Source organism: Rhodoferax ferrireducens, from assembly GCF_031458075.1.
GTDB lineage: Bacteria > Pseudomonadota > Gammaproteobacteria > Burkholderiales > Burkholderiaceae_C > Rhodoferax_B > Rhodoferax_B ferrireducens_A.
In genome coordinates this window covers 512404-738320 of sequence record NZ_JAVDXT010000002.1, presented here as the reverse complement: position 1 = coordinate 738320, position 225917 = coordinate 512404, and the positions used below count along the sequence as shown (strand labels likewise).

Here is a 225917-nt window from a genome sequence, read left to right as displayed (position 1 = left end):
CCGCTCCGGCATCGGCTTTGTGTTCCAGCAGTTCAACCTGTTCCCGCATCTGACGGCGCTGCAGAACTGCACCCTGGCCCCGCTGCGGCTGCGCGGCCTGCGGCCCGCGGTGGCGCATGAGGAAGCGCTGTCGCTGCTGGACCGCGTCGGCCTGGCGCACAAGGCCCATGCCTATCCATCCGAGTTGTCGGGCGGCCAGCAGCAGCGGGTGGCGATTGCCCGGGCCCTGGCGATGCAGCCGCCGCTGATGCTGTTCGACGAACCCACCAGCGCGCTGGATCCGGAGATGGTCGGCGAGGTGCTGCAGGTGATGCGCGCCCTGGCCAAGGACGGCATGACCATGGTCTGCGTAACCCACGAAATGGGCTTTGCCCGCGAGGTGGCCGACCGCGTGCTGTTCATGGACCAGGGCCGGGTGCTTGAGCGCGCCACGCCGCAGGAGTTCTTTGCCCAGCCCCAGCATCCGCGCGCGCAGCAGTTTCTGGCCGATATCCGCATGCCATTTGCGGTGGCGGGGTAGGCCTGCGTTGGTCGAGTCAGTACGGCGGAATACGGCCAATACCAGTCAGGGACTGTTTGAGAAAGCGGACGCTCAACGTTTGACTTAAGCGGCCTGCCGTAGGCAGGTCCGCTTGAAGGAAGGGTTAGGCACTGTTCCCGGACAGCTCAAATTCTCCTGAGCACTTTCCGCATTTGCAATGTGTACGCAGCGCGGTCGCTCCCTCTGCGCTCGATTGGCTGAGGCGCTCGACCGAAACAAGTGAGCCACAGCCTGGGCACAACTCTCGTACCGAAGCTTGCTTCCGGAACTGGGCCAAAGCGGAGACCACTGCGTTGTCATAAGGAATGCCATCAACTGAGGAAACGTCGTCGCTGCTCCCGAACATTGACATAGCGATCCAGAACACCGGGATAGCGAAGAACGAATGGAATGAATACGACAGATTCTCCTCACCATGTGATTTGCACAAGTGAAGACTCTCGACGCATGCCGTCTGTGCCACGACAGTAGCAAACGTGAGCAGAACTCCTGATACGAATGCGAGTATGCCCGCCGCGACGATGCCCCCGAAGGCCTTCGGTCCGCGCATGCGGTGACCGACGACGAGACTCAGGCCGAAGCCAGCGATAACGAACGGCCAGGGGACGAGGGGAGATAGGTCGATCATCGGCTAGGGCCTAACGAACCTGCGGGATAAGCTGGGCGGTGCGGGATATTCTGGACACGGATTCCTCCTGAGAGTGGCTTGCAGCCTATGTTTTTAACGACCTTGCTGTACAAACATCCAGGTATAAAAATCCCGTGAAACCCGGCAGGCTTGCGCTGGGAAAACTATAGCTTGAAAAGGTGAAATCGGGGCGCTCAGAGGGCAAGGTTATGAGCGCGGGAACGCTGGGTAGCGCCTCGCAGACCGCTTTGGAGAGCTATTTCCACTGTCGCCTTTGGGCCCAACGCAGCCCTTTGCATCTACCCAAAGCCGACATTCAGAAGACTTGCACTGGCCGACTGCGGCCTTGGGCGGCACGGGAATCGACGACCTCGGCGCAGGCGCAATATTGAAGCATCCTTCATCAGCCGCCAGCACTTGTCCAAATAAACTTCATTTTTCATAGCGCCTCACGCATAACCAATAAGCGCCGGAGGTCATTTTCTCGCATAAAGCATCTCAGCTTCACCAGTCGGACGGGTGGACCCCAAACCCGCCCTTATGCGTTTTCCGAGCAAGCATCTGCAAGCTTATTCGTTGGCCTTTGGGCGGCGGCTTTCCACAATCGAAAACCCTCTTTTTTCGATTGCCCTGCATGCGCCTGCCTCTTGTCCTTACCCGTTTTGCCTGCCTGTTGGCGAGCGCAGGAGCGCTGCTGGGCGCCCATGCCGACCCGGCCTACCCTGCCAAAGCCGTGCACCTGCTGGTGCCCAACACGGCGGGTAGCTCGGCCGACTCCATCGCCCGGCAGGTCGGCCAGCGCCTGGCCACCGTGTGGAAGCAGCCGGTGCTGGTGGAAAACCGGGCCGGTGCGGGCGGCATCGTGGCCGCCGATGCAGTGGCCAAGGCCACGGCTGACGGCCATACCCTGCTGCTGGGTGCGGACGGTCCGATCACCATCCTGCCCAATCTGTCCGTTCCCCTGCCCTACGACCCCAAGCGCGACCTGCTGCCCGTGGTCTCGCTGGGCGAAACCGACTTTGTGCTGGTGGCCAACCCCAAGCTCGGGTTCAAGACGCTGCAGGACTTCGTGCAGGCCGCCAAGGCCCGGCCCGGCAAGTACAACTACGCCTCGGCGGGCAATGGCAGCCCGCAGCATTTCGCGGCCGAGCTGTTCAAGCAGGCGGCCGGGGTGTACCTGACGCACATCCCCTACCGCGGCGGGCCCCTGGGCATGTCGGACGTGATTGCCGGCCAGGTGGACGTGATGTTCATCGCCGTCGGCCCGGCCCTGGCGCACATCCAGTCCGGCCGCCTGGTGGCACTAGCCAGCGGTGGCGAGAGCCGCCTGCCCCTGCTGCCCGCCGTGCCCACGGTGGCCGAAAGCTACGCGGGCTTCCGCGCCGGCACATGGTTCGGCCTGTTTGCGCCGGTGGGCACGCCCGCCGCAGTGGTCGACAACATCAGCGCCGAAGCCGGGCGCGTGCTGGCCGACCCCGCGCTGCGCAGCGAACTGGCCGCGCAAGGCATAAGAGTCACCGGCTACCCGCAAGTACGCTTCCAGACCCTGGTGGGCAATGAGTCCCGCAAATACGCTGCCCTGGTCAAGGCAGCCGGCATCCACGCGGAGTAACAGCATGTCCGTCAACGACTTTCAAGACATCCAGCGCCGCTACGAAGTGCTGCAGCACGATCTCGGCCCGCACCATGCGCCGCAAGGCCTGTACGTACAGAACAAGGCCCTGCCCTTCATAGGCCGGGTGCAGTGCAACGTCAGCGAGGTCGAGGCCGGCAGCTGGCAGGAAATCATCCTCGACTACGAAGTCGGCGCATCCGGCATTGCAGACGGCGCCTGGATCAAGGCCACCTTCAAGTTCTATTCCGACTGGGCGTTGTTCCAGACCAGCGACCCGACCGCCGCCAACTACATCAGCGCCGAATACCAGGCCGCGCCCCTGGTGCCCGGCCAGAGCCCGGCATCGGTGCAGTCGCTGTCGATCCGCTTCGACCAGAAGGGCCACGAGCGGCCCTACCAAAAGGCCATCATCGTGGACGTGGTCGACGGCTACCTGAACGCCGGCGACCACATCGTCATCCGCCTGGGCGACCGCCGCGCGGGCGGGCCTGGCACGCGGGTGCAGACCTTTGTGGAAGACAGCTTCCGCTTCCGCCTGTATGTAGACCCGCTGGGCACCTCGCGCTTTGTGACCGTGCCCGACGACGTGGTGATCAAGGTAGCCCACGGCCCGGCCGCCAAGCTGTTCCTGAACGCGCCGCGCTATGCCCAGCCCCAGGTGCCGCTGCCGCTGCGCGTGTCGGTGCTGGACCGCTGGGGCAATATCGTGCGCGACCAGGGCCTGCCGCTGCGGCTGCGGGTACAACAGGACGGAGCCACCCTGCACACCCACACCCTGGACCTGCCCGCGCAAGGCTGGGCCTCGGTAGGCCTGGACATCGGCACAGGCCTGCGCCTGCCCGCCGGCAGCTACCGTCTGCTGGCCGACGTACCCGGCCTGCCGCAGCTGCCGGCCACCGAGTTTTATGTCGATGTGGCGGCCGACTTCCCCACCCAGCGCCCGTTCTACGCCGACCTGCATGTGCATGCCCACGACACCGTGGGCACCAACAGCCCGGCCTACAACGCCGCCTATGCGCGCGACATCGGCGGCATCGACGTGTTTGGCTACACCGCCAACGACTTCCAGATCACCGACCAGAACTGGCAGCTCGGCCTGGACGCGGTGAACCAGATCGACCGCCCGGGCAGCTTCGTCGCCTTCCCGGTGCAAGAGTGGTGCGGCAGCTCCACCGCCGGGGGCGACCACAACGTGGTGTTCCTGGGCGATACCGCGCCCGGCTTTCCATACAACGCGCGCGGCGAGCACAACCGCACCCTGGTATGGAACGAAGACATGAAGGGCAGCGCCGTCAGCCTGGGCCGCTGGCCGGTGGAAGAGCTGTGGGCCGCCTATGTGGGCGAGGCGCAGCAGCATCTGCTGATCCCCCACGTCGGCGGGCGCCGCTACATCCCCGACTGGCACCACCCCGAACTGGAGCGGCTGGTGGAAATCGCCTCCACCTGGGGCCACTTCGGCTGGCTCTACCAGGACGTGATCCAGCGCGGCTACCAGCTGGGCGTGGCCGCCAGCAGCGACGAGCACCGCGGCCGGCCCGGCGGCGGCGCACCCGGGGTGCAGGTATTTGGCGTGCACGGCGGCCTGACCGGCGTGCTGGCCGACAGCCTGGACCGCGCCAGCATCGGCCGCGCCCTGCGTGCCCGCCACACCTGGGCCACCACCGGCGAGCACGCGGCATTGATCACCCGCTGCGGCCCACACCCGCAGGGCGATGCCTTCCGCTGGCAGGGCGACGCGGTGCTGGACTACCGCTTTCTCGGCCAGAGCGGCTGGGAATACCTGGCTGCCTACGACCACACCGGCCGCATCTGGGAGCGCGACCTGCACTGCGAACTCGGCTATTCAGACCGCCGCATCCGCCTGCGCTGGGGCGGCGCGCGCATCCCCGACCGCTACCGCTGGGCCGCCTGGCAGGGCCGTATCCAGGTGCTGGGCGCCAGCATCCAGAGCTTTCGCAGCCATGGCTTCGAGCATGCGGAGGAATCCAGCTGGCGGGCCGGCCCGACCAGCATCGCCTTCCGTAGCGACACCTATGGCGATGCCGACAGCATCGAGATCGAAGTCAGCCAACTCAAGGACCTGCGGCTGGTGGTCGAAGGCACGATAGACAGCTATGTGAAGGTGGGCGACCCACTGCAGCGCAACCCCTTCGTGCACCGGCCCGACTTCCACTGGGAGGTGTCGGGTGCCGACCTGCTGCGCGACGGCCGGCTGCAGCTGGAGCTGGGCGGCACCGAGCTGTTCCTGGCGCTGGAGCGGCTCACCAACGCCCCTTTGCCCCGCACGGTGGCAGGCCAGGTACAGGTGGCGCCGGAAAATGCGCCGTTCGGCTTCCGCCCGGTGTACTTCCATGGGCGGCAACGCGACGACAGCAAGGTCTGGTCCTCGGCCCATTTCATCGAATTCGGTTGAAACCCGGCGCCCCTAAAATCGCCGGGTGAGTACCGTACTTCCCCACCCCATCGCCCCCCCTCCCCGCCGCAGCATCCGCGAGCTGCCCGACGAACTGATCAGCCAGATTGCGGCCGGTGAAGTGGTCGAGCGGCCGGCCTCGGTGGTGCGCGAGCTGGTCGACAACGCGCTGGATGCGGGCGCCACCCAGATCACCCTGCGCCTGCTGGCCGGCGGGGTGCGCCTGATTGCGGTGGAAGACGACGGCGGCGGCATTCCCATGGAAGAGCTGCCGATCGCCTTGAAGCGCCACGCCACCAGCAAGATCCGCGACCTGCAGGAGCTGGAATCGGTGGGCACCATGGGCTTCCGCGGTGAGGCCCTGGCCGCTATCAACTCGATAGCTGACATGGCAATCTCCTCCCGCGCTAGCGGCCAATCCAGCGCATTTTTGCTGGACGGCCGCAGTGGCGAGCTCAAACCCGTGGCCCGCAGCACTGGCACCACGGTCGAGGTGAAAGAGCTGTTCTTCAGCACACCGGCGCGGCGCAAGTTTTTAAAGACCGATGCCACCGAACTGGCCCACTGCGTGGAAGCCGTGCGCCGCCACGCGCTGGCCCGACCGGACGTGGGCTTTGCCATCTGGCACGAGGGCAAGCTGGTCGAGCAATGGCGCGCCTGCCCGGCCCCCACCAGCCTCGACGCCATCAGCGAGCGCCTGCGCGACGTGCTGGGCGACGACTTCAAAGATAAATCGGTGGCCGTGGACTACCTGAGCAGCATGCGCGACGATGGCGGCCAGGCGGTGCGCGTCTGGGGCCGGGTCGGCATTCCCGACGCGGCGCGGGCCCGGCCCGACCAGCAGTTTGCCTATGTGAATGGCCGCTTCGTGCGCGACAAAGTCATTACCCATGCGGCCCGCAGCGCGTATGAGGACGTGCTGCACGGCCAGCGCCAGCCTATCTATGCGCTGTATGTGGAGATCGACCCGACGCGGGTCGACGTGAACGTGCACCCCACCAAGATCGAGGTACGCTTCCGCGACAGCCGCGAGGTGCACCAGGCCGTGCGCCGCGCCGTGGACGCAGCCCTGGCCGCGCCGCGCGCAGCCGCTGCCGCGCTGGCTACCACGTCCAGTTCGGCGCCCAGCCCAGCGCCCGAAATATTTAAGCCAAATCTGCCTCTGGCGCAGACTCTACCTGCGCAGGCAGCTATGCATTTTGTAGCCCCTGTCACGCACCGGGTGTCGGACATGGAAGCGCTGTGGCCGGTCCAACCCGCCGCCGCAGCCATGCCTGTGGCGCCCACGCCGGCACCTGCCACGCCAGCCCCGGCCGCCGCCGAAATCTGGCCGCTGGGCCGGGCCATCGCCCAGCTGCAAGGCATCTACATCCTGGCCGAAAACGCCCAGGGCCTGGTGATCGTCGACATGCACGCAGCCCACGAGCGCATCGTCTACGAGCGGCTGAAGACCCAACTGGTGGATGCGCGCATCACCAGCCAGCCGCTGCTGATCCCGGTGACCTTTGCAGCCACGCCGCAGGAAGTCGCCACCGCCGAAGCGCATACCGACACCCTGGCCACGCTGGGTCTGGAAATCACCCCGTTCTCACCCAAGACCCTGGCCGTGCGCGCCGTACCCACCAGCCTGGTGCAGGGCAACGCCACCGAACTGGCACGCAGCGTGCTTGCCGAATTGGCACAACACGAAGCCAGCACTGTCATCCAGCGCGCGCAGAATGAGCTGCTCGGCACCATGGCCTGCCACGGCGCCGTGCGGGCAAACCGCCGCCTGACCATCGACGAAATGAACGGACTGCTGCGCCAAATGGAAACCACCGACCGCTCCGACCAGTGCAACCACGGCCGTCCGACCTGGCGGCAGATCAGCATCAAAGAGCTGGATGCCCTCTTCATGCGCGGGCGCTAGCCAATGAAACGCCTGCTCCTCCTGGCCGCCTGCATTGGTAGCCTGGCCCAAGCCGAGACCGTGGACTGCCACGTCAGCTACGGCGGCGAAACGCAAGTCATACGCGCCCACCCCGCGGCCTCGCCGTATACCGTGGCGCCGGTATCCATCGGCTCCTACTTCATGTTCCGCCTGGTGTTCGAGCGCCAGCCCGCCGACCAGGCCGCCATCAAGCTCTACACCTACGCCGACCGCGAGCCGCCGCAGGGCGCGGTGCTGCTGCACCAGGCCGATTACCTGTACCCACCTGCAAAAAATGGGCGTTACGGCTTCACTGGCTTGCAACGCGTGTACGAACCGATCCGCGACGGCGAGCTGTACTACTGGTGCGAGTGGAAGAAATGATGAAAACCACCCGAACCACCCTCTTGGCTGCCCTGCTCTGCCTGCCTTTGCTCAGCCAGAGCGCCCCGCCCACGGTGGAGCTGCTGTTCGGCGGCGACGTGATGCTGGATGACGGCCCGGGCAAGCTGATTGCCGCGGGCGGCGACCCCTTGGCGCCCATCGCCAGCATCCTGCAAAGCGCCGACGTGGCCATCGGCAACCTCGAAACCTCGGTGGCCAGCAGCGGCACCGCGCTGGACAACAAGATCTACACCTTCCGCGCCACGCCGCAGAGCGTGAAGGTGCTGCAGGGCCGCTTCCATGCCATGTCGGTGGCCAACAACCACAGCGGCGACTACGGCCGCGATGCCTTCATAGAAACGCTGGGCCACCTGCACAACGCCGGCATCGCCTCCTTTGGCGGCGGCGCCAACCTGACCGAAGCCCACAAACCCTACTGGATCGAGAAAAACGGCATCCGCATCGCCGTGCTCGGCTACGACGAATTCAAACCGCGCTCGTTCGAGGCCGGCGCCCAATGGGCCGGCGTGGCCTGGAGCGAAGACAGCCATGTGGTAGCCGACATCCGCGCGGCCCGCGCAGCCGGTGCCGACGTGGTGATCCCCTTCATGCACTGGGGCTGGGAGCGCGAGCCCGGGCCCAGCCAGCGCCAGCGCGACCTGGCCAAGCTGATGGTCCAGGCCGGCGCCGACGCCGTGGTCGGCAGCCACCCGCACGTGACCCAGGGCGCCGATGTGGTGCTGGGCAAGCCGGTGATTTGGAGCCTGGGCAACCTGGTGTTCGACGGCTTCGAGCTGCCCGAAGCCAAGGTCGGCTGGCTGCTGCGCCTGAGCGTGGACAAACGCGGCATCCGCAGCTGGAACACCGTCACCGTGCGCATGGACGCCGACGGCACGCCCATCCCCGACCCGACCACCCCCGGCCCCTGCGGCCGCCGAGGCAGCCGCAGCCTGGCCGCCTGCTGATACAGACGCATAATACAATTCAAAATGTATTGAATTGCGTCACATGTCCACCGAACTCCACCAGTTCCTCGAAACCCTCGCCAAATCCGCCAGCCCCGGCGACCGCGCACCCACGGTACGCGATCTGATGCGGCGGTTTGGCGCCTCACAAGCCCTGGTGCAGCAGGCACTCGGCAGCCTGAAGACCCAGGGCCTGATCGACTCCCAGGTCGGTCGCGGCACCTTCTTCACCTCCAACGGCGAACCGCTGCGCGCCGTGGCGGATACGCCATCGGCGACCCGCTCTGTCCTGCTGCTGCGCCGCTCGGTCAGCATTGCCCGTGGCCGGGTGGTGGTCGACGGGCTGCAGCGGCGTTTTGCGGCCGAAGGGCACCGGGTGCTGGAAGTCTCGTACACCGACCCCGAGCATGCACGCGCCGTGCTGCGCGGCATGCCGCGTTTCGACGCCTGCGTGATCCAGTCCTCGTTCGAAACCATCCCGATTGAAACCCTGGCCGCCGTGCGGCAAAAGACCGACGTGGTGGCGGTGGACGGGCTGGGCCTGGTCGGCACCAACGTGGATGCCGTGGGCATGGAATGGGGCGAGCCCCTGGCCGCCGCCGTGCACGGCCTGGTACAGCAAGGCCACCGCCACATCGCACACGCCACCAGCACACACGAATTCCTGGCCAACGCCCTGGGCCTGCGCCGGCTAGAGCAGCTGCGCGGCACGCTGGCCGACGTCGATCTGCAATCCATCGCCGTCGCCAAGCTGCCGCACGAAGACTTTGCAAGTTCCTTGGTCGCGCTGCTGCAGGCGCGCCGCGACGCTGCGGGGCAGCTGCCGTTTAGCGCACTCGTGGCCTGGGGCATAGAAGACGGCGCCGGCTTCCGCGCACTGTTGACGAGCCTGGGCCTGGACGTGCCCAGCCAGCTCAGCGTGGTGCTGCTGGGGCGCGCCGACCTGGCGAACGAACATGCGGATTTCTTCGACACAGTGGGCTGCAATGCAGCTGACCAGGTCGAATACCTGCACCAGGCCATCCATGCACGCTGGGCCGATGCCGCACGCGCCTATGGCGTGCGTTTTCTGCCGGTGGCGCTGCGCCCAGGGCAGTCGACCCAGGCGCCGGCCAGCGCAGCCAAGCGCCGCGCCAGGGCCTAGCCGCAGCTCATCGACGCGCCAGCCGGGCCGCGGTCTCCATCGCAATCGCCGCCGAATCACCTACATAGGCGCTGGCTTGCAGCGACTGCGCCAGGTCGTCCGGCAGCGCGCGGGTGCCCCACATGGCATGCGTGCAGATGGCCTCCAGAAACGGAATCCCCTCGGCCACTGTGCGCTGGGCTGCGTCATACAGCAGATGGTGCGCCTCGTGCCGGCCCATCAAGGCCGTCAGGCGCATCATCACCGCCTCCGAGACGATCAAGCCCTGCGACAACTCCAGATTGCGCCGCATCGCCTCAGGATGCACCACCAGCCCACCCACCAGCTGCGCCAGGGTTTCGGCAATCGATGTGGCCAGGATGGCGATCTCGGGCAGCAAGGCATCCGTCACATTGGTGGCCGAGGAATCGCCCTCGTCCATGCGCACCATGGCCTCCATCGCCAGCGGCACGCGCGCGCGCAGCATGCGGGCCAGGCTGGTCAGCATCAACGCCGAGGATGGGTTGCGCTTTTGCGCCATGGTCGAGCTGCCAACCTTGCCCAGGTGAAAGGCTTCCTCCACCTCGCCGATCTCGGTGCGCTGCATGAACACCACATCCTGCGCGATCTTTTGCGCCGTGCCCGCCAGCAGGCCCAGTGCCGCCACGAAGTCGCTCACCCGGTCGTACGAGGAGCGCATGGGCAGGCCCGCCGGCGCCAGCCCCAGGTGCGCCGCCATCCGCACCTCGACCGCCCGGCCCTGGCCTGCCATGGCCGCAAAGCTACCGATGGCGCCCCCCAGGCTGGCCACAAACGACCCGGCCAGCCGTTGGCTCAAACGGCTGCGGTCGCGGTCCAGCTCGTCCAGCCAGCCCGCCAGCTTGAAACCGAAGGTCATGGGCAGCGCATGCTGTCCGTGGGTACGCCCGGCCTGCACGGTGTCGCGGTGCTGCTGCGCCAGCGTGCACAGCGCCTCGATGGCCGCATCCAGATGCCGGGACAGCACCTGGTGCGACTGGAACATCTGCAGCGAAGCCGCGGTATCGAAGATATTCTGGGTGGTGGCGCCCCAGTGGATGAAGCCCGCAGCCGGCTCGCCGCACAGCGCTTCATACTGGCGCAGCACAGGAACAAACGGATGCTGGGCAAACGCGATATCGCGCGACAAGCGCTCCAAATCGAAGGCGCTGGCATCCGCCTGCGCGGCAATCGTCTGGGCCGCCGCCTGCGGGATGATGCCCAGCTCGGCCTGGGCGCGCGCCAGCGCGGCCTCGACCGTCAGCCAGGCCTGCAAGGTGGCCTGGTCACTCCATATCGCCTTGGCCTCGGCATTGAACCAATGGCGGGTGACAAACGAATCAAACATGCCTGTACGCATGGGTACTCCAAAAATATAAATACAATACGCATTGTATCAATACAATATGCATAAGCCAACGCCTTTCTGTGCGTAGGCCCACCCAGAACCACCGCTCTTTTCAGATGGAGACATTCATGCAACGCAGACTCTTGAACCAACTGGCCCTTCTTGGCACCGGCATGCTACTGGCCGGCCTGTCCCAGGCGCAGTCCAACAAACCGATCTCGCTGGTCGTCGGCTACTCGGCAGGCGGCAGCTCCGACTATGTGGCGCGGGTGGTGGGTGCCGAGCTGTCCAAGCGGCTGGGCCGCGCGGTGGTGGTGGAAAACCTGGCCGGCGCCAGCGGCATGCTGGCCGCGCAGAAGGTGTTGAACGGGCCAGCCGATGGCAACCTGGTCTACATGGGCGGCACCGACACCGTACTGGTGCCCATGGTCAACACCCGGGTCAAGCTGGACTGGGAGAAAGACCTGGCACCCATAGGCCGCATATCCACCGCCCCGCTGATTTTTGCGGTGCCCGCCAGCTCGCCCTACAACACGCTGGCCGATCTGGTCGCGGCGCTGCGCAAAGGCGGCAAGGAAAGCTTCAACTACGCCACGCCGGGCATTGCCACCATGCAGCACATTTATGGTGAACTCATCAACGACCGGGCCAAGATTTCAATGCTGCACATTCCCTACCGGGGCGGCGCGCAAATCACCACCGACCTGGTCGGCGGCCAGGTGGACAGCGCAGTGCTGGTGCTGTCCACCGCCATGCCCTTCCTCAAGGAGGGCAAGATCAAGGCGCTGTCGGTATCCGATGGCGCACGCGTGCCGCAACTGCCGGCCGTCAAGCGCGTGGGCGAAGAAGAGGGCTTCAGCGGCGTGTCGCTGCCGATCTGGCAAGGCCTGTTCCTGAAGGCGGGCACGCCGGCGGCCACCGTGGCCGCGTATGAAAAGGCCTTGCGCGATGCCACGGCCGAACCCGAGCTGCGCAAAAAGCTGGCCGAAGCCGGCTTCAGCGTGGCACCCGCCAGCGGGCAGGAACTGCACAGCTTCGTCAAACCCCAGGCTGTGCTGTACCGCGACATCATCAAGGGCGCCAAGATCACCATGGATTGACATACCCCGGCGGCAGCGCCCGGCCAGGCTTATCTGGTAGCCTCAGGTGGATGTCTGCTCCGCCCCTGTCTGCCGCCCCCCTCGCCACCACCCCCACCAGCATGCCCTCCGGCCTGGTGGTGCTGTTTCTGGCGCTGATGCTGGGCATACAGCCCGTCACCACCGACCTGTATTTGCCCGCCCTGCCCAGCCTGACCGAGGGCTTTGGCGCCTCCATGGCCCAGGCCCAGCTGACCTTGACCAGCCTGCTGCTGGCGTTTGGCGCCTCGCAGCTGGTCTGGGGGCCGCTGTCCGACCGCTTCGGCCGCCGCCCCATCCTGCTCTGCGGCCTGGCGGTGTACACGCTGGCGGCGGTGGGCAGCGCGCTGGCGCCGTCGATGGCGCTGCTGGTGCTGTGGCGCACCCTGCAAGGCGCAGCCATGGGCGCGGTGGTGATGTGTGCGCGGGCGCTGGTGCGCGACCTGTACGCACCGGAAATCGGCGCCCGGGTGCTGTCCAAGGGCCTGTCGGGCCTGGGAGTGATTGCCTGCATCTGCGCACCGCTGGGCGGCCTGCTGTCGGACAACTTCAACTGGCAGGCCGCGCTGGTGGCGCTGGCGGTGTTCAGCGCAGCCACGCTGGCCCTGGTGGCGCTGCGCTTTGTGGAAACCGCGCCGCGCAAGAACCCGCGGGCGCTGCAGCCGCGCGTGCTGCTGGCGACCTGGCTGGTGATTCTGCGCAACCCCACCTTCTGGGCCTTTACGCTGCTGGCCACCGCCTCCTACGGCGTGCTGTTCACGGTGCTGGCATCGTCGTCCTTTGTGTTCATCCAGGTGCTGGCCCTGAGTAAGACCCAGTACGGCCTGGTGATGTTTTCCTTCAGCTTCGTCTACCTGCTGGGCACTTTTTTGTGCCGCCGCCTGCTGGCGCGCTTCGGCATCCGCCGCACGGTGGCGCTGGCGGCTGGCGTGTCGTTGTTGGGCGGCAGCCTGGTCGGCATATTCGGCCTGCTGGGCTGGCACACGCCAGCAGCCATCGTGCTGCCGTTCTGGCTGGTGGCGCTGGCCCACGGCGTACACCAGCCCTGCAGCCAGAGCGGCGCAGTCGGTCCGTTTCCGCAGGCTGCCGGTGCGGCGTCGGCGCTGAACGGCTTCAGCATGACCCTGGCGGCCTTTGGCATGGGCCGCTGGCTGGGCTGGCGCATGGACGGCACGGTGTTCCCGCTGAGCAACGGCGTCTGGTTCTGGAGCCTGTGCATCGCCATCGTCGGCTGGACGCTGGTGCAGAAATACGGTGAGGTGCGGCGATGAGCGCCTCGTCTCGCGCCCTGCCCCGTTGCATTGCGATTGCCGGCCCCACGGCCTCCGGCAAGACCGCCGCCGCGCTGGCGATTGCCCAGCGCCACCCGGTGGAAATCATCAGCGTCGATTCGGCCCTGGTCTACCGCGGCATGGACATAGGGACGGCCAAGCCCACGGCCGCCGAGCTGGCCGCCGCGCCGCACCATCTGATCAACATCCGCGACCCGCTGCAGGCCTATAGCGCGGCCGAGTTCGTGGCCGACGCCGAGCGCCTGCTGGCCGAGATCCACGCGCGCGGCAAGCTGCCGCTGCTGGTCGGCGGCACCATGCTGTATTTCAAGGCGCTGTTCGACGGCATCGATCCCATGCCCGGCGCCGACCCAGCCATCCGCGCCGCCATCGAAGCCGAGGCCGCCGTGCAAGGCTGGCCCGCCATGCATGCCCAGTTGGCCCAGGTAGACCCGCCCACCGCCGCCCGCCTGCAACCAATGGACACCCAGCGCATCCAGCGCGCACTGGAGGTGTACCGTGCATCCGGCCAGCCCTTGTCCAGCTTCCATGCTACAAAAGACATAGCTGCACGCGCAGACCGGATAAGCGCCACCACCCTTATTTCCTTAGAACCCGCCGACCGCGCCTGGCTGCACGCGCGCATCGCACTGCGCTTCGAGCAGATGCTGGCGGCTGGGTTCTTGGACGAAGTGGTCACCCTGCGCGCCCGCGGCGACCTGTACCCGGACCTGCCCAGCATGCGCTGCGTGGGCTACCGCCAGGCCTGGGAGGCATTGGACGGCACCCTGCCCATGGCCGAGCTGTGCGAACGCGGCATCTACGCCACCCGGCAGCTGGCCAAGCGCCAGATCACCTGGCTGCGCTCCATGCCGCAGCGCCAGGTCGTGGCCTGCGACGCGCCCGATGCGCTGCAGCAGGTGCTGGCCCTGGTGGATCGCATCGCATGAGCTTGGTCGTCGATGCCCTTGGCAAACGCTACGGCGACAGCACGGTGTTCAGCAATGTGTCGCTGCGCGTGGCGCCCGGCGAATTCGTGGCCATCGTCGGCGAATCGGGCGTGGGCAAGTCCACCCTGCTGAACTGCATGGCCGGGCTGGACAGCTGGGACAGCGGCAGCGTACACATCGCAGGCACCAACCTGGGCACGCTGGACAACGACGCCCGCGCGCTGCTGCGGCGCCAGCAGGTGGGCTTTGTGTTCCAGGCTTTCCACGTGCTGCCGCATCTGGACGTGGCGCAGAACGTGGCCCTGCCGCTGATGCTGCTGGGGCAACAAGACGACGCCCGGGTGCAAGACTTGCTGACCGAAGTGGGCCTGGGCGGCCTGGGCGCACGCCTGCCGCAGCAGCTCAGCGGCGGCCAGCTGCAGCGGGTGGCCATTGCCCGGGCCCTGGTGCACCGCCCGGCCCTGCTGCTGGCCGACGAGCCCACCGGCAATCTCGACCCGACCACCGCCGCCAAGGTGATGGACGCCTTGCTGGCCCAGACCCGGGCCCAGGGTGCGGCGCTGGTGCTGGTCACCCATTCGCAGGCGGCCGCCGCGCGGGCCGACCGCATACTGCAGCTGCGGGCCGACGGCATATTTGAATGATTCAGGCCACGCCAAAGCGACTTAACCCGCAGAGGGCAGGCCTGCTTTAAGCGCTGTCCGCTCCACCGCCTGGCTTGCGAAAGTAGCGCGCACAGCGCCACAAACCATACCCTAGCGACGCCGTGCCCAATGCCAAGCACCCCCAAGCATTCCAGGCGAAGGCCGTGGCGTAAGGCCCCGCGGCATATGCAACATATGGCTGGGCACCACGTGAGCGCACGACAATATGCCCGCTGCTCAAACCATCCAGGCTAAAAACCAATAGCGTGATGCCCACGATGAGCAAGGCTAGCGTCGCCATATGAACGCGGAAGGCGGACTTCGGAGGGGACTCAAACATAGACTCTCCTTTTTTGGCTACTTGGCATCTGTTCGTGCTTGAAGCTCGGGGCATCTTAAAACGTGTTCATGCCGAACACCTCGCCAGCGCATATAAATACTTCACCATTAGCTACTATTTATATAGCAAATCCAGTTTGCACTAGAAAGTCGTTTCGGCGTTCAAACTCTGCCGTGCGGGCAAGTAGACGCAGAAGATAGCGCCGCCTTCGGCGTTGTTGTCGGCCTGGATACTGCCGCCGTGGGCGTCGATGATCTTCTTGCAGATCGCCAGGCCCAGGCCGGTGCCGCCCGATCCGTCCTTGCTGCTGCTGGACTGCACAAAGGCTTCGAAGATCTTCTCCAGCTCGCCCGTGGGAATGCCTGTGCCCTGGTCGCGCACGCTGATGCAGATACGCCGGTCCTCGGTGATGTGGCCTTGCACCCTGATCTCGCCGCCGGCGGGCGACACCTTGATGGCGTTGGCCGCAATATTGCGCACCACCTGCTGGAAGCGCACCGGGTCCACCTTGGCGATCAGCGGCTGCTTGCCCAGCACGCAGGCCAGCTGGATGTGCTTGGCGTCGAGCAGCGGGCTGAGCTCGTGCAGCACGCTCTGCACCAGGCCGCGCAGGTCGGCCCGCTCCAGCGTGATGGCGCCGACCGAGCTTTCGATCTTGGCCACGTCCAGCAAATCGTTCACCAGCGCCAGCATGCGCGCGCCCGAGGCATGGATGTCGGTGAACATAGACTGCAGCTTGGGCTGCTCGCGGCCGCGCAGCATGCCCAGCTCGGAAAATCCGAGTATGGATTGCAGCGGCGTGCGCAGCTCGTGGCTGATGTTGGCAATGAACTCGGACTTGGCGCGCGACGACTCCTCGGCGGCCGCGCGCGCATCGTCGATGGCCCGTTCGGCGGCGCGGAACTCGCTCACGTCCATCATGCTGCTGAGCAGGCTGGCACCGAACTCTTCGCCCGGCACCAGCACCTTGGTCACCACCACGTCGCGGCGCGAGCCGTCGCGGTGCTTGAGCTTGAGCTCGTAACGCAGCGTGCCGCCGCTGCGCCACAGCTGGGCATCGGCCTGGGCATGCTGCTCGGCATCGGCCTCGGACATGAAGGCCGTGCCGCGCTGGCCTATCACCTGCTCGCGCGGGATGCCCATGAAGTCTTCCCAGGCGCGGTTCACGCTGGTGTATTGGCCGCGCGAATTGATGGTGGCCACCGGCGCCGGGCTGATCTCCAGCAGCGAGGCAACGAAGGCCAGCTGGTGCTGCAAGGCCTGCTGGGCCGCAAAGCGCTCGGTCACGTCCACCGCGCTGCCCGCAAAGCCGACGATGGCGCCGCTGTCACCGGTATCGCGCAAGGGCACCACAGTGACGTCAAAGCGGTGCAGCGCGCCATCCACCGCCCGCAGATGCGCGGTCGCCATCCGCACGCCGGCACCGTTCTGCGGCGCAAACAGATGGGCTACCGCTTCAAAGTCGGCCGGCTCGACGAAGGCAGCCAACGCCTTGCCCAGCGCCTGCTCCACCGGCTGGCCGCGCAAAGCCTCCCAGCGCTCATTGACAAAGGTCATCGCGCCCTGCGGGTCGGTACGGAAGATCAGCTCCTGCACGCTTTTCAGCAGTACCCGCAGCTCGCGCTCGCGGCGCACCAGGTCCAGCCGGGCGGCAGTGAGCTTGGCGTTCGCGGCTTCACGGGCCAGCAGGCTGCGCCGCACGGAAAAGGTAACGAACAGAATGAACACCACGGTACACGCGGCCGCCGCGGCAAACCAGCGCATCGACGCAAACCAGCGCCACAGGCTGTCGGCATAGGGCTGCTCGACCAGCACCACCAGCGGCCGGGACTTGGACAAGCGGAACGCCACCACCTGCCGGGCCGGCCGCACCCCCTCGCCCACGTAGCTCGCGTGCTCGGTCTTGGGCAGGTAGCGGCTGAACACCGGGTGCTGCGCCACCGTGGCGCCGGGCGGCAGCGCGTCCGGGCCGCTGCTGGCCAGCACATTGCCCTGGTAGCCCAGCAGGTAGGCGGCGTTCTTGTCGTTGTTCAGGGTGAACAACTGGAAGTTGGAAAAGTAGTCGGGATTCAGCAAGGCCACCAGGATGAAGTTCTGCCCGGCCCGGGAGCGGAACGCCCGGGTGAACGGAATAAAGCCCAGGCCGGCCGTGGTCTTGCCGGGCGTGGCCTGGTCGGCCAATGACGCCAGGCTGCGCCCGGCCTGGAAGGCCCCCAGCGCCTCCTGGCCGGCGGCCAGATCCGTGGGCAGCCGGCCCGGCGCAATCCGCAGGCCGATCTCGTTGGCCGAAGAACTGGACAGCACCAGGCCCGAGGTATCCAGCACGCTGAGTTCGCGCACAAACGGCAAGGCCACCAGCGCCTGCGCCAGCATGGCGTCGGAGCGCGCGAAGCCGCCCAGAATGTCGGCCCGCGCCAGGTCGGTGGACAGGTACTTCAAGGCCACCGACACCGTGCCCATCGAGCGGGTGACGTGGTCCTCCAGCACCCGGGCCTGCAGGTCGCCGCGCTCGCGGTCTTCGTCCAGCCGGACCTCGTATTCATGCCAGCCCAGCAGGCACAGTGCGCCCAGGGTCGCCAGGGTGAGCAGGATGCCGGTGGCCAAGGCCAGCGCGCTGGACACCCGGTTGTTCAGAACCTTGAAAGACGCAAGCCTGGGCATGGATCAGCGGCTAGCCGCGCAGCTCATTTGGGCACCACGATAGTCGACAGGCCATGGCGTTTGGCCGCCGCTTCCAGCCGGCCATCGCGCTGAACGCGCTCTACAAAAGCATCGATCTTCTTCCACCAGACATCGTCGCCCTGCTTGACCGCATAGCCGTAGGGCAGCACGCTGAAGGGCTTGGACGGCGAGATCAGCCGTGCCCAGTCGGCGTTGTCCAGCAGGCGCCGGCTGTACGGGTAGTCGGTCATGAACACATCGATACGGCCGGCTTCCAGCTCGCTTTCGCGGGTGGCCGGCGGCTTGACCACCACCAGCTGCGCGCGCTTCAGATGGGCCCGCATGATAGGTTCCATGAAGGTGCCGGCCTGCACCCCGACCAGCACGCCCGCCTGGTCGATATCGGACCACTGCTGCACCACCCGGCTGCTCTTGGTCGCCATGCCGTAGATATCGCTTTGCAGGTAGGGGCGCGAGAAGCGCAGCTGCTGCATGCGCTGCGGCAGCATGCCGACGGCGAACATCGCCACATCGCAGCGCTCGCTGTTCAGGTCGTCCACCAGGGTGGGAAATGAGGAGTCGACGTACTGCAGCTTGAGCTTCAGGTCGCGCGCCAACTCGGCCGACAGGTCGATATCCACGCCTTCGAGCTGCTGGGTATTCGGGTTGCGGTGGCTCACGCCGTAGTAGTCGGGCCAGACGCAGACCCGCAGCGTGCCGCTAGCCTGCACACGGTCGGCCAGCTTGCCGGCCCAGACCAGGCTGGACAGACCACACAGTACAAAAACCGTCAGCGCGCGGATCAGATGCATACAGATTCCTTCAATCGGCTTCGACCAGGTCATTGAATGTGGGATGGGTCTGGTTGACGCGCTCGCGCACCGCGATCAACACTTCAGCATTGGCCAAGAATACATCGACGATATGCGGATCGAAAGCAAAACCACGTTGCAAGGCCAGCATGCTGAGTGCGATATCGTCGGAAAACGCAGAACGGTAGCAGCGGTCCATAGTCAGCGCATCGAAGAAGTCGACCACCGCCACGATCCGGCCCGACAGCGGAATCGCCTCCCCGCTGAGCTGACTCGGGTAGCCCGACCCATCCCAGCGCTCGTGGTGTGACAAAGCCAGCTCGGCCGCCATCTGGAACAGCGGTATGCGTGAGCGGCCCAGCAGCTCGGCGCCCATGATCGGATGCTGGTTCATGGTGACGCGCTCTTCGGGCGAAAACGAACCCGGCTTCTTCAGCACATCGTCGGGGATGCCGATCTTGCCGATGTCGTGCATGGGTGCGGCCTTGCGCAGCATGCGCGCAGCTTCCTTGGGCTGCCCCAGCAGCAGGGCCAGCGCCTCCGACAAAAAACCGATGCGGATGATGTGCACGCCGGTGTCGTCGTCCTTCAGCTCGGCCGCCATCGCCAGCCGGAACAAGGCGTCGTGGTGGGCCCGGGCCACCTCTTCCAGCGCGTCATTGCGTTCGCGGTACATGCGGCCGAAGTCGGCCACCAGGCGTTCCATCTGCTGGCCTGCGGCTTCTGAAAAGCTGTTCCCACTATCGGGGATCAGCGATTGCTTGCTGTGGCGGGTCATGCTGGCTCCCATTGTTGTTCAACGACTTCCATCAGCTGCAAAGGGCTGAAGGGCTTGACCAGGTAAGCATCGGAGCCGGCCTGCAAGCCTGCCTCCAGGTCTTCGCTGCGGCCACGGGCGGTGAGCAGCAGGATGCGCGGCGGCTTGGCCTGGGCCTTCAGCATGCGGCATACCTGCAGGCCGTCGACGCTGCCCGGCATCATCACGTCCAGCAGCACCAGGTCGGGCTGCACCTGTTGCGCCATGAACAAGCCGCGCTCGCCGTCAGCCGCTTCAAAAATGTCATAGCTCTCGAACTCCAGGGTCATGCGGATCAGGCGGCGGATATCAGCATGGTCTTCGACAATCAGAATTTTTTTCATGAGACGTTCTTTGTATTAAAAATGATATTTAAATTGATAGATGTATCATATATTCACGCATCATATTTCAGAAGTGATGCATTTAACGAAATTTGATGTATTCGCTAAAATACCGCCATGCCCCACGACCCCACCCGGATACCCCCACCGCCCCCCGAAGACCACTACACCACCATCGAGGTCGCCCGCATGCTGGGGCTGGCCGTGCGTTCGGTGCAGCTCATGGTGGACCGGGGCGAGCTCGAAGCCTGGAAAACCCCGGGCGGGCACCGCCGCATATCGCGGCAATCGGTAGAGCGTTGGCGCAGCGGCGAACGCAGCGCCGCACCGGCCGTCGAGGCACCCGCCGCGGGCACAGCCGATGTGGCCAGCGCCATCGCCCGCCACGGCCGCATGGCCGGCCCGGTCAAGCTGCTGCTGATCGAAGACTCGATGCACTTCCAGAACCTGGTCTCGCTGCTGGTGCGGCGCCAGTTCCCCACGGTGGAGCTGCAAACCGCCAGCGACGGCATTGCCGGCCTGATCATGGCCGGCCAGTTCCAGCCCGATGTGCTGATGGTCGACCTGCTGCTGCCGGGCATAGACGGCGCCACCCTGTTGGCCGGCCTGCGTGCCCACCCGCTGTTCGGCAAGCTGCAGGTGATCGTCATCACCTCGCTGAGCCCCAGCGAACTAGCCCCCTATACCTTTGCGCTGGACGGCGTGCCCGTGGTGCACAAACCCCAGCTGGTAGCCGACCTGCCGCCGCTGCTGGCCCAATGCCTGGAGCAGGTCGCGGGCAAAGGCCGCTGAATGGCACAGCCCCGCGTCCTGCTGGTGGAAGACGACGCCCTGCTGCGCCGCTTCGTCCGCATGGCGCTGGAAGAGCTGCCGATCGAACTGCTGGAATGCGAGAGCGTGGCCGGGGCGCTGGAGATACTCGGTGCCGCCCCGGTGCAGCTGATACTGACCGACCTGATGCTGCCCGGCGCCTCCGGCGTCGACCTGCTGCAAGAGCTGCAGCAATCGCCCTGCCTGCGGGGCCAGGCCAAGGTGGTGGTGCTCAGCGCCGGCCTGACGCAAGACACGCGGCAGCAGCTGGCGCCGCTGGGCGTGTGGCGGCTGCTGGAAAAACCGGTGTCCGTCGGCCTGCTGGAGCAGTGCGTGCAAGAAGCCCTGCAGGACGCCCCGGTGACGGCAACCCCAACAACACCGGTAGACCTCGCACTCGCCAGCGCCATCGACCAGTACTTCGCCGGCGATGCCGAGCTGTTCCAGCTGTACCGCGACAGCTGCCTGCTGCAATTGCCGCATGACATCGCCACCGGCGACCAGGCCAGCGAAGGCGGCGACCTGCCGGCCCTGCGCCGGGTGGCGCACAGCCTGAAGACCGTGTTGCTGACCCTGGGCGCACCCCAGCTGTCGGCCCAGGCGAGGGATCTGGAGCAGCTGTGCCACAGCGCCGCACCCGGCCCGGTCAGCCCGGCCCACAGCGGCTGGCTCACGCTGCGCGCCGCCCTGGCGCACTGGATAGATTTACAAAAAATCAGCCCCTAGCGCATATCCCATCTGCGCAAGCAGCTATTCATTGAATAGCAACCAGGCACGCCATGGGAATGCCTATGATCGCAGCCATGCAAGACCGCCGCGCGCCGCGTACCCCCACCCGCTCCGCCGTGCGCAGCCTGCTTGCCAGCTTCTCCTGGCAAGAGCTTGTCCACCACCCCTGGCGCAACGCTGCCGCCGTGGTGGCGGTGATGCTGGGAGTGGCGCTGGCGTTCTCTGTCCATCTGATCAATGCCTCGGCGCTCAGCGAATTCTCCAGCGCCGTCAGCGCCGCGGGCGGCCAGCCGGACCTGGAGCTGCGCGCTACCCAGGGCCAGTTTGACGAAGCCATCTACGCCCGCATCGCCGCCCACCCGGATGTGGCACTGGCCAGCCCGGTGCTGGAACTGTCCACCCTGGTGACCGGCCAGGACGGCCGCCGCCAGCTGCTGAAGCTGCTGGGCGTGGATGCACTGGTGGTGGCGGCCGTCGCCCCTGGCCTGATGCCGGTGCCAGACCAAAACGCCGAGCGCCTGGCCTTGCTGGCGCCCGACACGCTGTTCCTCAACCCCGCTGCGCAGCAACTGCTGGCCAGCCCCGTGCAGCTGCAAAACGGTCTGCGCTTGCGCGTGGCTGGCAGCGTGGGCGCCACCGGCCCGCCGCTGGCGGTGATGGACATAGGCGCAGCCCAGCAGGCCTTTGGCCGGCTCGGCCAGCTGTCGCGCATCGACCTGCGGCTGCGCAGCGGAGTGGACCGCACGGCCTTCGTCCAGGCGCTGGACCTGCCACCTGGCATCACCGCTGCCGAGCCCGGCGATGCCGCCCAACGCATCAGCAATTTGTCGCGCGCCTACCGGGTGAACCTGACGGTGCTGGCCCTGGTGGCGTTGTTCACCGGGGCTTTTTTGGTGTTCTCGGTGCTGTCGCTGAGCGTGGCCAAACGGGCCCAGCAGTTTGCGCTGCTGGGCGTGCTGGGCCTGACCGGGCGCGAGCGGCTGCAGCTGGTGCTGTGGGAATCATGGGTGCTGGGCAGCATCGGCAGCCTGGCCGGAATTGCGCTGGGCACAGGGCTGGCTGCCCTGGCGCTGCGCCTGCTGGGCGGGGATCTGGGTGGCGGCTACTTCGCCGGCGTGGCGCCGCGGCTGCAGTGGGACGGCCTGGCGGCTGTGGTGTACGGCGCGCTCGGCGTGGCCGCAGCCCTGGTGGGCGGCTGGTGGCCGGCACGGGCCGCGCAGCGCCTGCCGCCCGCCCAAACCCTGAAAGGCCTGGGTGCCGACCTGGGCCGCGGCCACCGCCACGGGCTGAGCCTGGCGCTGGTGCTGCTGGGTGTGTTGCTGGCGCTGGCGCCGCCGGTGTTCGGCATACCGCTGGGCGCCTATCTGTCGGTGGCCTTGCTGCTGGTCGGCGGCATCACCGCCCTGCCCTGGCTGATCGCCGCGCTGTACGACCGCCTCGCGCCCCTGCTCGCGCACCGGCTGCTGCCCATGCTGGCGATTGAGCGCGCGCGCCGGGTCAGGCAGAGCGCGGCGGTGGCCGTCAGCGGCGTGGTCGCTTCGCTGAGCCTGGCCGTGGCACTGACGGTGATGGTGGCCAGCTTCCGCGACTCCATGGTGCAGTGGCTGGACGTGGTGTTGCCCGCCGACCTGTATGTGCGCACCGCGACGGCCAGCGCCGGCAACGACGCACAAACCTTGCCGCCCAGCCTGGTACAGGCCGTAGCGCAGTTACCCGGCGTGCAGCGCGTGGCCACCCAGCGCACGCGCGCCCTGCTGCTGGACCCGGGCAAGCCCAGCGTGACCCTGATCGCCCGGCAGATCGGCGACCCGGCGCGCAGCCTGCCGCTGGTGGGCACGGCGCTGCCGGTGCCGCCCGGCCAGATCGCCATCTATGTGAGCGAGCCCATGGTCGACCTGTACGGCGCCAAGCCCGGCACCACGTTCACCCCGCTTTTGAAGACTTTTGAGGCTCTGCCGCAGGCAGCACCTGCGCCACCAGCTACTTTTTTTGTAGCAGGCGTGTGGCGCGACTATGCGCGGCAGTTTGGTGCCATCAGCCTGGAGCAGGCCGACTTTGTGCGCCTGACCGGCGATACATCGGTGAACGACCTGGCGCTGTGGCTAGGCAGCGGCGCGCGTGAAGACCAGGTGCAGCGGGCCATCCGCGCCCTCAGCGATGCGCCGCTAGAGTTCTCGTCAGTCAGCCAGATCCGCGCCACGTCCCTGAAGATTTTTGACCGCAGCTTTGCCGTGACCTACTGGCTGCAGGCGGTGGCGATTGCCATCGGCCTGTTTGGCGTAGCCGCCAGCTTCAGCGCCCAGGTGCTGGCGCGGCGCAAGGAATTTGGCCTGCTCGCCCACCTGGGGCTGACGCAGCGGCAGATCCTGGCGGTCGTGGCCGGTGAAGGCGCGGCCTGGACGCTGATCGGCTCGGTCGCCGGCCTGGCGCTAGGCTTGGCCGTGTCCATGGTGCTGGTGTTTGTGGTGAACCCGCAGAGCTTCCACTGGACCATGGACCTGCACCTGCCCTGGCCCCGCCTGCTGGCCCTGTGCGCCGCCGTGGTGCTGGCCGGCACCGTAACCGCCTGGCTGGCCGGCCGCGCCGCCGCCGGCCACGACGCGGTGCTGGCGGTGAAGGAGGACTGGTGATGCAGCGCCGCGATTGGCTGGTGCTGGCCATGGCCAGCCTGGGCGGCCCGGCGTTCGCCCTGCCCCCGGCTGCTATGCAGTTCCCACGCGACCTGGGCAGCCACCCGGACTTCGGCACAGAGTGGTGGTACATCACCGGGCGGGCAGTGTCGGGCAGTCGCGAATTCGGCTTCCAGCTGACCTTCTTCCGCAGCCGCGTGGAAGCCACGCAGGCGATGAGCTCGCGCTTCGCCGCCAAGCAGCTGCTGTTTGCCCATGCGGCCATCACCGACGTGCAGGGTAAGAAACTCTGGCACGACCAGCGCATCACCCGCGCCGGTTTTGGCATTGCCGAAGCCAGCGAGACCGACACAGCCGTGCGCCTGCGCGACTGGTCGCTGGTCCGCACCGCCGACCAGTACCTCGCCGAACTGCCAGCGCAAGATTTCGGCCTGCACCTGCAGCTGGCACCGACACAGCCACTGCTGCTGCAAGGCAGCCAAGGCCTGTCTCGCAAAGGCCCGCAGCCCGACCAGGCCAGCTACTACGTGAGCCAGCCGCAACTGGCCGCCAGCGGCCATTTGCAGCTGCAAGGCCAACGCTTCGAGATCAACCCCGACACCAGCCGCGCCTGGCTGGACCACGAGTGGAGCCAAGCCTATCTGGCGCCCGAGGCCGCCGGTTGGGACTGGCTGGGCATGAACCTGCAAGACGGCAGCGCTCTCACCGCCTTCCGCATCCGCCGCAAGGACGGCGGCACGCTGTGGGACGGCGGCTCGTTCCGTACCGCGCAAGGCGTGCTGACCATCTTCCAGCCCGGCGAGCTGCGCTTCACCCCGGGGCGTACCTGGACCAGTCCGGCGAACCAGGCGCGCTACCCGGTCGAATGGGCGCTAAATACACCGATGGGTCGGTTCAATGTGCAGGCCGTGCTGGACAACCAGGAGCTGGACAGCCGGCAGTCCACGGGTGCCGTGTACTGGGAAGGCCTGAGCCGACTGCTAGACGCGCAGGGGCGGCTGGTGGGGCATGGGTATCTGGAAATGACGGGGTATGCGGAGGCGTTGCGGATGTGAAGGTGGGGGTTATCTGCGGAGTACTGCAGCGGCTTCGGTGTTTGTTGCTGCTTTTAATGGAGCAAACTACGCATGTGACACAAATTGCAATGCATTTTTTTACGGTTAGAGTTGCTGACTGAAGCCGCAGTGTTTGTGGTATGTATCACGTAGGCCTTCTCATGAAATGGTTCCTCAGCATCGTCGCCGGTCTCATCGCTGCACTCGCTTTCCTAGTTGCGGCGAACCTCGATCGCATTTCTGAGTTCAAGGCGTCCAAGGCCGGAATCGAAGCGAAAACACGAGAGGTCGTTGCTCGAGCGGAGACTGCGGTCGAAGAGTTGCGCATCCTCGCCGAGCAACTGGGCCAGCTATCACTTTCTCTCGTAAAGCGTCAAGGAAGAATCGGTGGCTACTCGGACGACGAGCAGGAATCAGTTAAAGCCTCCATCCTTGACACTATGCGTAAGGTCGGGGTTCCTGAAAGCACGTTTCCCGCCGTTCTTAAGGACTGGCATCGCTTCACTGAGTTCGACTATGCACACTACATTCTTGGTGGCAATCTTGTTCCTCAAGGGGCCGAACCGAAGGTAACGGAAGAGTGGAAGCAGCTGCGCCGTCACGGCATCAGCAACTTGCCGGTTCCGGCAGAGGTTCGCGAGTTCCTCGCCAAGCACGGCTACCTCGCTCCGAAGGTTGAGGAACTGCTTCAAGACTACGAGCACTACCGAAAGCAGCGCACACATCGGCGCCCTGCAGTCTGGAGAGATCGCCAGAACTGGCACGTAACGAGCGGAAAGGCCTAACCAGTAATGTTAGATCGCGCTTGACCTAATGGTTCGTCGCGAACGTGCAGCATCACGATGCTGCCTGCCAGACTACGCCAACGTTAGCCGTCTTCGAATGCCCACAAGCAACCATTCCCAGTTAGTAGAGGTTACCCGAGCGATGGACGAGTCACCTTGGCAAGGTTTCCTAGTCGCCGAGAGTGACTGCTTCGTCGTTCTTCACCGCGTCGGTGATCGATTCGACTTAGACGGCTACTGCGCATTCCGCCGCATAGATATAGTCTCGATCGCCGAGTCTTTTGAGAAGCAGGATCTTATTCAGCGAGCCCTGCGCCTAAATGGGCAAGACCCGATGATCCCGAAACGCATTGATTGCACTTCAACGCGAAGCCTCATGGAGTCCGCTCAAGAGGAATTCGGCGTACTAGTCATAGAGCGGGAGAAGGTTCAACCCGACGAGGTTCAGGTTGGTACTATCCGAATGACATCGGAAGACACATATGTCTTGCGATGGCTGAGCGTGAACGCCGAGTGGGAGAACGATGATCGTCCGTTTCGCTACAAAGACATTACGAAGCTGGAGTTCGGGGCAGGCTATGAGCAAACGCTTTTGGCGGTTGCTCGGTCCCGTGAACGTGACGGCTAACCCTTCCTGCTAACAGACCTACTTACGGCCGCCCACTAAAGTCAAACGCCAGATCACGGACTCGTACATCGCACATGTTCAATAGTCTCCGGTTTCCCTCCTCCGTGTTTTTTGCCGCAAGCTTCCTCGGCTTGCTTCTGCTTTACTACGCCATCGGAGGCAACAGCTGGCCTCTCGTGCTAAGCGCACTTGCCTACGGTTTCGTCTTGGGTTTCGCCATCCAATCATGCCTACGACAGCCGCTGCCGAAGCGAAGAGTAGCTGTGGCTTCGTTCTGCGGATCGTTTGTGCTTTGGCTCCCAGTGGTCCTGGTCAGCTATGGCTTTGCATTAGCGGCAACACCAGTCTTTCTGGCATATTCAGCCGCGGTAGTGACTGGCTTGCACCTGGCGTCGCTACGCCGAAGCGACGCAGCCTAACCCTCAAGACCCCCACTCCCATGATCAAGTCCGTCGCTGGCGTCGCCATCCTCCCCAAGCATCGTCTTTCATGCCACTGCGGCGCCGTCGTGCTCGAACTGGACCTACCGGACGGCATCGTCAATCCGCGCCGATGTGACTGTTCGATCTGCCGCAGAAAAGGCGCGATCGTCGCCTCGGTACCTCTGTCTGGCATCACCGTCATCCAAGGCGGCGAGGCGCTGAAGCTCTACCAGTTCAACACAAAGGTCGCCAAGCATTACTTCTGCGCACACTGCGGCATCTACACGCACCACCAGCGCAGGTCTTTCCCGGACCAGTACGGCTACAACGTCGGTTGCTTGGAGGGCGTGAATCCATTCGCATTGGAGCCCGTACCGCTCAATGACGGTGTCAATCACCCAGCGGATCGCCAAGGCTAGCCCCTAGCGCCGATGAAATAGGTGGAGGCAGCTATCAACCTAGCTCAAGCCTCACCCAGCACCGCCGGCCCACTGGGCGCGGGCGTCTCCCGCAGAAATGCAAACACCACCGCCGCCGTCAGAACTGTCATCCCCGCCAGCCCGTACAGCAGATGGTTGAAAGCCAGGCCGTAGACCTGCAGCAGCGTCTCGGCGCTGAGTCCGGGCAGCAAGGCCAGGGCTTGCGCCAAGCCGCCGGTGGCCAGGCTTTGCGCAGCCTGCGACACCGTGCCCTCGGCCACGCCGGGCGCCGCCAGCGCCAGGCCCCGCCCCACCAGAGTCGCCAGCACCGCACCGACGACCGCCAAAGCCAAGCCCTCGCCGGCGACCCGCACCGTGCCGAAGATGCCGGTGGCCATGCCTGCGCGCTCGCGCGGCACGACGCTGACGGCCAAGCCGTCCATCAGCCCCCAGGGCAGGCTGATGCCGCTGCCGATCAGCAACAGCGGCCAAGCCAGCGCGGTTGCAGGTGTACCCGGTACACAGCGGCCCAGCCACAGCAGGCCGACCGCGCACACCAGCAGGCCGCTGCCGCACAGCGCAGCAGCTGAGAACCAGCGCGTCAGATACGCGGCCAGCAGTGGTAGCACCAGCAGCGGAGCCGACAAGGCCAGCAGCGCCTGCCCGGCCTCGGCTGCGCCATAGCCTTCCACGCCCACCAATCGCAGCGGCAGCAACACCAACAGCACCACGTAGGCATAGGCCGGCGCGGCGGCCAGGCACTGCACGCCGACAAAGCGCGGATAGCGGAACAGGCCCAGGTCCAGCATAGGCCGCGCCACCCGCCGCTCGACGGCTATAAAAGCCGCGAGCAGCAGCGCCGACACAGCAAAGGCCGCGAGGCTCCGGGCACTGCCCCAGCCCCATACCGGCGCCTGCAACACCGCAAAGGTGAACACCGCCAGCGCACTGGTGAAGGTGGCCGCGCCCGGCAGATCCAGCCCGGCGGCTTGCGGGTCGCGTGACTCGCGCATGCACAGCGCCCCGATGACAGCAGCCAGCCCGCCTACAACGGCCAGCAGCAGGCCGAAGCTGCGCCAGCCCTGGGCTTCGATCAGCCACCCGACCAGCAGCGGGCCAAACGCCAGGCCGACGCCGAAGGTGGTACCGAGCAGGCTGAAGGCGCGGGTGCGGGCGGCGCCGTCAAACGCCTGTGCCAGTGCCGCCGTACCACCGGCAAATGCGGCTGCCGCGCCCAGGCCCTGCAGCAGGCGCAGCAGGTCCAGCCAGACGATGCCGGGGGCGAACCCCCAGGCCAGCGAGGCCAGCACAAACAGCAGCAACCCGCCGAGAAACACCCGCTTGCGCCCATGCGCATCGCCCAGTGCGCCGCAAGCCATCAGGCAGGCTCCAAAAGCCAGCATGAAGGCATTTGTCACCCAGTTCAGCTGCACTGGGCTACCGCCCAGCGACTGGTGGATGGCCGACAAAGCCAGCGCCGGCCCGGTAAAGGCCAGCGGCATGGCCAAGGCCGCCAGGCAGACGCTGACCAGCAGCGCGATACGCTGGCGCCGGGAGATGTACAAAACAGAAGCAGAAGCCATGGTGGTCCATTGGAATAATCAGATGGCCATGGTATTGACGCTGCAATCATTGATAAAGTGGCCTAAGCTCTGCTCTTTACGGACTGAAAGTTGTGAATGGCCGAAGACAGCTTCGACAATCTGGTGGGGCTTACCTCGTTTGTGCGCGCGGCCGACGCGCGCAGCTATGTCGCCGCGGGGCGGCTGCTGGGCATTTCGGCCTCGGCCGTGGGCAAGAACGTGGCCAGGCTGGAAGTGCAGCTGGGCGTGCGCCTGTTCCACCGCAGCACCCGCCACATCCGGCTCACCGCCGAGGGCGAAATCTTCTGTGAACGGGCGCGCCGCATCCTGGACGATCTGGCCGATGCGCGGGCCATGATGCAGCAGTCGGCCCAGGCGCCGCAGGGCCGCTTGCGGGTCAGCCTGCCGGTGATCGGCTACCGTTTTCTGCTGCCGCACCTGCCCGAATTCAGCCAGCGCTACCCGGCCATCGAGCTGGAACTGGACTTCAACGACCACCTGGTCGATGTGATTGAAGACGGCGTGGATGTCGCCATCCGCAGCGGTGCGCTGGCCGACTCTGGGCTGCTGGCGCGCCGGCTCGGGCCGTTTAGATTGATGCTGCTGGCTGCACCGGCCTACCTGGCGCAGCGCGGCACACCGGCCACGCCGCATGATTTGGCCGGCCATGCCTGCCTGCGTTTCAGATTCCCGACCAGCGGCAAGCTGCAGGAATGGGTGCTGCAGCCCGACACCGTACTGCCAGCGCCGAGCACGCTGGTCTGCAACAACATGGAGGCGATGCGCGAGGCCTGCATCGCCGGCCTGGGCATTGCCTACATGCCCGACTTTCTGGCCCGCGACGCGCTGCGCAGTGGCGCACTCAGCCCGGTGCTCGCGCAATGCGGCGACCTGGGCGGCCAGTTCTGGATGCTCTGGCCGGCCAGCCGCCAGCTCTCGCCCAAGCTGCGGGCGTTTGTGGACTTCATGGCGCCACGCTTGTTGGCAGCAGCAGACTAGAAGCGGTAGGTGGCGCTGAGCACTGCGGTGCGGCGCGCGCCGTACCAGCAGTCGCCGCGCGACAGGCAGATGGTGTTGTAGACCTTGTCGGTAAGGTTGTTTACGTTCAAGGCATAGCGCCAGTGCTGCTGGTCCCAGGACAGCATCGCGTCGACCAAGGTGATGGCGGGTGTGGCGGGGGCCGCGCCGTCGCGGAAGGCGCTCAGGTAGCGAACGCCCGCGCCCACCGCCAGCCCTTCTATGCCTGCGAGCGCAAAGCGGTACTTGCCCCAAGCCTTGGCCTGATTGCGCGAAGTCTGGGTCAGCTGCTTGTCCACATCGGTGTAGGTGTAGCTGGTCATGGCATCCACATTGCGGGTGACGGCGGCCTTCCACTCCAGTTCCAGGCCCTTGTTCTGGGTGCTGCCGACCTGGATGGTGTTGTCGGCCCGGGTGGGGTCGACGGTGGACTGGTTCTTCTCCTTCAGCTGGTAGACCGATGCGGTGAACTGCGTGCTGCTGTTGGCCGGCATGTATTTCACCCCGGCTTCAATCTGCTCGCCACGCAAGGGCTTGAAGCGCGCGCCGTAGACATTGGTGCCAGCCACCGGCGTAAAGGATTCGCTGTAGCTCAGGTACGGCGACCAGCCATTGGGCAGCAGGTACATCAGGCCCAGGCGCTTGGTGGTGGCCCGGCTGTGCTCGTCTGCCGTGCCTTGCACGCCGTTGGTCACGCGGTCATGGCGCAAACCGGCCACCACGATCCAGTCTTGCGCGATCTTCATCTGGTCCTGCAGATACAGGCCGGCCTGGCGCTGGCTGGAATGCAGGCTTTCGCCCAGCACGACGGGTGTGGCGAGGCCATAGACCGGCGCGTAGGCATCTATGGTGTCGTAAGAGTCGCCCGAGCGCTTGTCGTTGCGGTAGCGGGTCAGGTCCAGCCCGGTCAGCAGGGTGTGCTGTACCGCGCCGGTCTGCAGATGGCCCTCCAGGTGCTGGTCGATGGTAGCGATGTGTACCTTGGTTTGCGTATGGTCGCCGTAGCGCCCGATGATGCGTTGGTTCACCGGGTCGTCATACCAGCCGCCAGGCAGGCTGAAGGAGTTGGCATAGTGGGTCAGGTAGTCCACCTTGTTCTCCGCATAACGGAAGTTCTGCCGCAGCGTCCACTGGTCGTTGAACTGGTGCTCGAACAGGTAGCCCAGGCTATTGCGGTCGGTATCGTAGTGGTCGCCCGGCTCGCCGATAAAGCGGCTGGTAGGAATCTGCCCATTCGGGTTGGCAGTGAGCATGCCGGCCCAGGGCAGGAACTGCGAGGTCGATCCGGTGCGGTCGTGTTGGGACAGGCCTTGCAAGGTGAGCGAGGTGACGGCATTCGGCTTCCAGGTCAGGCTGGGCGCCAGGAGCGTGCGGTCGTCCCCCACGTAGTCCACCTGCGTATCGGCGCGGCGCGCCACGGCCACCAGGCGGTAGAGCCACTCGCCATCGGCTGTCAGCGGACCGGTGATGTCGGCCTGTAGCTGCTTGCGACCATAGTTGCCCAGCTGCACGCCCACCTCGCCCTGGAATTCCGCCTGCGGCCGCTTGCTGACCAGGTTCAGCACCCCGGCCGTGCTGCCTTGGCCGTACAGCATGGCCGCCGGGCCACGCAGCACTTCGATGCGCTCCATGGTGTAGGGGTCGGGCCGCGCGGTGGAGGTGTAGTAATCGTTGGTCTGGCGCAGGCCGTCGATATAGGCATCGGCGGTGCTGCCGCGGATGTGGGCGTCATCGCTGCGCGAGTCGAGTCCATAGAGATCCGAACGCACACCTGCGGCGTACAGCAGCGCTTCTTGCAATGTGTTCGCGCCCTGGTCCACCATCTGGTCGCGTGTGACCACGGTGATGGATTGCGGGGTCTCAGACAGCGGGGTGTCGGTCTTGGTGGCGGTGCTGCTGCGTTTGGCCACATAGCCCAGCACCGGGCTGAAGGCGGTTTCCACATCGGCCGTGGCCGTGACGGTGACTGCGGAGAGCGTGGCTTCGGGTTTGGCCGCGGCCGCCTTGACCACCACGGCATGGCCCTCGGACACTGCCACCAAGCCGCTGTCGGCCAGCAGACGGTCCAGCGCTTGTTTAGCGCTCAAGCTGCCCGCCACTGCAGGCGCTTGCTTGCCCGCAACCAGTGCGGGCTGGACGATGATCTGCATACGGGTTTGCAAGGCCCAGTCGTTGAGCGCCTGGCCCAGTGGTTTGGCCTCGATGCGGATAGCCAAGGGAGTGCCATCCAGTGCGCCCTGGCTGGATTGGGCATGGCCCGGTAGGCAAGCAAAAGCCAGAGCGATGGCGAACGCCAGCGGTGCCGGGTTCAAAGGGGAGCGAAGCATGGAAACGTCCTTCAACAACAAAAACAAATGGTTCTTGCTGGTGAAGACGGACAGGCCTGCGGATACCCTAGGTCAGCCCCCAAAATAGTTGCGGCTTTCAGTGCTTCGGAGGCTCTATGCGATCGGCGCGGACAACCTCTATCGCACCCTGGACATTCTTCAGCCGTACGGGCAAGGACTGCGGCAGCACGCGCCTGAAGGTTGCCGGGTCCATGGGGTCAAAAACGCCGGTGACGCGCAGTGCGGCGACGCCCTCGTCGTGGATCAGCAGCTGCGGGTCGCGGTAGCGGGCGAATTCCGCCACCGCCCGGTCCAGGCGCAGGTTGTCAAAGCTGACCCGCCCTTCCCGCCAAGGTGCAATCCCCGCAGCCGACACGGGCAGCACGACGCCTGAATTGCCAGCCGCATCGCTGTAGCTACGCTGGCCGGGCGATAAAAGCACCACGCTGGCTTGGGTTGCCTGCCTAGGTTCGACCCGCACCCGGCCTTCTTCCACGGCTACATGCACGCCTTCGTTTCCCAGAATGCCCGGCGTATGGCGCACGGAAAAACGCGTGCCGACCACGGTGACGCGGGTGCGGCCTGCCAATACATGAAACGGCCGCTCGGTATCGGTTTGCACGGCAAACACCGCCTGCCCTTCCAGCAGCTTCACCTCGCGGTGTTGCCGGTAGTAGGCGACTTCCAGCCGCGTCGCGGTATCGAGACGCACTCGGCTGCCATCCGGCAGCGGCAGCTCCGCCTGCTGGCCGCGCTGGGTGCTGAACGCACGGGTGTACAGCGGCTGGGCTTGTGATTGGTTCCACAGCACCAGGCTGCTGCCGCCCACGACAGCAGCGAGTCCGGCCAAAGCCGGGAGAAAAGCCCGGCGACGGATGGGCCGGGCACAGGGCGCGCTTGGTGCAGGCACGGGTGCAGCTGGCCGCGGGCCGATGTCACTCGCAGCCTCCATGGCCTGGTCAAATGCCAGATTGCGCTCCAGCAGATGCCGCATCTCCGATGGAATTCCGTCGAAGGCTTGCCATTCGTCCTGCCAGCGGGCGAAAGCCTGGCGGTGGGTCGCGTCGTGGGCCAGCCAGGCCTGGAAGTCTTGTTCTTCTGCCGCGGTAAAGGCTGGGTTGCGCCGCCGCACGAACCAGGCGAGCGCTGTCTCACGCGCCTGCGCAGCAGCGTCAAGGGTGGGAATAAAAGGTGGGCGCATGGCGTTCGGGGACTCTCATAGGGGGTAGACGCGCGAGCCGCTGAATACCCTAGGTCAAGCAGTCGGAAATTGCTGACCTTTATAAATGCTTGGAACGGTGCAGCTTGGTTCGGGGCGAAGTTTCGCCGATGGCGCCTGCGGCAGAAGCACGCCGACAGCGTTCACAGGTATCGAGCGCAAGCTTGATGTGCTGCTCGACCATTTTGACGGAAATACCCATCTGCGCGGCGACCTGGGCGTAGCTCAGCCCATCAAAACGATTCAACATGAAAGCCTCGCGGCAGCGTGGCGGCAACTTGTCGATGGCGGCGACCATTGCCGACACGCCTTGGCGCGACGACAGCGCGGCTTCGGGCTCCCAATCGCGAGGGCCTGGAGAGTCCATCGGCTCGGCATCCTTCGATGCCACCTCGACGCCCGCCCGGACCGCGCCATGGCGCTGGTGGTCGATCACCAGGTTGCGGGCCGTGCGGTAGAGCAAGGCGCGAGGCTCCGGGATGGAAGATCCCGATGCCTGGGCCGCGTAGACCCGGGCGTAGCTCTCCTGCGTCAGGTCGGCCGCCGTGGCGCGGTCCGCAACTTGGCGGACAAGAAAATTCAGCAGTTCGCGGTAATAGCGGTCGAACACAGTCCAGCCAAACCCTGTAGAAATGGATTGAAATCCATGGGCAGGTTGGCGTCGACGCGGCGTGGCTCACCTGATGCAATTGAGAATCGTTACCAACATTATCGGCGATCGCGCAGTATTGGCTTTGCCGCCTCGTGCGCAGGGCGGTAGTCTCGCTTGCCGATTAGAATAAGAATTATTCTTATTTGCACACCGGCATACGCCGCCGGATCAGGAAGAGAAACGCATGTCCACCGCCGAACTCGCCCAGCAGCATGAAGTTCACGCTCTATACAGCGCTCACCACGGCTGGTTGCACAGCTGGCTGCGCAAGAAGCTGGGTTGCGCGCACAACGCAGCCGACGTGGCGCAAGACACTTTTTTGCGCATCATTACCTCGCGCGATGCGCTGCTGGGCATGCGCGAGCCGCGCGCCTACCTGACCACCACGGCCCAGCGTTTGATGGTGGACCAATCGCGGCGCAAACTGCTAGAGAAAACCTATCTCGCGGAACTGGCATTGGCGGCGGAGTCCATGGCGGGTTACCCCTCACCCGAGGACATACTGCTTGCCGTACAGGCACTGGAGCACATCGGTACAGCCTTGCAAAACCTGCCGGACAAGGCACGCAAAGCTTTTTTACTGCATTACCTGGAAGGCCAGACCCACGCCACCATTGCCAGCCAGCTCGGGGTGTCCACCAAGATGGTGCAGAAGTACCTGGCCCAGTCGCTGCTGCATTGTCACCAGGCCCTGGAGGCATAGCGTGGGCTCCACCGATCCGATTGCGGCACAGGCGGCGGCGTGGCTGGTTCGCCTCACTGCCGACGATGAAACCGAGCGCCAGGCCGCGCGCATTGGCTTTGAAACCTGGCAATCAGCCGACCCGCGCCACGCTGCAGCTGCGGCCCGCATGCAGGGCTTTATCGACCAGGTACAGCGCTTGCGCGAGAGCAGCAGCGCGCAACCGGCCCATGCCGCGCTGCGCGCGGTCTTTTCTCAAGGGCGCAACGCCAAAAACCGCTACCACGGCAAGCGCGTAGGCGCTGTGTTGACCCTCGCCATGGCGTTGACGCTACCTGCCTGGCTGGTGCTGCGGAGCCATCCACTACCTTATCTACTGGCCGATGTGCGCAGTGCCACCGGTCAGTGGCAGGCAAAAACCCTGCCTGACGGGACGCGCATTACGCTGGGCAGCGCCAGCGCGGTCAATCTGCGCTTTGATCGCCAACGCCGCACACTGGAGCTGGTACGCGGTGAGATTCTGGTGGACGTGGCGCATGACCCCGCCCGTCCTTTCGTGGTGGAAACAGCGCACGGCAGCATCCGCGCGCTGGGGACCCGCTTCGTTGTGCAGCGTGGTGCCGATAGCACCTTGCTGAGCATGCTGGAATCCAAGGTAGCCGTGCAAACCGCAACCCAGCGCAACGCCCAATTGGGCGATACCACCACGGTCAGCGCAGGCCAACGCCTGCGTATTTCCGCCGAGGATGTGGGCAAGGCCGAAGACATCAACGCCCGCAGCGTCAGCGATGCTTGGAAGTTCCACCAACTGGTCGTACACGACTGGCCGCTGGCCCAGGTGCTCGACGCACTGGACGTCTACCGACCCGGCCATATCCAGTACGACCGCACGCAAATCGCGGGCATGCAAGTGTCCGCAGTGCTGCCACTTGACGATACCGACCGCGCTCTGCAGCTGCTGCTCGCCAGCTTCCCCACGCTGCGCATACGCACGCTGACACCTTATCTGGTGATGGTGGATGCACCCGACGGGATGTAGCTGGAATCTCTGCGGTTGAAAACTCCAAAGTTTTTTCGCCGGCCGGTTCCAGTTTTCGAATCTCATCCGTCATACAGAGTGAAAGCAAGATAAACGGACCGCCAAACCCTTCCGGAAAGCACTTCCGCGTCAGAGGCACTAGCCAGCTCCAGTTTGCATGCGCGCGCCACCCGGCGCCATGAAACCATTCACCTAGGATCTGCTGACTATGCCTGCCACTCCGGCCCACGCTGCCCCATTCTCTATACGCCTCAGCCCTCTGGCGTTTGCTGTTCGTTTCGGCCTGGTGGCCAGCATGGCACTGGCTTGCCATGGGCAAGCCAGTGCGCAAGCCGTGGCGCCGCAGATCCAATACGAAATTCCAGCCGGGCCATTGGCCGAGGCACTGAACCACTTTGCACAGCAGTCGGGCGTGACCATCGCCGTGGACGCAAACAAAGTGCAGGGGTTGCGCAGCCCTGGACTGCACGGCGGCTACGCACTGGACGAGGGCTTCAACCTGCTGTTGCGCGGCAGCGGCTACGTGATCGCAAAAACCGATGCCGGCTATGTGCTGTCGCCTGCGCCCAAGCCGCAAGATGCTGCGGACGGCGTGCGCACGCTGCCGCCAGTGTTGGTGACAGCCAGCGCAGATCTGCCCAGCGATCTGCCCACAGCCTATGCAGGCGGCCAGGTGGCCCGCGGCGCCCGGCTGGGCATGCTAGGCAATACCGACATGATGGACGCACCGCTCAGCAGCACCAGCTACACCGCACAAACCATCCAGGACCAGCAGGTGCGCACCGTTGCCGATGTAGTGGTGAATGACGCATCGGTACGCGTTGCCAGCCAGGCTGGCGGCATATTGGATACCTTCTTTGTGCGCGGCTTTCCGGTGGGCAATGGCAACCTGGGCGAAATCGCGTTTGATGGGTTTTATGGCGTTGCCCCCAACTACCGCGTGGGGACCGACTATGTAGAACGAGTCGAGGTGATCAAGGGGCCTACAGCGTTGATTTACGGCATGGCACCCAGCGGCAGTGTGGGTGGCGGCATAAATATTGTGCCGAAACGCCCGGCCGACAAAGATTTGACGCAGTTCACCGCCGACTATGCCAGCGCATCCCAACTGGGAGGCCACCTCGATGTGAGCCGTCGATTTGGCGAGGACCGCCAGTTCGGTATGCGCTTCAACGGCAGCTACCGTAGCGGCGACACCGTGCAAGACAAGCAGTCGCGCCAGGCGGGCATAGGCGCCTTGGCACTGGACTATCGGGGCGAGCGCTTCCGTGCAACGCTGGACTACGTGGACCAGCAGGAGAACATCGACGCGCCGTCGCGCCTGCCACGCCTGACCGCCGGCATCGCCGTACCTGCTGCGCCGGATGGCCGGCGCAACACCACCCAGTCCTGGGAATACGCCAAGGTGGCAGACCAGTCATTGCTGCTGCGCAGCGAATACGACCTCGGCGACACCACGACCTGGACGGTAGGGGCCGGTGCAGGTCGTACCCATGTGGAACGCTTGTTTGCCACATCACCCGTGGTGCTGAACGCTGCGGGCGATGTCAGTGCCCTACCCTCCAACTTCAGGTTCGAGGTGGATCGTGCGTCGGTCGATACCAGCCTGCGCTCGCAGTTCGCCACGGCGGCAGTCCACCACAGCGTCAGCCTTCAGGTCAGTGCTTACCAGGACCGCCTGGGGCGGGTATCTAACTCTGCAGCTACGGCACTAGCGACCAATCTTTACCAGCCCGTCAATTACGCTCCGCAAACAGTCGCTACACCCCTGGTGGTGCCCAAGGTGTCGGAAACCCATTTGACAGGTGTGGCCCTGGCCGACACGCTGTCGATGCTCGACAAGCGCGTGCAACTCACCCTGGGCTTGCGGCACCAGAAAATCGAATCAGACAACTTCAGCGAAACCACCGGCGCCACCACCTCGCAATATGCGAAAAGCGCCACCACGCCGATGCTCGGCCTGGTCGTCAAGCCGTGGCAAAACGTCTCGCTCTACGCAAACCGTATAGAAGGTCTGACCAAGGGCGATACAGCTCCCGGAACCGCCTCCAATGCCGGAGTGGTCTTCGCACCGTACAAGTCCAAGCAGTACGAGCTAGGCGTCAAGATCGACCACGGCCGCCTGAGTTCGACTCTCAGCGCCTTCGAGATCAAGAAGCCCAGCGGGCAGCTGACCGGCTCGCTGTTTTCCGTCGACGGAGAGCAACGCAACCGGGGCCTGGAATACAACCTGTTCGGCGAAATCCTGCCGCATATCCGCGTGCTGGCCAGCACCACCCTGCTCGACGCCAAATTGACGCGCACCAATAGTGCGGCCACCCAGGGCAAGACAGCGGTCGGTGTGCCATCGGTGCAAGCCAATCTCGGCCTTGAATGGGACACGCCCTTTGTGCCCGGACTCACGTTCACCGGCGGCCTGGTCCACACCGGAAAGCAGTATGCGGACACCGCCAACACGCAAAGTCTCCCCAACTGGCGCAGGCTGGACCTGGGTGTGCGCTACGCCACCCTGCTGGCAGGCAAAGCCACGACCTACCGACTCATGGTGCGCAACGTAGCCGACAAGCACTACTGGGCTAGCGTAGACGCCTATGGCGGCCTGGCGCAAGGCGACCCGCGCACCGTACTGCTATCGGCCACGGTGAACTTCTAGACCGACTCACACCAGACCGGTCCATCCATTGCGCGGGCTTGGCTGCTGCAGCCAGGCATTGCCCGCATCCCCTCCAATGCCTCATCCGCAGTAAGGACACCCATGCACAGTATGGCCCCCCATGCCGAACCGCGCACCGGACAGACCGACACCGAACAGTCTATGCCGCTGGCGCCGATTCTCGACGAGCGCATCGCTCACACCCTGGCGACACGGCCGGCTCTCTTGTTTGATCTGCTAACCCGTTACGGGTCACCGCTGAACATCGTATGGCCGCATGCATTGAAAAAGAACGTGGATGCTTTGCAAGCCGTATTGAACGCCCACCATGTGCGGTCCGAAATCTACTACGCGGCAAAAGTCAATAAGTCCCGGGCACTGGTGCGCTCTGCGGTCGAGGCTGGCGTCGGCATCGATGTATCCAGCGTCCATGAGTTCAACGACGCCGTCACCGCGGGCGCCACGTCGGCACACATATGTGCCAGCGGTCCGGCCAAGACGGCGGTGTTCCATCGCGCCTTGATCTCCAATGGAGCCCTGGTTTCCGTGGACTCCGTGGAAGAGCTGCAGGAGCTTGAAACCTACTGCGCCAACACACCAGGTAGCCGCGTCAGAGTGCTATTGCGCTACCGGCCCCAAGGCTCTGCCACCAGCCGCTTTGGCATGCCTGCACCAGGCCTGCTGGACTGTCTGCACAAAATTGCGCAGCTACCGGAATGCATGCTATTCGAGGGATTCCATTTCCATCTAAGCGGATATGGACACGCATCACGCGTGGAGGCGCTGCGTGAACTCGTCGCCCACATCGCAACGGCACGCCGCTTGGGCCTGCATCCACGCACCGTGGATATTGGCGGTGGACTGCCTATCCGGTATGTAGAGAGCACAGAGTATGCAAACTTCCTGGCGTCTCAAACCAAGAAGCACTACCGCAATGCAAGCGTGCCAGGCAGCTTCTATCCGTATGGAGGCTCAATAGACGCGTGCGGTTGGCTGCAGCAACTGCTCGCGGCGGAATGCGTCCCGGGTTTAAGTGTTGCCCAATACCTGCGCTCGCAGAACCTCACTCTCGCCATCGAGCCCGGACGCAGCCTGGTGGACCAGGCCGCCATTTCCGTGTTTCGCATAACGCGGGTCAAACGACTGGGCATTGCAAATTACGTGGTGTTTGTCGAAGGCAGCAGCTTTAGTGCCTGCGAAACCTGGTTTGCCTCGGAGTTTCTGGTCGATCCGATCCTGGTTCCGCAACCCGGTGGCCCTAGTCCAGTGGGTGGTCATGTGCAAGCCTATATCGCGGGCCATAGCTGTCTGGACGATGACGTGCTGACCAACCGGATCATCACCTTCCCCCGTCTCCCGCAAGCCGGTGACCTGCTGGTGTTTGCCAATACTGCCGGCTACCAGATGGACCTGCTGGAGAACGAGTTTCACCGCCATCCCATGCCACGCCGCATCGCCGCGACCTACACCGCCGCAGGCGCCATAGAAGTTTCCAGTGACGACAACAAGGAGTAAACCGTGATCTTTGAAAAGGTAACAGACTTGATCGGCAACACCCCCATGCTGGGCATACCGGTCCCCGCCAAGAATTCCATGCTGCTGCTCAAGATTGAAAAGAACAATCCGGGCGGCAGCATGAAGGACCGAATGGCCCGCAACATGATCGTCGAGATGCTCCGGACTGGACGCATCAAGCCCGGAGGCATCGTCGTCGAGTCGTCCTCGGGCAACACCGGCATCGGCCTGGCGATAGCGGCCATCGAGTTCGGGCTCCAATTCATCGCAGTGGTGGACCACCATGCGGCGCCAGACAAAGTGGCGGTAATGCGTGCGTTGGGCACAGACATACGCTACGTCAAAGGCGACTACAAAGAGGATGAGGTGGCGGTAGTGGAACGCCAGCGCCTTGCCGCCGAACTGGCCGAACAGCTGCCCGGTGCGGTATTCATGAACCAATCAGACAACCCGGCCAATGCAGGCGGGTACGCAGACTTCGTCCAAGAGGTCATCGCGCAAACCCATGGCCGTGTCGATGCATTTGTGGGCTGCGTGGGAACTGGCGGTTCCATGACGGGCATTGCCCGGGGCCTGAAGGCACATAACGCCAAGACCACGAGCATTGCCGTCGAGCCTGCCGGGTCCATCATCTTTGGCCAACCCGGGCATCCCTACTACCAGTCCGGCACCGGAACACCCAAAGGAGACACCGTCGGCCTGGTGCTGGACTACAGCTGCATCGACAAAGGGGTACAGGTCAGCGACTCCCAAGCTTTCGAGACGGCCCGCTACATCGCCAAGCGCACCGGTCTGATGGTCGGTGGCTCCACCGGTGGCGCCATCTACAAGGCACTGGAGTTCATCCATAGCGGCGTGATCTCCGGCAATGTCGTCAGCGTGGTGGCCGATGGCGGCGAGAAATACCTGCATACCGTCTACAACGAAGACTGGCTGCGGGAGCGCGAACTGCTGAATCCCGCCGTTTCAGCAAACCTGAAGCGCTGGCTGAACTGAAGATGCCAGCAATCAACGTAGCCATTTGCGGCGGCGGCAGAACCGGACATTTGAACGCCGTGCTTTTCAAGCAATGCCCGGGAGTCCGCGTGTCCTTGCTGACCGACAACCACGAGCTCATAGCCATGCAGGCGCAGGCAGAGGCCGCAATTGTGGCTTTGCTGCCCGACGGGCAAGAACTATCTGCCCGCCTGGATGCGGTAAGCGATGACCCGGCTGCCATTTTGGGCGATGCCGATATCGTTGTCATCACAGTGCCGGCGCATGTGCGGCCCGCACTGCTGGCCAGGATCGCCCCCCACCTGCCAAGCCACAAGAAGGTCTATCTTGGGGCAATTCCCGGCTTCTGCGGTTTCGACTGGCTGGCGCAAAAGGAGTTGAGCGGCCAGTCCAACGTGGTTATCTGGGGGATGAAGGATGTGCCCCATACCGCTTATGAGCTACAGCCCGGAGTCAGCGTGCGCATGGGCGGGGCAAAAAGCACGCTGTATGTCGCCACGCATGCTCGCGAAAGCGAAGCGGACCGTCTGCACCTGCAAATGCTGCTACAAAAACTGTACTCCGCCCCAGTAGAGCTGCTGCACAACTACCTGGAAATCACCCTGACACCCGGCAATCCGATCATGCACAGCTCGGTGGTGTATGGCCTGGTGGGCCCTTATGGGCAATGGCATAACCATGCGTTCTCTTCGCCGCTGTGCTGGTGGACGGAATGCCCGGATCTGGGCGCCTACTTTCTGGAGCGCAGCGACGCGGAAAGCCAGGCGCTGTGCCAGGCCATTGCCCAGCAACTGCATATCGACCTGTCTTCGGTGAAGCCATTGAAGGAAGAAATCCTGGAAGCCTATGGCGACCAGATCCGCGACCCGAGGACGATGCTGTCGGTGCTCCGCACCAACCAGGCCTACGACGCCATCCAGGCACCCCTGGTACCGGCGCAGGGCATGGCCGGTCGCTATGTCATCGACAAGAACAGCCGAGCATTCCACGAGGATGTCGCCTACGGGCTGGCCCTGCTGGTCGAGATGGCAAAACGGCTGAACGTGCCACTGCCCCATATCGAAGAAATTTTTCACTGGACTGCCAGCTACATGGGAGGCTTGCGCAGTTCGGCGCTCGACTACTTCCCGACCAACTGGCCCCCCGAGACCCAACATCCATGAACAACAAGCTAGCCCTCCTGCAACCCGCCAATCCTTTCTATGCCGAGCGCAAGGATGCCGCCTTGTTAGGTGCTCACCAAAACGCCTTGCGTCGCTTGGTACGCTGCCTTTTTGCAGAAAAGATCATCTCCAAAGACCTGCTCATGTTTGCGCCCCAGGGGCGCTCCGCCTGGCTGCCGCTGTGGCGGAAGCAAGCCCAGGTGTTTTTCGACGACCTGATGGTGGCTCCGGCAAATACCTTCGCCAGCCACGGCGCGATTACCTTGGTCGAATTGAACAATGTGCGGACCCCGATTACCACCGCGGACCAACTGATCGACCTGCTGCAAGAGTACTTCGACCTGCCTGTACAGGCGCAAGGAATTGCGGGCCTGAAGAAGGACATTGCGAACAGTGTCGAGAACGACATGCTGGCCCGGATACACCGCGATGCTTGGAATGCGGACCTAGGTGCCCGCATGCAAGCGACGAGAAGCCGGAACTTTATCCACTACCTGCGCGCAGGCTGCAGCACCAAAGATGCCGCAGTGCTACTGGACCAATGGGGCGCGTTGGAAGGCCATCCGTTCTATCCCACCTGGAAGTCCAAACCAGGCCTTGGTCCCGACGAGGTGGCCCAGTTGTCGCCAGAATTCGAGGCCCGCGTCAAGGTACGGGTGGCATCTTTGCGCGCCGATATGGCCTACATCGAGAAGATGCCCCATGTGCGCAGCTACCACGCATGGTTCGCCGCCCAGTTTCCACTCTTGTGGCAGAGCTGGAAGGCGCAGCTCAACGCCCGGCAACTGAACGAGCAGGATTGGCTGCCATTGCCGCTGCATAGCTGGCATCTGGAGCATTACGTCCAGGAGGAATACGCTGCGGAAATCCGGGATGGCATCCTGATAACAGACGGCCCCGAGCTCATCACGATCCCCACCATGTCGTTTCGCACCATGATGCCGGACCAGGTAGATTGCGCGCCGTTCATCAAGCTGCCGGTGGCCCTGTGGCTCACCAGCGAGCAGCGCAGCCTGCAGGCCAAGTCGATCCACATGGGGCCGCGCATCAGCGCGGTGGTCCAGCACATCCTGGCGGACGAGAATGGGTTCGATAGGACACTGGAAATCTTCCCCGAAGAGGTGGCGCTGCACTACCGCAACGCCTTGACCCAAGACGACAGACCGGGTCGCTACCTGTCTGTGGCTTTCCGCGCCAGCAAAGCGGCATTCGAGCGCACAGACGGCTTACTTCCCGTCATCGTCGCCTCGCTGTTCACCCCATCGCCTTCCTGCCACCGACCGCTGGTCACCGAGCTGATCGAGCAGGACGGAATACGCGCCTCGGCCGGTGCGGTGGAAGCCTTTTTCCGCCAGTACGCGCGTACCGTGACGCACCCCGTGGTCAGCATCTACCTGCTATACGGCATCGGCCTGGAGGCGCACCAGCAAAACACCACCGTGCTCTTCTCGGCAGACGGGATGCCGCGCAGCATCTTGGTGCGCGACTTCGGCGATGGACGGACTTATCTGCCCTTGCTGTCCGAGCGGGGATACACCTTGGCCCCTTACATCTACAAGGGCATCTTGCCCACGGTATTCACCGACGACATCGAACCCGTGAGGTCCTATGTGCTCGATGCCTGCTTTGTGTGCCATCTGCACGAGCTGGCCTTGCTGCTGACGCGCGAGTACGACCTGGATTCCCGCCGGTTGTGGGACATCCTGCGAGAGGAGACGCAGGCCGCATTCGATGCAGTTGCGCCGCGCATGCAGTCCCAAACACTGTGGCAGACAGAGCGGGCCGCATTCCTCGACAACCCTTGGCCCACCCGCTCCGTGTTGAAAATGCATTTGCTGCAGTACTCCGACTACCGGTTGCAACACCAACTGCCCAATCCGCTGGTCCGTGTCCCAGGCTGAAGCGCGCATGCCCGACAGTACGATGGCAGCGCACAAGGTGCAGCGCGCGATCCGCACCTTGTTCGCTATCCAGCTCATCTCCATGGGCGCCATGGAGATGAGCGGTCCATTCTGGCCCGTGCATTTGCGCTCGCTGGGTGCGTCCGGTTTGTGGTTCGGCTTTGCCGGGATTGCGGTGTATGTGGGCCCGATGCTGGGCATCATGCTCACCAGTGCATTCTGGGGCCGCATCGGCGACCGTTATGGGCATAAGCCGATGATGGTCCGGGCCTTGCTGGGCTTGGCGGTCACCCAGCTGGCATTGGCGTTTTCCAGCGACATCGCCACGATTCTGCTGCTGCGCTTTCTGCAAGGCAGCTGCGCGGGCTTTATTGCGCCAGCCCAGGCCTACGGCGTGCGCATCGAATCGCCTATGCGCCGGGCTCGCTTGTTTGCCCTGTTGCAGGTCTCAACCAATGTAGGTTCGCTGCTGGGCGCGGTGGCAGGTGGCGTGATCTTGGACACCGCCAGCTTTTTCTGGATCAATGCTGTAGCCGCCCTGCTGTGCGCGCTGTGTGCACTGGCGGTCATGTCCTTGTTGCCCACCGTGCCGACGGCGCAAGCTGTCGTCCCACAAGCAGGAGTGCAGCAGCCTCACCTAGCGTCGCCTTGGCGCTCCACACCCGTCTTGGGGCTGCTCTGCGTGATGGGCATTCTGCTGATAGCCCGCATGCTGACCCAGACGCCGTTCTCGTTGTACGTAACCTCGGTGTTCGGTGCTGCCAACAGCCTGGTCGGCCTGTGCTACGGCGTGCTCGCGCTGGGCTTTGTGGCTTCGGCCAGCGCCTGGGCCAGGTACTTCGAGGGCAAGGCCTTGGGCGAGGTGCTGGTCCGCTTGACCGGCATTGTCAGCACCTGCGCCGCCTTGATGCTGGTGGCGGGCCTGACCCGCCACATCGCCGTGTTCGCCGCAATGTATCTGGCCTGGGGCGTGCTCCTGGGCGCCACCACACCGGTGCTGATGGCACTGGTATCGCGCGCCGCTGCCAGCCACCAGCAAGGCCATGTATTGGGGGTTGCGCAAAGCGCCTCGCAGGCCTCCTCGATTGCAGGCATAGCTTTGGGCGTCGGCTTCAGCCAGGTCTTCGGTCTGGAATCCATTTACTTTTTTGTCGCACTGTTTTACGCGCTGGCAGCAGCTGCCATTCTGCTGCTGCGGCGCACTTGCAGCCCTAGCCCACCATGACTATGAAACTACGTAAACCGCTCCTATGGATAGCAGGCATCGCCGGCACTGCGTTGGCTTTGTTCTACCTCTTCTACACGCCCTCTCCGGTCCCTTCGCAGGCTGCGACAGGTGATGCAAAGAAAACCACCATCACCGACCTCGCCGGGCGCAAGGTGCCGGTCAAGATCCCCGTGCAGCGCGTGATTCTGGGTGAGGGACGCCAGCTCTATCTGGTGGCGGCGCTGGATACCGACAACCCAATCCAGCGCATCGTCGGCTGGCGCAAAGACCTGGTGCAGGCCGACCCGGACACCTATGCGCAGTACCGGCAGAAGTTCCCGAAGATCGCCGACATCCCCAGCTTCGGCGGCTTCGAAGAAGGCAGCTTCGACATCGAACAGGCCATCACCCAGCAGCCAGATGCCATTCTGCTGAACATCGAAGCCCAGCGCGCCACCGAAGATGCGCAGTACATCGAGAAGCTGGACGCATTGGGCATCCCGGTGGTCTACGTAGACTTTCGCCATAACCCGATGGCCAATACCGAGCCGACCATGCGCTTGTTCGGCAAGCTGTTTGGCAAGGAAGCCCGCGCCGAAGAGCTGATAGCTTTTCGCACTGCACAGATCAAGCGCGTGACCGACGTGATCGCCGCCCACCAACCGCCGCGGCCCAAGGTCTTTATCGAACGCATCGGTGGCTACAGCGAAGACTGCTGCCTGAGCTTTGGTGACGAAAACTTCGGCCGCTACGTGGAGCTGGCCGGCGGCAGCAATATCGCCAAAACCCTGATCCCTGCTACCTTCGGCCAGCTCAATCCCGAGCAGATCATCGCCGCCAACCCGGACCAGATTGTCGTCACCAGTGCCAACTGGGAGGCCTTTGCACCCGGCGGCAAATGGATAGGCGTCGGCCCCGGTGCGGACCTGGCCGAGGCCCGGCGCAAGCTGCAGGCCTACACCGCCCGGCCAGCCTATGCCGGCGTCAAAGCCAACCAGGACCAGGCCTTCCATGCCATCTGGCACCAGTTCTACAACAGCCCCTACCAGTTCATCGCCATCCAGCAACTGGCCAAGTGGCTCCACCCCGACTTGTTCGCCACGCTGGACCCGGATGCGAGCTTCCGCGCGCTGCACGAACGCTTCCTGCCCATCGCCTACACACCCGGCTACTTTGTGTCGCTCAAGCCACAAGGAACACAGCCATGAGCGCGCTACCGCTGCCGGCTCTCGCAGACAAACACAGCAGCTACCGCCGCCTCATCTTGCGCAAACAGCTGCTGCTGGTGGCCTTGGTGGCCCTGCTGTTGTTCAGCCTGGTACTGGACCTGGCCATCGGTCCGGCCAACTACGGGCTGGGCGAAGTGGTCCAGGCCCTGCTGGCCCCCGACAGCGTACGCCTGCAGGCGCGGGTGGTGATGTGGGACATCCGCCTGCCGGTGGCGCTGATGGCGATTGCCGTGGGTGCAGCGCTGTCGGTGGCTGGCGCACAAATGCAAACCATACTCAACAATCCGCTGGCCAGCCCGTTCACGCTGGGCATCTCGGCTGCCGCCAGCTTTGGCGCAGCCCTGGGCCTGGCCTTTGGCGTCAAGCTGCTGCCTGTGGCCGTGGACTACCTGGTACCTGCCAACGCCTTCGCCATGGCAATGCTGACCGCGTGGTTGATCCACATGCTGAGCCTGCGGCGGGGCGTGACGGCCGAAACCATTGTGCTACTGGGTATCGCCCTGGTGTTCAGCTTCAACGCCCTGTTGGCGCTGGTACAGTATTTTGCGAGCGAGCAGGCGGTGGCCGCCGTGGTGTTCTGGACCATGGGCAGCCTGACCAAGGCCACCTGGCCCAAGCTGGGCCTGACCTGCCTGGTGATCGCCATCACCCTGCCGATCTTCGCGCGCCGCGCCTGGGCCTTGACGGCATTGCGGCTGGGCGACGACAAGGCGGCCAGCTTTGGGGTCAACGTGCAGCGGCTGCGCCTGGAAACCATGGTGCTGGTCAGCCTGCTGGCGGCGATTCCGGTAGCGTTTGTCGGCACCATCGGCTTCATCGGCCTGGTTGGGCCGCACATTGCCCGCATGCTGATCGGCGAAGACCAGCGCTTCTTTCTGCCGGCCTCGGTGCTGTCGGGTGCGCTGCTGCTGTCGCTCAGCTCGGTGGTCAGCAAGTCATTGGTAGACGGGGCGATCTTCCCCATCGGCGTGATCACCTCGCTGATCGGCATACCGTTCTTCATTGCGCTGATCCTCGGCCAGACGAGGCGCTCATGGTGAGGCTGCGCCTGCAAGACCTGGGGGCCCACCACGGGCGCCATCTGGCCCTCTCTGGCGTCAACACCCCCAGCTTCCAGGGCGGTGAGCTGGTGGCGGTGATCGGCCCCAACGCCGCCGGCAAGTCCACGCTATTCAAGCGCATGGCCGGGCTGCTCAAGGGGCCTGGCCAGCTGCATCTGGACGGCTCGGCCAAAGGCCCAGCCGGCATCTGCTACATGCCGCAGGACACCACGGCGAATGCGGTGCTGACGGTCTACGAATCGGTGCTGCTGGCACTCAAGCAAAAAGCCTCCTGGGCCGTGCATGACACGGACCTGGAGCGCATCCACAGCGTACTTCTCTCGCTGGGCATTGCCGACATCGGGTTCCGCAACCTGGGTGAACTGAGCGGCGGCCAACGCCAGCTGGTATCGATTGCGCAGACCCTCGTGCGCCAACCGGAAGTCCTGCTGATGGACGAACCGACCAGCGCGCTCGACATGCACCGGCAGGTACAGGTGCTGGGCTTTGTGCGTGATCTCGCGCGGCAACGCGGCATGCTGGTCTTCGTGGCATTGCACGACCTCAACCAGGCGCTGCGCTTTGCCGACCACACCCTGGTGATCGCAGACGGCACGGTGCGCTGCAGCGGCCCGTCTGCAGAAGTCATTACGGTACAGATGCTGCGCGAGGTCTACCAGATAGACGCCCGGGTTGAGCGCTGCTCACGGGGCATGGGGCATGTCATTGTGGATGGCGTTGTATAGCGCCTGAATACTATTAAATTTATAGCTGGCAGCGCTGACAGAATAAGCGCCAGCGACCTATTTAGCACCAAAAATGGCTACAGCGGGCTGTCGATGCGGATCCAGGTGGTCTTCAGCTCGGTGTATTTGTCGAAGGCGTGCAGCGACTTGTCGCGGCCCACGCCGCTTTGCTTGACGCCGCCAAAGGGTACGGTGATGTCGTCCTCGTCGTACTGGTTGACATGCACGGTGCCGGCCTTCAGGGCGCGGGCCACGCCATGGGCCTTGTTGATGTCGCTGGTCCACACCGCAGCCTGCAGGCCGTAAATGCTGTCGTTGGCCATGCGCACCGCCTCGGCGGCGTCGGTGAACGACAGCACCGACAACACCGGGCCAAAAATCTCTTCCTGGGCGATGCGCATGCGGTTGGTCACGCCATCGAAGATCGTCGGTTCCACATAAAAACCACCGGTGTCGCCCATGACCTGGGCGCCACCTGCTATCAATTTTGCACCTTCACTCTGGCCGGCGGCGATGTAGCCGAGCACCGTGTCCATCTGCGTCTTGTCGACCAGCGCACCCATGATGGTGGCCGGGTCGAGTGGATTGGCCGGAGCGTAGCGCGGCACCAGGGCCAAGGCTTTTTCCAGGAACTTGTCCTTGATCGAAGCCTCGACCAGCAAACGCGACGGCGCGTTGCAGCTCTCGCCCTGGTTGAAGAACACGCTGCCCACGGCCGCCTCCACCGCGCGGTCCAGGTCCGGGCAGTCGGCGAACACGATGTTCGGCGACTTGCCGCCAAGCTCGGTCCAGGCACGCTTGAGGTTGCTCAGGCCGGCCATCACATGGATGCGCTTGCCCACCTTGGTGGAGCCGGTGAAGGCGATGCAATCCACGTCCATGTGCAGCGCCAGCGGCTCGCCGGCTTCCTGGCCGAAGCCGGGCACCACGTTAAACACGCCGGGCGGAATACCGGCTTCCAGCGCCAGCTCGGCCAGGCGCAAGGCGGTCAGCGGCGACTTTTCACTCGGCTTGAGCACGATGGAATTGCCGGCAGCCAGGGCCGGGGCGATCTTCCAGGCGGCCATGATCATCGGGTAGTTCCAGGGCACGATGACCCCGACCACGCCCACCGGCTCGCGGGTGATCAGCGCCAGCGAGGATTTGCCGGTGGGGGCGATTTCGTCGTACACCTTGTCCACCGCCTCACCGTACCAGCGGATGCAGTTGGCCGCGCTGTTCACGTCCACCGAGCGCGCGTAGCGCACCGGCTTGCCCATGTCCAGGGTCTCGGTCAACGCCAGTTCGTCGGCGTGCGCCAGCAGCAGGTCGGAGAACTGGACCAGCACCCGCTTGCGCTGCGCCGGCGGCAGGCCGCGCCAGCGTGCGTCTTCAAACGCAGCGCGGGCGGCGGTGACGGCCAGGTCGATCTCGACCTCGCCACCGCGCGTGACTTCGCACAGCACCCGGCCATCGACCGGCGAGGCCTTGCTGAACACCGCCGCGCCCTGTACGCGTTTGCCATCTATGAGGGCGCGACCGTCTAGCTTGAGATCAGAGACATTGAACATGCTGGTTTCCGTAACGGGGTTAACGTGAAAGAACTTTCATGACTCAGGGGGCTCTGCCCCCAAGTGCATGAAAGTTAAGCAGCCGTGGCCGCCTGGATATCGCGCGCACGGCGGGCCTGCTGGCGCGCCATGATGACGCTGTAGGCAATGATGCCGACGCTGACAACCGTGATCAAAATCGCTGCCGCAGCATAGATCGAAGGGTTCACCCCGCGCCGCGCGTAGCCAAAAATCACCTGTGGCAACGTGGTCACGCCCGGGCCGGACAAGAATTCTGACACCACCACGTCGTCAAACGACAGGGTGAAGGTCAGCATCCAGGCCGCCACCAACGACGGTGCAATATTCGGCAGGGTCACCAGAAAGAACACCTGGAACGGACGGCAGCCCAGGTCCATGGCGGCTTCTTCGATGGAGCGGTCCATCTCGCGCAGCCGGCCGGTGATGACCACCGTGGCATAGGCCATGCCCAGCAAGGTGTGGCCCAGCACGATGGTGATGGCCCCGCGGTCCGGCCAGCCCAGCGCGCGTTGCACCGCCACCATCAGCAGCAGCAGCGACAGGCCGATGATCACCTCGGGCATCACCAGCGGCGCGCTGACCAGGCCGGCGAACATGGTGCGCCCCTTGAAGCGCACATAGCGCACCAGCACAAAGGCTGCAAACGCGCCCAGGATGGTGGACAAGGTGCCGGTGATCACCGCCACCTTGAGCGACAGGAAGAAGCCCTCGACCAGCCGCGAATCGCCCATCAGCGCGGTGTACCAGCGCAGTGAGAAGCCGGTGAAGATGCCGTCCTGGCGCGTGCTATTGAACGAGAAGACGATCAGGAAGAACAGCGGCAGGTACAGGAACAGGTAGACCGCTGCCAGCCAGAAGCGGCCGAAGTATTGCTGGATGAAGCGTGTCATTTCAAGCTTCCTTCGGCGCGTTGGCAGCGTCACTATACCGGTTGTAGATGGCCATCGGAACCAGGATGAACAGGATCATCACAATCGCCAGCGCCGAGGCCCGTGGCCAGTTGTTGCTGCTGAACATCTCATCCCACACCACGCGGCCTATCATCAGGTTTTCGGCACCGCCCAGCAGGGATGGAATGACGAACTCGCCCACGCTGGGGATGAACACCAGCATCGAGCCGGCGATGATGCCGGCCTTGCTCAGCGGCACGGTGATCAGCCAGAACGCATGCCAGGGCGAGGCACCCAGGTCGTGCGCGGCCTCCAGCAGGCGAAAGTCCATCTTCACCAGATTCGCGTACAGCGGCAGGATCATGAACGGGCAGTACACATAGGTCATGCCGACCAGCATGGACACATCGGTGTAGAGCATCTGTATCGGTTCATGGGTGATGCCGGCCCACATCAGCAGATTGTTCAGCACGCCCTGGTCGGCCAGAATGCCCTTCCAGGCATAGACCCGCAGCAGAAAAGAGGTCCAGAACGGCAGCATCACCAGCATCAGCAGCGCCGGCTGGCGGCTAGCCTTGGCCCGGGCGATGAAATAGGCAAACGGGTAGCCGATCAACAGGCACAGCACCGTGGTCCAGAACGCGTACTTGACCGAGGTGATGTAGGCCTCGATGTAGATGGTCTGGCCCCAGACCATCACGCCGTCGTCGCCCTGCTCGCCCACGATGGACAGATAGTTGTGGTACTTGAGCAGGATGTGCCACACGCCGTCGGCCGCGGTGATCAGGGGCGCGAACGGGTCCACGCCGTTGCCCATGTCGGTCACGCTGATGCGCACCAGTATCAAAAACGGCACGACAAAGAAGACCACCAGCCACAGATAAGGCAGGCCGATCACAAAGCGTGCGCCGGGCAGCAACCGGGTCCATTGCAGAAGATTCTTCATGGCACGGTGCTCCTATTGGGTCAGGGTCACAGGGGCGGCATCGTCCCACCAGAAGAACACCTTGTCTTCCCAGGTGATGTTGCTGTTGTCGTGGCGGCTTTGGTTGGCCTCGGTCACCTTGACGCGGCGGCCACCGGGCATCTCGACGATGTACGAGCTGTAGCTGCCGAAGTAGGCGATCTCGCGCACCGTGCCGTGGAACAGATTGATGGCCACGTCGGCCGGCTTGTCCTTGGAAATCTGGATCTTCTCGGGCCGCACCGCCACCGCCAGCGGCATGCCCAGGGTGCCGCTGATGCCATGGCCGATATGCACCACGCCCTGCTCGGTGGTGACTTCGCAGCGGTCGGGCTCGTCCACGCTGAGCTGGCCGTCGAACAGGTTGATATTGCCGATGAAGTCGGCCACAAAGCGGTTCGCCGGGTGCTCGTACACCTCTTTGGGGGTGCCGACCTGCAGCACCTTGCCCTTGCTCATCACGGCGATGCGCGACGCCATGGTCATGGCCTCTTCCTGGTCATGGGTCACCATCACCACGGTCACGCCCACCGACTCGATGATGTTGACCAGCTCAAACTGGGTGCGCTCGCGCAGCTTTTTGTCCAGCGCACCCAGGGGTTCGTCCAGCAGCAGGAGCTGGGGTTTCTTGGCCAGGCTACGGGCCAGGGCCACGCGCTGCTGCTGGCCGCCGGACAGCTGGTGCGGCTTGCGCTTGGCGAAGTCGGTGAGCTGCACCAGGTTCAGCATTTCGTCGACACGGGTCTTGATCTGCGCGCTGGGCATGCCTTCACGCTTCAGGCCGAAGGCGATGTTGTCCCAGATATTCAAATGCGGAAACAGTGCGTACGACTGGAACATCATATTGATGGGCCGCTCGTACGGCGGCATCTTGGCGATGTCCACACCATTCAGTATCACCTGGCCCGAGGTTGGGGTTTCAAACCCGGCCAGCATGCGCAGCAGGGTCGATTTGCCACAGCCCGAGCTGCCCAGCAGCGCAAAAATCTCGCCCTTCTGGATCGACAAGCTGACGTTGTCCACCGCTGCCACGCCGTCAAAGCGTTTGACCAGGTTCTCGGTGCGCAAAAAACCTTCAGGACGAAGTTTGGGCAAATTCATATGGCTGTATCCCTGCAGCAATCAACAAACAATAAAAAAGCTGTGCACCCTCTTCCAAGACGGTGCACAGCTTGTCACTCACGCGGTATGGCGGCTTACTTGCTCTTCTTGAACAAGGTATAGACGTTGCTCATGGACTCGCGGGTTTCATTGCTCAGGCTGGTGGGCGAAACCATCTTGGCCATGTTGTCGGCATCCACAAAAATCGTCTTATCGTTGGCGATTTCAGGCTTGACCTTGTCCAGGCTGGCCTTGTTGGCCGTGGGGTAGGTCAGCTCGTTGGTCAGCGAAGCCGAGACTTCGGGGCGCAGGAAGTAGTCCATGAAGATCATGGCATTGTTCGGGTGGCCCGCGTCCTTGGGGATGGCCAGGTTGTCAAAGAAGATCAGGCCGCCGGTCTTGGGCACCAGCACTTCGATGTCGTTGCCGTTCTTGTTCTCGATGGCACGCGCCTTGGCGATGTTCATGTCACCCGCCCAGCCCAGGCCCACGCAGGCCTTGCCGCCGGCCAGATCGTCGATCATGGTGCTGGAGAACAAACGGATGTCCTTGCGCACCTTGGCCAGCATGGCGCCGGCTTCCTTGTGGTCGGCCACTTCGGCGGAATAGGCATTCTTGCCCAGGTAGTGCAGTGCGGGCGGGATCACCTCGGTAGGCGAATCCAGGTAAGCAATGCCGCAAGACTTGAGCTTGGAGGTATAGGTGGGGTTGAACACCAGGTCCCAGGCGTTGTCAGGCAGCGGGGTGGAGCCCAGTGCCTTGGCAACCTTGGCCTTGTTGATGGCCACCGTGGTGTAGCTCCAGGCCCAGGGCACGAGGTAGTCGTTGCCGGCATCGACGCTGGCCACTTTGGCCATGATGGTCGGGTCGAGGTTGGCCAGGTTCGGGATCTTGCTCTTGTCGAGCTTCATCAGCAGGCCGCCGTCGATTTGCGACTTGGCGAACACGGCGCCCGGCACCACGATGTCGAAGCCGCTATTGCCGGCCACCAGCTTGGCCTGCAGGCCTTCGTTGTTCTCAAAGGTCTGGTAGTTGACCTTGATACCGGTTTCCTTCTCGAAATTGGCCACCATGTCGGCCGCGATGTAGTCGGGCCAGTTGTACACGTTCAATACCTTTTCTTCGGTATTGGCGGGCGGTGGCGGGGGTGCAGCGGGAGCCGATGCCACCGGCGCGGCAGCCGGCGCAGCGGCCGCCGGGGCCTCTTCTTTTTTACCGCAGGCGCTCAGCAAAATTGCCGACAGCGCAATAACCAGTGCTTGCTGTTTCATAGTGTTGGTAACTCCAAAAAAACCTGTAATAAGTAAGGAAAAAGAGGCCGGGCCAGATTGTATAAAGCGAATCGCTCTTATTGCACGTAACCGGCGGTTTTAAGCTCCTGCCAGGTCAGGTCCAGGCATAGCAAGATCAGCGCCACCATTTCGTCGATCTGGGCATGCGTCATCACCAGCGGCGGGGCAATGATCATACGGTCGCCCACGGCGCGCATCACCAGGCCGTTGGCAAAGCAGTGCTTGCGGCACAGCATGCCGACCGACAGGTCGGGGTCGAAGCGCTCGCCAGTGCGCTTGTCCTTCACCAGCACCAGCCCGGCCACAAAGCCGCAGGATTCGGCATGCGCCACCAGCGGGTGTTCGTTCAAGGCCGCGTACTTGGATGCCAGGTACGGGCCTAGGTCGGTACGCACCCGCTCGGGCAGGTTCTCGCTCTCCATGATCTGCAGATTCGCCAGCGCCACCGCGCAGGCCACCGGGTGGCCGCTATAGGTGTAGCCGTGGTTGAACTCGCCGCCCTGCTCTATCAGCACCTTGGCCACGCGGTCGCCGACCAGCACGCCGCCCAGCGGGATGTAGCCGCTGGTCACACCTTTTGCAAAAGTCACCAGGTCGGGCTTGTAGCCAAACTTCTCGTAGGCGAACCAATGGCCGAGGCGGCCAAACGCGCAAATCACCTCGTCGCTGATCAGCAAGATGCCGTACTTGTCGACAATCCGCTGGATCTCCGGCCAGTAGGTGGCCGGCGGAATGATCACCCCGCCCGCGCCCTGCACCGGTTCGCCGATGAAGGCCGCCACCTTGTCCGGCCCGACCTCCAGTATCTTGGCCTCCAGCCAGCCGGCTGCACGCAGGCCGAACTCGTCAGAGGTCTCGCCAGACCGCGCGTTCTCAAAAAAATACGGCTGCTCGATGTGGGTGATGTTGGGAATCGGCAGATCGCCCTGGGCGTGCATGTACGACATGCCGCTCAGCGAAGCCGCCGCCATGGTGCTGCCGTGGTAGCCGTTGTGGCGGCTGATGATCACCTTGCGCTGCGGCTGGCCCAGCAGGTCCCAGTAGCGGCGCACCATGCGCACATTGGAGTCATTGCTCTCGCTGCCGCTGCTGGAATAGAACACATGCTCGAAGCTGCGCCCATCCACCTTGGGCGCCAGGCTGGCCAGCTTGGCCGCCAGGGTGGCGGCCGGCACATTGGTGGTCTGGAAGAAGCTGTTGTAGTACGGCAGGGCCATCATCTGCTGGTGGGCGGCATCGGCCAGCTCCTTGCGGCCATAGCCCACGCTCACGCACCACAGGCCGCTCATCGCGTCCAGCAGGCGATTGCCTTCGGAATCCCAGATGTAGATGCCCTCGGCCTTGGTGATCACCTTGGCGCCACGCGCATTCAGGTCCTTGAAGTCGGTGAAGGGGTGGAGAAAGTGTGCGCTGTCCAGCGACTGGATGTGGGCGGTATCGACGGTATTTGGCATAGGCGTTTTCGGTGGATGAAGATCAGACGTGCAACAGCAGGTGCTCACGCTCCCACGGCGAAATCACCTTCATGAATTCTTCAAACTCCAGCTCCTTGATCTCGGTGTAGACGGTGATGAACTCCTTGCCCAGTATCTCGTGCAGATCGGGCTCGTTGCGCAGCAGGTCCAGCGCCTCGCCCAGGCTGCGCGGCAGCGAGTACGGCGCCAGGTAGGCGTCGCCCTTCATTTCGGCCTTGGGCTTGATCTTCTTCTGCATGCCCAGGTAGCCGCAGGCCAGGGTCATGGCCATGGCCACGTAGGGATTGGCGTCCACGCCGATCACCCGGTTCTCGATGCGCCGCGCCTCGGGGCTGGAGATCGGCGAACGTATGCCCACGGTGCGGTTGTCAAAACCCCATTCGGTATTGATGGGCGCCGCGGTATTGCGCGACAGGCGGCGGTAGCTGTTGACGTAGGGCGCCACCAGGGCCATGGCCGCCGGCAGATAGCGCTGCAGGCCGCCGATATAGTGGAAGAAGGCCTCGGACGGCGTGCCGTCGTCATTGCTGAAGATGTTCTTGCCCGTGGCCTTGTTGATCAGGCTTTGGTGCACATGCATGGCGCTGCCCGGCTCGCCGGCGATCGGCTTGGCCATGAAGGTGGCGTACATGTCGTGGCGCAGAGCCACTTCGCGCACCGTGCGCTTGAAGAAAAACACCTCGTCGGCCAGGCCCAGCGGATGCGCATGGAAGAAGTTGATCTCCATCTGCCCGGCACCGGCTTCGTGGATCAGCGTGTCCACGTTCAGGCCCATCTTGTCGCAGAAGTCGTACAGCTCTTCGAACAGCGGATCGAATTCGTTCACCGCGTCGATGCTGTAGGACTGGCGCGAGGTCTCGGCCCGGCCGCTGCGGCCAATCGGCGGGCGCAGCACGGTGTTCGGGTCGGTATTGCGCGCCACCAGGTAGAACTCCAGCTCGGGCGCCACCACGGGCTCCAGGCCCAGCGCCGCATACAGCTCGCAGACCCGGCGCAGCACGCTGCGCGGCGCAAACGGCACCAGCTTGCCTTCGCGGTCATAGCAGTCATGGATCACCTGGGCCGTGGGGTCGCTGGCCCAGGGCACGATGCGCACGGTGGACGCATCGGGGCGCAGCTGCATGTCGCGGTCGGTGGGGTTGACCACGTCGTAGTACGGGCCTTGCGACGGCAGCTCGCCAGTCACGCCCATGGCCACCACGGCCTCGGGGATGCGCATGCCGCGGTCTTCGGTGAACTTCTCGCGCGGCAGGATCTTGCCGCGCGCCACGCCGGTCAGGTCGGGTACCAGGCATTCGACCTCGGTGACGCGGCGCTCGTTGAGCCAGTTCTCCAGGTCGTTGAAGGTCATGTGTTCTTTTTTGACATCAGCCATAGGCAATTGCTCCGGTGAGGTTGGGTTGCTATGACTTACGGAGCGCCCGCCCCAAGGGATCGAGCGCTGCGTAAGCCGTTTTTTCACTGCTACGTGATCTGCAGGCGGCACCAAAGGCCGCAAATACCGCTGTATAAAAAGAGTTCTCCCAAAAGCGCCACTCGGGGTGCCACTGCACCGCGTAGGCAAAAGCCGCTGCACCGCGGACCTCGAAGGCCTCGACCAGTCCGTCCGGCGCATGGGCGATTGCACGCAAGCCCGGTGCCAGCCGCGCAATCCCCTGGCCGTGCAGCGAATTCACCTGCGTCTGCGTGCCACCCGCCCACGCGGCCATGGCCGAATCGGCGGCGATATCCAGGCGGTGGCTCAGGTCGTATTGCTCGGCCAGGGGCGCGGTCTCGTCCTCGCGGTGGTCCAGCATGCCCGGCAGTTGCTGCACCGCCTGGTGCAGGCTGCCGCCCAGCGCCACATTCATCTCCTGGAAGCCGCGGCACACGCCGAGCAGCGGCACGCCCTGGGCAATGCATTCGCGCACCAGCGCAAAGGTCAGCGTGTCGCGTGCCGGGTCCAGCGGCAGGCTGGGGTCGGCCACGGCTTCATCGAAATGCGAGGGATGCACGTTCGACGGCGAGCCGGTCAGCATCACCCCGTCGACTAGGGCCAACAAGGCCGGGATCTGGCCCACATCGGCCAGCGGAAACACCACGGGCTGGGCACCCGCACCATCGCGCGCGGCGCGGGCGTATTTGTCGCCCAGGTAGAGATACGGCAGGGAGCTGTCGGCATCACCGCTGCGGTTTTGCCGGTGGTCCATCGGCAGCCACACCAGCGGGCGCCGCGAGAAAGATGCATCAGAAGTGCTTGCGTCTGGAGTGGATGTCATGCCCAGCCATTGTTCAGAAGAATGGGTTACCGATCCGATGAAGCTTCACTGTAACCTAAACGAGCCACTGTGCCCGCCCGGTACACTATTATTTTTATAGCTGCTTGCGCAAATGGAATATGCGCCAGAGGCACTTTTTATCTATAAACACTAGCTCATGGCGGCGGCGCATACAGCGCGTTCACCAGCTGGGCCAGCCGGGCACCGGCCTTGCTGAGCTGCAGGGTTTGCAGCTGCTCGCGCCGGGCGCGGTAGGCGTCTTCGTCGTCGAACACCGCGGTCCAGATCCGGCCGCCCTTGGGCGCTGCCGCCGGGCTCAGCGCCAGGCCGTCAAACGCCTGGTGCGACACGCGCAAGGTATCGCTGGCCCAGGTCTGCGCCCAGCGCGCCGGCGGGGTGCGGCTCAGACGCAGCGCCCGCGCCTGCTGCAGCATGCGGGCCGGAACCGCATCGGCCCGCAGGCCATCGGGAATATCGTCCCACAGCGCATGCAAGTTGCCGCCGCGCGCCAGCTCGACACTGTTGCCGCCCCGGGTCTCGAACGCCGCGGAGCCGCCGGGCGCGTCCGGGTCGATGGGCTGGGCGTCGGCGTCCAGGTACAGCGCGCCCACATGCAGCGGCTGGTGCAGGTCGCCCACCCCATGGGCCAGCAGCAGCAAGGCTTCGGCCCGGGTTTTGAGACTGAACGGTGGCGGCACCGGCCGGCCCTGCAGCAGGGCAATGGCGGCGTTGACCGCATGCACCAGGTCGTGGTCGTTGGTGCCCACAAAGCCCATCTTGTAGCGGTCGCGCTGGTAGGCCACGTCGGTGTAGTGGTAGACCTTGTGGCAGTCGCGTCGCTGGCCGCAGCTGTCCCAGTTGCGGGCCACGAAGTCCTGCATGGCGCGGATGCCGGCCGGCGTCTCAAAGCGCGCACAGGCCGGCGAGGCCCAGCGCTCATCCACCGCGTATTCAAAGCCGTGCGCGCCCAGGTTCACACCCTTGGCGCAATCGGCCCAGGGCCCGGCCTGCGCCAGGCTCAGCCCCAGATCGCGCTGCAGCCCGGCCCGGGCCTGCGGCGTCAACAGCTGGTCGGCAATCGCACCCACCACCGCATGGCCCCGGTGCCCCCAGGCCCGGGCCGGCGTCGGCAGCCAACCCAGCAGCGCCAGCCAGCAGGCGCCCACGGCGTACCAAGCAGCCGCCCGCCCCTGTCTCTTCTTTCTTGCATCCATGCCATATGCTATCAATTTAAAAGCGCGTTACGCACCATGGATCAGCGCTGAAACAGTTTTTTACTAGGCGACCCAGAGCACGGCCGCATGGATCGCCAGGCCGGCCAAGCCGCCCACCAGGGTGCCGTTGATGCGGATGAACTGCAGGTCCCGGCCCACGCTGAGTTCCAGTTCCTGCACCAGCTGGCGGTCGTCCCAGCCCTTGATGGTTTGCGAAATATGCGCTGTCACGCCGCTGCGCAAGCTCAGCGCCAGCTGGCCGGCCGCCGCCATCACATGCTCGTTGATGGCCTCGCGCAGGCTGGCGTCGCTGGCCAGGCGCTCGCCCACGGTGCGCAGCGCGCCCTCCAGGTTGCGGGCGATGGCGGACTGCGGATCGGCCAGGTCGGCCTGCAGCAGCTGCTTGATGTCGGTCCACAGCGAGGCGACGAAGCTGCGCAGCGCCGGGTCGGTCAGCGCCTTCTCCTTCAGGTCGTCGCAGGCCTGGCGCAGGGCCGGATCGTCGCGCAGGCGCGTGATGTACTCGCTGAGCCAGGCCTCGTAGCGCAGGCGCACCGGGTGTTCGGGCTGGGCCAATACCTCGCGCAACTCCTCCAGCGCCGAGGCGCTGAGCTTCTCGGCCATGCTGTCCGCCAGCTTGGAGGTAGAGGCCACCGCATCCACCATACCCACCACCTTGGGCCACTCCTTGCGCACATGCTTGAGCAGCAGCTGCGCCACGGTAGCCTTCACCTCGTCCTGCGCCAGGTATTCGCCGACCTTGACCAGCCCGGCATCCAGCAACGCGTTGTGCCGCCCGCCCTGCGTCAGCAGGCCCAGCACCTCGCCGGCAGTCGCCGCAGCATCCCAGCGCCGCGCCTGCGCCACCACCAGCTCCAGCGTGGCGCGCTGCATGCGCGCGTCGTCAAACATGTTCAAGGTGCCCAGCGCCCAGCCGCGCGCCTCGGCCACCCAGAAGCCCACACGCGCCGGGTCGCGCAGCCATTCGCCCAGGCGCTGCGCCGGGTCCAGCACCGCCAACTTGGCCAACAGGGTTTGTGGATCGAGAAAATGGTCGCGTACAAAGTCGGCCAGGCTGTCGGCGATGCGCTCCTTGCTCTGCGGAATGATGGCCGTGTGCGGCAGCGGAATCCCCAGCGGATGGCGAAACAGCGCCACCACCGCAAACCAGTCGGCCAGCGCGCCGACGGCCGAGGCCTCGCAAAACGCCCGCAGCCAGCCCCAGCCGCCCTTCCCGCCCATCCAGTGGCTGAGCAGCAGGCCGCACAGCGAGGCCAGCAGCAGCGCGACGGCAAACCACTGCATGCGGCGCAGCGACTGGCGGCGGGGGTCGGATAGAGAAGCCATGCCAGCAGCATAGCCGCTCCCGCGCCGGCCCAGCTTGATACAAATTTAATAGCAGCTGGCGCAGGTGGAATCTGCGCTAGCGGCCTGTTTCATTTAAATCCGGTCACTGTGTCTTGTAGGCCCGCCAGCCACCGAAGGCTGTGATGTCACGCGCGCCGTCCAGCCCCGAGGGCTCGCAGATGAAGCCCGCCACCGACGAGCCATCGGCCAGCAGCGTCCGGCCTATGCCCAGCGGCGCGGGAATGCCATCGACGAAGCTGCCGAAATGGGCGCCGGGCAGCTCCCAGACTTCCACCTCGATGGCAGCCCCGCCCTCGGCCACCCGGACCAGGCCGGGGCGCTTGCCATCGGACAAGGCATAGAGGCGGTATTCCGGTGCCGTCGTGGTGCGCTGCACCAGGCGCCCGCCGCGGCTAGTGAGCTGCGGATTCAGCGGCTGGCCTTGCAGATGGGCGCCGCAGACTGCCACCTGGATTTGACCTGAAGGGACGGCGTTCACTGCCTCGAATGGCACGGAGGCATGGCCCGTAGCGCCGAGCGTAGCCGCCCTGCCCTGCAGGCTCTGCTGCCAGCGCTGCGCCAGGTGCAGCAGCGGCTGGTCCTGGTGCGCCGGCGCCACCAAGGTGACGCCAAACGGCAGGCCATCGGCGCGGAAACCAGAGGGCACGGCGATGGCCGCGTAGTCCAGCAAATTCACGAAGTTGGTGTAGATGCCGAAGTCGCTGTTGCGGGCAATCGGCTCAGCCAGCATGGTGGCTATGCGGTGGATGGTGGGCGAGGTCGGCAACAACATACAGTCAATGCTGGCCCACACGGCGGCACAACGCTTCGCCAGCGCGCGCAGCCGGTACTGGGCGGCGAACGCGTCAGCCGCCAGCGGCTTGGCGCCGCCCAGCGTGATCTCGCGCGTCACCGGAAAAACGGCATCCGGCTGCGCATCGATGAAAGCGCGGATCGCCTGGTAGCGCTCTGCGACCCACGGGCCTTCGTAGAGCAAACGGGCAGTCTCAAAGAAGGGCTCGAAGTCGATCTCGACCAGCTCGGCGCCCAGTGCCTGCGCCTGCGCACGAGCTTCTTCAAAGCACTGCGCATAGCCGTTATCGCCGAGGAACTGCAGCTGGTCCGCACGCGGCACGCCCAGGCGCGGCCGGGCGGCACGGCCGAAGTCGTGGCCGTGCGGCTGGGCCGGGCGCGCATAGGCGTCCTGCGCATCGTAGCCATGGGCGACGGCGAACACCTGCTGCGCATCATCTGCCGTCAGCGCAAAGATGGACACAGCATCCAACGAGCGGCAGGCGGGCACCACGCCGCTGGTGGACAGCAGGCCCAGGCTGGGTTTCAGGCCCACCAGATTATTGAAACCCGCCGGCACCCGGCCCGAACCGGCGGTGTCCGTGCCCAGCGAAAAGCTCACATGGCCGAGCGCCACCGACACGGCCGAGCCGGCGCTGGAACCGCCCGACACATAGTCCGGATTGAAAGAGTTACGGCAGGCGCCATACGGCGAACGCGTGCCGTTCAGGCCGGTGGCGAACTGGTCCAGGTTGGTCTTGCCGATGGCGATGGCGCCCGCGTCCAGTAGGCGCTGCACCACGAAGGCGCTGGCCGTGGGCGTGTAGGCGTAGGCGGGGCAAGCGGCGGTGGTCGGCACACCGGCCAGGTCAATGTTGTCCTTGATGGCGAACGGCACGCCCCACAGCGGCAGACCGTCGGGGCCACGGTCCATCAAGGCTTGGGCACGGGCGCGCAGCGTGGCGGCATCGATGCGGTGTATCCAGGCGGTGTGCGGGTCGTCGCCAATCGCGGTGACGACCTGCTCCACCACCTGCAGCGGCGTCAGGCTGCCGTCGCGGTAGGCCTGCTGCAGTGCGCCCAGGCTCAGGGAAATATCTGTCTTGCTCATGCTTGTTCTCCTTGCGTCATGCCCACAATGACCACCACGTCTTGCCCGGCTGCCACGGCGCTGCCTTCGCGGCAAGCCATGCGCCACACCGTGCCGGCGCAAGGCGCGGCGACGGTAAATTCCATCTTCATCGACTCGATGACCAGCAGCGGCTGGCCCTCCACCACCGCATCCCTTTCGGCCACCAGCAGCTTCCACACGCTGCCGGGCACAGCACTGGCCACGCTGCGCGCGCCAGGGGGCAAGTCGTCTTGCGACACCGCGGTGTCGCTGGCTTCGGGCTCGCCCACGTATTCCGCCTGGCCGGCCACGCGCCAGCGCTCGCGCTCTTCCTCAAAGGCATTGCCTTGCAGCGCGCGGAAGGCGGCGATGTCGTTGGCGTTGTCGGCCAGGAAGCTGCGGTAGTCGTGCAGGCTGAAAGTCCCCTCCTCCACCCGCAGGGGGTAGCGGCCGGCGGGGAAGTCGCGGCGGATCTGCAGCAGCTCGTCCTCGCCCACCGGGTAGAAGCGGATCTGGTCGAAGAAGCGCAGCAGCCAGGGCTTGCCGGGCTCGAAAGCTGGAGCGCCACTGGCGGCATCGCGCCAACGGTTCCACATCTGCAAGGTGCGGCCGACGAACTGGTAGCCGCCCGGGCCTTCCATGCCGTAGACGCACATGTAGGCACCGCCGATGCCGACAGCGTTCTCCGGCGTCCAGGTGCGCGCCGGGTTGTACTTGGTGGTCACCAGGCGGTGCCGCGGGTCCAATGGCGTCGCCACGGGCGCGCCCAGGTAGACATCGCCCAGGCCCAGCACCAGGTAGCGCGCGTCGAACACCGTGCGCTGGACTTCGGCAATGCTGTCCAGGCCGTTGATGCGGCGGATGAACTCGATATTGCTCGGGCACCAAGGCGCATCGGGCCGCACCGACTGCATGTATTTCTCGATCGCCAGCCGGGTGGCGCTGTCGTCCCAGCTCAGTGGCAGGTAGACGGTGCGCGAGGGCACCACCAGGTCATCGGTATCGCCCAGCGCATCATCTGCTACAAAAATCGCAGCTATCAGCGCAGATACGCTGAGCGCCAGCGGCTCGAAATGTATTTGCAGCGAACGGATGCCGGGGGTCAGATCGACGATGCCCGGCAGCTTTTGCGCCTGCAGGGACTGCATCAGGCCGTGCACGCGCAGGCGCAGCGCAATATCCAGCACCGCGTCGCCCAGCTCGACCAGCACATAGCGGTCGCCGGCCTGGCGCAGCACCAGGGCCGGGCGCTCGCCCTGGGCGGCGCGCTGGGCCAGGATGGGCGAGCCCACGGCCTCGCTGCGCTGGGGAATCGCGGGCGGAGTCCAGGTCAGTTCGGCAATGCGTCGCTCCTGCGCGGCGTGCAGGGCCAGGGCCTCGTCTGCGGTCACGCAGCGGAAGCGCACGCTGTCGCCGGGGCGCAGCTGGCCCATCTTCCAGCGCTCGCTGGCCAGCACCACGGCCGGGCAGACAAAGCCGCCGAGGCTGGGGCCATCGGGCCCCAGGATGACAGGCATGTCGCCGGTGAAATCGATGGCGCCGATGGCGTAAGCGTTGTCGTGGATGTTGGACGGGTGCAGCCCGGCTTCGCCGCCATCGCGCCGCGCCCATTCCGGCTTGGGGCCGATGAGGCGTACCCCCGTGCGGCTGGAGTTGTAGTGCACCTGCCAGTCGGTGCCAAAGAACATCTGCACATCGCCATCGGTGAAAAAGTCGGGCGCACCGTGTGGGCCGTAGAGCACAGCGATGTCCCAGTGGTTTTGGTACACCGGCACCACCTCGGCAGGCAAGGCCGCCAACGGTTCGGCAACGGCATTCACGCCAATGTGCAGCATGTCGCCCACCCGCAGCGTGCGGCCCGCATGGCCGCCGAATTGGCCCAGCGTGAAGGTGGATCGGCTGCCCAGGTACAGCGGCACGTCCAGCCCGCCGCGCAGCGCCAGGTAGGTACGGGCGCCCGCGCCCTGCACCGCGCCGAGCTTCAGCACGGAACCTGCTTTGATGAGGTGGGACTGCCACAGGGGCAGCGCCACGCCGTCGACGCTGACCGCCATCGCCGCGCCGCAGACCGCCACCAGCGTATCGGCATGCAAGCGCAGACTCGGGCCGCTGAGGGTGCATTCCAGCGCAGCAGCATCCGGCGCATTGCCCACCAGCCGGTTCGCCAGGCGCATGGCCAGATCGTCCATCGGCCCACTCGGCGGTACGCCCACCGCCCAGTAGCCCACGCGGCCCGGGTGGTCTTGCACGGTGGTCTGCACACCGGCCTCCAGCACCTCCAGCGCCTGCGGTTGGTAGTGCAGATCGGCCAGGCTGCGCGTGACCATGCGGCCCTCGACAAACACCGGATCGGCGGCAACGGTGCGCAGATAGCGCAGATTGGTTTCTATGCCCGCCAGGCGCGTGGCCGCCAGCGCGGCCTGCAGCTTGGCGACGGCGTCAAAGCGGTCGCTGCCGGTGACGATGAGCTTGGCGATCATCGGGTCGTAATTGGGCGGCACTTCGCTGCCGGTGGCGACCCAGGTTTCGATGCGCGCGTCTGCTGGAAACACCACCTCGGTCAAGCCACCGGCGCATGGCTGGAAGTTGCGCGCGGGGTCTTCGGCGTAGAGCCGCACCTGGATAGATGCACCCTGTGGCGCCGGCACGTCCAGCGCGAAGTCGTCGCCACGCGCCAGCTTCAGCATCCAGGCCACCAGGTCCACGCCGGTGACCTGCTCGGTCACGCCGTGCTCGACCTGCAGGCGGGTGTTGACCTCCAGGAAATAGAAGGCGCCGGTGTCGGCATCCAGCACGTACTCCACCGTGCCGGCGCTGCGGTAGTTCACCGCCTCGGCCAGGCGCACGGCGGTCTGTTGCAAGGCGGCACGGGTGGCGTCCGACAGGCCCGGCGCCGGGGTTTCTTCGATCACTTTCTGGTTGCGCCGCTGCGCCGAGCAGTCACGTTCGCCCAGTGCCACCACCCGGCCTTTGCCATCGCCGAACAGCTGCACCTCGATGTGCCGGGCGCGTTCGACAAACTTTTCCAGGAACAGGCCCGCGTCCTTGAAGTTCGCCTGGGCCAGGCGCTGCACCGCCTCGAACGCCGGCCCCATTTCGGCATCGTTGCGGATCAGCCGCATGCCGATGCCGCCGCCGCCCGCCGTACTTTTCAGCATCACCGGGTAGCCGATGCGTGCGGCCTCGCTCTGCGCCTGCGCCAGGTCGCTGAGCAAACCGCTGCCGGGCAGCAGCGGCACACCCTGGGCCTCGGCCAGCGCGCGGGCGGTGTGCTTCAAACCGAAGGCACGCATCTGCGCGGGCGTGGGGCCGACGAAGGCGATGCCGGCGTCTTCACACGCCTGGGCAAAGTCCGGGTTCTCGGACAGAAAGCCGTAGCCGGGGTGGATGGCCCCGGCCCCCGTGGCCCGCGCCGCGTCCAGGATGCGCTGCGGGTCCAGATAGCTTTGCGCGGCTGGTGCCGGGCCTATGCAGACGCTGGTATCGGCCAGCGCCACGTGCAGCGAATCGGCATCGGCCTCGGAATACACGGCCACCGAGCGTAGGCCCAGCGCCTTCAGGCTGCGGATGACGCGGCAGGCGATGGCGCCGCGGTTGGCGATCAAAACGGTATCGAACATAAGGATGTCCTCATGGGTGGGTCGTCCCACCAAGTGGATAGCGCGCCACGAGTCGTCCCGCGGGCAAAATTCAAAGAAAATCGGCCTATGGCGCAGGTAGTACCTGCGCCAGCAGCTACGAATTCAATAGCAACTCAATCCCATACCAACAAGCGGATCGGCGTCGGGTTGTAGCCATTGCAGGGGTTATTCAGCTGCGGGCAGTTGGAGATCAGCACCACCACATCCATCTCGGCCTTCAGTTCCACGTACTTGCCTGCGCCAGAGATACCGTCTTCAAAGCTGAGGTGGCCTTCCGGGGTGACGGGCACGTTCATGAAGAAGTTGATGTTGGGTGCGATGTCGCGCTTGCCCAGCCCCAGCGCTCCCGCCTCACGGCAGTGGCAGAGCGCGTGCATGAAGCTGTCGCGGCAGCTGTGCATGGGTCGCTTGTCCAGCGCGTAGCGCACGGTATTGCTCTCGCTGGAGCAGGCACCGCCCAGGGTGTCGTGGCGGCCGCAGGTGTCGGCGGTGATGCTCAGCATGACACGGCCTTCGCTGGAGTACAGGCGCGAGCCCAGGCCCAGGTAGAGCTGACCGTTGCGGGCGATGGTGTCGGCTGCGCTGTAACGTTCCTCGGCGTTGGCGGCGCTGTAGAACAGCGTGTCTACCGCCTGGTTCCCTTCGAGGTCGAGGATGCGGAAGGTCTGGCCGGCGCGCACCGTGGCCATCCAGGGGTCGCCGGCCATGCAGGTCTGGTCGAGCACGGCATTGGCCGGGTTCAGGGTGCTTTCCAAAAGCTTGCTCATGCTGCCACTCCAGTGGACGCTACGTAGCGTTCGGTATTGGTGAAGGCGCGGCCGTTCTGCGCGCACTGGGTGCGGCAGGCGTCGTCGGCGGCCACAGCGTCGGCGCGGTAGGCGCTGAGTTGCACATCGGCGGGCGCGTAAACGGGGTTCGCATCCAGCGGATGCGGTGCACTACTGAGCACGACCAGGGTGTCCATCTCGAAGCGCAGATCCACATAGCTGCCCTTCACGCTGTGACCGGGCAGATGGGTCAATGCACCTTCCGCATCGGGCACCACCTTGCTGAAGAAGTTGACGCTGGGCACCAGGTCGCGCGCGCGCAGGCCCCACTTGGCCAGCTCGATCAGCAGGTTGTCGCGGCCATTGCGGTGCATGGCGTTGCGGTGCTGCTGGTAGCGCTTCTCACCGTACTGGGCCAGCACCATGGCCGCGTCGCTGACACCGCACCAGGTGTCGTGCCAGCCCAGGCTGTCGGCGGTGATCGAGCACAGCACACGGCCCATGTCCGATTGGCACACATAGCCGGCGGTGAGGAAGGCGGTGTGCTGCGACTTCAAGGTGTCGGGCATGTTGTAGCGCTCCAGCGGCTGCTCGGCGTTGAAGAACAACGCGGACACATTGGCGCCGCCTTGCAGGTCGGTCAGGCGCAAGGCGGTGCCGCGGCGCAACCGGCCGGACCAGTGGTTGCCGCCGGGGAGGTGTTCCTCCCACAGCAGCTTGTTGGCGGGGATGGGGTTCATACAGGGTTCCTTTCTTCGGCCAGTTGCGTGAGCTTTTGCAATTGGTCCAGGTCGGTTTTCATGCCCGAGGTTTCGCGGATGCGGTCCAGCAGCTGGCGTTTGAGGCGCAGGAACTCGGGAGCCAGCTTCATGTCCTGTTCGCGCTTGGCCGGCAGGGGCACTTCGTAGATCGAGTCGATACGGCCCGGACGCGGCGCCATCAGCACCACGCGGTGGCCGAGGTAGATGGCCTCTTCCACGTCGTGGGTCACAAACACGATGGTGGTGTGCTCCAGGCGGTGCACATGCAGGATCAGGTCGTGCATCACCTCGCGGGTCTGCGCGTCCAGCGCGCCAAAGGGCTCGTCCATCAGCAGGATCTGCGGCTTGCCCATGAGGGCGCGGGCAATCGCCACGCGCTGCTGCATGCCGCCCGACAACTGGTTCGGATAGGCCTGGGACGAGGCCGTCAGGCCCATCAGCTGCAACAAGGCGTCGGCCCGGCCGGAGGCAGCCTCCACATCGGCGCTGCTTCGATCTTGGGTGTGGGTACTCAGCTGGCGGCAGAAGCGGATGTTTTCCGTCACGCGTAGCCAGGGATACAGGCTGTAGTGCTGGAACACCATGGCCCGGTCCTGGCCGGGCCCGGTGATGGCCTGGCCATCGACCAGCACGTCGCCTTGGCTATGGGTTTCCAGCCCGGCCAGAGTCCGCAGCAAGGTGGACTTGCCGCAGCCGGAAGCGCCAACCAGAGTGATGAACTCGTTGTCGGCGATGCCCAGGTTGACGTCGTTCAACGCTGTGGTCTGGCCGAAGTACTTCCAGACGTTTTTGCATTCGATCTTCATAGGTGTTTAGCGTCCGTGCATCCAGGGAAAAGCCTTGCGGTGCAGCAGGCGGAACAGCTGGTCGATGGCCAGGCCGATGCAGCCGATCAGCAAGATGCCGGCAAAGATCTTGTCGGTCTGCAGAAAGCGCTGGGCCTTCAAAATCGCAAAGCCCAGGCCCGAATTTGCCGCCACCAGCTCGGCGACGACCAGGAAGGTCCAGGCGCAGCCCATGGTGATGCGCAAGGTGTCCAGCAGCGCCGGTTTGGCCGATGGCAGGATCACCTTCTCCAGCACCTCGCGCCGGGTGGCGCCCATGGTCTGCGCGGCCTCGATCTGCGCCATGGGCACGCGGCGTACGTCCTCGGCCACCATCAGCACCATCTGGAAGAAAGTGCCGATGAAGATGATCGCCACCTTGGCGCCCTCATCGATGCCCACCCACAGCATCACCAGCGGGATAAAAGCCACGGCCGGCATGTAGCGGATGAAGTCGGTCAGCGGCTCCAGCAGGGCCTGCACCGCGCGCCAGCTGCCGATCAGCAGGCCCAGCGGTAGCGCCAACAAGGCCGACAGCGCCCAGCCGGCGACCACGCGCAAGGTGCTGATGGCGGCGTCGCCCAGCAAATCGTCTTCCATGGCCCAGGTGAGGATGCGCGCCACCACCTTCTGCGGACCCGGCAGAAACACCGGGCTGACGCCGGCAAATGCACTCATCAGCACCCAGCCCAGCAGCGGCACCACCAGCCCGATGAGCGCGAGCAAGCCATAACTGCGACGCGAGATCGCCAGTCTTATCGACCACATGGCGCGTGCCTTACTTCAGCGCGTCTTGGACCAGGGTGCCGTCTATGCCCTTGGCGGCATCGGGCTTGCCGTCGATCAGCTTGTACTGGGTCAGAAAAGCGGCGATGGTCGGCGCGGTGCTGGACAGCGACAAGGCATTCTTGGCGTCAAACGCCTGGGTGTTGGCGGCGGCGTCGAAGAACTTGGTGCCGGGCAGGAACACGGTGTATTCCTCGGGCGACATGCTGACCACCTTGGACATGATCTTGGCGGCTTCGGCGGGTTGCTCGCGGATGAACTTCTCGGTCTCGAACCAGGCCTTGATCATGCCGACCAGCTCCTTGCGCTTGGTCTGGATGGCTTTGTCTTGCGCCACCAGCAGGTCGGGCACCAGGCCGGGCATGTCCTTGGAAGTGAACAGTGGCTTGCCCTTGCCGCTGGCTTCGATCTGGTGCACCCAGGGGTTCCACAGCACGGCGGCATCGACCTTGCCGCTGATGAAAGCGGCGGCGGCGTCACCGGCGGACAGGTTGACGATCTTCACGTCGCCCAGCTTCATGCCGTTCTTGGCCAGCGCCGTGGCCAGCACAAAGTGCGAAATGCTGTACTGCTCCAGCGCCACCTTCTTGCCCTTGAGCTGGGCGAAGGAGGTGATCTTGGGGCCGACCATCAGCGCGTCGTTGCCGGCCGAGTTGTCGTTCACCAGAATCGCCTTCAGCGGCAGGCCCTTGGCCAGCGGGCCCAGGGTGTCGGACCAGGTTTGCGAGTTCGCGTCCAGTTGGCCCGAAGACAGCGCGCCGATGGAATCGGTGTAGTTGGCAAACCAGACGAGCTTGACGTCAGCGCCATGCTTCTTGAAGAAGCCTTTTTGCTCGGCCACATACCAGGCGACCCAGCCCGGCCAGTCAGACAGGCCGACCTTGACTTCGGCGGCGGCGGGCGTGGCGACGCTGGTGGCGGCCACACCGGCCAGCAGCATGCAGGTAGCGGCAACGCTGCGTTTGAACGCGCGGGACATCGACAGGAAAGAAGAAGACATAGCAGGGCTCCAGGTTGAGGGACAAATGCGGGAGACCACCTCGATTACGAAGTGAACCTCCCGGGCTTTTGTCCCGCCGTGGAGCCTGCAGCGGTAGAAGCCGCTGCTGGCCGACTGCTCTCGGACCAGACACCGCTTGGCAATCAAGCAGCCGGAACCCTAGCGGTCATTTGTAGAAGCAATCCAGTGTGGCTGCCCCCGCGGCAGAGGAGCATGCAAATTCAATGCCAGTTGAGCCAGAGCCGCCGATTGCGGGCGGCGCCCAGTGAGAACCCTGGTGCAGCGGGTCGACGGAGCCCCGGGTGCCAGCCGGCGCCGCACCCCGCTGGTGCCTGGGCATCGCTGCGATGCACCAGGGATGCACAGCCGCCGCCTCAATTGCTATTATTTATATAGCTTCTTGCGCAGGCTATATCAGCGCCGGATGCACATTTCTTATAAACCCATGAGCAACTGGGCCAGTGCGGCGGTCAGGAGCAAGCCGCTTTGCTGCTCCAGGTCGCGGTAGGTGGGCGCAGAGTTGACCTCGAAGCACACGTACTCGCCGTCCGGGCACAGGCGCAGATCGATGCCCGACACATGCAAACCCATGGACGCAGACATGGCCGCGCACTGCGACTCCACGGTGATGGGCAAGCTGGTGGCCACGGCCTGCACAAAGGCCTCGCTGCCGTAGGCCTGGCGGGAGCCTATGGTGCCGTTGCGGGCCTTGGCAGCGAACACCTGCTGGCCGATCACATGGACCCGCACATCCACGCCTGGCACATAGGCCTGGAACTGGCTGGGCAGCGGGGCCTGGTGTTGCATGTGGGCAAGCCAGCCACCGTCCTGCGCCGACACGGTGGTGTGCACGCCGCTGGCGGATTCGAACACCGCCAGCCCGTGGGTTTGTAAAAAGGCGTAGGCCTCGGCCTCGTCGGACGTCACCAGCATGGGTGGCACCAGAAAGCCGGCCTCCCCGATGCGCTGGGCCTGCCAGGGCTTGCAGGCATTGGCCTGCAGTGCGGCGGGCCGGTTCACCACCACACCGGGCACCATGTCGAGCCAGGCCAGCAGCTGCTGGTGCAGCGCCAGCCGGGAGCGGCTGCTCTGCACATAGGCCGGTAGCTGCGGGTACACATAGATGGCGCGGATGGCGTCCAGCGCGATTTGCTGGCCGTCTACCGTGAGCACGCCGTGCAGGCCCTGCGGCCCGACTTCGATGTGCAGCGCGGCCTGGTCCAGATCGCCCATGTCCAGCAACTGGTAACGCGCTGCGGCTGCCTGCAAAGCGGCAACCAGGTGCTGGATCGAAGGATCGGTACCTGGGCCGTAGACCAGGATCATGCCGTGACCACCGTCTCCGTCAGGTCGGCGATGCACAGGGCGACGGCATCGATGTCTTCCATGTCGCGGAGGTCGGGGTGCGGCGACACGTCGACCAACTCCACCCTATCGTCGCGGCGCACGAAGCGGAACTCCAGCACCCGGAAACCCAGGGTCTGGGCGGTGGCAATGCAGGCCACGCCGAAGCGGGTGGCCAGGATGCCGGTGGTGTGGGTGCCGGCCACCAGCACGGTGGCGTCCCAGGGTTCGGCCGAGGCAGCGGTATCGCGGGCCGCCACCTGCAGGCCGCAGCGGGTGGCAGCGGCCGCCCATTGCAGCACTGGCAGCTGGGGCGTCAGCCAGGGTTGGTTGCGCAGGGGCTGCACCGCGCGGTCGCCGCAGGCGGCCAGCCAGCTCAGCACCAGCGCCTGGAACTCGCGCTCGGCTTGCGCATGGTCTTGTGCGCTGGCGTGGGTGCTGGGGGGGATAGGCAGGTGCTGGATGCGGTTGAACACGGCGCGGATCTGCGTGCTGTCCAGCTCGGGGCGGCCCGGCAGGGCCAGACAGGTGTGCGGCCGGCCATGGCTGTCCACGGTGTGCGACCAGCTGGCCTGGCCCAGGGTTTCGGGCCGCACGCCCCAGACTTCGGTGCGGTGGTGGCGCGGCTGCAGCAGGCTGCGCACCGAGGCGGCGACCGAGGCCGCGCCATCGTCTTCGGCATGGGCCAGCACCAGGACCACCGGGTTCATGCCGGGCTCCGTGGAATATGCACTCGGCGCGTCCGCACAGCGTGCTGCGTCATGCTGCGGTCCCGCGTATTGCGGCTGGTGGATAGGAGTTCATGGCGCTGCCTCTCATTGGGTCATTTTGAATGTCGTCCAACGATAGACGCGCCCCGGCACCACGTCACCCCGGTTTTCCACCTTTTGGGGGAAAACCAAGGCCCTCTTACCAGCTGCGGCGGGCTTTACCAAACATCAGATCGCACCTGCAGCTCCCACAGCCCGTCGCGGGCGCGGTAGACCCCGATCACGCCGTAACGCTGCTCGCCCTTAGCGTCCCACTTCATGGAGCCGGTAACGGGCGCATAGCCGTCGATGCGGCGCAGCTCTTCGACGATGGCCGCCGGCTTGGCCGACTTGGTGCGGCGGATGGCGGCTGCCAGCACATAGGTGGCGTCGTAGGTGTAGTGGCCAGCGTAGGCTGGTTCGATCTTGAACTTGGCGCGGTACTTGTCCAGGAACGCCGGGCCGGCCGGGAACTCCCGGGCCTCCTGGATCGGCGAGGTGGCAAACAGGCCTTGCGCCGCCGCGCCGCCTCCCTTGAGCATCAGCGTGGTTTTGATGGTGTCGCCGCCCAGCAGGGAGACATTGGTGTAGTCGATCTTCTTCAGCGCGTCCAGCAACGCCAGCACCTGGAAGTCGTTGAGGGTGGACACCATGGCCTCCACGCCTGAGGCCTTGAGCTTGCCGGCCAAGGCCTCGAAGTCCTTGGTCTTGTCGTCGAAGGACTGGGTCAGCACCACCTCCTTGCTGGCCAGCTTGAGCTGCACGGCCGCGCCGGCGGCCAGGTCCTTGCCGTAGGTGGTGCCGTCGTCCAGCACCGCGTACTTGGTGGCCTTGAACTGCGATGCCGAATAGCTGCCGATGGCCTTGGCCTGCATGGTGTCGTTGGCTACCAGCCGGAAGGTGGTGGCCAGGCCGAGCGCCGTGTACTTGGGGTTGGTGGAGATCGCCATCTGGGCAATGCTCTTCTCGGCATAGATGGGCGCGGCGGCGATGCTGACGCCCGAATTCAGATGGCCGATGACGGCCACCACGCCGGCGTCGACCAGCTGGCGCGCGACTTCCTTGCCGGTATCGGCATTGGCCCGGTCGTCCATGGCCACCACTTCCAGGGTCACCGGCTTGCCGTCGATCTTGAAGCCCTCCTTGTTCAGCTCGTCCACAGCCAGGGTCACGCCGTTCAGCAAATCCTGCCCCAGAGAGGCCAGGTTGCCGGTCAAAGGCTGGGCCACGCCGATCTTGAGGGTGGCGGGTGGGCTGTCACAGCCTTGCAGCAACAGGGCACAGGCAATACCCGCCAAGGTGGGTAGGCTGTTGCAGGAAAATCGCTCTAGCATGGGGAAGACTCCGGTGTAACAAGGGTTGATTTGTAATCCTATGTAACACAAGCACGCTTTAGGCCACCTGCCCAAAGTTCCCCACGGCCAGCGCGCTAATGCTTGGCAGACGCCAGCAGCTGGCCCAGATACGCAAAGAAGCCGGGCGTCCGGACTGGCGCGGGCCTCTGCGCCGCTGCCGGATGCAGCACCCGACTGCCGGCATGGCGCACATACGGGATCAGCTGGTAGCTGTGGCAGATGATGAATAAATCTACTAGGTTGGTGGGCTGGTTCTTTTGCATGCGATTGATATTACGGATGGGCAGCGTTTCTGAATATCGATGAATTTTCCAAAATACATGATTTCAATTCATACCTTAAACATGCCGTGCGCCCCGCTTTCGCCGCCGCAGCTGGCGGCGTGGTAGCTTTCTGCCCATGACCTCTGCCCTGCCCCAGCACCCTGCTCTCGCCCCGGCCGCCCTGGCCCAGCGCTTCGCCGCCGAAACCCAGCGCTTCAGTGCCAGCCACCCGCGCTCCATGGCCCTGGCCGAGCAGGCGGCGCAACACTTCTTGTTCGGCGTGCCGCTGCACTGGATGCGCGACTGGCCCAGCCCAGCCAGCCTGTGCGTGCAGCAGGCGCAGGGCGCGCAGCTGCTGTGCGCCGACGGCCTGGCCTACAGCGATTTCTGCCTGGGCGACACCGGCGCCATGTTCGGCCACAGCCCGGCGCCGGTGGCCCAGGCGATTGCCCAGCAGGCCAGCCGCGGGCTGACCAGCATGCTGCCCTCCACGCTGACCGCCGAGGTCGGCCAGTTGCTGGCCGCCACTTTCGGCCTGCCGCAATGGCAGATGGCATTGACCGCCAGCGACGCGAACCGCTTCCTGCTGCGCTGGGCCCGCGCCGTGACCCAGCGGCCGCAGCTGCTGGTGTTCGACGGCTGCTACCACGGCGCGGTGGACGACACCCTGGTCGATCTGGTCGATGGCCAAACCGTAGCCCGCCCGTCTATCCTGGGCCAGGTGCACAACCACGCGGCCTTCACGCGCATCGTCCCGTTCAACGACCTGGCCGCGCTGGAGGCCGCGCTGGCCGACCGCCAGGTCGCCTGCCTGCTGGCCGAGCCGGCGCTGACCAACTGCGGCCTGGTGCTGCCAGATCCTGGCTTCTGGGCCGCCGCCCAGGCCCTGTGCCAGCGCTACGGCACGCTGCTGGCGCTGGACGAAACCCATACGCTTTCCACCGGCTGCGGCGGCTACGCCCGCGTGCACGGCCTGGCGCCGGACCTGCTGGTCATCGGCAAAGCCGTGGCCGGCGGCCTGCCCTGCGCGGTCTACGGCTTCAGCGATGCGCTGGCCCAGCGCATGCGTGACGCCAAGCAGGCGGCACCCGAAGGCCATAGCGGAATCGGCACGACCCTGGCCGGCAACGCGCTGACCCTTGCCGCGCTGCACGCCGCCCTCACCCATCTGCACACACCCGCCACCTACGCGCCCATGCTGGCGCTGGCCGACGCATTGGCACACGGCCTGCGCGAGCGCATCACCGCCCACGGCCTGGACTGGAGCCTGACCCAGCTGGGCGCGCGCATGGAACTGCACTGCGCGGCCCAGCCGCCGCGCAACGCCGACGATGTGCGCCGCAGCAGCCAGCCGGCGTTGGAGGCCCTGCTGCATTTGTTCATGCTGAACCGCGGCGTGCTGCTGACGCCCTTCCACAGCATGCTGCTGGTATCACCTGCGACCACGGCGGCCAATGTGCAGAAGCTGCTGGACGGCTTGGACGCATTTCTAGCCGTCTGACACTTCAAGCCGTTCAGGCCACCAGCGCAGGTACAGTCTGCGCTGCCCGCTATCAAAACCATAAAACGATGTTCCACCCCTCTCCCCTCGTCGCCCGCCTGTGCCTGGCTGCTGGCATGGCCTTGGTGGGTGTGTATGTGGCGCTCAGCAAGCCGCTGGTCGTGGCCTTGCCGGTGTTCTTGCTGGCCTGGCTGCGCTTCGGGATTGCGGCCATCGCCATGCTGCCCTGGCTGAAGAAGCCGGCCTCGGAAGGCCCGATGTCGCGGCGCACCCAGGGGCTGGTGTTTCTGGAATCCTTTCTGGGCAACTTCCTGTTCTCGATCTGCATGCTGTACGGCGTGAGCATGACCACGGCGGTGTCGGCCGGCGTGATCCTGGCGGCGATTCCGGCCACCGTGGCGCTGCTCAGCTGGCTGCTGCTGCGCGAACGCATAGGCCTGCGGGTCTGGGCGGCAGTGGCCTGCGGCGTACTCGGCATGGGCTTGCTGGCACTATCAAAACAAGAGCATCTTGCGCAATCTCTACCTGCGCCAGAGGCCGATCTGGTATCAAAGAACCCGCTATGGGGCAATCTGCTGGTGTTTGGCGCGGTGCTGTGCGAGGCCGCGTATGCGGTGATCGGCAAAAAACTCACCGGCAGCATAGGCCCGAAGCGCATCAGCGCACTGATCAACCTCTGGGGCCTGGCGCTGATGACGCCCATGGGCGTCTACCTGGCGCTGTCGTTCCCGTTTGCCGGCGTACACCCTGGCATCTGGGTGCTGCTGGTGTTCTACGCGATGGCGGCCAGCATAGGCACGGTCTGGCTGTGGATGACCGGCCTGCGCGTGGTGCCTGCGGCCCAGGCCGGCGTGTACACCGTGCTGCTGCCCGTTGCCACCGCGCTGACCGGCGTGCTGGTGCTGGGCGAAACCCTGGGCGCGATGCAGCTGCTGGCCTTTGGCGTGGCGCTGCTGGGCGTGCTGCTGGCCACACTGCCCTGAACGAGGAAATCTTATGCGCCTGCGCCACATCGAAGTCTTCAACGCCATCATGCTGACCGGCAGCGTCAGCGCCGCGGCCCGGCTGATCAACGTCACCCAGCCGGCCGTCAGCCGGGTCCTGGCGCATGCCGAGCTGCAGCTGGGCTTTCCGCTGTTCCAGCGCACCAAGGGCCGGCTCACACCGACCAACGAGGCGCAGACCCTGTACCCGCACATCGAGCGGCTGTTTGCCCAGCTGGACGACGTGCAGCGCCTGGCCAATAGCCTGAAGCAAGGCCACCAGGACGGCGAGCTGCACATACTCACGGTGCTGGCGCTGAGCTACGAGGTGCTGCCCCGGGCGCTCAAGCTGTTCCGCCAGCAGCACCCGAATGTGGTGGTAACCATGGACGCGCTGCACTCGCCGCAAATCATTTCGTCACTGGTGCTGCAGGAGGCCGACGTGGGCTTTGTCTTCAGCGCCATCGCCCACCCCTCGCTGGAGCAGCGGCACCTGGCCGACGGCCGCATGGTCTGCGTGGCGCCCAAGGGCGTGCTCAGCGCCAAGCAGGTCAAGCAGGGTGTGGTGAACCTGGCGGATCTGGCCCAGACGCCGGTGGTCAACATCGACGTGCGCGACCCGGTGGGCTCGACCCTCAGCCATGCCTGCCGCGAGGCCGGCGTCGGCCTGTCGTCGGCCATCACGGTGCAGACCTACCACGCGGCCCTGGCGCTGGCCCACCATGGCCTGGCCGTGGCTTTGGTCGACAGTTGCACCGCCTTGTCGGCCGATACCAGCAAGGTCGACGTGCTGGTGCTGGAGCCGCAGATCGTGGTGCCCATCAAAGCCTTGCGCGCGGTGAACCGTCCAGGCTCGCTGCTGGCCAGCGCTATGACGCAGTGTGTGCAGCAGGTCGTGGAAGCAGCGCTGCAGCCGACCTGAGCACATCGCGGCCCAGCAGCCCGTCAGCCAGCTGCTGCGCCGTGCCAAACGCCAGCGTCAAACCCAGGGCACCATGCCCGGTGTTGAGCAGCAGATTCTCCGGCCCGCGCGCCTGCCGGCCCACCAGCGGCAGGCCGGTGGGCGTGGCCGGGCGCATGCCGGTCCAGGGCTGTACATCGGCACCCGGCACGCAGCCGGGGAACAGCGCGTGCGTGCTGTCCTGCAGGCTCTGGATGCGCGCGGGCGGGATGCGGCTGTCCTGCCCCACCAGCTCGGCCATACCGGCCACGCGCAGGCGGCTGCCGATGCGGGCGAACACCACCTTGCGCGCCGCGTCCGTCACGCTGACCCGGGGCGCGGTGTGCGGTGCATCCGCAATCTCCAGGGTGATGCTGTAGCCCTTGAGCGGATACACCGGCAAGCGCAGCCCCAGCTGCTGCGCCAGTGCCGGGCTGGCGCTGCCCAGGGCCAGCACGAACTGGTCGGCCTGCACCCTGCCCGCCGTGGTCTGCACCGCGTCCATCCTTGTGCCCTGGCGCGCCACGCCCTGCACCTCCGCGCCCAGCACGAAGCGCACACCACGCGCCAGCAGCGCCGCATGCAGGCCGGCGCAGATCTTCAGACAGTCGGCCGCGCATTCGTCCGGGGTGTAGACCGCGCCGGCCATGCGGGCCTGGTAGTGCTGCAGCGCGGGCTCCAGCTCCACGCAGCGCTGCGGCGACACAAGTTCCTGCACGCTGCCCAGGCGCCGCTGCAGCGCCACCTGGCGGCCAGCCGCGGCCAAGGCGTCGGCGCTGGTGTAGACCACCAGTTTGCCGGTGCGGCTGAAGTCGCAGTCCAGCGCCAGGTCCTGCAGCATGGCCTCAAAGCCGACCCGGCTGCGCGCCGCCAGCTGCAGCAGCTGCGCCGTGCTGTTGGCCGAGGTGCGGGCATTGCAGGCACGCAGAAAGGCCAGGCCCCAGCGCCACTGCTGCAAGTCCCACTGCGGCTGCAGCTTCAGCGGCGAATCGGCGGACAACAACAGTTTGGGCAATTGCCGCCAAATGCCGGGGTCGGCCAGGGGCTGCACATAGCTGTAGCTAAGCTGGGCGCCGTTGCCGCCGCTGGCGCCGGCACCGGGCGTGGCGCGGTCCACCACCGTGACCTCCAGCCCCTGCTGGTGCAGCACATAGGCCGTGGCCAGCCCGACGATACCGGCCCCTAAAACACATACATGCATTTGCGCTCACCCTGGTTGATTGGCATGCACCGACTCTAGGTGCGGGCTGCGCGGCTGAACAGTTCCAAATCCGCTGCCGCCCATAACTTTATGTAATACCCTGCCCCGAAAAATGCACTATCCGGGGCTGCCAGTGGCTCCTAAACTGCCCCCACATTCCAACCACCAAGGGCCACCATGCAAACTTCCCCTCTCCTGTCCGCCGTGCTTCTGGCAACCGGTTTGGCCGCCACATCGGCCAGCGCCGACACGCTGCAGAAAATTGCCGAATCCGGCCAGATCACCGTGGCCTACCGCGAAGCCTCGGTGCCGTTCAGCTACCTGGCCGGCGCCACCACCCCCGAAGGCTTTTCGGTGGAGATCACCAACGCCGTGGTCGATGCGGTCAAGAAGCAGCTGAAGAAGCCCGACCTCAAAGTGACGCTGCAAGCCGTCACTTCGCAAAACCGCATTCCCTTGCTGCAGAACGGCACCATCGACCTGGAATGCGGCTCGACCACCAACAACACCGTGCGCGGCAAGGACGTGCAATTCGCCATCAACCATTTCTACACCGGCACCCGCTTGCTGGTGAAGAAGGCCGCGGGCATCAAGAACTACGCCGACCTGGCCAAGAAAACCGTGGCCAGCACCTCTGGCACCACCAATGCCCAGGTGATCCGCAAATACAACCTGGAGAAGAACCTGGGCATGGAAATCCAGCTCGGCAAGGACCACGACGACGCCATGCTGCTGGTCGACAGCGGCCGGGCCTCCGCCTTTGCAATGGACGATATCCTGCTGTTCGGCCTGATCGGCAACGCCAAGAACCCGGCCGAATGGGAAGTGGTGGGCGATTCGCTACAGGTCGAGCCCTATGCCTGCATGCTGCGCAAGGACGACCCGCAGTTCAAACAACTGGTCGATGGCGTGATCGGCGGCATGATGAAGTCCGGCCAGTTCGAGAAGCTCTACACCAAGTGGTTCATGTCGCCGATCCCACCCAAGGGCCAGAACCTGAACCTGCCCATGAGCAAGGAGCTGCGCGACAACCTCAAAGCTCTGAGCGACAAGCCGGCGGTCTAAAAATGCAAGTCGTAGGCATCCTGGGCGGCATGGGGCCCGCCGCCGGCGCGGACTTTGTGCGCCTGTTCGTCCAGTCCTGCATAGAACGCATGCAGGTCCTGGGCCTGGCGGTGAGCGACCAGCACTTTCCCGAGCACTGGCTGGCCCAGGTGCCGGTGCCGGACCGCACACGGGCGCTGGAAGCCGATGCGGCCTGGGCACAGCAGCCGCTGGAGCCGATGCTGCAAGCGCTGGGCCGCCTGGCCGCTTTGGGTGCGCGCTGCGTGGCCATGCCTTGCAATACCGCCCATGCCTGGCACAGCCGCCTGCAGGACCGGTTTCCGCAGCTGGATGTGCTGCACATCGCCGAAGAAATGGCGCTGAATCTGGCGGCCCATGGCGTGCCGGCCGCCGCGCTGATGGCCACCGACGGCACATACCGCAGCGGCGTCTACGAGCAGGCCCTGGCGCGCGCCGGCGTGCAATGCCATCTGCCCACGCCGGCCGAGCGCGCACGCATCATGCAAGGCATTTACGACGGCGTGAAAGCCGGCAATATGCCGTTGGCGCAGCGCTGCTTCGGCGAAGTGGCCCAGGCCCTGGCGCAACGCCATGGCGGCGCGCCGCTGATCCTGGGCTGCACCGAGATTCCGCTGGCGCTGGACGGAGCCCCCCAAACTGCCGGGCTGCGCCTGTTCAACCCGGCACAGGTACTGGCCCAGGCGTTAGCGCAGCGGGCCTACGCCGCCTGAGCCGGGCCCCAGGCCCCGGTGGGTTCGAGTACCGGCGACAGCTGGGCCTCGCCCCAGCGCAGCGCCAGTCCCGCCGGCACCCGCCGCATCTGCTGCACCTGCATGCGCAGCAGCCGCTGGGCACCGGTGAAACTGGCCAGCTCCGGGCCGTCCCAGACGATCTCGGCGCGCACCGCCAGGTACAGCAGATCGCCGCTATCGAAGTCGATGAACAGCAGGCCCGCCTGCGGCTGCACCACCAGATTGCCCAGGGTGTTGAAGAAGAAGTTGCCGACAAAGTCGGGCGCGGTCAGCCACTGCTGGCCGGCCGCATCCACCTCCACCTTCACAAAGCCTGGTTTACCACCGCGGTGCGACACATCCACGCCCTGGGCCCGATCGCCGTCGGAACCGGCATCGGGATGGGCCGTGGCGATGAAGAAGGTATCCGCGGCCTGCACCAGTTGCAGCGCAGCGGCATCAAGACGATCGCCAGCAATCGCCGCTGCCGGCACGTGGGTCGGCGCCAGGTACACCGGCTCGCGCGCCTGGATGTACTTGGGGCAGTTGCCAAAGCTCTGGTCCACCTCCAAGCCAAAGCCAGCGCCATCGACCGCGGTGACCCGGCCGTTCATGCGGTTGCGGCGCCGGGTGTGCGGCTCTATGCCCAGCAGGCCGATGGCCGCGCCGTGCACCAGGTTGCGCGCCAGCGGGTCCGACGCGGCCGGCAGTCCCTGTATCCGCAAGCGGCTCGCATCCGGCGAGCGGATGAAGCCCGGCGGCTGCGCCAGCACCGAGACCCAGGGCTGGCCTTGGCCATCCACGCTGCCCAGCACCACAAAGGGCAGCTGGGCAAAGAAGTCGCGGTGCTGGTCGGGCATGTAGTCGCGTATCACGCGCGGCCCGACTTCAGCCATGCGCTGGTCCACACCCGCGCGCTGCTGCACCGCGCGCTCGCCTGCATGGAAGGTGGTGCTCATTCTGCCAACCCGATGCGGTTCTGCGCCATGGGCACAAAACCCGGCAACGCCTCGATGCGGGCCAGCCAGGCACGCAGCTGCGGATACGGCTGCAGCGACACATTGCCTTCAGGTGCATGGGCGATGTAGCTGTAGCAGGCAATGTCGGCAATCGTCGGGGTGCTGCCCACCAGGTAGCCGGACGGCCGCAGGTGCGTGTCCATCACGGCAAACAGCTGGTTGGCGCGGTGGATCGCATCGCTGGGGTCGGTAGGCAACTGGAACAGCTGGATCACCCGCGCCACCGCCGGGCCAAAGGCGATCTGCCCGGCCGCTACCGACAGCCAGCGCTGCACCTGGGCGGCACCCAGTGCATCGCCGGGCAGCCACGCTCCCGGCGCCGCATAGCGCGTAGCCAGGTAGACCAGGATGGCGTTGGAATCGGCCAGCGTGACGTCGCCATCCTGGATCACCGGCAGTTGGCCAAAGGCATTCAGCGCCAGGAATTCCGGGCTTTTATGGGCCTTGGCCAGCAGGTCGACCTCGACCATGTCGAAGGGCAGGTCCAGCAGGGACAGCATGAGCTGCACACGGTGCGCGTGGCCCGACACCACATGGCGATAGAGCTGGATGGGCTGGGCGGGACGGCTAGTAGATGCGTTCATGGTGGGTCTCGTGGACGGGTGGTTGCAGAAGTGCCCATTGTGTTTACTCCACCCTTCAAGATAAATGGCGCTTATTGCATTTAACTACTCCACTTATCGGATTAATATGCCGACATGGACAAACTCAAAGCCATGCAGACTTTCGTGCAGATTGCCGACCACGGCAGCCTGACTGCGGCCGCCAGCGCCATGGACGCGTCCCTGCCCGCGGTGGTGCGCAGCCTGGCGGCTTTCGAGGCCGAGCTGGGCGTGCGCCTGTTCAACCGCACCACGCGGCGCATTTCGCTGACCGACGAGGGCCGACGCCATCTGGACAGCTGCCGCCAGCTACTGAACAACCTGCAAGAGGCCGAGGCCGCGCTGACCGCCGATTCCGCCGAGCCCGTGGGCCACCTGAACATCACCGCGCCGGTGCAGTTCGGCCAGATGCATGTGGCGCCCGCCATCACCCGCTTCGTGCAGCGCTACCCGCAGATGCGCTGCAGCGTGCTGCTGTACGACCGGGTGGTCAACCTGCTGGAAGAAGGCATAGACCTGGGCATACGCATAGGCCCGCTGGAGGACTCGAGCCTGGTGGCGCAAACCATAGGCCATATCCGCCGCGTGGTGGTGGCCAGCCCCGGCTATCTGCAGCAGATTGGCCTGCCTGCGCACCCCAAGGATTTGCTGCGCGCCAACTGCGTGCGCCGCACGGGCAACAACCCCAGTTGGGGCCCGTTCATCGACAAGGGCCGCCCCTTCAGCATCAACGTCAGCGGCAACCTGGACTTCAACCAGATCGCCCCGGCCGTCGAGGCCTGCGCGGCCGGCCTGGGCTTTGGCATGTTCCTGTCGTACCAGGTGGCACCCTATCTGGCCACGCAGCAGTTGCAGATCGTGCTGGAAGCATTCGAGTCGCCGCCCCGGCCCTTGAGCGTGGTCTATCCGCATGCCCGGCTGCTGCCCACCCGCACCCGGGTGCTGGTCAACTGGATGCGCGAAGAGCTGAAAGGCTTTGGCAGCTGAGGCTGGGCCGACCGGCGGCTACTTGCCGGTCACCTTCTGGATCGAATGCTTGATGTTTTCGCGCCGTGCGGGCAGCACGGGCGCGTTCTCGCGCGGGGCGTTCAGCACGATGGCGGTGGAGGTCTCGGTCAAGATGCAGAACTTGGTGACCACCGCGTCCAGGTGCTGTACGTCGATCACCGCGATCTCCAGCACCCAGCTGTCTTCGCCTGTCACGTTGTAGGCGTTGATGACCTCGGGGGTTTGCTCGATCAGCTTGACCACCCGCGCGTACTCGGCCCGGGCCACGCGGATGATGCCGCGGATGCCGTAGCCCAGCTTGGTCAGGTCCAGCTCGGCGCGGTAGCCTTTGATGACGCCGCTGCTCTCCAGCTTGCGCACCCGCTCGGTCACCGCCGGCTGGCTGAGGTGCACGCGCCGGCCCAGCTCGGCCATGGTGATGCGCGCATCGCGCTGCAATTCGGCCAGGATGCGGTCGTCGCAGGCGTCGAATTCGGAAACTTCAGTCAACATCTATTTTTCCCAAGAAACTAACGGCGCAGGCCGCTTATTTCCGAGAATATCGCATGGCTTCGGTGCGCATGTCTACCTAACATAGCTGCCATGCACACCACCGCCTTACCCACCGCCCCCCGGCGCAATGCCCTGCTGCTGCCGGCCCTGCTGGCCTGCTATCTGATCTGGGGTTCCACCTACCTGGCCATCCACGTCGCGCTGCCCAGCTTTCCGCCGTTCTTCCAGATGGGCACACGCTTTCTGGCCGCCGGAGGCCTGCTGATGGCCTGGCTGGTGGCACGCGGCCAGCCCATGCCCAGCCGCACCGAATGGCGCAACGCGCTGCTGATCGGCATCCTGATGCTGGGCGGCGGCATGGGGCTGACAGCCCAGGCCTCGGTGCACATAGGCTCGGGGCTGATCGCCACCTTCATCGCCGTCGTGCCCATGCTGACCAGCGGCTGGGGCCTGCTGTTCGGCCAGCGCCCGACCCGGCTGGAGCTGCTGGGCATGGCTACCGGCCTGCTGGGCGTGGGCCTGCTGGTGCAGGGCGCCAGCTTTGCCGCAGCGCCCATAGGCCTGGTCTGCATCACGGGCGCCACCCTGACCTGGTCGCTGGGCTCGGTGCTGTCCACCACCCGGCTGCCGCTGGCCAAGGGGCCGGTCGGCTTTGCCAGCGAGATGCTGTGCGGCGGTGCGGCCCTGCTGCTGGTATCGCTGGCCCTGGGCGAGCAGCCGCAATGGCCGCCCACCTTGGCGGCCAGCGCCGCCTGGCTGTACCTGGTGCTGGCGGGCTCGCTGGTGGCTTTCAGCGCTTACATGTATTTGCTGGCCCATGCCTCGTCCGCGCTGGCCACCAGCTATGCGTTCGTGAACCCCTTGATCGCCCTGTTTTTAGGCGTGGTACTGGCTCACGAAGTGGTTACCAGCACCGAATGGCTGGCCTGCGGCGTGATCCTGCTGGGCGTGGTTCTGATCCTCTGGGCCGGGCAAAAGGCGCGCTAGAACCTTATGTGGATGCCTGCTGTTTGCCAAGCCCTCACGGGATGAGCGCAAATTTGTAAGCACGAGAAACCGTACCGCGTCAGCCCTGAAAGTGGCCAACTTGATGGCGTAAAATCCGCGTCCCGCACCAAGACGGGCCAATCTTCGCTCCAGCAAGTGCGGAAGCGGGAACACCTGCCGACCAGGCGGAGGAGACGAGAAACGCCGGAATATGGGGCTGATGTCCCCCGGTCGTCCCCGTTTTCCATGGAACTGAATGTGGGTCTCACACCGGAGCCGCAGTGCCCCGGCCTCCAGACAAGCCGCCACGCACCAAGCCCGAGCGACCACCGCATGCCCTGATGTGGAAAGACGGATTCCCCTACCAGGAGTAATCAAGTCATGAAGAGAAGAATGGTCCCGGCGGCCGTGTTGGGTCTTGCCGCAGCGTTTGAAATAGAAGCCGCGCGAGCCGCAAACGAAATCACCAAAGCAGGCGCGCCCCGCAAGGTCGATGTGCTGCTGATCGGCGGCGGCATCATGAGCACCACGCTCGGCGTATGGCTCAGAGAACTGGAACCCGACTGGTCGATGGAACTGGTCGAGCGCCTCGACAAGGTGGCCGAAGAAAGCTCCAATGGCTGGAACAATGCAGGCACCGGCCACTCGGCGCTGGCCGAGCTGAACTACACCCCCGAAGACAAGAACGGCAAGGTGCAGATCGCCAAGGCCATCGAAATCAACGAGGCCTTTCAAGTCTCGCGCCAGTTCTGGGCCTGGCAGGTGAAGACCGGCGTGCTGAAGAACCCGCGCTCCTTCATCAATTCGACGCCCCACATGAGTTTTGTCTGGGGCGCCAACAACATTGCCTTCTTGAAGAAGCGCTACGACGCACTGCAGGCCAGCCCGCTGTTCCGCACCATGCAGTATTCGGAAGACCCGGCGCAGATCGCCAAATGGGTTCCGCTGATGATGGCCGGCCGCGATCCCCAGCAGAAGCTGGCCGCCACCTGGACACCCATCGGCACCGACGTGAACTTCGGCGAGATCACCCGCCAGTTCGCCGCGCACCTGCAGTCGCGGCCCAATTTCTCGATGAAACTGTCGAGCGAAGTACAAGACATCAAGCGCAACGCCGACGGCACCTGGCGCGTGAGCTACAAGAACCTGAAGACCGGCGCCATCACCGAAACCGACGCGAAGTTCGTCTTCATCGGGGCCGGTGGCGGCGCACTGCATCTGCTGCAGAAATCGGACATTCCAGAGGCACGCGACTACGGGGCCTTCCCGGTGGGCGGCTCGTTCCTGGTCACCGAAAACCCCACCATCGCCCAGCAACACATGGCCAAGGCCTACGGCATCGCCTCGACCGGCGCGCCGCCGATGTCGGTGCCTCACCTCGACACCCGCGTGCTCGACGGCAAGCGCCTGATCCTGTTCGGACCCTTCGCCACCTTCTCCACCAAGTTCCTGAAGGAAGGCTCCTATCTCGACCTGCTGAGCAGCACCACGCCGCAGAACCTGTGGCCCATGACCAGAGTGGGCGTGGACCAGTTTGAACTGGTGCAGTACCTGACCGGCCAGCTGATGCTGTCCGATGAAGACCGCTTCAACGAACTGAAAAAATACTTCCCCGAGGCGAAGAAGGAAGATTGGCGCCTGTGGCAGGCCGGCCAGCGGGTGCAGATCATCAAGAGCGACCCGGAAAAGGGCGGCGTGCTGAAGCTGGGCACCGAGATCGTCGCATCCAAGGACAACAGCATCGCCGCACTGCTGGGCGCTTCGCCGGGCGCGTCCACGGCCGCCCCCATCATGCTGAGCGTGCTCGAAAAAGTATTCAAGGACAAGCTCGCCACGCCAGCCTGGCAGCAAAAGATCCGCCAGATCGTGCCGAGCTACGGCACGCAGTTGAACGACAGTGCGTCACGTGCGGTCCAGGAATGGGCCTACACCGCCGAGCTGCTGCAGCTGAACCCAGCCCCCGCCATCGACATGGCATCGAGCGCGCAACCCGCTGTGCGCGGCGAGTCCGCCGGCCACAAGACGACGCCGGTGCGCGACATGGCCCTGTAGAGGCAAGCTCCTCCGATGCGCAAGAACGATCTCGTTGCTGCCGCGTTGGGGCGTTGCCTTTGGGCGAAGCCTGCAGTTTTCGGGTCGGCAACGCCGGCCAATAACTGGCCAATAGCCGGGCTATGGGCGGCGAGCCGCGCCTCCCAGCCCCTCCCGAAAAAGCAGCTGCGCAGCCCCAAATAGAGCTTGAACAGGTTCTGAGAGCTAAAAACCGTGGCGTCCGAGCAGCTTTACAAAGGAAAAGACGGCCTCCGCATGCGAAAAATATGCATTCCGCCTAGGAAACCGGTTTTTTCTCCAGTAGCATCACGGTCTGCCAGAGGGGAAGCTGTCACGACTTACGCAGCTCCCGAGTAAAGGGCACTGGGCCCACCACTCGGACGCTGCGTAAGTCTGAGCCGCTTCACCCTGGTGAATACTCAACTCCAATAAGGACCGAACATCATGGCAACTGCGAAAAAAGCCCCGGCAAAAACTGCCGCTCCTGCAAAGAAAGCTGCTCCTGCAGCCAAGGCCGCTCCAGCAACCAAGGCGGCTCCCGCCAAGAAGGCCGCTGCAGCTCCCGCCAAGCGCGCTGTGAACGCCGCCTTCATGAAGGCCCTGACCCCCAGCGCCGCTCTGGCCGCTGTGGTTGGTGCAGCACCCCTGCCCCGTACCGAAGTCGTCAAGCAACTGTGGGTCTACATCAAGAAGCACAAGCTGCAAAACGAAGCCAACAAGCGCAACATCAAGTCCGATGCCAAGCTGAAGGCTGTGTTCGGCAAGGACGAAGTCACCATGTTCGAAATGGCTGGCCTGATCGGCAAGCACCTGAAGTAATCGGCCCTGGGTCGAATAGAAAGCCGCAGCGATGCGGCTTTTTTTATGGGCGTTTTAAACAGAAACCGCCCCTGGCGCATATTCTTCCTGCGCAAGCAGCTACCATTTCAATAGCACACCAATCCCTACCCGCCCGCCAACGCCCCATGCACGCCAGCCTCGAATTCCACGACTCCGAAGTGCGCAGCACGGCTGCGCAGGCCGACACGCTGCAAATCGCTTTCTCCGCCGCCTGGGTGCGCTTGGCGCCGGACCAGGCGGGCTATGCGCAGTCGCTGCACATCCAGTGCCTGGGCGCCCGCTGGGACGGCTCACTGGCCGACTGCATGGGCCGGCTCTCCGGCGGGCGGTTGCTGGACGGCGACTCCGCGCTGTCCAGCCTGGCCCTGCCCTACGCGTCTACCGGCCCGGTGCGGCTAGAGCTGCAGTTCAGCAACGGCACGCAGTTGCAGGTCCACGCCGAGTCGCTAGTCTGCGGCTTCAATGGCGACCCGAAGTTCGTCGAGTCGTTCGCCTGCTGAGCTAGGCCGCGCGCCCCAGCAGCAGGCCGCCGCCCGTGCCCGGCGACAGCTTGAACACCGCCACCGCCTGCACCAACTCCAGCGCCTGGGCTTTCAGGCTGCTGGCCGAGGCGGCCATTTCCTCCACCAAAGCAGCGTTCTGCTGGGTCACCAGGTCGATCTGCGTCACTGCCTCGCCCACCTGGGACACACCCGCACTCTGCTCGCTGCTGGCGGCGCTGATCTCGCCGACGATGGCCGTCACGCGGCGGATCGCGCCGACCACCTCGGTCATCGTCGTGCCGGCCTGGTTCACTAGCGCGGTACCGCGCTCGGTGCGCTCCACGCTGGTGGCGATCAGCTGCTTGATCTCCTTGGCGGCGCTGGCGGCGCGCCCGGCCAGGTTGCGCACCTCGCCGGCCACCACCGCAAAGCCCCGGCCCTGCTCGCCCGCGCGGGCGGCTTCGACGGCCGCGTTCAAGGCCAGGATATTCGTCTGGAAGGCAATGCCGTCGATCACGCCGATGATGTCGGAAATCTTGCGCGATGCCTCGTGGATGCCCTTCATGGTCTCCACCACCTGGCCGACCACCTCGCCGCCTTGCACCGCCACCGTGCTGGCCTGCAGCGCCAGCTGGTTCGCCTCGCGCGCGCTGTCGGCGTTCTGCCGCACCGTGGCGCTGAGCTGCTCCATCGATGCCGCGGTTTGCTCCAGCGCACTGGCCTGGCTCTCGGTGCGGGCCGACAAATCATGGTTGCCCTGGGCGATCTCCGAGCTGGCCATGGACACCGCGTCCGAACCATGGCGAACCCGCGACACCACGCTGGACAGGCTGCTGCGCATGGCCTCCAGCGTATGCAGCAGCTGGGCGGTTTCGTCGGCCCCGGTCACATGCAGCCGCTGCGACAGCTCGCCACCGGCAATCTGGCTGGCGGCGGCGCCGGCCTGGCCGATCGGCCCGGTGATCAGCCGGGTGATCCAGACCGCCAGAAAGCTGGCGATGGCGATGGCCACCACCAGCAAACCAATCACCCAGCGCAGGGACGCGGCAAACACCTGCTGCGACGACTGGTAGGCCTGGTCGGCCCCTTCGCCATTCAGCGCCACCAGCTTGGCAATCGTGCCGGCCATCACCCGGAAGGTGGTGCGCGATTCGCCATTCAAAAACGCCTTGGCCGGCTCGTGCTGGGCCTCGCCGCCCTGGGACAGGGGCAGCAGCTTGGCATTGCTGGCGTAGTGCGCACTGGCCATGCTCTTCAGCGCGTCAAACTGCGCCCGCTCCTCGGCGGAGCTAATGGTCGGCTCGTAGGCGGCCAGCGCATCGTCGATGCGTTTGCGGGCAGCTTGCAGGCGCTTGTCGTTTTCGGCCACCCCGGCCGGGTCCACGGCCAGCACATGCTGGATCTCGGCCCGGCGGTATTCGTTCAGCGCCGCGTCGACCTCGCCGAGGATGCGCGTGCTGGGCAACCAGTTGGTGGCGATATCCTTGGTGCTGGTGTTGACCCGGTCCAGCTGGGTCACGGCGTACACGCCGGTGATGACGGTCAACAGCAGGATCGCGATGAAAGCCACCGCCAGCTTGACCCCAATTTTCAGATTTGAAAAAGCCATTCTTCACTCCTATGCGGGTAGACAGACCAGTCGACGCAGCCAGCGCCGGGCTGCTGCAAATTAGCAGACCCGCCCGGCCCGTGGGCCACACGCCACCCACACCTTCATCAGAATGGATGAAAACCCGGGGCGTCCCGCCGTTCTTTATGGCGCATCAGGACGCTTGCGCAGTCCACCTAAGCGCAACCCGCTACACTTTAAATAGCAAATCAAGCAGACAACCGCAGCGCCCAGTACCACCATGACCACAGCCCGCACACTGCCAGGCCGGCGCGTGGAGCGGCACGTTGCAGGCGGTCTAGACTGTCACCCTGTCCGTAATCCACCACCATAAAGGTTCCCGATGGCGCTCAGCATCCACTCCGGCTACGCCCCCGGCTGCATCGGCCGCATAGCCGAACTCCACGCCCGCTACTACCACCCGCTGGTCGGCTTCGGCCTGCCGTTCGAGGCCAAGGTGGCGCGCGAACTGGCCGCCTTCTGCGAGCGCATGGACCCGCAGCGCGACGGCCTGTGGCTGGCCCTGCAAGACGGCGAAGTGCATGGGTCCATCGCCATCGACGGTGCCCACGCCGCCCAGGACGGCGCCCACCTGCGCTGGTTCATCACCTCTGACGCGCTGCGCGGCAGCGGCATGGGCAAGCAGCTGCTGTCTACCGCCATGGACTTCTGCGACGCCCAGGGCTATGGCCACAGCTACCTCTGGACCTTCGACGGCCTGGGCGCGGCCCGGCATTTGTACGAGAAGCACGGCTTCCAGTTGGTACACCAGCAAGCCGGCACGCAGTGGGGTGCCGAGGTGCATGAGCAGCGGTTTGAGCGGCGCCTGTAAAACCATCTGAAGTTTATAAAAAACCAGCCGCTGGCGCATATTCCACCTGCGCCAGCAGCTACTTATTCCATAGCACCATGCCCACCATAGAACAGCTCGCCCCATCCGCAGCACCCGCCGGCATAGATTTCTGGTCGGTCCGCCACGTGGTGGAATCCGCCGAGCGCCTGACGGTGCGCAACGACGTGGCCGAGGCGCCTTCACGCGAGCGCGATGCGGGCGTGATGGTGTCGGTGCAGCACGGCGGCGGCCTCGGCTATGCCGCTACCAGCGATGTGTCGGAGCGCGGCCTGCGCCAGGCCTTTGCCCAGGCGCAAAGCCTGGCAGCCGCCAGCGCTGCGCACAGCGTGTTCGACTTCCGCGATGCGCCGCGGCCCAGCGCCCAGGGCGACTACCGATCCGCCACCACGCGGCCGGTCGCGCAGACCTCGCTGGCCGAGCGCTTCAATCTGCTCAAAGAAGTCTGCGCCAGCGCCAATATCGGCGACGCGATCAAGGACCGCCGCGCCTCGCTATGGACCACGCATACCGAGCAGTTGCTGGTCACCAGCGACGGCGGCCACATGGCGCAGAGCTGGGACTTTGTGGTGCCCAACATCCTGGCCGTGGCCAGCGCCAACGGCGACACGCAAACCCGCTCTGCCGCTGGCCAGTACAACGGCTTTTGCCAGCAAGGCGGCCTGGAGGTGCTGGACCGCGCCGGCTTCGCCCAGGACGGCCCACGCGTGGCGCGTGAAGCCCTGGAGCTGGCCCACGCCCCCAACTGCCCCAGCGGCGTGATGGACGTGCTGCTGATGCCCGACCAGATGATGCTGCAGATCCACGAAAGCATAGGCCACCCGCTGGAGCTGGACCGCATCCTCGGCGACGAGCGCAACTTTGCCGGCACCAGCTTTGTGACGCTGGACATGTTCGGCCACTACGCCTACGGCAGCCCGCTGCTGAACGTCAGCTTCGCACCCGACCAGCAACATGAATTTGCCGGCTTTGCCTTCGACGACGACGGCACCGCAGCCCAACGCGAGTGGATCATCCGCCACGGCATCTTGCAGCGGCCGCTGGGCGGCAGCCTGTCGCAAGCCCGAGCCCAGGGCCTGCTGCCGGGACTCGGCGGCGTGGCCACCACCCGTTCCTGCAACTGGAACCGCGCGCCCATCGACCGTATGAGCAACCTGAACATCGAGCCCGGCGACAGCACGCTGGAGCAGATGATCGCCAGCATCGACTACGGCATCCTGCTGCGCACCAATGCGTCGTGGAGCATCGACGACTCGCGCAACAAGTTCCAGTTCGGATGTGAATGGGGCCAGATGGTGCGCAATGGCAAATTGGCCGAGGTGGTCAAGCGGCCGAACTACCGAGGCATCTCGGCCGGCTTCTGGCGCTCCCTGGCGATGGTGGGCGACGCATCGACCTTCAAGGTGATGGGCACGCCCTACTGCGGCAAGGGCGAGCCGAACCAGGTGATACGCGTGGGCCACGCGGCACCCGCCTGTTTGTTCAAAGACGTGTCGGTGTTTGGTGGAGCCGCATGATGCACAGCTACTTCCTGCAACTCGCCGCAGCCGTCTGCGCCCCCCTGACGGGCACTGACCGCGTCACCCTGTACTTCAGCGCCGAGGCCTCTGACTTCATCCGCTTCAACCACGCCCAGGTGCGCCAGGCCACGCATGTGGAGCAACGCTACGGCACGGTCAGTGTCGTCAGCGGACTGAAGCGCGCCTCCAGCAGCATCAGCCTGGGCGGCGATCTGGAGGCCGACACGGCAGCCCTGTTGGCAGAGCGCGCCGCCTTGCTGGAGCAGTTGCCACTGGTGCCCGACGACGCCTACCTGCTGCTGCCCGATGTGGTAATGAACACCGAGCGCAGCGCCAGCGGTAGCCTGCCTACGCCGCAGCAGCTGATGGACGCGGTGGCAGAGCACGCGGCCGGCAGCGACCTGGTCGGCTTCTACGCAGGCGGCAGCGTAGTACAGGCCTTTGCCGACAGCCGCGGCCAGCGCAACTGGCATAGCGTGGAGAGCTTTCTCTTCGACTGGTGCCTGTACCGCGAAAAGGACCAGGCGGTGAAATGCAGCTACGCCGGCACGACCTGGAGCAGTGCCGAATTTGCCCGCCGCGTAGCCGAAGCCCGCGCCCGCATCCAGCTGCTGGCGCTGCCGCCGAAGACCCTGGCGCCGGGGGCCTACCGCGTCTACTTCAGCCCGGTGGCGGTGGCCGAGCTGCTGGGCACTTTGTCCTGGGGCGGCTTTGGTTTGAAGGACTTGCAGACCGGCACCTCCAGCCTGCTGCTCGCGCACCAGGGCAAGGCCCGGCTGAGCCCGTTGCTGAGCTTGACCGAGGCCACGGCCGAAGGCATCGCCCCGCGCTTCCAGGCCGATGGCTTCACCAAGCCCGACGCGGTAGCGCTGGTGCGTGCCGGCCAGATGGCGGCATCGCTGACCAGCCCGCGCAGCGCCAAGGAATACGGCCAGCCCACCAACGGCAGCCATGGCGGTGAAAGCCCCGAGTCGCTGGCCATGGCCCCCGGCAGCCTGCCCGAGGCCGAGGTGCTGCAGGCGCTGGGCACCGGCGTCTACATCGGCAATCTGCACTACCTGAACTACAGCGACCGCCAGGCCTGCCGCATGACCGGCATGACGCGCTTCGCCTGCTTCTGGGTGGAAGACGGCCAGATCGTCGCGCCCATCCCGGTGATGCGTTTCGACGACTCGTTCCTGCGCATGTTCGGCCCCGGCCTGGTGGCGTTGACCGACCACGCCGAGCTGGTGCCGGCCGACAGCACCTACGGCGCGCGGCAGCTGCAGAGCATCACCGCGCCGGGAGCGATTGTGGAAGGGTTTGCGCTGACGCTGTGAGGCAGCCGGATGCAATGCGAAATCGCATTTCCACGCAGGCAGCCTGAGCGCCAGCAGCTATACATTAAGGAGCAACTCCCAGATGCGCGCATAAATCCGCATAATGGGGCAAGCCTTCTGGACTGCAGCAGGCCACACACGATCAACCCTCACGAAAGCCGCCATTCGACATGTTTGCTTTTTTTAAACGCGCCAAGCGCTCTGCGCCCGGCCCGCTGAGTATTTCGGACGAGTCGCCGGCCATGCGCATGGCGCTGGAAGAGCGCATGGCCTACCGCAAGGAATGCCTGTACCAGTCGATCCGCGAGACGTTTTTGTCGATGGAGGTGGTGTCGCACATGTACCGCTTCAAGGTGATGCCAGTGGACGAACGGCACCACCGCTTTATTGCCATGGTCGACGTGGCCAAGTCGTTTGTCGCCGGCGCACAGGCCAAGACCAAGAGCTTTGCCGCCATGGAGCACAACATGCGCGAGAACGCCTACCGGCGCTTCGGCATCGTGATCGACGGCATGTACTGGCGGGTCAGCGAAACCGAAGACCAGTTTGAACGCCGCTCCCGCGCCACCGACCCGGCGCGCACCGGCAACTTTGAGCCCGCGGTCGCGCAACGCACTGCAGGCGGCCCGCAGAAGCCCGCCGGTGTGCTGTCGCGCAACCGCTACCAGCCGATTTCGCCCGAGGAGCGCGCAGCCTTCATGGACGCCCTGGAGCGCGGCAAGCCGCCACCGCCGGTGCGCGTGGGCGAGCTCGAATACCAGTCGGACCTGATGCCGCTGGAGGGCGGGATCATGATCGGCGGTACCCAGTACGGCAAGCTGTAGGCGCCGACCTCAGCCGTATTTGTTGCCGACTTCGGCGCGGATGGGGTGGGTGTCGTAGACGATGGTCATACAGGCAATCCGCCCTTGCGCGTCGAAATCGAAGACATCAGCGCAGTTGAAATGCACCATGCTGCCGTCTTTCAGCTGCCAGTGGTAGACAAAGTAGCCGACCGCGCGCGGCGCATTCCGTGCGCTGAGCAGGATGTCGATGGTCTCGATCTGGCTCTGGCCCGAGGCATCGCGGACCTTCTCGAAAAACGGGCGCGGGCCCATCCAGCCCAGGAATGGGGAAAACACCTGCGCATCGCCGCTGAACAGGGCGCAGATTGCATCCACATCGCCCCGCTCCAGCTGGGCCAGATACTGTTCTATGGTCTCGACGTAGGACGTGTGGATAGCCGCTTGGCCCATATATAGCTCCTTTAGTTCCTGAAATTCCGCTTAAAAATCTTGCCGCAGAGCTCTGCGCCAAGCCCGATAATGGCTGCAATGGCATGCACAAGAAGCATGCCATCTAGTAAACCATGTGGGAATTTTAGGAAGCCAGTGTCGATCGGGCCAACGAAAGATTCGCACAATATCCATGCGTTGAACGCATGCCAGAACCATGCCTTCGGAACTTCCTCCGCTGTATGCCTTGCAGGCCTTTGTGGCGGCGGCCCAGCTCGGCAGCTTTACCCGCGCCGCCGCGGCGCTGCACCTGACTCAGAGCGCGGTGAGCCGGCAGATCCAGCTGCTGGAAGAGTTCTACGGCTGCCCGTTGTTCATCCGCCAGGCCAAGGGCCTGGTGCTCAGCGCCGAGGGCACGCAGCTGCTGCCGGCGGTGCAGGAGGCTTTCAAGACCCTCAAGCAGGCCACGGCCAGCCTCGCCCCAGCGCGCGGCGTGCTGACCCTGCAGCTGCCGCCGACGCTGGCCTCGCGCTGGTTTCTGCCGCGGCTGCCGCAGCTGCGCCAGGCACTGCCCGACTTGGAAGTGCGCATCGCCACCCATTGGTCCGATGCGCCCGACTTCAGCCGCAGCGGCGTGGATGCTATCGTCGCGCATGGCCTGGGCGGCTGGCCGCATCTGGTGGAGGTGCCGCTGATGCAGGAAAGGCTGACGCCGCTGTGCACACCGGCTTTGCTGCCCCAGCTGCAGAACATCGGCGATCTGGCGAAATTCCAGCTGCTGCACCCCGACCCGCGTCTCCGCGAATGGGCGCTGTGGTTGAAGGGCGTAGGGGCCGATGTGCCCGACCCGGCGCAAGGCCAGGTGTTTGACACGTTGGACATGGCGCTGTCGGCCGCCACCCGCGGCCAGGGCGTGGCGATTGCCGACCCGGCCCTGCTGCGCGAGAGCCTGGACGACGGCGTGCTGGCCATGCCGTTCCACCAGCAGATTCCTAGCGGCAGGTCCTACTTTCTGACCTACCCCGCGCAACGCGCCGAGCAGGGCAAGCTCAAGGCCTTCCAGGCCTGGCTGCTCGCGCAGTTTCAGGCCCCATAAGGCTGCAGCGTATATATAAACAGCGCAAGCAGCTACGCATTCCATAGCAAAATGCCCCCTGCAGACCGCGTGGTCCGCAGGGGGCATGGCGTCAAAGCCTGGCGGCTTCAGCGCATCGCGCTATCAGGCCGCGACGGTCTTCAGCGCGGCGTTCAGCGTGGCGCTGGGGCGCATCACGGCGTCGGTCTTGGCCACGTCGGGCAGGTAGTAGCCGCCGATGTCGACCGCATGGCCTTGCACCGCATTCAGTTCGGCCACGATCTTCTCTTCGTTCTCGGTCAGGGCCTTGGCCACGGGTGCGAACTGGGTTTGCAGGGCCGCATCTTCGGTCTGCGCGGCCAGGGCCTGGGCCCAATACAACGCCAGGTAGAAGTGGCTGCCACGGTTGTCCAGCTGGCCGGTCTTGGGCGATGGGCCCTTGTTGTGGTCCAGCAGCTTGCCGGTGGCGGCGTCCAGGGTCTTGGCCAGCAGCTTGGCCTTGTCGTTGCCGGTCTTGATACCCAGGTCTTCCAGCGACACGGCCAGTGCCAGGAACTCGCCCAGCGAATCCCAGCGCAGGTGGTTTTCTTCCACCAGCTGCTGCACGTGCTTGGGTGCCGAGCCGCCCGCACCGGTTTCGTACATGCCACCGCCGGCCATCAAAGGCACGATGGACAGCATCTTGGCCGAGGTGCCGAGTTCCATGATGGGGAACAGGTCGGTCAGGTAGTCGCGCAGGATGTTGCCGGTGGCGCTGATGGTGTCTTCACCGCGGATCACGCGCTCCAGGGTGTAGCGCATGGCGCGCACCTGGCTCATGATCTGGATGTCCAGACCGGTGGTGTCGTGCTCGTGCAGGTACATCTTGACCTTGGTGATCAGCTGGGCTTCGTGCGGGCGGTAGGCGTCCAGCCAGAAGACCACCGGCATGCCGGAGTTGCGCGCGCGGCTGACAGCCAGCTTGACCCAGTCGCGGATGGCGGCGTCCTTGACCTGGCACATGCGCCAGATGTCGCCGGCTTCCACGTTCTGGCTCAGCAGCACTTCGCCGGTGGCCAGGTCGGTAATGTTGGCCACGCCGTCTTCGGCGATCTCAAAGGTCTTGTCGTGCGAGCCGTATTCTTCGGCCTGCTGGGCCATCAGGCCGACGTTGGGCACCGTGCCCATGGTCTTGGGATCGAAGGCGCCATGCCATTTGCAGAAGTTGATGATTTCCTGGTAGATGCGGGCAAAGGTCGATTCGGGCATCACGGCCTTCACGTCCTTCAGGCGGCCGTCGGCGCCCCACATCTTACCGCCGCTGCGGATCATGGCGGGCATGGACGCGTCGACGATCACGTCGTTGGGCGAATGGAAGTTGGTAATGCCCTTGGCCGAATCCACCATGGCCAGCTCGGGGCGGTGCTCGTGGCAGGCGTGCAGGTCGCGCTTGATCTCGTCCTGCTTGCTTTGCGGCAGGCTGGTGATCTTGTCGTACAGATTGGCCATGCCGTTGTTGACGTTCACGCCCAGTTCGTCGAACAGCTTGGCGTGCTTCTCGAACGCGTCCTTGTAGAAGATCTTCACGCAGTGGCCGAAGACGATGGGGTGCGACACCTTCATCATCGTGGCCTTGACGTGCAGCGAGAACATCACACCGGTCTTGTGCGCGTCTTCGATTTCCTTTTCGTAGAACTCGACCAGCGCCTTCTTGCTCATGAACATGCTGTCGATGACTTCACGGTCCAGCAACGACACCTTGGGCTTGAGGATGACGGTCTTGCCGCTCTTGGTGATCAGCTCCATCTTCACGTCACGCGCCTTGTTCAGCGTGATGGACTTTTCGCCATGGTAGAAGTCGCCATGGTGCATGTGCGACACATGCGAACGCGAAGCCTGGCTCCACTCGGCCATGCTGTGCGGGTTCTTGCGGGCGTATTCCTTGACCGCCTTGGGGGCGCGGCGGTCGGAGTTGCCTTCGCGCAGCACCGGGTTCACGGCGCTGCCGGTGCACTTGGAATAGCGCGCGCGGATGGATTTTTCTTCGTCGTTCTTCGGATCTTCAGGGAAGTCGGGAATCGCGTAGCCCTTACCCTGCAGTTCCTTGATACAGGCTTGCAGCTGGCCCACGGAGGCACTGATGTTGGGCAGCTTGATGATATTGGTATCGGGCAGCAGGGTCAGGCGGCCGAGTTCGGCCAAGGTGGCGGGAACCTTTTGTTCGTCGGACAGGAATTCGGGGAACTCAGCCAGCACGCGGGCCGCCACCGAGATGTCGCTGGTCACCACGTCGATACCGGCAGCAGCGGTAAAAGACTGGACGATGGGCAGCAGCGAATAGGTCGCCAACCGCGGCGCTTCGTCGGTCAGGGTGTAGATGATCTTTGATTTTTCGGCAGACATGGGTGACCTCTCAGGCAATAAACAAAATGGGGAAGCCGTTTAAAGCGGCTAAACAGGGTCGCTCCTGCGACATTCAGCGACATAGAGTCTACTTTAGGGCCGCCCCGAAAATCGATTTCAGCATGAAGTCATGTCGTAGAGCGTGGGCATGTGGGCTTACGCCGCAAGCGAATCCGTCGACACCTGGGAGGCGACACGTATAGTTTTTTCCGACATATGAAGCTGCACCCGAGCTGGGGCCACTTGGAAAGACCCCTGTTTCCCCACGCGCTAGGCAAATAATTTGGGGTAAGCTATTTCGGCACCCAGCCGGTGCAGCCCGTTATTGCGTTCAACGCCTTCTATCCATGCCCCAACCTCTCATTACCGCGATTGTTTCGACATACAGCGCCGAACGTTTTATGCGCAGTTGTCTGGAGGATCTGGTCGCGCAGACCCTGTTCAGCGAAATGGAGGTGTTGGTGATTGACAGTGGCTCTCCGCAAGGGGAGAGCGCTATCTGCGAGGAGTTTGTGCGCAGGTATCCGCAAATTAAGCTCATACGCACCGAGCGTGAACCTTTGTATGTGGCATGGAACCGCGCCATCCCGTTGGCCAGTGGGCAATACCTGACCAATGCCAACACCGATGACCGCCACCACCCCGACTTCATGGCGACAATGGTTGCCGCACTGGACAGCCATCCCGAGGCCGCGTTGGCGTATGCGGACCAGCTGATCAGCCATACGGAAAACGAGAGCTTTGCCGAATGCGAGAGCCGTGGCGCCAAGCTGCGCCGCTGGCCCGACTACACACCAGAGGACTTATTGCTGCGCTGCATTACCGGGTCGCAGCCGGTGTGGCGCAAATCGCTGCACAGTGCGCTGGGCGTTTTTGATACCGGTTACCGCATCGCAGCCGATTACGATATGTGGCTGCGGTTCGCCAGCCAGCACCCGCTGCTGCATGTTCCCAAAGCCTTGGGCGTGTTTTTTGATTCCCCTCACACCATCTCGGGGGCGAGCAACCAAGTTCATGTCAATTTGGAAACACTGGCAATCCAAAAAACCTATGTCGATCATCCGAATTGGCGTGGTATTCCAAAAATGCGCAAGCGTTTAGCGGCAGAGCTGTTTGGCCGGGGTTACCAGCATATTGAACGCGACCACAACGTGCAGGCGGCGCAGCCTTTTATCCGGGAAGCGCTAAAACTGGACCCTACCAATCTTCGATTTTTGAAAACTTATGCCGTCCGCTGTCTTGCGGGCATCCAATAAAGGGCATAGAGTGAAAAAATATTTAATCACCGGATTCTCTGGTTTTGTAGGGCGTCATTTTCTAGACTACTTAAACAGCTTGAATGAACCCATTTCCGTGCTGGGAATTGACAGGGATGCAGTCAACTTTGACTTCAACCAGTTTGGCAATCTGGAGTGTGCATTCAAGAAGGCCGATTTATTGCAAAGCCATGAGTGGGAGCCCTTGATTGAGCTGTTTCAGCCAGACTACATCGTGCATTTGGCATCTTTTAGCAGTGTGGCGTTCAGCTGGGTGAACCCCATTCAGAGTTTTGCCAACAATACCAATGTATTTTTGAATCTTCTGGAGACGGTACGCAAAGTTAATCCCCGCTGCCGTATTTTGTCGATTGGCTCTTCTGAGGAATACGGCGCTTGCGCCTTGGACCAATTGCCTTTGACCGAAGACGCCAAGCTCAACCCCGTCAGCCCTTATGCGGTGGCTCGTGTGTCCCAAGAACTGTTGTCCACGGTGTATGTCGATGGATTTGGCTGCGACATTGTGATGACCCGTTCATTCAACCACATCGGCCCCGGACAGCTGGATACTTTTGTTATTTCTTCATTCGCCCGCAAGCTATTGGCTATACAAAACGGCAGTGCAGATGCCGTCATGTTGACCGGCGACACCACGATCGTGCGCGACTTTGTGGATGTGCGGGACGTTGTGCGCGCGTATGACCAGCTTTTGCGACAAGGTCGTTCTGGCCATATCTACAACATCTGCAGTGGCACCGGCGTGGCATTGAAGTCGGTGATTGACCAGATGGCGTCCATTCTGGGTATTTCAGTCGTCCAAAAAATAGACCCTCAACTGGTTCGGCCCAATGACAACAAGGCCATTATTGGGTCCTTAAAAAAAATCAACGATGAAATTGGGTGGGCACCAAGCATTCCATTGGACACCAGCCTACGAGACATCTTGAATTACTGGCGCAACAAATCCCTCGCATGAAAATACTTTATGACCACCAAGCCTTTGAAATGCAGAAGTTCGGGGGTATTTCTAGGTACTTTTGCGAGCTTATTACCCAGCTGGACAACAACCCTGCCGCCTCGGTAGAGGTCGCCATACAGTATTCTCAGAACGAATATTTAAAGGACACTCGATTTGGATTGATCGCACAGGAAAACCCCGATAGCTACGACAATTTCATGAGGGGGCGCGATTTTCGTGGCAAATGGAACCTCTATGCCGCAAGAAACAAGTTGCGCAAACCCATTGACGCCGAGGCAGTCAACAAGCAGGTGGCTATTGCCGCGTTACAAAGGCAAGATTTTGATGTCTTCCACCCCACGTATTACGACGATTATTTTTTGCCCTACATCGGCAATAAGCCATTCGTTTTAACCGTGTATGACATGATCCACGAGATCTACCCCGAGTATTTCAATCTGGCGGACCGTACCTCAGACCGTAAACGCAGGCTGGCCCAGAAGGCCCACAAGATCCTCGCCATATCCGAGTGCACAAAAAAAGACCTGGTGCAGTTTTTTGGCATACCCGCTGACAAAGTAGAGGTGGTCCACCTGGCCAGCTCCATGGGTGCCGCAGCCATTCCAACTGTCCGCCCATCTGCGCCAACGACGCTGCCCGCGCGGTATGTGCTGTTTGTCGGATCTCGGACAGTCTATAAAAACTTCTTCTTCTTTATTAACAGCATACGCACGCTATTGGCTGCCGACCCGGGCCTGCACATTGTCTGCACCGGGGCCGGGTTCAACAAGAACGAGCGTGTGTTCTTCGAGATACACGGCCTGGCAGACCGGGTGCACCACCGCGCGGCCAACGACGCCGAGCTGCAAGCGCTCTACCAGCAGGCGCAGGTGTTTGTGTTTCCGTCGCTTTACGAAGGATTTGGCCTGCCGGTGCTGGAAGCCTTCAGCTGCGCCTGCCCCACCGTGCTGGGCAATGCCGGCTCCCTGCCGGAAATCGGTGGTGACGGCGCTTTGTACTTCGAACCTAAAGATGCCCAGTCGGTCCGTCTAGCGATGTCCCAAGCACTCTACGACCAACCGTTGCGCGCCGAACTGATCGCACGAGGACACCGTCGCCTTGCGCTATTTACCTGGGACAAAACCTGCCGTGACACAGAGATCGCTTACCGCGATCTGTTGGGTCCACAAGCCGCACCCGCAACCGGGACCCACACTACTTGAGTGCCATCAAGAGCGTCGCCACCCGCTGACGCACGACCCTCGACTGGCGCTGGCGGGCTACACCAATAGCCGCCACATATCGGTTATTGCGGATATGGGCGACCTGCTTGCCAATGCCAGGGCCCCGTACGGTTCATCCTTCGTTTGAAGGATGCTTCTAGCCCGATTGGACCGTAGACTGCCTCCGCGCTTACCAGAACTTTACTTTTCGCAAAAGAAGGCGCACTGTTTAGAAGCTGCGTATTTGGCAATTAGTGGGCAAAAACCGCGCTTTTTTGCGCCGCGCGCCCTCCTGCCACAGCGGATGTCCGCGCTGTGCCCACCCTGCCAGTCCTGCAGCAGCGTGGATATTCCTTTTCCTTCACTGGGGGATGGCAATGGCACATCGGCACTGGCACACGACGACCCGCTGGCTCCTATTGCTGGGCGGCTTGCTCCTCGCAGCATGCTCCCGAGGCCCCCAACCCGGTGCGGTGCTGGACGAGGCCAAGCTCGCCGGCCGCGACGGCAAGAGCTTTCCGCATGCGGCCGAGGACTACTTCCACGACATGGACGGCGCGCTGGTGCTGTCGCCGCAAGAGGTGGCCGGGCGCAATATGTGGATCGTCTGGACCGGTGGCAACGACCGCCTGTGGGACCACATGACGGACTTCACCTTCGGTGCCTTCGACCTGCTGAAATCCATCAGCTCGCACCCCAGCCAGGGCTATTCGCGGGCCAATCGCTGGGAATACCTGGGCCTGGTCAACGAGCCCTGCTTCGGCAAGGCCAGCGGTCCCGACAAGGCCCGCCACGGCCTGTGGCTGGACGTGCGCAGCAAGGACTGCGCGCCCGACCCGTTCGAAGACGCCACCAAGTACCCGGGCGTCGCCATCGGCGCGCGCGGCAAGCCGCTGGGCGATGGCAGCACGCTGCCAGTCGGCTCGTACTACGGCGAAGCCACCGGCATCGTGGGGCTGCGCCTGTTCCCGAATCCGGCATTTGACGAAAAAGCCGCCAAGGCCTGGGACGCCGAGAAGTACTACACCGACCCCCAGTACTACAACCGGCAGGACCTGGTGCGGCCCTACCGGGTCGGCATGTCCTGCGGCTTCTGCCATGTAGGCCCGAGCCCGGTGAACCCGCCCAGCGACCCAAATGCGCCGGCGTTCGCCAATCTCAGCTCCTCGGTGGGTGCGCAGTACATGTGGGTGGACCGGCTGTTCATCCACAACGCCAACAAGCCCGAGGGCCAGAAGAACTACATGTACCAACTGGCGCACAGCTTCCGCCCCGGTGCCATGGACACCTCGCTGATCTCCACCGACAACATCAACAACCCGCGCACCATGAACGCGGTGTACGACTTCATGGCCCGCATGGGCACGGCCAAGCAGCTGTGGCATGAAAAGCTCAGCGGCGGCGAGCTGGACAACAAGCAGTTCAACGACTACATCGCCAGCGGCCCGCTGAGCGAGTTCTTTGACAAGGCCAGCGGCACCGTACGCACCCCGCATGTGCTGAAGGACGGCGCCGATTCGGTGGGCCTGCTGGGCGCGCTGAACCGGGTCTACCTGAACATCGGCCTGTTCAGCGAAGAATGGTTGCTGCACTTCAACGCCGTGGTCGGCGGCAAGACCGTCACCCCGATACGCATCGCCGACGCCCAAAAGAACTCGGGCTACTGGCAGGCCACCGAAGCCGGCACGCCGAACACCGCACTGTTCTTCCTCAAAGCCGCCCAGCCCGACCGGTTGAAGGATGCACCCGGCGGCAATACATTCCTGGCCGAAGATGCCACCACGGTAGAGCGCGGCAAAGCGGTGTTTGCCGATACCTGCGCGCGCTGCCATTCCAGCAAAGCCCCCACCCCACCGCCGGACCTGGGCCTGGAGCCACAGAAGTGCGCAGGTGTCGGCTACCTGGCCTGCTTCAAGCGCTACTGGGGCTGGACCCAGACCGAGGCCTACAAGAGCCCGATGCGCCAGATCGTGCTGGCGCCCGACTTCCTGCAGGGCAACTACCTGTCGACCGAGGCGCGCATCCCGTCCACCCTGCTGCGCACCAATGTATGCAGCCCACTGGCCACCAATGCGCTGGGCGGCAACATCTGGGACAACTTCTCGTCCAGCTCGTACAAGCAGCTGCCCTCGGTCGGCACGGTCACGCTGAACGACCCGTTCACCGGCGCCCTGTTGCCCTACACCATGCCGGCCGGTGGCCGCGGCTATACCCGCGTGCCCTCGCTGATCGGCCTGTGGTCTACCGGGCCGTATCTGCTGAACAACACCGTCGGGCCGTTTGAATCCAGCCCCTCGGTCGCCAGCCGCATGAAAGTGTTCGACGCTTCCATAGAACAGATGCTGTGGCCCGAGAAGCGCGAACGCGATGCCGAGCTGGGCGACAAGCTGCCCGGCACCATAGACCGCACCACCCAGCGCAGCGAGGTGGTGGTGCCCGCCGGCTATGTGCCCGACGCACTGCAGCCCCTGCAAGGTACGCTGCACCGCTGGCTGCCCTGGCTGGTGGGCGCGGGCGAAGACATCACGCTCGGCCCCATCCCCAAGGGCATGCCGGTGAACCTGATCGCCAACCTCAAGCTGCGCGCCGAAAGCGACGACGTGGGCGACAAGCTGGCCCATGTGCGCAATGTGGGCGAGCTGGTGCTCAAGCTCAAGGCCGACCTGGCCACCGCGCCCAAGGACGCCAGCGACCAAGAACTGCGCGCCAAGTTCGCCAACCTGCGCGAGCCCATGCTGCGCCTCAGCAAGTGCCCGGACTTCGTGGTGAATCGCGGCCACTACTTCGGCACGGCCGAGTTCAACCAGCAAGAAGGCCTGAGCGCCGACGAAAAAGCCTTCGGCACCGAGCCGGTGCTGAGCGACGACGACAAGCGCGCGCTGATCGCCTTTCTGAAGACCTTTTAACCCATGGTGGATGCCGAAACATGCGAATGGGACTACATCATTGTGGGATCGGGCGCAGGCGGCGGCACCCTGGCGGCGCGGCTGGTGGAAGCCGGCATGCGCGTGTTTCTGCTCGAAGCCGGCGGCGACCCGCGCCTGGCCCAGGGCCCGCGCCTGCCCGAGGACTACGACGTGCCGGGCTTCCACGCCTTTGCCTGTGAGAACCCCGCCATGGCCTGGAACTTCCAAGTACGCCACTATGCCGACGAAGCCCGCCAGGCGCGCGACCCCAAATACAGCACTGAGCGCCAGGGCGTGCTCTACCCGCGCGCCGCCGCACTGGGCGGCTGCACCGCGCACAACGCCATGATCTTCATGCGGCCGCACGACTCCGACTGGGACCAGATCGCCACCCTGACCGGCGATCCCAGCTGGCGCGCGCCGCAGATGCAGCGCTACGCCCAGCAGCTGGAAAACTGCCACCACCGCCCGATCTGGCGCGGATTGCGCAGGCTCGGGCTGGACCCCACCGGCCACGGCTGGAACGGCTGGCTGCAGACCGAGCGCCCGGTGCCGCTGGAAGCCCTGGGCGACCCGCAAATGCGCGGCCTGGTGGGCCAGACCGCACGCAACTTCACCCGCGAGCTGCCGACCCCGCTGCGCAGCGCCCTGCGCTGGCTGCGCGGCAAGGGCGACCCCAACGCCCGGCCCTGGGGCGGCGGCAGCTTCGAAGGCCTGTGCTACACACCGCTGTCCACCGCCGACGGCAGCCGCACCGGCGCCCGTGAACGGGTATTGCAGGCCGCGACCCGGCACCCGGAGCGGCTGCACATCGAGCTGCACGCCCTGGCCACGCGGGTGCTGCTGGATGGGCAGGGCAAGGCCTGCGGCGTCGAATTCCTGAAGGGCGAGCGCCTGTACCGCGCCCATGCGGCGACCAGCAGCATCCCCGGCCGGCGCAAGCAGGTGCGGGCCAGGCGCGAGGTTATTCTGTGCGGTGGCGCCTTCAACACCCCGCAGCTGCTGATGCTGTCCGGCATCGGCCCGGCCGACGCCCTGCACAGCCACGGCATTCCCCTGCAGGTCGACCTGCCCGGCGTCGGCCGCAATCTGCAGGACCGCTACGAGGTGGCCGTCACCCACCGCATGCAACGCCCCTGGCAGATGCTGTCCAAGGCCCGCTTCGCGCGCGGCGACCCGCAGTGGCAGCGCTGGAACGAGCTGCGCGCCGGCATGTACGCCACCAACGGCGCGGCCCTTGGGCTGGTGCGCAAATCCGACCCCACGCTGCCCGAGCCCGACATCTTCTGCATGGCCCTGCCCGCACGCTTCGAAGGCTATGCACCCGGCTTCGCAGAGCTGATCCGCCAGCACGCCGATAGCCTGACCTGGGCCGTGCTCAAGGCCCATACCTTGAACCGCGCCGGCAGCGTCAGCCTTCGCTCGGCCGACCCCTGCGACATGCCGCTGGTCAACTTCCGCTACTTTGAAGAAGGCAGCGATAGCACTGGCGGTGACCTGCAGTCCGTCGTACAGGCCATCCGGTTTGTACGCGGCCTGACCGCCCCCCCGCAGGCCCGCGGCCTGATCGCCGAAGAATGCCTGCCCGGCCCCGGCGTGCAGAGCGACGCGGCCCTGGCCGACTATGTGCGCAACACCGCCTGGGGCCACCATGCGTCCTGCTCCTGCCCGATCGGCCCGGCGGCCGACGGTGGGGTGCTGAACAGCCGGTTTGCGGTGCACGGCACGCGCGGCCTGCGGGTGGTGGACGCATCGGTGTTCCCGCGGATTCCCGGCTTTTTCATCGCCGCAGCGGTCTACATGGTGGGCGAAAAAGCCGCCGATGTGCTGCTGCAGGACGCGGCCCAGACATAGCATTTTTCACAGCGGGCAACCGCACAAGGAGAAGACCATGGCATACGACGTACCGCAACTGCTGGCGATGACACAGGTCCAGCTGGACGACCTGTTCCGCTCCAGCCCGGCCGGCGAGATCCCGAATGGCGTGGCCCATGGCACGGCCATCATCGCCCCCGGCACCAAGTACACCGAAAGCATCGCCCACATCATCAACCTGTTCGGCTGGCAGGGCAAAACCTTCGACGCGCAAAAAGGCGTGCTGAAGAACAAGGTGCTGGTCTTCGGCTTCGAAGCCGTGGTAGCCAAGGTCTACAAGGACAAGAGTTGGCTGGATGGCGAGGAATGCATCGTGCTCGACTATTCCGACACCTCGCTGATCGCGCACTACATCCGCGACGAGATCCGCCTCATCGGCCCGGGCTTCTACCTGGGCAAGGTCTACTGGGGCAAGGAACGATTGATCGACTTCTGCCTGCAGTTCTAACGCCGGACACCCCGGATCTCCGCAGTGACTCCGCAGTCGCATTTCATGGTGATCGCCCCGCTGGCTACCGGCCGCGAGGACGCGCTGCGCGCCTTGCTGGCCGGCATGAACCGCAACGCCGGCATGGTCGATCCGCAGAATGCGCTGGTACCGTTCGGCCGCTTCGCGCAGCTGCACTATGCGCGCCTGGTGATGCTGGACGATGCGCTGCAGGTCGACCTGGAAACCCTGGGCCTGCCGCGCCCGCGCCTGCCCGCCTACCTGGCCTTCATGGGCGACTGCGACGGCCCGGCACGCGACTGCCTGGCCGACCTGGCGCAGCATGCGGGCGACGGGCTGCGCCGCATCTTTGCCCACTGCGCAGGCTTTGCGGCGTCAGGCGACCTGCTGGACTGGATGCTGGCGCACGACCAGCCGGTGGCCGCCAGCTACATCCACTGGGTCGGCCGCAGCGTGCGGCAGATCCGCCAGGAAAGCGCCTTGCAGCAGGTGCTGGCCGCCTGCGTGCCGCGCGAGACACTGGCATCGGAGGCCGAGGCGCTGCGCATCTGGCGAGAGCTGCGCGCCTTTGTCGAAGCCGAGCGCAGTGCCGGCCGGCTGCTGCTGACGCCCGCCGAGCCCACGCCGCTGGGCTGGACCGCGGCCAAGCTGCTGAACCTGCTGGCCCTGCCCCTGGTCGGCCTGGCCGTGCTGCCGCTGTTCGTCATCCTGCTGCCGTTGCTGGTGCAGCAGCTGCGCAGCCGCGAAATCCACGACCCCGAAATCTGCCCGCGCCCCAACCCCGCAGCATTGCAGGCGCTGCAAGACCTGGAGGACTTTGATGTGAGCAACCAATACACCGCCTTGGGCGCGGTCAAGCCCGGCCTGTTCCGACGCGGGCTTGTCACCCTGCTGCTGGTGCTGATCCAGTACGCCTGCCGCCATGTGTTCACCCGCGGCCATCTGGCGCGGGTGCAGACCATCCACTTCGCACGCTGGGCGTTTCTGGACGACAAAACCCGCGTGGTCTTCACCAGCAACTACGACGGCAGCCACCAAGGGTATATGGACGACTTCATCAACAAAGTGGCCTGGGGCCTGAACCTGGTGTTCAGCAACGGCATAGGCTGGCCGCGCACGCGCTGGCTGATCTTCGGCGGCGCGCGCTACGAGCAGCGCTTCAAGTACTTCCAGCGGCGCCACCAGATTCCCACCCAGGTCTGGTACAAGGCCTACCCCGGCCTGACCCTGGCCGATATGCGGCGCAACCAGCGCATCCGCGAAGGCCTGGAGCGCAGCTACATGAACGAGGCCCAGGCCCTGGCCTGGCTGAGGCTGCTATGAGCGGCGCACCGGTCGACCTGGACGACATCCAGGGCCTGGTCCGCTTTGGCTACAAGCACCATACCGAGGCCTGCTTTCTGCTGCTGCGCGTGACCGACCCCGTAGCCGCCCGCGCCTGGCTGGCCCGCGCGCCTGTCGCCAGCGCCGCCACCACCGAGCCCCCGCCGGCCACCGTGCTGCAGCTGGCGCTGGGCAGCGAAGGCCTGCGCGCCCTGGGCGTGGCCGAAAACACCATTGCCGGGTTCTCAGCCGAATTCCTCTCCGGCATGGGCCAGGACCCCAGCCGGGCGCGCCGGCTCGGCGACACCGGCGCCAACGCACCCGGCGCCTGGCTCTGGGGCAGCGGCACGCAGATACCGCATGTGCTGCTGATGCTGTACGCCCTGCCCGGCCATCTACCGGCCTGGCAGGCCACGGTAGAAGCGCAGTGCGCAGCCGGCTTCGAAATCATGCGCCGCCTGCCCTGCGGCGAGCTGCGCGGCAACGAGCCGTTTGGCTTTGCCGACGGTATCTCGCAGCCCATGCTCGACTGGCGCCGCGACCGCGCGGTACGCGACGCCGAGCAGCTGCGCTACACCAACCTCAGCTGCCTGGGCGAGTTCCTGCTCGGCTACCCCAACGAATATGGCGGCTACACCGACCGCCCCCTGCTCGACCCGCAGCGCGACCCGCAGGCCCTGCTGCCGCGCGCCGAAGACGCGCCGCACCGCGCCGACCTGGGCCGCAACGGCAGCTACCTGGTGATGCGCCAGCTGCAGCAAGACGTGGACGGCTTCTGGCAGGCCCTCGACCAGCTGGCCGACGGCGACCCGGCGCTGCGCGAAAAGCTGGCCACCGCCATGGTCGGCCGCACCCGCAACGGCCATCCGCTGCTGCCCACCGCCAAAAGCTCGCCGCCCGACCTGAACGCCTTTACCTACAGCGAAGACCCGCGCGGCACCCTGTGTCCGCTGGGCGCCCATATACGGCGCGCCAACCCACGCACTGCCGACCTGCCGCCGGGCGACCCCGGCATGGTGTCCTGGCTGATGCGCACCCTGGGTTTCGACGCCCAGTCGCTGGAACAGGACCGCGTGGCCTCCACCCGCTTCCACCGCCTGCTGCGCCGCGGCCGGGCTTACCACCAGGCCCAGGGGCCGGACGGGGCCGAAACCGGCCTGCACTTCATCTGCCTGGGCGCCAGCATTGCGCGCCAGTTCGAATTTGTGCAGGGCGCCTGGCTGCACGCGCCGCACTTCGACGGCCTGCGCAACGAGAGCGACCCGCTACTGGGCAGCCGCGCACCCGCGGCCGACGGCACGGCCACCGACAGCTTTTCCATCCCCCAGGCGCAGGGCGCCGACCAGCGCCTGCCGGGGCTGCCGCAGTTCGTCACCCTGCGCGGCGGGGCCTACTTTTTCCTGCCAGGCATCCGCGCGCTGCGCTACCTGGCAAGCCAAGGAGCTGCGCCATGAACTCCAACACCAGCCGGCCCGTGCCGCGTGCCAACACCGGCTCGGCGCTGCGCAACTGGGTCTCCGACACCTCGCTGGCGCTGATCCAGCTGCAGCGCCGTTTCGACCCGTTTCTGCGCCCGGCCTTCGAAGCCCTGCTGCTGGAGCCGCTGACCCGGCTGACCACCGCGCTGATCAACGCCCAGCGGCCAAACGAAGGCCTGCAGATTGCCGAAGAACGGCTGCTGCCCGGCGAAGAGGAATGCGTGGCATCCATCATCCGCAGCTTCAACCTGCAGATGCGCGCGCTGTGGAAGCCCGGCGGCTTCGAGCGCGGCGGCAACACCAAGACCCAGGGCATCGTGCGCGCCGAGTTCATCGTCCACGACAAGCTGCCCCCAGCGCTGCGCCATGGCATTTACGCCACGCCGCGCAGCTACCCGGCCTGGGTGCGCTTCTCCGGCCCCGGCCCGTATGTCACGCCCGACATCGACGATGTGGGCTTCATGAGCATCAGTGTCAAGCTGATGGACGTGCCCGGCCCCAAGCTGATGGACGAGGAAAAGTTTACGCAAGACATGTTCGGCGTGTCGCCACCCACCTTCGTCACACCGGACGTGATCGCCAACGCCCAGCTGCAGCTGGAGAGCCTGAAGAACGCGCAGATCTTCTACTTCTTCAACCTGCACCGCCCGCATGTGCTGGACGCCATCATGCAAGGCCTGTGGACCAAGACCCAGAGCAGCCCGCTGGAGGCGCCCTACTTCAGCTGCGTGCCCTACTTGCTGGGCGAGGGCCAGGCCATGCAGTACTCGTTCTGGCCTAAGAGCAAGAAACGCACGCCGATTCCGCGCCTGCCGCTGCGACCGCCCGACGACTACCTGCGCCAGGCCATGGTCCAGTCTTTGGCAGATGGCGATGTGGAGCTGGATGTGCGCCTGCAGCTGCAGACCGACCCGCATTTAATGCCGATAGAGAACGCCGCGGTGCTCTGGCCCGAGCGCCTGTCGCCGCGCATCTCGGCCGCCACCTTGCGCATTCCGCGCCAGCAGTTCGACTCGCCCGCGCAGATGGAATTTGCCAAGCGCCTGTCGTACAACCCCTGGCACAGCATCCCCGAGCACCGGCCGCTGGGCAACCAGAGCCGGGCCCGCAAGCGCATGTACTACGAACTATCGCAGCTGCGCCACCAGATGAACGCCGTGCCGCACTTCGAGCCCACCGGGGACGAGGTGTTTTGATCCGTCTTTTTTTACATAAGAAATAAGCCGCTGGCGCAATCAACACCTGCGGCAGCCGCTACTTTTTAGATAGCAAACGGCGGCGCAGGCCTAGGCGTCTTCCACGCCCAGGGCCGCCAGGCCCAAAGGCAGCAGCAGGATGAAGCTGGCGAGGGCTGCGGCCATGCTGCCAAACAACACGCCGGACGCAATCACCAGACCGCTGACCGCCAGGCTACCGGCGATCCGCTCCAGCGCGCTGGGCCGCAGCAGCCCCAGCGACACGTAAAAGCAGCCGAGCACCAAGCCGGCCCCCAGCAGCCAGCCCAGAGACCAGAGCAAGCCGATCAGCAAGGACATCAGCAGCGCCGTGGCAATCGCCATGGCCGGCGGCGCATAGGTTTGCTCCATCAGCAAGGCCGTGCGAGATGGCCAATCGGATCGGGCAAATAAGGGCATGGGGACTTCTCCAGAGCGAAGCATGGATCATCCGGCCGGCGCCAGCGCCGGTTCGTCAGCCGCCTGGGTCTCTTGCTGTAGGACGCCGCCCTGCCTGGGGCAAAGCCCCGCATCCACGGCCCGCCCCTGCCGCCCTGCACGGCCTTGTCCTACAGCAAGTCTTAAGACAATCGCATTGAATGAAGCTGTACCCCGGAAAGCCGCGCCCATGACCTTGTATTTTTTGAAAGAGCTGTCTCGCAAAACAGGCGACACCTACGTCACCGACCCGGTAGAAGTTGCCTGGGTCCGGCAGCTGAAGCAGCGGGGCCTGGTGGATGCCGAGATCGGGCCGCCGGTACTCACCCAATACCCAACCAAGCCGGCGCGCTACGCCATCGTGCGCGGCCTGACCGACGCCGGGCAATCGGCGCTGGGCATACCGGCTTTCCAGCGCCTCTCGTTCTGGCGCCAGATATTCGGCCTGAAACCCGAGCCGCCGCCGGGAAGCCGCCGTAACGACACGGCTGTAACGGAAAAAACCGCCAACCGCTAGCCGCCAGCGCACGATCACACACCCGCACACGGAGCAGACCATGCACACCATCCAGCCCCCACCCGACGACAACGACCAGCTGTCCATGCTGGGCGAAGAAGACCCCGGCTCGGCCTTCGACCCGACCTTCCACGCCGAAGACAACAACCCGGCACCGCCTGCCGCGCGGCCCGGCATGCAGCACCTGGTATGGACCGGCCTGGTCCTGCTGCTGGGCGGGCTGGCTGTGCAGCGCTGGACATCCGGCCGACGCCGCCGCTAGCCAACCTGTCGGCCGAAATGGGCGAAGGTGGTCGCCGGGGCTTTTACAATCGCGCCCCGCTTACTGTCCACTCCGCCCCAAAATGAATATCACGGTCAACGAAGAACTGCTTGCCTACATCGATCCGCTGACCCCGGACGAACACGCTGCGCTGGAGCGCAGCATCCTGGCCGAGGGCTGCCGCGACGCGCTGGTGCTGTGGGGCGACGTGCTGGTCGACGGCCACAACCGCTACGGCATCTGCCAAAAGCACAGCCTGCCCTTCAACACCGTGCAGAACGCCAGCTTCCAATCGATGGACGACGTACACCTCTGGATGATCGACCAGCACCTGGGCCGCCGCAGCGTGTCCGACTTCCAGCGCGGCGTGCTCGCGCTGCGCAAAAAAGACATCCTGGCCAGCCGCGACCAGCCAGCCAAGGTGGAAGCACCCGCCGACACCAGCGGCCCCGCGCCCTGGGAGGAATCGGCTGCACCCGCCCCGGCCCCCGCCGCCGAGCCAGCGCTGACCCGCGAAGCCCTGGCCAAGGCCGCGCGCATCAGCAGCAACACCATCAGCCAGATCGAGAAGATCCAGAAATCCGCCACGCCCGAGCTGGTAGCGGCGGTGAAGTCGGGCACGATCTCCATCAACACCGCGGCCACTGTGGCCAGCCTGCCGGCCGAAGCCCAGCTGGCTGCCGCCGCCGGCGGCAAGAAAGAGCTGCAGCAAGCCGCCCGCCAGGTGCGCAACGCCAAGGCCGTGGAGCGCACCGAACCCGAGTCGCCCGAAGGCATCATCGCCCGGCTGAAGCAGACCGTAGCCGAGCTGACCGCCGAGAACGCGGCCCTGCGCGCCCAGCTGGCCGAGCAGATGGCTTGATGCAAATTTAAGAAAAAACGGGCTCTGGCGCAGGCAACACCTGCGCCAGCAGCTATCAACAAGATAGCAGCTAGTCCGACCGCCCGGTTTGGCGAAACTGCTGCAGCTGGGCCGATGCCTGCTGCAGCTCCGCCTGCAGCCAGGCCTTGAATGTCTGCAGCGGCGGCCAGTCGCGGTGCTCCGGGGGGTGGACCAGCCAGTAGGCGTCATACGCCTCGGTGCCCAGCGCCAGCGGCGATAGCTGCACCAAACGGCCGGCGCGCAGGGCATCGGCGGCCACCAGCTCGCGGCCCAGGGCGATGCCCAGGCCCTGCTCCGTGGCCTGCAGCATCAGGCCCATGTCGTTGAACACCGCAATCGGCTGGATGCGCACCCGGTGCCCGGCCAGCGCAAACCAGGCCTCCCAGCATTCACTGGTACCCAGCAAGGACTCCTGCAGCCAACTGGCCGGATCGCTGCCCGCCAGGCGTTGGGCAATCGCCGGGCAGGCCAGCACCACCTGCTGCGAGTCGATCAGGCACTCGCCCTCCAGCCCGCGCCACGGGCCCTTGCCCTGGCGCACCGCCGCGTGGAAACCCTCGCGGCCCAGGTCCACGGCCGTTTGCGAGGTGTGCAGCTCTACCGATATGCCAGGCTGCAGCGCCCGCCATGCGGCCATGCGCGGCATCAGCCAGTGCTGGGCAAACGACGGCGACACGGTGATCCGCAGATGCTGCTGCGCGCCCCGCACCGCCAGCGCGCCGGCCCGCGCGCCTTCGTCAATCTGGGCCAGCGCGGGCTCCACCGCCCGCAGCAGCGCGGCGCCGGCCGCGTTCAGCACCACCCGGCGGCCGGGCCGGTCGAACACGGCATAGCCGAGCTGCTGTTCCAGCAGGCGGATCTGCTGGCTGATCGCGCTGTGCGTCAGGTGCAGCTGCTCGCCGGCCGCGCGCAGGTTACCCAGCGCAGCCACGGCCACAAAGGTAGGCAAGGTTTGCAGGGGGATACGGGCCATGCTGGTAAGTATAAGCAACCAGACTTGGCAGAAATGAGCGCTTTTATCGGCTGTGGTGGACACCTATGCTTACCACACCCGATAAAGAGCAGCTTCCATGGACTACGCCAACACTTCCGTTCCCGCCCCCGACCGCCTGCTCCCCGGCCTGCGCCATGCGCTGCTGCAGGCCTGGCGCAACGCTACCGCCTGGCGGCGCCCCGCCGAGCCGCCGCTGGGCGAACTCGGCGCCCATCTGCTGCGCGACATCGATGTGCCCGGGCGCATCCCCGGCAAGCTGCGCGAGCAGGTTGAACTGGCCCGCTACGACCGCCGCCAACAGTACGATAAATATTGATAAAAACAGGCTCTGGCGCATACAGAACCTGCGCCAGCAGCTATTTAATCAATAGCAAACCATCTAAGGCTTGTCGGCGGCGGGTGGGGTCACTTTCGGCGCCAGATCGACGCCGCTGAGCTTGCCGATGATCTCTGGCAGCATGGGCACATACGACTGGCCAGCACCGCCGCCCACGGCCAGCGCGAACGCATTTTTCACCGCATTGCCCAACGGATTCGCCACGCCGGCGGCGTCGGCCATGGATTCCAGATAGCGCAAGTCCTTGAAGGCGTTTTGCAGTGTGAACTTGTGCGCCTCCTTGTTGCCGTCCAGCACATAGCCCATGAAGGTCTGGTAGAAGCCGCAGTCCATGCGGCCGCCGCGGATCACCGAGTCCACGCGCTGCGGCGTGATGCCGACCGCCTGCGCCACGGCCATGGCCTCCGAGTACAGCGCCGCGTAGCCCAGCGAGATGAAGTTGTTCACCAGCTTCATGCGGTGCCCGTCGCCCGGGCCGCCGATGTGCACTACCTTGCCGGCCCAGGTGGCCAGAATCGGCTGGATGCGCTCAAAAGTGGCCTGATCAGCGCCGACCATGGTGTCCAGCGTACCGGCCCAGGCTTCCTTGGGCGTGCGGCTCAGCGGCGCATCCACCAGGGTGATGCCCAGCGGCGCCAGCTCGGCCGCCAGCGCTACGGTGGAGGTCGGGTCGGCGGTCGAGCAATCGACCAGCACCGAACCCGGGCGCAGGCTCTGCCCCAGGCCGTTCGGACCGCGGATGAGGTCTTCCACGTCTTTGGAGCCGGTGACGCACAGAAACACCACCGTGGCCTGGGCCGCCAACGCCGGCAGCGAGTCGGCCTGCCGGGCGCCACGCTGCAGCAAGTCGTCCACCGCGGCCGAGGGCTTGCGCGCGTAAATGCTCAGCGGATAGCCCTTGTCCACGATGTTCTTGGCCATGCCGTGGCCCATCAGGCCCAGGCCGATAAAGCCGATTTGTTCACGCGTCTGTTCCATGTCTGCCTTTGTGGGTATGTATTGGAGGTGATTTGTACCCCATACAGCGCCTTGGCAAGCGCACTCGCTGCCACAATGTTCGCAGACGTAAAAATTTACAAACCATTGATGCGCGACCGCACCGCAGCCCAACCGATGGTAAGCACGACTGAACCCACTCCCCCTGGCTTGCTCGCCCGCATGCGCCGATCCCTGGCTCCGTACGAAGCGGATGAACCCTTGGCGGCCAGCTTCCGGGCCAAGCAGCTGCAGGCCATGCTGCGGCTCACGCCGCTGTCCATGCTGGTCAACCTGTTCAACGCCGGCTTCCTGGCCTACCGCCTGGCCGACCAGTCGGCCTGGCTCTGGGGCTGGCTGCTGGTGCTGCTGTTCTTTGCCTACCAGGCCATGGCCGCCTGGTACCGCGCCCAGCGCCGCAGCACGCGGCAAACCGCATCGCGCAAAGCCATGCGACGCGCCTTCCGGCACGCGCTGGGCCTGGGCGCGCTATGGGGTGCGCTGCCGGCGCTGCTGCTGTCCAGCGTGGAGGTGCAGGACCAGCAGATGCTGATCACCATCAGCTGCGGCATGATTTGCGCGGGCGGTTTTGCGCTGGTGACGGTGCCGGCGGCGGCCATCGCCTATGTGCTGGTCATGACGGCCGGCTCCATGGTCGGGCTGCTGCGCACCAGCCTGCCGGGCGCCGAGATTCTGTTCTGCCTGCTGGTGGCCTACAGCCTGATTGTGGTGGCGTCGGTGCAGGTGATGGCCAAATCCTATGGCTCGCGGCTGGTGGCCGAGGCCGATGCCGCGCACAAGCAGCAGATCGTCGGCCTGCTACTGCGCGACTTCGAAGAAAACTCCAGCGACTTCCTGTGGGAGCTGGCCCCCAACGGCCAGCTGGGCCACGCCTCCAGCCGGCTCAACCGGGCGCTGCAGTTCGACCCGCAGCAGGACACGGCCTTCAGCCTGGTGGCGCTGATTGCGCGCACCCACCTGCAGCAGCCGGCACGGGTGCCGGCCGACGCCGGCCATTACCTCGGCCAGTTGCAGACCGCGCTGTCCACGCCCCTGCCGTTCCGCGACCTGTTGGTGCCGGTGGTGATTGGCGACGCGCTGCGCTGGTGGGCGCTGACGGCCAAGCCGGTGTGGCCCGGCAGTTCGGGCGCGCCGGGTACGCCGATATCGCAGGTAACACCGGGCTGGCGCGGCGTGGGCGCCGATGTCACCGACCGCAAGCACGCCGAAGACGCCATGCACCGCCTGGCCCACTTCGACGCGCTGACCGGCCTGGCCAACCGCCGCCATTTCCAGCACCGCCTGCAGCAGCTGTGCGGCCACGACGGCAGCACGCCGGGCAGCGCCGCGCTGCTGTGCATCGACATGGACAACTTCAAGCGGGTCAACGACGCCTATGGTCACGCCAACGGCGACCTGCTGCTGAAGGCCGTGGCCCAGCGCATGACCAGCACCATCCGCGGCCGCGACCTGGTGGCCCGGCTGGGCGGAGACGAGTTCGCCATCCTGCTCGACGGCGTGACCGAGGTGGACGAAGCCCGCTGCTTTGCCACCCGGCTGATGCAGGCCATCGAGCAGCCCTGCGACTTGTCGGGCATCAGCTTCACGCCGCACACCAGCATGGGCATCGCCTTTCTGCCGCGCGACGGCCAGCAGCCCGACGAGATCCTGCACCACGCCGACCTGGCGCTGTACGAGGCCAAGGCGCGCGGCCGCCGGCAGGCGCAGTTTTTCTGCATGGCCATGGACGAGAAAGCCCAGCGCCGCATCGCGCTGGAAGACGGCTTGCGCCAGGCCCTCGCCCAGCGCGCCATGCACCTGGTGTACCAGCCGCAAATCTCGCTGCGCACGCACCAGATCACCGGGGTCGAGGCCTTGCTGCGCTGGTCCAGCCCGCGCTTTGGCAATGTCTCACCGGCCGAGTTCATCCCGGTGGCCGAAGAAGCCGGCTTGATCCGCGACATCGGCCTGTGGGTGTTAGAAACCGCTTGCACCGCCGCCCACCAGCTGCCGGCCGGGCTGCTGGTGGCGGTCAACCTGTCGGCCTGCCAGTTCGACGACGAGCTGTTGGTCGACAAGATCCTGGAGGTCGTGGCGCGCAGCGGTTTGCCAGCCGAGCGGCTGGAGCTGGAGATCACCGAATCCGTGTTCCTGAAGGACACCGAAGACGTGCTGACCGCCCTGCACCGCCTGCGCGCGGCCGGCATCCGGATTGCGCTGGACGACTTTGGCGTCGGCTATTCATCGCTGGCCTATCTGCGCAGCTTTCCGTTCCACAAGCTGAAGATCGACCGCTCGTTCGTGATGGCCATCCTGCAGAGCGCCGAGTCCCAGGCCATCGTGCGCTCGGTGATCGACCTGGCCAGCGCACTGCACATGGAAACCACGGCCGAAGGCATTGAAACCGCCGAGCAGGCCGCCCTGCTGACCCAGCTGGCCTGCACCACCGGCCAGGGTTACCACTTTGCGCGCCCGCTGCCGCTGGAGGCCGCCACGGCCTTTGCGGCGACGCACCTGGCACCCGGCGCCTAAGCCCGTTGAACGTTTACCAGCGCTGGTGCACCAGCGGCTTGGCGTAGCGGGCGTAGACCTCGGCCAGGGCCTGCATCGTCGCGTCGCCCAACGGCGGCAAGTCGGCGGCCGCCACGTTGTCGGCCACCTGGGAGGCGCGCTTGCCGCCAGGGATCGAGCAGGTCACGGCCGGGTGCATCTGGATCCAGCGCAGCGCCATCTGCGCCATGCTCTGGCCGGCCGGCACCAGCGGCCGCATCGCGTCCACCGCCTGCAGGCCCACGCTGTAGTCCAGGCCGGAGAAGGTTTCGCCCTTGTCGAAAGCCGCACCTTCGCGGTTGAACTGGCGGTGGTCGTCGGGGGCGAAGCTGCTGTCGGCCGTCATCTTGCCGCTGAGCAAGCCGCTGGACAGCGGCAGCCGCGCCAGGATGCCGACGCCGCGCTTTTGCGTCTGTTCGAACAGCAGCTCGGCCGGGCGCTGGCGGAACAGGTTGTAGATGATCTGCACCGACTGCACGCCCGGGTACTCGATGGCCTTCAGCGCCTCTTCGACCTTCTCCACGCTCACGCCGTAGTGACGCAGCTTTCCGGCCTTTTGCAGGTCGTCGAGCACGCCAAACACCTCGGGCATGTAGAACACCTCGGTCGGTGGGCAGTGCAGCTGCAGCAGGTCCAGCGCCTCGGTGTTCAGGTTGGTCAGGCTGCGCTCGACAAAGGCTGTCAGGTTCTCGCGGTTGTAGCCGCCAGCCACGTGCGGGCTCAGGCGGCGCCCGGCCTTGGTGGCGATATAGAAAGGCTCGCTGCGTTCACGCTTGAGCTGGGCCAGCAGGCGCTCGCTGCGGCCATCGCCGTACACATCGGCGCTGTCAAAGAAGTTCACGCCCAGGTCCAGCGCGCGGTGCAGCGCGCCCATGGATTCAGCGTCATCGGTCTCGCCCCAGGTGCCGCCAATGGCCCAGGCGCCGAAGCTGACGGTTGAGATGTTCCAGCCGGTGCGGCCGAGGGGGCGGTATTGCATGCATGTCTCCTAGTCAAATTGGAGGGCAAGTATCGCACCGGCAGCGATTTAGTGCATTGCACCAACAATATAGATAAAAATAGCCTATAGCGCATATTCCAGCAGCGCTAGCAGCTACTACTTGTATAGCAACCCACGGCGGAGCCGCACCTATGTGGGCGAACGAACAGACGCCCTGGCCCGCCCTGTCTATGGTGCAGCCATACCCGTGGCCCTTAGCTGGCCCGCCATTGATCTGCATCAGTACCCAGCCACTGCGCCACGCCCATGATGGACATACAGGAGAACACCATGCACCCCCACCTCAGTACAGAGCAGCGCAACACCATTGGCCAGGCCTTGCAGGCCCGGCGGCTATCGCTGCAAAACGACCTGGCGCAACACCCGAACAGCGTGTCGAGCGCAGGCCTGGCCCAGGAAGCCCTGGCCCAGGGCGGCGACGACTTTGCGCAAGACACCGGAGAACGCGAGGTCGACAGGGCCTTGACCGACATGGACATGCAGGAGCTGGCGGCCATCACCCGGGCCGAACAGCACCTGCAGGACGACAACTTTGGCATCTGCGTGGACTGCGTGCAGCCCATTCCCTTCGAACGCCTGCGCGTAGAGCCCCAGTCTCTGCGTTGCGTGGCCTGTGCCTCGATTTTTGAAAGGAAACTTTGATATGCCGCTGTTCCATGCCGTGGTCCTGACCGACCACCAATCCGCCCTGGTCGTGCAATTCGATGCCGAGCAGGTGCTGTCGCAGCGCATCCAGGCCCACAAGCACCAGACCGCCCAACGCAACAGCGCAGTACGCACCGAGCATGAATTCTTCGGCGAAGTCTGCAACGCGCTGGACGGCATCCAGCAAGTGCTGGTCACCGGCTCGCACACCGCCACAGCCGACTTCAAGCACTACGCCGAAAAGCACCGCCCCCTGCTCATCCCGCAGATCGTCGGCTACGAGGTGGTGGACCACCCGACCGAGAACCAGCTGGTGGCGATGGCGCGCAAGGCGTTTGATAAGCACAACCTGATGGCGGGTGTTCCTACCGCCGGATGAATTGGCGGGTAAGTTCTGCTGAGCCGGATCGGTTAGCAACTCGGCCAGGGCCGCGACGCCAGCCTGATCTACGGCACCCGGACCCGCACATTCTGCTGCACCGACTCGGTCAACAACTCCGCCAGCCGCTGCACCGGCGGCTCGGGTTCGCTGCTGGCGCGGCGCAGAGCCAAGGTGATCTGCGGTAGCGCCGGCAACACGGTGCCAGTACGTTCGATCGTCCGCACATGGGCCGGCAGACCGAACGGCGTGCGCACGCACAGGCCCAGGCCGGCCGAGGTGGCGGCCCACAGCGCGGCCAGGCTGGAGCTGGTGAACACATAGCGCCACGGCAGGCCGGCGCGCTCCAACGTGGTGGTGACGATCTCGCGTAGCGGGCATGGGGCATCGACGACGACCAGCGGTATCGGCTCTTGCAAGTCGCCCTGCGCGCCCCGCCCCACCTTCTGCAGCTGCTGCCACCAGGGAGCATCCAGGGCATCCAGGTCGGCCGGGCCTATCCACTGCAGTGGCAGGCGCAGCACGCTGTCGGTGTGCTGGTCGGCAGCATCCAGGCCCACGTCCCAGAACATCGCCAGGTCCAGTTGGCCCAGCGCCAGCCGCTCGCGCAGCACCGCGCTGGTCGCCACGCAGGCCTCGATGCGCACCTTGGGGTGGGCGCGGGCGAAGCGACCCAGCGCCTCGGGCAGCACGGCTTCGCCCAGGTCTTCCTGCAGGCCCAGGCGTACCCGGCCCTGCAAGTCGGTGCCGCGCACCGCGGCCACGGCTTCGTCGTTCAGCGCCAGCAGCCGGTGCGCGTAGGCCAGCAAGGTTTCGCCGGCATCGGTCAGCTCCAGCCCGCGGCCGGACTTGCGCAGCAAGGGCGTGCCGGACTGCGATTCCAGCTTCTTCAGCTGGGCGCTGACGGCCGAGGTGGAGCGGCCCAGGCGGTCCGCCGCGCGGGCGTAGCTGCCCAGCGCGATGCCGGTGGAAAAGCTGCGCAGCATGTCGATGTCGTAGGTGACCTGGCCCATGGCAATCATCCCGGTTTTCAAAATGATCAGTCTACTATTTTCTGATTTTCAAAACAGTCTGCGGTATCCACAATCCGCCGCATGACACACCAAGCGACCCTCTCCACCCCCCTCGTCACCTGCCCGCCGCCGCGCCACCGCTGGAAAGTGCTGGCCGCCGGCGTTGCCGCGAATGCGGCGTTTTCCGTGGCCTTTAGCGGCTTGCCGATGACGGCCGTGCTGATGCGCGACGGCTACCGGCTCGACAACGCCACGCTAGGCCTGGTGCTCGGCCTGATGGGCTTAGGAATCGCCATCAGCGAGCTGCCCTGGGGCTTGCTGACCGACCGCTGGGGCGACCGCCCGGTGCTGCTGACCGGCCTGGTCAGCACCGCGCTGGCGCTGGCGGCGATGGCGCTGTGGGCGGCACCATCCAACGGGCAGATTCCAGCGCTGGGCTGGCTGGCCGGCGGCCTGGTGCTGGTCGGCCTGCTGGGCGGCAGCGTGAACGGTGCCAGCGGCCGGGCGGTGATGCTGTGGTTTGCCGACGGCGAGCGCGGCCTGGCCATGAGCATCCGCCAGACCGCCGTGCCGCTGGGCGGCGGCATCGGCGCGCTGCTGCTGCCGGCCGTGGCACTGCAGCACGGCTTTGCCGCGATCTACAGCCTGCTGGCCGTGCTGTGCCTGCTGGCCGCGCTGCTGACCTGGGCCTGGGTGCACGAGCCGGCGCTGACCACGCACAGAAAACCCGCCACCGCTGCGGGCAGCGGCCCACTGCGCGACCCGCGCATCTGGCGCACCGTGGCCGGCATCGGCATTCTGTGTGCGCCGCAGTTCGCCGTGCTGTCCTTCGGCACCGTGTTTCTGCACGACTACGGCCACGCCGGCCTGGCGACCATCACCGCAGCGATGGCGCTGGTACAGGTCGGCGCGATGGTGATGCGCGTCTGGAGCGGCCGCTGGACCGACCAGCGGCGCAACCGCCCGGCCTATCTGCGCGCCTGCAGCGGGCTCAGCGCGGCGCTGTTTGCCGGCTTGGCGCTGTTCAGCGCGCTGGCCGACGGCGGGCAGTTGCTGGCCTCGCCGCTGCTGCGCGCTAGCTTGCTGGTGCTGCTGGCCATCTGCGGCATCTGCGTCTCCGCCTGGCATGGCGTGGCCTATGTGCAGCTGGCCAGCTGCGCCGGCGCGCAGCGGTCGGGCACGGCGCTGGCGATGGCGAATACCTGCGTGTTCAGCGTCTGCTTTGTGACGCCGCTGGCCTTGCCGCATCTGCTGACGCTGCAGGGCTGGCCGCTAGTCTGGCTGCTGGCCAGCGGCTGCGCGCTGATGGCGCGGCCATTGCTCGCCAGCACCAAAGTGCAGCCGAAGTAGAAAACACCACAAATCCGGCTCCAACGCACATCCCACATGCACTACAAGCTATATTTACAATAGCACTGACACCTATGTGACATGATGTCTGACGATGGCATGGAACCTGCAGATAATCACGTCGGCAGACGCTGGGGTATGTACCGATCCCCGTGCCGCACCAATCGAGCACCATCGAGGTGCACGTCTGCCTTAGCGTTTTGACATATTTGGAGCAACATGAAAAATCTGAGCAAACTGGTCATGGCCCTGGGCCTGACCGTCGCCGCCATGGCAACCCACGCCGCAGGCACCCTGGTCTATTGTTCCGAAGCCAGCCCCGAAGGCTTTGACACCGCCCAATACACTGGCGGCCAAACCTTTGACGCCGCCGGCATGGCCATCTTCAACCGCCTGGTCGAATTTGAACGCGGCACCACCAAGGTCGTGCCCGCACTGGCCGAGTCGTATGACACCGCCCCTGACGGCCTGACCTACACCTTCCATCTGCGCAAGGGCGTCAAGTTCCATACCACCGAGAACTTCACCCCCAGCCGCACCTTCAATGCCGATGACGTGGTGTTCACGTTCATGCGCATGTTCGACAAGAGCAATGCCTTCGCCAAGGCCTACACCGTGCAGTACCCGTATGCGGGCGACACCGGCCTGGACAGCAACGTCGCCTCGGTACGCAAGACCGACGACTACACCGTGGTCTTCCTGCTGAAGAAGCCTGATCCCGATCTGCTGCCCAAGATCGCCATGCCGGTGTTCTCCATCCTGTCGGCCGAGCATGCGAACAAGCTGTTGACCGCCGGCACGCCCGCGCTGATCAACCAGCAGCCCGTGGGCACTGGCCCCTACATCCTGAAGCGCTACCAAAAAGACTCGCAGATCCGCTACGCCGGCAACAAGGAATACTGGAACCCCAAGGACGTGAAGGTGGACAACCTGATCTTCGCCATCACCACCGACGGTGCAGTGCGTGCGCAGAAGATCAAGGCCGGCGAATGCCAGGCCATGTCCTACCCCAAGCCACAGGATCTGGACAGCCTGAAGGCCGACCCCAAGCTCAAGGTCATCAGCGCCCCCGGCTTCAACATCGGCTACCTGGCCTACAACACCGAAAAGCCGATCACTGGCAAGCTCGAAGTGCGCCAGGCGCTGGACATGGCGATCAACCGCAAGGCCATCATCGACGCGGTCTACCAAGGCCAGGGCCAGGAAGCCAGCAACCCGTTCCCATCGTCGCTGTGGTCGTATAACCCGGCGCTGAAGAACGCCCCGCTGGACATCGAAAAAGCCAAGGCGCTGCTGAAGAAAGCCGGCTACCCCGATGGCTTCGAGATCACGCTGTGGAGCATGCCGGTGGTGCGCCCCTACAACCCCAACGCCAAGCTGATGGCCGAAATGATCCAGAGCGACTGGGCCAAGATTGGCGTCAAGGCCAAGATCGTCAGCTACGAATGGGGTGAGTACCTGAAGCGCATGAAAGCCGGCGAACAAGACGCTGGCCTGATCGGCTGGAGCGGCGACTACGCCAGCCCCGACAACTTCCTCGGCGTGCTGCTGACCTGCGAAGCCGTGGGCGGCTCCAACTATGCGCGCTACTGCAGCAAGGAATTCGACGGCATGGTGCTCAAGGCCCGCAACAGCCTGGACCAGAAAGAACGCACAGCGCTGTACATGAAGGCGCAAGAAGTCTTCAAGCGCGACATGCCCTGGTCGACCATCGCCCACTCCACGGTGAGCCTGCCCACCGCCAAGGGTGTTGAAGGCCTGAAGATCAGTCCGTTTGCGGTGTTTGACTTCGCGGGCGTCAGCGTCAAGTAAACCCACTTCGTCAGAAGTAAAAGCAAGGTAACGGCTAGTTTCGTTACCTTGCTTTTTTGTTTTAAGCCACTATGTTCTTCTACATCCTCAAACGCTTGGCCGTGGTGATTCCGACCTTCTTCGGTATCACCCTGCTGACCTTTTCGCTGATCCGCATGATCCCGGGCGACCCGATCGAAGTCATGCGCGGTGAGCGCTCAATCGACCCGGCCGCGCATGCCATCGCCCTCAAGCAGCTGGGCCTGGACCAACCGTTGCCGGTGCAGTATGTGCAATACCTGGGCAAGCTGGTGCACGGCGACCTGGGTGCATCGCTGAAGACCCAGGCCCCGGTCTGGAGCGAATTCAAGATCCTGTTTCCCGCCACGCTGGAACTCGCGCTGATGGCCTTGCTGTTCGCGCTGGTGTTCGGCATGGTCGCCGGCGTCACCGCGGCGGTGAAGCGCGGCTCCTTCCTGGACCACGGCGTGATGACCGTGGCGCTGACCGGCTATTCGATGCCGATCTTCTGGTGGGGCCTGGTGCTGATCATGGTCTTCTCCAGCGGCCTGGGCTGGACGCCGGTGTCCGGCCGTATCGACCTGATGTTCGACATTCCGCCCGACACCGGCTTCATGCTGATCGACGCCTGGCGTGCCCAGCGCGCCGACCCGAGCCTGAACGCCGGCGCGCTGTGGGACGCCATCAAGCACCTGATACTGCCGACCATCGTGCTCGGCACCATCCCGCTGGCGGTGATTGCCCGCATGACGCGCTCCAGCATGCTGGAAGTGCTGAAGGAAGACTATGTGCGCACCGCCCGGGCCAAAGGCCTGTCGCCCACACGCGTGGTGTTCATCCACACGCTGCGCAATGCGCTGATCCCGGTGCTCACCGTGATCGGCCTGCAGATCGGCACGTTGATGGGCGGCGCGGTGCTGACCGAGACCATCTTCTCCTGGCCGGGCATCGGCAAATGGCTGATCGACGCCATCAGCCGGCGCGACTACCCGGTGGTGCAAAGCGGCATTCTGCTGGTCGCCCTGCTGGTGATCACCACCAATTTTGTCGTCGACATCCTGTACGGCGTGGCCAACCCACGCATCCGACACCAGAAGTAAAAAACCATGTCTACCCTTCCCCTCCCCGCCACCGACGAGCTCGAGCTCGCGCCCGGCACCCCGCCGTCCAGCTGGTCAGAATTCTGGCGCGGCTTCACCAAGAACAAGGGCGCTGTCGTCGGCCTGGTCTTCATGGTCCTGGTCTGCGCGGCCGCGCTGTTCGCCCCCTGGGTCGCGCCCTACGACCCGATTGAGCAGTTCCGCGAACACTTTCTCACCCCGCCCGCCTGGGTGGCCGGCGGCTCCAGCCGGTTCCTGCTGGGCACCGACGAGGTCGGGCGCGACATCCTGTCGCGGCTGATCCACGGCGCGCGGCTGTCGCTGTTCGTCGGCTTCGTGTCGGTGGTGCTGGCGATGATTCCCGGCGTGGTGCTGGGCCTGTCGGCCGCCTTCTTCGGCAAGGCTTTGGACTCGGCCATCATGCGCTTCATGGACATCATGATGGCCCTGCCCGCGCTGCTGCTGGCCGTGGCCATCATGGCCGTGCTCGGCCCCGGGCTCGGCAATGCCATGGTGGCCATCGCCGTGGTCTCGCTGCCCGCCTATGTGCGGCTGACCCGCGCCTCGGCCATGACCGAACTGAACCGCGACTACGTGACCGCCGCCCGCCTGTCGGGCGCGGGCACGCTGCGCCTGATGTTCGTCACCGTGCTGCCCAACTGCATGGCGCCGCTGATCGTGCACGCCACCATGGGCTTCTCGGCGGCGATCCTGGAAATCTCGGCCCTGGGCTTTCTGGGCCTGGGCGTGCAGCCGCCGCTGCCCGAATGGGGCACCATGCTGGCCTCGGCGCGCGACTACATCGAGCGCGCCTGGTGGGTCGTCACCCTGCCCGGCCTGACGATTCTGTTCTCGGTGCTGGCGATCAATCTGATGGGCGACGGCCTGCGCGACGCGCTCGACCCCAAGCTCAAGACCGCAGCCTGAATTCCACACAAGAAGAAACACGATGAGTTTGTTAACAATCAAAAATCTATCCGTAGAGTTCGGCCCACAAGGCCGGGCTTTCCGGGCTGTGGACGGGCTGGACCTGTCTGTCTCGCAGGGCGAGATCGTCGGCATCGTCGGCGAATCCGGCTCGGGCAAATCCGTCACCATGATGGCCTTGATGGGCCTGCTCGACGGCCAGGGCCGCATCACGGCCGACACGCTGAACTTCGACGGCCAGGATCTGCTGAAGATCACCCCGGCCCAGCGCCGCAAGCTGCTGGGCAAGGACATGGCGATGATCTTCCAGGACCCGATGACCTCGCTGAACCCCAGCTTCACCGTCGGCTACCAGATCATCGAGGTGCTGAAGCAGCACCTGGGCCTGCGCGGCGCAGCGGCCACGGCCCGCGCGGTCGAGCTGATGGAGATGGTCGAAATCCCGGCCGCCAAGAGCCGGCTTGACGTGTACCCGCACCAGCTGTCGGGCGGCATGAGCCAGCGCGTGATGATCGCCATCGCCATCGCCTGCAACCCGCGCCTGCTGATCGCCGACGAACCCACTACCGCGCTGGATGTGACCATCCAGGCCCAGATCATGGACCTGCTGGTGAACCTGCAAAAAGCCCACAACATGGCCCTGGTGATGATCACCCACGACCTGGCGGTGGTCGCCGAAGTGGCCCACCGCGTGGCCGTGATGTACGCCGGCCAGGTGGTGGAAACCGGCCAGGTCGAGCGCCTGTTCGACCTGCCGGCGCATCCCTATACCGACGCGCTGCTGCAGGCCGTGCCCGAGCGCAGCCACGGCGCGCGCCGCCTGAGCACCCTCAAAGGCATGGTGCCCGGCCAGTACGACCGGCCCAAGGGCTGCCTGCTGTCGCCGCGCTGCCCGCGCGTGCAAGACCGCTGCAAGGCCGAGCGCCCGGCGCTGACCAGCTTTGGCGGGGAATCCGTGCGCTGCTTCTTCCCGATCTCCCATGGGGTGCTCCAATGAGCGCGGTGGTGCTGGAGGCCAAGAACCTCACCCGCTACTACGCGGTATCGCAGGGCGCGTTCAAGCCCAAGGTCCAGGTCAAGGCACTGAACGGCATTTCGTTCCAGCTGCAGGCCGGCAAGACCCTGGCCGTGGTTGGCGAATCCGGCTGCGGCAAAAGCACGCTGGCCCGCGCGCTGACCCTGATCGAAACCCCGACCTCCGGCTCGCTGGTGCTGGACGGCCAGGCGGTGGACAGCGCCAGCAGCGCCCAGCGCAAAGCCATGCGCAGCAAGGTGCAGATGGTGTTCCAGAACCCCTATGCCTCGCTGAACCCGCGCCAGAAGATCATCGACCAGCTGGCTGAGCCGCTGCTGCTGAACACTAAGCTCAGCGCCGCCGAGCGCACCGCGAAGGTCCACGACACCATGCGCCGGGTCGGCCTGCGGCCCGAGTTTGCGCTGCGCTATCCGCACATGTTCTCCGGCGGCCAGCGGCAGCGGATTGCGATTGCGCGGGCGATGATTCTGCAGCCCAAGATCCTGGTGGCCGACGAGCCGACCTCGGCACTCGACGTGTCCATCCAGGCCCAGGTGCTGAACCTGTTCATGGACCTGCAGGAAGAGTTCCAGACCGCCTATGTGTTCGTCTCGCACAACCTGGCGGTGGTCGAGCATGTGGCGAATGACCTGATGGTGATGTACCTGGGACGGGCGGTCGAGGTGGGCGCCAAGGGCCTGATTTTTGAGCGCCCGCTGCACCCCTACACGCAGGCCCTGCTGTCGGCCACGCCGTCGATAGACCGCGGCCAGCGCCGGGTGAAGATCAAGATCACCGGCGAGCTGCCGAGTCCGCTGAACCCGCCCAGCGGCTGCGCCTTCCACAAGCGCTGCCCGCATGCCACGGCGCGCTGCTCCACAGAAGAACCGCTGCTGCGCCCGCTGCTGGGCCGCGAGGTGGCCTGCCACCATGCGGAGAGCATCAACGCGGGCCAAGCAGTTACGGCATAAATTGGCCGCTAGCGCATATTCCACCTTCGCTGGCAGCTATTTATTTGGTAGCAAATCGATTCAAGCCAGCGGGGCGATGGCCTGCTCCACCGCCTGGGCCATGGCTTCGGCCTCGGTGCCGCCCTGGCTGCGCAGCCCGTAGACCACGCCCTCCTGGTCGGGCCGGGTGCGGTTCTGGCTGAGCTTCAACTTGCCGCGCAGCGAGCTCAGCCGGATCTCGATGCCGACGATGGCGCGCAGCATCGCGGCTATGTAGTCGTCGGGCGCATCGCTGACGGCCCACGGCACCGGGCGCTGGGCTTCGTGGCGCTCGGTCAAACGAGTCACGAAGGCGCGCAGCCAGTCCGCATCGTCGATGGCGCGCAGCGGGCCACGCGCCTGCACCATGCTGTAGTTCCAGGTCGGCACGACTTTGCCGGTGGCCGCCTTGCTGGGGTACATGGAGGGCGAGATATAGGCCTGCGGCCCCTGGAACACCACCAAGGCATCGACATCGCTGCGGGACTCACGCCACAGCGGGTTGGCGCGCGCCACGTGGCCGCGCAGTATGCCCGGACCGCCCGCCGGGTCGGGCTCCAGCAGAAACGGCAGGCTGTTGGCCGCCAAGCCGCCCGCCTGGTCCTGGGTGACCAGCAGGCCCAGAGGATGGGCGCTGAGCAGCGGCTGCAATACCTCGGGGCGGGTTTCTTCAAAGTGGGCGGGCAGGTACATGGAATCGGTGCTCCGTAAAATGGCCCTCCATACTAAGATTATTTAAATCAATCCAAGGGGCCATTTCTTGGCAAACCAAAGAGCCGTTCCCGGCCAGTTGCGCCAGCAGGTCTACCTGCGCCTGCGCGAATCCATCGAGACCGGGGTCTTGGCGCCCGACAGCCGCTTGCCGGCATCGCGCGAGCATGCGCGGGTGCTGGGCGTGTCGCGCAACACGGTGTTGTGGGCGGTCGAGCGCCTGCAGTCCGAGGGCTACCTGGTGGGCCGGGTCGGTGATGGCACCTACGTGGCGCAGCGCAGAGTGGCTCTACGTGGTGGTGGCGGTGGCGCCCGCGCCCCGCAGCTGGCTGCGCACCAGTTGCTGTCGCAGCGCGGCCGCCTGATTGCCGAGGCCGGCTCGCGCTGGATTCCGGCCAGCAGCGACGCCCTGCCGTTCCGCATCGGTCGGCCGGCGCTGGAGGAGTTTCCGTTCGCGCTATGGCAAAGGCTGGAGCGGCAAACGCCCACCGCCACGCGCGTCGCCAACGCCGGCTATACCGAGGCCGCCGGCCACCCGCCGCTGCGTGCCGCCATCGCCCAGTGGCTGCTGGTGTCGCGCGGCATCCGTTGCGACCCGGGCCAGGTGCTGATCACCGCCGGCTCGCAGCAGGCCCTGGACCTGGTGGCACGGCTGCTGCTGGATGTGGGCGACGAGGTGCTGGTCGAAGACCCGGGCTACCACGGCATCCGCGCCAACCTGGTGGCCCAGGGGGCGCTGGTGCGCTCGGTGCCGGTGGACGACCAAGGCCTGTGCATAGCCCAGGGCGCCGCCCTGTACCCCAAAGCCAAGCTGGCGGTGGTCACACCCACCCACCAGTTCCCGCTGGGCGTCAGCATGGGCCTGGCACGCCGCGCGGCGTTGATTTCCTGGGCCCAGGCGAACCGCGCCTGGATTGTGGAAGACGACTACGACGGCGAATTCCAGTACGGCGCGCAGCGGATTCCCGCCCTGTGCAGCATGGCGCACGACGCACGCGTGCTGCATGTGGGCACCTTCTCCAAGACCCTGGGCGCAGGGCTGCGGCTAGGCTTCATCGTGCTGCCCGATGCGCTGGTCGACGCCTTCACCCAAGGGCGGGCGCTGAGCGATCGGCAGTCGCCGGCCGCAGTGCAGGAGGTGCTGGCGCGCTTCATTGCCGACGGCTACCTGCTGCGCCATCTGCGCCGCATGCGCGAGCTGTACCGGGAGCGCCAGGCCGCGCTGATCGACAGCCTGGCACGCGCCAGCCACGGCGCGATCCAGCTGGCCCCCAGCCTGCAAGGCATGCATCTGGCATGGGAGGTGGACGCGCAGATCCACGACACCGAACTCAGCCAGCGCGCACACGCGGCCGGCGTGCAGCTGGCGCCGATTTCGCGTTACTGCATGGAAGCCAGGCGCAGCGGCTGGCTGTTCGGCTACGCAGGCTACGACGCCACCGCGCTCGACCGGGCCGCACGCGCGCTGGGGCCGCTATTGCGTTAGTGCGTTAAACGATCCGCGCCAGCAGCTTGGGCACCGAGGCCACCAGCATCGCCACCCCGGAGGCCGTCAGCAGCCCCAGCACGATCTTGCGGAATGCCATCTCGCTGATGCCGATGTACAGCCGCGCGCCCATCAGCGTCGGCACCAGCATGGCCACCGCCACCACGCCGAACATCGGCAGCATGCTGCGCGTGACGATGCCGCTGGCCAGGTAGGTGCCCATGGTCACCAGCAGCATGGACAGATTGAAGTTCTGCACGATGGCGCGCTGCGCGTCTTTCTCCAGCCCGCGCAGCGTGCACCACAGCGTGGGCAGCGCGCCGGTAAAGCCACCCAGCCCGCCCATCACGCCACCGGCCATGCCGACCACGCCATCGGCGATGCGGCCACCGGCGGTGATCTTGGGCAGATGCTTGGCAAATAGCATGGCCGGGCACCAGACCACCAGCAGGCTGCCCAGCACCAGCCGGAACCAGTCCATGTCCATGCGCGGCAACAAGGCCACGCCCAAAGGAATACCTACCAGGCCGCCCAGCACGAAGGGCAGCAAGGCCTTCACATCAAAGCCGCGGCGCACTGTCACCGCCGCGATGATCTGCCCGGTCAGCGAGCCAAACACCGCCAGCGTGGCGGCCAGCCGCGGCTCCAGCGTCCAGGCCCAGAACGACATTGCCACCAGGCCATAGGCAAAGCCCGACAGGCCTTGCACAAAGCCCGCCACCACCGCGCCCAGCGCCACCACCATTACCAGCGAATCCATTGCGTCTCCCGATAGTCCACACTGCAAAAGCCCTATTGTGAACAATCGTCACTGGCGGCCCGAAGACGCTCTACTTTCGATAGCTGCCAGCGCAGATAGAAGCTGCGCCAAAGCCTGATTTCTTGCATATTCCCCAGCCCGGCAGACTGCGCCGATGCGTGGCACACTGGAGCGCTTTGGGGGGACACACACATGGTTTACAGGCTCTGCTTCTGGCGCATGGCTTTCTGGGCGCTGGCAACCTTGGTGCCCATCGCCGCGGCCACAGCCGCCGATGCGCCGCTGGTGGCCGAGAGCGATGTGCATGTGGAGCGGTCCGGCGGCACTTTCACCGTCGACCTGAGCATGCATGCACCCGTAGAGCCCGCGCAGGCCTGGGCGGTGCTGACCGACTTTGAGCACATGGCCGACTTCATCCCCAATCTGAGCAGCAGCCAGGTGCTGGAGCGCAGCGACACCGTGCTCAAGGTGGCGCAAAAGGGCGTGGCCCGCTACGGGGTGTTCTCCACCCCGTTCGAGTCGGTGCGCGAGATCCACCTGAACCCACCGCACGAGATCCGCGCCCATGGCCTGGGCGGTAATGTGCAGCGCATGGACAGCCTGATGCAGCTGGAAGCCGAGGGCACGGGCACCCGGCTTACCTACCACGCCGAGGTGCTGCCGGGCTTCTGGTTCCCGCCACTGATCGGCCCGGCCCTGGTGCGGCACGAGACCGCCGAACAGTTCTCGGCCATGCTGCACGAGATGCTGCGGCGCCACTGAGGCGCACCGGCACGCGCAGCCGGCCGGCCGCCGCGCTGCGAATGATTGTTATGTGCGCTCACGCACAGACGCTACCGACACGGGTTGCGATCATGGTCCAACGCACTTCAAACGGAAAGGACACACCATGATCGAGAAAACCGCCCACGTACATTGGGAAGGCGCTGGCAAGAACGGCAAGGGCCAGATCAGCACCGAAACCGGCGCGCTGAAAGCCGTGCCCTATGGCTTTGCCACCCGCTTCGAAGACGACCGCCGCGGCAGCAACCCCGAGGAAATCCTGGGCGCCGCCCATGCCGCCTGCTTCAGCATGGCGTTTTCCTTCGCCTGCGACAAGGCCGGCTTTGCCACCAGCGCCGTCGACACCCAGGCCAAGGTCCGTCTGGCCAAACAGGGTGAGGGCTTTGTGATCGACCGCATTGCCCTGGTCTTGCAGGCCACCGTGCCCGGCCTGGACGAAGCCAAGTTCCAGGCACTGGCCCTGGCCGCCAAGCGCGATTGCCCGCTGTCCAAAGCCCTGGCCAGCGTGCCCGAAATCAGCCTGCAGGCCAGCTTGGTGCCAGGCAGTTGATCCACGCGGTAGAGGCGCAACCCCATGCAATACCTTGACAAGACAGACACCGCTGAAGCCCCTCTTAGCACCGCCGACCACCTGCTCGGAGATGCGAACGCGAACCTGACCCTGGTGGAATATGGCGACTACGCCTGCCCGACCTGCCAGCAGGCCGCGCCGCTGGTGCGGCACCTGGCCGAAACCGAGGGCCCGCGCCTGTGCTTCGTGTACCGGCACTTCCCGCTGATGGAAGTACACCCGCAGGCCGAGCTGGCCGCCGAAGCGGCGGAAGCCGCGGCGGCCCAGGGCAAGTTCTGGCCCATGCACCATCTGCTGTTCGCCCAGCCACAAGGCCTGGACCCCGCAGCCCTGGCGGGCTACGCAGAAACCATCGGCCTGGACATGCACCGCTTCCAGGGCGCAATGGCCGGCCGGATCTACACCCAGCGCGTGCAAGAGCACCGGCGCGCCGGCGAACGCAGCGGTGTGCGGGCCACGCCGGGCTTCTTCCTGAACGACGCGGTGATCGATGTGTCGTTTGGCTTAGGCACACTGAGCACGGCCGTGCATGCCGCACTGAAGGGCCGCTGAACCGCCGCAGGCCTTGCATCCCACCCAGCCGAAAGGAGCTGACATGCCTCAAAAAGCCTGGAGCGCCAAACGCGAGCGCCAATACACCCACATCAAAACCAGCCTGCTGGAACGCGGCAAGCCCGAGCCGCTGGCCGAGGAAATTGCGGCCCGCGTGGTCAACAAGGAACGCGCGCAGCACGGCGAATCCCAGGAGGCCAGCCCGTCTTCGCTGAACGACATGCCGGCCAGCCGGCGCGGCGGCCTGCGATCCCACAAAGGCGCGGGCGGCCGCACCCTGCTGCAGCTGCGCAACGAAGCGCGCCAACGCGGCCTGAAAGGCCGGTCGAAGATGAACAAGGCCCAGCTGGAACAGGCTTTGCTGCATTAAACATAGCATCTAGCGCAGACACTACCTGCGTTGGTGGTCGGTTTCTTATAAATCTCTGCCGCGCCGGAATCAGGCAAAGAGCTTGGCCAGGCCGTCCAGCACGCTGGCCCAGTTCTTTTCGTATTCCGCCCGGTGCTGGATGTCGGCAGCAGTGGCCCCGCCGATGAGATTGGACTGCGTGAGCGTCACCTCTGTCTGGCGGCCGTGCGGACTCAGCTGGAAGCTGACTACATGGTAGTTTTCCGGTACATCCGCCTTGCCGGACATCGCGCTCCAGTGCGAGAAGCTCAGCCGCCGCCGAGGATCCACCGCGATGATGCAGCCCTTGTCCGCATACTTCTTGCCCTTGAACTCTCCCTTCATCAGGATTGGATGACCGACTTCCCAGTCAGACTCCACGTCGGCACCAAAGAAGAATTTTTTGAAGGTTACAGGCGTGGTCAGCGCAGCCCATACCTTGTGGTCCGAGACGGCGATGGTCTTCTCGACCTGGGCAGTGGTTTCATTCATGCGGTGCTCCTTGGGGTTGCACGCACGTCCTTGGCGAGGCCTGGCCGTGCATGCCGGTCCAGCTTGCGCCGCCAGCAGGGGCAGGTCTGTGCGATGGCATACAGAGGTCGCCTGGTCCGGCGAACAGCTTCTAGGTTTCCGCTTCGTCGCGCTGAGCCGCCACCCTGGGTATCTTCAGCCGGAAGACGGTGCCCTGCCCCAGGCTGGACTCCACATCGATGGTGCCGCCCAACAGTCCCGACAACAGGCTGAACACAATGCTCAGCCCCAGGCCAGACCCTCCGGAACCCATGCGGGTGGTGTAGAACGGGTCAAAAATCCGGGACAGGTTTTCGGGCGCAATACCCGCGCCGTCGTCCGACACCGTCAACACCACCTGCTCGCCGTCCAGCAGCGCGCTGATCCGCACCGTGCCCGCATGCTGCTCGGAAAAAGCGTGGACCACGGCGTTCTCGAACAGGTTGCTCACAATCTGCCCGATCGCGCCCGGGTAGCTTTCCATCTCTATGCCTTCCGGCACATCCACGTGCAGCTTGGCGAGCGCATATTTGCGGACTACCGACACCGCGGCCAGGGTTTCCCGGACCACCTGCTTCAAATCGAAACGCCTGCGGCGCAGACTGGTCTGGTCCACTGCGAACTGCTTGAAATCCTGGATCAGGTTCGCGGCGCGGTTCAGGCTGCTGGCTGCAATCTCGGCGCCCTGTTCTACCTGGTCCAGGTACCCACTGAGCTGGGTTTTGGTCAAGCCCTGGCCCATGCTGGCGCGAAACTCGTGGGTTTGCCCCAGGACCGTGCTGATGACCAGCAGGCCGTTGCCGATGGGGGTGTTCAGTTCATGGGCCACGCCAGCCACCAGCGAGCCCAATGCCACCAGTTTCTCGGACTGGATCAAGCGGTCCTGGGCCTGCCGCAGGTTGTTCAAAGCCTGCTCCAGATGGGTATTGGCCTGGCGCAATTCGGTGGTGCGCGCCGTGACCCGTTCTTCCAGCACGTCTACCGATTGCGCGAGGGCGATGCGCATGCTGTCCAGCTGTTGCCCCAGCACCCCAAACTCGTCGTGGCGCAGCGCTGGTACCGCGGTTTTAAGGTCGCCGGTGGAAATCGATGCCGCACTGGAGCGCAACAGGTTCAACGGCTTGTGGACCCGCAGGTTCAGCCACATCCGCATCAGCAGCAAGGACACCACAAACTGGCATCCCACCACCGCCGCCAGCAACCACGACGAATGGAGCGCATCGCTTTGGGCAGAATCCGTGGCATAGGCGAGACGGACCTCGCCCAAGGGTGCGCCCTCCTTGACAATCTGCCGGCTGACCTTGATGGTGGTGGTGCGCACATCCTCTGGCCGGTGAAACTCCAGCACCATCTCGCCGGTCGTGTCACGGACCTCCACCCAGGCCACAGACGGATCGGCGACCACCGCCTGCATCAAGGGGCGCGCGGTGTCCAGGGCCACATTCCACAGCGGCAACACCAGGCCCGCTTGCAACAGGTCGGCAAACTGCTCGGCCTTGGCCCGCACATCCACCTCGATGGTCTTCTGCCAGTTGAGTGTCAACAAAATCAGAATCGCCAAAGCACCCGGAATCACCAGGGCCAGCATCAGGACGGAAAACAAATCGTGCCGCAGACTGCTGGTAGGCGTGGCGTTGACCACGGGAGATTGCGCCTGGTCCATGTCAGCGAAAGCCTTTGGTGCGGGTACTCTGGATATTCGTCTGAGGAGGGTTCAAGTGCATCGGCAAATTGTCAGGCAGCACACCCCTGGGGTCAATCTAGACTACTGGTTAATCCCGCCTTGCAAAAACACTGGCCCACGCGTTCAATGAAAAACATCTTCTTACCGATGCGCAGTTCTACCTGGATGGCGGCATGAGCACCTACTGGAACCATCTTCTCTCCATCGCGCTTCTGGCTACCAGCATCGGGGCCGAGTGCGCTCCCTGGGTTCTGCGCACCGCCGCCCAAGAGGGCTCGGCGCCCAAGTTCAGCCAGGCCAACGGGGTGGTGTCGGGGCACTGCCCCGATATCCTGCACGCGATTGAGCTGGCCGACAAAGACCTGCGCTTCGCCATCGCGCCCATGTCCATGCCCATCCGGCGGATCGAAAAAGACATACGGGCAGGCCATCTGGACATCATTTGTGCGCTGCTCGACTCCCCCATCCGCAACGAAATTGCTCTGCGGGTGTCCACACCCGTTTACATGGTGCGGGAGCGCCTGGTCGGTTTGCGTGGCGATGAGCAAAGCATCGCCGGGTTTGAGGATCTGGCCCGCTCCGGCAGCCTGGTGGCGACCCAGGCCGGCGCCAGCTACGCAGACAAGCTGCGCGGACACCAGGTCAAGGTGGACGAGACCAGCAGTTCGGTCGCCTTGCAAAATATCGTCCGAAAGCGGGTTCGCTACTTCTACACCAACGAACTCACTGCCGTCTACTACATCAAGGCCGAAGGCCTGGAGGACAAGCTGTTCCTGCTGCCGGCCACCATGGGGCAGACGCCCAGCTACCTGTGGGTGGGCAAACAGGTAGCCCCCGAGGTGCTGCCGAGGCTGGAGATGGCACTGGCGAAGCTCAAAAAAGACGGCACGCTGGACCGCATCTACCGCAGCTACGGGGGCACCCCTTGACACCCCGATGGACACAACGGAGACCCCAGCAATGAGCAACCTGTTACCACGGCTGTACGGGCTCGGCCTATGTGCGTTGCTGTGCGCCGCCCCTGTGCAAGCCAATTGCAGCAAGCTCGTCGTCACGGCCGACCCCGCCTACCCGCCCATGCATTGGTACGACGGAACCCAGCTGCAAGGGGCGAGCATAGAGATTGCCAAACGGGTACTGGGCGAACTGAAGATTCCGTATGAAGTGCGCTATGTCGGCCCCTTCGCCCGCGTCGTCCAACTCGCCGAACGCGGCGAGGTGGACATGATCGCCACCCTGAAGAAAACACCTGAGCGCGAGCAGTTTTTGCTCTACCCCCAGTTGCCGGCCCTGTCCAATCCGGTGGCGGTATTCCAGGCCCGTGAACGCCCTTTTCCCTTCCAGGGACGGGCCGATCTGGTGGGCAAAAAAGGCGGCATCACCCGTGGCAATATGTTTGGCGATGACTTTGACCAGTTCCTGAAAACCGAGCTCAAGATCGAATCGGCAGACAACCCAGAAAGCAACTTCAACAAGCTGGCCTTGGGGCGCATTGACTACTTCATCACCGGCTACTACACAGGCATGGCCTACCTGCTGAAGCGCGGCGACGAGCAGCGCTTCGCCCCCATGTCACCGTATCTGGTGGACGCCCCCAACTACCTGGCGCTCACCCAAAAAGGCCGTTGCGCCGACAAGCTGGAAGCCATCGACGCCAAGCTGGCCCAGCTGAAAAAATCCGGTGTCATCGACGAGCTGATCAAACTCAGCTTTGCGAACTGGAAGGCCCGTCCGCAGGTAGTCGAAAAATAAGGGCTTCACCCACGGCTACTGCATACCGCCCGCAGTGAATGCTCAGGCCAGTGGCCGCGCATCCGCCCGTTGCAGCCGCATCGTCAATGAAAAACGGTCCGCCGGGTGCGTCGTCACCGTAATCTCGATGGCCTGGCCGTCGGCGTCGAGGTAACGGCGCACGATCTGCAACGCGGCTGCACCGGGTGGGATCTGCAGGCGCTCGGCCATCGCGGCGGGCACCTCTACCGCCTGCACCTGCTGCACGATCTCGGCCACGCGGCGGCCGTAGTGCTGCTCGATCAAGGTGCTGACCAGCACCTCGGGCGACTCCTCCACCAGTGCTGCGAGTTCGGTGTAGGCCGGGTCCACATACACATCGGTCCAGCCTATCGGCAGATCGGGTAGATCGGCCTCGGCGCTTTCCATGCGCAGGCTGGAGATGCGCAGCCATGGGGCGCCCTCGGCACAGCCCAACAGCCGCGCCAGCCCGTCCTTGGCCTGCACCTGTTCAACCTCGCGCACCACCCGGCTGTGGGTGGCGCCGAACTGCACCAGGTCTTCCACCGAGGCCAGCGACTGCTGGAAGCCCACCTGCGGCGTGGCCGACTCGACCCGCGTGCCCACGTTCTTGCGGCGCGACACCAGGCCCAGCTTCTGCAGCTCCAGCAAGGCCATGCGCACGGTATGCCGGCTGGTCTGGTAGTGGTCGCGCAGCTCCAGCTCGGTCGGCAGCAGCGATCCCACGCTGAAGTGCCCGGAGGTAATGCCCTGCTTCAAATGGTCGGCAATGTGGGTGAAGTGGGGTTTGTTGCTCATAGGCGTGATTCTGCCTCTACGGGTAAGTACGGATTTTATATATGTTCGGACATATTAAAGTTTATATGTCCGAACATATTGAGGAGTTCTTGTGTCACCCATCGTCATGCCCATGGCCAGCACCGTCGTCGATTCCATCCTTTTCCGCGACGCCTTCGGCACCGCCAAGATGCGCGCCATCTTCTCCGACCACGCGCTGATCCAGCGCTACATCGATGCCGAAGTCGCACTGGCCCAGGCCGAGGCCCGCGTCGGCGTGATCCCCGCCGAGGCCGCCGAGGTGATTGCCCGCGAGTCGAAGATCGAGCGCATCGACTTCGACCATATGCGCGAAGAAACCGACATCGTCGGCTACCCGATCCTGCCGCTGGTGCACCAACTGGTGGCAATGTGCGGAGATGGTGAAGGTGGGGCCGGCCGCTATGTGCACTGGGGCGCCACCACCCAGGACATCATGGACACCGCCGTCGCCCTGCAGGTGCGCGACGCACTGGACAGCATCGACGCCGACATCCGCGAGCTGCGCAGCATCCTGGCCGCGCTGGCGAAGAAGCACCGCGACACGCCGATGGCCGGCCGCACCCATTTGCAGCAGGCGCTGCCGGTGACCTTCGGCTACAAGGTGGCGATCTGGCTGGCGATGTTCGACCGGCACCAGGAGCGCCTGGCCCAGCTGCGGCCGCGGGTGGCACTGGTCGAGTTTGCCGGCGCCGCCGGCACGCTGGCCTCACTGGGCACGTCAGAGGGCAACCAGGGCTTTGCCGTGCAGCAGGCCATGGCCGAAATGCTGGGCCTGGGCGTGCCCGCCACCACCTGGCATGTGGCGCGCGACGGCTTTGCCGAGGCGGTGAATCTGCTGGCGCTGGTCACCGGTTCGCTGGGCAAGATCGCACTGGACATCATGATCATGGCCTCAACCGAGTTCGCCGAGGTCTACGAGCCCTTCGTCAAGGGCCGGGGCGCCAGCAGCACCATGCCGCAAAAGCGCAACCCGATCTCCAGCGAGCTGATGCTGGCCGCCAGCAAGGCCGTGCGCCAGCATGCGGGCCTGATGGTCGACGCCATGGTGCAGGACTTCGAACGCGCCACCGGCCCCTGGCATGCCGAGTGGATTGCCATCCCCGAGAGCTTCATCCTCACGTCTGGCGCGCTGCACCAGGCCAAATTCGCGCTCGGCGGCCTGGTCGTCGACGAGGCCCGCATGGCGCACAACCTCGGCATCACCAAGGGCTTGATCGTGGCCGAGGCCGTGATGATGGGCATGGCGCCGCACATCGGCCGGCAGCAGGCGCATGACCTGGTCTACGACGCCTGCCGCACAGTGAACGACCACGGCGGCACCCTGGCCGAAGCCCTGGCCGCGCTGCCCGCGGTCACCGCGCACTTCGACCGCGCCACGATTGACCGGCTCACCGACCCGGCCAACTACCTGGGCCTGGCACCGCAGATGGTGGACCGCGCGCTGGCCTTGTCGGCCGAGTTGAGCTCTGCCCCCTCGCCCACCTGATTCCCCATCCATCCACAATCCACCGGAGACAGACATGCCCACATTCACCCGATTTGCTGTGCGCGCCACCATCGCCGCCACCCTGGCCACGGCCTCGCTGGCCTTCGCCCAGACCTACCCCATCAAGCCAGTCACCTGGATCGTGCCCTTCGCCGCCGGCGGCCCCACCGACGCGCTGGCGCGCAGCATCGCCGAACGCGTGGCGCGCGAACTGGGCCAGCCCATCATCATCGACAACTCCCCTGGCGCCGGCGGCACGGTGGGCACGGCCAAGGCTGCACGCGCCACGCCCGACGGCTACACCATGCTGGTCGGCCACATGGGCTATATGGGTGCGGCGCCGGCGCTGTACAAAAAGCTGGCCTACGACCCGGTGAAGGACTTCGAACCGGTGTTCCGCTTTCCCGACACGCCGCTGGTGCTGATGGTGCGCAAGGAGCACCCGGCCAAGGACATCCAGGGCCTGATCGACTTCGGCAAGAAGAACCCCGACAAGCTGTTCATCAGCAATGCCGGCGTGGGCTCCAGCTCGCACCTGATCGCGGCGCTGGTCGCCAGCTCGGCCGGCATCAAGGTCACGCTAGTGCCGTACAAGGGCGCGGGGCCGGCCCTGGTCGACGTGATCGGCGGCCAGGTCGATGGTATGTTCGACCAGACCAATACCGCGCTGCCGCAAATCACCGAAACCAAGGTGCGCGCGCTGGCCGTCACCTCCAAGGTGCGGCTGCCGCAGTTAAAGGATGTGCCGACCCTGGCCGAGACCGTGCTGCCGGGCTTCGAGGCCTCCACCTGGTACGGTATCTACGCGCCCAAGGGCACGCCCAAGGCCGCGCTCGACAAGGTGCAGCAGGCCTACCTGAAGGTGATGACCGACAAGGCCTTCACCGGCAAGATGAGCGAGCAGGCGATCCAGCTGCTGCCGCCCGAGCAGTACACCGGCGCCGCGCTGGGCAAGCACACCGAGGCCGAGGTGCTGCGCTGGAGGGTGGTGGCCGCCAAGACCAATATCTCGCTGGACTGATTCAGTCTGCAGCGCTGCGCATGGTGATGGCGTCGAAAGGGCAGCGCACCGCGCACTTCTTGCAGCCGGTGCAGGCATCCAGATCGCTGACCACCGAAAACTTCTTCCAGCCCTGGGCTTCCAGCGACAGCAGATGCAAATGGCAGGTCGGCACGCACCAACCGCAGCCGGTGCAGCGCGTGGTATCGATGTCCGGTTTCGGCACAAGGCGCTGGGTCTTCATGGAAACGCGATCATAGGGGAGCGGGTGTGCTGGCAACACCAGGCAAGCCGCTTCGCTACTTATTTGATAGCTGCCAGCGCTGGTACTAACTGCGCTAGCGGCCTATTTCCCTTAAATCCCTGCAAGCTGCACTAGCGCTCACCCCTGGACAAGCTTGTCTTGGGTCTGTGTGTCGAAATCGCTGGCGGCATGGCGCTCGTGCAACTGGTCGGACGGCTCGCCCCAGGCGCGGTTGACCTTGCGGCCGCGCTGCACTGCGGGGCGCGCAGCAATCTCCCTGGCCCAACGCAGCACGTGGGTGTATTCGTGCACGCTCAGGAACTCGGCCGCGCCGTACAGCTGGCCCAGCACCAGGCCGCCATACCAGGGCCACACCGCAATGTCGGCAATGCTGTAGTCGTCACCCGCCAGGTAGCCGTGCTCGGCCAGGCGGTGGTCCAGCACGTCCAGCTGCCGCTTGACCTCCATCGCGTAGCGGTTGATCGGGTACTCCAGCTTGGCCGGCGCGTAGGCATAAAAATGGCCAAAACCGCCGCCCAGAAACGGCGCGCTGCCCATCTGCCAGAACAGCCAGGACAGGCACTCGGCCCGCGCCGCACCGCTGGCAGGCAGAAAAGCACCAAACTTCTCCGCCAGGTACTGCAGGATGGCGCCCGACTCGAACACCCGCACCGGCTCGGCGCCACTGCGGTCCATCAGCGCGGGAATCTTGGAATTGGGGTTGACCTCGACAAAGCCGCTGCCGAACTGCTGGCCTTCGGTGATGCGGATCAGCCAGGCGTCGTATTCAGCACCGGTGTGGCCCAAGGCGAGCAGCTCCTCCAGCATCACCGTCACCTTGATCCCGTTCGGCGTGGCCAGCGAGTACAGCTGCAGCGGGTGTTTTCCAACTGGCAGTTCCTTGTAGTGGGTGGAACCGGAGATCGGACGGTTGATACTGGCAAACTCGCCACCGTTTTCCTTGTCCCAGGTCCAGACTTGGGGGGGCGTGTAGGCATTGGTTTCGGTCATGCAATGGGTTCCTTGAAATGGGGCGTAGGTCAAAGACTGAATGGATGGCAGGGTAGCTGCAGTGCGATGCCTCGTGGACTTTAGGGTTTTGCTGGAAGGTGGTAAGGGTTCAGTGAAATTGCGCCTAGTGTTGCCTACATCCTGCACGCCGCAAACCCCGCCCCATCCGCCAGCACAAAGTCCCGAAACGCCGCCCCCAGATCCGACGGCACGGCATCGCGGCGGTGCAGCAGGCACCAGTCCAGCATCTTCGGCATGTCCTGCAGGTCCAGCACCGCCAGCATGCCGGCGGCCAGCTCGACCTGGAACACGTGGGCCGACAAAAAGCTGATGCCCATGCCAACCATCACGGCCTGCTTGATGGTCTCGTTGCCCGATAGCTCCATCGACACATTCACCTGCAGCGACTGCGATTGCAGCAGGTGCTCCAGGAACTGCCGGGTGGCCGAGCCGGGCTCGCGGAAGATGAAGTCCTCGGTGCGCAAATCGGCCCAGGTCAGCTTGCGGCGCGCAGCCAGCGGGTGACTGGGCGGAGCGACGATGCAGTGCGGATTCCGGGCAAAGGTTTCGGCCTCCACATCGGCCTCGCTGGGCGGATAGCCGCCGATGGCCACGTCCAGCTGGTGCTCTTGCAGCATGGCCAGAATCTTCTCGCGCCGCTCCACCGTCAGCTTGAAGCGGATGCCCGGGTGCCGCGCCTTGAAGGCCATCAGCAGCGCCGGCGCAAAGTAGTGTGCAGTCGGCACCACGCCCAGGTGCAGCAGGCCGCCCTCACCGCTGCGGCTGGCGGCCATGGCCTCGTCTGCGATGCGCACCTGGTCGAGGATGCGACGGGTGTGGCGGAGCAAGGCTTCGCCGGGCGGGCTGAGCACCAGGCGCTTGCCGGTTTTGACGAACAGCGGCTGGCCCACATCCTCCTGCAGCTGGCTGATCTGCATGGACACAGCGGGCTGGGTCAGGTGCAGCTGTTCGGCGGCGCGCGAGTAGCTGAGGCTGGTGGCCACGGCCTCAAAAATCCGCAGCTGGCGCAGGGTGGCGTTTTTCATGCAAAGCAGTACAGGGTTTCACCCGGAAACCGGGCGGTGGACGGGTAGGCAAATCGACAGGTTCCGCAGGGGCTTGCAGGGGGTTTCCCTAAGCTGCAGTGCAGCATTTGGAACCCTATAGCGCTCCCCAGCAAACCCATGCCCTGGCAGGCCAAAAGTATAAGCAAAACTTTGCCAAAACATAAAAACCTATGTGTTGTCTATATGCATGGCGCTACCTAGACTTCAGCCCATCGCAACCCTTTTGCCCTCCTGCCCACCACCCGCCTGCCCATGTCCAACACCACCATCGCCCCCTTCCCCACCTGGAACGACGCCCATGCCGCCACGCTGGATGCGTCCGGCCTGCTGCTGTACCGCTCGAACCTGCTGGGCTCCGACCTGCGCATCACCAACTACGGCGGCGGCAACACCTCGGCCAAGCTGGTGCAAAAAGACCCGCTGAGCGGCCAGGACACCACCGTTCTGTGGGTCAAGGGCTCGGGTGGCGACGTGGGCTCGATGAAGCTCGACGGCTTCAGCACCTTGTACATGGACAAGCTGAACGCGCTGCAAAAGCTCTACCGCGGCCCGCAGTTTGAAGACGAGATGGTGGCCTACCTGCCGCACTGCACCTTCAACCTGAACCCGCGTGCCGCCAGCATCGACACCCCCCTGCACGCCTACCTGCCGTTCGCCCATGTGGACCACATGCACCCCGACGCGGTGATCGCCATTGCCGCCATGGCCAACAGCGAAGCGCTGACGGCGAAAATTTTTGAAGGCACGGTCGGCTGGTTGCCCTGGCGCAAGCCCGGCTTCGAGCTCGGCCTGATGCTGCAACGCTACCAAGCCGCCCACCCCGACCAGCGCGGCCTGGTGCTGGCCGGCCACGGCCTGTTCACCTGGGGCGACACGGCCAAGACCTGCTATGAAAACACCGTGGGCGTAATCGCCCATGCGCAAAACTGGCTGGGCCGCGAACGTGTGGCCCGCAACGCAGTGAGTTTTGGTGGCGTGGCGCAAGAATCGCTGCCCACCGCCGAGCAAGACGCGACGCTGGCCCGCGTGCTGCCGGTGCTGCGTGGCCTGGCCTCGAAAAGCGGCCACAAGCTGCTGCACGTGGACCGCCAACCCACGGTGATGGAATTCGTCAACAGCCGGGATCTGGCGCCTCTGGCCGCCATGGGCACCTCCTGCCCCGACCATTTCCTGCGCACCAAGATCCGCCCGCTGATCCTGGAAGCAGCTGTCTACAACTTAGAAGGCGCTGCCCTGGCCGCCGCGCTGGAAGAAAAGCTGGTCGCCTACCGCGCCGACTACGCCGCCTACTACGAGCGCTGCAAACGCGCCGACAGCCCGGCCCTGCGCGATGCCAATCCGGTCATCATCCTGCTGCCCGGCATCGGCATGGTGTCGATTGCCAAGGACAAGGCCACGGCACGCATCGCCGGCGAGTTCTATATGAACGCCATCAACGTGATGCGCGACGCCAACGCCATCGACACCTATGTGGGCCTGCCCGAGCAAGAGGCGTTTGACATCGAATACTGGTTGCTGGAGGAAGCCAAGCTGCAGCGCATGCCCAAGGCCAAGCCCCTGGTCGGCAAGGTGGCGGTGGTCACCGGCGGCGCCGGCGGCATCGGCCGCGCCATCGTCGAGCGCTTTCTGAACGAAGGCGGTTGCGTGGCGCTGCTGGACATCGATGTGGAAGCACTGGAATCCACCCGCGCCGAGCTGGCCAAGCGTTTTGGTAAGGACGTGGTGCGCAGCATGGTCTGCGACGTGACGTCCGAAGACTCCGTCATCAACGCCTATGTGCAGGCCACGCTGGAGTTTGGCGGCGTGGACATCCTGGTGTCCAACGCCGGCATCGCCTCGGCAGCACCGATCGAAGACACCAGCCTGGCATTGTGGATGCGCAACCAGAACATCCTGGCCACCGGCTACTTTTTGGTGGGTCGCGAAGCCTTCCGCCTGATGAAGGCCCAGGCCATCGGCGGCGCCATGGTCTATATCGCCAGCAAGAACGGCATGGTGGCCAGCGCCCAGGCCAGCGCCTACTGCGCGGCCAAGGCCGCCGAGATCCAGCTGTCGCGCAGCTTTGCTTTGGAAGGCGCACCGCTGGGCATACGCTCCAACGTGGTCAACCCCGACGCCGTCATCCGCGGCAGCAAGATATGGACCGGTGCCTGGAGCCAGGAACGCGCCGCCGCCAACAAGATCAGCGAGGAAGAACTCGAAGCCTTCTACCGCGACCGCTCCATGCTGAAGCGCAGCGTCTTCCCCGAAGACATTGCCGAAGCCACCTACTTCCTGGCCAGCGATCTGGCCGCCAAATCGACCGGCAACATCATCAACGTGGATGCGGGTAACCTGGCTGCATTCCCGCGCTGATTGCCCATTAAAAACACAACACGAGACAGCCATGACCACGACCAAAATTGCTCCTGAATTAATAGCTGACCACGCACATAGTGTCAGCGCCAGAGTCGATTCTGACTACAAACATCTGGGCGAACAGCTGGCCCGCCGCAATGTCAACATCGACACGCTGAAAGCCGAGGTAGCGAAGTTCGCCGTGGCCGTGCCCAGCTGGGGCGTGGGCACCGGCGGCACCCGCTTCGCCCGCTTCCCCGGCAAGGGCGAGCCACGCAATGTGTTCGACAAGCTGCAGGACTGCGGCGTGATCCAGCAGCTGGTGCGCTGCACCCCCACCGTGTCGCCGCATTTCCCCTGGGACAAGGTCAGCGACTACAAGGAACTGCGCCAGCATGCCGAGTCCTTCGGCCTGGGCTTTGACGCAGTCAACTCCAACACCTTCTCCGACCAGAAGGACCAGCCGCTGTCGTACAAATTCGGCAGCCTGACCCATGCCGACGCCGGTGTGCGCGCCCAGGCCGTAGCGCACAACCTGGAATGCATCGAAATCGGCAAGCAGATCGGCAGCAAGGCGCTGACGGTGTGGATTGGCGACGGCTCCAACTTCCCCGGCCAAAGCCACTTCCGCCGCCAGTTTGAGCGTTACCTGGACAGCAACCGCCAGATCTACGCGGCCCTGCCAGCCGACTGGAACATGTTCCTGGAACACAAGATGTTCGAACCGGCCTTCTACGCCACCGTCATCCAGGACTGGGGCAGCAGCCTGCTGGCCGCGCAAAGCCTGGGCGAGAAAGCCCGCTGCCTGGTGGACCTGGGCCACCACGCGCCGAACACCAATATCGAGATGATCGTGGCCCGCCTGGTGCATGCGCAAAAGCTGGCTGGCTTCCACTTCAACGACAGCAAGTACGGCGACGACGACCTGGACAGCGGCAGCATCAACCCCTTCCAGCTGTTCCTGGTGTTCAACGAACTGGTCGACGCGGCGCAAAGCAAGGCGCCCAACTTCAACCCCGCTTACATGCTGGACCAGTCGCACAACGTGACCGATCCGATCGAGAGCCTGATGACCAGCGCCGTCACCGTGCAGCGCTGCTACGCCCAGGCCCTGCTGGTCGACCGCACGGCCCTCACCGGCTACCAGGACAGCAACGACGTGCTGATGGCGGCGCAGACCTTGAAGACTGCGTTCCACACCGATGTGACCCCGCTGCTGCAAAAGATCCGCATCGAAGCCGGCGGCGCCGCCGACCCCGTGGCCACCTACCGGGCCAGCGGCTACCGCGCCGGCGTGGCGGCCGTGCGGCCCGCCGCAGGCCCCAGCAGCGGCATTGTGTAAGCGCATTTGCCGAAGGCAAAGCGCACCCCATCGACACTGGCGGCACCGTACCCACGTATGCCGCCAGTAGCGAGACCGACCCTCGGGTCATATTTCCATACCAACAACGACATCCAGGAGACAACATGAAGAAACACCTCGCAACCCTGATCACCGTGGCACTGGGCGCGGCCTTGGCCAGCCCGGCTTTTGCAGCAGACAAGATCGCCCTGGTGGTGAAGAGTCTGGGCAACGGCTTCTTTGACGCCGCCAACCAGGGCGCGCAAGAGGCCGCCAAAGAACTGAAGAACGTGGAAATCATCTACACCGGCCCGGCCAAGGCCACGGCCGAAGGCCAGATCGAAATCGTCAACTCGCTGATCGCGCAAAAGGTCTCGGCCATCGTCATCTCGGCCAATGACCCGGATGCCCTGGCCCCGGTGCTCAAGCGCGCCATGGACCGCGGCATCAAGGTCATTTCGTTTGACTCCGGCGTACGCAAGGACGGCCGCCTGATGCACCTCAACCCCTCCAGCAACCCGCTGATCGGCGAGAAGCTGGTGAAGATGACGGCCGACGCCATCGGTGCCACCGGCGAAGTCGCCGTGCTGTCGGCCACCGCCCAGGCCACCAACCAGAACATCTGGATCGACGAAGCCAAGAAAGTGCTGGCCCAGCCCGCCTACAAGGGCCTGAAACTGGTCAGCGTGGTGTATGGCGACGACCAGACCGACAAGAGCTACCGCGAAGCCCAAGGCTTGTTCAAGAGCTACCCCAACCTGAAGGCCATCATCGCCCCCACCACCGTGGGTGTAGCAGCTGCCGCCAAGGCCGTGCAAGACGAAAAGAAGGTCGGCACCATCTTCGTGACGGGCCTGGGCCTGCCGTCGGAAATGGCCGGCCATGTGAAGAGCGGCGCGGTCAAGTCCTTCGCCATCTGGAACCCGATTGACCTGGGCTACTCGTCCATCTACGCTGCCAACCAGTTCATCTCGGGCAAGGTCACCGGCAAGGCCGGCGACAAGGTATCCCTTGGCCGCGTCGGCACGGTGACCCTGGATGCGAACGGAGAAGCAGCCATGTCCGAGCCCTTCACCTACGACGCCACCAACGTAGAGAAGTTTGCAAAGTTTTTCTAAAGCGACAGGCCCGCTGGCACCTGTAGGTGCCAGCCAAAGAGTTTGTGGGGCATCTCTGTCAGGGTAGGTGCCCCTTTTTTATGCGAAGCTGGATTTTTAAATGACCGATGTCTTACTGAGCTTGCAAGGTATCCACAAACGCTACGGCGCTACCTACGCGCTGCGCGGGGTGGACCTGGAACTGCGGGCCGGAGAAGTGCTGGCCCTGGTCGGCGAGAACGGCGCCGGCAAGTCCACGCTGGTCAAGCTGCTCACCGGCGTGGTGCCGGTGGACGAAGGCACGATCACGCTGAACGGCGTGGCCCACACTTTTGCCAACGCCCAGGCCTCGCAGGCCGCGGGCATCCTGGCGGTGCACCAGGAAACGGTGATGTTCGAAGAGCTCAGCGTGGCCGAGAACATTTACGTAGGGCGGCACCTGATGCGCGGCCCGTTCATCGACTGGTCGGCAATGAACACCCAGGCCCAAGCGGTGCTGGAGCAGATCGGTGCGCGCTTCAATGCCATCACGCTGGTAAAAGACCTGAGCCTGGCCGAGCGGCACCTGGTGGAGATTGCCCGGGCCTTGTCGCAAAAAGCCTCGGTGGTGATCCTGGACGAGCCCACCGCCGCCTTGTCGCAGGCCGAGATCCGCGACTTCTACGGCATCGTGCGCAAGCTGCGGACCCAAGGCGTGGGCGTGATCTTCATCACCCACAAGTTCGATGAAATTTTTGCCGTGGCCGACCGCTATGTGGTGCTACGCGACGGCACCACCGTGGGCAGCGGCGCGATTGCCGACGCCAGCGAGCAGGAACTGATCAAGCTGATGGCCGGTCGCGCCATCGACCAGATCTACCCGCAGATCAACTCTCAACCCGGCGAGGTGGTGATGACGGTGCAAGCCCTGTCGCACCCCACCGAGTTCCACAACATCGGCTTTGAACTGCGCCGTGGCGAAATCCTGGGCTTTTACGGCCTGGTGGGCTCGGGCCGTAGCGAGGCCATGCTGGCCATCATGGGCCTGAACCCCGCCGCCCACGGCAGCTTTGTAGTCAACGGCCAGAAGCTCAACGCCCGCCGGCCCGGCGATGCGATTGCCGCCGGCATCGCCTATGTGCCCGAAGAGCGCCAGCGCCAGGGCGGCATTCTGGACTTCTCGGTAGAACACAACATCAGCCTGGCCGGCCTGAGCCGCTTTGCGCGCGGCATCTGGCTGTCCAAGCTGCGCGAGTCGGCGCTGTGCCAGCGCATGATCGAACGCCTGCGCATCAAGACGCATTCGCCCGACACCTTGCTGTCCGGCCTGTCGGGCGGCAACCAGCAAAAAGTGGTGATCGCCAAATGGCTGGGGCTGGACCCGCGCATCGTGATTCTGGACGAACCCACCAAGGGCATCGACGTAGGTGCCAAGCAGGCGGTGTACCAGCTGATTGCCGAGATGGTCGAACAAGGCCTGGCGGTGATTCTGGTGTCCAGCGAATTGCCCGAGGTGATGCACCTGGCGCACCGCACCATCGTCATGCGCCGTGGCGTGCAGGTGGCCGAATTTGCACGCGGCAGCGTACCGGCCGAACAGATCGTGTCCGCCGCCTCGGGCCTGGGCACTGCGCCCGCCGCCCCACCCCATAACCCCACACCGGCCCCCAACGTACGGGCCGTGGTCCTGGAGAAACTAGCAGCATGAAACAGTGGACTTCTATTAGGCGCGAGTGGCTGTTGCTGGCCATCATCGTCGCCATCGCCCTGGCCGTGGGCGCGCGCGCCCCGGTGTTCCTGACCTGGCGCAACGGCATGGACATTGCCAACGACTCGGCCATCCTGGCCATCCTGGTGATGGGCCAGATGCTGGTGCTGCTGACCCGCGGCATCGACCTGTCCGTGGCCTCCAATCTGGCGTTGACAGGCATGGTCTGCGCGCTGATCGGCAAGGCCTGGCCGGGCGCTTCGGTGCCGGTGCTGCTGGTAGTGGCGTTGGGCGTAGGCGCCCTGCTGGGCGCGGTGAACGGCTGGCTGGTCACCCGCTTTGACCTGCCGCCTATCGTCGTGACCCTGGGCACCATGTCGGCCTACCGCGGCGCCATCTTTGTCGCCAGCAAAGGCGCCTGGGTGTCGGACCAGGACATCCACCCGGTCATCAAGGGCTTGCCGCGCGAGGTCTGGCTCGGCCTGCCGGCGTTGGTGTGGTTTGCCATCGCCGTGCTGGTGGCGGCAGCCGTCTTTTTGAAGCTGCGCCGCGAAGGCCGCGAGATCTACGCCCTGGGCGGCAACCCGCACGCCGCCGCCTATGTGGGCATCTCGGCGCGCAAGCGGCTGATGATGGTCTACACCTTGTCGGGCATGCTGGCCGGGCTGGCCGGCCTGCTATGGGTCGGGCGCTATTCGATTGCCTATACCGAACTCGCCGCGGGCTATGAGCTGACCGTGGTGGCGGCCTGCGTGATTGGCGGCGTGAGCATTGGCGGTGGCGTCGGTACCGTGCTGGGTGCGGCCCTGGGCGTACTGTTTATCGGCGTGGTCAACGGCGCGCTACCGGTGATCCAGGTGTCGCCGTTCTGGCAGCAGGCGATTGCCGGCGCAGTGATCTTGATTTCGGTCACGGTAAATGCGCGCTCTGAGCGCCGTGCAGGCCGCCAGATTCTGGAAAGAACCACATTGAAAGGGGCCACGGCATGAAAGCCTGGAACACATGGGAACGCGTGCTGCTGGGCCTGCTGGTCTTGCTACTGCTGGTATTTGGCTACACGCAGCCGGGCTTTATCTCGCCCGATGCGCTGGCCGACAGCACCTTCAACTTCAGCGAAAAAGGCATTCTGGCGCTGGCGCTGGCCTTGCTGATCATCACCGGCGAGATCGATCTGTCGATTGCCGCCATCCTGGCCCTGAGTTCGCTGGCCATGGGCTATGCGATGAAAGCCGGCGCTGGCCCGCTGGTCATGACTCTGGCAGCGTTTGCCACCGGCGGCATCGCCGGCGCGGTGAACGGCGTGCTGGTCACGCGCTACAAGCTGCCGTCCATCGTGGTGACGATTGGCACCTTGTCGCTGTACCGCGGCCTGGCCATGGTGGCGCTGGGCGACCAGGCGATCTCCGGCTACCCCGAGGTGTTCTCCACCCTGGGCAACAGCTATCTGGGCGAGGTGGTAGGCGTGCGCTGGCTGATCATCCCTATCGAATTCGCCATCCTGCTGGTCGGTGCGGTGGTAGTGGGCGTGGTGCTACACCGCACGGTGCTGGGCCGCAAGCTGTATGCGATTGGCGCGAATCCGGTGGCCGCGCGCTTCTCGGGCATCGCGGCCGACCGCTACCGCATGGCGCTGTTTGTGTTCGCCGGCCTGATGGCCGCGCTGGCCGCCATCATGCTGACCGGGCGCATCGGCAGCACCCGGCCGAACATCGCCATGGGCTGGGAGCTCGATGCCATCACCATGGTGATCCTGGGCGGCGTGGCCATCCAGGGCGGGCGCGGCAGCATCGTGGGCACCATGCTGGCGGTGTTGCTGCTGGGCCTGTTCACCTTTGCCATGGGCATGGCAAATGTCACCGGCATCGTGATGTCCATGGTGATCGGCGCGCTGCTGATCGTCTCCATGGTGCTGCCCAAACTGTTCAAGCGCCGGAGGGTGCTGGCATGAGCAGTGAGAAATTCGCCTTTCGGATGTTCCTTAACCCTGGCTGCGTGGCGGAATACAAAAAGCGCCATGACGAGATCTGGCCCGAGCTGGTGGACCTGCTGAAGAACGCTGGCGTCAGCGACTACAGCATCTACCTCGATGAAGAGCACCATGTGCTGTTCGCCGTGCTGCGCCGCACGCAAAACCACACGATGGACAAGCTACCCCAGCACCCGGTGATGCAGCGCTGGTGGGCCTATATGGGCGATTTGATGCGCACCCACCCCGATGGCAGCCCGGTGGCCGAGCCCCTGCCCTGCCTGTTCCATCTGGATTGAGCATGGCATTGGACCTGACCCTGGTCATCGACATCGGCAAAAGCCACGCCAAGCTGCTGCTGGTAGACGACAGCGGCGAGGTGCTGGAGCAGCACGGCCGCAAGAACGCGCCGGTCGCCGCGCCGCTAGGCTATAGCGCGCTGGACATCGGCGGGCTGACCGATTGGATTTGCAGCACGCTGGCAGCCTCCCGCCTGACCCGGCGCTGCGCGCGCGTTGTCCCCTGCACCCACGGCGCGGCCTTCGTCGCGCTGGATGATGAAGGCCTGGCCTGGCCGCCGCTGGACTATGAGTTCGACGGCTACGCCAGTCAGACCAGCGCGCTGCACCAGGCCTACCAGCGCCAGCGCGACGGCTTCAACGCCACCCTGTCGCCCGATCTGCCCATGGGCCTGAACGCCGCGCGCCAGCTGTACTGGCTGCAACACACCCACCCCGAAGCCTGGGCGCGCACGCGTACCCTGCTGCCTTATCCGCAGTACTGGGCCTGGTGGCTCAGCGGCGTGGCGGCCAGCGAGGTGTCATCCCTCGGCTGCCATACCCAGCTGTGGCTGCCGGACGCACACGGCTATTCGCAGCTGGCCCAAACCCAGGGCTGGGCCGCGCTGTTCGCCCCGCTGGCGCCCGCCTGGCAGGTGCTGGGCACGGTACGCCCGGAATTGGCAGAAGCGCTGGGTTTGCCAAAAAGCTGCGAAATCCACGTCGGCGTGCACGACAGCAATGCCTGCCTGGCGCGCTACCTGGCCAGCGAACAAGACCTGACTGTCGTGTCCTCCGGCACCTGGACCGTGCTGATGGCGCCCGACGCGCCCACCACCACACTGGATGCGGAACGCGACATGCTGTGCAACGTCAACGTGCGCAGCCAGGCCACGCCTACGGCGCGTTTCATGGGCGGCCGCGAGTTCGCGGCGCTGCTGGACGGCGCGCCGGCCGACCTGGGTACGCCCGCGGATGTGGCCGCACTGCTGCAAAGCCAGACCCTGGCCCTGCCCAGCTTCGCCCCCCAGGGCGGGCCGTTTATGCAACGCGTTGGTGAAGTGCTGCGCGCCGGCCAAGCCGTAGGTTTGCAAGATCTGCCCCCGGCCGCACGCTCGGCCCTGGCCGCGCTGTACTGCGCCCAAGTCACCGCCTGGCTGGTGGGCCAACTGCGGCCCGGCAACCCAGCATCCACGGTGGTCATAGAAGGTCCGTTGGCCCGCAACCCGCTGTACCTGGGCCTGCTGCAGGCGCTGTTGCCCGGACACCGCTGCTGCGCCAGCCTGGACGCGATGGAGGGCACAGCCCGCGGCGCCTGGATGCTGAGCCACTGGGCCCAGCCCTGGGCTGCCCAGCAACTGCAAGCCGTACCGGGCCTGCATCTGCCCGGTTTGCTGCCGTACCACGCCGACTGGTGTGCGCGTTTACACACATCTTGAAACACATTTTGCTATCAAATAAATAGCTTCTTGTGCAGGCAGAATATGCGCTAGAGGCGTATTTTCCTTGAAACTTGGCAGCCCCATTTAACAGGCTTGTCGGCGCAAACCTCTATCATGTCGGCCAATGACTGCGCCGCGCCTGCACATCCATTCCCTGCTCGATGCCACCACGGCGGGCGCCCAAGAAGACATGGGGCCGCCCCCCGCATTTGCCATACCCGGCGGCAGTTTTGGCGCCTACACGGTGCTGGAGCTGGTGTACCAGGGCCGGCGCTCGGTGGTGGTGCGCTGCCTGCACGCCGGTGTACCCATGGTGGTCAAGTTCCTGCGCCGGGCCCGCCTCGGCCCGGGCGACGTGGCCCGGTTTCGGCGCGAATACGAGCTGTCGCGCCGGGTCCGGCATGCGAACATCGTCAGCGCCGAAACCCTGGACAGCCACGGCGGCGTGCTGTTCCTGGCCATGCCCGACGACGGCGCCGCATCGGTGCGCGCCCTGCTGCGCAACGGGCCGCTGCCGCTGGCCGACGCGCTGCGCACCAGCATCGCGGTGGTCGATGCGCTAGAGGCCATCCACGCCCAGGGCATCCTGCACAAAGACATCGCGCCCGGCAACATCATCGCCCAGCTGGCTGGCGGCACGGTCAAGCTGATCGACTTCGGGATTGCCGCCGACATGTCGGTCGAACGGCCCCAGGCCACCAGCCTGCGCGAGCTCGAAGGCACGCTGGCCTATATGGCGCCCGAGCAAACCGGCCGCATGAACCACGACCTGGACTACCGGGCCGACTTCTACGCGCTGGGCGCCACCCTGTTCGAGATGCTGACCGGCCGCCCGCCGTTCGGCAACCCCAGCGATCCGGTGGAGGCGGTGCACGCCCACCTGGCCATCGCCCCGCCGCCGCTGCTGCCGCTGCGCCCCGACGCTCCGCCGGTGCTGGCCGCACTGCTGGCGCGCCTGCTGGCCAAAGAGCCCGAGGCCCGCTACCAGAACCACCATGTGCTGCGGCGCGACCTGCAGCAGATCCTGCAACAGCTGCAGCAGCCCGAGGCGCTGGCCGGCCTGGCACTGGCCCAGGGCGATCTGTCCGAACGCTTCCAGGTGTCCGGCCGGCTCTACGGCCGGGCCGACGACATCCGCCGCATGGTCGAGGTATTCGAGTCGGCCGCCCGCGGCACGGCGCGCACCATCACCATCGCCGGGGTCTCCGGCATCGGCAAGACCGCGCTGGTCCACGAGGTGCAGCGCAGCCTGCTCGGCCACCGCGGCCAGATGGTCAGCGGCAAGTTCAACCAGTTCGGCCAGCACACGCCCTGCGCGGCCTTTTTGCAAGCCCTGGAGCAGCGCGCGCGCCAGGTGCTGGCCTTGCCACCGGCCGAGCAGGCCGTCTGGCGCGAGGCTCTGCTGCAGCGGCTGGGCCCGAATGCGGCGATTGCCCAGGCCGCCCTGCCCGAGCTGGGCATGCTGCTCGGAGACGCGCTGCCGCCGGTAGCGGCGCTGGGTCCTACCGAGTCCGAGAACCGTTTTTTGCGCAGCATGCAGCTGTGCTTTGCGGCGCTGGCCAGTGCCAATACACCCCTGGTGGTATTCATCGACGACCTGCAATGGGCCGACCGCGTCTCACGCCGCCTGCTGCGCGAGCTAGCACTGGACGACGGCCTGCAGCACCTGCTGCTGATCGGCGCCTACCGCGCCGGCGAGGTGCCGCCCGAACACCCGCTGGCCCAGGACCTGGCCGCGCTGGCCGATACCGGCGGCCGCTGCCTGGCGCTCAGCGTGGGCGCGCTGCAGCCCGACGCCGTAGCCCAGCTGCTGGCCGACAGCTTGCAGCAACCGCTGGCCGAGGTACAAACTCTGGCCCAGCTGTGCGTTGAAAAAACCGGCGGCAATCCCTTCTTTCTCGGCCGCTTCCTGGAAGACCTGCACCGGCGCCAGCTGATTTGGCTGGACCGCAGCCAGCCGCGCTGGTGCTGGTCCGAAGAACGCATCCACAGCGAGCGGATTGCCGACAACGTGGTGGCGCTGATGCTGGAGCAGCTGCGCCGCCTGCCGGCCGATACCGGCACGGTGCTCACCACCGCAGCCTGCCTGGGCAGCCGGTTTGCGCTGTCCGCCCTGGGCGTGGCCTGCGAGCGCCCCGACGCCGCCGTGCTGCAGGCGCTGGGCCCGGCGCTCGAAGCCGGCTTGCTGGTGCCGCAAGACGCGCGCTACAAATGGATTGCCATGCTGGACGCGGTAGAGAGCCAGGGCCTGCGGGTTGAATTCGCGTTCGTGCACGACCGGGTGCAGGAAGCCGCCTACCTGCTGGCCACGCCCGCGCAGCGCCCAGCCCTGCATCTGCGCATAGGCCGGCTGCTGCGCGATGGCAGCGCGCGCGGCAACCCGGATTTCGCGGTGGTGAACCACCTGAACCAGGGCCAGGCCTTGATGCTGGACGCCGAAGAGCGCGTTCAGCTGGCCGGCTTCAATGCCCGGGCCAGCCGGCTGGCCAGCGACGCAGCTTCCTTCGATCTGGCCGCCGGCTATGCCACCCAGGCGATTGCCCTGTACGGCGAGGCCCACTGGCAGGTCCAGCCCGAGGCCGCGCTGGACCTGCATGTACACGCCGCGCGCATGGCCGCGCTCAAGGGCGACAGCGCAGCCATGGACGGCTTCATCGAGGCAGCCCTGCCGCATGTGGCCGAGCCCGCGGCCCGCGCCCGGCTGCTGGACGTGCGCATCGAATCCTTCTACGCATCCGGCCAGCTGGACGAAACCCTGGAGCTGGGCCTGGCCGTGCTGCGCCTGCTGGGCACGGCGCCGCCGGCCGCTGCCACGCCGGCCGAGGCCATGCAGCTGGTGGCCGCCACCCGCGACGAGATCGTAGCCCTGGGTTTTTCCGCCCTGGCCGCCCAGCCCGCCATGACCGACCCGCTGTGCCTGCAGCAGGTGAACGTCATCGCCAAGATGACGGCCGCCGCCTACATCGCCCGGCCCGCGCTGCTGCCGCTGCTGACCGTGCTGCAGGTGCGGTTGATGGTGACCCGCGGCCATGCGCCGGCAGCTCTGTCGGCCTATTCGGTGATGGGCCTGATGGTGGCCGAATTTCTGCGCGACTACCGCTTTGGCTACCAGCTTGGCCGCATGTCCATGGACCTGCTGGAGCGGCACAGCTGGCGCCATGTGCATGCGCATGCGGGCTTCTCGTTCAACGCCTTTTTGCGGCACTGGATTGAAGGCATCTCCAGCGGCCTGCCGGCGCTGATGCAGGTGCACCACGACGGGCTGGAAACCGGCAGCCTGCGCCATGCCGGACTCGGCCTGTATGTGCACGACTACCACGCCTTCCTGGCCAGCACGCCGCTGGCCGAGCTGGAGGCATCGCTGGAACACCATGCCGCCACGCTGCGCCGCATCCGCCAGCCGGTGGCCCACGACTACCTGGGCGCGCTGCGCGAAACCGTCCGGGCTTTGCGCCAACCCCGCTTTGCCGATGCGCCGCTGGAACATGCACAGTTCTCCGCCCAGCAGCTGGCCCAGACCTATACCGCCCGCGCCGACCAGACCGGCGCCATGTTCCTGCACGCCTGGCGCTGCATGCTGCACACCCTGGCCGGCCAGCCCGAGGCCGCGGTGGTGGCGGGCGACGCCGCGCAGCAATTGTTCCCCGCCGGCCGCGGCATGGTGATGGTGCCGTTCTGCGTATTCTTTACCGCCATGGCCGCGCTGGCCTGCAGCCGCCAGGACGGTACGGCGAGCGAGCGCTGCAACGCCGCCCTCGAGCGCCTGAACCTCTGGGCCCAGACCTGCGCCGATGTGCGGCCGCTGCGCCATCTGCTGCGCGCCCGCATGCTGCTGGCCGGCCTGCTGCTGCAAGACAACGGCCCGGCCGATGTGCTGGCCGAGCTGGACCACGCCCAAGTGGCGGCACAGCACACCGGCAACCTGCTGCTGCTTGGCCTGGTGCACTGGCAGCGCAGCCAGGCTCTGGCCTACAGCGCGCCCGGCTCGGCAGCCGCGGCCGCGGAACGGGCCGAAGCCCGCACCATCTTCCTGCGCTGGGGCGGCCGCGCCTTGGTGGACAGCATGGACAAAATCGACCGGGCGGCCGAACAGCCTGCCAGCCCGTCCACTCCCTTGCCACCCCTGGCCAGCGACACCCTGCTGGCGGTGCCCGACAGCTCGCTGGACCTGGCCAGCCTGATGAAGAACGTGCAGGCTGTCACCGGCGAGATCGCACTGGACATGCTGCTGGCCCGCCTGCTGCATGTGCTGCGCGAAAGCGCCGGCGCCAGCCGCGCGGCCATCGTGCTGCGCGACCACGGCCTGTGGGTGCTGCAGGCCGACAGCGGCGGCGCCAACGGCCCACGGGTGCTGGAATGCCTGCCGCTGGAAGAGGCCGGCAGCCGGCTACCGCTGGAAATCCTGCGCACCGTGCTCAGCACCGCGGCCCCGGTGCTGGTGCACGACGCCGCACTCGACCCGGCCTGGCGGCGCCTGCCCTACTTCGGCGAGCGCGCGGGCCGCTCGGTGCTGTGCATGCCGCTGGTGCGCCAAGGCCGGGTGGTGGGCGCGCTATACCTGGAGAACCTGGCGGTCAGCGGCGCGTTTTCGCCCGAGCGCATCTTGTTCCTGGAGTTGCTGTCGGGTAATGTGGTGAACGCCATCGACAACGCCCGCCTGGTGGCCGAGCTGCGCAGCCTGGCCGACACCCTGGAACAGCGCGTGGCCGACCGCACCCGCGAGCTGCGCGAGAGCGAGGCCCGGACCCTGGCGATTCTGCAGAACGCGCCGCTGCCGATGACGGTGACGCGCATCGCCGACAACGTCTTCGTCTACGCCAACGAGCGCGCTGCCGAGCTGGCCGGCATGTCGGCTGCCGCCCTGCTGGGGCGCGACCCGCGCAGCATGTACCGCACACCCGAAGACCGCGACCGCATGATGGAACAGTACCGCCGCGAAGGTGTGCTGCGCGACTACGAAATGTGCCTGGTGGTCGGCGATGGGCGGACCATCTGGGCGCTGATCTCCATGGTGCCCATCATTTACGATGGCCAGCCCTGCGCGCTGGCCACCGTCATCGACATCACCGAGCGCAAATCCATAGAGACTGCGCTACGCCAGTTGGCCAGCACCGACAGCCTGACCGGCATGGCCAGCCGCAGCCACTTCATGGAGCGTGCCGAGACCGAGCTGGCCCGGGCCCGGCGCCACGGGCGGCCGCTGGCCATGGTGATGCTGGACGTGGACCACTTCAAGCAGATCAACGACCGCTTTGGCCACGCCATGGGCGACGAAGTGCTGCGCATGCTGACCCGTACCTGCCGGCTGCTGGTGCGCCAGCAGGACGTGATGGGCCGGCTGGGCGGCGAAGAATTCAGCGTGCTGATGCCCGAAACCGATGGCGCAGAAGCGCTGGCACTGGCCGAACGCCTACGCACCGCGCTGGAAACCATGCCTATGGCCAGCGTGCGCGGCGAGGCGGTATCGGTAACGGCCAGCTTCGGCATCAGCAGCCTGCGGCCCGACGACTCGCTGGACAGCCTGCTGGCCCGGGCCGACGCCGGGCTCTACCTGTCCAAGCACGCCGGCCGCAACCGCGTCAGCTGCGCCGACTAGCCGCTCCTGTTTTGATAGCTGTTGGCGCAGGTGCTGGCTGCGCCCAAGCCTCGTTTTTCATATAAGCAGCTGCGAAAAAGGGATATCCGTCTGCACTTACACTAGCCGGGTGCGCACCCACAGGTGCGCCAAGCGTTCTCAGGGCGGGGTGCAATTCCCCACCGGCGGTAGTAACAGCAATGTTTAGCCCGCGAGCGCCTGCAGATGGCAAGCATCCGCAGGGTCAGCAGATTCCGGTGCGATTCCGGAGCCGACGGTGATAGTCCGGATGCAAGAGAACGCGTCCCTTGCAGCCCTTCGCCGTGCGCGGCGGTGGCTGCGCGGGTGCGCGTGCGTCCTGGGTTGGAAACTTTTTTGTTTTGACACCCTATGACTACGACTATCCAACTCTCCGCCCCCATCCGTATCGCCTTTGTGCAAGCCAGCTGGCATGCCGACATCGTCAACCAGGCCCGCGACGGCTTTTTGAGCGAGGTGGCGCGCCACGGCATTCCGCGCGATGCGATCCAGATCTTTGAATTGCCCGGGGCTTTTGAGATTCCGCTGCACGCCAAGAAACTGGCCCAGTCCGGCCAGTTCGACGCCATCGTGGCCAGCGCCCTGGTGGTGGACGGCGGCATCTACCGCCACGAGTTCGTCGCCAATGCGGTGATCCAGGGGCTGATGACGGTGCAGCTGGAAACCGGTGTGCCGGTGTTTTCTGCCGTGCTGACGCCGCACCACTTCCACAGCAGCGACGAGCACCAGCAGTTCTTCAGCCAGCACTTTGTGCACAAGGGCGCTGAAGTGGCCCAAGCCTGCTTGAAAACGGTCGCCAGCCTGCGCCAGCTACAGGCTTAATGAGCTGCTTAGTGCAGCATCAGGGTGCGTTCGCCCTTGCACTTGCCGGCACGTGCCGGTGGGCTGCACAGGCCGCACACGTATTGGCGGGGGTTCTCGTACAGCTCGGTGACGAACTTGCCGCCGCAACCGCTGCACTGGGTCATGTTGAGCATGTTGGCATCGACAAACTTGACCAGGCGCCAGGCGCGGGTGAAGGACAGCAGCGGGTCCACCTCGGCGGCCACGATCTGCTCGCTGTACAGGCGGTAGGCCTTGGTCAGGATGTCGATCGAGTCCATGTCCATGCTCTTGGACAGGTATTCGTAGATGTTCAGGAACAGCGAGGAATGGATGTTCTCTTGCCAGGACAAAAACCAGTCGGTGGAGAACGGCAGCTGGCCCTTACTGGGTGATTTGCCCGACACCTCTTTGTACAGGCGCAGCAGGCGCTCGTAGGACAGATCGGTTTCCGATTCCAGCACCTGCATGCGGGCGCCCATGCGGATCAGCGCAGCGGCGCGTTCGATCTGCTGGGAGTCTTGCAAGACGCTCTTGGGGGCCTTGGCAGGGGCTTTGTCAACGGCTGCGGTGGTGGGCATCATGGCGGCGGCTCCTTACAGGACTTCGGCCACGCGGCCAGCCATCAGGATGTTGGCGTGCAAGGTGTTGGTGGCGGGGTTGCCCACCTTCTTGATGTCATGGTTGGTCAGCAGGCTCCAGACCAGGCTGTCTTCGACGCGGAAGTGGCACAGCAGCATATTGCCGGAGGCCAGCTTGAGGATCTGCGCGGCCGACAGCGCACCCAGGATGTCGGCAGCTTCTTCGTTGATGCCCAGGCGGAACAGAGCTTCGGCCTTGTCTTGCCGGATCAGGCTTTGCGCCAGCATGAGGTACGTCAGATTGGCCTCGCGGATTTCGGCAATGATCTGTTCGCTGTTCATGGTGATGTCCTTTGGGTCTTACCCGGTTCGGGCTGCATCGCGCTTATCGCAATGTGCTTTTTCCCGATCCGTTGAAATGGATTGTGAATACCCACCAATCAAAAATTAAGTCGGGGGAGCACCATACAGAAGGTCAGTTTTTTACCGCCCCGTGTAAGACTTTGCCTTACACAACAGACACAAAACCTTACGTCAGCTCGGGCACCGGGCCCCGCCCCATCAGAGACGCAACCGCGTCAGCCGGGCGGATGCGTCCGTCCAGCAAAGCCACCACGCTGTGGGTGATGGGCATGTCGACGCCCAGGCTGTCGGCGCGCTGCGCCACCGTGCGGGCGCTGTACACGCCCTCGGCTACATGGCCCAAGGAAGACACGGCCTGCTGCAAAGTCTGGCCCTGGGCCAGCAACAGGCCAACCTGGCGGTTCCGGCTCAGGTCGCCGGTAGCCGTCAGCACCAGATCGCCCAGGCCCGACAAGCCCATGAAGGTCTCGGCCCGGGCGCCCAGGGCCAGGCCCAGGCGCGTCATCTCGGCCAGGCCGCGGGTCACCAGGGCCGCCCGGGCGTTCAGGCCCAGGTGCAGGCCGTCGCACAAGCCAGTGGCGATGGCCAGCACGTTCTTCACCGCGCCGCCGACCTCGACCCCGGCCACGTCGTCGCTCGCATAGACCCGCAGGGACGGGCTATGGAAAGCCGCCACCAGCGCGTCGCGCACCTCGGCGCGGGCACTGGCCGCCACCAGGGCGGTGGGCTGGCCGCGCGCCACTTCCTGGGCAAAGCTGGGGCCGCTGAGCACGCCGTAGCCGGCGGCTTCGTTTGCTATTAATTCAGTAGCTAGCTGCGCACGTATTTCGTGCGCCAGCAGCCCATAAGGCATGGAATCTGGAGGTTCGAAGCCCTTGCACAACCAGGCCACCGGCGCGGTGCAGGCGGCGGTGTCGCGCAGCATCTGGCGCAGGCCGGACATGGGGGTGCCGATGATCACCAGGTCCTGCCCGGCCACCAGCTCGCCCAGGTCTGCTGGCGCATCGGCGCGCAGCAGCAGTTCGGCGGGCAGGGGAATGTCCGGCAGGTAGCGCTGGTTGCAGCGCTGGGCCTGCATGGCCGCGGCCTGCTCGGCGCTGCGGGCCCAAAGCGTCACCGTATGGCGGGCCAGGGGGTTCTGGCAGGCGCTGATGGCCAGCGCAGTGCCCCAGGCGCCCGCGCCCAGTACAGCGATCTTCATGGCAGGCCCGGCGCGCGCATGCCGGCTTATTGCAGGGTGGCGGTAGGCGCTTCGGCAGCCGCTGCGGCCGCGTTGGCTTGCTGCTGCTCGTACATCGCCTGGAAGTTGATTTCGGCCAGGTGCACTTGCGGGAAGCCGGCGCGCTGGACGATGTCGGCCACGTTGCTGCGCAGGTAGGGGTAGACGATTTGCGGGCAGGCGATGCCGATGATCGGGCCCATCTGCTCTTCCGACATATTGCGGATTTCAAAAATGCCAGCTTGCTTGGCTTCGACCAGGAACACGGTTTTGTCGCCGATCTTGGTCTGCACGGTGGCCGTCACAGCCACTTCGAAAATGCCTTCGGCCACAGGGTTGGCTTCCACACCGAGCTGGATTTCCACGCTGGGCTGGGCCGGGTCGAGCAGGATGCTGGGGGAATTGGGTTGCTCCAGCGAAGCCTCTTTCAGGTAGACACGTTGGATTTGGAAGACGGGATCTTGTTGGTCGGACATGGAATTCTTTCAATTCGGATCAAAAACAAAGCCCGCCGAAACAGCTCGGCGGGCTAAAAAAGCAGACGGATTATTGCCGATCGGCAAGACCGTTCAGGCCGCGTTCAAAAGCGGCAGCAAGCCACCCCGGCCGTCCAGCGCCACCAGGTCGTCGCAGCCACCGACATGGGTGTCGCCGATGAAGATTTGCGGCACGGTGCGGCGGCCGGTCATCTCCATCATGGCCATGCGGGCCTCGGGCTGCTGGTCGACGCGGATCTCGTCGATCAGCTCGACGCCCTTGCTCTTGAGGATTTGCTTGGCCCGGATGCAATACGGGCAAACGGCGGTGGTGTACATCTTGACGGCTTGCATGGACAGCTACTTTCAGCGGATAAAACGGGGAATCAGATCTTCAGGTTAGGCTGGCTCAGGCTTTTTCAACCGGCAGATTGGCTTCTTTCCAGGCCTTCAGGCCGCCACCCAGCACTTCGGCTTTTTCGTAGCCCAGCTTCTTGGCGATGGCCAAGGCGCGTTTCGCCCGCGCACCGCTGGCGCAGACCAGGATCAAAGGCAGGGATTTGTTCTTCACGGTGGCTGCAAGCTTGTCTTCCAGCTGGCCCAAAGGAACATTCTTGGCGCCGCCCACGTGGCCGGCGGCAAATTCCTCGACCTCGCTCACGTCCACCACCACGGCTTTCTCACGGTTGATGCGCTGCACCGCGCCGTTCGGGCTCAGGGCTCCGGCATTGGCGCCGCCCACCAGCAGGGGCCAGAGCAACATCCCGCCAGAGGACACCGCCACCGCTATCAACATCCAGTTGTCCAGTAAAAACTTCACTTTGCACCTTTATTTATGGGTTACCCGGGACTGTCCCGAAGCGGTAGATTTTAGAATGGCAAGTTGCCAGCCTGTTGGAGGCTGCATTTTTGGCCTCTATTTATCCACTCTGCCCCTCTGCGCCATGTACAAACTCGTTCTGATCCGCCACGGCGAATCCACCTGGAATCTTGAAAACCGCTTCACCGGCTGGACCGACGTGCCCTTGACCGACACCGGTATCGAACAGGCCAAGCAATCCGGCCGCCTGCTGAAGGCCGATGGCTACGAGTTCGACGTGGCCTACACCAGCGTGCTCAAGCGCGCCACCCACACCCTGTGGCACTGCCTGGACCAGATGGACCGCACCTGGCTGCCCGTGGTGCACAGCTGGCGCCTGAACGAACGCCATTACGGCGCGCTGCAAGGTCTGAACAAGGCCGAAACCGCCAAGCAGTACGGTGACGACCAGGTGCTGGTCTGGCGCCGCAGCTACGACACGCCGCCGCCCGCGCTGGAAGCCACCGACCCGCGCAGCGAGCGCGGCGACATCCGCTACGCCAAGCAGTCGCCCGAGCAGATTCCGCTGACCGAATGCCTGAAAGACACCGTCGCCCGGGTGCTGCCGTTCTGGAACGAAGCCATGGCACCGGCCATCAAGGCCGGCAAGCGCGTGGTGCTGGCAGCCCATGGCAACTCGATCCGCGCGCTGGTCAAGTACCTGGACAATATCTCCGACGACGACATCGTGGGCCTGAACATCCCCAACGGTATCCCGCTGGTATATGAGCTGGACGCCGACCTGCAACCGATCCGCCACTACTACCTGGGCGACGCCGAAGCCGCTGCCAAGGCAGCTGCAGCCGTGGCTGCCCAGGGCCAAAAGAAATAAGCTTCAAAAAGGTTTACACGGAACGTATCCACCCGAATGGATATCAACGTGTATATTGATAAGAACACCTGCCATTCCCAAGCCCAGGCGCGTAAATTCCGGGATTTGGGAATGGCAGGTGTGCTGTGACAGTGACTTGAAAGATGCTTATGGGCCAGAAACTCAAAATTACCGGTTGGATTGCCGCCGGTGCCATTGCCGGGGCCTTGACAACGGTTTCCCTGCAAACCGTCGCACGCGGTGCGATGGCGCCCTTGCCGCTGGAGGAACTGCAGCAGCTTGCGGCCGTGTTTGGCATGGTCAAGACCGACTATGTCGAACCGGTGGACGAGAAAAAGCTCATCAGCGACGCGATTGCCGGCATGGTGGCCAGCCTGGACCCGCATTCCCAGTACTTTGACAAGAAGTCCTTCAAGGAATTCCGCGAAGGCACGACCGGCCGGTTTGTCGGCGTAGGCATAGAAATCACCCAGGAAGACGGCTTGGTCAAGGTGGTTTCGCCCATCGAAGGCTCGCCCGCCTTCCGCGCCGGCCTCAAACCCAACGACCTGATCACCAAGATCGACGATACCGCGGTCAAAGGCCTGGCACTGAACGACGCCGTGAAGAAAATGCGCGGCGAACCGAATACCAAGGTCAACCTGACCATCTTCCGCAAGGACGAGAACCGCAGCTTCCCGGTCACCATCACCCGCGAAGAAATCCGTACCCAGTCGGTGCGCGGCAAGGTGGTCGAGCCCGGCTATGCCTGGGTCCGCCTGAGCCAGTTCCAGGACCGCACGGTGGAAGACTTCGCCCGCAAGATCGAAGACATCTACAAGCAAGAGCCCAAGCTGAAAGGCCTGGTACTCGACCTGCGCAACGACCCGGGTGGCCTGCTGGACGCAGCCGTCGCCGTCTCCGCCGCCTTCCTGCCGGAAAACGTGACCGTGGTGTCCACCAACGGCCAGCTGGCCGACAGCAAGTTCACCTACAAGGCCTCGCCCGAGTTCTACCAGCGCCGCGGCTCCGATCCGCTGGCCCAGTTGCCGGCGGCTTTGAAGAAGGTGCCACTGGTGGTGCTGGTGAACGAAGGCTCGGCCTCGGCCAGCGAAATCGTGGCCGGCGCACTGCAGGATTACAAGCGCGGCACCATCATGGGTAGCCAGACCTTTGGCAAGGGCTCGGTGCAAACCGTGCGCCCGCTCGGCCCGGATACCGGCCTGAAGCTGACCACCGCACGCTACTACACGCCCAGCGGCAAATCGATCCAGGCCAAGGGCATCGTGCCCGACGTGATGGTCGACGATACCGAAGACGGCAGCCCGTTTGCGGCCCTGCGCATGCGCGAAGCCGACCTGGAAAAGCACCTGAACAGCGGCCAGGGTGAAGAGAAGAAAGACGAGGCGCGCGAGAAAGCCCGCGAAGAAGCGCGTAAAAAGCTCGAAGCAGAAGCCCTGAAGCCCGCGCCCGAACGCAAGCCAAACCCCGAATTCGGCAGCGACAAGGACTTCCAGCTGCTGCAGGCCATTAAACAGCTCAAAGGCCAGCCAGTTCTGGTCAGCAAGACCATGACCGAGCGCAAGGAAGAGAAGAAAGAGAACTAGGCTGGTACGCCGACCGGCGACACCCGCACCCCAAAGCCCCGCTCTGCGGGGCTTTTCACATGGCCCATCACAATCACACGATGAACGACGACCAATTGCTGCGCTACTCCCGCCACATCCTGCTGGACGATATCGGCATCGAAGGCCAGGAGCGGCTGCTGGCGGGGCATGCGCTGGTCATCGGCGCCGGCGGCCTGGGCTCCCCCGTCGCCCTGTACCTGGCGACCGCGGGCGTGGGCCAGATCACCCTGGTGGACCACGACACGGTCGACCTGACCAATCTGCAGCGGCAAATCGCCCACAGCATGGAGCGGGTCGGCCAGCCCAAGGTGGACTCGGCACGCAGCGCCATGGCGGCCATCAACCCCGAGGTGCAAGTCCAGGCCCTCAACGCCCGGGCCGACGCCACCCTGCTCCACCGCCTGGTCGCCCAGGCCGATGTGGTGCTGGACTGCTGCGACAACTTCGCCACCCGGCATGCGATCAACGCCGCCTGCGTGCAGCACCGCAAGCCGCTGGTGTCGGGCGCGGCCATCCGCATGGACGGGCAGATCAGCGTGTTCGACCCGCGCACGGCCGATTCGCCCTGCTACGCCTGCGTGTTTCCACCGGATGCCGATTTTGAAGAAACCCGCTGCGCCGTCATGGGCGTGCTGGCGCCGCTGGTCGGCATCATCGGCGCCATGCAGGCCGCCGAGGCCATCAAGCTGCTGAGCGGCGCCGGCACTTCGCTGGCCGGGCGGCTGCAGATGCTGGATGCGCGCAGCATGGCTTGGAACGAGATCCGGATTCCGCGCGACCCGGGCTGCAGCGTCTGCGGTACATTCCATGGGGCCTAGCCATCTACTCCTATTTTCATAGCTACCCACGCAATCCATACCTGCGCCAGATGCCTAAAACTCTTGTAACTTCTGCATTCTGCGCGCCATGAACCGCAGAGCCCGACTGCAACGCTGGTTCCCATTTCTCGCCTGGCCGCGGCCAGACCGCAGCACCCTGGTAGGCGAGCTCTGGGCCGGACTGACGGTCGGCATGATGGTGATTCCCCAAGGCGTGGCCTATGCAGCCCTGGCCGGCATGCCGCTGGTGACCGGCATTTACGCCTCCATGCTGCCCGCGCTGGTGGCAGTGCTGTGGAGCTCATCCACCCGGCTGTCGGTCGGCCCCACGGCACTCAGCGCATTGCTGGTCGGCAGTGCGCTGCTGGGCATGGCCGAGCCGGGCAGCGCACAGTGGGTGACCCTAGCGGTCTGGCTGGCCTTGCTGTCGGGCCTGCTGCAGATCGTGCTGGGGCTGGGCCGCTTCGGCTGGCTGATGAACCTGGTCAGCGCCCCCGTGCTCACCGGCTTCACCCAGGCGGCGGCGATTCTGATCCTGCTGTCCCAGTTGCCGGCCTTGATCGGCCTGGATGGTTCTCTCGGCAGCTTGCTGCAGCAGCCGCATATCAACGCGCAGGCCATGGCCTTCGGCCTGGGTGCGCTGCTGGTGCTGGCGCTGGGCAAGCGCTGGTTCCCGCGCTTCCCGGTGCTGATGGCCCTGGTGGTGGCCTGTGCGCTGCTCAGCGAGGTGCTGGGTTTTGCCCGGGCCGGTGGCGCCGTCGTCGGTACCCTGCCCGCCGGCCTGCCGGCAGTGCAGCTGCCGGCGGCGCTGTCCTGGTCGCAGTTTGGCGACCTGGCCCTGCCGGCCATGGTGCTGACGCTGATCAGCTTTCTGGAAACCGCTTCCAGCGCCAAGGTGGACAACCAGCGCGGCGGCACCCGCTGGAACGAAAACCAGGACCTGATCGGCCAGGGGTTGGCCAAGATCGCATCCGGCCTGTGCGGCGCCTTCCCGACCAGTTCGTCGTTTTCGCGCTCGGCTATCAATCTGTACGCCGGGGCCAAAACCGGCTGGGCGACCATCTTCTCGGTGCTACTGGTGCTGCTGGTCTTGCTGTGGCTGACGCCGGCGCTGTACCACTTGCCGCAGGCCGTGCTGGCAGCGGTGGTGGTGGCCGCGGTATCCAGCCTGGTGCAACCCGCCGAGCTGCGCCGCATCTGGCGCGCAGCCCCGGTGGAGGCCATCACCTGCGCCACTACTTTTGTGCTGACGCTGGCGACCGCACCGCGGCTGTACTGGGGCGTACTCGCCGGTTTGTTGATGGGCTTGTCGCACTTTCTGTACCACCGGCTGCACCCGCGCATCATCGAGATCGGCCTGCACCCCGACGGCAGCCTGCGGGACCGGCACCTGTGGAACCTGCCGCTGCTGGCACCCGACCTGTACGCTTTGCGCATGGACGCCGAGCTCGACTTTGCCTCGGCCAGCAGCCTGGAGCGGGCCATCATGGAACACCTGGCCCTGCATCCCGAGGTGCGCCAGATCTGCCTGTTTGCCCAGCCGATCAACCGGATCGACGCCACCGGCGTAGAGACCTTCGGCAAGCTGCGCCATATGCTGGCGCAGCGCGGCACCACCCTGCACCTCAGCGGCATGAAGCTGCCAGTGGAAAGCGTACTGCGCCGGGCCGGCGAACTGCCGGCTGCCACCGCGCCCCAAGGTTTGCTGCGCCTGCACCGTACCGACCATGAGGCCTTGCTGGCATTGCAGCCGACCCACGAGGACTTCACGATTTGACGCCGCCTGGCCGCTTCGTTGTTAACGAACCCAACACCCACCCAACCCAGCGCAGAAACAGTGTATGCAGTGTTCTTGCCCACAGAGTTACTGTTAAACTTTCAGCCACATTCCCTGGTAACTTTGTGTCCTCACCGGCAACCTCCACCACCATCCATTTGAGCGACTTGCGCCTGGATTCCGCTTGCGCGTTGCTTCAAAAGGGCGATACCTTGGCGGATGCAGCCGACCCGCTGGCGTATCTGCAGGAGATGATCGATGGACTGTGCGAGCTGTCCCTCAAAGACCCGCTGACCGGCTTATCCAACCGCCGCCACTTCAATACCGTGCTCGAAGCCGAGGTGGACCGCGTGGCCCGCTCAGGCGAAGCAGCCTTGCTGCTGCTGATCGACATCGACCACTTCAAAAGCGTCAACGACACCCACGGCCACTCGGCCGGCGATGAAGTGCTGCGGGTGGTTGCCAGAACCCTGCAAGGCTGCGTGCGGCCCATGGACACGCTGGCGCGCTATGGCGGCGAAGAATTTGTGGTGGTGCTGCCAGCCTGCCAACCGGCTTTTGGCGAAGCAGTGGCCGAGCGGATTCGCCGTACCATAGAGAACACACCCATCAGCATCTCGCCCAGCGTGGACCTGCACGTCACCATCAGTATCGGTGGTGCTTTTGCCCTGCAATGGATACGCTCTACCACCGAGCTGTGGACCGACCGTGCGGACCAGCAGCTGTACCAGGCGAAAACCACCGGGCGGAATCGCCTTTGTCTCGAGGTCCAACCCGAAAGCAATGTCAGCGCCGAAGAGAAAAATTTGTTGTTTGGTCACTTGTCTGCCACAGAGCCGGCCTGGATTGATATGACGTCCGGTACTGTCGCTGACAGTGCTGCACAAAGGTAAGCCGTGATGAGCAACATTCTGAATTCCCCTATCGCCAGCTCCGTGCTCGGTGCAAAAGTATTGGCCGTGACCAGCGGCAAGGGCGGCGTGGGTAAGACCTTTGTCTCGGCCAATCTGGCCGCGGCGCTGGCCAAGCGCGGACGCCGGGTGCTGGTGCTGGACGCCGACCTGGGCCTGGCCAATCTGGACGTGGTGCTGAACCTGCACCCGAAGATCACGCTGCACGATGTATTTACCGGCAAAGCCACCCTGGATGAAGCCATTGTGAAAGCCCCCGGCGGCTTCTCGGTACTGTTGGCAGGCTCGGGCATGGTCGAGTATTCCCGCCTGACTCCCGAGGTGCGCGACGAGTTCCTGCAGGTGATCCGCAGCCTGGTGCCGCGCTTCGACGTGCTGCTGCTCGACACCGGCGCAGGCATTTCCGACGTCGTGTTGTTTGCGGTCTCGCTGGCTTCCGAGGTGCTGGTGGTGGCCACCCCCGAACCCACCTCGTTGACGGACGCCTATGCGGCCATCAAGGTGCTGGCCACCCAGCAAAAGCGCCAGCATGTGCGGATGGTGATCAACCAGACGGCGCGCCCGGGCGATGGTCGGGCCATCACCACGCAACTGCAGCAGGTGCTGGACCGCTTTGTCACCAATGGCACCGGCCGCTCGATACGCTTGATCCATGTGGGTGACATTCCGGCCGACACCTCGGTGCGCGAAGCCGTAATGCGCCGCCAGTTGCTGATGGTCAACACCCCTGGCTGCCCCGCGGCCCTGGCAGTGTCCGAGCTGGCCCGCAAGCTCGACGAAACCGTGATCTCGCCCGCCGAATCCAGCGGCGCCAGAACCTAAGAATCCAGCCTAAGCGTCGGCCTCGACGGGGTCTTCGGCGCCGAACAGCGTTACCTGGTCGCGCCCGTGCTGCTTGGAGCGGTACATCGCGCTGTCGGCGTTCTTGGCCAGCTGGATTTCATCCAGGCCATGCTCGGGGTAGATGGCAACCCCGGTGCTCGACGAGATATAGGCCATCTGGCCCGGCGCCACCAGAAAACTCTGGTTGAGTGCGACGCGGATTTTTTCGGCCACGGACAGGGCATCGGCCGCATCCTGCACCGTGGGCAACAGCACCACAAATTCATCGCCACCGATGCGGGCCACGGTGTCCGAGGCCCGCACGCAGTCGTGCATGCGCTGGGCCACGGCCTTCAGCAAGACATCGCCGGCGGCATGGCCTAGCGTGTCGTTGACGGGCTTGAAATGGTCCAGGTCTACATACAGCAAGGCCAGGTGCCCCCGGTTACGGTTGGCCTGGGAAATCGCCTGTTTGAGCCGGTCGTCAAACAAGGCCCGGTTCGGCAAACCCGTCAGAGTGTCATGCTGGGCCATATGCGCCATGCGGTCTTCAATCGCTTTGCGGCCGGTGATGTCGCGTATCACCCCGACAAAGCAGGCTACGCCCTTGAAGGTGGCCGGCTGGGCCGACAAGATGCCGACGATGTTCTGGCCGGCCTTGCTGACCAGCGCCACCTCCAGGTTCTCACAAAACTGGTGCTCGGCCAGCTCGTTGCGGTAGCGCCGGCGGTCCTCGGGCGTCTTCCAGATGGGCAAGGCACCAATCGAGCGGCTGACGACATCGCTGCGCTCGTAGCCGGTCATGGCGGTAAAGCCCTTGTTGATGTCGATGATCAGGCCGTCGGCTTGCTGGGTGATCACCATGCCGTCGGGGCTGCTGTCGAAGATCAGCTCGAAGTGCTCCTTGGTTTCGCGCAGCTCGGCCGTCATGTGCGTCGCCACTACCATGGTGCGGGCCCGGTCGGTGATCAGCACCCAGGTCAGCAAGGCCAGCAATACGCTCAATACCACACCGTTGCGGGCAATGATCTGCGCGTTGTTGCGGATGCGTGGCCCGCCCTCGGTCACCTGCGGCACCACCGCCAGCGTCCAGGTCTGCCCGGCCACCTGGATGTATTCCAGCGTGCCAGCGGCCGGCTGCTCCCCGCCGTTCGGCGGCGGATTCGAGTCAAACATCAGCGAGCTGCCGCTGAGCTCAATCCCGTCAAAAATGCGCACCGCTACGGCGTTGCCCGCATGGTCGGGCAAACCGGCCATCCATACATCCATGCGGCATGGCGCGACCACCCAGCCCAGCAGATTGGCACGCCGGGCCTCCAAGGTGTCGGTAGGGGCATCGTGGTGGTAGATGGGCACAAACATCACGAAACTCGCCTGGGGACGGGCCCCCGTTTCCACCAACTGCGTCAGCTTGCCGGTGATGGCGGCACGGCCTGAATCGCGTGCCCGCTCCATGGCGGCACGGCGCGTGGGATCGGCCCAAAAGTCATATCCCAGGGTGCGCACATCAAACGCAATGGCAGGCTCCAGCTGCACCAGTGGCGCCATGAACTTACGCTCGCCGTCCGGCCTGATGTCATAGCCCCGGTAACCCAGGGCGTGCATATCCACCACATGGTTGGCGCGCTCTGCCCCGTCCATCAGAGGCGCCCACCCCAGCCCCTCCAGGCCCGCCACATCGGCCCCCAGCTGCAGGGCATCCACGTAACGGGTAAAAGCCTCGCGCCCCACGGGCTGCGCGGCGGCAAACAGGCCTTGCACACCCCGCAGCACCTGCTCCTGGGCCCGCATGCGCTGCTCGACCCGCTCGGCAAAGGCCTGCACATTGGCGTCGTCGCGGGACCGTTGGTCAATCACGGCGTTGCGCGATTCATAGTGCCACAGCCAATACGTGGTACCCAGGGACAGCAAAAACACCAGCGCGGCGCCGCACAGGTGCTTCAGCCATTTGTCCGGATATTTCAAAATCAAACCACCATCCTAGAAAACCACCATGTCTCGGGCCAACGCGGGCGGAAAGTACTTTTGAAAAATCCGCAGCACCGTGCCGTCATCGCGCAGCGACTGCACGACAGCACCCCATTTTTGCTGCTCGGCGGGTGTGATGGACTTCTTCGACATGATCAGACCGTGCGGCACGGGGGGGTCGTTGAATTCGAGGATGCGGGTGTTGTCCTTGATGCTGCTGGTCTGCACGTCGCCAATATCGAAGGGTTCGATCACCATGGCCTGGATGCGCCCCAGTGCCAGCACCTGGTACAGGGGCTCCAGGCCCGAGGCGTAACTGACCCGGCCAGCCTCCACCAAGCGGTCCACCATGCGGTTGGCGCTGCTGCCATAGCGGAAACTGCGGATCACCCCCAGTTTCAATGCCGGCTGGTTCTCGAAATCGGCCAGCTTTTGTACATTGGCGCTCTTGTGCACCAGCAAATAGTACTTGTTGGAAAAGTACCAGGCGAAGGCAGCGAACTTGTCCCGCTCCTCGGTGGTGATACCCGACAGGCTGAAGTCCAGCGCGCCCGATTCGATCAACTGCCAGATGCGCGCCCGCGGCAGCACGCTGACTTGCAGGGTGCAGCCACTGCGCTGGGCCAGTGCATCGGCAAAATCCTTGTCGATGCCCGCGTCGGAGTCGGCCGAATACAGCACGCCATGCACATGCAAAGCCAAAGTCAGGGGACGTGAGCAGTCTGGTCGATCGTCTGCAGCCCAGCCCAGCGTACTGAAAGCGGCCAAAACAATGGCGCAGCAAGCTTGGCGGAGCGAAGAATGCATCGTCGTATACAGAAGAGACAACATCAGCCTTGCGTGTAAAGAATCGTTAACAACTATACCGTGAGCCACCCACCTTGTGCGCGCCCAGATAGACCAGTTTCAGACGGAAATAATCCAGCCCTCCAGCGGATCCATGTCCTGCGGCAAGCCATAACGGGGCACACCGGCCGCATGCTGCTGCGCCGCCCAGCCCGCCTGCAACATGCACAGCACGGCATCCAAGACATCGCCGCTGGCGTCGGCCACCAAAGCCTGCCGTTGGGCCGCGTTCAATTGCAGCCGCAAACCCAAGCGCACAACGCCGTGCGGGCCCTGCCCGGCCTCCAAGGCCTGCACCAAATCATGGCGGGCCTGCGCGCGTTGCGGCGTCTGTTTGGCCTTGTCATCGCTTTTATAGCTGCGCCGCCCGGTACCCCGGACTCCTGCTTGCCAACCATCCAGCACTTCGCGTGCCAGCAGGCCTGGATAACCCTCCAAAGCCACCCGCTGGCTGTCGCCAAGGTGCAGGCCGGGGAAGTCCACTCCGGCGTCCAACAGCAGCGGCACACCGGCGTGCAGCATGTAGGCCACTGGGGGATTCACCCATTTCATAGACGGGCTGGAGCCCGCCAGATGGTCACAGGCGCGGTGGGCAAACTTCTGGCCCACCGGCCGGGCAGCGCAGAAAGCCGCGAACTGGTCGCGGATCTGGCGCCGGTCCAGCGCCGCCATATGGCGGATACAGGCACGCCAGTCTTGCGGCCAGCCCAGGGTTTCGACCAGGCTGCGTGGCAAACCGAACGGCAGATCAAAAGCCCCCACCCAGCTACGCGGCTGGGCCAGCACGGCGGCGAACGCCTGCAGGGAGTGCAGGCGTTGCAGCTCGTGTAAAACCACAATGCCATCGGCGACCACGCCCCAGGCCAGCACGATGTGTTTGCGCGGGCTGGGACTGCTGGAAAAATCGCAACCCAGAAGCTCTACCGCCGCCATACCTTAGCCCAAGGCCAGCGCCACCACGCCGACAGCAATGCACCCCGCCCCCAGCAGGCGGCTGCCGCGCTGGCCCTCGCCCAGCAAATGGCCGCCCAGCAGGGCCGCAAACAGCATCGACACCTCCCGCGCCGGCGCCACATGCGACAAAGGCGCGGTCTGCACCGCATACAGCACCAGCACATAGGACACCGGGCTCAGCACACCGACGATCAGCGCATAGCGCCATTGCCGCTTCCACAGCACCGCGGCCTCGGGCAGATTGCGCAGCACCGTCGGCCCCATCAGCCCCATGCGGACGACATTGCTCGCGTAGTCGAACATGATCGGCGAAATCAGCAGCACCTTGACCGAATAACCATCGGCCACCGTATAGCAGGCGATGCACGCACCCGTCAGGCCACCGTACACCAGGCCGGCGCGCAGGCGCGCGGCACTGGCGGGGTCGCGCGGCGCGCGGAACAGGCCGGGCCCACCGGCGATCAAAAACACCCCCAGCACCACGCCCAGCAGCCCCAGCGCGCCCCATAAAGACAGGCGCTCGCCCAGCAACAGCACCGCCACCAGTGACGACAGCAACGGGCCGAGGCCGCGCGCCAGCGGGTACACCACCGTCAGGTCGGCCTTGCGGTAACCGCGCAGCAGCACCACAAAGTACAGGGAATGCACGCAGGCACTGAGCCCCAGCATGGCCCATTGGGCCAGCCCCCAGCGCGGTACTTCGTCAATTCCCAGCCAAATGCCCACCGGCGCCCACACCAGCAGGGATACCAGGCCGCAGAACACCGCGAACCGTGCGTCCCCGCCGGCCTTCTTGGCCGCGATATTCCAGCTCGCATGGATCAGACCCGCAAGCAACACCAGGCACAGGGCAAAAGCAGACATGCAAAAAGTGAAAAACCCGCAAGTCGGCGACGGCTTGCGGGTTGGATGGAGAGATGCCGGTGCGTTAAACCCGGCCCACAATGGATGCGGTGGCCATCAGCTCTTCGAGCAGCGCCAGCGAGACCTTGCCGGATACCGAGTACGGGTCGAGCTCGGGCTTTTCGGCGTACTTCAGCAGGATCGACTGGTTCAGCTTCAGGATGTTCACCTGGCCCATGGTCCAGCCGCCAAAGCGGCGCTCGGAGATTTCTTCAAAATGCAGCAAGGCCACATCCTTGTGCCGTACATCGCGCTGGATATGGCCGTACAGCTCATTCACCGGCATGCGCCCGCCTTCGATGGCTTGCAAGAAAATGCCGCCGCCGTAGCAAAGAATGCCAGTGATGCCGCAGGTCGGGTTGTATTGGCGCGACTGCGCGAGGATGGCTTCGATGGCAGCGGGGCTGGTGTCCAGCGCGCGGCTGGCGTAGAGCAGGCGTACAAGCATGGCGTTAGCCCTTTCTGGGGATGAGGGACAAAAATTCGCGGCGCAGGTTCGGGTCTTTCAGGAAAGCCCCGCGCATCACCGAGTTGATCATCTTGCTGTCCATGTCCTTTACGCCGCGCCAGCCCATGCAGTAGTGGCTGGCTTCCATGACGATGGCCAGTCCGTCGGGCTGGGTTTTTTCCATGATCAGGTCGGCCAGCTGCACTACGGCTTCTTCCTGGATTTGCGGGCGGCCCATGATCCATTCGGCCAGGCGCGCGTATTTGGACAGACCTATGACGTTGGTGTGCTCGTTGGGCAAGACGCCAATCCAGATGTTGCCGATGACCGGGCACAGGTGGTGCGAGCAGGCGCTGCGCACGGTGATCGGGCCGACGATCATCAGCTCGTTCAGATGCTCGGCGTTGGGGAATTCGGTGATGGTCGGCGCCGTGACGTAGCGGCCCTTGAACACCTCTTTCAGGTACATCTTGGCCACGCGGCGTGCGGTATTTTCGGTGTTGTGGTCGCGCTCGGTGTCGATGACCATGCTGCTCAGCACGCCCTGCATCTTCACCGTGACTTCGTCCAGCAAGGCATCCAACTCACCTGGCTGGATGAATTCGGCAATGTTGTCATTGGCGAAAAAACGCTTGCGGGCTGCCTGCAGCCGCTCGCGGATCTTGACGGAGACGGGGGTGCCCTCTCCATCGCGGACATCGGCCGGCGCATCGGAATTCATAGCTTCAGGGGTTTTCATTAACATACAAGAATGGTAGCAGGGCAGGCAAGTTGGCTGCTGGCAGAGTCGGTAAATGCCCTTTTCGCAGCCCACCGCCGCCCTGTTCTCCTATGTCTGTCGCCCTAATAGCTCGCTCCCATATTCATAGCTGCTACAGCAGTAGTAACGGGCGCCGCAGTCTGTTTTCCTATAAATGGACAGGGAGAGCCGGCCGCGGCCCGCGGCTTAGAAGGTGTGCACCAGGCCGGCGGACAGCCCTGTGGCAGGGTGCTTCGCCATCGCAGTTTGGTCGCCGGTCTTCCAGCAGCGGCGGTCCAGCTCCGCAACGTTTGCCACGATTAGTGTATGCACGACACCAATTTATGCGCAGCCTGCTTAAACAACGGGCAGCCCTGGGGCCACGTGATAATCGGCGCATGCTGGGCCTTGCGCCACAGCGCTGCTCGCGTCTGGTCAGCCCCTCCTGGGGCAAACCTGGCACGCAACGCCCCCCGAGACAAAATCCCCCTATAGCCCTATGAAAAATCTAGATTTACTCAGCACCCGCGAAGACTGGTATGCGGCATTTTTTGCCGGCGACACCGAATTCATGGCAGAGGTCGAAGCCGACTCGTTCTGCGTGGTGCATGCCAACGGTGTGCAGTCCAAATGGGAACAGCTGCACGGCATCTCGCGTGCGGTAGAGGCCGATCTGTGGTTTCCCGACAGCGCCTACAAGCAGGATGCCCAGCTGTCGCTGCACAACCATGGCGATTTTTCGGTGGTCTCGGGCCTGAGCCACACCTGGATCGACGACACCGAGCACAGCAAGGTGTTCTTCAGCGAACTCTGGCGCCAGAACACGCAGGGCTGGCAGCTGATGCATCTGCACTTCACGCCGGCAACGGAAACCACCACAGCGGTCTAGCCGCCAGGCTTACTGCACCGGTGCGCCGCCCTCGAACCACTGCTTGACCAGCGCGCGCTCGGCATCGGTGATGCCGGTGGCGTTGTTCATCGGCATCACGCGCGTCACCACCACCTGCTGGTACACCGCCTGCGCATGCTGCTGCACGGCGGCCGGCGAATCCAGGCGCACGTTCTTCATCTGCACCTGCTCGCCGTGGCACATATAGCAGCGCTGGGCCAGCACCGGCTGCAGCTTTTCATAAGAAATAACGGCTTTAGCGCTTATTCCACCTGCACCAGCAGCTACTGAATTAGTAGCAGACTGGGGTGCGGGCTGCATCCAGACGATCACGCCGACGATCACCGCCAGCCCGGCCAGCGCATAGCCAACCGGGTGCCGGTTGCGGCCCAGCAGGTAGCCGTGGCGCAGCACGAAGAACTGGCGGATCGCCGCGCCGGCCAGCATCATCAGCACCAGCACCAGCCAGTTCTGCGGATGGGTGTAGGTGAAGCTGTAGTGGTTGCTCAGCATGGCAAACAGCACCGGCAGGGTGAAATAGGTGTTGTGCACGCTGCGCTGCTTGCCACGCTGGCCGTGGATAGGGTCGACCGGCTGGCCGGCCTTGATGGCCGCCACCACGGTGCGCTGGCCCGGGATGATCCAGAAGAACACATTGGCGCTCATGCTGGTGGCGACCATGGCGCCGACCAGCAGAAAAGCCGCGCGTCCGGCAAACCAGTGGCAAGCCAGCCAGGACGCCAAGCACACCAGCACCGCTACCAGCGCGCCCACAATCGCATCGCCGTGCTTGCGCTTGCCGAACAGCTGGCAGATGCCGTCGTACAGCATCCAGAACACCACCAGAAACGACAGCGCCACGCCAATCGCTGCGCCGGGCGACCAGTTCATCAGCGACTTGTCGATCAGATAGGTGCTGGCGTTCCACAGGTAGGACACGGTGAACAGCGAGAAGCCGGTCAGCCAGGTGGAGTAACTTTCCCAATAGAACCAGTGCAGGTGCTTGGGCAGCTGCGGCGGCGCGCCGGCGAACTTCACCGGGTGGTAGAAGCCGCCGCCATGCACGGCCCAGAGTTCACCGCTGACACCCTGCTTCTTGAGGTCTTCATCGACCGGCGGCGTCAGGCTGCTGTCCAGAAAGACGAAGTAGAACGACGAGCCTATCCAGGCAATCGCGGTAATGACATGGACCCAGCGCAGCAGCAGGTTGGCCCAGTCGAGGTAGTAGCTTTCCATATGTCACTCACCCTTGGCAGCGCACGGAGGCGCTGCTGGTTTCTCTGTCCACCACTGCGGGCACTGTGGGCAGAAATAAGGCCACGAACAAAAGCTGGGAGAAAAAGCCTTGCGCCGCTGCGACCTGAACCCGTGATTCTATGGAGTAATGCTTTGCAACAACTGTGCCGCAACCGCAACCGCAATCACCTCCGGCTCCTTGCCCGCAATGCCGGGCACGCCGATCGGGCAGGTCACCTGGGCCAGCTCGGCTTCCAGGAAGCCGCGGGCCAGCAGCCGCTGGCGAAAGCTCGCCCATTTGGTGCGGCTGCCGATCAGGCCGATGAAGGGCAGATCGGCCTGGCTGCGCTGGCGTTGCAGGCAGGCGGCCACGATGTCCAGGTCTTCCGCATGGCTGAAGCTCATCACCAGCACCCGGCTGCCGGGCTGCAGGTCGTGCACTGCCTGGTGCACCGGGTCGGAATGCTCGCAGACCACATTGCCAGGCAGCTCGGCGGGGAAGATGCCGTCGCGGCTGTCGATCCAGGCCAGTGCGAACGGCAGGCGCGCCAGCACCTGGGCCAGCGCATGGCCTACATGGCCGCCACCGAACAAGGCCACCGGCGTGTACGGGGTGGCCAGGCGGCTGCGCAGCCGCTCGCCATCGGCCTGGGTGACGATCTCAAAGCGCAGATGCACCACGCCGCCGCAGCACTGCCCCAAGCTGGGGCCCAGCGGGTAGCGCAGCACATCCGCCCCGATGCGGCCGCCCAGCCGGGCCTGTGCCTCGGCAATCGCCTGGAACTCCAGGTTGCCGCCGCCAATCGTGCCCACCAGCTGGTCGCCCTGCACGGCCATCCAGGTGCCCGGGCCACGCGGCACCGAGCCTTGGGTAGACTCCACACTGACCAGCACAGCCGGCCCAGACTGCAGCAGCTGGAATAAGTCGTCGGTATTTTTCACACGCGCAGTATGCATGGACGCAAGCACCACCACACCATGAATCCCCACACCTCCAAATACCTGCCCCGATACCTGCGCTTGGCCCTGGCGGCCGGCACGGCCACGGTGGCCAGCCTGCTGGCCGGCTGCAGCTCGGCACCTGCGCCCGCCACACCCGGCCCGACGATCACGCCGGTCACGCCCGAAGCCGCAGCCAAGCCCAGCGTGCCGGCCCCCGCGCCCGTGGCAGCCGCGCCCAAGATATCCAACGCGTCCACGCCGCGCGACTACCGGCGCGATGCCGCCCGCCATCTGTACGAGCGCAATGCCAGCCGCATCTACCAGGGCAAGATGCAGCCCAATCTGTACGCGATCGGCGTGCTGGAGGTGAACCTGGACCGGCAAGGCCGGGTCACCGGCCTGCACTGGATGCGTGCCCCCAAGCATGCGCCCGAGGTGATCAGCGAGATCGAGCGCACGGTGCGCGAGGCAGCGCCGTTTCCTCCGCCATCGCGCATGGGCAAGGTGGTCTATACCGACACTTGGCTATGGGACAAGAGCGGCCAGTTCCAGCTGGATACGCTGACCGAAGGGCAGCTATAGCCCTGGGTCGAGCGCAATTACTCCAGTTTGAGGTTCTGCGTCTTCACCACATTGCGCCAGGCGCGGTAGTCGGCTTCGATGAAGTGGCCGAGCAGCGCCGGCGAACCGGGTGCGGCATCCACAGCATCGGCCTTGAAGCGGGCCACCACCTCGGGCATGGCTACCACCTGGTTGATGGCCGCGTTCAGTTGGTTGACGATGGCCACGGGCGTGCCGGCCGGCGCCATCAGCGCAAAGTAGTTCACCACGTCGATGCCCGGGAAGCCGGCTTCGGCCATGCTGGGCACATCGGGCAGCGCGCTGGAGCGCTTGGCGCTGGTGACGGCCAAGGGGCGCACCCGGCCGTCCTTGATGAAGGGCAGCAGCGCCGGGATGGTGCCGGTGACCAGCTGCACATGGCCGGCCAGCATGTCCATGGTGGCCGGGGCCACGCCGCGGTAGGGAATATGGGTGATGAAGGTGCCGGTGCGGGCCTTCAGCAGCTCCAGCACCAGGTGGTTGACGCCGCCAGCGCCGGCCGAGCCGTAGTTCAGCACGCCGGGCTGCTGCCGCGCCATGCGCACCAGCTCTTTCATGTCGCGCGCCGGCATCTGGGTATTGGTGGCCCAGACCAGCGGGCCGCTGGCGATCATGCCCACTGGCGCAAACTGGGTCAGCGGATCGTAGTGGGCGCTGGGCATGGCCGCCGCCACCGTGGTGAACGGCGAGGCCACCAGCAGCAAGGTGTAGCCGTCGGCCGGGGCCGTCGCCACCGCCTGCGTACCGATGGCGCCCGAGGCACCGGTACGGTTCTCGACCACGAAGTTGGCGCCCATCACCTCGCCGAGTTTTTGCGCCATCAGCCGGCCCATGGCGTCGGTGCCGGCGCCGGGCGCGAACGGCACGACGATCTTGACCGGCTTGTCGGGATAGGCCGGGCGCGCATCCGCCGCCCAACCACTCGCTACAGAAAACGTAGCTGCCACCGCAAGCACTACCTGCGCAAACAGCCGATTTTTTATAAATTTCATGACCATCCCAAAACAATCGATGGGGCGGATTGTGTGGCGAAACCAAGTCAGCGGCGTGACACCCCTGCTCCGCCGGCTAGCTGCCGCGGTAGGTCGAATAGCTCCAGGGGCTGACCAGTAGCGGCACGTGGTAGTGCTGGCGGGTGTCGGCCACGCCGAAGTCCAGGCTGACCTTGTTTAGGAAATTCGGCTCGGGCAAGACCACGCCGCGGGCCTTGAAATAGGCCGCCACATCGAACACCAGGCGGTAGGTGCCGACCTGCAGGCTGGCGTTGTCAAACAGGGGCGCATCGGTGCGGCCGTCAGCATTCAGCACCAGGCTTTGCAACAAACGGCTGCTGTCGCCCTGCGTTGCATACAGCGCAACCGCCATACCGGCCGCCGGGCAGCCGTGCATGGTATCCAAAACGTGTGTGCTCAGTCCCATACTTTTGTCCTCACATAATCAAACATTTATCAGTCCGCAAATTTGTATACAGTATGAAAATTTGCGCTATTATCTTGTGATGGAATCCACCACCACGAACACCAACACCATCGTTGAAGCCCTGACCAAAGCGATTGTGGAGCACAGGCTGCACCCGGGCACCAAGCTGGCCGAACAAAAACTGGCCGACCACTTTGGCGTCTCGCGCACCCTGGTGCGCCAAGCTTTGTTCCAGCTGTCGCAAAACCGCCTGATCCGCCTGGAGCCCGCGCGCGGCGCGTTCGTGGCAGCCCCCTCGGTGGCCGAGGCGCGCCAGGTATTTACGGTGCGCCGCATGCTGGAAGCCGAAATGGTGCGGGCCCTGGTGCGCGACATCACGCCCAGCAAGATCAAGGCCTTGAAGGACCAGGCCGCCACCGAAAAAGCCGCGCTGAAGGACAAGGACCTGACCAACCGCACCGAGGTGCTGGGCAACTTCCACCTGCGCATGGCCGAGCTGCTGGACAACGATGTGCTGGTGCAGATGATGGTCGAGCTGCTGTCGCGCTGCTCGCTGATCACCCTGATGTACCAGACCGACAACGCTTCCGAGCATGCCTGCGACGAGCACGATGCGCTGATCCAGGCGCTGGCCGCCAAGGACGAAGCCCTGGCCGTGCAGCTGATGGACGAGCACCTGAAGAGCGTGGAAGCCAGCCTGACCTTCGACCGCAAGATTCCCAGCAACGACATCGCCATGGCTTTGGCCTGACTTGTGCTTGAGACAGCCCATGACCGAGACCTCCGTACCCTACCCCCGTGACCTCGTCGGCTACGGCCGCAATGTGCCCCATGCGCAATGGCCGAACCAGGCCAAGATCGCGGTCCAGTTCGTCCTCAACTACGAAGAAGGTGGCGAAAACAGCGTGCTGCACGGCGACGCGGCATCCGAAACCTTCTTGTCCGAGCTGATCACCGCCCAGCCCTTCCCGGACCGCCACATGACCATCGAGTCCATGTACGAATACGGTTCGCGGGTCGGCTCCTGGCGCATCCTGCGCGAGTTCGAAAAGCGCGGCCTGCCGCTGACCATCTTCGGCGTATCCATGGCCTTGCAGCGCCACCCCGAGCTGACCCAGGCCTTTGTCGACCTGGGCCACGAAATCGCCTGCCACGGCTGGCGCTGGATCCACTACCAGAACCTGCCCGAAGCTACCGAGCGCCTGCACATGGAAGTCGGCGCCGAAATCATCCGCCAGATGACCGACGGCCAATGGCCGCAAGGCTGGTACACCGGCCGCGACAGCCCGAATACCCGGCGCCTGCTGGCCGACCAGGGCGGCTTTGCCTACGACAGCGACTACTACGGCGACGACCTGCCATTCTGGCTGCCCACCACCAAGAGCGACGGCACGGTAGAGCCGCGCTTGGTGATCCCCTATTCGCTGGACACCAACGACATGCGCTGCGTGCAGGTCCAGGGCTTCAACACCGGAGACCACTTCCTGCAGTACCTGAAGGACAGCTTCGACGTGCTGTATGCCGAGGGCGACGAAGCTCCGAAGATGATGAGCATCGGCATGCACTGCCGGGTGCTGGGCAAGCCCGGCCGCTTTGGTGCGCTGCAGAAATTTCTGGACTACGTGCAAAGCCATGAGCGGGTCTGGATCTGCCGCCGCATCGACATTGCCCGCCACTGGCAACAAGTACACCCCTATCGCCCCGCCCCCACCGTTTGATTTGCATGGCACTGACGCTCGCCTTCCTCAACACCGCTCCCCAAGACGAGGTACTGCAGCAGCTGCCTGGCTTGTACGAGCATTCCCCCTGGATCGCGGCCAAAGCCCTGGAAGCCCGGCCGTTCCAATCGCTCGCGCAGTTCAAGCACGCCATGGTCCAGGTGCTGGCAGCCGCAGACACGCAGGCCCAGCTGGACCTGATACGCGCCCACCCGGAACTGGCCGGCAAAGCGGCCACGCCGCTGACCACCGAATCCAGCCACGAACAAAACCAGGCCGGCTTGACGCGCTGCACGCCCGAGGAGCTGGCCCAGCTGCAGCAACTGAACGCCGACTACTTGGCGCGTTTCGGCTTCCCGTTCATCCTGGCGGTGCGCGGGCCACGCGGTACCGGCTTGCGCAAGCAGCAGATCATCGACACCTTTGTGCGGCGGCTGCGCAACCCAGCCGACTTTGAACACGCCGAGGCCTTGCGCAACATCCACCGCATCGTCGAGATCCGGCTGAACGACGCGTTCGATGCGCACCCGGCGCTGGGCAACCTGGTCTGGGACTGGCAAGAAGACCTGAGCGTCCATACCGACCCCGGCTACGCCGACCAAGGCCAGCTTACCGTCACCTACCTGACCGACGCGCACCGCGCCTGCGCCGCCCAGATCGCCCAGACCATGCGCGACTGCGGCTTCGACACGGTGGCCATCGATGCGGTGGGCAACGTGGTGGGCCGCTACCACGCGGCCACGCCCGATGCCAAGACCTTGCTGACCGGCAGCCATTACGACACAGTACGCAACGGCGGCAAGTACGACGGCCGGCTGGGCATTTATGTGCCCATGGCCTGCGTGCGCGAACTGTCGCGCCAAGGCCTGCGCCTGCCCTTCCACTTCGAAGTGGTGGGCTTTGCCGAAGAAGAAGGCCAGCGCTTCAAAGCCACCTTCCTGGGCTCGGGCGCGCTGATCGGCCACTTCAACCCCGACTGGCTGGACCAGACCGATGCGGACGGCGTTTCCATGCGGCAGGCCATGGCACACGCGGGCTTGCGGCCCGAAGACATCCCGGCGCTGCAGCGCAAGCCGGCCGACTACCTGGGCTTTGTCGAAGTCCACATCGAGCAAGGCCCGGTACTCAACGAGCTGGACATCCCGCTGGGCATCGTCACCTCGATCAATGGCAGCGTGCGCTACACCGGCAAGGTAGAAGGCGTGGCCTGCCATGCCGGCACCACGCCGATGAACCGGCGCCGCGACGCCGCCACCGCCGTGGCCGAGCTGGCGCTGTATGTAGAGCAGCGCGCAGCCCAGGACGGCGACTCGGTCGGCACCATGGGCATGCTGCAGGTACCCAACGGCTCCATCAACGTGGTGCCGGGTGCCTGCGCATTCAGCCTGGACCTGCGCGCACCGAACAATGCGCAACGCGATGCCCTGGCTAACGACGTGCTGGCCGCGCTGCAAGCGATCTGCGAACGCCGGGGCTTGCGCTACACGCTGGAAGAGACTATGCGCGCCGCCGCCGCGCCCAGCGCGCCCGCCTGGCAGCAGCGCTGGGAACAGGCGGTGCAGGCACTCGGCGTGCCGCTGCACCGCATGCCCAGCGGCGCCGGCCACGATGCGATGAAACTGCACGAGGTCATGCCCCAGGCCATGCTGTTCGTGCGCGGCCAGAACGCCGGCATCAGCCACAACCCGCTGGAAAGCAGCACCAGCGACGACATGCAGCTCGCCGTCGAGGCTTTTTCCCATCTCTTGAACCATCTTTCCGTTCCATGACCGCTATCAACGCTACCAACACGTACACCCCGCTCGACGCCTGGATTGACCAGCATTTCGATGAGCAAGTCGCCTTTCTGCAAGCGCTGATCCGCGTCCCCACCGACACCCCACCCGGCAACAACGCGCCCCATGCCGACCGCGCCGCCGAGCTGCTCGAAGCCATGGGCCTGGCGGTGGAGAAGCACCCAGTGCCGGCCGCCGATGTGGCCGCCGCCGGCCTGCAATCCATCACCAACCTGGTGGTGCGCCGCGCCTACGGCCCGGGCAAGACGATTGCGCTGAACGCCCATGGCGACGTGGTGCCGCCCGGCGAGGGCTGGAGCCACGACCCCTACGGTGCGGAAATCGCCGACGGCAAGATCTACGGCCGTGCCACCGCCGTCAGCAAAGGTGATTTCGCCAGCTTCACCTTTGCGCTGCGGGCGCTGGAATCGCTGGGCCTGCCATTGAAAGGCGCGGTCGAGCTGCACTTCACCTACGACGAGGAATTCGGCGGCGAAGTCGGCCCGGGCTGGCTGCTCAAGAACAAGATCGTCAAGCCCGATCTGCTGATCGCCGCCGGCTTCTCCTACCAGGTCGTTACCGCCCACAACGGCTGCCTGCAGATGGAGGTCACGGTGCACGGCAAGATGGCCCATGCCGCCATTCCGACCAGTGGCGTCGATGCACTGCAGGGCGCGGTGCATATTCTGAACAGCTTGTATGCGCAAAACGCGCTGTACCAGCAGGTCACTTCCGCGGTGGAAGGTATCACCCACCCCTACCTGAACGTCGGCACCATCGACGGCGGCACCAACACCAATGTGGTTCCCGGCAAGGTGGTGTTCAAGCTGGACCGCCGCATGATCCCGGAAGAAAACCCGGTCGAAGTCGAAGCCAACATCCGCCAGCTGATCGCCGATGCGGCCGCCAGCCAGCCCGGCATCACTGTCGACATCAAGCGCCTGCTGCTCGCCCACTCGATGCAGCCCCTGCCCGGCAACGCGCCGCTGGTCGAGGCCATCCAGAAACATGGCCTGGCGGTGTTTGGCGAACCGATTCCCGCCACCGGCACACCGCTGTACACCGATGTGCGGCTGTATGCGGCGGCCGGCATTCCTGGCGTGATCTATGGCGCCGGTCCGCGCACCGTGCTGGAGTCGCACGCCAAGCGCGCCGACGAGCGCCTGGAGCTGGAAGACCTGCGCCGCGCCACCAAGGTGATTGCCCGCACCCTGGTCGATTTGCTCGCATAACCCTATACACGTTTTGCATAGAGTAGGTAGTCTCCACGGGGACTATCGACCATGGCTTGCGGTAGGCTTACACACCTAATAATTCCACCGAGGACACAATGGCCAAAGACATTTCGCCCGCAGAAATGGCGCTGCGCGACGCAGCCCGCGAATACCACTGCACCCCCACCAAGGGGAAAATTTCGGTCAACGCGACCAAGCCACTGTCCAACCAGCGCGACCTGTCGCTGGCCTATTCCCCCGGTGTCGCCTACCCCTGCCTGGACATCGAGCGCGACCCGTCTCTGGCGGCCGAATACACCTCGCGCGGCAACCTGGTCGGCGTGATCACCAACGGCACCGCCGTGCTGGGCCTGGGCAATATCGGCCCGCTGGCCTCCAAGCCAGTGATGGAGGGCAAGGGCTGTTTGTTCAAGAAGTTCGCCGGCATCGACGTATTCGACATCGAGCTGGCCGAGAACGACCCCGATAAGCTGGTCGAGATCATTGCCGCCATGGAACCCACGCTGGGCGGCGTGAACCTCGAAGACATCAAAGCCCCCGAGTGCTTCTACATCGAGCAAAAGCTGCGTGAGCGCATGAACATCCCGGTGTTCCACGACGACCAGCACGGCACGGCCATCATCTCGTCGGCCGCCCTGCTGAACGGCCTGGAACTGGTGGGCAAGAAGATCGAAGACGTGAAGGTGGCGGTATCCGGCGCCGGCGCCGCGGCCATTGCCTGCCTGGACGTGATGGTCGGCCTGGGCGTGCAGCGCAAGAACATCTTCGCCTGCGACTCCAAGGGCATCATCTACCAGGGCCGCCCCGGCGGTTTCGACGCCTCCAAAGAGCGCTATGCGCAGGACACCTCGGCCCGCACCCTGGCCGACGCTGTCAACAACGCCGACGTGTTCCTGGGCTGCTCGGCCGCGGGCGTGCTGACCGCTGAGATGGTCAAGACCATGGCGCCCAAGCCCATCATCCTGGCACTGGCCAACCCAGAGCCCGAGATCCGCCCCGAGCTGGCCAAGGCCGTGCGCCCCGACTGCATCATCGCCACCGGCCGTTCGGACTACCCGAACCAGGTCAACAACGTGCTGTGCTTCCCCTACATCTTCCGCGGCGCACTGGATTGCGGCGCGACCAAGATCACCGAAGCCATGAAGCTGGCCTGCGTACGCCAGATCGCCGACCTGGCCAAGGCCGATATCAGCGAAGAAGTCGCCGCCGCCTACTCGGGCAAAGAGCTGGTGTTCGGCAGCGAATACCTGATCCCCACGCCATTCGACTCGCGCCTGATCCTGCGCATCGCCCCCGCCGTGGCCAAGGCTGCCGAAGAGTCCGGCGTGGCGACCCGCCCGATCAAGGACATGGAAGCCTACCGCCAAAGCCTGATGCGCTTTGTCTACCAAACCGGCATGTTCATGCGCCCGGTGTTCAGCGCCGCCAAGGCCGTGCCCGCCAACGCCAAGCGTGTCGCCTATGCCGAGGGCGAAGACGAACGCGTGCTGCGCGCCGCCCAATTGGCCGTCGATGAAAACCTGGCCCACCCCATCCTGATCGGCCGTCCGGCGGTGATCGAGGCCCGCATCCTGAAAGCCGGCTTGCGCATCCGCGTCGGCGCCGATGTGGAAGTGGTGAACCCCGAGGACGACGCCCGCTTCCGCCAGTACTGGGAAACCTACCACCGCCTGATGGGCCGCCGCGGCGTGTCGCAAGACGTGGCCAAGGCCGCGGTGCGCCGCTCCAACACCACCATCGCCGCGCTGATGGTGCGCCTGGGCGATGCAGACGCCATGCTGTGCGGACTGCTGGGCCGCTACGAAGGCCATCTACAACACGTGCGCGACATCATCGGCCTGAAGAAAGGCGCCTCCGGCTTTGCCGCGCTCAACGCGCTGATGCTGGAAAAGCACACCTTGTTCATCACCGACGCGTTTGTCAACGAAGACCCGACCGCCGAAGAACTGGCCAGCATTGCCGTAATGGCCGCCGATGAGGTGTCACGCTTCGGCCTGCCACCCAAGGTGGCGTTCTTGTCGCACTCCAACTACGGCTCGTCGGACCGCCCCTCGGCCCGCAAGATGCGCGCAGCCCATGAGCTGTTCAAGGCCATGGCGCCCGACATCGAGTCCGATGGTGAACTGCAAGGCGATGCCGCCCTGCTGCAGCCCCTGCGCGAAGCCGCTCTGCTGGACGCCGAAACCAACCTGCACGGCGAAGCCAATCTGCTGGTCTGCCCCAATCTGGACGCGGCCAACATCTTGTTCAACGTGCTCAAGGTCACGGGCGGCAACGGCGTCACCGTCGGCCCCATCTTGCTGGGCGCGGCCGCATCGGCGCACATCCTGACTCCCTCGGCCACCGTGCGCCGGGTGGTCAACATGACGGCCCTGGCCGTGGCCAACGCGTCCACCTTCCGCAAGTAAGCCGGCGCTCAGCCCAACTCTTGAAAAGCGCACTTTTATAGTGCGCTTTTCTGTTGGGGCAGGCACTCTTTTTGCGGTAAGGTCTGGATACCTCTTTGGAGACTCCATGACACAACGCGCCCTCCTGCAAGCCACCCTCGCCAGCGCCGCCCTGCTGCTTGCCGCCCCGGTTTTCGCCCAGAACACGCCGATCAAGTTCCAGCTGGACTGGCGCTTCGAAGGCCCGGCCGCCATGTTCCTCACGCCCGCGGCCAAAGGCTATTTCAAGGACGCCAAGCTGGACGTGACGATAGACGCCGGCAACGGCTCGGGCGGAGCCGTCACCCGCGTGGCCTCCAGCGTCTACGACATGGGCTTTGCCGACCTGGCCGCAGTGATGGAATTCCATGCCAACAACCCCGACGCGCCGAACAAGCCGGTAGCGGTGATGATGGTCTATGCCGACACCCCGGCCTCGGTGATGGTGCTCAAGAAGTCGGGCATCAAGACCCCGGCCGACCTCAACGGCAAGAAGCTGGGCGCACCGGTGTTCGACGCCGGCCGCCGCGCGTTCCCGATCTTCGCCAAGGCCAACGGCATCAGTGGCGTGCAGTGGACCACCATGGACCCGCCGCTGCGCGAAACCATGCTGGTGCGCGGCGATGTGGACGCGATCACCGGCTTCACCTTCACCTCGCTGCTGAACCTGGAAGCCCGCGGCACCAAGGCCGAAGACGTGCTCGTGCTGCCCTACCCGCAGTTCGGCGTCAAGCTGTATGGCAACGCAATCATCGCCTCGCCCAAGCTGATCAAGGAAAACCCAGCTGCCGTCAAAGCCTTCCTGCAAGCCTTTGCCAAGGGCATGAAGGACGTGATCGCCAAGCCCGCGGCCGCCGTCGAAGACGTGAAAGCCCGCGACGGCATCATCAACACCGCACTGGAGCTGCGCCGCCTGAACATGGCCATAGACACCGCCATCAACACGCCCAACGCCCGCGCCGAAGGCTTTGGCAACACCACGCCGCCGCGCCTGTCGCTGATGGCCTCGCAGGTATCCGACGCCTTTGGCACCAAGACCCGGGTGAACCCGGAAGCGGTGTGGAACGGCAGCTTCCTGCCCAGCGCTGCCGAGCTGAACGTACTTCCAGCCAAGAAGTAAACACTATTCTTTTTATAGCTGCTCGCGCAGGTACTGCCTGCGCCAGCGGCCTATTCCTTATAAATACTTATAAATTTGTGAATACCCCCGCGTTTGTCGACTTCCGCGACGTCTGGCTGGCTTACAACGACGAGCTGCGCGCGCAAAACCAGTTCGCCGTCGAAGCCATCGACCTGCAGGTGCAGCAAGGCGAGTTCATTGCCATCGTCGGCCCCTCGGGCTGCGGCAAGTCCACCTTCATGAAACTGGCCACCGGGCTGAAGATGCCGTCCAAGGGCAGCATCCGCATCGACGGCCAGCCGGCCACCGGGCCGCTGAAGATCTCCGGCATGGCCTTCCAGGCGCCGTCGCTGCTGCCCTGGCGCACCACGGTGGACAACGTGCTGCTGCCGCTGGAAATCGTCGAGCCGTATCGCAGCCAGTTCAAGGCCAAGCGCAAGGAGTTCGAGCAGCGTGCGCGCCAGCTGCTGCAAAAAGTCGGCCTGGCCGGCTATGAGGACAAATTCCCCTGGCAGCTGTCGGGCGGCATGCAGCAGCGCGCCAGCATCTGCCGCGCGCTGATCCACGAGCCCAAGATGCTGCTGCTGGACGAGCCCTTCGGCGCGCTCGACGCCTTCACCCGCGAGGAGCTGTGGTGCATCCTGCGCGACCTGTGGACCGAGCAGCGCTTCAACGTGATTCTGGTCACCCACGACCTGCGCGAGAGCGTGTTCCTGGCCGACACGGTCTACGTCATGGGCAAGAGCCCGGGCCGCTTCATCGTCAAGAAGCAGATCGAGCTGCCGCGCCCGCGCGAGCTAGAGCTGACCTACACGCCCGCATTCACGGACATCGTGCACGAGCTGCGCGGCCACATCGGATCGATACGAAAGACCACGCCATGAACGCCAAGACCCTGGAACGCTGGTCGCCCTGGGTGCTGCTGGTCGCCATCGTGCTGCTGTGGCAAGGCATCTGCAGCGCCTTCGACGTGTCGGAATTCATCTTCCCCAGCCCCTGGCGCATCGCCACCCAGCTGGTCGAATTCAAGGGCCCCATCGCCCTCCACGCCTGGCGCACCTACTGGGTGACCATGGCCGGCTTTGGCCTGGCGATTGTGGTCGGCGTGCTGCTGGGCTTTGTGGTCGGCAGCTCGCGCCTGGCCTATGCGGCCATCTACCCGCTAATGACGGCCTTCAACGCCCTGCCCAAAGCGGCATTCGTGCCCATCCTGGTGGTGTGGTTCGGCATCGGCACCGGGCCGGCCATCCTCACGGCGTTCCTGATCAGCTTCTTTCCCATCATGGTGAACATCGCCACCGGCCTGGCCACGCTGGAGCCCGAGCTGGAAGACGTGCTGCGGGTGCTGGGCGCCAAGCGCTGGGACGTGCTGGTCAAGGTCGGCCTGCCGCGCTCCATGCCCTACTTCTTCGGCTCACTGAAGGTGGCGATCACGCTGGCCTTCGTGGGCACCACGGTGTCGGAGATGACGGCCGCCAACGAGGGCATTGGCTACCTGCTGATCTCGGCCGGATCGTCGATGCAGATGGGCCTGGCCTTTGCCGGCCTGATGGTGGTCGGCGCGATGGCCATGGCCATGTACGAGCTGTTCAGCTACGTGGAAAAGCACACCACCGGCTGGGCGCACCGCGGCTCGCAAAACGACTGAGCGCGACTGAGAACGCTTCGCACTCCAGTAGCAGAGTTAAACCACCGTGTATTGATCCTGGTCAGGGAATTTTGCCCTGGCATGCGTATGCTCCAGCCACCGTTACTCTTGACGGAGGCAGTCCGCGGACGCCGCCTACGCGGCCCGCAGGAGATACCCAAAAATGACACACCCACGACGCGTTTTCCTCATGGCCATCGCCGCCACCGGCACAGCCCTTGGCACTCTCAGTACCGGCGCACGCGCCCAGGCCAAGGTCGATGAAAAAGACCCGCAAGCCGCCGCCCTCGGCTACGCCGCCGACACCGCAAAAGTCGACGCCAAAAAGTACCCCAAGCATGCCGCAGCCCAGACCTGCAGCAACTGCGCGCTCTACCAGGGCAAACCAGCCGACGCCACCGGCGCCTGCCCGCTGTTCGCCGGCAAGGTGGTCGCCGCCAAGGGCTGGTGCAGCGCCTGGGCCAAGAAGGCCTGATGCCGCCTGCCCCGTTCAAGGGCAAGGTGGTGGCGCCCGGCATGACCGATACGCCGATGGCGGCCAGCATGCTACGCCCGGACGCGCTGCGCGAAGGCGCGGGCAAGCAATACCCGCCGGGCGGCGTGCAGACCGCTGCGTAGGTGGCCGACGCCATGGCCTGGCTGCTGTCCGACGCTGCGACGCGCATCACCGGGCAGGTGATTGCAGTGGATGGCGGTTTTTTCAGCGTGTGGCCGCTGGTCAAATAGGTGCAGTCTCTGACAGTATTGCTATTGAATACATAGCTGCCCCCGCGCATGACATCAGCGCCAAAAACACTTTTTACGCGAAAATAGATAAGTCGAACGGCGCATGTATCGACACCGGTAAGAGGTGCGGCCCGCTGTCAACCAAGGACGGCGAATCGGCTAGCGCTCGACTGCTCGATGCAACGCAAGCACGTCGTGCAGAAACAAAAAAGCCCTGCAACTTTGCAGTTGCAGGGCTTTTAGGATTTGGCGGAAACGGAGACTTCTGACCCATCAAAAAGCCCGGTTTACCGGGCTTTTTACTTTGTGGAAAACTCCTGTCAAAGCACCTACTAAACCAACCACCGAAAAGCGCTTTTTATGCCCGGAAATCAAAGTGCGAATGAATGCAGCAATTGATCCGTATATTTTTCCAAAAGCTCACGGAAATCACGACTACGGAAAGTCAAAGCATTGGACTGAGCGACTAGGGTTTCACTCTGAACATCTAAGAGCCTAAGAAACTCCGCATCGGCCTGACCTATGGTCAATCCTTGTAGGGACAAAGAGGCCGTCAGCTCGGTGCGCCTTTGCAGCAAAATTTCTAAGGCTTGCTGTTCAAACTTCAGTGCGCCACCAGCAAAAAGCAAGGAAACACGTGCAGCATCAATTTGCTCAATGGAAACCATAACCAACTCCGACTGGTCCCGAAAACCCGGAACAGTCTTCCATTATGAACTTCGAGACCTAAATACCCGTCTCTACAAGACCTGATTTGTTACGGCATGTGTTGCAACCATGGTCCCGACCAACTCATTTCATGCCTTAGCTAAAACTGTCGAATTGGTCGGCCATCATCAAAAATATGGACAACTGGCGTTAGACCCAAAACGGAGAATTACGAACTGCCAAAGGGCCCGGAAGACAGGCTCTTTTGTATGCAAACTATTCCAAAAAAACCCCAACAGTCAAAACTACACCATTCAAGTGAATAGCTCCTGAGCTTTTCCGGTAGCAACATAGTCAGCTAGCCCGGCAAGTCTCCTATAGTAAGCGAGCAAAATTTTTACTGCGCCCAACGGATCAGAGTTTGCAAATGATACTATTTCATCGGTCTGACCAGAAAGCCCAAAGGCAACTGAAAGTTTACCGACTAGTATTAAGAGCATGGCCTCATCTTGATTCGTCAGTTCCAAGTCATCTTTTGCTTTACCAAGCCAACCTCGCAATCTCAAAGTACTTCTAGCATCAGAATACGCCTTTGTCGCCGTAGATTCGATGGTGTTAATAGTCGATACGAAATCTCTTATTGACGCAGCAACCGTTCCATCCATCTTCAGCTGGATAGTACCAGGAGATGCATACTGAATTTTTCGGACCTGTGCGCGTTCTCCGCTTGGAATAATACTGTAAAGATCGTCAAAAAAATTGACGGAACTAAAGCCACCGCGCCAAGGATATTTTCTAAATAAAATTCCCATTTTCTGCTTGGTGGATGCCGCACCTATCCCTGACAAAGCATAAACAAATGCATAAGCATCCTGCACCAAGTCCGAAAATTTCCTTAAATCATCGATGCCCCATCGGCCATCGATTTGAACAGTCTTTAACTCCGTATGCACGCCTGGAACAGACTGGTGAGCGATGAACATTCCTGTTTCAGGTAACCACTCCGGTTCCAACGCCAGTACTTTTTTAACGATAAATTTTTCGCCTTTGTTGCCCCAGCCTTCGCCAAGGAAATGGCGGCCTTGGCGAAGTTTAGTAATTAGATATCTGACATCAATACGCTGATCGTAAAGCTGTTGAAGATTAGATTGACTAACCTTAGCAAAATGAAAAAGGTGAGCAGTTTCTCCATCATCATAATTTATACCGACATAGGCGCTTTCGCCAACTCCATCATTTGCGACAACGACCAACGGACCATCGTAGGCTAACAAAACTTCTGTTACTGAGAGCCTAGTCATGCAATTTCTCTATTTGACCAACCAAGGTTAATGGACTCGTATTATGGTAAACCCACCAATGAACATGAGTGGGTGTATCCTGATGCCACGTACCTGCCTGAGCATCATGAGTAACTGGAACCGCAAAAAGAAAATGCCTCATGCGCGGGGATTTGGCAATGGTTTTACATTGGGCCAACTCTGGCACAAGGGAAACACTTCTAGCCTCACATGGATTTGGAAAAGTTTTATTAAGGTTACGTTGCTGAGTACTATCGAAGTCTCCATCACAAATAGCATCAGACTTGAGTAGTCGCCAAAGAACTGCGACGGTTGGTGCATTTACGGCTTGCGGTGGGCAACTATCTGGAAGAACTTCACGATAAGTCAACGGTTATCCTTAGCATTTTACCAATTTGCGTTTCTAAATGTTTCACCGATTATGACAGGGGAAATAGCATTGAAAATTCAAGTACTTCATCAATGTTGGCGATGAAATTTCCAAACCAAAAGACTCCATCCATCACCGTTGGGCGGCGTGTCGCATGTACGTACAAGGCACTATCTAAGACTCGAATGTCCTGGAGTGCGATCCCTATAAATAGCGCGTTTTATCACCGAATCCGACACTCCAAATAGCTTGGCAAGATTGTTTTGAGTGTAGTTGCCTGTTGCATAAAGCTTAACCACCTCCGCCTCTGCATCAGCGGACAGGGCGCGGGTTCGGCCAGGGAGATTGCCGCGATCACGTGCGGCCTGCTGGCCGGCTATAGATCGCTCACGGATGATGCCGCGCTCTAGTTCTGCAACGGCACCCAAAATCTGGATAACGAATGACCCCATTGCGGTGGTCGTGTCGAGCGGCTCGGTCAGGCTTTTGACCAGGGCACCAGCGGCTTTTATTTGCGCGAGGATAGACAGCAGATCGGGCAGCGACCGCGCAACGCGGTCGAGCTTGTAGATTACAAAAATGTCCCCTGGACGCAAGGCCGCAAGACAGCGCCTTAGCTGCGGGCGTGTGCCAACAGAACTCGCCTTTTCTTCATAGATTTCTGTAACCCCTGCCCTGTGCAATGCATCAAGCTGCAGGTCAGTTTCTTGGTCCCTTGTTGACACCCGCGCATAACCAATAAGCATCCGAAAAACTCCCTGTTTCTTTGTGTTTGAGGGCCGAATTCTGTTTCGAAATAACAATCAGTTACACATCAAGAAGACCCCAAAAACCATGCTTTCTAGGACGCGAAATTGCCCTGCTTTTTAAGGAAAAATCCAGCCAGCGCGGGAACTTTTCGGGAGACGTTTATCGTGCGTTCGCGGGGCACTGGATTAGCGTTATGCGGTGGCCTAGCCAGTATCACCCGCTATGGCTGCACGCCATAGATCACAACCTGCGCAACGTCATCGGCTCAGTACTGGCCGCACTAGGTGCTTGCTTTTCTGGCGTAGTGGCCTGCATTTGCGGTATCAAAGTCGCCTGCGGTGCATCGCAAACAATGGTGCGTTTTCTGGACCCAAACGCCACCACGGCAGCGCAGTCGTTCAGGGGTTCAAAGGTGTATCCCACCTTGACTAAATCGGCGCTAGTCACCATCCCGATAACCGCCATGCCATCGGTGACCGCGACGGTATAGACCCCCCTGCCCTTCGCCGAGATATGGCCGGTGATGTGCAGACCTTTGGGGCCGTAGGGTTCGGGGTAAGGATCATCGGCGGCGGCGGTCGTTTCAGCGGCTGCGGATGCCGCGGCTTGTGGTACTGCGGACTGCACTGCAGAGGCGGCTAACTGGGCCGGTTTGGGTGCGGCGGTGGTGCGCTGTGACGTGCTGGTGGGCAGCTTCTTTTTGTCGTCTTTCGGCGTAAAAGCGTAGGCACAGGCCAGCGCCGTAATCACCACAAAAAACCACTTGAATCGGTTGAATTTAACGATGAACGGCGACACGTCAGAAGCGCCCGATTCCGACACCGAATTGCCCTGCGTATGGCTCTTGTACAGCCTGAATAATTCAGGCCGGTATTTGCGCTGTTCGTCGGAGATCATGGCACCGCGATAGCCTGCATGCACCTTGCGAATGTAGTGGTCTTTCTTGCCCAAAATATCCGCTTTACGGACCTTGACCAGCATCGCCATTAGGCGGGCGATGGGCTGGTTAATGTCCCTGAAACTCTGCGTCATCAGCAGCACATCGGCGTTGAAATGCCGGTGCAATTTGAACCACTCCACCACCTGCGGGTCCGTGTCCTGCACCGGCATGGCAACATGGCATTCGTCAATGACAAATAGCGGTCCCTGCCCGGTGGTCGGGTGCTTCCACGTAGAGTAGTAATCCCACACGCCGGAGAAGATCGTCGCGCTGGCTTTGACCGGATTTTTAGGCTTGGCAGTGCCGATTTTTTCGCCCGTAGGCATGGTGAATTCGGACGCTGTTTCTTCGAACAATTGGAAAGCATCACCGTTGCCGTTTTCGTCCACGCGGTCGGCGTCCCAGGTGCCGAGGATGGGCATGGGGCGCGTACGGCGCTGGACCAAATCCACATAACCGGGGTCCATAGCCTGCAGCGTGTCCATATCCAGCGGCAGATTTGTAATCACCATGCGCCCTTTTTTGAGCGCATCCAGCACGTGATAAACACATGCCTCATAGCTCTTGCCAGAGCCCGGGATTCCCTCTAATCCGTTGATCATGATCCGAGCCGGGTAAAGGGGATCAGCTGCAAGATCAGCCGGATCGTGATGGCGGCGGTGATGATGGCGACGGCCTGACCGACACCCAACAGGCCGAGGATGTTGAGGATTTCCGAGGGCAGCGAACCCCAGGCACCGCCGTACTGCTGCAGGCCAGACAGGTCCAGGGAACTGATGGCGGAAACCACCACGTCCAGCAGCTTGTCGAATATCCAGCACGGTACATCGGTGGCGATTTCCCACAGGTCTTTAAACACCTGTTTGCCCAGATCGGCGAACCACTGGACGACAGCGGTGATCTTGGCCAGGAGCTTGGAGAAGAATGCAAACATGCTATCCCCCGTAGACCAGGGAGCGGGCCAGTAACAGCGCGCTGATGATGATCACCCACTTACCGAAGGTCCAGACTTCGCAGGGTGGGCTGATGTCGTGCTGCCCGAAGTTGACCACGCCCACATCAAGATTCAGGTTGATCACCGGGCAGGTGCCAGCGGACACGCTGGGCATGAGCGAGGACAGCAGGCCGACCAGGGACGAGCCGGTTAGCTGCTGTTTCTTGCCGCTCCAGACACCGGCCAAGCCATCGGGGTATTTTTGGGTGTAGAGGTCGGGGACGTTGGGCAAAGGCGTGTCGGTGGCCGATCCGCTTTGGCAGGCGATGATTTCCGGGTGGGCGGTGCACAGGTCGTCGTCGGCAGGCGTGGCAGATGCTGGGGTTGCGGGATTCGGCGACGTGGGGGCGTTGGGGTCGGTGGTGGTGATTTCTTCGGGGTTCAGATTGACGCGCCAGGGCTCTGCATCGGTGTTCGACGGTGTGACCGTCGTGGAGGGGTAGCGGTATTGCTGCGGGTTGGTATTGGGGATGGCAACCGGGTCGCCGGTTGGCACTTTTTGCGGCTGCGGATTCAGGGCCGGGTCGGGGTTCAGGATGGGCCTTTCCACGGGCACATTGAACGGGATTTCGTTCGGCACTTGCCAGGGCATGGTGGTCGGTGCAAGGTCTTCTTCAAACTCCTGCGGCGTGGCCGGACGGCCCACCGGATCAGCAGCAGGCGCCCATTTGCGGGGGAAGCCGTAGCCAAAGTAGAAAGGTGTGCCGCCGGGCTGGGCATCGTTGCGAAACTGGCAGCGGAAAGAGCCACTCCCCAAATCTTCGCAGGCACCTAAGCGGGTAAGGTACGGCTCTATCTGGTGGCGCCCATTCGCGGCTTTTTCTGCCAACGGCAAGGCGTTCGCATAGAAGGGACCGGACGTTTCGTGACCCTCCTCAAAGTACAGCCAGCACGCGCTGGAACAAATCTGAATCTCCCCTTTTTGCCAAGCGCCATCCTTGACGAAGTAGCCCTTGGACTGCGCCCATTCGAACGCGTAAGGCGCGGCAATAGTCCCCGCAATCACCCAGGGATTCACGAACAGAGCACGGGCGGCAAACCGGGGGGCATTGGCGGCCATTCGCATGGCGGCGGAAACTTCGACAGCCCGCCCGCCTACGTTCAGGGCGGCGGTGGTGCGTACGGTATTGGTTGCGGCCCAGGCTTCATTCGCGGCGGCGCGGTAGGTGGCGCGCTCGGTGCCGGTGCCAGCGCTCCAGCCTGTAGGCGGCGCTAGCTGGGCATAGCCCGCATAGGACGCTGCAGAAACGAAGCTGCACAGCAGCGCCAGAAGGGTTCGGATTCTCATTAATGCGCCCTCAGACCGTGCAAGAAAGCGACGCCACCCATTGCACCGATCAGCGCAAAAATGGCATAGACCAGCGAATAAATGGCGTCGTCCGTCATGGCGGTTTAGACCTTACGGATGATGCGTTTGGCGAGGTCCGGACCCTTGAAGATCAGGGCCACAGTGACCACGACCAGAGCCAGCGCGCCGATCTTGGTAGCGATGCCGGACAGGTCCACCGCGTCCAGAACGGCATCGAATTCGCCTGCGGCGTGGGCACCAGAGGCAAGGCCCAGAGTGGTCAGGGCGACGGCAGCACGTGCGCCTGCAGAGTGGTACAGGGCAGCAACTTTGCGGGTTACAAACATGATTTTTCCTTGAAAAAATGGTGGTCTGAGGTATTCAGATTGCACCGGAGATAGCTCTGGGTTTTAGAAGCCATCCCCGCTGGAATCAGAGCTTGCGGACCATGCTGATGACGAGGCCCGCGGCGTAGCCGATGGACCACATAAACAGCACGGACGCGAAGCCCCAGCCGTAGACCTGCAGGAGAGTTTCAGAGGTCAGTTGCATGCCCGGATTTCCTTTCTGATCTCATGTATCCAGAGGCCCAAAACGAGCGCAAAACTGATGCACCCGAGGTAGCTGGAAAGCGGGATAGCGGCATCAAATATCTGCATCGCAATGGCTCAGTTCGGGTAGTCGTTTTCGGTGCCCAGGCGGTCCAGATCGACGATCTGCGGCTGGTCGTCAAAGTCGAGGTCTTCCATCAGCTGGTGCGCGCTTTCAATGTCGGCCACGACACCGCCACCGGCTTGTTTCAGAGAGGCCACCCATTCAGGCTGACCATCTGTCAACGATGGCGCGAGAAAGCGCCCGGTGGTCTTGGACTGAATGAGTAGCCGCATGCTTAGACCGCCGCTTTGTGCTTCACCACGGGGGTGATGGACACCAGTTTCAGCGCGGTTTTGTCGTCGCGGCTGGCTTCCATTTCAAACACGGCATCCGCCTCGACGGGCAGCGATGCGCCCAGGTGTGCCCACTTGTCGAATTCCTTGTGGTCGCCGAGCTTGAAGGGGCGCGTTACGTGGCCGATAGAGCGGCCAGCGCCGTTTTCTTTCAGATCGACTTCGGCGTGAAACGTGGTCGAGCTGAAGGCTTTGCCTTCGAATTCGCCAACGCTTTCCTTGACGGCGTGGACCTTGACGCGGGAGTTAAATTGCATGGTGGTGCTTTCTGTTGGTGGTCGGTTTAGACGGCAAAATTTGCAGCAGGACCAGTGCTGTAAGCCGGGGAAAGGGAGTTATTCAGGCGGGCAAATGCAGCGGCAATTTCTGCTTTGCCAAACTTCTGCAGACGGCCCGGGCGCACTTGGTTTTCCAGCAGTTCGGCGAAGTTTTCGCCCATGAATTCGAAGGCGATGCAGATAGCGGCTGCAGGGGTGTTTTTGAGCCAGCGCCATACGCGGCTGACTTCTGCGTCTACGGTTTCCAGGGGCAGGCGTGGGTTGGTCTTGACGGGCTGCGGCTCGGCGATGTGGTCGGCCTGCAGGAGCTTGGCGGCGTGCCATTCGGAGGCCCCGGCGAAGAAGTCGGCGGGGTGGCGCAGCATCTCGACCGGCAGGACGCGTAGCTTGTTGCCGTAGCGGAGCTCTATGCGGAGCCAGTTAGAGAGCGCTTCGGGGCCGAATAGCTGATCGCCTTTCTCATAGGCGTTGGTCTGTTTCCCGGCTTCTTTGGAGCCGATGTAGAAGGAGCGGCCCCGGCCGGTTTCATCGGCCCAAGGCCCGATCATGTTGTGCTTGAGCTTCTTGCCGTTGCTGTTGCAGAGTCCGGCGAGATAGTCGTTTCGGACGCCTTGCATTCCACCGGGCAGGCCGTCGAAGAAGTCCAGGGCGAGATCAACGCGGGTGATATCGGCGTCGTGGGCTTCTGCAAGGTCGGCTAGGCGGTGGTTCCAGCCAGGGGCGGCGAAGGTGCAGGCCATGCCGAAGATGTTGGCGTGGATGGTCTTGGCTTGGCTCTGCTGGCGTGGGGAGTCACTGGAGGCACCGAAGCCGACCCAGGCGCATTCGAAGTCGTGGCGGACGATGGACCAGCGGTTTTTATAGAAGTCCTGGCCCTTCTTGATCTGGTCTTGGACTTGGAAATCTGAGCCCAACGCAGCGGCCACCAGAACGGCCAGTTCGTGGGCTTGCATGGCGGCTTGCTGTTCTTCGCCGGTGACCTCTTCCAGCAGCCGCTGGAAGCGGAACCATGCGGCATCGAATTCCTGGCCTGTGGCCTTCGTCTTGCCCGGAAACAGCACATCGACCGGGGGCGTGGGGGCGTTGCGGCGCTGAACGGTGAAGCGGACCCAATCGATATGCACCGGAGTTTGCGTAAGCGTCCGCTCGGCTTCCAGGCGGTGCTTGACCTCGTTGCCGTCGAGAACCAGGGACGATTTTTTAGCCAATTTCATATCGGGTGGGTGCGGTGGGTGGATCAGGAAACAGACAAAAAGAGGGATACGGATGCCGGGGTGGCTGGTAGGTTGTTATCCCCGTGATTACCAAGGGGGGCGCTACGCGCGTCCGCCTGCGCGCCGCATCCCCGCAAGCGGGGCCCCTCGGTCGCTGCGGCTGCCGTGCTGCGCGCTGACATGGGTTGCAGGGGTTCGTCGGAGCAAAAGCAGCGGCCATCGACGCCAGAGCAGGCGCGGACGCGGGCGGATGGGAAGTGCGCAACGCCTTTGAATGGCGTGTGCAGGTCGAGCTTGGAGAACTCGACTTGATCGCGGCTGGTCCAGGTGTCCAGCAGGCGGGCGCAAGTGGTTACTGTGTCGATGCGGACCTGTACCCAGGGCAGCACCATCGCAGCGGCGTGGGCGAGTTCGCGGGCGGTGTTGAGGTCGGTCATAGCCAGTCCACCAGCTTGCGCACCAGGGAACGGGAGATGCTGCGGATGGAGGCCACCAGCACGACCACCAGTAGAAGGCCGTAGCCTGCTAGTTGGGTCAGCATGGCTTAGGCCTTGACGGCAGCGGAACGGACCGAGGACATAGCGTCCAAGATCACGAAAAACTCTTGTGAATTGGGCGCGGTTTTGGGGAGGACTTTTGCCAGCAATCCGAGCACGTCGGAGGACGACAGATAGCGGTCTTTTTTGGGTGCCAACTCCTGCGCCACGGTGGCGGGAGCCACCACAGCATCGCCTACCGTTTTAGGCGCAGGAGCTGGCGTAACGCCGGGTAATTCTTGAGTGGTATCGGTGGCGGGGATTGCGGCTGGTTTGCGGGTCATGGCGGCTCCTAAAATGCAATCACATTGATTGCAAAACAGAGCTTACACTGCCATCACGATGATTGCAACATGCAATCACAATGATTGCAACAAATTTTCAACTCAACCTAAACCTTAGGAAACCATGAAGTCACTTATCTTGCTGTTGGTGTTGGTTGGTATCGCCTTCGTCGTGATAGCTACTCTCAAAGCGAAAAAGCCCGGACGCGCCTCTCAGGAGATTCCAACGAAAAAAGCACTGATGACTGAGCAAGAAACTGCGATGTACAACAGACTTAAACAGTCGTTGCCGCAACACCATGTTTTCACGCAAGTAAGCTTTGCCGCATTGATAACGGCCAAATCACGCCCCATACGCAATCTATTCGATAGAAAAATTGCGGACTTTGTGGTGTGCGACAGCGCTCTACAAGTCGTAGCGGCGATTGAGTTAGACGACAGCAGCCACAAGAACAAGGCCGCAAGCGACAAGAAGCGCGATGAACTGCTGACTGGTGCTGGTTATCGCGTTGTCAGATACAAAACCATCCCTGATATCGACAAAGTAAAAGCAGATTTCACCCCACTACAACTCAAGGAATGAGTCATGGATAGCACGATGACACTACTCGACAAAGCGCTTGCTTTGAACTCAGCACCGTACTGGCACGATAAGCTGAAACTGAACCGGAATGCTTTACACAACGCACGCATGCGGGGCCACATCAGCCCAGCAATCGCTGGAGCGCTGGCCGAAGAAATTGGAGAAGACCCAAGAAAATGGATTGTCGTCGCAGCCCTGGAATCAGAGCGGGACAGCGCATGCAAAGAACAAATGCTGAAACGCTTCACCACGTGGCGGAAACAGAAGCAAATACCCGAGGTTGCAGGGAAAGATAAGGTCCGCACGATCCTCGAATATTTCGTGGATACGTTAGATGTGAACGACGCATACGAAAACACAGCGAAAGAAGCGCTGCAAGCGATGCTTACCGCCTTCCCTCCTGAGACAGATGAAGCCCCAGAAACCAAAAAACCCCTGCAAGCACTAGGCTCACAGGGGGTATCTTGGCGGAAACGGAGGGATTCGAACCCTCGATGAGGCTCTACACCCCATACTCCCTTAGCAGGGGAGCACCTTCGGCCACTCGGTCACGTTTCCAATCCAGCTATTATCGCACGACTTTTGGCGATTTTTAGGCGGCGGGCTGGTCGAGTTCGAATGCTTTGTGCAGAGCGCGCACGGCCAGTTCCATGTACTTCTCGTCGATGACCACCGAGGTCTTGATTTCGCTGGTGGAAATCATCTGGATGTTGATGCCCTCTTCGCTCAGGCAACGGAACATCTTGCTGGCCACGCCCACATGGCTGCGCATGCCGATGCCGACGATGCTGACCTTGCAGATCTTGGCGTCGCCGGTGATCTCGGTCGCGCCCAGGCCGGGCAGCACTTTTTCTTTCAGCAGGTCAACAGTGCGCGCGTAGTCGTTGCGGTGCACGGTGAAGCTGAAATCGGTTTTGCCGTCTTTGCTGACGTTCTGGATGATCACATCGACTTCGATGTTGGCATCGGCCACCGCGCCCAGGATCTGGTAGGCGATGCCGGGGGTGTCGGGCACGCCGAGCACGGAAACTTTGGCTTCGTCGCGGTTGAACGCGATGCCGGAGACAATGGCTTGTTCCATATTTTCGTCTTCTTCAAAAGTAATCAGGGTGCCAGATTTGGCTTCAATCTCGATGTCGATGTCCCAGGGGGTGAAGCTGGACAAGACGCGCAGCGGCACCTTGTATTTGCCGGCAAATTCGACAGAACGAATCTGCAGCACCTTGGAGCCCATGGAGGCCATCTCCAGCATTTCTTCGAAGCCCACCGTTTGCAGGCGGCGCGCTTCGGGCACCACACGCGGGTCGGTGGTGTAGATGCCATCCACGTCGGTGTAGATCAGGCATTCAGAAGCCTTCATGGCGGCGGCCACGGCCACGGCCGAGGTGTCGCTACCGCCACGCCCCAGGGTGGTGATGTTGCCGGCCTCGTCCACGCCTTGGAAACCGGTGACGATGACCACCTTGCCAGCGGCCAGGTCCACACGCACCTTTTGGTCGTCGATGGACTCGATGCGGGCCTTGGTGTGGGCGCTATTGGTCAGGATCGGCACTTGCCAGCCGGCGTAGCTGACCGACTCCATGCCCTCGCCTTGCAAGGCAATGGCCAGCAAGGCGACCGAAACCTGCTCGCCAGTAGAGGCCAGCATGTCGAGTTCGCGCTGGTAGGCGTCGCCCGGCTTGGCCGGCGCCAGCTCTTTGGCCAGACCCAGCAGGCGGTTGGTTTCGCCGCTCATCGCGCTGGGAACCACCACCATCTGGTGGCCGGCGCGCGCCCATTTGGCGACGCGCTTGGCAACAAGGCGGATGCGCTCGGTGGAGCCCATCGACGTGCCGCCGTATTTGTGAACGATCAATGCCATGGAATATTAAAGACGCTAAGAAGTTGGATGTCCGAAGACACAAAGGAAGCACAAACTACGAAAGGTCTGGAGGGGCCGCAGAAACGGTGTCCAAAGCCTTGGGATTGTACCAATCCAGCCACTGGCCCCGGCGAACCGCAAAGCCGGCGCCCAGCTTGATATGGATTTTTTGCCCGCGCGTGGTGCAGGCGGCGATCTGCCGCTGCAGCTCGTGCAGCTGCGCGGTGCTGGGCGTGGTCTGGTGGACACTGCTGAACCAGTGGCGCAGCAGATTGGCCTGGCGCGGCAGCGACAGGGCTTGCAAACCGGCGATGGCGGGCGGGCACCCCACGCTCTGCAGGTCCTGCACCGCCACTTCCCGCAGCAGGGTTTGCGCCTGCGCGGCATGGGCGGCGCTGCGGCCAAAGGTCTCGCGGAACTGCGGAAACGCCGCCTCCAGCACCGGCAGCAGCTGGGCACGGATGCGGTTGCGGGTGAAGCGCTGGTCCGCATTGGTCGGATCGACGATGTAGGCCACGCCGCGCTGGTCCAGCCAGGCGCGGATATGGTCGGCGCGCACGCCCAGCAGCGGCCGGTAAAAGCGGATGCCGCCGCGCTCCCAGTGGGCCGGCATGGACGCCAGCCCCGGCAGCCCGGCGCCCCGGCTCAGCGCGAGCAGCAGGGTCTCCACCTGGTCGTCGGCGTGCTGCGCCAATACTATGGTTTTGATAGCTACTTGCGCAGGATCTACCTGCGCCAGAGCACTAAAAGCCTTGTAACGCGCTTTGCGGGCCGCATCTTCCGGGCTCTCACCGGGGGCCGGCTGGGCGTGGACGCGCAGCACCTGCAGCGGCACCTGCAGGCCCGCGCAGAAAGCCTCGCAATGGTGCACAAAATCATCGGCAGCCGCCTGCAGCCCGTGGTGGATATGGACCGCCTGCACCTGGCCCGGCCAACGCTCGGCACAGGCCAGCAGCAAAGCCGTGGAATCCGCGCCACCGCTGAACGCCACCGTGAACGGCAGCGGGGGTGCGAACGCGCGGACCGCGTCTACCAGCGTGGTGCCCATCAGTGCTCAGCCCCCGTGGGTGCGCCGCTCGATGTGCTGCTCTTGGTAGTAGCGGGTTTTTTCCACATACATGGCCCGGTCGGCGCGGATCAGCGCGGCTTCCAGCTGGTCGCTGGAATGGCAGGTGGCCATGCCGATGGCGATGCTCAGCTTGTGGCTGGTGTAGAACTGGTTGTTCAGCTCCAGCATCGAATGGATGCGGTCGATGATGGCCTGCGCACCGCGCTCGTCCGCGCCGGGCAGCAGCATGGCGAATTCGTCGCCGCCGGTGCGGGCGGCGCACATCGGGGCGCTGCTGACTTTGCCAAACACCTCGCCCGCGCGCCGCAGCAGTGCATCGCCCGCCACATGGCCGTGCTCGTCGTTGATCTGCTTGAGTCCGTTCAGGTCCATGATCAGCACGCTCAGCGGCCACGGCCCTTTGCGCGACAAGCGGTTCAGCTCGTCCATGTAGAAAGCCCGGTTCCGCAGCTGCGTCAGCGAATCGTGCTTGCCCAGGTATTCGAGGTAGGCTTCGGCCTTCTTGCGGGCGGTGATATCGACCAGCGACACCAGCACCAGGTCCCAGTCCGCCAGGTGGTCGGGCAGCACGGCAAACTGCATGTGGATGTTGAGCAGGTCACCGCCCAGCCGGTAGTTGACCACCTCGCGCATCAAGGTGGTTTTGCCCTGCCACAGCTCGATCAGTTGCTCGGCGAACGAGTCGCGCATTTCCCCTTGGAATACCTCGCCCAGGCGGGCCAACAGCTCGGCTTTGTTCTTGGCGCCAAACATCGTCAGAGTTTGGCGGTTCACGTCGATGACGCGGATCTCCTGCATGCAGCGCGAGACGAATTCGGGGTGCACGTTGATGAAAGTCCTAAAGTCCTCGATGCCGCGCATGCGCACTTCGTCGATCAGCTTCTTTACGGAGCTAAAGTCCTCGACCCACAGCGACACTGGCGAGTAGTCGAACAAGTCCCGCGCATGCTGCTCGCTGGACACCAGCAGGTTCGAGGTTTGCAGCTCGTGGGTGATGTCCTGCAGCGACACCATCACGCGTCCCCAGGTGGCTTCATGGCCTTGCAACACCCGCGCCTGCACTTTCACGTCGAGCCGGCGGCCGTCCAACGCATAGTTCACGGTCTGGATGGCGAAGCCCAGCTCGCCGTTCCACATGGGGTACATCTGCTGCGCAAAATGGTCGAGCATGTCGCCGCGGAATACCTGCGACAAATTGGCCAGCAACTCGGCCTGGCTGCTGGCGCCAAACAGCTCCAGCGTGCGCTGGTTCACCTCCAGCACCTGCAGCGAGGCCGCACATTCGGCCAGGCATTCGGGATGGGCGGCAACGTGGGCGCGCAGATCACTCACCCCGTCATCGCGCCAGCGGTCGAACAGGCGCTTCAAGGCGCTGAAATCCTCCAGCCACAAGGACACAGGGGCCAACTCGAACAGATGCGCGTAGTCGGCGGGAGAAGACGAATGGGACACGTTGAAACCTCCAGGCGGGTATTGTGCCGGCTGCCACCCGTGCGGCTGGAGCAGTGGCTGGCTCCGGGCGAAAAAAAAACCAGGCCACAAGGGCCTGGTTTTTCAGGAGACACAGTCTGCGCGAATTAACGGGCGGGCTTGCTCAGACGTTTCTTGGTGTCGCGGGGCACAAACACCTTGCCGCCATTGCCAGCACCGGCACCGGGCTTGCTGAAAGCCGGCTTGGAGAAGGCTGGACGCGGTGCGTTGAAGTCACCACGCTCGGCACGGTCGCCACGGGGAGCGAAACCGCCGCCGGCTGGAGCGCCGCCGCCGAAGCCACGGTCTGCACCGCGATCGCCGCCACCGAAGCCGCCGCCGTTGTCACGGTTGCCTTGGTAGCCGCCACCGGTACGGGCTGGTGGACGGCTGTTGCGGTCGTTGAAACCGCTGGCGCCGCCATAACCACCACCGCCTTCGCGGTTGCCACCACCGAAACCACCACGGTCGCCGCCGCCGAAGCCGCCACGATCACCGCGTGGCGAAGGGCCGAAGCTGCGGCCACGGGGTGCACCATCACGGCCGCCGAAGCCGCCGCCTGCACCACGTGGGGGACGCGAATCCGGCTGGCGCTGTTGTGGCTCCATACCGGGAATCACTTCGGCCTTGAACTGCTGGTGGCTGTAGCTTTCGATGTCGAAAATCTTGCGACGGTCGCGCATTTCGGCAAAGGTCACGGCGATACCGTCGCGGCCCGCACGGCCGGTACGGCCAATACGGTGGGTGTAGTCTTCGGCCTTCATTGGCAAGCCGAAGTTGAACACGTGGCTGATGCTGGGCACGTCGATACCGCGGGCGGCAACGTCGGTGGCTACCAGAATCTGCACCTGGCCTTGGCGCAGGGCCATCAGGCGGCGATTGCGCAGACCTTGGCTCAGGGCACCGTGCAATGCGACGGCGCTGAAACCTTCTTGTTGCAGGTCGTTGGCCAGGCCATCGCACTCGATCTGGGTGCTGGCAAACACGATCGCCTGGGCGATGCTGGTGTCACGCAGCCAGTGGTCGAGCAGCTTGCGCTTGTGTTGGGCGTTATCGGCCCAGAACAAGATTTGCTTGATGTTCTGGTGTTTTTCTTGCGGGCTGTCGATGGTCACGCGCTGGGGTTCGCGCATTACACGCTGGGCCAGTTGCTGGATGCGCGGCGCGAAGGTGGCGCTGAACATCATGGTCTGCTTGCGGCCAATGGTCATCTGATTGACATCAGCCAGGTCGTCCGAGAAACCCAGGTCCAGCATGCGGTCGGCTTCGTCGACCACCAGGAATTGCACCTGGTCGAGCTTGATTTGCTGCGAGCGCTGCAGATCCAGCAGGCGGCCAGGGGTCGCCACCACCAGGTTGGCGTTTTGCAGCTTGGCGATTTGCAACTGGTAAGGCATGCCGCCAACCACGTTGGCAATGCGCAGGCCGCGGCAATGCGCGACCAGGCCAATCGCGTCGTGGGCCACTTGCTGGGCCAGTTCGCGGGTGGGGCACAGGATCAGGGCGCCAGGGGTGGCGGCCTTGAAGTTGCGGGCATTGGTGGGGTCTTTGCGCTTGGCGCGCTTGGGAGCGGGTTCGCCCTTGGCAGCGGCTTCGGCCACAGCGGCTTCGTATTCGGCTTTTTCAGCGGCTTCGGCTTCGGCTTGCTGTTTCAGCAAGGTGTGCAGCACGGGCAGCAGGAAGGCGGCGGTCTTGCCACTACCGGTCTGGCTGGACACCATCAGGTCGACAAAGCGGGCGGACTCGCTTTGCATGGCCATGGGGATGGTTTGCATTTGCACAGCGGTCGGCTGGGTGTAGCCCAGGTCGGCCACGGCTTGCACCAGCTCAGGGGCCAGGCCCAGGGTCACAAAGCCGTTAGGCGCTGCAGGAGCAGCATCTGCCTCTGCAGCGACTACGGCATCAACGCCTTCGACGGACTGCAAAGTCTCGGTCACGAAGGTATCGTTGGTGGAAGAAAAGGAAGATGCAGACGAAAAGTCGCCCGCGACATCAAAAGAGTCGTTCATTTAATTACTCACACGGGAACACCGTAAAGGCTACGGTGCGCCCCGTTAATGGTTAAAAAACATCAACCATCAAACGGAGCCAGTACCTTAGATGGGCCAATAACTTATGGACCGGTACTAGTTGGTGCAACTTTGTGCGCCAGATGAGTGAAGGGAGATGTGCAAAGTGCACTAATTATTTTCAGTGCAGCCTCGAATTATAGCCCGAATCCGGGTTTCCACCTAATTACTCTGCAGCCATCTTTAAAAAGTGTGTGCGGTAGTGCACCAATTCCTCAATCGATTCATTCACATCGGCCAGGGCCGTGTGCTTCTGCTGCTTCTTGAAGGATGCCGCCACCTCGGGCCGCCAGCGCTTGGCCAGCTCTTTCAGGGTACTCACGTCCAGGTTGCGGTAATGGCAAAAAGCCTCGAGCTTGGGCATGTACTTGGCGAGAAAGCGCCGGTCTTGGCCGATGCTGTTGCCGCACAGTGGCGAGGTACCCTTGGGCACGTACTGGGCCAGAAAGGCGATGACCAGGGCTTCGGCCTCGGCTTCGGCCATGGTGGACGCCTTGACCTTGTCGATCAGGCCACTCTTGCCATGCGTGCCCTTGTTCCAGGCATCCATCTGGTCCAGCTGCGCATCCGACTGGTGGATCACCAGCACCGGGCCTTCGATACGCGGCTCCAGGTTCGGGCCGGTGACGACCACGGCGATCTCTATCAGGCGGTCGACCTCGGGGTCCAGGCCGGTCATTTCACAGTCCAGCCAGATCAGGTTTTGGTCCGATTTAGCCAGCAATACAGGGGTTAGGGTGTTGATTTCAGCCATGGGCCGCATTGTCACCGATGGCCTACACTCCCGCCCATGCAAGATTTCGCCCCTTTTTCGCCCTCAACTGCCCTGACCCTCGGCTTTGCCGCTATGTTGATTGTGGGCATGTGGGTCAAGTTCTGGCTGGCCTCGCGCCAGATCCGCCACGTTGCCCAGCACCGCAATCACGTACCCGCGGCGTTCGCCAGCCATATCACCCTGGCGGCCCACCAAAAGGCCGCCGACTACACCATCACCAAGGCCCGTTTCGGCCTACTGGAACTGGCGCTGGGCACAACCGTTCTGCTGGGCTGGACGCTGCTGGGCGGACTGAATGGGCTGAACCAGAGCCTGCTGGCCTGGCTGGGCGGCGGCATGTGGCAGCAGCTAGCGCTGCTGGTCGGCTTTGTGCTGGTCAGCGGCCTGATCGACATCCCGGTCACGCTGTACCAGACCTTTGTGATCGAAGAGCGCTTCGGCTTCAACAAGACCACCGTCAAGCTCTGGCTGGCCGACATGCTCAAGTCCAGCGTCGTCGGTGCCGTCATCGGCCTGCCGATCGCCGCGCTGATCCTGTGGCTGATGGGCAGCGCCGGCCCGCGCTGGTGGCTCTGGGCCTGGAGCGCCTGGATGGGCATCAACCTGCTGCTGTTGATGATTTACCCGACCTTCATCGCCCCGCTGTTCAACAAGTTCAAGCCGCTGGAGGACGAGACCCTGAAGGCCCGCGTCACCGCCCTGATGCAACGCTGCGGCTTTGCCGCCAAGGGCTTGTTCGTGATGGACGGCAGCAAGCGCAGTGCCCATGCGAATGCCTACTTCACCGGCTTTGGCGCCGCCAAGCGCGTGGTGTTCTATGACACGCTGCTGAGCAAACTGGCCCCTGCTGAAGTCGACGCCGTGCTGGCCCACGAGCTCGGCCACTTCAAGCACAAGCACATCATCCAGCGCATCGTCACCATGTTTGCCTTCAGCCTGCTGGGCTTTGCGCTGCTGGGCTGGCTGTCGGCGCAGGTCTGGTTCTATACCGGCCTGGGCGTCATTCCAAATATGTCGGGCGCGCCGAACGACGCGCTGGCGCTGCTGCTGTTCATGCTGGCCACGCCGACATTCACCTTCTTCATCGCCCCGCTGTCGGCCCAGGTGTCGCGCAAGCACGAGTTCCAGGCCGACGCCTACGCCGTCCAGCAAACCAGTGGGCAAGACCTGTCTACTGCCCTGCTCAAGCTGTACGAAGACAATGCCTCCACCCTGACACCCGACCCGGTGTTCGTGAAGTTCTACTACTCGCACCCGCCGGCCTCCGAGCGGCTGGCGCGCATGGCCCAAGGAGCCGCCACATGACCTCTGACCTGAAGAAAAAAGACTGGTCCACGCAGACCCGGCGGGCGCTGAACGCTGCAGAAATCGTAGCAAAGCTAACCCATGTAGAAGGCTGGCAGCTGGAGGGCGACGGTGCCGACATCGCCATCAGCAAAACCTTCCGCTTCGCCAACTATTTCGAGACCATCGCCTTCGTCAACGCCGCCGCCCTGGTGGCGCACCGGCAAGACCACCACCCGGATCTGCAGGTGTCATACAACCGCTGCGTGGTGCGCTTCAACACCCACGACGTGGGCGGCCTGTCGGTCACCGACTTTGACTGCGCGGCGCAACTGAATGCACTCCTTGTTTAAGCGTCAACTCTGGGCACTGGTTTGAGCGGCCGCCCCACCCTCACCCCAGGCCTGGTCGTAGCCACCTACGGCCGCCACTGCATGGTGGAGCGCGCTGACGGCAGCCGCCTGATCTGCCACCCGCGCGGCAAGAAGAGCACGGCTGTGGTCGGCGACAAGGTGCTGTGGCTGCCCGCTGCCACCGGCCAGGGCGAAGACGGCACCATCGAAAAACTGCAGCCGCGCCGCAACCTGTTCTACCGCCAGGACGAAATCCGCACCAAGTCTTTTGCCGCGAATCTCGACCAGGTGCTAATCCTGATCGCCGCCGAACCCGAGTTCTCCGAGACCCAGCTGTCGCGCGCGCTGATCGCCGCCGAGGCCGAGCGCATCAGCCCGCTGATCGTGCTGAACAAGCAGGATCTGACCGAACCTTTCGACCGCGCCTGGGGCTGGCTGACCGCCTACCGCGACATGGGTTACCGCATGCTGCCGCTGTCACTGAAAGACGGCGGTGGCACTCTAGAGGCCGTCAAAGCCGAGTTGGCCGGCAAAACCACCTTGGTGCTAGGCCCATCCGGCGCCGGCAAAAGCACCTTGACCAACCATCTGGTGCCCGGCGCCCTGGCCGCCACGCGCGAAATCTCGCAGGCGCTGAACACCGGCAAGCACACCACCACCAGCACCACCTGGTACTGGGTCGACAAAGAGGCGAATACCGCGTTGATCGACTCGCCGGGCTTCCAGGAATTCGGCCTGCACCACATCGATGCCCGGCACTTGTCGGGCCTGATGCCGGACATCAAACCCTTTGTGGAACGCTGCAAGTTCTACAACTGCACGCACCTGCACGAACCGGGCTGCGGCGTGATGGCCGCAGTCAAAAACGACGGTAGCGTAGGCAGCATCAGCGACAGGCGCTACAAAATATATAGCGACCTGTTCGCCGAGCTGGACGCATCGAAGTTCTAACCCAGGATCTGCGCCAGCGCCTGCAACAAGCTATCGCACTGCGCCGGCGTGCCGACGCTGATGCGCAGGTACTGGGCGATGCGTGCCTGCTTGAAATGTCGCACCAGCACTGCGCGTTTACGCAGCTCGGCCGCCAACTCGGCAGCGTCGCGCTGCGGATGGCGGGCAAACACAAAGTTGGCCTGCGAGGGCAGCACCTCGAAACCCATGTCCTCCAGCTGCAGCGCCAGGCCTTCACGGCTGTGCACCACGGCCGCGCAAGTCTGGGCGAAATAGGCCTGGTCTTCAAACGCCGCCAGCGCTCCGGCCTGGGCCAGCCGACCCAGCGGATAGGAGTTGAAGCTGTTCTTCACCCGCTCCAGCGCCTCGATCAAAGGCCGCTGGCCACAGGCCAGGCCGACCCGCAAACCGGCCAGCGAGCGCGATTTGGACAAGGTCTGCGTGACCAGCAGATTCGGGTAGCGGGCGATCAGACCGACAGCCGACTCGCCGCCAAAATCCACATAGGCCTCGTCGACCAACACCGCGTGCTGGGGGTGCATCTGTAGCAGGCGCTCGATCTGCGCCAACGGCAGGCCGATGCCGGTGGGCGCGTTCGGGTTGGCAACCACCACACCGGCAATCTCGCTGCCGGCGGGACCGACCAGGGTCTCCACGTCCACCCGCAAGCCATCGGCCAGCGGCACGACATGCATGGGGATGCCATACAGCCCGCAATACACCTGGTAAAAGCTGTAGGTCACATCGGGCAGCACCAGCGGCGCGGCCTGCTGGAACAGCGCGAAAAAGGCATGCGCCAACACCTCGTCCGAGCTGTTGGCGACAAACACCTGGTCCGGCTGTAAGCCGTACTGGCGGGCAATCGCGCCGCGCAAGGCGACGGATTCCGGGTCGGGATACAGCTGCAAGCCCTGCTCGGCCGCGGCCTGGATCGCGGCCACCACCTTGGGCGACGGCGGGTACGGGTTCTCGTTGGTGTTGAGCTTGGTCAGGTTGGCGAGCTTGGGCTGCTCGCCGGGCACATAGGGCACCAGCCCGCCGACTACCGGGCTCCAGAACGGGGAAGAAGTCAAAATGCTATTGCTTTCATAGCTGCCAGCGCAGACTATATCTGCGCCAGAGCCTGGTTTTCTTTAAAAATCAGCCGAGCAGATTGGCCAGGGTCAGCAAGGCCAGCATGCCCATCCACAACACCACGGCGCGCCAGACCAGACCGACGACGCTGCGCAGATGGGCCAGCTCGGGGTCGCGGCCGGGGGTGGACTCGGTGTCTATGCCCAGCTCCAGCGGCGTGGCACCGTTGTAGCCCAGGGCTTCGGTGGCCTTCAAGGCCTCGCCACCCAGGCGCACGTTCAGCGCGCCCGAGGTCGCCGCCAGCACCACACCGTCGTTGTCATTCGGGAAGCGCTGCGCATAGTTACGCCAGCTGTCGATCGCGTCTTCGAAGCTGCCAACCACCGCAAAACCCAGGGCCGTGGCGCGGGCCGGCAGCCAGTCGATCACGGTCCAGGCATTGGCGGCGGCTTTTTGCAGCGAGGCGCTGGCCGGCTGGTGCTGGTCGCGGGCCTTGTAGGCCCAGTAGCGCGAAACGAATTCGCTCAGGCGGTAGAACACCGCGCCGGCTGGCCCCAGGCCCAGCGCAGCCAGCACCGAATACCAGGCCAGCACGCCAAACACATGGCGGTGCGCGGCGAGCACCGAATATTCGATCACATGGCGGACGATTTCGCTGCGCGGCAACTCGCTGGCGTCAACCTGCTGCCACTGGGCCAGCAGCTCGCGCGCCAGGGGCTCGTCGCCGCTTTCCAGCGCATCGCGGATCTCGGTGAAATGGTGGCTGAACTGTCTAAAGCCCAGGGTGATGTAGAGCACGGCCACGTTCCAGACCACCGCCACCGGCCAACCCAGCGCCCACACCAGCAGCCAATGCAGGCCGAGTGCGACCAGGCTGGGGACGCCGACTGCCAGCACCCAGGCCAGCCAGCCATGCTGTGGTTTGCCCGCATCGAAATTGCGGCTCGAGCCGCGCACCCAGGCGCGCAGCATGCCGTGTATCGGGTTGTCTCGGGCCACCGGGCGGACCTGCTCCAGCAGGAGCGCAAACATGATCGCGAAAAAGCTCATGCCACGATGATAACGACCTACCGTGTAGCGTCCGCCACACGCCGCCTAGGCCGACAGGAATCGGTAGAAATTTCGCAACATCCCGGCGGTGGCGCCCCAGATGAAACGCTCGCCCTGCGCGTCCTGGTAGGGCATGGAAAACCATTCGCGCTGCACGCCTTCCCAGGCGAACGCGTGGCGCCGGTGGTGCGCCGGGTCCATCAAAAATGCCAGCGGCACCTCGAACGCATCGGCGACCTCGTCGGGCTGGTGCACCAGGGTAAAGCCCGGCTGCACCAGCGCCACTACGGGGGTGACGACAAAGGCCGTGCCGGTCACGTATTCCGGCAGCTGGCCTATCACCTGTACATAGTGGGCCGCCAGACCGACCTCCTCCCAAGCCTCGCGCAAGGCGGCAGCGGACACATCGGCATCGGAAGCATCGACCTTGCCGCCTGGAAAGGCAATCTGGCCGGCGTGGGTGGACATGTGCGAGGTGCGCTCGGTCAGCAGCACGGTCGGCCCGCCCTGTGCCAAGGCATGCAGGACGATGGGGATCAGCACCGCCGCCTGCCGGGGCACACGGTCGGTGAAGCGCGGTTCGGCCCGCACCTCGGGCTGCCAAGCCGGGGGCAGAAGAAAGCGCTGGCGCAAGGCATCGGGCAGCAACTGGGACGGTGGTACGGCAGGCAGATGCCCGTCCACGCCGAGCACCGGGATTTTGCGCGGGTCGAAGTGGGGCAGCTTCGACAAAGGGGTGAGAGGTATTTGGGTCACGCAGGTATTGTGCAAGGCCAAAGAAAAAGCCGCCACAAGCGCAATGCTTGTGGCGGCTTTTTCAAAGGAACAGCGCGGATTAAGCGGCTGCTTTGGCTGCTGCAACCTTGATACGGTTAGGCAGCTTTTCCTTGATACGCGCCGACTTGCCGCTGCGGTCACGCAGGTAGTACAGCTTGGCACGGCGGACATCACCGCGGCGCTTGACTTCAATACCAGCGATCAGCGGGCTGTAGGTTTGGAACGTACGCTCCACGCCTTCGCCGCTAGAGATCTTACGCACGGTGAAGCCGCTGTTGAGGCCGCGGTTGCGCTTGGCAATCACGACGCCTTCGTAGGCCTGCACACGCTTGCGCGAACCTTCAACCACGTTGACACTGACGATCACAGTGTCGCCGGGGGCGAAAGCGGGAATGGTCTTCCCAAGACGGGCAATTTCTTCTTGCTCTAGGGTTTCGATTAAGTTCATGGTTTTCCTCTTGTGATCATGCCCGCGCCTGGATTAGCTAATGTCCCACCAGGATGGCAGAACGGCCGAGCAGAGGATCGAAAAGCCTTCAAGTATAGCATTTCAGGCCACCCCACTCTTTTCAGGTCGGCGGCAAGCTCTTCAGCAAGGCCTCGTCGGCCCGGTTCAGGCGGCCGGCTGCACGCGCGGCCTGCAGCAAATCGGGGCGGCGCTGCGCGGTAATCTGCAGGCGCTGGTCACGCCGCCAGCGCTCGATCTGCAGATGGTGGCCCGACAGCAAGGCCTCGGGTACTTTGTGCTCTTCCCAGGTTTCCGGGCGGGTGTAGTGCGGGCAGTCGAGCAAACCATCCAATGCCGGGTTGAAGCTATCGAACTGGTGGCTGCCGGCGTCGTTCAACACCCCGGGCTGCAGCCGCGCCACCGCGTCCAGCAAAGCCAGGGCCGCGACTTCCCCGCCTGACAACACAAAGTCGCCCAGGCTGACCTGGTGCGTCACGAAGCGGTCGATGAAGCGCTGGTCTATGCCTTCGTAGCGTCCACAGACCAGCACCGCACCCGCACTGGCCGACCAGACTTCTACCGCTGCATGCGTAAGCGTCGAGCCCAAAGGAGAAAACAAGACGACAGGTGCAGGCACCGCATCTGCGCGCGCGGCCTGGATCGTCCGCAGGCAGCGCGCCAGCGGCTCCGCCAGCATGACCATGCCCGGACCACCGCCAAAAGGCCGGTCGTCGACGCGGCGGTAGTTGCCATCGGCAAAATCGCGCGGATTCCAGAGATGCACATCCACCAAGCCGGCTTCAAACGCGCGGCGGGTGATGCCGCTGGTCAAAAACGGAGCAAATAACTCAGGAAAAAGACTAATGATGTCGAACCGCATGCGCAGCGCCTGCCGGTTCAATAGTCGGGCTGCCAGTCCACGGTGATACGGCGCGCGGGCAGGTCGACCTTGTCAACGTATACGGCAACGAATGGAACCATACGCTCCAGTTCCTGGCTGACGCCGGCTTCATCCAGCGCCTGGTAACCAATCACCAGCACGGTCTGGGCACCGGTAGCCAGCAGTTCTTTAACCTGGCCCAGGGCGGCGCCTTCGCGGTTCACCACATCCAGGCCGATCAGATCGACCCAGTAGTACTCGTCGGTGGCGGCAGTGGGGAAACTGGTGCGGGCCACGAAGATTCGGGCACCGCGCAAGGCCTCGGCAGCATCCCGCCCCTCGACCGCATGGGCCTGGGCCACAATGCCACCAGAATGTTCTTTGGCTTCCATCACGCGCAGCAGCTTGGTGCCGGCAAAGGTTTTGGTACCCCGCTCGGCTGGCAACAGAAACCAGCGTTTGGAAGAAAAAAGCGCCTCGGGTGTGGCGCTGTGGGAGACGACCTTGAACCAGCCTTTGATCCCCCAAGCATCACCCACGCGCCCTACTTCTACGGCATCCGCCGGCAATTCAGCGGTATCTAGAGAGGGCATCATGGGTGCTGCAAGGCAAGCGCCGAGCGCCTGCTGTTCAAAATTAAGCGGCTGGGGCTGCTTTTTTGGCAGCTTGTGCAATCAGGCGTTCCACCGTGGGGGAAGCCTGGGCACCAACGCTACGCCAGTGGGTCAGGCGGTCTTGTGCAATGCGGATGCTTTCTTCATTGGCGGTGGCGATTGGGTTGTAGAAACCGATGCGCTCAATGAAACGACCGTCGCGGCGGGTGCGCTTGTCGGTCACAACGATGTTGAAAAACGGGCGTGCTTTTGCACCGCCACGGGCGAGTCGAATAACGACCATGATTTATCCTTCGGGGTGGCTGAAAATAATTCCAACCGATTGCCATAAGTGCCAAGTGGGCACCTGGCGTTTTATTCCAGCGTTGAGACACGCAACTGACCACCTAGCCAGTGACACGCTGAAAAGCCTTCCATTATACCTTCACCCAAGCCCATCACGCCATGCCCACAATACGCCCCGTCAGTGACGACGACATGCATGCCATCGCCGCCATCTATACCCACCATGTACTGCATGGGACCGGCACTTTTGAGACCACGCCACCCAGTACCGAAGAGATGGCCGGTCGCCGTGCAGATGTACTGGCCAAAGGCCTTCCCTACCTGGTACTGGAAGATGCGGGAGAAGTCCAAGGCTTTGCCTATTGCAACTGGTTCAAGCCCCGCCCCGCATACCGTTTCTCCGCAGAAGACTCGGTGTATTTGGCCCCCGATACCGGCGGTAAAGGCCTGGGACGCATCCTGCTCGCCGAACTCATGACCCAGGCTGAACGCGCCGGCGTCCGCAAGCTGATTGCCGTAATTGGCGATTCGGGCAACGCCGGCTCCATCGGTGTGCACCGCAGCCTGGGGTTCAACCAGGTCGGCGTGCTTAGCGCCTGCGGATGGAAGTTTGGCCGCTGGCTAGACGTTGTGCTGATGGAAAAATTCATTGGCGTCGGCAACACCAGTTCCCCTGAATAATCGGGCCCTATGAAAAACAAAACTTTGGCCGCCTGGTTGGCATTTTTGGGTGGCCCGCTGGGGCTGCACCGCTTTTATTTACGCGGCCTGGGCGATATCTGGGGCTGGCTGTTCATACTGCCGACGGCGCTAGGCCTTTACGGCATACAACGCGTGCACACCCTGGGCCTGGACGACCACTGGAGCTGGGTTTTGATTCCGCTGCTGGGGTTGAGCATTACGGCGGGCGCCTTGTCGGCGCTAATTTTTGGCCTGATGGCGCCGGAAAAGTGGAACACCAAGTTCAACCCCGCTGGCGCATCGGATGCAGCAGCGGGTGAAACCAACTGGCTGACTGTGGGCGCACTGGTTTGCGCCTTGCTGATAGGCGCAGGCACCTTGATGGCCAGCCTGGCCTTTAGCTTCCAGCGCTACTTCGAATACCAGATCGAAGAAGCGCAGAAGATCAGCCAATAATTAAAAAATCTGCAGGCTCAACCAGTAGGCAATGGCGGCCACGAAGGCACTGGCGGGGATGGTGAAAATCCAGGCCCAGACGATGGTGCCAGCCACCCCCCAACGCACGGCACTGGCGCGCTGGGTTGACCCCACCCCCACAATGGCGCCGGTAATGGTGTGGGTAGTCGACACAGGAACCCCCAGCGCGGTTGCCAGAAACAGCGTCAGGGCACCCCCGGTTTCAGCGCAAAACCCCCCCACCGGCTTGAGCTTGGTGATCTTCTGTCCCATGGTTTTCACAATACGCCAGCCACCAAACATGGTGCCCATGGCAATCGCGGTATAGCAGCAGACAATCGCCCAGGTCGGAGGCGATGCATCCGTCGAAGCCGAGTAGCCGGTAGCAATCAACAGCATCCAGATGATGCCTATGGTTTTCTGCGCATCGTTGCCGCCGTGGCCCAGACTATAGGCTCCCGCGGAGACCAACTGCAGGCGCCGGAACCACCGATCCACCTTGGACGGAGTCGCCCTGCGACACACCCAGGCCACCAGCACCATCATCAAAGACCCGAGAAAAAAGCCCAGCACGGGTGAGATGAAGATAAATGCCACCGTCTTCAGGATGCCACTAGACACCAGCGCACTGGAACCCGCCTTGCCCATCACGGCCCCCACAATGCCACCAATCAGCGCATGTGACGAACTGCTAGGGATGCCGTAATACCAGGTGACAAAATTCCAGAAGATCGCCCCCACCAGGGCGCCAAATACCACGTGCACATCCACCACGCCGGCATCGGCAATCCCCTTGCCCACCGTCGCCGCCACACTCAGATGGAAGATGAAAATCGCAATGAAATTGAAAAATGCCGCAAACACCACAGCTTGCGCGGGCTTCAACACACCGGTGGACACTACAGTAGCAATCGAATTTGCCGCGTCATGAAACCCGTTCATGAAGTCGAACAGCAAAGCCAGCACCACCAAGAGCACCACCACCCACAAACCTACCTGCACCGTTGCCATGTAATGCCTCGGATCAGGAGTTCTCGAGGACGATGCCCTCGATCAGATTGGCCACGTCTTCGCATTTATCGGTAATGGTTTCCAACAGCTCGTAAATCGCCTTGAGCTTGATCACCTCCCGCACATCGGGCTCTTCACGAAACAGCTTGCTCATGGCAGAACGCATAACGCGGTCGGCATCCGATTCCAGGCGATCGATTTCTTCGCAGGTCTTCAAAGCCGCTTCTGCGGTGGCGGGCTCTGCGATCTTGGACAGCATGTACACAGCGTCTTTCAAACGCTCGCAGCACTTCACGCTCAACTCGGTCAAACGGGAGATTTCGTCCGTCATGTGGCGCACGTCGTACAAGGCCATGGTTTCGGCGGAATCCTGGATCAGATCGGCCACGTCATCCATGGTGTTGATCAGCTTGTGTATCTGCTCGCGGTCAATCGGCGTGATGAAGGTCTTGTGCAACATCTTGTTGACGTCGTGGGTCACACGGTCGGCCGCGCTCTCGGCGATATCCACGTCGCGGTTGTACTTCTCGCGCAAATGCGGATCGTTGTAATTAGCCACCAACTGCGAGAAGGCGCGCGCGGCCTCCACAATGCGGTCCGCATGCTGGTTGAACATTTCGAAAAAATTGCCTTCACGCGGCAACAGCTTGCCAAACAGCATGGCGGGACTCCTAAGGGGGGATTGCGTCAGAAATATGACAAAAAGATGACTGCGCCGAGTTTAACCGGCCCCACAACCCCACCCGTCCTGGTGACGCACTGTGTGCGTGAATGTTGGGAAGTCTGTTTTGGCGTACTGCCGAAAGCAGTAAACAGTTCAAAAATACGGGTTGGCATAAGCCAAACCAAAAAAAAGCTGCCGCTGTAGCGGGCAGCCTACTTGCTGCATCTATGCGCCAGAGCCTGGCCAGGCTCTGGTCGCACACACCATCTCAGCTGCGGATACGACGAAGCGCGATCACCCCCATCAGCACCAGGCCGGCCACCAGCATGCGGCCATCTTCATCACCGGTTTCCTCTGCAGCAGAGGCCTCAGCCGCCACGCTACCCGCCGCAAAAGAACCCACGGAGGATTCGCGGCTACGCGATACAGGGGAAAAACCTGTCTTGACCATACCCGTTTGCAGCGACTGCACAAGCGCATCCATGCCAGCCATGTCCTTGCTAGCGCCAGCGGAGCTCTGAGCCATAGCGACGGAAGCATTGACTTGAGAATTTGTGGCGGATGCGGAAGCTGCCGCAGTAAAGCCAACGACTGCCGCGACCAAGATGTGAATCAGTTTTTTCATAAAAAGCCCATTCATGGATAAGGACAGGGATGAAATAGCAACATCCATGCCGAACCTATGGAAAACCCCGATGGAAATTTCGAATTCCCAATAAAAACAACATGTTGCATTGCAGCATATTAATTAAACAAATGTTGTGTACAGATGTAACTTTCTTACTATGTAAGAAATACCGACATGCCGCGCACATTTTTAGGGCCGCGAGTGTTCCAATCATTGGTACATTTGCGTGTATTTTTTGCTGCAGAGAAGCTTGTTTCTAGATCCCCTCATGATAAACGCTCTTGACAAACAAAAGAATTTCTTGCGTCCGAGCTTTACGCTGCCCGGAGCGCTGGAAGCCTTTCTCGATCCCGTGGTTACTATGGTTACCTTGGCCGCATGTTTGGCCTGGTATGCGCATCCGCTGTCGGCGCGCTACATCATCCTGGGAGTGATTGCTTTTTCGCTGTCTTTCCCGGGCAATGTGGGCTTCCACGAGCCCCCCCAGCGCATGGTGCGCAAGCTTTTGACCAACTGGCTGGTGTTCCTGGTCATCCTGGGTGGCTTTGGCGTGGCCACGGGCTATATGAAAAGCTTTACCCGGCCGGTATTGATTGCCTGGGCGGTGCTGACGCCACTTGCCCAGATCGGTAGCCATTTTTTCTTGCGCTGGGCGCTGCCCAAAGCCATTACCGGCAGCGGACAGCAGCGCCGGGTGGTGATCACAGGTGTGAATGAGGTGGGCCTGCGCTTGCTGCACGAGTTTGAGTCCAATCCCTACCTGAATACCCGCGTGCTGGGTTTTTTTGACGACCGCAGTTCGGACCGTCTGGGCGAGCTGGGCAAGGTCCCGATGCTGGGACGCATGTCGGATCTGGCGGAGTTCATGAAAACCAGCGACGTCGAAGCCATTTACCTGGCCCTGCCCATGGCCTCCCAACCCCGCATACTGGCCGTGCTGGACGACCTCAAGGACACCACAGCGTCGATCTACTTTGTACCGGATATTTTCATGACCGACCTGATCCAGGGTCGCCTGGCGAATGTGGGGCCGATGCCAGTGATGGCCGTTTGCGAAACCCCGTTCAACGGCATGAGCGGCCTGATCAAGCGCGCATCGGACATCTTCATCTCGCTGATGATTCTGATATTGGCATCGCCGATCTTTCTGGCGCTGGCATTGGCGGTCAAGTTCACGTCACCCGGACCCATCATCTTCAAGCAGCGCCGCTACGGGCTGGATGGCAAGGAAATCCTGGTCTACAAATTCCGCTCCATGACCACAGAAGACAACGGCACGGTGGTCAAGCAGGCGACCAAGAACGACAGCCGCATCACGCCGCTGGGCGCGATTCTGCGCAAGACCTCATTGGACGAGCTGCCACAGTTCGTCAACGTGCTGCAGGGCCGCATGAGCATCGTCGGGCCGCGCCCGCACGCGGTGGCGCACAACGAAACCTACCGCAAACTGGTCAAGGGCTACATGGTGCGGCACAAGGTCAAGCCAGGCATTACCGGCTGGGCCCAGGTCAGCGGCTACCGCGGCGAGACCGACACCATCGACAAGATGGAAAAACGCATCGACTACGACCTGGAATACCTGCGCAACTGGTCGCTGGGCTTTGACCTGTGGATCATCGTCAAAACCGTGCTGGTGGTGTTGAACGACAAGAAGGCCTACTAAGGCGAACTGCTATATCTTGTATAGCTGCTAGTGCAGATGGAATAAGCGCTAACGGCTTGTTTTACTTATAACTTCTCGATTGCCTGGTCGCGCACCGCACGCAGCTGTTTGGGGGTGACCAGCGCCGGCGCAATCTCGGCCAGCGGCCGCAGCACAAAGGCCCGCTGCACCATGCGCGGATGCGGCACGGTCAGCGCCAAGCTGTGGACATGCCCACTGCCGAACAACAGAATATCCAGGTCCAGCGTGCGCGGTGCATTCCGGTACGGCCGCTTGCGGCCTGCCGATTGCTCTATTTTCTGTAGCTGCTCCAGCAGATCTGGTGCGCACAGACTTGTAATGACCTCTACCACCGCGTTCACGTAGTCGGGCCCATCGGAATCGATGGGCGTGGTCAGGTACAGCGACGAACGCTGGCGAACCTCGGTCTGCGGCAAGCCATGGATGGCCTCCATCGCACTGCGTACGGTCTGTACGGCATCGCCTAGATTGGCGCCTAGCGCCACATAGGCGGTGACCGGCTCCCGCACCGCTTCAAGCATCCGAGCCGGCAACCGGCGCACCGCCACCACTGGGCTTGCGGCGGCGACGGCGCTTTTTGGGCGCTGCGGCGGCATCCGACTCGTGGGCTGCCTCCACCGGGCCTGCAGCAGTGCCCTCTTTCGGCTGTGTGACCACGCGGGGCACGCGCACCGGGCGCTGGCGGCGGCTCTGCTCTTCGCGGGCCTGGGCCAGCAGGTCTTCGCGCTGGTCGTCGCTACCGGTGGTGAACTCCTGCCACCAGTCGGCAATCACCTGCTCCACCTCGCCAGCGTCGGCACGCAAGCGCATGAAGTCAAAAGCGGCGCGGAAGCGCGGCTGGTCAATCATGCCGTAGGGGCCGCTGCCCACGCGCTTCTCGAAGCGCGGCTGCATCAGCCAGGTCTCGCGCATATCGCCGGCCAGCCGACCGCGGCCGGAGACATCGCCGATGCGCGCGTTGAACACATCTTCCACCGCGTCCTGTAGCGCCGCAAACGAAGGCTGTTGGGCCGAGCGGGCAGCCCAGCCGTCACGCACGTCGGCCCACAGCACGCAGGCCAGCAGGAAGCTGGGCGCCACCGGCTTGCCTTCGCCGACCCGGCGGTCGGTATCCTGCAGCGCGGCCAGCACAAACGGCTGGTCGGCGCGCTCCACCACCACATCGAGCAGCGGGTAGATGCCGGTCGCCATGCCCAGCTTGCGCAATTGGGCGATGGTGGCGACCGCGTGGCCGGTTTGCAGCAGCTTGAGCATTTCATCGAACAAGCGGCTTTGCGGCACATCGGCCAGCAACTTCTGCGAATTCACCAGCGGTGCCGCGGTTTTGGGTTCGATGCTGAAGCCCAGTGGTCCGAGCTTGGCGGCAAAACGCACGGCGCGGATGATGCGCACCGGGTCTTCACGGTAACGCGTAGCCGGGTCGCCAATCATGCGGATGACGCGGTTTTTACTGTCCTTCAGACCGCCGTGGTAGTCGACCACGATCTGGCTCTTCGGGTCGTAGTACATGGCGTTGATGGTGAAGTCGCGGCGAGCGGCATCCTCGTCGTGCGGCCCCCAGACGTTGTCGCGCAGCACCCGGCCGCTGGAATCGACCGCGTGCTTCATATTGGCCAGCTCGCTCTTGCTGGTGCGCTCATTGCCGGCCACCTGCTCGGCAGCCGCGTTGTCCATGTAGGCACGGAAGGTCGAGACCTCGATGACCTCGTTCTCACGACCTCGGCCGTAGACCACGTGGACGATGCGGAAGCGCCGGCCGATGATGAAGGCCCGGCGGAACAGGCCCTTGACCTGCTCGGGCGTGGCATTGGTGGCCACGTCAAAGTCCTTGGGGCGCAGACCGACCAGCAGGTCGCGTACCGCGCCGCCGACGATGTAGGCCTCAAACCCGGCCTGCTGCAAGGTGCTGACTACGTTGAGCGCCCGTTCATCCACCAGGGCGGGGTTGATGCCGTGCTCGGAAACAGGAATTTCTGCGCGCTTGCCGAACTTGGGCTTTTTGGCGGCGGGCTTTTTGCCCAGCAATTTATCGATGAAGGTCTTGATCATGTGAATGGTGTAAGACTTACGCAACCTCCGGCGGGCGGGCTCGGGAGCCATCCGCCGGAGGTTGCGTAAGTCATGGAGTAAACAGGTCCAGTATGCGCCATCCGCGTTCGGTGGCAATCGCGCGCAAACGCGCATCGGGGTTGGTGGCCACCGGGTGCTGGACTTTTTCCAGCAGTGCCAGGTCGTTGATCGAGTCGGAGTAGAAAGTCGCCTCCACATCGCCCCAGCCCCAGCCGCGGTGGGCCAGCCAGTCTTCGACCCGGCTGATCTTGCCCTCGCGGAACGAGGGCACGCCCTGGATCTTGCCGGTGATCCAGCCGCTGGCGTCATGCTCCAGGTCCACCGCAATCAGTTCATCGACACCCAGCGCCAGGGCGATGGGGCGGGTGACGAAGGCATTGGTGGCGGTGACGATGACCACCTGGTCGCCCGCCTCCTGGTGCTGGCGCAACAGCTCCCGGGCCACCGGCTTGATGACCGGCAGCACGACAGTGCGCATGAAGTCTGCGTGAGCAGCTATCGATTTCGCAGCACCCTGGCGGCGTGCGGCGTCCGTGGCAAACAGCACGTACTCGTGGATGTCGAGGGTGCCGGCCTTGTAATGGGCGTAGAAGTCGTCGTTGCGCTGCTGGAACACCACCGGGTCGGTCCAGCCGATGGAGGTGGTGTAGGCGCCCCAGGCGTAGTCCGAGTCGATCGGTATCAGCGTGTGGTCCAGGTCGAACAGCGCCAGCTTCACGGGATGGTCTTTCAAATTGTCTCCAGCATGGATTTAACCAGGGGAATGGTGATGGCGCGCTGGGTTTGCAACGCGTAGCGGTCCAGATGCTCGAGCAGCTGCATCAGGCTACCCAGGTCGCGGCTGAAGCGGCGCAGCATGAAGTCCACCACCTCGTCGCTCAGCACCAGGCCGCGCGCCTGGGCTTCGCGGCGCAGCACGCCGCGGCACTCGTCCTCGCTCAGCGGCTGCAGCGCAAAGATGTGGCCGCCACCGAGCCGGGTGCGCAAATCTTCGCGCAGCACCAGATCGGCCGGCGGCACGTCGCCTGCACCCAGCACCCAGCAGCGGCTGGTTTGGGCATTCACAAACCATTTAAAAGCCATGTGCTGCTGCGCCGGGTTGTACAGGTGCACATCGTCCAGCAGCACCGCAGCCCAGCCGTCGTCGAATTCCGGCGGCTCGTAAACGCTGGGGTCGAGCCAGCCGACCCGCGCCGCCTGCATGCGGTAGGCCTCGCGCACCGCGCGCAGCAAATAGGTCTTGCCGGTGGCCGAGCCGCCCCATAGATAGGTTTGCAGCGGCCTGCCGGTATCCACCACCGCCTGCTGCACATGCTGCAGCGCGGCCGCATTCTGGCCGGCAAAAAAATTCGCCAATGTGGGGCTGGTCGCCAGGCCGATATCCAATACCAGTTGCTGCATGGCTATCCTTGGTACAAAGGGCTGGCCAGGTAGCTGGTACGCACCCGGCGTATCGCCACCAGCAGCACGGCGCTGGCCGGCAGCGCCACCAGCACGCCGACGAAGCCGAACACCTGGCCAAAGGCCAGCAGGGCAAAAATCACCGCCAGCGGGTGCAGGCCGATGCGCTCGCCCACCAAGCGCGGGGTGAGGAACAGGCTTTCCACAAACTGGCCGATGCCGTACACCACGGCCACCATCACCAGCGCCTTGATCGAGGCAAACTGCAACAGCCCGGCCAGTGCCGCCAGCACCAGGCCGATGCCAAAGCCCAAATAGGGCACGAACATCGCCAGGCCAGTGAACAGCCCAATCGGCAGGCCCAGATCGAGCCCGAACAGCGACAGCCCGACCGCGTAAAACACCGCCATGATCAGCATCACCAGCAGCTGGCCGCGCAGGTACTGGCCCAGCACCTCGTCGGCCTCTTCCACAAAGCTGTCGAAACCAGGGCGCAAGCGGGTAGGCACCAGGGCCACCAGCTGGGCGATGAAGCGGTCCCAGTCCATCAGCAGGTAGAACAGCGCCACCGGAATCAGCACCAGATTGCCCAGCACAGCCATGGCAAAACTGCCTCCCAGCCGCACCGACGAGACCAGCGAGGCCAGCGCGTCTTCCACATTGGCGTTCAGGTACTTGAACACAAAGGCCTTGATGCTCACCGGGTCCAGCGCCACCTTGAGCCCCAGCTGGGCCAGCAGCGGCTTCAGCCATTTGGCCAGCCCGTCCAGCAGCAGCGGCAGCTGCTCGCGCATCAGCGGAGCCTCCTTGACCAGAATCGGCACGATCAGCAGGGCCACGGCGAGCACCGCCACGATGAACACCAGCTCGACCACCGCCACCGCCAGCACCCGCGGCACGCGGCCTTTGCACAGGCTGTCCAGCCTGTCCACCAGCGGCGTCAGCACGTAGGCCAGCACGGCGGCCACGGCAAACGGCGTCAGCACCGGCCCCAGCAGCCACAGCGCCAGCACGGCGACCGCAGCAATGGAAAGCCAGGCCAGAGCGCGCCTTTGGGTGGAGGTGAATTGCATCAGGTGATGGGCTGGAGTAGCGAGAATGGAGTGGACAGGGATGCGGGCCGATGGAATGACGCTGCGCCTGCCCTTAAAATCTGCGCAAATTGTAGAGGGCTGCGCGGCTAAATCCCGCCAACCCGCTTATCTGGGCAGTTTTGCCTGCACCTTCAGCCTCTTGTGAACCCCACACCATGACCACATCCCACACCGCCCCCCTCTCGTACAAAGACGCCGGGGTCGATATCGACGCGGGCGACGCCCTGGTCGAACGCATCAAGCCCCTGGCCAAGAAAACCATGCGCGAAGGCGTGCTGGCAGGCATTGGCGGCTTTGG

213 protein-coding genes, 1 tRNA gene and 2 riboswitches (2 of these 216 only partly in view) are annotated in these 225917 nt (G+C 64.2%); of the genes, 114 read left to right on the top strand and 100 right to left on the bottom strand.

The features are described from left to right. From J2X19_RS12450 to J2X19_RS12420, 7 genes are all read left to right on the top strand, one after another. Positions 1–520 carry the 3' portion of an amino acid ABC transporter ATP-binding protein gene (locus J2X19_RS12450; protein ID WP_310373493.1) on the top strand. It extends 224 nt beyond the left edge of the window, so 520 of the gene's 744 nt are visible here — the last part of the coding sequence; the start codon falls outside the window, past its left edge; its stop codon occupies positions 518–520. Positions 521–1803: 1283 nt separating this feature from the next. Next, positions 1804–2781, top strand: coding sequence for a Bug family tripartite tricarboxylate transporter substrate binding protein (locus J2X19_RS12445; protein ID WP_310373491.1), 978 nt, complete (start codon positions 1804–1806; stop codon positions 2779–2781). Between the two features lie 4 nt (positions 2782–2785). Next, on the top strand, positions 2786–5197 hold the full coding sequence (locus J2X19_RS12440) for a hypothetical protein (protein WP_310373489.1): 2412 nt from the start codon (positions 2786–2788) through the stop codon (positions 5195–5197). A 25-nt stretch (positions 5198–5222) separates the two neighbouring features. Then, positions 5223–7106 (top strand): DNA mismatch repair endonuclease MutL, encoded by a 1884-nt coding sequence (mutL, locus tag J2X19_RS12435; protein ID WP_310373487.1) that lies wholly within the window; start codon positions 5223–5225, stop codon positions 7104–7106. A 3-nt stretch (positions 7107–7109) separates the two neighbouring features. Then, entirely contained in the window at positions 7110–7490 is a 381-nt protein-coding gene (locus J2X19_RS12430; RefSeq protein WP_310373485.1) for a hypothetical protein, read from the top strand. Continuing rightward, the gene (locus tag J2X19_RS12425; RefSeq protein WP_310373483.1) at positions 7490–8455 is read left to right on the top strand and encodes a CapA family protein; all 966 of its coding nucleotides are present in this window, start codon (positions 7490–7492) and stop codon (positions 8453–8455) included. Before J2X19_RS12430 ends, J2X19_RS12425 begins: the two co-directional genes overlap by 1 nt. 43 nt (positions 8456–8498) lie before the next feature. Continuing rightward, positions 8499–9599 carry a GntR family transcriptional regulator gene (locus tag J2X19_RS12420; RefSeq protein ID WP_310373481.1) on the top strand — a complete coding sequence of 367 codons (1101 nt, stop codon included), beginning with the start codon at positions 8499–8501 and terminating at the stop codon, positions 9597–9599. 7 nt (positions 9600–9606) lie between these two features. Here the strand turns inward: J2X19_RS12420 and J2X19_RS12415 are convergent, their stop codons facing one another. Then, positions 9607–10956, bottom strand: a complete 1350-nt coding sequence (locus J2X19_RS12415) for a class-II fumarase/aspartase family protein (protein WP_310373479.1) — start codon at positions 10954–10956, stop codon at positions 9607–9609. A 116-nt stretch (positions 10957–11072) separates the two neighbouring features. On the opposite strand from J2X19_RS12415, the gene J2X19_RS12410 reads away from it, so the two are divergent. Genes J2X19_RS12410 through J2X19_RS12395 form a run of 4 tightly spaced genes read left to right on the top strand, consistent with a single transcriptional unit; the run spans position 11073 to position 14927 of the window. Beyond that, positions 11073–12044 (top strand): Bug family tripartite tricarboxylate transporter substrate binding protein, encoded by a 972-nt coding sequence (locus J2X19_RS12410; protein WP_310373477.1) that lies wholly within the window; start codon positions 11073–11075, stop codon positions 12042–12044. A gap of 50 nt (positions 12045–12094) precedes the next feature. Next, positions 12095–13333 carry a multidrug effflux MFS transporter gene (locus tag J2X19_RS12405; protein WP_116603530.1) on the top strand — a complete coding sequence of 413 codons (1239 nt, stop codon included), beginning with the start codon at positions 12095–12097 and terminating at the stop codon, positions 13331–13333. After that, entirely contained in the window at positions 13330–14283 is a 954-nt protein-coding gene (gene miaA, locus J2X19_RS12400; RefSeq protein ID WP_310373475.1) for a tRNA (adenosine(37)-N6)-dimethylallyltransferase MiaA, read from the top strand. The genes J2X19_RS12405 and miaA overlap by 4 nt, the downstream gene beginning before the upstream one ends. Beyond that, entirely contained in the window at positions 14280–14927 is a 648-nt protein-coding gene (locus J2X19_RS12395) for an ABC transporter ATP-binding protein (RefSeq protein ID WP_116603532.1), read from the top strand. The genes miaA and J2X19_RS12395 overlap by 4 nt, the downstream gene beginning before the upstream one ends. Before the next feature lie 481 nt (positions 14928–15408). Here J2X19_RS12395 and J2X19_RS12390 read toward each other — a convergent pair whose 3' ends face one another. The 4 genes from J2X19_RS12390 to J2X19_RS12375 are packed head-to-tail and all read right to left on the bottom strand — an operon-like array spanning position 15409 to position 19880. Further along, positions 15409–17928, bottom strand: coding sequence for a sensor histidine kinase (locus J2X19_RS12390; RefSeq protein WP_310373472.1), 2520 nt, complete (start codon positions 17926–17928; stop codon positions 15409–15411). A 23-nt stretch (positions 17929–17951) separates the two neighbouring features. Continuing rightward, the gene (locus tag J2X19_RS12385; protein ID WP_310373470.1) at positions 17952–18740 is read right to left on the bottom strand and encodes an ABC transporter substrate-binding protein; all 789 of its coding nucleotides are present in this window, start codon (positions 18738–18740) and stop codon (positions 17952–17954) included. A 10-nt stretch (positions 18741–18750) separates the two neighbouring features. Continuing rightward, positions 18751–19518, bottom strand: a complete 768-nt coding sequence (locus tag J2X19_RS12380) for an HD-GYP domain-containing protein (protein WP_310373468.1) — start codon at positions 19516–19518, stop codon at positions 18751–18753. Continuing rightward, a complete protein-coding gene (locus J2X19_RS12375) occupies positions 19515–19880 on the bottom strand; it encodes a response regulator transcription factor (RefSeq protein ID WP_116603535.1) in 366 nt (121 codons plus the stop codon). The genes J2X19_RS12380 and J2X19_RS12375 overlap by 4 nt, the downstream gene beginning before the upstream one ends. Positions 19881–19997: 117 nt before the next feature. Here J2X19_RS12375 and J2X19_RS12370 point away from each other — a divergent pair, with 117 nt between their 5' ends. The 7 genes from J2X19_RS12370 (at position 19998) to J2X19_RS12340 (ending at position 27358) form a co-directional block, all read left to right on the top strand. Next, positions 19998–20672, top strand: a complete 675-nt coding sequence (locus tag J2X19_RS12370) for a helix-turn-helix domain-containing protein (RefSeq protein WP_310373465.1) — start codon at positions 19998–20000, stop codon at positions 20670–20672. After that, positions 20673–21416, top strand: coding sequence for an Hpt domain-containing response regulator (locus J2X19_RS12365; RefSeq protein WP_310373463.1), 744 nt, complete (start codon positions 20673–20675; stop codon positions 21414–21416). A 65-nt stretch (positions 21417–21481) separates the two neighbouring features. Continuing rightward, positions 21482–24049, top strand: coding sequence for an FtsX-like permease family protein (locus J2X19_RS12360; RefSeq protein WP_310373462.1), 2568 nt, complete (start codon positions 21482–21484; stop codon positions 24047–24049). Further along, the gene (locus J2X19_RS12355) at positions 24049–25104 is read left to right on the top strand and encodes a lipocalin-like domain-containing protein (RefSeq protein WP_310373460.1); all 1056 of its coding nucleotides are present in this window, start codon (positions 24049–24051) and stop codon (positions 25102–25104) included. The genes J2X19_RS12360 and J2X19_RS12355 overlap by 1 nt, the downstream gene beginning before the upstream one ends. Positions 25105–25265: 161 nt before the next feature. Continuing rightward, a complete protein-coding gene (locus tag J2X19_RS12350; protein WP_310373458.1) occupies positions 25266–25889 on the top strand; it encodes a hypothetical protein in 624 nt (207 codons plus the stop codon). A gap of 142 nt (positions 25890–26031) precedes the next feature. Continuing rightward, a complete protein-coding gene (locus J2X19_RS12345; RefSeq protein WP_310373455.1) occupies positions 26032–26517 on the top strand; it encodes a hypothetical protein in 486 nt (161 codons plus the stop codon). A gap of 439 nt (positions 26518–26956) precedes the next feature. Next, the gene (locus J2X19_RS12340; RefSeq protein WP_116603541.1) at positions 26957–27358 is read left to right on the top strand and encodes a GFA family protein; all 402 of its coding nucleotides are present in this window, start codon (positions 26957–26959) and stop codon (positions 27356–27358) included. 44 nt (positions 27359–27402) lie between these two features. On the opposite strand, the gene J2X19_RS12335 is transcribed toward J2X19_RS12340, so the two are convergent. Beyond that, the gene (locus J2X19_RS12335) at positions 27403–28941 is read right to left on the bottom strand and encodes an MFS transporter (RefSeq protein ID WP_310373452.1); all 1539 of its coding nucleotides are present in this window, start codon (positions 28939–28941) and stop codon (positions 27403–27405) included. Positions 28942–29037: 96 nt separating this feature from the next. Between J2X19_RS12335 and J2X19_RS12330 the strand changes: the two genes are divergently transcribed. Continuing rightward, positions 29038–29940: a LysR family transcriptional regulator gene (locus tag J2X19_RS12330; protein WP_310373450.1), complete on the top strand. Its 903-nt coding sequence runs from the start codon at positions 29038–29040 to the stop codon at positions 29938–29940. On the opposite strand, the gene J2X19_RS12325 is transcribed toward J2X19_RS12330, so the two are convergent. From J2X19_RS12325 to J2X19_RS12315, 3 genes are all read right to left on the bottom strand, one after another. Next, positions 29937–32285 carry a TonB-dependent siderophore receptor gene (locus J2X19_RS12325; protein WP_310373448.1) on the bottom strand — a complete coding sequence of 783 codons (2349 nt, stop codon included), beginning with the start codon at positions 32283–32285 and terminating at the stop codon, positions 29937–29939. The two genes, J2X19_RS12330 and J2X19_RS12325, sit on opposite strands and share 4 nt — an antisense overlap. 97 nt (positions 32286–32382) lie before the next feature. Next, positions 32383–33486 (bottom strand): FecR family protein, encoded by a 1104-nt coding sequence (locus J2X19_RS12320; RefSeq protein WP_310373446.1) that lies wholly within the window; start codon positions 33484–33486, stop codon positions 32383–32385. Positions 33487–33565: 79 nt separating this feature from the next. Then, complete coding sequence (locus tag J2X19_RS12315; RefSeq protein WP_310373444.1) at positions 33566–34114, bottom strand: RNA polymerase sigma factor; 549 nt, start codon at positions 34112–34114, stop codon at positions 33566–33568. Between the two features lie 226 nt (positions 34115–34340). On the opposite strand from J2X19_RS12315, the gene J2X19_RS12310 reads away from it, so the two are divergent. From J2X19_RS12310 to J2X19_RS12260, 11 genes are all read left to right on the top strand, one after another. Beyond that, the gene (locus tag J2X19_RS12310) at positions 34341–34859 is read left to right on the top strand and encodes a sigma-70 family RNA polymerase sigma factor (protein WP_310373442.1); all 519 of its coding nucleotides are present in this window, start codon (positions 34341–34343) and stop codon (positions 34857–34859) included. A 1-nt stretch (position 34860) separates the two neighbouring features. Continuing rightward, complete coding sequence (locus J2X19_RS12305) at positions 34861–35877, top strand: FecR family protein (protein WP_310373440.1); 1017 nt, start codon at positions 34861–34863, stop codon at positions 35875–35877. A gap of 208 nt (positions 35878–36085) precedes the next feature. Continuing rightward, entirely contained in the window at positions 36086–38530 is a 2445-nt protein-coding gene (locus J2X19_RS12300; RefSeq protein ID WP_310373439.1) for a TonB-dependent receptor, read from the top strand. Positions 38531–38632: 102 nt separating this feature from the next. Beyond that, positions 38633–40045, top strand: a complete 1413-nt coding sequence (locus J2X19_RS12295) for a Y4yA family PLP-dependent enzyme (RefSeq protein WP_310373437.1) — start codon at positions 38633–38635, stop codon at positions 40043–40045. A gap of 3 nt (positions 40046–40048) precedes the next feature. Then, complete coding sequence (locus J2X19_RS12290; protein ID WP_310373435.1) at positions 40049–41041, top strand: PLP-dependent cysteine synthase family protein; 993 nt, start codon at positions 40049–40051, stop codon at positions 41039–41041. 89 nt (positions 41042–41130) lie between these two features. After that, positions 41131–42204 carry an NAD/NADP octopine/nopaline dehydrogenase family protein gene (locus J2X19_RS12285; RefSeq protein ID WP_310373433.1) on the top strand — a complete coding sequence of 358 codons (1074 nt, stop codon included), beginning with the start codon at positions 41131–41133 and terminating at the stop codon, positions 42202–42204. Beyond that, complete coding sequence (locus tag J2X19_RS12280) at positions 42201–44105, top strand: IucA/IucC family protein (RefSeq protein ID WP_310373431.1); 1905 nt, start codon at positions 42201–42203, stop codon at positions 44103–44105. Before J2X19_RS12285 ends, J2X19_RS12280 begins: the two co-directional genes overlap by 4 nt. A gap of 7 nt (positions 44106–44112) precedes the next feature. Beyond that, a complete protein-coding gene (locus tag J2X19_RS12275; RefSeq protein ID WP_310373429.1) occupies positions 44113–45330 on the top strand; it encodes an MFS transporter in 1218 nt (405 codons plus the stop codon). Between the two features lie 2 nt (positions 45331–45332). After that, positions 45333–46520: an ABC transporter substrate-binding protein gene (locus tag J2X19_RS12270; RefSeq protein WP_310373427.1), complete on the top strand. Its 1188-nt coding sequence runs from the start codon at positions 45333–45335 to the stop codon at positions 46518–46520. Further along, a complete protein-coding gene (locus J2X19_RS12265) occupies positions 46517–47581 on the top strand; it encodes a FecCD family ABC transporter permease (RefSeq protein WP_310373425.1) in 1065 nt (354 codons plus the stop codon). The genes J2X19_RS12270 and J2X19_RS12265 overlap by 4 nt, the downstream gene beginning before the upstream one ends. Beyond that, positions 47575–48327: an ABC transporter ATP-binding protein gene (locus tag J2X19_RS12260; protein WP_310373424.1), complete on the top strand. Its 753-nt coding sequence runs from the start codon at positions 47575–47577 to the stop codon at positions 48325–48327. The genes J2X19_RS12265 and J2X19_RS12260 overlap by 7 nt, the downstream gene beginning before the upstream one ends. 77 nt (positions 48328–48404) lie before the next feature. Here the strand turns inward: J2X19_RS12260 and J2X19_RS12255 are convergent, their stop codons facing one another. The 21 genes from J2X19_RS12255 to J2X19_RS12155 all read right to left on the bottom strand — a co-directional run bounded on the left by J2X19_RS12255 (position 48405) and on the right by J2X19_RS12155 (position 73832). Beyond that, entirely contained in the window at positions 48405–49877 is a 1473-nt protein-coding gene (locus tag J2X19_RS12255; RefSeq protein ID WP_310373422.1) for an aldehyde dehydrogenase, read from the bottom strand. Between the two features lie 74 nt (positions 49878–49951). After that, positions 49952–50788 carry an ABC transporter permease subunit gene (locus tag J2X19_RS12250; protein ID WP_310373420.1) on the bottom strand — a complete coding sequence of 279 codons (837 nt, stop codon included), beginning with the start codon at positions 50786–50788 and terminating at the stop codon, positions 49952–49954. A gap of 1 nt (position 50789) precedes the next feature. Next, positions 50790–51734 carry an ABC transporter permease gene (locus tag J2X19_RS12245; protein WP_310373419.1) on the bottom strand — a complete coding sequence of 315 codons (945 nt, stop codon included), beginning with the start codon at positions 51732–51734 and terminating at the stop codon, positions 50790–50792. A gap of 12 nt (positions 51735–51746) precedes the next feature. Then, complete coding sequence (locus J2X19_RS12240) at positions 51747–52853, bottom strand: ABC transporter ATP-binding protein (protein WP_116604239.1); 1107 nt, start codon at positions 52851–52853, stop codon at positions 51747–51749. Positions 52854–52948: 95 nt separating this feature from the next. Beyond that, positions 52949–54124 (bottom strand): extracellular solute-binding protein, encoded by a 1176-nt coding sequence (locus J2X19_RS12235; RefSeq protein WP_116603560.1) that lies wholly within the window; start codon positions 54122–54124, stop codon positions 52949–52951. A 77-nt stretch (positions 54125–54201) separates the two neighbouring features. After that, positions 54202–55599, bottom strand: coding sequence for an aspartate aminotransferase family protein (locus J2X19_RS12230; RefSeq protein ID WP_310373416.1), 1398 nt, complete (start codon positions 55597–55599; stop codon positions 54202–54204). A gap of 22 nt (positions 55600–55621) precedes the next feature. Further along, positions 55622–56995: a glutamine synthetase family protein gene (locus J2X19_RS12225; protein ID WP_116603562.1), complete on the bottom strand. Its 1374-nt coding sequence runs from the start codon at positions 56993–56995 to the stop codon at positions 55622–55624. Positions 56996–57023: 28 nt separating this feature from the next. Continuing rightward, positions 57024–57878 carry a gamma-glutamyl-gamma-aminobutyrate hydrolase family protein gene (locus J2X19_RS12220; RefSeq protein ID WP_310373413.1) on the bottom strand — a complete coding sequence of 285 codons (855 nt, stop codon included), beginning with the start codon at positions 57876–57878 and terminating at the stop codon, positions 57024–57026. Positions 57879–58033: 155 nt separating this feature from the next. After that, positions 58034–59092 carry a S1/P1 nuclease gene (locus tag J2X19_RS12215; protein ID WP_310373411.1) on the bottom strand — a complete coding sequence of 353 codons (1059 nt, stop codon included), beginning with the start codon at positions 59090–59092 and terminating at the stop codon, positions 58034–58036. A 63-nt stretch (positions 59093–59155) separates the two neighbouring features. After that, positions 59156–60439: a DUF445 domain-containing protein gene (locus tag J2X19_RS12210; RefSeq protein ID WP_310373410.1), complete on the bottom strand. Its 1284-nt coding sequence runs from the start codon at positions 60437–60439 to the stop codon at positions 59156–59158. 103 nt (positions 60440–60542) lie between these two features. Next, positions 60543–62342 carry an allophanate hydrolase gene (atzF, locus tag J2X19_RS12205; RefSeq protein WP_310373408.1) on the bottom strand — a complete coding sequence of 600 codons (1800 nt, stop codon included), beginning with the start codon at positions 62340–62342 and terminating at the stop codon, positions 60543–60545. Beyond that, entirely contained in the window at positions 62339–65962 is a 3624-nt protein-coding gene (gene uca / locus J2X19_RS12200) for an urea carboxylase (protein ID WP_310373406.1), read from the bottom strand. The genes atzF and uca overlap by 4 nt, the downstream gene beginning before the upstream one ends. A 134-nt stretch (positions 65963–66096) precedes the next feature. Next, complete coding sequence (locus J2X19_RS12195) at positions 66097–66750, bottom strand: urea amidolyase associated protein UAAP2 (RefSeq protein ID WP_310373405.1); 654 nt, start codon at positions 66748–66750, stop codon at positions 66097–66099. Further along, positions 66747–67490, bottom strand: a complete 744-nt coding sequence (locus tag J2X19_RS12190) for an urea amidolyase associated protein UAAP1 (RefSeq protein WP_310373403.1) — start codon at positions 67488–67490, stop codon at positions 66747–66749. Before J2X19_RS12190 ends, J2X19_RS12195 begins: the two co-directional genes overlap by 4 nt. Beyond that, on the bottom strand, positions 67487–68317 hold the full coding sequence (locus J2X19_RS12185) for an ABC transporter ATP-binding protein (protein WP_310373401.1): 831 nt from the start codon (positions 68315–68317) through the stop codon (positions 67487–67489). The genes J2X19_RS12190 and J2X19_RS12185 overlap by 4 nt, the downstream gene beginning before the upstream one ends. 6 nt (positions 68318–68323) lie before the next feature. Then, positions 68324–69103, bottom strand: a complete 780-nt coding sequence (locus J2X19_RS12180; RefSeq protein WP_310373399.1) for an ABC transporter permease — start codon at positions 69101–69103, stop codon at positions 68324–68326. Positions 69104–69113: 10 nt separating this feature from the next. Then, entirely contained in the window at positions 69114–70121 is a 1008-nt protein-coding gene (locus J2X19_RS12175; protein ID WP_116603572.1) for an ABC transporter substrate-binding protein, read from the bottom strand. 55 nt (positions 70122–70176) lie between these two features. Then, a riboswitch (guanidine-I (ykkC/yxkD leader) is annotated at positions 70177–70295 on the bottom strand. 261 nt (positions 70296–70556) lie between these two features. After that, positions 70557–71483 (bottom strand): ATP-grasp domain-containing protein, encoded by a 927-nt coding sequence (locus J2X19_RS12170; RefSeq protein ID WP_310373396.1) that lies wholly within the window; start codon positions 71481–71483, stop codon positions 70557–70559. Continuing rightward, on the bottom strand, positions 71444–72175 hold the full coding sequence (locus tag J2X19_RS12165; protein ID WP_310373394.1) for a hypothetical protein: 732 nt from the start codon (positions 72173–72175) through the stop codon (positions 71444–71446). The genes J2X19_RS12170 and J2X19_RS12165 overlap by 40 nt, the downstream gene beginning before the upstream one ends. 218 nt (positions 72176–72393) lie before the next feature. Beyond that, positions 72394–73548, bottom strand: a complete 1155-nt coding sequence (locus tag J2X19_RS12160; RefSeq protein WP_310373392.1) for a branched-chain amino acid ABC transporter substrate-binding protein — start codon at positions 73546–73548, stop codon at positions 72394–72396. A 95-nt stretch (positions 73549–73643) separates the two neighbouring features. Beyond that, a complete protein-coding gene (locus J2X19_RS12155) occupies positions 73644–73832 on the bottom strand; it encodes a hypothetical protein (protein ID WP_310373390.1) in 189 nt (62 codons plus the stop codon). Between the two features lie 136 nt (positions 73833–73968). Between J2X19_RS12155 and J2X19_RS12150 the strand changes: the two genes are divergently transcribed. The 3 genes from J2X19_RS12150 (at position 73969) to J2X19_RS12140 (ending at position 77238) form a co-directional block, all read left to right on the top strand. Next, the gene (locus tag J2X19_RS12150; protein ID WP_310373388.1) at positions 73969–75333 is read left to right on the top strand and encodes a transaminase; all 1365 of its coding nucleotides are present in this window, start codon (positions 73969–73971) and stop codon (positions 75331–75333) included. A 68-nt stretch (positions 75334–75401) separates the two neighbouring features. After that, positions 75402–76316, top strand: a complete 915-nt coding sequence (locus J2X19_RS12145; protein WP_310373386.1) for a DMT family transporter — start codon at positions 75402–75404, stop codon at positions 76314–76316. 13 nt (positions 76317–76329) lie between these two features. Further along, positions 76330–77238: a LysR family transcriptional regulator gene (locus tag J2X19_RS12140; RefSeq protein WP_310373383.1), complete on the top strand. Its 909-nt coding sequence runs from the start codon at positions 76330–76332 to the stop codon at positions 77236–77238. Here J2X19_RS12140 and J2X19_RS12135 read toward each other — a convergent pair. Next, complete coding sequence (locus J2X19_RS12135; RefSeq protein ID WP_310373381.1) at positions 77186–78457, bottom strand: D-amino acid dehydrogenase; 1272 nt, start codon at positions 78455–78457, stop codon at positions 77186–77188. The genes J2X19_RS12140 and J2X19_RS12135 overlap by 53 nt on opposite strands. A gap of 177 nt (positions 78458–78634) precedes the next feature. Between J2X19_RS12135 and J2X19_RS12130 the strand changes: the two genes are divergently transcribed. Together J2X19_RS12130 and J2X19_RS12125 are read left to right on the top strand one after the other, a co-directional pair. After that, complete coding sequence (locus J2X19_RS12130) at positions 78635–79522, top strand: transporter substrate-binding domain-containing protein (RefSeq protein ID WP_310373380.1); 888 nt, start codon at positions 78635–78637, stop codon at positions 79520–79522. A gap of 2 nt (positions 79523–79524) precedes the next feature. Then, positions 79525–80253, top strand: coding sequence for an aspartate/glutamate racemase family protein (locus J2X19_RS12125; RefSeq protein WP_310373379.1), 729 nt, complete (start codon positions 79525–79527; stop codon positions 80251–80253). Here the strand turns inward: J2X19_RS12125 and J2X19_RS12120 are convergent. Continuing rightward, positions 80241–81212, bottom strand: a complete 972-nt coding sequence (locus J2X19_RS12120; protein WP_310373377.1) for a pyridoxamine 5'-phosphate oxidase family protein — start codon at positions 81210–81212, stop codon at positions 80241–80243. The two genes, J2X19_RS12125 and J2X19_RS12120, sit on opposite strands and share 13 nt — an antisense overlap. Then, positions 81209–81856, bottom strand: coding sequence for a glutathione S-transferase family protein (locus J2X19_RS12115; RefSeq protein WP_310373375.1), 648 nt, complete (start codon positions 81854–81856; stop codon positions 81209–81211). Before J2X19_RS12115 ends, J2X19_RS12120 begins: the two co-directional genes overlap by 4 nt. Positions 81857–81970: 114 nt before the next feature. Here J2X19_RS12115 and J2X19_RS12110 point away from each other — a divergent pair, with 114 nt between their 5' ends. Further along, complete coding sequence (locus J2X19_RS12110; protein ID WP_310373373.1) at positions 81971–82861, top strand: LysR family transcriptional regulator; 891 nt, start codon at positions 81971–81973, stop codon at positions 82859–82861. Positions 82862–82879: 18 nt separating this feature from the next. Here the strand turns inward: J2X19_RS12110 and J2X19_RS12105 are convergent, their stop codons facing one another. Continuing rightward, positions 82880–83374 carry an Lrp/AsnC family transcriptional regulator gene (locus J2X19_RS12105; RefSeq protein WP_092755941.1) on the bottom strand — a complete coding sequence of 165 codons (495 nt, stop codon included), beginning with the start codon at positions 83372–83374 and terminating at the stop codon, positions 82880–82882. Positions 83375–83464: 90 nt separating this feature from the next. Here J2X19_RS12105 and yedA point away from each other — a divergent pair, with 90 nt between their 5' ends. From yedA to J2X19_RS12085, 4 genes are all read left to right on the top strand, one after another. Beyond that, a complete protein-coding gene (gene yedA / locus J2X19_RS12100) occupies positions 83465–84361 on the top strand; it encodes a drug/metabolite exporter YedA (protein WP_116603586.1) in 897 nt (298 codons plus the stop codon). A gap of 393 nt (positions 84362–84754) precedes the next feature. Beyond that, positions 84755–86413, top strand: coding sequence for a malate dehydrogenase (quinone) (gene mqo / locus J2X19_RS12095; RefSeq protein WP_405048668.1), 1659 nt, complete (start codon positions 84755–84757; stop codon positions 86411–86413). A gap of 444 nt (positions 86414–86857) precedes the next feature. Continuing rightward, complete coding sequence (locus tag J2X19_RS12090; protein WP_092755947.1) at positions 86858–87232, top strand: SWIB/MDM2 domain-containing protein; 375 nt, start codon at positions 86858–86860, stop codon at positions 87230–87232. A 146-nt stretch (positions 87233–87378) separates the two neighbouring features. Beyond that, positions 87379–87753, top strand: a complete 375-nt coding sequence (locus J2X19_RS12085) for a hypothetical protein (protein ID WP_310373366.1) — start codon at positions 87379–87381, stop codon at positions 87751–87753. A gap of 1 nt (position 87754) precedes the next feature. On the opposite strand, the gene J2X19_RS12080 is transcribed toward J2X19_RS12085, so the two are convergent. Next, positions 87755–89344: a methyl-accepting chemotaxis protein gene (locus J2X19_RS12080; protein ID WP_310373365.1), complete on the bottom strand. Its 1590-nt coding sequence runs from the start codon at positions 89342–89344 to the stop codon at positions 87755–87757. A 343-nt stretch (positions 89345–89687) separates the two neighbouring features. Here J2X19_RS12080 and J2X19_RS12075 point away from each other — a divergent pair, with 343 nt between their 5' ends. The 4 genes from J2X19_RS12075 (at position 89688) to J2X19_RS12060 (ending at position 93857) form a co-directional block, all read left to right on the top strand. Further along, positions 89688–90176 carry a GNAT family N-acetyltransferase gene (locus tag J2X19_RS12075; RefSeq protein WP_310373362.1) on the top strand — a complete coding sequence of 163 codons (489 nt, stop codon included), beginning with the start codon at positions 89688–89690 and terminating at the stop codon, positions 90174–90176. A 77-nt stretch (positions 90177–90253) separates the two neighbouring features. After that, a complete protein-coding gene (locus J2X19_RS12070; protein ID WP_310373361.1) occupies positions 90254–91711 on the top strand; it encodes a TldD/PmbA family protein in 1458 nt (485 codons plus the stop codon). Continuing rightward, the gene (locus J2X19_RS12065) at positions 91711–93033 is read left to right on the top strand and encodes a metallopeptidase TldD-related protein (protein ID WP_310373358.1); all 1323 of its coding nucleotides are present in this window, start codon (positions 91711–91713) and stop codon (positions 93031–93033) included. The genes J2X19_RS12070 and J2X19_RS12065 overlap by 1 nt, the downstream gene beginning before the upstream one ends. Before the next feature lie 170 nt (positions 93034–93203). After that, positions 93204–93857 (top strand): hypothetical protein, encoded by a 654-nt coding sequence (locus J2X19_RS12060; protein ID WP_116603593.1) that lies wholly within the window; start codon positions 93204–93206, stop codon positions 93855–93857. 9 nt (positions 93858–93866) lie between these two features. Here J2X19_RS12060 and J2X19_RS12055 read toward each other — a convergent pair whose 3' ends face one another. Continuing rightward, a complete protein-coding gene (locus tag J2X19_RS12055; RefSeq protein ID WP_310373356.1) occupies positions 93867–94268 on the bottom strand; it encodes a nuclear transport factor 2 family protein in 402 nt (133 codons plus the stop codon). A gap of 196 nt (positions 94269–94464) precedes the next feature. Here J2X19_RS12055 and J2X19_RS12050 point away from each other — a divergent pair, with 196 nt between their 5' ends. Then, a complete protein-coding gene (locus J2X19_RS12050; protein WP_310373354.1) occupies positions 94465–95343 on the top strand; it encodes a LysR substrate-binding domain-containing protein in 879 nt (292 codons plus the stop codon). A 123-nt stretch (positions 95344–95466) separates the two neighbouring features. On the opposite strand, the gene J2X19_RS12045 is transcribed toward J2X19_RS12050, so the two are convergent. Continuing rightward, on the bottom strand, positions 95467–97704 hold the full coding sequence (locus J2X19_RS12045) for an NADP-dependent isocitrate dehydrogenase (RefSeq protein WP_310373351.1): 2238 nt from the start codon (positions 97702–97704) through the stop codon (positions 95467–95469). A 347-nt stretch (positions 97705–98051) separates the two neighbouring features. On the opposite strand from J2X19_RS12045, the gene J2X19_RS12040 reads away from it, so the two are divergent. From J2X19_RS12040 to J2X19_RS12000, 9 genes are all read left to right on the top strand, one after another. Next, the gene (locus J2X19_RS12040; protein ID WP_116603597.1) at positions 98052–98960 is read left to right on the top strand and encodes a glycosyltransferase; all 909 of its coding nucleotides are present in this window, start codon (positions 98052–98054) and stop codon (positions 98958–98960) included. Next, on the top strand, positions 98929–99936 hold the full coding sequence (locus J2X19_RS12035) for a GDP-mannose 4,6-dehydratase (protein WP_310373349.1): 1008 nt from the start codon (positions 98929–98931) through the stop codon (positions 99934–99936). The genes J2X19_RS12040 and J2X19_RS12035 overlap by 32 nt, the downstream gene beginning before the upstream one ends. After that, complete coding sequence (locus J2X19_RS12030) at positions 99933–101141, top strand: glycosyltransferase family 4 protein (RefSeq protein WP_310373347.1); 1209 nt, start codon at positions 99933–99935, stop codon at positions 101139–101141. The genes J2X19_RS12035 and J2X19_RS12030 overlap by 4 nt, the downstream gene beginning before the upstream one ends. A gap of 431 nt (positions 101142–101572) precedes the next feature. Continuing rightward, positions 101573–104047, top strand: a complete 2475-nt coding sequence (locus J2X19_RS12025) for a hypothetical protein (RefSeq protein ID WP_310373346.1) — start codon at positions 101573–101575, stop codon at positions 104045–104047. Positions 104048–104050: 3 nt separating this feature from the next. Continuing rightward, positions 104051–105901, top strand: a complete 1851-nt coding sequence (locus J2X19_RS12020; protein WP_310373344.1) for a GMC family oxidoreductase — start codon at positions 104051–104053, stop codon at positions 105899–105901. 37 nt (positions 105902–105938) lie between these two features. Continuing rightward, positions 105939–106370 carry a hypothetical protein gene (locus tag J2X19_RS12015; protein WP_116603602.1) on the top strand — a complete coding sequence of 144 codons (432 nt, stop codon included), beginning with the start codon at positions 105939–105941 and terminating at the stop codon, positions 106368–106370. Between the two features lie 45 nt (positions 106371–106415). After that, positions 106416–107693: a hypothetical protein gene (locus J2X19_RS12010; protein ID WP_310373342.1), complete on the top strand. Its 1278-nt coding sequence runs from the start codon at positions 106416–106418 to the stop codon at positions 107691–107693. Further along, positions 107690–109147, top strand: a complete 1458-nt coding sequence (locus J2X19_RS12005; RefSeq protein WP_310373341.1) for a Dyp-type peroxidase — start codon at positions 107690–107692, stop codon at positions 109145–109147. Before J2X19_RS12010 ends, J2X19_RS12005 begins: the two co-directional genes overlap by 4 nt. Then, complete coding sequence (locus J2X19_RS12000; protein ID WP_310373339.1) at positions 109144–110367, top strand: catalase family protein; 1224 nt, start codon at positions 109144–109146, stop codon at positions 110365–110367. Before J2X19_RS12005 ends, J2X19_RS12000 begins: the two co-directional genes overlap by 4 nt. Positions 110368–110457: 90 nt before the next feature. Here the strand turns inward: J2X19_RS12000 and J2X19_RS11995 are convergent, their stop codons facing one another. Continuing rightward, a complete protein-coding gene (locus J2X19_RS11995) occupies positions 110458–110805 on the bottom strand; it encodes a hypothetical protein (protein WP_116603605.1) in 348 nt (115 codons plus the stop codon). Positions 110806–111013: 208 nt separating this feature from the next. Here J2X19_RS11995 and J2X19_RS11990 point away from each other — a divergent pair, with 208 nt between their 5' ends. From J2X19_RS11990 to J2X19_RS11980, 3 genes are all read left to right on the top strand, one after another. Continuing rightward, a complete protein-coding gene (locus J2X19_RS11990; protein ID WP_310373336.1) occupies positions 111014–111340 on the top strand; it encodes a hypothetical protein in 327 nt (108 codons plus the stop codon). A gap of 40 nt (positions 111341–111380) precedes the next feature. Next, positions 111381–111602, top strand: a complete 222-nt coding sequence (locus tag J2X19_RS11985) for a hypothetical protein (protein ID WP_310373335.1) — start codon at positions 111381–111383, stop codon at positions 111600–111602. An 82-nt stretch (positions 111603–111684) separates the two neighbouring features. Continuing rightward, on the top strand, positions 111685–112464 hold the full coding sequence (locus J2X19_RS11980) for a ParB N-terminal domain-containing protein (protein WP_310373332.1): 780 nt from the start codon (positions 111685–111687) through the stop codon (positions 112462–112464). Between the two features lie 70 nt (positions 112465–112534). Here the strand turns inward: J2X19_RS11980 and J2X19_RS11975 are convergent, their stop codons facing one another. Continuing rightward, positions 112535–113470, bottom strand: a complete 936-nt coding sequence (locus tag J2X19_RS11975; protein ID WP_405048667.1) for a LysR substrate-binding domain-containing protein — start codon at positions 113468–113470, stop codon at positions 112535–112537. Positions 113471–113555: 85 nt separating this feature from the next. On the opposite strand from J2X19_RS11975, the gene J2X19_RS11970 reads away from it, so the two are divergent. Continuing rightward, positions 113556–113795 (top strand): hypothetical protein, encoded by a 240-nt coding sequence (locus tag J2X19_RS11970; protein ID WP_310373329.1) that lies wholly within the window; start codon positions 113556–113558, stop codon positions 113793–113795. Between the two features lie 63 nt (positions 113796–113858). Here J2X19_RS11970 and J2X19_RS11965 read toward each other — a convergent pair whose 3' ends face one another. Further along, complete coding sequence (locus J2X19_RS11965) at positions 113859–114794, bottom strand: NAD(P)-dependent oxidoreductase (protein ID WP_310373326.1); 936 nt, start codon at positions 114792–114794, stop codon at positions 113859–113861. A 180-nt stretch (positions 114795–114974) separates the two neighbouring features. Between J2X19_RS11965 and J2X19_RS11960 the strand changes: the two genes are divergently transcribed. After that, the gene (locus tag J2X19_RS11960) at positions 114975–117323 is read left to right on the top strand and encodes a putative bifunctional diguanylate cyclase/phosphodiesterase (RefSeq protein WP_310373324.1); all 2349 of its coding nucleotides are present in this window, start codon (positions 114975–114977) and stop codon (positions 117321–117323) included. Positions 117324–117336: 13 nt separating this feature from the next. Here J2X19_RS11960 and J2X19_RS11955 read toward each other — a convergent pair whose 3' ends face one another. Beyond that, positions 117337–118320 carry an aldo/keto reductase gene (locus J2X19_RS11955; protein WP_310373323.1) on the bottom strand — a complete coding sequence of 328 codons (984 nt, stop codon included), beginning with the start codon at positions 118318–118320 and terminating at the stop codon, positions 117337–117339. A 291-nt stretch (positions 118321–118611) separates the two neighbouring features. On the opposite strand from J2X19_RS11955, the gene J2X19_RS11950 reads away from it, so the two are divergent. Continuing rightward, positions 118612–118983: a TraR/DksA family transcriptional regulator gene (locus tag J2X19_RS11950; RefSeq protein WP_310373322.1), complete on the top strand. Its 372-nt coding sequence runs from the start codon at positions 118612–118614 to the stop codon at positions 118981–118983. 1 nt (position 118984) lies between these two features. Beyond that, positions 118985–119365 carry a hypothetical protein gene (locus J2X19_RS11945; RefSeq protein ID WP_310373321.1) on the top strand — a complete coding sequence of 127 codons (381 nt, stop codon included), beginning with the start codon at positions 118985–118987 and terminating at the stop codon, positions 119363–119365. 68 nt (positions 119366–119433) lie between these two features. Here J2X19_RS11945 and J2X19_RS11940 read toward each other — a convergent pair whose 3' ends face one another. Continuing rightward, positions 119434–120378 carry a LysR substrate-binding domain-containing protein gene (locus tag J2X19_RS11940; RefSeq protein WP_310373320.1) on the bottom strand — a complete coding sequence of 315 codons (945 nt, stop codon included), beginning with the start codon at positions 120376–120378 and terminating at the stop codon, positions 119434–119436. Positions 120379–120459: 81 nt separating this feature from the next. Here J2X19_RS11940 and J2X19_RS11935 point away from each other — a divergent pair, with 81 nt between their 5' ends. The 6 genes from J2X19_RS11935 (at position 120460) to J2X19_RS11910 (ending at position 127553) form a co-directional block, all read left to right on the top strand. Continuing rightward, positions 120460–121728, top strand: coding sequence for an MFS transporter (locus J2X19_RS11935; protein WP_310373318.1), 1269 nt, complete (start codon positions 120460–120462; stop codon positions 121726–121728). Between the two features lie 219 nt (positions 121729–121947). After that, positions 121948–123540, top strand: coding sequence for an ABC transporter substrate-binding protein (locus tag J2X19_RS11930; protein WP_116603620.1), 1593 nt, complete (start codon positions 121948–121950; stop codon positions 123538–123540). 71 nt (positions 123541–123611) lie between these two features. After that, a complete protein-coding gene (locus J2X19_RS11925) occupies positions 123612–124640 on the top strand; it encodes an ABC transporter permease subunit (protein WP_116603621.1) in 1029 nt (342 codons plus the stop codon). Between the two features lie 6 nt (positions 124641–124646). After that, entirely contained in the window at positions 124647–125567 is a 921-nt protein-coding gene (locus J2X19_RS11920) for an ABC transporter permease subunit (protein WP_310373315.1), read from the top strand. A gap of 22 nt (positions 125568–125589) precedes the next feature. Continuing rightward, positions 125590–126564 carry an ABC transporter ATP-binding protein gene (locus J2X19_RS11915; RefSeq protein WP_310373313.1) on the top strand — a complete coding sequence of 325 codons (975 nt, stop codon included), beginning with the start codon at positions 125590–125592 and terminating at the stop codon, positions 126562–126564. Further along, on the top strand, positions 126561–127553 hold the full coding sequence (locus tag J2X19_RS11910) for a peptide ABC transporter ATP-binding protein (RefSeq protein ID WP_116603624.1): 993 nt from the start codon (positions 126561–126563) through the stop codon (positions 127551–127553). Before J2X19_RS11915 ends, J2X19_RS11910 begins: the two co-directional genes overlap by 4 nt. 60 nt (positions 127554–127613) lie before the next feature. On the opposite strand, the gene J2X19_RS11905 is transcribed toward J2X19_RS11910, so the two are convergent. Next, positions 127614–128264: an FMN-binding negative transcriptional regulator gene (locus J2X19_RS11905; protein WP_310373310.1), complete on the bottom strand. Its 651-nt coding sequence runs from the start codon at positions 128262–128264 to the stop codon at positions 127614–127616. A gap of 67 nt (positions 128265–128331) precedes the next feature. On the opposite strand from J2X19_RS11905, the gene pdxR reads away from it, so the two are divergent. Beyond that, positions 128332–129768, top strand: coding sequence for a MocR-like pyridoxine biosynthesis transcription factor PdxR (gene pdxR / locus J2X19_RS11900; RefSeq protein WP_310373308.1), 1437 nt, complete (start codon positions 128332–128334; stop codon positions 129766–129768). A 4-nt stretch (positions 129769–129772) separates the two neighbouring features. On the opposite strand, the gene J2X19_RS11895 is transcribed toward pdxR, so the two are convergent. After that, a complete protein-coding gene (locus J2X19_RS11895; protein ID WP_116603627.1) occupies positions 129773–130528 on the bottom strand; it encodes a sulfite exporter TauE/SafE family protein in 756 nt (251 codons plus the stop codon). Between the two features lie 192 nt (positions 130529–130720). Here J2X19_RS11895 and J2X19_RS11890 point away from each other — a divergent pair, with 192 nt between their 5' ends. The 4 genes from J2X19_RS11890 (at position 130721) to J2X19_RS11875 (ending at position 132804) form a co-directional block, all read left to right on the top strand. Then, complete coding sequence (locus J2X19_RS11890; RefSeq protein ID WP_310373306.1) at positions 130721–131290, top strand: SRPBCC family protein; 570 nt, start codon at positions 130721–130723, stop codon at positions 131288–131290. A gap of 127 nt (positions 131291–131417) precedes the next feature. Then, positions 131418–131861: an OsmC family protein gene (locus tag J2X19_RS11885; protein WP_116603629.1), complete on the top strand. Its 444-nt coding sequence runs from the start codon at positions 131418–131420 to the stop codon at positions 131859–131861. Positions 131862–131885: 24 nt separating this feature from the next. Continuing rightward, a complete protein-coding gene (locus tag J2X19_RS11880) occupies positions 131886–132434 on the top strand; it encodes a DsbA family protein (protein WP_310373303.1) in 549 nt (182 codons plus the stop codon). A 43-nt stretch (positions 132435–132477) separates the two neighbouring features. Beyond that, on the top strand, positions 132478–132804 hold the full coding sequence (locus J2X19_RS11875; protein ID WP_310373301.1) for a plasmid stabilization protein: 327 nt from the start codon (positions 132478–132480) through the stop codon (positions 132802–132804). A gap of 69 nt (positions 132805–132873) precedes the next feature. Here J2X19_RS11875 and J2X19_RS11870 read toward each other — a convergent pair whose 3' ends face one another. Both J2X19_RS11870 and J2X19_RS11865 read right to left on the bottom strand, forming a co-directional pair. Continuing rightward, positions 132874–133314: an SRPBCC family protein gene (locus tag J2X19_RS11870; RefSeq protein WP_116603632.1), complete on the bottom strand. Its 441-nt coding sequence runs from the start codon at positions 133312–133314 to the stop codon at positions 132874–132876. Positions 133315–133444: 130 nt separating this feature from the next. Continuing rightward, positions 133445–134995, bottom strand: a complete 1551-nt coding sequence (locus J2X19_RS11865; RefSeq protein ID WP_310373298.1) for a sensor histidine kinase — start codon at positions 134993–134995, stop codon at positions 133445–133447. 194 nt (positions 134996–135189) lie between these two features. Between J2X19_RS11865 and J2X19_RS11860 the strand changes: the two genes are divergently transcribed. After that, on the top strand, positions 135190–135945 hold the full coding sequence (locus tag J2X19_RS11860; RefSeq protein ID WP_116603634.1) for a substrate-binding periplasmic protein: 756 nt from the start codon (positions 135190–135192) through the stop codon (positions 135943–135945). Between the two features lie 31 nt (positions 135946–135976). Further along, entirely contained in the window at positions 135977–136768 is a 792-nt protein-coding gene (locus tag J2X19_RS11855) for a substrate-binding periplasmic protein (RefSeq protein ID WP_310373296.1), read from the top strand. Positions 136769–136810: 42 nt separating this feature from the next. Here J2X19_RS11855 and J2X19_RS11850 read toward each other — a convergent pair whose 3' ends face one another. Beyond that, positions 136811–137566 (bottom strand): GntR family transcriptional regulator, encoded by a 756-nt coding sequence (locus J2X19_RS11850; protein WP_310373294.1) that lies wholly within the window; start codon positions 137564–137566, stop codon positions 136811–136813. 112 nt (positions 137567–137678) lie between these two features. On the opposite strand from J2X19_RS11850, the gene J2X19_RS11845 reads away from it, so the two are divergent. Together J2X19_RS11845 and J2X19_RS11840 are read left to right on the top strand one after the other, a co-directional pair. Beyond that, entirely contained in the window at positions 137679–139073 is a 1395-nt protein-coding gene (locus J2X19_RS11845) for a class-II fumarase/aspartase family protein (RefSeq protein ID WP_310374528.1), read from the top strand. A gap of 34 nt (positions 139074–139107) precedes the next feature. Continuing rightward, on the top strand, positions 139108–140094 hold the full coding sequence (locus J2X19_RS11840) for a tripartite tricarboxylate transporter substrate binding protein BugD (RefSeq protein ID WP_310373292.1): 987 nt from the start codon (positions 139108–139110) through the stop codon (positions 140092–140094). Position 140095: 1 nt separating this feature from the next. Here the strand turns inward: J2X19_RS11840 and J2X19_RS11835 are convergent, their stop codons facing one another. From J2X19_RS11835 to J2X19_RS11825, 3 genes are all read right to left on the bottom strand, one after another. Next, positions 140096–140317 (bottom strand): ATP-binding protein, encoded by a 222-nt coding sequence (locus J2X19_RS11835; protein WP_310373291.1) that lies wholly within the window; start codon positions 140315–140317, stop codon positions 140096–140098. Between the two features lie 138 nt (positions 140318–140455). After that, a complete protein-coding gene (gene yghU / locus J2X19_RS11830; protein WP_310373290.1) occupies positions 140456–141328 on the bottom strand; it encodes a glutathione-dependent disulfide-bond oxidoreductase in 873 nt (290 codons plus the stop codon). Between the two features lie 134 nt (positions 141329–141462). Next, complete coding sequence (locus J2X19_RS11825) at positions 141463–142374, bottom strand: LysR family transcriptional regulator (protein ID WP_310373289.1); 912 nt, start codon at positions 142372–142374, stop codon at positions 141463–141465. A gap of 273 nt (positions 142375–142647) precedes the next feature. On the opposite strand from J2X19_RS11825, the gene J2X19_RS11820 reads away from it, so the two are divergent. The 10 genes from J2X19_RS11820 to J2X19_RS11775 all read left to right on the top strand — a co-directional run bounded on the left by J2X19_RS11820 (position 142648) and on the right by J2X19_RS11775 (position 158980). Next, entirely contained in the window at positions 142648–144750 is a 2103-nt protein-coding gene (locus J2X19_RS11820) for a bifunctional rhamnulose-1-phosphate aldolase/short-chain dehydrogenase (RefSeq protein WP_310373288.1), read from the top strand. A gap of 31 nt (positions 144751–144781) precedes the next feature. Then, positions 144782–146074, top strand: a complete 1293-nt coding sequence (rhaI, locus tag J2X19_RS11815) for an L-rhamnose catabolism isomerase (protein ID WP_310373287.1) — start codon at positions 144782–144784, stop codon at positions 146072–146074. Between the two features lie 125 nt (positions 146075–146199). Further along, positions 146200–147192, top strand: coding sequence for a rhamnose ABC transporter substrate-binding protein (gene rhaS, locus J2X19_RS11810; protein WP_310373286.1), 993 nt, complete (start codon positions 146200–146202; stop codon positions 147190–147192). Between the two features lie 100 nt (positions 147193–147292). Continuing rightward, entirely contained in the window at positions 147293–148858 is a 1566-nt protein-coding gene (locus tag J2X19_RS11805; protein WP_310373285.1) for a sugar ABC transporter ATP-binding protein, read from the top strand. Beyond that, the gene (locus J2X19_RS11800; RefSeq protein WP_310373284.1) at positions 148855–149847 is read left to right on the top strand and encodes an ABC transporter permease; all 993 of its coding nucleotides are present in this window, start codon (positions 148855–148857) and stop codon (positions 149845–149847) included. Before J2X19_RS11805 ends, J2X19_RS11800 begins: the two co-directional genes overlap by 4 nt. Beyond that, complete coding sequence (locus tag J2X19_RS11795; RefSeq protein ID WP_310373283.1) at positions 149844–150806, top strand: ABC transporter permease; 963 nt, start codon at positions 149844–149846, stop codon at positions 150804–150806. Before J2X19_RS11800 ends, J2X19_RS11795 begins: the two co-directional genes overlap by 4 nt. After that, a complete protein-coding gene (rhaM, locus tag J2X19_RS11790; RefSeq protein WP_310373282.1) occupies positions 150803–151123 on the top strand; it encodes an L-rhamnose mutarotase in 321 nt (106 codons plus the stop codon). Before J2X19_RS11795 ends, rhaM begins: the two co-directional genes overlap by 4 nt. 2 nt (positions 151124–151125) lie before the next feature. Beyond that, complete coding sequence (locus J2X19_RS11785; RefSeq protein ID WP_310373281.1) at positions 151126–152541, top strand: FGGY-family carbohydrate kinase; 1416 nt, start codon at positions 151126–151128, stop codon at positions 152539–152541. A gap of 127 nt (positions 152542–152668) precedes the next feature. Next, positions 152669–158140 carry a diguanylate cyclase gene (locus J2X19_RS11780; RefSeq protein WP_310373280.1) on the top strand — a complete coding sequence of 1824 codons (5472 nt, stop codon included), beginning with the start codon at positions 152669–152671 and terminating at the stop codon, positions 158138–158140. Positions 158141–158270: 130 nt separating this feature from the next. After that, positions 158271–158424: riboswitch (FMN riboswitch) on the top strand. Between the two features lie 85 nt (positions 158425–158509). After that, positions 158510–158980, top strand: a complete 471-nt coding sequence (locus tag J2X19_RS11775) for a 6,7-dimethyl-8-ribityllumazine synthase (RefSeq protein WP_310373279.1) — start codon at positions 158510–158512, stop codon at positions 158978–158980. Positions 158981–158988: 8 nt separating this feature from the next. On the opposite strand, the gene flhC is transcribed toward J2X19_RS11775, so the two are convergent. The 6 genes from flhC to J2X19_RS11745 all read right to left on the bottom strand — a co-directional run bounded on the left by flhC (position 158989) and on the right by J2X19_RS11745 (position 162439). Beyond that, the gene (flhC, locus tag J2X19_RS11770) at positions 158989–159561 is read right to left on the bottom strand and encodes a flagellar transcriptional regulator FlhC (RefSeq protein ID WP_116604244.1); all 573 of its coding nucleotides are present in this window, start codon (positions 159559–159561) and stop codon (positions 158989–158991) included. 15 nt (positions 159562–159576) lie between these two features. Continuing rightward, entirely contained in the window at positions 159577–159903 is a 327-nt protein-coding gene (flhD, locus tag J2X19_RS11765; protein WP_092756075.1) for a flagellar transcriptional regulator FlhD, read from the bottom strand. Positions 159904–160090: 187 nt separating this feature from the next. After that, positions 160091–161125, bottom strand: coding sequence for an NAD(P)H-dependent glycerol-3-phosphate dehydrogenase (locus J2X19_RS11760; RefSeq protein WP_310373278.1), 1035 nt, complete (start codon positions 161123–161125; stop codon positions 160091–160093). A 26-nt stretch (positions 161126–161151) separates the two neighbouring features. Continuing rightward, a complete protein-coding gene (secB, locus tag J2X19_RS11755; protein ID WP_310373277.1) occupies positions 161152–161619 on the bottom strand; it encodes a protein-export chaperone SecB in 468 nt (155 codons plus the stop codon). A 93-nt stretch (positions 161620–161712) separates the two neighbouring features. Next, the gene (gene grxC, locus J2X19_RS11750) at positions 161713–161973 is read right to left on the bottom strand and encodes a glutaredoxin 3 (RefSeq protein ID WP_092756081.1); all 261 of its coding nucleotides are present in this window, start codon (positions 161971–161973) and stop codon (positions 161713–161715) included. A gap of 55 nt (positions 161974–162028) precedes the next feature. After that, positions 162029–162439 carry a rhodanese-like domain-containing protein gene (locus J2X19_RS11745; protein WP_092756083.1) on the bottom strand — a complete coding sequence of 137 codons (411 nt, stop codon included), beginning with the start codon at positions 162437–162439 and terminating at the stop codon, positions 162029–162031. Between the two features lie 124 nt (positions 162440–162563). Here J2X19_RS11745 and gpmA point away from each other — a divergent pair, with 124 nt between their 5' ends. From gpmA to J2X19_RS11715, 6 genes are all read left to right on the top strand, one after another. Beyond that, positions 162564–163310, top strand: a complete 747-nt coding sequence (gpmA, locus tag J2X19_RS11740; RefSeq protein WP_116603656.1) for a 2,3-diphosphoglycerate-dependent phosphoglycerate mutase — start codon at positions 162564–162566, stop codon at positions 163308–163310. 149 nt (positions 163311–163459) lie between these two features. Next, positions 163460–164896, top strand: a complete 1437-nt coding sequence (locus J2X19_RS11735) for a S41 family peptidase (RefSeq protein WP_116603657.1) — start codon at positions 163460–163462, stop codon at positions 164894–164896. Between the two features lie 80 nt (positions 164897–164976). Beyond that, positions 164977–165735, top strand: coding sequence for a HesA/MoeB/ThiF family protein (locus J2X19_RS11730; RefSeq protein WP_310373276.1), 759 nt, complete (start codon positions 164977–164979; stop codon positions 165733–165735). An 88-nt stretch (positions 165736–165823) separates the two neighbouring features. Continuing rightward, a complete protein-coding gene (locus J2X19_RS11725; RefSeq protein WP_116603659.1) occupies positions 165824–167512 on the top strand; it encodes a SulP family inorganic anion transporter in 1689 nt (562 codons plus the stop codon). A 125-nt stretch (positions 167513–167637) separates the two neighbouring features. Next, positions 167638–168405, top strand: a complete 768-nt coding sequence (locus J2X19_RS11720) for a GGDEF domain-containing protein (RefSeq protein WP_116603660.1) — start codon at positions 167638–167640, stop codon at positions 168403–168405. Positions 168406–168411: 6 nt separating this feature from the next. Further along, positions 168412–169245 (top strand): MinD/ParA family protein, encoded by an 834-nt coding sequence (locus tag J2X19_RS11715; RefSeq protein ID WP_116603661.1) that lies wholly within the window; start codon positions 168412–168414, stop codon positions 169243–169245. A 9-nt stretch (positions 169246–169254) separates the two neighbouring features. On the opposite strand, the gene J2X19_RS11710 is transcribed toward J2X19_RS11715, so the two are convergent. The 6 genes from J2X19_RS11710 to folE all read right to left on the bottom strand — a co-directional run bounded on the left by J2X19_RS11710 (position 169255) and on the right by folE (position 175103). Then, positions 169255–171216 carry a sensor domain-containing diguanylate cyclase gene (locus tag J2X19_RS11710; RefSeq protein ID WP_310373275.1) on the bottom strand — a complete coding sequence of 654 codons (1962 nt, stop codon included), beginning with the start codon at positions 171214–171216 and terminating at the stop codon, positions 169255–169257. Positions 171217–171225: 9 nt separating this feature from the next. After that, the gene (locus J2X19_RS11705; RefSeq protein ID WP_310373274.1) at positions 171226–172020 is read right to left on the bottom strand and encodes a substrate-binding periplasmic protein; all 795 of its coding nucleotides are present in this window, start codon (positions 172018–172020) and stop codon (positions 171226–171228) included. Between the two features lie 99 nt (positions 172021–172119). After that, positions 172120–172992, bottom strand: a complete 873-nt coding sequence (locus tag J2X19_RS11700) for a DUF429 domain-containing protein (RefSeq protein WP_310373273.1) — start codon at positions 172990–172992, stop codon at positions 172120–172122. Between the two features lie 3 nt (positions 172993–172995). Continuing rightward, positions 172996–173877: an EamA family transporter gene (locus J2X19_RS11695; RefSeq protein WP_116603665.1), complete on the bottom strand. Its 882-nt coding sequence runs from the start codon at positions 173875–173877 to the stop codon at positions 172996–172998. Between the two features lie 64 nt (positions 173878–173941). Beyond that, positions 173942–174364: a BLUF domain-containing protein gene (locus J2X19_RS11690; RefSeq protein ID WP_092756104.1), complete on the bottom strand. Its 423-nt coding sequence runs from the start codon at positions 174362–174364 to the stop codon at positions 173942–173944. 4 nt (positions 174365–174368) lie between these two features. Continuing rightward, a complete protein-coding gene (gene folE, locus J2X19_RS11685; RefSeq protein WP_116603666.1) occupies positions 174369–175103 on the bottom strand; it encodes a GTP cyclohydrolase I in 735 nt (244 codons plus the stop codon). 499 nt (positions 175104–175602) lie between these two features. On the opposite strand from folE, the gene J2X19_RS11680 reads away from it, so the two are divergent. After that, positions 175603–175992 (top strand): nuclear transport factor 2 family protein, encoded by a 390-nt coding sequence (locus J2X19_RS11680; RefSeq protein ID WP_310373272.1) that lies wholly within the window; start codon positions 175603–175605, stop codon positions 175990–175992. Positions 175993–176001: 9 nt separating this feature from the next. On the opposite strand, the gene J2X19_RS11675 is transcribed toward J2X19_RS11680, so the two are convergent. Together J2X19_RS11675 and xdhC are read right to left on the bottom strand one after the other, a co-directional pair. Continuing rightward, positions 176002–177228, bottom strand: a complete 1227-nt coding sequence (locus J2X19_RS11675; protein ID WP_310373271.1) for a urate hydroxylase PuuD — start codon at positions 177226–177228, stop codon at positions 176002–176004. A gap of 138 nt (positions 177229–177366) precedes the next feature. Further along, entirely contained in the window at positions 177367–178185 is an 819-nt protein-coding gene (xdhC, locus tag J2X19_RS11670; RefSeq protein ID WP_310373270.1) for a xanthine dehydrogenase accessory protein XdhC, read from the bottom strand. A gap of 21 nt (positions 178186–178206) precedes the next feature. Here xdhC and J2X19_RS11665 point away from each other — a divergent pair, with 21 nt between their 5' ends. Further along, a complete protein-coding gene (locus J2X19_RS11665; protein WP_310373269.1) occupies positions 178207–178752 on the top strand; it encodes a hypothetical protein in 546 nt (181 codons plus the stop codon). Positions 178753–178769: 17 nt separating this feature from the next. On the opposite strand, the gene J2X19_RS11660 is transcribed toward J2X19_RS11665, so the two are convergent. Both J2X19_RS11660 and uraH read right to left on the bottom strand, forming a co-directional pair. Then, positions 178770–179762, bottom strand: coding sequence for a tripartite tricarboxylate transporter substrate binding protein (locus J2X19_RS11660; RefSeq protein ID WP_310373268.1), 993 nt, complete (start codon positions 179760–179762; stop codon positions 178770–178772). 76 nt (positions 179763–179838) lie between these two features. Continuing rightward, entirely contained in the window at positions 179839–180189 is a 351-nt protein-coding gene (gene uraH, locus J2X19_RS11655; protein ID WP_310373267.1) for a hydroxyisourate hydrolase, read from the bottom strand. 79 nt (positions 180190–180268) lie between these two features. Between uraH and J2X19_RS11650 the strand changes: the two genes are divergently transcribed. The 11 genes from J2X19_RS11650 (at position 180269) to J2X19_RS11600 (ending at position 190837) form a co-directional block, all read left to right on the top strand. Further along, complete coding sequence (locus tag J2X19_RS11650; protein ID WP_116603672.1) at positions 180269–180940, top strand: GntR family transcriptional regulator; 672 nt, start codon at positions 180269–180271, stop codon at positions 180938–180940. Between the two features lie 19 nt (positions 180941–180959). Next, on the top strand, positions 180960–181907 hold the full coding sequence (gene puuE, locus J2X19_RS11645; RefSeq protein ID WP_310373266.1) for an allantoinase PuuE: 948 nt from the start codon (positions 180960–180962) through the stop codon (positions 181905–181907). A gap of 5 nt (positions 181908–181912) precedes the next feature. Then, positions 181913–183676, top strand: a complete 1764-nt coding sequence (gene uraD / locus J2X19_RS11640; protein ID WP_310373265.1) for a 2-oxo-4-hydroxy-4-carboxy-5-ureidoimidazoline decarboxylase — start codon at positions 181913–181915, stop codon at positions 183674–183676. After that, a complete protein-coding gene (locus J2X19_RS11635; protein WP_310373264.1) occupies positions 183673–184914 on the top strand; it encodes a M20 family metallopeptidase in 1242 nt (413 codons plus the stop codon). Before uraD ends, J2X19_RS11635 begins: the two co-directional genes overlap by 4 nt. 98 nt (positions 184915–185012) lie before the next feature. Continuing rightward, positions 185013–187325: an NADP-dependent malic enzyme gene (locus J2X19_RS11630; protein WP_310373263.1), complete on the top strand. Its 2313-nt coding sequence runs from the start codon at positions 185013–185015 to the stop codon at positions 187323–187325. A 106-nt stretch (positions 187326–187431) separates the two neighbouring features. After that, positions 187432–188463, top strand: coding sequence for an ABC transporter substrate-binding protein (locus J2X19_RS11625; protein WP_310373262.1), 1032 nt, complete (start codon positions 187432–187434; stop codon positions 188461–188463). 77 nt (positions 188464–188540) lie between these two features. Further along, the gene (locus J2X19_RS11620) at positions 188541–189347 is read left to right on the top strand and encodes an ABC transporter ATP-binding protein (protein WP_310373261.1); all 807 of its coding nucleotides are present in this window, start codon (positions 188541–188543) and stop codon (positions 189345–189347) included. Beyond that, on the top strand, positions 189344–190111 hold the full coding sequence (locus tag J2X19_RS11615; protein WP_092756129.1) for an ABC transporter permease: 768 nt from the start codon (positions 189344–189346) through the stop codon (positions 190109–190111). The genes J2X19_RS11620 and J2X19_RS11615 overlap by 4 nt, the downstream gene beginning before the upstream one ends. A gap of 163 nt (positions 190112–190274) precedes the next feature. Then, positions 190275–190586, top strand: a complete 312-nt coding sequence (locus J2X19_RS11610; protein ID WP_310373260.1) for a high-potential iron-sulfur protein — start codon at positions 190275–190277, stop codon at positions 190584–190586. Beyond that, positions 190586–190729: a hypothetical protein gene (locus tag J2X19_RS11605; protein WP_310373259.1), complete on the top strand. Its 144-nt coding sequence runs from the start codon at positions 190586–190588 to the stop codon at positions 190727–190729. The genes J2X19_RS11610 and J2X19_RS11605 overlap by 1 nt, the downstream gene beginning before the upstream one ends. Positions 190730–190741: 12 nt before the next feature. Further along, positions 190742–190837 carry a hypothetical protein gene (locus J2X19_RS11600; RefSeq protein ID WP_310373258.1) on the top strand — a complete coding sequence of 32 codons (96 nt, stop codon included), beginning with the start codon at positions 190742–190744 and terminating at the stop codon, positions 190835–190837. A gap of 371 nt (positions 190838–191208) precedes the next feature. Here the strand turns inward: J2X19_RS11600 and J2X19_RS11595 are convergent, their stop codons facing one another. From J2X19_RS11595 to J2X19_RS11535, 13 genes are all read right to left on the bottom strand, one after another. After that, the gene (locus J2X19_RS11595) at positions 191209–191505 is read right to left on the bottom strand and encodes a hypothetical protein (protein ID WP_310373257.1); all 297 of its coding nucleotides are present in this window, start codon (positions 191503–191505) and stop codon (positions 191209–191211) included. Between the two features lie 294 nt (positions 191506–191799). Beyond that, positions 191800–192786, bottom strand: a complete 987-nt coding sequence (locus J2X19_RS11590; RefSeq protein WP_310373256.1) for a DUF6575 domain-containing protein — start codon at positions 192784–192786, stop codon at positions 191800–191802. After that, positions 192779–193156, bottom strand: coding sequence for a hypothetical protein (locus J2X19_RS11585; RefSeq protein ID WP_310373255.1), 378 nt, complete (start codon positions 193154–193156; stop codon positions 192779–192781). The genes J2X19_RS11590 and J2X19_RS11585 overlap by 8 nt, the downstream gene beginning before the upstream one ends. Positions 193157–193326: 170 nt before the next feature. Beyond that, positions 193327–193902, bottom strand: coding sequence for a recombinase family protein (locus J2X19_RS11580; RefSeq protein WP_310373254.1), 576 nt, complete (start codon positions 193900–193902; stop codon positions 193327–193329). A gap of 244 nt (positions 193903–194146) precedes the next feature. Next, positions 194147–195448: a zonular occludens toxin domain-containing protein gene (locus J2X19_RS11575; RefSeq protein ID WP_310373253.1), complete on the bottom strand. Its 1302-nt coding sequence runs from the start codon at positions 195446–195448 to the stop codon at positions 194147–194149. Then, positions 195445–195780 (bottom strand): DUF2523 family protein, encoded by a 336-nt coding sequence (locus J2X19_RS11570; protein ID WP_310373252.1) that lies wholly within the window; start codon positions 195778–195780, stop codon positions 195445–195447. The genes J2X19_RS11575 and J2X19_RS11570 overlap by 4 nt, the downstream gene beginning before the upstream one ends. 1 nt (position 195781) lies before the next feature. Then, positions 195782–197128, bottom strand: coding sequence for a hypothetical protein (locus J2X19_RS11565; RefSeq protein WP_310373251.1), 1347 nt, complete (start codon positions 197126–197128; stop codon positions 195782–195784). 104 nt (positions 197129–197232) lie between these two features. Then, positions 197233–197475, bottom strand: a complete 243-nt coding sequence (locus J2X19_RS11560; protein ID WP_310373250.1) for a hypothetical protein — start codon at positions 197473–197475, stop codon at positions 197233–197235. Positions 197476–197796: 321 nt separating this feature from the next. Then, complete coding sequence (locus J2X19_RS11555; RefSeq protein ID WP_125473853.1) at positions 197797–198015, bottom strand: hypothetical protein; 219 nt, start codon at positions 198013–198015, stop codon at positions 197797–197799. A 2-nt stretch (positions 198016–198017) separates the two neighbouring features. After that, positions 198018–198332, bottom strand: a complete 315-nt coding sequence (locus J2X19_RS11550) for a hypothetical protein (protein WP_116603685.1) — start codon at positions 198330–198332, stop codon at positions 198018–198020. A gap of 26 nt (positions 198333–198358) precedes the next feature. Continuing rightward, entirely contained in the window at positions 198359–199567 is a 1209-nt protein-coding gene (locus J2X19_RS11545; protein ID WP_310373249.1) for a replication initiation factor domain-containing protein, read from the bottom strand. 23 nt (positions 199568–199590) lie between these two features. After that, the gene (locus J2X19_RS11540; RefSeq protein ID WP_310373248.1) at positions 199591–200004 is read right to left on the bottom strand and encodes a hypothetical protein; all 414 of its coding nucleotides are present in this window, start codon (positions 200002–200004) and stop codon (positions 199591–199593) included. Between the two features lie 107 nt (positions 200005–200111). After that, a complete protein-coding gene (locus J2X19_RS11535) occupies positions 200112–200387 on the bottom strand; it encodes a hypothetical protein (protein WP_310373247.1) in 276 nt (91 codons plus the stop codon). A 124-nt stretch (positions 200388–200511) separates the two neighbouring features. Between J2X19_RS11535 and J2X19_RS11530 the strand changes: the two genes are divergently transcribed. Both J2X19_RS11530 and J2X19_RS11525 read left to right on the top strand, forming a co-directional pair. Then, positions 200512–200970, top strand: coding sequence for a DUF2726 domain-containing protein (locus tag J2X19_RS11530; protein ID WP_310373246.1), 459 nt, complete (start codon positions 200512–200514; stop codon positions 200968–200970). 15 nt (positions 200971–200985) lie between these two features. Then, positions 200986–201468: a hypothetical protein gene (locus J2X19_RS11525; protein WP_310373245.1), complete on the top strand. Its 483-nt coding sequence runs from the start codon at positions 200986–200988 to the stop codon at positions 201466–201468. Here the strand turns inward: J2X19_RS11525 and J2X19_RS11520 are convergent. The 6 genes from J2X19_RS11520 to orn all read right to left on the bottom strand — a co-directional run bounded on the left by J2X19_RS11520 (position 201436) and on the right by orn (position 208193). Continuing rightward, positions 201436–201528, bottom strand: a tRNA-Ser gene (locus J2X19_RS11520). The two genes, J2X19_RS11525 and J2X19_RS11520, sit on opposite strands and share 33 nt — an antisense overlap. Positions 201529–201562: 34 nt before the next feature. Further along, a complete protein-coding gene (locus tag J2X19_RS11515) occupies positions 201563–202831 on the bottom strand; it encodes an aspartate kinase (RefSeq protein WP_116603690.1) in 1269 nt (422 codons plus the stop codon). Positions 202832–202886: 55 nt separating this feature from the next. Next, a complete protein-coding gene (gene tilS, locus J2X19_RS11510) occupies positions 202887–203879 on the bottom strand; it encodes a tRNA lysidine(34) synthetase TilS (protein ID WP_310373244.1) in 993 nt (330 codons plus the stop codon). Between the two features lie 6 nt (positions 203880–203885). After that, entirely contained in the window at positions 203886–205352 is a 1467-nt protein-coding gene (locus J2X19_RS11505; RefSeq protein ID WP_310373243.1) for a sensor domain-containing diguanylate cyclase, read from the bottom strand. A gap of 125 nt (positions 205353–205477) precedes the next feature. Further along, the gene (locus J2X19_RS11500) at positions 205478–207379 is read right to left on the bottom strand and encodes a DEAD/DEAH box helicase (protein ID WP_310373242.1); all 1902 of its coding nucleotides are present in this window, start codon (positions 207377–207379) and stop codon (positions 205478–205480) included. Between the two features lie 226 nt (positions 207380–207605). Then, positions 207606–208193, bottom strand: a complete 588-nt coding sequence (gene orn / locus J2X19_RS11495; protein ID WP_116604248.1) for an oligoribonuclease — start codon at positions 208191–208193, stop codon at positions 207606–207608. A 36-nt stretch (positions 208194–208229) separates the two neighbouring features. Here orn and J2X19_RS11490 point away from each other — a divergent pair, with 36 nt between their 5' ends. From J2X19_RS11490 to rsgA, 3 genes are read left to right on the top strand one after another with little or no spacing between them, the layout of a single operon-like run. Then, positions 208230–209519, top strand: a complete 1290-nt coding sequence (locus J2X19_RS11490; protein WP_310373241.1) for a M48 family metallopeptidase — start codon at positions 208230–208232, stop codon at positions 209517–209519. Beyond that, complete coding sequence (locus tag J2X19_RS11485) at positions 209516–209851, top strand: 4a-hydroxytetrahydrobiopterin dehydratase (RefSeq protein ID WP_310373240.1); 336 nt, start codon at positions 209516–209518, stop codon at positions 209849–209851. The genes J2X19_RS11490 and J2X19_RS11485 overlap by 4 nt, the downstream gene beginning before the upstream one ends. Before the next feature lie 21 nt (positions 209852–209872). Further along, a complete protein-coding gene (gene rsgA / locus J2X19_RS11480; protein ID WP_405048640.1) occupies positions 209873–210802 on the top strand; it encodes a ribosome small subunit-dependent GTPase A in 930 nt (309 codons plus the stop codon). On the opposite strand, the gene hisC is transcribed toward rsgA, so the two are convergent. The 7 genes from hisC to rpsP all read right to left on the bottom strand — a co-directional run bounded on the left by hisC (position 210799) and on the right by rpsP (position 215928). After that, positions 210799–211875 (bottom strand): histidinol-phosphate transaminase, encoded by a 1077-nt coding sequence (gene hisC, locus J2X19_RS11475; RefSeq protein ID WP_405048639.1) that lies wholly within the window; start codon positions 211873–211875, stop codon positions 210799–210801. The genes rsgA and hisC overlap by 4 nt on opposite strands. A gap of 67 nt (positions 211876–211942) precedes the next feature. Beyond that, positions 211943–212926 (bottom strand): CobD/CbiB family protein, encoded by a 984-nt coding sequence (locus J2X19_RS11470; protein WP_116603696.1) that lies wholly within the window; start codon positions 212924–212926, stop codon positions 211943–211945. Between the two features lie 45 nt (positions 212927–212971). Further along, on the bottom strand, positions 212972–213682 hold the full coding sequence (locus J2X19_RS11465; RefSeq protein WP_310373239.1) for a CoA pyrophosphatase: 711 nt from the start codon (positions 213680–213682) through the stop codon (positions 212972–212974). 79 nt (positions 213683–213761) lie between these two features. Beyond that, complete coding sequence (gene rplS, locus J2X19_RS11460) at positions 213762–214151, bottom strand: 50S ribosomal protein L19 (protein ID WP_092756161.1); 390 nt, start codon at positions 214149–214151, stop codon at positions 213762–213764. 121 nt (positions 214152–214272) lie between these two features. Beyond that, entirely contained in the window at positions 214273–215031 is a 759-nt protein-coding gene (trmD, locus tag J2X19_RS11455) for a tRNA (guanosine(37)-N1)-methyltransferase TrmD (protein ID WP_310373238.1), read from the bottom strand. Positions 215032–215048: 17 nt separating this feature from the next. Then, positions 215049–215627, bottom strand: a complete 579-nt coding sequence (gene rimM, locus J2X19_RS11450) for a ribosome maturation factor RimM (protein ID WP_310373237.1) — start codon at positions 215625–215627, stop codon at positions 215049–215051. A 40-nt stretch (positions 215628–215667) separates the two neighbouring features. Beyond that, positions 215668–215928 (bottom strand): 30S ribosomal protein S16, encoded by a 261-nt coding sequence (gene rpsP, locus J2X19_RS11445; protein WP_092756165.1) that lies wholly within the window; start codon positions 215926–215928, stop codon positions 215668–215670. A gap of 161 nt (positions 215929–216089) precedes the next feature. On the opposite strand from rpsP, the gene J2X19_RS11440 reads away from it, so the two are divergent. Continuing rightward, a complete protein-coding gene (locus tag J2X19_RS11440; protein ID WP_310373236.1) occupies positions 216090–216611 on the top strand; it encodes a GNAT family N-acetyltransferase in 522 nt (173 codons plus the stop codon). 9 nt (positions 216612–216620) lie between these two features. Beyond that, positions 216621–217067: a hypothetical protein gene (locus J2X19_RS11435; RefSeq protein ID WP_310373235.1), complete on the top strand. Its 447-nt coding sequence runs from the start codon at positions 216621–216623 to the stop codon at positions 217065–217067. Here the strand turns inward: J2X19_RS11435 and J2X19_RS11430 are convergent, their stop codons facing one another. The 3 genes from J2X19_RS11430 to J2X19_RS11420 all read right to left on the bottom strand — a co-directional run bounded on the left by J2X19_RS11430 (position 217068) and on the right by J2X19_RS11420 (position 219415). Next, positions 217068–218078 (bottom strand): inorganic phosphate transporter, encoded by a 1011-nt coding sequence (locus J2X19_RS11430; RefSeq protein ID WP_116603701.1) that lies wholly within the window; start codon positions 218076–218078, stop codon positions 217068–217070. A gap of 13 nt (positions 218079–218091) precedes the next feature. Next, on the bottom strand, positions 218092–218739 hold the full coding sequence (locus J2X19_RS11425) for a DUF47 domain-containing protein (protein WP_092756173.1): 648 nt from the start codon (positions 218737–218739) through the stop codon (positions 218092–218094). Between the two features lie 271 nt (positions 218740–219010). After that, the gene (locus J2X19_RS11420) at positions 219011–219415 is read right to left on the bottom strand and encodes a hypothetical protein (RefSeq protein WP_310373234.1); all 405 of its coding nucleotides are present in this window, start codon (positions 219413–219415) and stop codon (positions 219011–219013) included. Between the two features lie 223 nt (positions 219416–219638). On the opposite strand from J2X19_RS11420, the gene J2X19_RS11415 reads away from it, so the two are divergent. Continuing rightward, a complete protein-coding gene (locus J2X19_RS11415) occupies positions 219639–221033 on the top strand; it encodes an undecaprenyl-phosphate glucose phosphotransferase (protein ID WP_310373233.1) in 1395 nt (464 codons plus the stop codon). A 65-nt stretch (positions 221034–221098) separates the two neighbouring features. Here J2X19_RS11415 and folK read toward each other — a convergent pair whose 3' ends face one another. The 5 genes from folK to J2X19_RS11390 all read right to left on the bottom strand — a co-directional run bounded on the left by folK (position 221099) and on the right by J2X19_RS11390 (position 225598). Continuing rightward, positions 221099–221575 carry a 2-amino-4-hydroxy-6-hydroxymethyldihydropteridine diphosphokinase gene (folK, locus tag J2X19_RS11410; RefSeq protein ID WP_310373232.1) on the bottom strand — a complete coding sequence of 159 codons (477 nt, stop codon included), beginning with the start codon at positions 221573–221575 and terminating at the stop codon, positions 221099–221101. Continuing rightward, positions 221568–223103, bottom strand: coding sequence for a polynucleotide adenylyltransferase PcnB (gene pcnB / locus J2X19_RS11405; RefSeq protein ID WP_116603705.1), 1536 nt, complete (start codon positions 223101–223103; stop codon positions 221568–221570). The genes folK and pcnB overlap by 8 nt, the downstream gene beginning before the upstream one ends. Before the next feature lie 70 nt (positions 223104–223173). Beyond that, complete coding sequence (locus J2X19_RS11400) at positions 223174–223842, bottom strand: HAD family hydrolase (RefSeq protein ID WP_310374523.1); 669 nt, start codon at positions 223840–223842, stop codon at positions 223174–223176. An 11-nt stretch (positions 223843–223853) separates the two neighbouring features. Next, positions 223854–224525: a DnaA regulatory inactivator Hda gene (gene hda / locus J2X19_RS11395; RefSeq protein WP_310373231.1), complete on the bottom strand. Its 672-nt coding sequence runs from the start codon at positions 224523–224525 to the stop codon at positions 223854–223856. A gap of 2 nt (positions 224526–224527) precedes the next feature. Continuing rightward, entirely contained in the window at positions 224528–225598 is a 1071-nt protein-coding gene (locus J2X19_RS11390; protein ID WP_116603707.1) for an AI-2E family transporter, read from the bottom strand. A gap of 176 nt (positions 225599–225774) precedes the next feature. Here J2X19_RS11390 and purM point away from each other — a divergent pair, with 176 nt between their 5' ends. Then, positions 225775–225917: the beginning of a phosphoribosylformylglycinamidine cyclo-ligase gene (gene purM / locus J2X19_RS11385; protein ID WP_116603708.1), read on the top strand. Its footprint extends 898 nt past the window's final position; only the first 143 of its 1041 coding nucleotides appear in the window; the start codon lies at positions 225775–225777; the stop codon falls past the right edge of the window.

What these genes read in the sequence shown, in the direction of transcription:
- J2X19_RS12445 (WP_310373491.1), top strand. Translation starts at nt 1,804, where the DNA reads ATGCGCCTGCCTCTTGTCCTTACCCGTTTTGCCTGCCTGTTGGCGAGC.
- J2X19_RS12440 (WP_310373489.1), top strand. Translation starts at nt 2,786, where the DNA reads ATGTCCGTCAACGACTTTCAAGACATCCAGCGCCGCTACGAAGTGCTG.
- J2X19_RS12430 (WP_310373485.1), top strand. Translation starts at nt 7,110, where the DNA reads ATGAAACGCCTGCTCCTCCTGGCCGCCTGCATTGGTAGCCTGGCCCAA.
- J2X19_RS12425 (WP_310373483.1), top strand. Translation starts at nt 7,490, where the DNA reads ATGAAAACCACCCGAACCACCCTCTTGGCTGCCCTGCTCTGCCTGCCT.
- J2X19_RS12420 (WP_310373481.1), top strand. Translation starts at nt 8,499, where the DNA reads ATGTCCACCGAACTCCACCAGTTCCTCGAAACCCTCGCCAAATCCGCC.
- J2X19_RS12415 (WP_310373479.1), bottom strand. Translation starts at nt 10,956, where the DNA reads ATGCGTACAGGCATGTTTGATTCGTTTGTCACCCGCCATTGGTTCAAT.
- J2X19_RS12410 (WP_310373477.1), top strand. Translation starts at nt 11,073, where the DNA reads ATGCAACGCAGACTCTTGAACCAACTGGCCCTTCTTGGCACCGGCATG.
- J2X19_RS12405 (WP_116603530.1), top strand. Translation starts at nt 12,095, where the DNA reads ATGTCTGCTCCGCCCCTGTCTGCCGCCCCCCTCGCCACCACCCCCACC.
- miaA (WP_310373475.1), top strand. Translation starts at nt 13,330, where the DNA reads ATGAGCGCCTCGTCTCGCGCCCTGCCCCGTTGCATTGCGATTGCCGGC.
- J2X19_RS12395 (WP_116603532.1), top strand. Translation starts at nt 14,280, where the DNA reads ATGAGCTTGGTCGTCGATGCCCTTGGCAAACGCTACGGCGACAGCACG.
- J2X19_RS12390 (WP_310373472.1), bottom strand. Translation starts at nt 17,928, where the DNA reads ATGCCCAGGCTTGCGTCTTTCAAGGTTCTGAACAACCGGGTGTCCAGC.
- J2X19_RS12385 (WP_310373470.1), bottom strand. Translation starts at nt 18,740, where the DNA reads ATGCATCTGATCCGCGCGCTGACGGTTTTTGTACTGTGTGGTCTGTCC.
- J2X19_RS12380 (WP_310373468.1), bottom strand. Translation starts at nt 19,518, where the DNA reads ATGACCCGCCACAGCAAGCAATCGCTGATCCCCGATAGTGGGAACAGC.
- J2X19_RS12375 (WP_116603535.1), bottom strand. Translation starts at nt 19,880, where the DNA reads ATGAAAAAAATTCTGATTGTCGAAGACCATGCTGATATCCGCCGCCTG.
- J2X19_RS12370 (WP_310373465.1), top strand. Translation starts at nt 19,998, where the DNA reads ATGCCCCACGACCCCACCCGGATACCCCCACCGCCCCCCGAAGACCAC.
- J2X19_RS12365 (WP_310373463.1), top strand. Translation starts at nt 20,673, where the DNA reads ATGGCACAGCCCCGCGTCCTGCTGGTGGAAGACGACGCCCTGCTGCGC.
- J2X19_RS12360 (WP_310373462.1), top strand. Translation starts at nt 21,482, where the DNA reads ATGATCGCAGCCATGCAAGACCGCCGCGCGCCGCGTACCCCCACCCGC.
- J2X19_RS12355 (WP_310373460.1), top strand. Translation starts at nt 24,049, where the DNA reads ATGCAGCGCCGCGATTGGCTGGTGCTGGCCATGGCCAGCCTGGGCGGC.
- J2X19_RS12350 (WP_310373458.1), top strand. Translation starts at nt 25,266, where the DNA reads ATGAAATGGTTCCTCAGCATCGTCGCCGGTCTCATCGCTGCACTCGCT.
- J2X19_RS12345 (WP_310373455.1), top strand. Translation starts at nt 26,032, where the DNA reads ATGGACGAGTCACCTTGGCAAGGTTTCCTAGTCGCCGAGAGTGACTGC.
- J2X19_RS12340 (WP_116603541.1), top strand. Translation starts at nt 26,957, where the DNA reads ATGATCAAGTCCGTCGCTGGCGTCGCCATCCTCCCCAAGCATCGTCTT.
- J2X19_RS12335 (WP_310373452.1), bottom strand. Translation starts at nt 28,941, where the DNA reads ATGGCTTCTGCTTCTGTTTTGTACATCTCCCGGCGCCAGCGTATCGCG.
- J2X19_RS12330 (WP_310373450.1), top strand. Translation starts at nt 29,038, where the DNA reads ATGGCCGAAGACAGCTTCGACAATCTGGTGGGGCTTACCTCGTTTGTG.
- J2X19_RS12325 (WP_310373448.1), bottom strand. Translation starts at nt 32,285, where the DNA reads ATGCTTCGCTCCCCTTTGAACCCGGCACCGCTGGCGTTCGCCATCGCT.
- J2X19_RS12320 (WP_310373446.1), bottom strand. Translation starts at nt 33,486, where the DNA reads ATGCGCCCACCTTTTATTCCCACCCTTGACGCTGCTGCGCAGGCGCGT.
- J2X19_RS12310 (WP_310373442.1), top strand. Translation starts at nt 34,341, where the DNA reads ATGTCCACCGCCGAACTCGCCCAGCAGCATGAAGTTCACGCTCTATAC.
- J2X19_RS12300 (WP_310373439.1), top strand. Translation starts at nt 36,086, where the DNA reads ATGCCTGCCACTCCGGCCCACGCTGCCCCATTCTCTATACGCCTCAGC.
- J2X19_RS12295 (WP_310373437.1), top strand. Translation starts at nt 38,633, where the DNA reads ATGCACAGTATGGCCCCCCATGCCGAACCGCGCACCGGACAGACCGAC.
- J2X19_RS12280 (WP_310373431.1), top strand. Translation starts at nt 42,201, where the DNA reads ATGAACAACAAGCTAGCCCTCCTGCAACCCGCCAATCCTTTCTATGCC.
- J2X19_RS12275 (WP_310373429.1), top strand. Translation starts at nt 44,113, where the DNA reads ATGCCCGACAGTACGATGGCAGCGCACAAGGTGCAGCGCGCGATCCGC.
- J2X19_RS12270 (WP_310373427.1), top strand. Translation starts at nt 45,333, where the DNA reads ATGAAACTACGTAAACCGCTCCTATGGATAGCAGGCATCGCCGGCACT.
- J2X19_RS12265 (WP_310373425.1), top strand. Translation starts at nt 46,517, where the DNA reads ATGAGCGCGCTACCGCTGCCGGCTCTCGCAGACAAACACAGCAGCTAC.
- J2X19_RS12260 (WP_310373424.1), top strand. Translation starts at nt 47,575, where the DNA reads ATGGTGAGGCTGCGCCTGCAAGACCTGGGGGCCCACCACGGGCGCCAT.
- J2X19_RS12255 (WP_310373422.1), bottom strand. Translation starts at nt 49,877, where the DNA reads ATGTTCAATGTCTCTGATCTCAAGCTAGACGGTCGCGCCCTCATAGAT.
- J2X19_RS12250 (WP_310373420.1), bottom strand. Translation starts at nt 50,788, where the DNA reads ATGACACGCTTCATCCAGCAATACTTCGGCCGCTTCTGGCTGGCAGCG.
- J2X19_RS12245 (WP_310373419.1), bottom strand. Translation starts at nt 51,734, where the DNA reads ATGAAGAATCTTCTGCAATGGACCCGGTTGCTGCCCGGCGCACGCTTT.
- J2X19_RS12240 (WP_116604239.1), bottom strand. Translation starts at nt 52,853, where the DNA reads ATGAATTTGCCCAAACTTCGTCCTGAAGGTTTTTTGCGCACCGAGAAC.
- J2X19_RS12235 (WP_116603560.1), bottom strand. Translation starts at nt 54,124, where the DNA reads ATGAAACAGCAAGCACTGGTTATTGCGCTGTCGGCAATTTTGCTGAGC.
- J2X19_RS12230 (WP_310373416.1), bottom strand. Translation starts at nt 55,599, where the DNA reads ATGCCAAATACCGTCGATACCGCCCACATCCAGTCGCTGGACAGCGCA.
- J2X19_RS12225 (WP_116603562.1), bottom strand. Translation starts at nt 56,995, where the DNA reads ATGGCTGATGTCAAAAAAGAACACATGACCTTCAACGACCTGGAGAAC.
- J2X19_RS12220 (WP_310373413.1), bottom strand. Translation starts at nt 57,878, where the DNA reads ATGACATCCACTCCAGACGCAAGCACTTCTGATGCATCTTTCTCGCGG.
- J2X19_RS12215 (WP_310373411.1), bottom strand. Translation starts at nt 59,092, where the DNA reads ATGGATGCAAGAAAGAAGAGACAGGGGCGGGCGGCTGCTTGGTACGCC.
- J2X19_RS12210 (WP_310373410.1), bottom strand. Translation starts at nt 60,439, where the DNA reads ATGGCTTCTCTATCCGACCCCCGCCGCCAGTCGCTGCGCCGCATGCAG.
- atzF (WP_310373408.1), bottom strand. Translation starts at nt 62,342, where the DNA reads ATGAGCAAGACAGATATTTCCCTGAGCCTGGGCGCACTGCAGCAGGCC.
- uca (WP_310373406.1), bottom strand. Translation starts at nt 65,962, where the DNA reads ATGTTCGATACCGTTTTGATCGCCAACCGCGGCGCCATCGCCTGCCGC.
- J2X19_RS12195 (WP_310373405.1), bottom strand. Translation starts at nt 66,750, where the DNA reads ATGAGCAAGCTTTTGGAAAGCACCCTGAACCCGGCCAATGCCGTGCTC.
- J2X19_RS12190 (WP_310373403.1), bottom strand. Translation starts at nt 67,490, where the DNA reads ATGAACCCCATCCCCGCCAACAAGCTGCTGTGGGAGGAACACCTCCCC.
- J2X19_RS12185 (WP_310373401.1), bottom strand. Translation starts at nt 68,317, where the DNA reads ATGAAGATCGAATGCAAAAACGTCTGGAAGTACTTCGGCCAGACCACA.
- J2X19_RS12180 (WP_310373399.1), bottom strand. Translation starts at nt 69,103, where the DNA reads ATGTGGTCGATAAGACTGGCGATCTCGCGTCGCAGTTATGGCTTGCTC.
- J2X19_RS12175 (WP_116603572.1), bottom strand. Translation starts at nt 70,121, where the DNA reads ATGTCTTCTTCTTTCCTGTCGATGTCCCGCGCGTTCAAACGCAGCGTT.
- J2X19_RS12165 (WP_310373394.1), bottom strand. Translation starts at nt 72,175, where the DNA reads ATGAACCCGGTGGTCCTGGTGCTGGCCCATGCCGAAGACGATGGCGCG.
- J2X19_RS12160 (WP_310373392.1), bottom strand. Translation starts at nt 73,548, where the DNA reads ATGCTAGAGCGATTTTCCTGCAACAGCCTACCCACCTTGGCGGGTATT.
- J2X19_RS12155 (WP_310373390.1), bottom strand. Translation starts at nt 73,832, where the DNA reads ATGCAAAAGAACCAGCCCACCAACCTAGTAGATTTATTCATCATCTGC.
- J2X19_RS12150 (WP_310373388.1), top strand. Translation starts at nt 73,969, where the DNA reads ATGACCTCTGCCCTGCCCCAGCACCCTGCTCTCGCCCCGGCCGCCCTG.
- J2X19_RS12145 (WP_310373386.1), top strand. Translation starts at nt 75,402, where the DNA reads ATGTTCCACCCCTCTCCCCTCGTCGCCCGCCTGTGCCTGGCTGCTGGC.
- J2X19_RS12140 (WP_310373383.1), top strand. Translation starts at nt 76,330, where the DNA reads ATGCGCCTGCGCCACATCGAAGTCTTCAACGCCATCATGCTGACCGGC.
- J2X19_RS12135 (WP_310373381.1), bottom strand. Translation starts at nt 78,457, where the DNA reads ATGCATGTATGTGTTTTAGGGGCCGGTATCGTCGGGCTGGCCACGGCC.
- J2X19_RS12130 (WP_310373380.1), top strand. Translation starts at nt 78,635, where the DNA reads ATGCAAACTTCCCCTCTCCTGTCCGCCGTGCTTCTGGCAACCGGTTTG.
- J2X19_RS12125 (WP_310373379.1), top strand. Translation starts at nt 79,525, where the DNA reads ATGCAAGTCGTAGGCATCCTGGGCGGCATGGGGCCCGCCGCCGGCGCG.
- J2X19_RS12120 (WP_310373377.1), bottom strand. Translation starts at nt 81,212, where the DNA reads ATGAGCACCACCTTCCATGCAGGCGAGCGCGCGGTGCAGCAGCGCGCG.
- J2X19_RS12115 (WP_310373375.1), bottom strand. Translation starts at nt 81,856, where the DNA reads ATGAACGCATCTACTAGCCGTCCCGCCCAGCCCATCCAGCTCTATCGC.
- J2X19_RS12110 (WP_310373373.1), top strand. Translation starts at nt 81,971, where the DNA reads ATGGACAAACTCAAAGCCATGCAGACTTTCGTGCAGATTGCCGACCAC.
- J2X19_RS12105 (WP_092755941.1), bottom strand. Translation starts at nt 83,374, where the DNA reads ATGTTGACTGAAGTTTCCGAATTCGACGCCTGCGACGACCGCATCCTG.
- yedA (WP_116603586.1), top strand. Translation starts at nt 83,465, where the DNA reads ATGCACACCACCGCCTTACCCACCGCCCCCCGGCGCAATGCCCTGCTG.
- mqo (WP_405048668.1), top strand. Translation starts at nt 84,755, where the DNA reads ATGGTCCCGGCGGCCGTGTTGGGTCTTGCCGCAGCGTTTGAAATAGAA.
- J2X19_RS12090 (WP_092755947.1), top strand. Translation starts at nt 86,858, where the DNA reads ATGGCAACTGCGAAAAAAGCCCCGGCAAAAACTGCCGCTCCTGCAAAG.
- J2X19_RS12085 (WP_310373366.1), top strand. Translation starts at nt 87,379, where the DNA reads ATGCACGCCAGCCTCGAATTCCACGACTCCGAAGTGCGCAGCACGGCT.
- J2X19_RS12080 (WP_310373365.1), bottom strand. Translation starts at nt 89,344, where the DNA reads ATGGCTTTTTCAAATCTGAAAATTGGGGTCAAGCTGGCGGTGGCTTTC.
- J2X19_RS12075 (WP_310373362.1), top strand. Translation starts at nt 89,688, where the DNA reads ATGGCGCTCAGCATCCACTCCGGCTACGCCCCCGGCTGCATCGGCCGC.
- J2X19_RS12070 (WP_310373361.1), top strand. Translation starts at nt 90,254, where the DNA reads ATGCCCACCATAGAACAGCTCGCCCCATCCGCAGCACCCGCCGGCATA.
- J2X19_RS12065 (WP_310373358.1), top strand. Translation starts at nt 91,711, where the DNA reads ATGCACAGCTACTTCCTGCAACTCGCCGCAGCCGTCTGCGCCCCCCTG.
- J2X19_RS12060 (WP_116603593.1), top strand. Translation starts at nt 93,204, where the DNA reads ATGTTTGCTTTTTTTAAACGCGCCAAGCGCTCTGCGCCCGGCCCGCTG.
- J2X19_RS12055 (WP_310373356.1), bottom strand. Translation starts at nt 94,268, where the DNA reads ATGGGCCAAGCGGCTATCCACACGTCCTACGTCGAGACCATAGAACAG.
- J2X19_RS12050 (WP_310373354.1), top strand. Translation starts at nt 94,465, where the DNA reads ATGCCTTCGGAACTTCCTCCGCTGTATGCCTTGCAGGCCTTTGTGGCG.
- J2X19_RS12045 (WP_310373351.1), bottom strand. Translation starts at nt 97,704, where the DNA reads ATGTCTGCCGAAAAATCAAAGATCATCTACACCCTGACCGACGAAGCG.
- J2X19_RS12040 (WP_116603597.1), top strand. Translation starts at nt 98,052, where the DNA reads ATGCCCCAACCTCTCATTACCGCGATTGTTTCGACATACAGCGCCGAA.
- J2X19_RS12035 (WP_310373349.1), top strand. Translation starts at nt 98,929, where the DNA reads ATGCCGTCCGCTGTCTTGCGGGCATCCAATAAAGGGCATAGAGTGAAA.
- J2X19_RS12030 (WP_310373347.1), top strand. Translation starts at nt 99,933, where the DNA reads ATGAAAATACTTTATGACCACCAAGCCTTTGAAATGCAGAAGTTCGGG.
- J2X19_RS12020 (WP_310373344.1), top strand. Translation starts at nt 104,051, where the DNA reads ATGGTGGATGCCGAAACATGCGAATGGGACTACATCATTGTGGGATCG.
- J2X19_RS12015 (WP_116603602.1), top strand. Translation starts at nt 105,939, where the DNA reads ATGGCATACGACGTACCGCAACTGCTGGCGATGACACAGGTCCAGCTG.
- J2X19_RS12010 (WP_310373342.1), top strand. Translation starts at nt 106,416, where the DNA reads ATGGTGATCGCCCCGCTGGCTACCGGCCGCGAGGACGCGCTGCGCGCC.
- J2X19_RS12005 (WP_310373341.1), top strand. Translation starts at nt 107,690, where the DNA reads ATGAGCGGCGCACCGGTCGACCTGGACGACATCCAGGGCCTGGTCCGC.
- J2X19_RS12000 (WP_310373339.1), top strand. Translation starts at nt 109,144, where the DNA reads ATGAACTCCAACACCAGCCGGCCCGTGCCGCGTGCCAACACCGGCTCG.
- J2X19_RS11995 (WP_116603605.1), bottom strand. Translation starts at nt 110,805, where the DNA reads ATGCCCTTATTTGCCCGATCCGATTGGCCATCTCGCACGGCCTTGCTG.
- J2X19_RS11990 (WP_310373336.1), top strand. Translation starts at nt 111,014, where the DNA reads ATGACCTTGTATTTTTTGAAAGAGCTGTCTCGCAAAACAGGCGACACC.
- J2X19_RS11985 (WP_310373335.1), top strand. Translation starts at nt 111,381, where the DNA reads ATGCACACCATCCAGCCCCCACCCGACGACAACGACCAGCTGTCCATG.
- J2X19_RS11980 (WP_310373332.1), top strand. Translation starts at nt 111,685, where the DNA reads ATGAATATCACGGTCAACGAAGAACTGCTTGCCTACATCGATCCGCTG.
- J2X19_RS11970 (WP_310373329.1), top strand. Translation starts at nt 113,556, where the DNA reads ATGGACTACGCCAACACTTCCGTTCCCGCCCCCGACCGCCTGCTCCCC.
- J2X19_RS11965 (WP_310373326.1), bottom strand. Translation starts at nt 114,794, where the DNA reads ATGGAACAGACGCGTGAACAAATCGGCTTTATCGGCCTGGGCCTGATG.
- J2X19_RS11960 (WP_310373324.1), top strand. Translation starts at nt 114,975, where the DNA reads ATGCGCCGATCCCTGGCTCCGTACGAAGCGGATGAACCCTTGGCGGCC.
- J2X19_RS11955 (WP_310373323.1), bottom strand. Translation starts at nt 118,320, where the DNA reads ATGCAATACCGCCCCCTCGGCCGCACCGGCTGGAACATCTCAACCGTC.
- J2X19_RS11950 (WP_310373322.1), top strand. Translation starts at nt 118,612, where the DNA reads ATGCACCCCCACCTCAGTACAGAGCAGCGCAACACCATTGGCCAGGCC.
- J2X19_RS11945 (WP_310373321.1), top strand. Translation starts at nt 118,985, where the DNA reads ATGCCGCTGTTCCATGCCGTGGTCCTGACCGACCACCAATCCGCCCTG.
- J2X19_RS11940 (WP_310373320.1), bottom strand. Translation starts at nt 120,378, where the DNA reads ATGGGCCAGGTCACCTACGACATCGACATGCTGCGCAGCTTTTCCACC.
- J2X19_RS11935 (WP_310373318.1), top strand. Translation starts at nt 120,460, where the DNA reads ATGACACACCAAGCGACCCTCTCCACCCCCCTCGTCACCTGCCCGCCG.
- J2X19_RS11930 (WP_116603620.1), top strand. Translation starts at nt 121,948, where the DNA reads ATGAAAAATCTGAGCAAACTGGTCATGGCCCTGGGCCTGACCGTCGCC.
- J2X19_RS11925 (WP_116603621.1), top strand. Translation starts at nt 123,612, where the DNA reads ATGTTCTTCTACATCCTCAAACGCTTGGCCGTGGTGATTCCGACCTTC.
- J2X19_RS11920 (WP_310373315.1), top strand. Translation starts at nt 124,647, where the DNA reads ATGTCTACCCTTCCCCTCCCCGCCACCGACGAGCTCGAGCTCGCGCCC.
- J2X19_RS11915 (WP_310373313.1), top strand. Translation starts at nt 125,590, where the DNA reads ATGAGTTTGTTAACAATCAAAAATCTATCCGTAGAGTTCGGCCCACAA.
- J2X19_RS11910 (WP_116603624.1), top strand. Translation starts at nt 126,561, where the DNA reads ATGAGCGCGGTGGTGCTGGAGGCCAAGAACCTCACCCGCTACTACGCG.
- J2X19_RS11905 (WP_310373310.1), bottom strand. Translation starts at nt 128,264, where the DNA reads ATGTACCTGCCCGCCCACTTTGAAGAAACCCGCCCCGAGGTATTGCAG.
- J2X19_RS11895 (WP_116603627.1), bottom strand. Translation starts at nt 130,528, where the DNA reads ATGGATTCGCTGGTAATGGTGGTGGCGCTGGGCGCGGTGGTGGCGGGC.
- J2X19_RS11890 (WP_310373306.1), top strand. Translation starts at nt 130,721, where the DNA reads ATGGTTTACAGGCTCTGCTTCTGGCGCATGGCTTTCTGGGCGCTGGCA.
- J2X19_RS11885 (WP_116603629.1), top strand. Translation starts at nt 131,418, where the DNA reads ATGATCGAGAAAACCGCCCACGTACATTGGGAAGGCGCTGGCAAGAAC.
- J2X19_RS11880 (WP_310373303.1), top strand. Translation starts at nt 131,886, where the DNA reads ATGCAATACCTTGACAAGACAGACACCGCTGAAGCCCCTCTTAGCACC.
- J2X19_RS11875 (WP_310373301.1), top strand. Translation starts at nt 132,478, where the DNA reads ATGCCTCAAAAAGCCTGGAGCGCCAAACGCGAGCGCCAATACACCCAC.
- J2X19_RS11870 (WP_116603632.1), bottom strand. Translation starts at nt 133,314, where the DNA reads ATGAATGAAACCACTGCCCAGGTCGAGAAGACCATCGCCGTCTCGGAC.
- J2X19_RS11865 (WP_310373298.1), bottom strand. Translation starts at nt 134,995, where the DNA reads ATGGACCAGGCGCAATCTCCCGTGGTCAACGCCACGCCTACCAGCAGT.
- J2X19_RS11860 (WP_116603634.1), top strand. Translation starts at nt 135,190, where the DNA reads ATGAGCACCTACTGGAACCATCTTCTCTCCATCGCGCTTCTGGCTACC.
- J2X19_RS11855 (WP_310373296.1), top strand. Translation starts at nt 135,977, where the DNA reads ATGAGCAACCTGTTACCACGGCTGTACGGGCTCGGCCTATGTGCGTTG.
- J2X19_RS11850 (WP_310373294.1), bottom strand. Translation starts at nt 137,566, where the DNA reads ATGAGCAACAAACCCCACTTCACCCACATTGCCGACCATTTGAAGCAG.
- J2X19_RS11845 (WP_310374528.1), top strand. Translation starts at nt 137,679, where the DNA reads ATGGCCAGCACCGTCGTCGATTCCATCCTTTTCCGCGACGCCTTCGGC.
- J2X19_RS11840 (WP_310373292.1), top strand. Translation starts at nt 139,108, where the DNA reads ATGCCCACATTCACCCGATTTGCTGTGCGCGCCACCATCGCCGCCACC.
- J2X19_RS11835 (WP_310373291.1), bottom strand. Translation starts at nt 140,317, where the DNA reads ATGAAGACCCAGCGCCTTGTGCCGAAACCGGACATCGATACCACGCGC.
- yghU (WP_310373290.1), bottom strand. Translation starts at nt 141,328, where the DNA reads ATGACCGAAACCAATGCCTACACGCCCCCCCAAGTCTGGACCTGGGAC.
- J2X19_RS11825 (WP_310373289.1), bottom strand. Translation starts at nt 142,374, where the DNA reads ATGAAAAACGCCACCCTGCGCCAGCTGCGGATTTTTGAGGCCGTGGCC.
- J2X19_RS11820 (WP_310373288.1), top strand. Translation starts at nt 142,648, where the DNA reads ATGTCCAACACCACCATCGCCCCCTTCCCCACCTGGAACGACGCCCAT.
- rhaI (WP_310373287.1), top strand. Translation starts at nt 144,782, where the DNA reads ATGACCACGACCAAAATTGCTCCTGAATTAATAGCTGACCACGCACAT.
- rhaS (WP_310373286.1), top strand. Translation starts at nt 146,200, where the DNA reads ATGAAGAAACACCTCGCAACCCTGATCACCGTGGCACTGGGCGCGGCC.
- J2X19_RS11805 (WP_310373285.1), top strand. Translation starts at nt 147,293, where the DNA reads ATGACCGATGTCTTACTGAGCTTGCAAGGTATCCACAAACGCTACGGC.
- J2X19_RS11800 (WP_310373284.1), top strand. Translation starts at nt 148,855, where the DNA reads ATGAAACAGTGGACTTCTATTAGGCGCGAGTGGCTGTTGCTGGCCATC.
- J2X19_RS11795 (WP_310373283.1), top strand. Translation starts at nt 149,844, where the DNA reads ATGAAAGCCTGGAACACATGGGAACGCGTGCTGCTGGGCCTGCTGGTC.
- rhaM (WP_310373282.1), top strand. Translation starts at nt 150,803, where the DNA reads ATGAGCAGTGAGAAATTCGCCTTTCGGATGTTCCTTAACCCTGGCTGC.
- J2X19_RS11785 (WP_310373281.1), top strand. Translation starts at nt 151,126, where the DNA reads ATGGCATTGGACCTGACCCTGGTCATCGACATCGGCAAAAGCCACGCC.
- J2X19_RS11780 (WP_310373280.1), top strand. Translation starts at nt 152,669, where the DNA reads ATGACTGCGCCGCGCCTGCACATCCATTCCCTGCTCGATGCCACCACG.
- J2X19_RS11775 (WP_310373279.1), top strand. Translation starts at nt 158,510, where the DNA reads ATGACTACGACTATCCAACTCTCCGCCCCCATCCGTATCGCCTTTGTG.
- flhC (WP_116604244.1), bottom strand. Translation starts at nt 159,561, where the DNA reads ATGCCCACCACCGCAGCCGTTGACAAAGCCCCTGCCAAGGCCCCCAAG.
- flhD (WP_092756075.1), bottom strand. Translation starts at nt 159,903, where the DNA reads ATGAACAGCGAACAGATCATTGCCGAAATCCGCGAGGCCAATCTGACG.
- J2X19_RS11760 (WP_310373278.1), bottom strand. Translation starts at nt 161,125, where the DNA reads ATGAAGATCGCTGTACTGGGCGCGGGCGCCTGGGGCACTGCGCTGGCC.
- secB (WP_310373277.1), bottom strand. Translation starts at nt 161,619, where the DNA reads ATGTCCGACCAACAAGATCCCGTCTTCCAAATCCAACGTGTCTACCTG.
- grxC (WP_092756081.1), bottom strand. Translation starts at nt 161,973, where the DNA reads ATGCAAGCCGTCAAGATGTACACCACCGCCGTTTGCCCGTATTGCATC.
- gpmA (WP_116603656.1), top strand. Translation starts at nt 162,564, where the DNA reads ATGTACAAACTCGTTCTGATCCGCCACGGCGAATCCACCTGGAATCTT.
- J2X19_RS11735 (WP_116603657.1), top strand. Translation starts at nt 163,460, where the DNA reads ATGGGCCAGAAACTCAAAATTACCGGTTGGATTGCCGCCGGTGCCATT.
- J2X19_RS11730 (WP_310373276.1), top strand. Translation starts at nt 164,977, where the DNA reads ATGAACGACGACCAATTGCTGCGCTACTCCCGCCACATCCTGCTGGAC.
- J2X19_RS11725 (WP_116603659.1), top strand. Translation starts at nt 165,824, where the DNA reads ATGAACCGCAGAGCCCGACTGCAACGCTGGTTCCCATTTCTCGCCTGG.
- J2X19_RS11715 (WP_116603661.1), top strand. Translation starts at nt 168,412, where the DNA reads ATGAGCAACATTCTGAATTCCCCTATCGCCAGCTCCGTGCTCGGTGCA.
- J2X19_RS11705 (WP_310373274.1), bottom strand. Translation starts at nt 172,020, where the DNA reads ATGCATTCTTCGCTCCGCCAAGCTTGCTGCGCCATTGTTTTGGCCGCT.
- J2X19_RS11700 (WP_310373273.1), bottom strand. Translation starts at nt 172,992, where the DNA reads ATGGCGGCGGTAGAGCTTCTGGGTTGCGATTTTTCCAGCAGTCCCAGC.
- J2X19_RS11695 (WP_116603665.1), bottom strand. Translation starts at nt 173,877, where the DNA reads ATGTCTGCTTTTGCCCTGTGCCTGGTGTTGCTTGCGGGTCTGATCCAT.
- J2X19_RS11690 (WP_092756104.1), bottom strand. Translation starts at nt 174,364, where the DNA reads ATGCTTGTACGCCTGCTCTACGCCAGCCGCGCGCTGGACACCAGCCCC.
- folE (WP_116603666.1), bottom strand. Translation starts at nt 175,103, where the DNA reads ATGAAAACCCCTGAAGCTATGAATTCCGATGCGCCGGCCGATGTCCGC.
- J2X19_RS11680 (WP_310373272.1), top strand. Translation starts at nt 175,603, where the DNA reads ATGAAAAATCTAGATTTACTCAGCACCCGCGAAGACTGGTATGCGGCA.
- J2X19_RS11675 (WP_310373271.1), bottom strand. Translation starts at nt 177,228, where the DNA reads ATGGAAAGCTACTACCTCGACTGGGCCAACCTGCTGCTGCGCTGGGTC.
- xdhC (WP_310373270.1), bottom strand. Translation starts at nt 178,185, where the DNA reads ATGCATACTGCGCGTGTGAAAAATACCGACGACTTATTCCAGCTGCTG.
- J2X19_RS11665 (WP_310373269.1), top strand. Translation starts at nt 178,207, where the DNA reads ATGAATCCCCACACCTCCAAATACCTGCCCCGATACCTGCGCTTGGCC.
- J2X19_RS11660 (WP_310373268.1), bottom strand. Translation starts at nt 179,762, where the DNA reads ATGAAATTTATAAAAAATCGGCTGTTTGCGCAGGTAGTGCTTGCGGTG.
- uraH (WP_310373267.1), bottom strand. Translation starts at nt 180,189, where the DNA reads ATGGGACTGAGCACACACGTTTTGGATACCATGCACGGCTGCCCGGCG.
- J2X19_RS11650 (WP_116603672.1), top strand. Translation starts at nt 180,269, where the DNA reads ATGGAATCCACCACCACGAACACCAACACCATCGTTGAAGCCCTGACC.
- puuE (WP_310373266.1), top strand. Translation starts at nt 180,960, where the DNA reads ATGACCGAGACCTCCGTACCCTACCCCCGTGACCTCGTCGGCTACGGC.
- uraD (WP_310373265.1), top strand. Translation starts at nt 181,913, where the DNA reads ATGGCACTGACGCTCGCCTTCCTCAACACCGCTCCCCAAGACGAGGTA.
- J2X19_RS11635 (WP_310373264.1), top strand. Translation starts at nt 183,673, where the DNA reads ATGACCGCTATCAACGCTACCAACACGTACACCCCGCTCGACGCCTGG.
- J2X19_RS11630 (WP_310373263.1), top strand. Translation starts at nt 185,013, where the DNA reads ATGGCCAAAGACATTTCGCCCGCAGAAATGGCGCTGCGCGACGCAGCC.
- J2X19_RS11625 (WP_310373262.1), top strand. Translation starts at nt 187,432, where the DNA reads ATGACACAACGCGCCCTCCTGCAAGCCACCCTCGCCAGCGCCGCCCTG.
- J2X19_RS11615 (WP_092756129.1), top strand. Translation starts at nt 189,344, where the DNA reads ATGAACGCCAAGACCCTGGAACGCTGGTCGCCCTGGGTGCTGCTGGTC.
- J2X19_RS11610 (WP_310373260.1), top strand. Translation starts at nt 190,275, where the DNA reads ATGACACACCCACGACGCGTTTTCCTCATGGCCATCGCCGCCACCGGC.
- J2X19_RS11605 (WP_310373259.1), top strand. Translation starts at nt 190,586, where the DNA reads ATGCCGCCTGCCCCGTTCAAGGGCAAGGTGGTGGCGCCCGGCATGACC.
- J2X19_RS11600 (WP_310373258.1), top strand. Translation starts at nt 190,742, where the DNA reads ATGGCCTGGCTGCTGTCCGACGCTGCGACGCGCATCACCGGGCAGGTG.
- J2X19_RS11595 (WP_310373257.1), bottom strand. Translation starts at nt 191,505, where the DNA reads ATGGTTTCCATTGAGCAAATTGATGCTGCACGTGTTTCCTTGCTTTTT.
- J2X19_RS11590 (WP_310373256.1), bottom strand. Translation starts at nt 192,786, where the DNA reads ATGACTAGGCTCTCAGTAACAGAAGTTTTGTTAGCCTACGATGGTCCG.
- J2X19_RS11580 (WP_310373254.1), bottom strand. Translation starts at nt 193,902, where the DNA reads ATGCTTATTGGTTATGCGCGGGTGTCAACAAGGGACCAAGAAACTGAC.
- J2X19_RS11575 (WP_310373253.1), bottom strand. Translation starts at nt 195,448, where the DNA reads ATGATCAACGGATTAGAGGGAATCCCGGGCTCTGGCAAGAGCTATGAG.
- J2X19_RS11570 (WP_310373252.1), bottom strand. Translation starts at nt 195,780, where the DNA reads ATGTTTGCATTCTTCTCCAAGCTCCTGGCCAAGATCACCGCTGTCGTC.
- J2X19_RS11565 (WP_310373251.1), bottom strand. Translation starts at nt 197,128, where the DNA reads ATGAGAATCCGAACCCTTCTGGCGCTGCTGTGCAGCTTCGTTTCTGCA.
- J2X19_RS11560 (WP_310373250.1), bottom strand. Translation starts at nt 197,475, where the DNA reads ATGTTTGTAACCCGCAAAGTTGCTGCCCTGTACCACTCTGCAGGCGCA.
- J2X19_RS11555 (WP_125473853.1), bottom strand. Translation starts at nt 198,015, where the DNA reads ATGCGGCTACTCATTCAGTCCAAGACCACCGGGCGCTTTCTCGCGCCA.
- J2X19_RS11550 (WP_116603685.1), bottom strand. Translation starts at nt 198,332, where the DNA reads ATGCAATTTAACTCCCGCGTCAAGGTCCACGCCGTCAAGGAAAGCGTT.
- J2X19_RS11545 (WP_310373249.1), bottom strand. Translation starts at nt 199,567, where the DNA reads ATGAAATTGGCTAAAAAATCGTCCCTGGTTCTCGACGGCAACGAGGTC.
- J2X19_RS11540 (WP_310373248.1), bottom strand. Translation starts at nt 200,004, where the DNA reads ATGACCGACCTCAACACCGCCCGCGAACTCGCCCACGCCGCTGCGATG.
- J2X19_RS11535 (WP_310373247.1), bottom strand. Translation starts at nt 200,387, where the DNA reads ATGACCCGCAAACCAGCCGCAATCCCCGCCACCGATACCACTCAAGAA.
- J2X19_RS11530 (WP_310373246.1), top strand. Translation starts at nt 200,512, where the DNA reads ATGAAGTCACTTATCTTGCTGTTGGTGTTGGTTGGTATCGCCTTCGTC.
- J2X19_RS11525 (WP_310373245.1), top strand. Translation starts at nt 200,986, where the DNA reads ATGACACTACTCGACAAAGCGCTTGCTTTGAACTCAGCACCGTACTGG.
- J2X19_RS11515 (WP_116603690.1), bottom strand. Translation starts at nt 202,831, where the DNA reads ATGGCATTGATCGTTCACAAATACGGCGGCACGTCGATGGGCTCCACC.
- tilS (WP_310373244.1), bottom strand. Translation starts at nt 203,879, where the DNA reads ATGGGCACCACGCTGGTAGACGCGGTCCGCGCGTTCGCACCCCCGCTG.
- J2X19_RS11500 (WP_310373242.1), bottom strand. Translation starts at nt 207,379, where the DNA reads ATGAACGACTCTTTTGATGTCGCGGGCGACTTTTCGTCTGCATCTTCC.
- orn (WP_116604248.1), bottom strand. Translation starts at nt 208,193, where the DNA reads ATGGCTGAAATCAACACCCTAACCCCTGTATTGCTGGCTAAATCGGAC.
- J2X19_RS11490 (WP_310373241.1), top strand. Translation starts at nt 208,230, where the DNA reads ATGCAAGATTTCGCCCCTTTTTCGCCCTCAACTGCCCTGACCCTCGGC.
- J2X19_RS11485 (WP_310373240.1), top strand. Translation starts at nt 209,516, where the DNA reads ATGACCTCTGACCTGAAGAAAAAAGACTGGTCCACGCAGACCCGGCGG.
- J2X19_RS11470 (WP_116603696.1), bottom strand. Translation starts at nt 212,926, where the DNA reads ATGAGCTTTTTCGCGATCATGTTTGCGCTCCTGCTGGAGCAGGTCCGC.
- rplS (WP_092756161.1), bottom strand. Translation starts at nt 214,151, where the DNA reads ATGAACTTAATCGAAACCCTAGAGCAAGAAGAAATTGCCCGTCTTGGG.
- trmD (WP_310373238.1), bottom strand. Translation starts at nt 215,031, where the DNA reads ATGCGGTTCGACATCATTAGTCTTTTTCCTGAGTTATTTGCTCCGTTT.
- rimM (WP_310373237.1), bottom strand. Translation starts at nt 215,627, where the DNA reads ATGATGCCCTCTCTAGATACCGCTGAATTGCCGGCGGATGCCGTAGAA.
- rpsP (WP_092756165.1), bottom strand. Translation starts at nt 215,928, where the DNA reads ATGGTCGTTATTCGACTCGCCCGTGGCGGTGCAAAAGCACGCCCGTTT.
- J2X19_RS11440 (WP_310373236.1), top strand. Translation starts at nt 216,090, where the DNA reads ATGCCCACAATACGCCCCGTCAGTGACGACGACATGCATGCCATCGCC.
- J2X19_RS11435 (WP_310373235.1), top strand. Translation starts at nt 216,621, where the DNA reads ATGAAAAACAAAACTTTGGCCGCCTGGTTGGCATTTTTGGGTGGCCCG.
- J2X19_RS11430 (WP_116603701.1), bottom strand. Translation starts at nt 218,078, where the DNA reads ATGGCAACGGTGCAGGTAGGTTTGTGGGTGGTGGTGCTCTTGGTGGTG.
- J2X19_RS11425 (WP_092756173.1), bottom strand. Translation starts at nt 218,739, where the DNA reads ATGCTGTTTGGCAAGCTGTTGCCGCGTGAAGGCAATTTTTTCGAAATG.
- J2X19_RS11420 (WP_310373234.1), bottom strand. Translation starts at nt 219,415, where the DNA reads ATGGATGTTGCTATTTCATCCCTGTCCTTATCCATGAATGGGCTTTTT.
- J2X19_RS11415 (WP_310373233.1), top strand. Translation starts at nt 219,639, where the DNA reads ATGATAAACGCTCTTGACAAACAAAAGAATTTCTTGCGTCCGAGCTTT.
- folK (WP_310373232.1), bottom strand. Translation starts at nt 221,575, where the DNA reads ATGCTTGAAGCGGTGCGGGAGCCGGTCACCGCCTATGTGGCGCTAGGC.
- pcnB (WP_116603705.1), bottom strand. Translation starts at nt 223,103, where the DNA reads ATGATCAAGACCTTCATCGATAAATTGCTGGGCAAAAAGCCCGCCGCC.
- hda (WP_310373231.1), bottom strand. Translation starts at nt 224,525, where the DNA reads ATGCAGCAACTGGTATTGGATATCGGCCTGGCGACCAGCCCCACATTG.
- J2X19_RS11390 (WP_116603707.1), bottom strand. Translation starts at nt 225,598, where the DNA reads ATGCAATTCACCTCCACCCAAAGGCGCGCTCTGGCCTGGCTTTCCATT.